General features: G+C 42.8%; 198 protein-coding genes, 1 tRNA gene and 1 riboswitch (2 of these 200 only partly in view). Of the genes, 165 read left to right on the forward strand and 34 right to left on the reverse strand.

Going from position 1 to position 230,686, the window contains the following annotated elements; translation table 11 throughout:
- The 10 genes from G601_RS0100510 to G601_RS0100560 form a co-directional block, all read left to right on the forward strand.
- Positions 1-787 carry the 3' portion of a C40 family peptidase gene (locus tag G601_RS0100510; RefSeq protein ID WP_026664132.1) on the forward strand. Its footprint begins 599 nt before the window's first position, so only the last 787 of its 1,386 coding nucleotides appear in the window; its start codon lies beyond the left edge, outside the window; the stop codon is at positions 785-787.
- Positions 788-797: 10 nt separating this feature from the next.
- Entirely contained in the window at positions 798-2,225 is a 1,428-nt protein-coding gene (locus G601_RS0100515; protein WP_026664133.1) for a deoxyguanosinetriphosphate triphosphohydrolase, read from the forward strand.
- Between the two features lie 147 nt (positions 2,226-2,372).
- Complete coding sequence (gene guaA, locus G601_RS0100520) at positions 2,373-3,944, forward strand: glutamine-hydrolyzing GMP synthase (RefSeq protein WP_026664134.1); 1,572 nt, start codon at positions 2,373-2,375, stop codon at positions 3,942-3,944.
- Between the two features lie 92 nt (positions 3,945-4,036).
- Entirely contained in the window at positions 4,037-4,612 is a 576-nt protein-coding gene (locus G601_RS0100525; protein ID WP_026664135.1) for a dTDP-4-dehydrorhamnose 3,5-epimerase family protein, read from the forward strand.
- Between the two features lie 47 nt (positions 4,613-4,659).
- On the forward strand, positions 4,660-5,427 hold the full coding sequence (locus G601_RS0100530) for a class I SAM-dependent methyltransferase (RefSeq protein WP_026664136.1): 768 nt from the start codon (positions 4,660-4,662) through the stop codon (positions 5,425-5,427).
- Between the two features lie 7 nt (positions 5,428-5,434).
- Complete coding sequence (locus G601_RS25945) at positions 5,435-5,572, forward strand: hypothetical protein (protein WP_207637999.1); 138 nt, start codon at positions 5,435-5,437, stop codon at positions 5,570-5,572.
- Positions 5,573-5,678: 106 nt separating this feature from the next.
- Positions 5,679-6,134, forward strand: a complete 456-nt coding sequence (locus tag G601_RS25590) for a GNAT family N-acetyltransferase (protein WP_196808782.1) — start codon at positions 5,679-5,681, stop codon at positions 6,132-6,134.
- Between the two features lie 89 nt (positions 6,135-6,223).
- The gene (locus G601_RS0100550) at positions 6,224-7,183 is read left to right on the forward strand and encodes an alpha/beta hydrolase (protein WP_026664137.1); all 960 of its coding nucleotides are present in this window, start codon (positions 6,224-6,226) and stop codon (positions 7,181-7,183) included.
- A gap of 334 nt (positions 7,184-7,517) precedes the next feature.
- Positions 7,518-7,826 (forward strand): PepSY domain-containing protein, encoded by a 309-nt coding sequence (locus G601_RS0100555; protein ID WP_081673328.1) that lies wholly within the window; start codon positions 7,518-7,520, stop codon positions 7,824-7,826.
- A 171-nt stretch (positions 7,827-7,997) separates the two neighbouring features.
- On the forward strand, positions 7,998-9,368 hold the full coding sequence (locus tag G601_RS0100560; protein ID WP_026664139.1) for a sodium-dependent transporter: 1,371 nt from the start codon (positions 7,998-8,000) through the stop codon (positions 9,366-9,368).
- Between the two features lie 48 nt (positions 9,369-9,416).
- Here the strand turns inward: G601_RS0100560 and G601_RS0100565 are convergent, their stop codons facing one another.
- Positions 9,417-11,114 (reverse strand): MutS-related protein, encoded by a 1,698-nt coding sequence (locus tag G601_RS0100565; protein ID WP_035790133.1) that lies wholly within the window; start codon positions 11,112-11,114, stop codon positions 9,417-9,419.
- A 364-nt stretch (positions 11,115-11,478) separates the two neighbouring features.
- On the opposite strand from G601_RS0100565, the gene G601_RS0100570 reads away from it, so the two are divergent.
- From G601_RS0100570 to G601_RS0100615, 10 genes are all read left to right on the forward strand, one after another.
- A complete protein-coding gene (locus G601_RS0100570; protein WP_026664141.1) occupies positions 11,479-12,252 on the forward strand; it encodes a class I SAM-dependent methyltransferase in 774 nt (257 codons plus the stop codon).
- Positions 12,253-12,732: 480 nt separating this feature from the next.
- Positions 12,733-13,989, forward strand: a complete 1,257-nt coding sequence (locus G601_RS0100575; protein WP_026492390.1) for an MFS transporter — start codon at positions 12,733-12,735, stop codon at positions 13,987-13,989.
- Positions 13,990-14,013: 24 nt separating this feature from the next.
- Complete coding sequence (abc-f, locus tag G601_RS21375; RefSeq protein ID WP_051205424.1) at positions 14,014-15,534, forward strand: ribosomal protection-like ABC-F family protein; 1,521 nt, start codon at positions 14,014-14,016, stop codon at positions 15,532-15,534.
- A 1-nt stretch (position 15,535) separates the two neighbouring features.
- Positions 15,536-16,192 (forward strand): flavin reductase family protein, encoded by a 657-nt coding sequence (locus G601_RS0100585; protein ID WP_026492391.1) that lies wholly within the window; start codon positions 15,536-15,538, stop codon positions 16,190-16,192.
- Between the two features lie 24 nt (positions 16,193-16,216).
- Positions 16,217-16,978, forward strand: a complete 762-nt coding sequence (locus G601_RS21380; RefSeq protein WP_051205426.1) for an MBL fold metallo-hydrolase — start codon at positions 16,217-16,219, stop codon at positions 16,976-16,978.
- 194 nt (positions 16,979-17,172) lie between these two features.
- Entirely contained in the window at positions 17,173-18,975 is a 1,803-nt protein-coding gene (locus G601_RS0100595; RefSeq protein ID WP_051205428.1) for a glycoside hydrolase family 27 protein, read from the forward strand.
- Between the two features lie 20 nt (positions 18,976-18,995).
- Positions 18,996-19,403: a hypothetical protein gene (locus tag G601_RS0100600; protein ID WP_026664143.1), complete on the forward strand. Its 408-nt coding sequence runs from the start codon at positions 18,996-18,998 to the stop codon at positions 19,401-19,403.
- A gap of 74 nt (positions 19,404-19,477) precedes the next feature.
- Positions 19,478-20,635 carry a GGDEF domain-containing protein gene (locus G601_RS0100605; protein WP_026492394.1) on the forward strand — a complete coding sequence of 386 codons (1,158 nt, stop codon included), beginning with the start codon at positions 19,478-19,480 and terminating at the stop codon, positions 20,633-20,635.
- Between the two features lie 16 nt (positions 20,636-20,651).
- Entirely contained in the window at positions 20,652-21,383 is a 732-nt protein-coding gene (locus G601_RS21385; RefSeq protein ID WP_051205430.1) for an HD-GYP domain-containing protein, read from the forward strand.
- 3 nt (positions 21,384-21,386) lie between these two features.
- Positions 21,387-22,640, forward strand: a complete 1,254-nt coding sequence (locus G601_RS0100615; RefSeq protein WP_081673329.1) for an extracellular solute-binding protein — start codon at positions 21,387-21,389, stop codon at positions 22,638-22,640.
- A gap of 76 nt (positions 22,641-22,716) precedes the next feature.
- On the opposite strand, the gene G601_RS0100620 is transcribed toward G601_RS0100615, so the two are convergent.
- From G601_RS0100620 to G601_RS0100640, 5 genes are all read right to left on the reverse strand, one after another.
- Positions 22,717-24,408: a GGDEF domain-containing protein gene (locus G601_RS0100620; RefSeq protein WP_026664145.1), complete on the reverse strand. Its 1,692-nt coding sequence runs from the start codon at positions 24,406-24,408 to the stop codon at positions 22,717-22,719.
- Positions 24,401-26,182 carry a GGDEF domain-containing protein gene (locus tag G601_RS0100625; protein WP_026664146.1) on the reverse strand — a complete coding sequence of 594 codons (1,782 nt, stop codon included), beginning with the start codon at positions 26,180-26,182 and terminating at the stop codon, positions 24,401-24,403. The genes G601_RS0100620 and G601_RS0100625 overlap by 8 nt, the downstream gene beginning before the upstream one ends.
- Positions 26,183-26,313: 131 nt before the next feature.
- Positions 26,314-27,129 (reverse strand): TPM domain-containing protein, encoded by an 816-nt coding sequence (locus G601_RS0100630; RefSeq protein ID WP_051205433.1) that lies wholly within the window; start codon positions 27,127-27,129, stop codon positions 26,314-26,316.
- 15 nt (positions 27,130-27,144) lie between these two features.
- The gene (locus tag G601_RS0100635) at positions 27,145-28,230 is read right to left on the reverse strand and encodes a hypothetical protein (RefSeq protein WP_026664148.1); all 1,086 of its coding nucleotides are present in this window, start codon (positions 28,228-28,230) and stop codon (positions 27,145-27,147) included.
- A gap of 49 nt (positions 28,231-28,279) precedes the next feature.
- Positions 28,280-29,488: an SPFH domain-containing protein gene (locus tag G601_RS0100640; RefSeq protein ID WP_026664149.1), complete on the reverse strand. Its 1,209-nt coding sequence runs from the start codon at positions 29,486-29,488 to the stop codon at positions 28,280-28,282.
- A 336-nt stretch (positions 29,489-29,824) separates the two neighbouring features.
- Here G601_RS0100640 and G601_RS0100645 point away from each other — a divergent pair, with 336 nt between their 5' ends.
- From G601_RS0100645 to G601_RS0100690, 10 genes are all read left to right on the forward strand, one after another.
- Positions 29,825-31,354, forward strand: a complete 1,530-nt coding sequence (locus tag G601_RS0100645; protein WP_207638000.1) for an ASKHA domain-containing protein — start codon at positions 29,825-29,827, stop codon at positions 31,352-31,354.
- Between the two features lie 119 nt (positions 31,355-31,473).
- A complete protein-coding gene (gene ftsH, locus G601_RS0100650; protein WP_026664151.1) occupies positions 31,474-33,771 on the forward strand; it encodes an ATP-dependent zinc metalloprotease FtsH in 2,298 nt (765 codons plus the stop codon).
- 53 nt (positions 33,772-33,824) lie between these two features.
- Entirely contained in the window at positions 33,825-35,702 is a 1,878-nt protein-coding gene (gene uvrC, locus G601_RS0100655) for an excinuclease ABC subunit UvrC (protein ID WP_026492403.1), read from the forward strand.
- A gap of 48 nt (positions 35,703-35,750) precedes the next feature.
- Entirely contained in the window at positions 35,751-36,689 is a 939-nt protein-coding gene (hprK, locus tag G601_RS0100660) for an HPr(Ser) kinase/phosphatase (RefSeq protein ID WP_026492404.1), read from the forward strand.
- A 32-nt stretch (positions 36,690-36,721) separates the two neighbouring features.
- Positions 36,722-37,696 carry an ROK family glucokinase gene (locus tag G601_RS0100665; RefSeq protein ID WP_035786500.1) on the forward strand — a complete coding sequence of 325 codons (975 nt, stop codon included), beginning with the start codon at positions 36,722-36,724 and terminating at the stop codon, positions 37,694-37,696.
- Complete coding sequence (gene murB, locus G601_RS0100670) at positions 37,693-38,625, forward strand: UDP-N-acetylmuramate dehydrogenase (RefSeq protein ID WP_026664152.1); 933 nt, start codon at positions 37,693-37,695, stop codon at positions 38,623-38,625. Before G601_RS0100665 ends, murB begins: the two co-directional genes overlap by 4 nt.
- Positions 38,622-39,485 carry an RNase adapter RapZ gene (rapZ, locus tag G601_RS0100675; RefSeq protein ID WP_026664153.1) on the forward strand — a complete coding sequence of 288 codons (864 nt, stop codon included), beginning with the start codon at positions 38,622-38,624 and terminating at the stop codon, positions 39,483-39,485. Before murB ends, rapZ begins: the two co-directional genes overlap by 4 nt.
- Before the next feature lie 5 nt (positions 39,486-39,490).
- A complete protein-coding gene (gene whiA / locus G601_RS0100680; RefSeq protein ID WP_026664154.1) occupies positions 39,491-40,435 on the forward strand; it encodes a DNA-binding protein WhiA in 945 nt (314 codons plus the stop codon).
- Between the two features lie 36 nt (positions 40,436-40,471).
- The gene (locus G601_RS0100685; RefSeq protein WP_026492408.1) at positions 40,472-40,738 is read left to right on the forward strand and encodes an HPr family phosphocarrier protein; all 267 of its coding nucleotides are present in this window, start codon (positions 40,472-40,474) and stop codon (positions 40,736-40,738) included.
- A gap of 89 nt (positions 40,739-40,827) precedes the next feature.
- On the forward strand, positions 40,828-41,727 hold the full coding sequence (locus G601_RS0100690; protein ID WP_026492409.1) for a diacylglycerol/lipid kinase family protein: 900 nt from the start codon (positions 40,828-40,830) through the stop codon (positions 41,725-41,727).
- A gap of 211 nt (positions 41,728-41,938) precedes the next feature.
- Here the strand turns inward: G601_RS0100690 and G601_RS0100695 are convergent, their stop codons facing one another.
- Positions 41,939-42,469: a peptidylprolyl isomerase gene (locus G601_RS0100695; RefSeq protein ID WP_035786502.1), complete on the reverse strand. Its 531-nt coding sequence runs from the start codon at positions 42,467-42,469 to the stop codon at positions 41,939-41,941.
- A gap of 144 nt (positions 42,470-42,613) precedes the next feature.
- Here G601_RS0100695 and G601_RS24565 point away from each other — a divergent pair, with 144 nt between their 5' ends.
- From G601_RS24565 to G601_RS0100725, 6 genes are all read left to right on the forward strand, one after another.
- On the forward strand, positions 42,614-43,525 hold the full coding sequence (locus G601_RS24565) for a GNAT family N-acetyltransferase (RefSeq protein WP_242834363.1): 912 nt from the start codon (positions 42,614-42,616) through the stop codon (positions 43,523-43,525).
- 77 nt (positions 43,526-43,602) lie between these two features.
- Positions 43,603-45,639, forward strand: coding sequence for a Na/Pi cotransporter family protein (locus tag G601_RS21395; protein WP_330364465.1), 2,037 nt, complete (start codon positions 43,603-43,605; stop codon positions 45,637-45,639).
- Between the two features lie 57 nt (positions 45,640-45,696).
- Positions 45,697-46,362, forward strand: a complete 666-nt coding sequence (gene hypB, locus G601_RS0100710; RefSeq protein WP_026492412.1) for a hydrogenase nickel incorporation protein HypB — start codon at positions 45,697-45,699, stop codon at positions 46,360-46,362.
- Positions 46,362-47,090 (forward strand): pyruvate formate-lyase-activating protein, encoded by a 729-nt coding sequence (gene pflA, locus G601_RS0100715; RefSeq protein ID WP_051200993.1) that lies wholly within the window; start codon positions 46,362-46,364, stop codon positions 47,088-47,090. Before hypB ends, pflA begins: the two co-directional genes overlap by 1 nt.
- 298 nt (positions 47,091-47,388) lie before the next feature.
- A complete protein-coding gene (gene pflB / locus G601_RS0100720) occupies positions 47,389-49,653 on the forward strand; it encodes a formate C-acetyltransferase (protein ID WP_026492414.1) in 2,265 nt (754 codons plus the stop codon).
- Positions 49,654-49,830: 177 nt separating this feature from the next.
- A complete protein-coding gene (locus G601_RS0100725; protein WP_026664155.1) occupies positions 49,831-50,661 on the forward strand; it encodes a hypothetical protein in 831 nt (276 codons plus the stop codon).
- Positions 50,662-50,714: 53 nt separating this feature from the next.
- Here G601_RS0100725 and mgtE read toward each other — a convergent pair whose 3' ends face one another.
- Together mgtE and G601_RS0100740 are read right to left on the reverse strand one after the other, a co-directional pair.
- A complete protein-coding gene (gene mgtE, locus G601_RS0100730; RefSeq protein WP_026664156.1) occupies positions 50,715-52,070 on the reverse strand; it encodes a magnesium transporter in 1,356 nt (451 codons plus the stop codon).
- Between the two features lie 343 nt (positions 52,071-52,413).
- Positions 52,414-54,405 carry a right-handed parallel beta-helix repeat-containing protein gene (locus tag G601_RS0100740; protein WP_026664157.1) on the reverse strand — a complete coding sequence of 664 codons (1,992 nt, stop codon included), beginning with the start codon at positions 54,403-54,405 and terminating at the stop codon, positions 52,414-52,416.
- A gap of 231 nt (positions 54,406-54,636) precedes the next feature.
- Here G601_RS0100740 and G601_RS0100745 point away from each other — a divergent pair, with 231 nt between their 5' ends.
- From G601_RS0100745 to G601_RS0100765, 5 genes are all read left to right on the forward strand, one after another.
- Positions 54,637-55,545 carry an ABC transporter permease subunit gene (locus G601_RS0100745; RefSeq protein ID WP_035790137.1) on the forward strand — a complete coding sequence of 303 codons (909 nt, stop codon included), beginning with the start codon at positions 54,637-54,639 and terminating at the stop codon, positions 55,543-55,545.
- A gap of 102 nt (positions 55,546-55,647) precedes the next feature.
- On the forward strand, positions 55,648-56,538 hold the full coding sequence (locus G601_RS0100750; RefSeq protein WP_242830078.1) for a carbohydrate ABC transporter permease: 891 nt from the start codon (positions 55,648-55,650) through the stop codon (positions 56,536-56,538).
- Between the two features lie 290 nt (positions 56,539-56,828).
- The gene (locus G601_RS0100755; RefSeq protein WP_026664159.1) at positions 56,829-58,604 is read left to right on the forward strand and encodes a sugar ABC transporter substrate-binding protein; all 1,776 of its coding nucleotides are present in this window, start codon (positions 56,829-56,831) and stop codon (positions 58,602-58,604) included.
- A gap of 157 nt (positions 58,605-58,761) precedes the next feature.
- On the forward strand, positions 58,762-59,688 hold the full coding sequence (locus G601_RS0100760; RefSeq protein WP_026664160.1) for an AEC family transporter: 927 nt from the start codon (positions 58,762-58,764) through the stop codon (positions 59,686-59,688).
- A gap of 168 nt (positions 59,689-59,856) precedes the next feature.
- The gene (locus G601_RS0100765) at positions 59,857-63,678 is read left to right on the forward strand and encodes a diguanylate cyclase (protein ID WP_026664161.1); all 3,822 of its coding nucleotides are present in this window, start codon (positions 59,857-59,859) and stop codon (positions 63,676-63,678) included.
- A 5-nt stretch (positions 63,679-63,683) separates the two neighbouring features.
- Here the strand turns inward: G601_RS0100765 and G601_RS0100770 are convergent, their stop codons facing one another.
- Both G601_RS0100770 and G601_RS0100775 read right to left on the reverse strand, forming a co-directional pair.
- A complete protein-coding gene (locus tag G601_RS0100770; protein WP_026493020.1) occupies positions 63,684-65,123 on the reverse strand; it encodes a glucosyltransferase domain-containing protein in 1,440 nt (479 codons plus the stop codon).
- A gap of 30 nt (positions 65,124-65,153) precedes the next feature.
- The gene (locus tag G601_RS0100775; RefSeq protein WP_026664162.1) at positions 65,154-66,653 is read right to left on the reverse strand and encodes a glycosyltransferase family 39 protein; all 1,500 of its coding nucleotides are present in this window, start codon (positions 66,651-66,653) and stop codon (positions 65,154-65,156) included.
- A gap of 171 nt (positions 66,654-66,824) precedes the next feature.
- Here G601_RS0100775 and aspS point away from each other — a divergent pair, with 171 nt between their 5' ends.
- The 11 genes from aspS (at position 66,825) to atpC (ending at position 76,220) form a co-directional block, all read left to right on the forward strand.
- Positions 66,825-68,621, forward strand: coding sequence for an aspartate--tRNA ligase (gene aspS / locus G601_RS0100780; protein WP_026664163.1), 1,797 nt, complete (start codon positions 66,825-66,827; stop codon positions 68,619-68,621).
- A gap of 266 nt (positions 68,622-68,887) precedes the next feature.
- Positions 68,888-69,166 carry an AtpZ/AtpI family protein gene (locus G601_RS0100785; protein WP_026664164.1) on the forward strand — a complete coding sequence of 93 codons (279 nt, stop codon included), beginning with the start codon at positions 68,888-68,890 and terminating at the stop codon, positions 69,164-69,166.
- Positions 69,167-69,192: 26 nt separating this feature from the next.
- Positions 69,193-69,627 carry a hypothetical protein gene (locus G601_RS0100790; RefSeq protein WP_026492857.1) on the forward strand — a complete coding sequence of 145 codons (435 nt, stop codon included), beginning with the start codon at positions 69,193-69,195 and terminating at the stop codon, positions 69,625-69,627.
- A 9-nt stretch (positions 69,628-69,636) separates the two neighbouring features.
- Positions 69,637-70,398 carry a F0F1 ATP synthase subunit A gene (locus tag G601_RS0100795; RefSeq protein ID WP_026492856.1) on the forward strand — a complete coding sequence of 254 codons (762 nt, stop codon included), beginning with the start codon at positions 69,637-69,639 and terminating at the stop codon, positions 70,396-70,398.
- 46 nt (positions 70,399-70,444) lie between these two features.
- On the forward strand, positions 70,445-70,726 hold the full coding sequence (gene atpE / locus G601_RS0100800; protein ID WP_022761136.1) for an ATP synthase F0 subunit C: 282 nt from the start codon (positions 70,445-70,447) through the stop codon (positions 70,724-70,726).
- A gap of 49 nt (positions 70,727-70,775) precedes the next feature.
- Positions 70,776-71,279 carry a F0F1 ATP synthase subunit B gene (gene atpF / locus G601_RS0100805; protein WP_026492855.1) on the forward strand — a complete coding sequence of 168 codons (504 nt, stop codon included), beginning with the start codon at positions 70,776-70,778 and terminating at the stop codon, positions 71,277-71,279.
- Complete coding sequence (gene atpH, locus G601_RS0100810; protein WP_026492854.1) at positions 71,276-71,815, forward strand: ATP synthase F1 subunit delta; 540 nt, start codon at positions 71,276-71,278, stop codon at positions 71,813-71,815. Before atpF ends, atpH begins: the two co-directional genes overlap by 4 nt.
- A gap of 30 nt (positions 71,816-71,845) precedes the next feature.
- Entirely contained in the window at positions 71,846-73,369 is a 1,524-nt protein-coding gene (gene atpA / locus G601_RS0100815; RefSeq protein WP_026492853.1) for a F0F1 ATP synthase subunit alpha, read from the forward strand.
- Positions 73,370-73,385: 16 nt separating this feature from the next.
- Positions 73,386-74,243 (forward strand): ATP synthase F1 subunit gamma, encoded by an 858-nt coding sequence (gene atpG, locus G601_RS0100820; RefSeq protein WP_026492852.1) that lies wholly within the window; start codon positions 73,386-73,388, stop codon positions 74,241-74,243.
- A gap of 81 nt (positions 74,244-74,324) precedes the next feature.
- On the forward strand, positions 74,325-75,722 hold the full coding sequence (gene atpD / locus G601_RS0100825; protein WP_026492851.1) for a F0F1 ATP synthase subunit beta: 1,398 nt from the start codon (positions 74,325-74,327) through the stop codon (positions 75,720-75,722).
- A 96-nt stretch (positions 75,723-75,818) separates the two neighbouring features.
- Positions 75,819-76,220 carry an ATP synthase F1 subunit epsilon gene (gene atpC / locus G601_RS0100830; RefSeq protein ID WP_026664165.1) on the forward strand — a complete coding sequence of 134 codons (402 nt, stop codon included), beginning with the start codon at positions 75,819-75,821 and terminating at the stop codon, positions 76,218-76,220.
- Between the two features lie 513 nt (positions 76,221-76,733).
- On the opposite strand, the gene G601_RS24570 is transcribed toward atpC, so the two are convergent.
- Complete coding sequence (locus G601_RS24570) at positions 76,734-77,504, reverse strand: hypothetical protein (protein ID WP_051205437.1); 771 nt, start codon at positions 77,502-77,504, stop codon at positions 76,734-76,736.
- A 288-nt stretch (positions 77,505-77,792) separates the two neighbouring features.
- Between G601_RS24570 and G601_RS0100845 the strand changes: the two genes are divergently transcribed.
- The 7 genes from G601_RS0100845 to G601_RS0100875 all read left to right on the forward strand — a co-directional run bounded on the left by G601_RS0100845 (position 77,793) and on the right by G601_RS0100875 (position 86,393).
- Complete coding sequence (locus tag G601_RS0100845) at positions 77,793-78,671, forward strand: cation diffusion facilitator family transporter (protein WP_026492849.1); 879 nt, start codon at positions 77,793-77,795, stop codon at positions 78,669-78,671.
- Positions 78,672-78,938: 267 nt separating this feature from the next.
- Positions 78,939-79,574, forward strand: coding sequence for a DUF4867 family protein (locus tag G601_RS0100850; RefSeq protein WP_026664166.1), 636 nt, complete (start codon positions 78,939-78,941; stop codon positions 79,572-79,574).
- Between the two features lie 10 nt (positions 79,575-79,584).
- A complete protein-coding gene (locus G601_RS0100855) occupies positions 79,585-80,613 on the forward strand; it encodes a LacI family DNA-binding transcriptional regulator (protein ID WP_026664167.1) in 1,029 nt (342 codons plus the stop codon).
- A 331-nt stretch (positions 80,614-80,944) separates the two neighbouring features.
- Positions 80,945-82,423 (forward strand): L-fucose/L-arabinose isomerase family protein, encoded by a 1,479-nt coding sequence (locus G601_RS0100860; protein WP_026664168.1) that lies wholly within the window; start codon positions 80,945-80,947, stop codon positions 82,421-82,423.
- A 731-nt stretch (positions 82,424-83,154) separates the two neighbouring features.
- Entirely contained in the window at positions 83,155-84,126 is a 972-nt protein-coding gene (locus G601_RS0100865) for a D-2-hydroxyacid dehydrogenase (RefSeq protein WP_026664169.1), read from the forward strand.
- 353 nt (positions 84,127-84,479) lie between these two features.
- Entirely contained in the window at positions 84,480-85,493 is a 1,014-nt protein-coding gene (locus G601_RS24575) for a GGDEF domain-containing protein (RefSeq protein WP_207638001.1), read from the forward strand.
- Between the two features lie 27 nt (positions 85,494-85,520).
- Positions 85,521-86,393 carry an aldose 1-epimerase family protein gene (locus tag G601_RS0100875; RefSeq protein WP_026664170.1) on the forward strand — a complete coding sequence of 291 codons (873 nt, stop codon included), beginning with the start codon at positions 85,521-85,523 and terminating at the stop codon, positions 86,391-86,393.
- A 16-nt stretch (positions 86,394-86,409) separates the two neighbouring features.
- Here the strand turns inward: G601_RS0100875 and G601_RS0100880 are convergent, their stop codons facing one another.
- Positions 86,410-87,495, reverse strand: coding sequence for a LacI family DNA-binding transcriptional regulator (locus tag G601_RS0100880; RefSeq protein WP_026664171.1), 1,086 nt, complete (start codon positions 87,493-87,495; stop codon positions 86,410-86,412).
- 376 nt (positions 87,496-87,871) lie between these two features.
- Between G601_RS0100880 and G601_RS0100885 the strand changes: the two genes are divergently transcribed.
- The 19 genes from G601_RS0100885 (at position 87,872) to G601_RS0100980 (ending at position 110,597) form a co-directional block, all read left to right on the forward strand.
- The gene (locus tag G601_RS0100885; RefSeq protein ID WP_026664172.1) at positions 87,872-88,819 is read left to right on the forward strand and encodes an ABC transporter permease; all 948 of its coding nucleotides are present in this window, start codon (positions 87,872-87,874) and stop codon (positions 88,817-88,819) included.
- Positions 88,820-88,829: 10 nt separating this feature from the next.
- Positions 88,830-89,735, forward strand: a complete 906-nt coding sequence (locus tag G601_RS0100890) for a carbohydrate ABC transporter permease (protein ID WP_035786851.1) — start codon at positions 88,830-88,832, stop codon at positions 89,733-89,735.
- A gap of 135 nt (positions 89,736-89,870) precedes the next feature.
- A complete protein-coding gene (locus G601_RS0100895) occupies positions 89,871-91,733 on the forward strand; it encodes an extracellular solute-binding protein (RefSeq protein ID WP_026492840.1) in 1,863 nt (620 codons plus the stop codon).
- A gap of 28 nt (positions 91,734-91,761) precedes the next feature.
- A complete protein-coding gene (locus tag G601_RS21410) occupies positions 91,762-93,078 on the forward strand; it encodes a glycoside hydrolase family 32 protein (protein WP_051205441.1) in 1,317 nt (438 codons plus the stop codon).
- Between the two features lie 17 nt (positions 93,079-93,095).
- The gene (locus tag G601_RS0100905; protein WP_026664173.1) at positions 93,096-93,284 is read left to right on the forward strand and encodes a hypothetical protein; all 189 of its coding nucleotides are present in this window, start codon (positions 93,096-93,098) and stop codon (positions 93,282-93,284) included.
- Positions 93,253-95,010 carry a hypothetical protein gene (locus G601_RS0100910; protein ID WP_026664174.1) on the forward strand — a complete coding sequence of 586 codons (1,758 nt, stop codon included), beginning with the start codon at positions 93,253-93,255 and terminating at the stop codon, positions 95,008-95,010. Before G601_RS0100905 ends, G601_RS0100910 begins: the two co-directional genes overlap by 32 nt.
- Positions 95,011-95,131: 121 nt before the next feature.
- Positions 95,132-95,362, forward strand: a complete 231-nt coding sequence (locus tag G601_RS0100920) for a hypothetical protein (protein WP_196812582.1) — start codon at positions 95,132-95,134, stop codon at positions 95,360-95,362.
- 394 nt (positions 95,363-95,756) lie between these two features.
- Positions 95,757-96,728: a hypothetical protein gene (locus tag G601_RS0100925; RefSeq protein ID WP_026664175.1), complete on the forward strand. Its 972-nt coding sequence runs from the start codon at positions 95,757-95,759 to the stop codon at positions 96,726-96,728.
- Positions 96,729-97,224: 496 nt separating this feature from the next.
- Entirely contained in the window at positions 97,225-98,223 is a 999-nt protein-coding gene (locus tag G601_RS0100930; protein WP_051205443.1) for a substrate-binding domain-containing protein, read from the forward strand.
- A 60-nt stretch (positions 98,224-98,283) separates the two neighbouring features.
- Entirely contained in the window at positions 98,284-99,639 is a 1,356-nt protein-coding gene (locus G601_RS21415; protein ID WP_051205445.1) for a sensor histidine kinase, read from the forward strand.
- Positions 99,617-100,303, forward strand: coding sequence for a response regulator transcription factor (locus tag G601_RS0100940; protein ID WP_026664177.1), 687 nt, complete (start codon positions 99,617-99,619; stop codon positions 100,301-100,303). The genes G601_RS21415 and G601_RS0100940 overlap by 23 nt, the downstream gene beginning before the upstream one ends.
- 3 nt (positions 100,304-100,306) lie before the next feature.
- Positions 100,307-101,641 carry an ABC transporter substrate-binding protein gene (locus G601_RS0100945; protein ID WP_026664178.1) on the forward strand — a complete coding sequence of 445 codons (1,335 nt, stop codon included), beginning with the start codon at positions 100,307-100,309 and terminating at the stop codon, positions 101,639-101,641.
- Between the two features lie 179 nt (positions 101,642-101,820).
- Positions 101,821-102,780 carry an ABC transporter permease gene (locus G601_RS0100950; protein ID WP_051205447.1) on the forward strand — a complete coding sequence of 320 codons (960 nt, stop codon included), beginning with the start codon at positions 101,821-101,823 and terminating at the stop codon, positions 102,778-102,780.
- A gap of 126 nt (positions 102,781-102,906) precedes the next feature.
- Complete coding sequence (locus G601_RS21420) at positions 102,907-104,004, forward strand: substrate-binding domain-containing protein (RefSeq protein WP_051205449.1); 1,098 nt, start codon at positions 102,907-102,909, stop codon at positions 104,002-104,004.
- Positions 104,005-104,029: 25 nt separating this feature from the next.
- Positions 104,030-105,505: a sugar ABC transporter ATP-binding protein gene (locus G601_RS0100960; RefSeq protein WP_026664180.1), complete on the forward strand. Its 1,476-nt coding sequence runs from the start codon at positions 104,030-104,032 to the stop codon at positions 105,503-105,505.
- A 156-nt stretch (positions 105,506-105,661) separates the two neighbouring features.
- Positions 105,662-106,117, forward strand: coding sequence for a helix-turn-helix domain-containing protein (locus tag G601_RS0100965; RefSeq protein ID WP_026664181.1), 456 nt, complete (start codon positions 105,662-105,664; stop codon positions 106,115-106,117).
- Positions 106,092-107,258: a HipA domain-containing protein gene (locus G601_RS0100970; protein ID WP_026664182.1), complete on the forward strand. Its 1,167-nt coding sequence runs from the start codon at positions 106,092-106,094 to the stop codon at positions 107,256-107,258. The genes G601_RS0100965 and G601_RS0100970 overlap by 26 nt, the downstream gene beginning before the upstream one ends.
- Before the next feature lie 271 nt (positions 107,259-107,529).
- Positions 107,530-109,197, forward strand: coding sequence for a leucine-rich repeat protein (locus G601_RS24580; RefSeq protein WP_026664183.1), 1,668 nt, complete (start codon positions 107,530-107,532; stop codon positions 109,195-109,197).
- Positions 109,198-109,550: 353 nt separating this feature from the next.
- Entirely contained in the window at positions 109,551-110,597 is a 1,047-nt protein-coding gene (locus tag G601_RS0100980; protein WP_026664184.1) for a hypothetical protein, read from the forward strand.
- 106 nt (positions 110,598-110,703) lie between these two features.
- Here the strand turns inward: G601_RS0100980 and G601_RS24585 are convergent, their stop codons facing one another.
- The gene (locus G601_RS24585; RefSeq protein WP_026664185.1) at positions 110,704-111,648 is read right to left on the reverse strand and encodes an AraC family transcriptional regulator; all 945 of its coding nucleotides are present in this window, start codon (positions 111,646-111,648) and stop codon (positions 110,704-110,706) included.
- Between the two features lie 176 nt (positions 111,649-111,824).
- On the opposite strand from G601_RS24585, the gene G601_RS0100990 reads away from it, so the two are divergent.
- The 4 genes from G601_RS0100990 to G601_RS0101005 all read left to right on the forward strand — a co-directional run bounded on the left by G601_RS0100990 (position 111,825) and on the right by G601_RS0101005 (position 117,038).
- Entirely contained in the window at positions 111,825-113,219 is a 1,395-nt protein-coding gene (locus tag G601_RS0100990; protein ID WP_026664186.1) for an ABC transporter substrate-binding protein, read from the forward strand.
- A 65-nt stretch (positions 113,220-113,284) separates the two neighbouring features.
- The gene (locus tag G601_RS21435; RefSeq protein ID WP_051205451.1) at positions 113,285-114,223 is read left to right on the forward strand and encodes a carbohydrate ABC transporter permease; all 939 of its coding nucleotides are present in this window, start codon (positions 113,285-113,287) and stop codon (positions 114,221-114,223) included.
- A 10-nt stretch (positions 114,224-114,233) separates the two neighbouring features.
- On the forward strand, positions 114,234-115,067 hold the full coding sequence (locus G601_RS0101000; RefSeq protein WP_026492832.1) for a carbohydrate ABC transporter permease: 834 nt from the start codon (positions 114,234-114,236) through the stop codon (positions 115,065-115,067).
- Between the two features lie 21 nt (positions 115,068-115,088).
- Complete coding sequence (locus G601_RS0101005) at positions 115,089-117,038, forward strand: glycoside hydrolase family 127 protein (protein WP_026664187.1); 1,950 nt, start codon at positions 115,089-115,091, stop codon at positions 117,036-117,038.
- A 43-nt stretch (positions 117,039-117,081) separates the two neighbouring features.
- On the opposite strand, the gene G601_RS0101010 is transcribed toward G601_RS0101005, so the two are convergent.
- A complete protein-coding gene (locus G601_RS0101010) occupies positions 117,082-117,552 on the reverse strand; it encodes an RpiB/LacA/LacB family sugar-phosphate isomerase (RefSeq protein WP_026492830.1) in 471 nt (156 codons plus the stop codon).
- Positions 117,553-117,644: 92 nt separating this feature from the next.
- On the opposite strand from G601_RS0101010, the gene G601_RS0101015 reads away from it, so the two are divergent.
- The 6 genes from G601_RS0101015 to clpX all read left to right on the forward strand — a co-directional run bounded on the left by G601_RS0101015 (position 117,645) and on the right by clpX (position 124,615).
- The gene (locus G601_RS0101015) at positions 117,645-118,181 is read left to right on the forward strand and encodes a histidine phosphatase family protein (RefSeq protein ID WP_026492829.1); all 537 of its coding nucleotides are present in this window, start codon (positions 117,645-117,647) and stop codon (positions 118,179-118,181) included.
- Between the two features lie 95 nt (positions 118,182-118,276).
- The gene (locus G601_RS0101020) at positions 118,277-119,503 is read left to right on the forward strand and encodes a UTP--glucose-1-phosphate uridylyltransferase (protein ID WP_026492828.1); all 1,227 of its coding nucleotides are present in this window, start codon (positions 118,277-118,279) and stop codon (positions 119,501-119,503) included.
- A 61-nt stretch (positions 119,504-119,564) separates the two neighbouring features.
- On the forward strand, positions 119,565-120,581 hold the full coding sequence (gene galE / locus G601_RS0101025; RefSeq protein ID WP_026664188.1) for a UDP-glucose 4-epimerase GalE: 1,017 nt from the start codon (positions 119,565-119,567) through the stop codon (positions 120,579-120,581).
- Positions 120,582-120,589: 8 nt separating this feature from the next.
- Positions 120,590-120,868 carry a hypothetical protein gene (locus G601_RS0101030; RefSeq protein WP_026492826.1) on the forward strand — a complete coding sequence of 93 codons (279 nt, stop codon included), beginning with the start codon at positions 120,590-120,592 and terminating at the stop codon, positions 120,866-120,868.
- Between the two features lie 216 nt (positions 120,869-121,084).
- A complete protein-coding gene (locus tag G601_RS21440; protein ID WP_051205454.1) occupies positions 121,085-122,887 on the forward strand; it encodes a S1C family serine protease in 1,803 nt (600 codons plus the stop codon).
- 201 nt (positions 122,888-123,088) lie between these two features.
- Entirely contained in the window at positions 123,089-124,615 is a 1,527-nt protein-coding gene (gene clpX / locus G601_RS0101040; RefSeq protein ID WP_026493024.1) for an ATP-dependent Clp protease ATP-binding subunit ClpX, read from the forward strand.
- Between the two features lie 47 nt (positions 124,616-124,662).
- Here the strand turns inward: clpX and arcC are convergent, their stop codons facing one another.
- The 6 genes from arcC to G601_RS0101070 form a co-directional block, all read right to left on the reverse strand.
- Positions 124,663-125,598 carry a carbamate kinase gene (arcC, locus tag G601_RS0101045; RefSeq protein ID WP_026493025.1) on the reverse strand — a complete coding sequence of 312 codons (936 nt, stop codon included), beginning with the start codon at positions 125,596-125,598 and terminating at the stop codon, positions 124,663-124,665.
- Between the two features lie 79 nt (positions 125,599-125,677).
- Entirely contained in the window at positions 125,678-126,307 is a 630-nt protein-coding gene (locus tag G601_RS0101050; RefSeq protein WP_207638002.1) for a DUF6553 family protein, read from the reverse strand.
- Positions 126,307-128,241: a glycoside hydrolase family 2 protein gene (locus G601_RS0101055; protein WP_035790139.1), complete on the reverse strand. Its 1,935-nt coding sequence runs from the start codon at positions 128,239-128,241 to the stop codon at positions 126,307-126,309. The genes G601_RS0101050 and G601_RS0101055 overlap by 1 nt, the downstream gene beginning before the upstream one ends.
- A gap of 13 nt (positions 128,242-128,254) precedes the next feature.
- Entirely contained in the window at positions 128,255-129,004 is a 750-nt protein-coding gene (locus G601_RS0101060; protein ID WP_026664191.1) for a DUF975 family protein, read from the reverse strand.
- Between the two features lie 110 nt (positions 129,005-129,114).
- Positions 129,115-129,663 (reverse strand): hypothetical protein, encoded by a 549-nt coding sequence (locus tag G601_RS21445; protein ID WP_051205456.1) that lies wholly within the window; start codon positions 129,661-129,663, stop codon positions 129,115-129,117.
- Between the two features lie 13 nt (positions 129,664-129,676).
- Positions 129,677-130,081 carry a hypothetical protein gene (locus G601_RS0101070; protein WP_207638003.1) on the reverse strand — a complete coding sequence of 135 codons (405 nt, stop codon included), beginning with the start codon at positions 130,079-130,081 and terminating at the stop codon, positions 129,677-129,679.
- 242 nt (positions 130,082-130,323) lie between these two features.
- Between G601_RS0101070 and G601_RS0101075 the strand changes: the two genes are divergently transcribed.
- A complete protein-coding gene (locus tag G601_RS0101075; protein ID WP_026664193.1) occupies positions 130,324-132,729 on the forward strand; it encodes a Tex family protein in 2,406 nt (801 codons plus the stop codon).
- 86 nt (positions 132,730-132,815) lie between these two features.
- On the opposite strand, the gene G601_RS24590 is transcribed toward G601_RS0101075, so the two are convergent.
- The 8 genes from G601_RS24590 to G601_RS0101115 form a co-directional block, all read right to left on the reverse strand.
- On the reverse strand, positions 132,816-133,358 hold the full coding sequence (locus tag G601_RS24590) for a PepSY domain-containing protein (RefSeq protein WP_026664194.1): 543 nt from the start codon (positions 133,356-133,358) through the stop codon (positions 132,816-132,818).
- 192 nt (positions 133,359-133,550) lie between these two features.
- Complete coding sequence (locus G601_RS0101085; protein WP_026664195.1) at positions 133,551-134,240, reverse strand: YczE/YyaS/YitT family protein; 690 nt, start codon at positions 134,238-134,240, stop codon at positions 133,551-133,553.
- Positions 134,241-134,372: 132 nt separating this feature from the next.
- Positions 134,373-135,779, reverse strand: coding sequence for an MATE family efflux transporter (locus tag G601_RS0101090; RefSeq protein ID WP_026664196.1), 1,407 nt, complete (start codon positions 135,777-135,779; stop codon positions 134,373-134,375).
- A 30-nt stretch (positions 135,780-135,809) separates the two neighbouring features.
- Positions 135,810-137,009, reverse strand: coding sequence for a type II toxin-antitoxin system HipA family toxin (locus tag G601_RS21455; protein WP_081673333.1), 1,200 nt, complete (start codon positions 137,007-137,009; stop codon positions 135,810-135,812).
- Entirely contained in the window at positions 136,996-137,271 is a 276-nt protein-coding gene (locus G601_RS0101100; RefSeq protein WP_022763376.1) for a helix-turn-helix domain-containing protein, read from the reverse strand. Before G601_RS0101100 ends, G601_RS21455 begins: the two co-directional genes overlap by 14 nt.
- 138 nt (positions 137,272-137,409) lie before the next feature.
- On the reverse strand, positions 137,410-138,723 hold the full coding sequence (locus G601_RS0101105) for a leucine-rich repeat protein (RefSeq protein ID WP_026664197.1): 1,314 nt from the start codon (positions 138,721-138,723) through the stop codon (positions 137,410-137,412).
- A 339-nt stretch (positions 138,724-139,062) separates the two neighbouring features.
- On the reverse strand, positions 139,063-140,238 hold the full coding sequence (locus G601_RS0101110) for a M56 family metallopeptidase (protein ID WP_026664198.1): 1,176 nt from the start codon (positions 140,236-140,238) through the stop codon (positions 139,063-139,065).
- Between the two features lie 28 nt (positions 140,239-140,266).
- Entirely contained in the window at positions 140,267-140,668 is a 402-nt protein-coding gene (locus G601_RS0101115) for a BlaI/MecI/CopY family transcriptional regulator (RefSeq protein ID WP_026664199.1), read from the reverse strand.
- Between the two features lie 221 nt (positions 140,669-140,889).
- Positions 140,890-140,983, forward strand: a riboswitch (SAM riboswitch).
- A gap of 171 nt (positions 140,984-141,154) precedes the next feature.
- Here G601_RS0101115 and metK point away from each other — a divergent pair.
- The 16 genes from metK (at position 141,155) to thiI (ending at position 159,791) form a co-directional block, all read left to right on the forward strand.
- On the forward strand, positions 141,155-142,351 hold the full coding sequence (metK, locus tag G601_RS0101120) for a methionine adenosyltransferase (protein WP_035790141.1): 1,197 nt from the start codon (positions 141,155-141,157) through the stop codon (positions 142,349-142,351).
- 132 nt (positions 142,352-142,483) lie between these two features.
- The gene (gene asnB / locus G601_RS0101125; protein ID WP_035790143.1) at positions 142,484-144,373 is read left to right on the forward strand and encodes an asparagine synthase (glutamine-hydrolyzing); all 1,890 of its coding nucleotides are present in this window, start codon (positions 142,484-142,486) and stop codon (positions 144,371-144,373) included.
- A 55-nt stretch (positions 144,374-144,428) separates the two neighbouring features.
- Positions 144,429-145,472, forward strand: coding sequence for a glycosyl transferase (locus G601_RS0101130; RefSeq protein ID WP_035790145.1), 1,044 nt, complete (start codon positions 144,429-144,431; stop codon positions 145,470-145,472).
- A 73-nt stretch (positions 145,473-145,545) separates the two neighbouring features.
- The gene (locus tag G601_RS21460; RefSeq protein WP_242830048.1) at positions 145,546-146,313 is read left to right on the forward strand and encodes a DUF5672 family protein; all 768 of its coding nucleotides are present in this window, start codon (positions 145,546-145,548) and stop codon (positions 146,311-146,313) included.
- Complete coding sequence (locus G601_RS0101140) at positions 146,310-147,365, forward strand: glycosyltransferase family 2 protein (protein ID WP_026664203.1); 1,056 nt, start codon at positions 146,310-146,312, stop codon at positions 147,363-147,365. Before G601_RS21460 ends, G601_RS0101140 begins: the two co-directional genes overlap by 4 nt.
- Positions 147,355-148,305 (forward strand): glycosyl transferase GT17 family protein, encoded by a 951-nt coding sequence (locus tag G601_RS0101145; RefSeq protein ID WP_026664204.1) that lies wholly within the window; start codon positions 147,355-147,357, stop codon positions 148,303-148,305. Before G601_RS0101140 ends, G601_RS0101145 begins: the two co-directional genes overlap by 11 nt.
- Positions 148,306-148,367: 62 nt before the next feature.
- Positions 148,368-149,564, forward strand: coding sequence for a pyridoxal phosphate-dependent aminotransferase (locus G601_RS0101150; protein WP_026491669.1), 1,197 nt, complete (start codon positions 148,368-148,370; stop codon positions 149,562-149,564).
- Positions 149,565-149,655: 91 nt separating this feature from the next.
- On the forward strand, positions 149,656-150,255 hold the full coding sequence (locus G601_RS0101155) for a DUF6465 family protein (protein ID WP_081673335.1): 600 nt from the start codon (positions 149,656-149,658) through the stop codon (positions 150,253-150,255).
- Between the two features lie 147 nt (positions 150,256-150,402).
- Positions 150,403-151,434, forward strand: a complete 1,032-nt coding sequence (hrcA, locus tag G601_RS0101160) for a heat-inducible transcriptional repressor HrcA (RefSeq protein WP_026664206.1) — start codon at positions 150,403-150,405, stop codon at positions 151,432-151,434.
- A 21-nt stretch (positions 151,435-151,455) separates the two neighbouring features.
- A complete protein-coding gene (grpE, locus tag G601_RS0101165) occupies positions 151,456-152,124 on the forward strand; it encodes a nucleotide exchange factor GrpE (RefSeq protein ID WP_026664207.1) in 669 nt (222 codons plus the stop codon).
- A 41-nt stretch (positions 152,125-152,165) separates the two neighbouring features.
- Positions 152,166-154,046: a molecular chaperone DnaK gene (dnaK, locus tag G601_RS0101170; RefSeq protein ID WP_026664208.1), complete on the forward strand. Its 1,881-nt coding sequence runs from the start codon at positions 152,166-152,168 to the stop codon at positions 154,044-154,046.
- Between the two features lie 185 nt (positions 154,047-154,231).
- On the forward strand, positions 154,232-155,407 hold the full coding sequence (gene dnaJ / locus G601_RS0101175) for a molecular chaperone DnaJ (protein ID WP_026664209.1): 1,176 nt from the start codon (positions 154,232-154,234) through the stop codon (positions 155,405-155,407).
- A 63-nt stretch (positions 155,408-155,470) separates the two neighbouring features.
- Entirely contained in the window at positions 155,471-156,526 is a 1,056-nt protein-coding gene (locus G601_RS0101180) for a 50S ribosomal protein L11 methyltransferase (protein WP_026664210.1), read from the forward strand.
- A gap of 54 nt (positions 156,527-156,580) precedes the next feature.
- Positions 156,581-157,330: a 16S rRNA (uracil(1498)-N(3))-methyltransferase gene (locus G601_RS0101185; protein WP_026664211.1), complete on the forward strand. Its 750-nt coding sequence runs from the start codon at positions 156,581-156,583 to the stop codon at positions 157,328-157,330.
- Between the two features lie 40 nt (positions 157,331-157,370).
- On the forward strand, positions 157,371-158,579 hold the full coding sequence (locus G601_RS0101190) for a cysteine desulfurase family protein (RefSeq protein WP_026664212.1): 1,209 nt from the start codon (positions 157,371-157,373) through the stop codon (positions 158,577-158,579).
- Between the two features lie 9 nt (positions 158,580-158,588).
- Entirely contained in the window at positions 158,589-159,791 is a 1,203-nt protein-coding gene (thiI, locus tag G601_RS0101195; protein WP_026491661.1) for a tRNA uracil 4-sulfurtransferase ThiI, read from the forward strand.
- Between the two features lie 145 nt (positions 159,792-159,936).
- Here thiI and G601_RS0101200 read toward each other — a convergent pair whose 3' ends face one another.
- On the reverse strand, positions 159,937-160,167 hold the full coding sequence (locus G601_RS0101200) for an HPr family phosphocarrier protein (protein ID WP_022760362.1): 231 nt from the start codon (positions 160,165-160,167) through the stop codon (positions 159,937-159,939).
- A gap of 88 nt (positions 160,168-160,255) precedes the next feature.
- Between G601_RS0101200 and mtaB the strand changes: the two genes are divergently transcribed.
- The 12 genes from mtaB (at position 160,256) to G601_RS0101260 (ending at position 170,291) form a co-directional block, all read left to right on the forward strand.
- The gene (mtaB, locus tag G601_RS0101205) at positions 160,256-161,605 is read left to right on the forward strand and encodes a tRNA (N(6)-L-threonylcarbamoyladenosine(37)-C(2))-methylthiotransferase MtaB (RefSeq protein ID WP_026664213.1); all 1,350 of its coding nucleotides are present in this window, start codon (positions 160,256-160,258) and stop codon (positions 161,603-161,605) included.
- Positions 161,606-161,655: 50 nt separating this feature from the next.
- Positions 161,656-161,931 carry an IreB family regulatory phosphoprotein gene (locus G601_RS0101210; protein ID WP_026491659.1) on the forward strand — a complete coding sequence of 92 codons (276 nt, stop codon included), beginning with the start codon at positions 161,656-161,658 and terminating at the stop codon, positions 161,929-161,931.
- Positions 161,931-162,368 carry a Holliday junction resolvase RuvX gene (gene ruvX, locus G601_RS0101215; protein ID WP_026664214.1) on the forward strand — a complete coding sequence of 146 codons (438 nt, stop codon included), beginning with the start codon at positions 161,931-161,933 and terminating at the stop codon, positions 162,366-162,368. Before G601_RS0101210 ends, ruvX begins: the two co-directional genes overlap by 1 nt.
- Positions 162,368-162,628: a DUF1292 domain-containing protein gene (locus tag G601_RS0101220; protein ID WP_026491657.1), complete on the forward strand. Its 261-nt coding sequence runs from the start codon at positions 162,368-162,370 to the stop codon at positions 162,626-162,628. The genes ruvX and G601_RS0101220 overlap by 1 nt, the downstream gene beginning before the upstream one ends.
- Positions 162,629-162,643: 15 nt before the next feature.
- Positions 162,644-163,102, forward strand: coding sequence for a Fur family transcriptional regulator (locus G601_RS0101225; RefSeq protein WP_026491656.1), 459 nt, complete (start codon positions 162,644-162,646; stop codon positions 163,100-163,102).
- Entirely contained in the window at positions 163,099-164,781 is a 1,683-nt protein-coding gene (locus tag G601_RS0101230; RefSeq protein ID WP_026491655.1) for a ribonuclease J, read from the forward strand. The genes G601_RS0101225 and G601_RS0101230 overlap by 4 nt, the downstream gene beginning before the upstream one ends.
- Positions 164,782-164,798: 17 nt before the next feature.
- Positions 164,799-165,194: an endolytic transglycosylase MltG gene (locus G601_RS0101235; RefSeq protein WP_026664215.1), complete on the forward strand. Its 396-nt coding sequence runs from the start codon at positions 164,799-164,801 to the stop codon at positions 165,192-165,194.
- Positions 165,191-165,832, forward strand: a complete 642-nt coding sequence (locus G601_RS0101240) for an O-methyltransferase (RefSeq protein WP_026664216.1) — start codon at positions 165,191-165,193, stop codon at positions 165,830-165,832. The genes G601_RS0101235 and G601_RS0101240 overlap by 4 nt, the downstream gene beginning before the upstream one ends.
- Before the next feature lie 13 nt (positions 165,833-165,845).
- Positions 165,846-167,102 (forward strand): peptidase U32 family protein, encoded by a 1,257-nt coding sequence (locus tag G601_RS21465; protein ID WP_035786013.1) that lies wholly within the window; start codon positions 165,846-165,848, stop codon positions 167,100-167,102.
- Positions 167,103-167,210: 108 nt separating this feature from the next.
- Complete coding sequence (locus G601_RS0101250) at positions 167,211-169,322, forward strand: glutamine synthetase III family protein (RefSeq protein WP_026664217.1); 2,112 nt, start codon at positions 167,211-167,213, stop codon at positions 169,320-169,322.
- Positions 169,323-169,464: 142 nt separating this feature from the next.
- Positions 169,465-169,537: transfer RNA gene (locus G601_RS0101255), tRNA-Gln, on the forward strand.
- Between the two features lie 118 nt (positions 169,538-169,655).
- Positions 169,656-170,291 carry a CPBP family intramembrane glutamic endopeptidase gene (locus G601_RS0101260; RefSeq protein ID WP_026491651.1) on the forward strand — a complete coding sequence of 212 codons (636 nt, stop codon included), beginning with the start codon at positions 169,656-169,658 and terminating at the stop codon, positions 170,289-170,291.
- A 58-nt stretch (positions 170,292-170,349) separates the two neighbouring features.
- On the opposite strand, the gene G601_RS0101265 is transcribed toward G601_RS0101260, so the two are convergent.
- Both G601_RS0101265 and G601_RS21470 read right to left on the reverse strand, forming a co-directional pair.
- Positions 170,350-172,029 (reverse strand): GGDEF domain-containing phosphodiesterase, encoded by a 1,680-nt coding sequence (locus G601_RS0101265; RefSeq protein WP_026664218.1) that lies wholly within the window; start codon positions 172,027-172,029, stop codon positions 170,350-170,352.
- Between the two features lie 2 nt (positions 172,030-172,031).
- Entirely contained in the window at positions 172,032-173,180 is a 1,149-nt protein-coding gene (locus tag G601_RS21470; RefSeq protein WP_051200849.1) for an AI-2E family transporter, read from the reverse strand.
- A 136-nt stretch (positions 173,181-173,316) separates the two neighbouring features.
- Here G601_RS21470 and G601_RS0101275 point away from each other — a divergent pair, with 136 nt between their 5' ends.
- A complete protein-coding gene (locus tag G601_RS0101275) occupies positions 173,317-173,754 on the forward strand; it encodes a sugar 3,4-ketoisomerase (protein ID WP_242830047.1) in 438 nt (145 codons plus the stop codon).
- Here G601_RS0101275 and G601_RS0101280 read toward each other — a convergent pair.
- A complete protein-coding gene (locus G601_RS0101280) occupies positions 173,725-175,320 on the reverse strand; it encodes a hypothetical protein (RefSeq protein WP_026664219.1) in 1,596 nt (531 codons plus the stop codon). The two genes, G601_RS0101275 and G601_RS0101280, sit on opposite strands and share 30 nt — an antisense overlap.
- Before the next feature lie 61 nt (positions 175,321-175,381).
- Between G601_RS0101280 and G601_RS0101285 the strand changes: the two genes are divergently transcribed.
- From G601_RS0101285 to G601_RS0101295, 3 genes are read left to right on the forward strand one after another with little or no spacing between them, the layout of a single operon-like run.
- Positions 175,382-177,187 carry a DUF6020 family protein gene (locus G601_RS0101285; RefSeq protein ID WP_155834430.1) on the forward strand — a complete coding sequence of 602 codons (1,806 nt, stop codon included), beginning with the start codon at positions 175,382-175,384 and terminating at the stop codon, positions 177,185-177,187.
- Positions 177,188-177,191: 4 nt separating this feature from the next.
- Entirely contained in the window at positions 177,192-177,959 is a 768-nt protein-coding gene (locus G601_RS0101290; RefSeq protein WP_035790148.1) for an acyl-[acyl-carrier-protein] thioesterase, read from the forward strand.
- Positions 177,953-178,786, forward strand: a complete 834-nt coding sequence (locus G601_RS0101295; protein WP_026664222.1) for a CvfB family protein — start codon at positions 177,953-177,955, stop codon at positions 178,784-178,786. The genes G601_RS0101290 and G601_RS0101295 overlap by 7 nt, the downstream gene beginning before the upstream one ends.
- Before the next feature lie 49 nt (positions 178,787-178,835).
- Here G601_RS0101295 and G601_RS0101300 read toward each other — a convergent pair whose 3' ends face one another.
- Positions 178,836-179,027, reverse strand: a complete 192-nt coding sequence (locus tag G601_RS0101300) for a YjfB family protein (protein WP_026491644.1) — start codon at positions 179,025-179,027, stop codon at positions 178,836-178,838.
- Between the two features lie 179 nt (positions 179,028-179,206).
- Here G601_RS0101300 and G601_RS0101305 point away from each other — a divergent pair, with 179 nt between their 5' ends.
- From G601_RS0101305 to G601_RS0101525, 44 genes are all read left to right on the forward strand, one after another.
- Positions 179,207-180,289: a PucR family transcriptional regulator gene (locus G601_RS0101305; protein WP_026664223.1), complete on the forward strand. Its 1,083-nt coding sequence runs from the start codon at positions 179,207-179,209 to the stop codon at positions 180,287-180,289.
- A gap of 228 nt (positions 180,290-180,517) precedes the next feature.
- Entirely contained in the window at positions 180,518-181,207 is a 690-nt protein-coding gene (ftsE, locus tag G601_RS0101310) for a cell division ATP-binding protein FtsE (protein ID WP_026491642.1), read from the forward strand.
- Entirely contained in the window at positions 181,194-182,090 is an 897-nt protein-coding gene (gene ftsX / locus G601_RS0101315; RefSeq protein WP_026491641.1) for a permease-like cell division protein FtsX, read from the forward strand. The genes ftsE and ftsX overlap by 14 nt, the downstream gene beginning before the upstream one ends.
- A 29-nt stretch (positions 182,091-182,119) precedes the next feature.
- Positions 182,120-183,343: a murein hydrolase activator EnvC family protein gene (locus G601_RS0101320; protein ID WP_242834359.1), complete on the forward strand. Its 1,224-nt coding sequence runs from the start codon at positions 182,120-182,122 to the stop codon at positions 183,341-183,343.
- A 53-nt stretch (positions 183,344-183,396) separates the two neighbouring features.
- On the forward strand, positions 183,397-184,656 hold the full coding sequence (locus tag G601_RS21475; RefSeq protein WP_196808783.1) for a S41 family peptidase: 1,260 nt from the start codon (positions 183,397-183,399) through the stop codon (positions 184,654-184,656).
- 155 nt (positions 184,657-184,811) lie between these two features.
- The gene (locus G601_RS0101330) at positions 184,812-185,435 is read left to right on the forward strand and encodes a hypothetical protein (protein WP_026664225.1); all 624 of its coding nucleotides are present in this window, start codon (positions 184,812-184,814) and stop codon (positions 185,433-185,435) included.
- On the forward strand, positions 185,423-186,283 hold the full coding sequence (locus G601_RS0101335; protein WP_026664226.1) for a serine/threonine protein kinase: 861 nt from the start codon (positions 185,423-185,425) through the stop codon (positions 186,281-186,283). Before G601_RS0101330 ends, G601_RS0101335 begins: the two co-directional genes overlap by 13 nt.
- 60 nt (positions 186,284-186,343) lie before the next feature.
- The gene (gene uvrB / locus G601_RS0101340; protein ID WP_026664227.1) at positions 186,344-188,338 is read left to right on the forward strand and encodes an excinuclease ABC subunit UvrB; all 1,995 of its coding nucleotides are present in this window, start codon (positions 186,344-186,346) and stop codon (positions 188,336-188,338) included.
- A gap of 49 nt (positions 188,339-188,387) precedes the next feature.
- Complete coding sequence (gene uvrA / locus G601_RS0101345; protein WP_051200858.1) at positions 188,388-191,267, forward strand: excinuclease ABC subunit UvrA; 2,880 nt, start codon at positions 188,388-188,390, stop codon at positions 191,265-191,267.
- A gap of 205 nt (positions 191,268-191,472) precedes the next feature.
- Positions 191,473-192,465, forward strand: coding sequence for a rod shape-determining protein (locus tag G601_RS0101350; RefSeq protein WP_026491635.1), 993 nt, complete (start codon positions 191,473-191,475; stop codon positions 192,463-192,465).
- Positions 192,466-192,502: 37 nt separating this feature from the next.
- A complete protein-coding gene (locus G601_RS0101355) occupies positions 192,503-193,363 on the forward strand; it encodes a flagellar hook-basal body protein (protein WP_026491634.1) in 861 nt (286 codons plus the stop codon).
- 85 nt (positions 193,364-193,448) lie between these two features.
- The gene (locus tag G601_RS0101360) at positions 193,449-194,276 is read left to right on the forward strand and encodes a flagellar hook-basal body protein (RefSeq protein WP_026491633.1); all 828 of its coding nucleotides are present in this window, start codon (positions 193,449-193,451) and stop codon (positions 194,274-194,276) included.
- 15 nt (positions 194,277-194,291) lie between these two features.
- Complete coding sequence (locus tag G601_RS0101365) at positions 194,292-194,669, forward strand: rod-binding protein (protein ID WP_026491632.1); 378 nt, start codon at positions 194,292-194,294, stop codon at positions 194,667-194,669.
- A 103-nt stretch (positions 194,670-194,772) separates the two neighbouring features.
- Complete coding sequence (gene recD2 / locus G601_RS0101370) at positions 194,773-196,998, forward strand: SF1B family DNA helicase RecD2 (protein ID WP_026664228.1); 2,226 nt, start codon at positions 194,773-194,775, stop codon at positions 196,996-196,998.
- Positions 196,988-197,707, forward strand: coding sequence for a ComF family protein (locus G601_RS0101375; RefSeq protein WP_051205459.1), 720 nt, complete (start codon positions 196,988-196,990; stop codon positions 197,705-197,707). Before recD2 ends, G601_RS0101375 begins: the two co-directional genes overlap by 11 nt.
- 29 nt (positions 197,708-197,736) lie before the next feature.
- Positions 197,737-198,165: a flagellar protein gene (locus tag G601_RS0101380; protein ID WP_026491629.1), complete on the forward strand. Its 429-nt coding sequence runs from the start codon at positions 197,737-197,739 to the stop codon at positions 198,163-198,165.
- A 7-nt stretch (positions 198,166-198,172) separates the two neighbouring features.
- On the forward strand, positions 198,173-198,562 hold the full coding sequence (locus G601_RS0101385) for a hypothetical protein (RefSeq protein WP_026491628.1): 390 nt from the start codon (positions 198,173-198,175) through the stop codon (positions 198,560-198,562).
- 5 nt (positions 198,563-198,567) lie between these two features.
- A complete protein-coding gene (locus G601_RS21480; protein WP_051200843.1) occupies positions 198,568-199,533 on the forward strand; it encodes a hypothetical protein in 966 nt (321 codons plus the stop codon).
- A gap of 6 nt (positions 199,534-199,539) precedes the next feature.
- Positions 199,540-200,427: a diadenylate cyclase CdaA gene (gene cdaA / locus G601_RS0101395; protein ID WP_026664231.1), complete on the forward strand. Its 888-nt coding sequence runs from the start codon at positions 199,540-199,542 to the stop codon at positions 200,425-200,427.
- Positions 200,424-201,704, forward strand: coding sequence for a CdaR family protein (locus G601_RS0101400; protein WP_026664232.1), 1,281 nt, complete (start codon positions 200,424-200,426; stop codon positions 201,702-201,704). The genes cdaA and G601_RS0101400 overlap by 4 nt, the downstream gene beginning before the upstream one ends.
- Positions 201,705-201,719: 15 nt before the next feature.
- Positions 201,720-203,069 (forward strand): phosphoglucosamine mutase, encoded by a 1,350-nt coding sequence (gene glmM / locus G601_RS0101405; RefSeq protein ID WP_026664233.1) that lies wholly within the window; start codon positions 201,720-201,722, stop codon positions 203,067-203,069.
- A 32-nt stretch (positions 203,070-203,101) separates the two neighbouring features.
- Positions 203,102-203,365: an HPr family phosphocarrier protein gene (locus tag G601_RS0101410; RefSeq protein ID WP_026491624.1), complete on the forward strand. Its 264-nt coding sequence runs from the start codon at positions 203,102-203,104 to the stop codon at positions 203,363-203,365.
- Between the two features lie 80 nt (positions 203,366-203,445).
- Positions 203,446-204,324, forward strand: a complete 879-nt coding sequence (gene rfbD / locus G601_RS0101415; protein ID WP_026664234.1) for a dTDP-4-dehydrorhamnose reductase — start codon at positions 203,446-203,448, stop codon at positions 204,322-204,324.
- 16 nt (positions 204,325-204,340) lie between these two features.
- Positions 204,341-206,137: an LIC_10190 family membrane protein gene (locus G601_RS0101420; RefSeq protein WP_026664235.1), complete on the forward strand. Its 1,797-nt coding sequence runs from the start codon at positions 204,341-204,343 to the stop codon at positions 206,135-206,137.
- Positions 206,138-206,200: 63 nt separating this feature from the next.
- Positions 206,201-207,142 (forward strand): GDP-L-fucose synthase family protein, encoded by a 942-nt coding sequence (locus G601_RS0101425; protein ID WP_026664236.1) that lies wholly within the window; start codon positions 206,201-206,203, stop codon positions 207,140-207,142.
- 5 nt (positions 207,143-207,147) lie between these two features.
- The gene (locus tag G601_RS0101430) at positions 207,148-208,080 is read left to right on the forward strand and encodes a glycosyltransferase family 2 protein (protein WP_026491620.1); all 933 of its coding nucleotides are present in this window, start codon (positions 207,148-207,150) and stop codon (positions 208,078-208,080) included.
- Complete coding sequence (locus tag G601_RS0101435) at positions 208,080-208,853, forward strand: glycosyltransferase family 2 protein (protein ID WP_026664237.1); 774 nt, start codon at positions 208,080-208,082, stop codon at positions 208,851-208,853. Before G601_RS0101430 ends, G601_RS0101435 begins: the two co-directional genes overlap by 1 nt.
- A gap of 10 nt (positions 208,854-208,863) precedes the next feature.
- The gene (locus tag G601_RS0101440) at positions 208,864-210,276 is read left to right on the forward strand and encodes a sugar transferase (protein WP_026664238.1); all 1,413 of its coding nucleotides are present in this window, start codon (positions 208,864-208,866) and stop codon (positions 210,274-210,276) included.
- Positions 210,277-211,410: a hypothetical protein gene (locus G601_RS0101445; protein ID WP_026664239.1), complete on the forward strand. Its 1,134-nt coding sequence runs from the start codon at positions 210,277-210,279 to the stop codon at positions 211,408-211,410. It begins immediately after the preceding gene.
- Position 211,411: 1 nt separating this feature from the next.
- A complete protein-coding gene (locus G601_RS0101450; RefSeq protein WP_035790151.1) occupies positions 211,412-212,233 on the forward strand; it encodes a glycosyltransferase family A protein in 822 nt (273 codons plus the stop codon).
- Positions 212,234-212,272: 39 nt separating this feature from the next.
- Positions 212,273-213,433, forward strand: a complete 1,161-nt coding sequence (locus G601_RS0101455) for an EpsG family protein (protein WP_026664241.1) — start codon at positions 212,273-212,275, stop codon at positions 213,431-213,433.
- Positions 213,434-213,445: 12 nt separating this feature from the next.
- Positions 213,446-214,399 (forward strand): glycosyltransferase, encoded by a 954-nt coding sequence (locus G601_RS0101460; RefSeq protein ID WP_026664242.1) that lies wholly within the window; start codon positions 213,446-213,448, stop codon positions 214,397-214,399.
- Between the two features lie 10 nt (positions 214,400-214,409).
- The gene (locus tag G601_RS0101465) at positions 214,410-215,735 is read left to right on the forward strand and encodes a glycosyltransferase family 4 protein (RefSeq protein ID WP_026664243.1); all 1,326 of its coding nucleotides are present in this window, start codon (positions 214,410-214,412) and stop codon (positions 215,733-215,735) included.
- Positions 215,736-215,739: 4 nt separating this feature from the next.
- Entirely contained in the window at positions 215,740-216,999 is a 1,260-nt protein-coding gene (locus G601_RS0101470; protein WP_242834360.1) for a glycosyltransferase family 4 protein, read from the forward strand.
- On the forward strand, positions 216,999-218,048 hold the full coding sequence (locus tag G601_RS0101475; RefSeq protein WP_035790153.1) for a glycosyltransferase family 2 protein: 1,050 nt from the start codon (positions 216,999-217,001) through the stop codon (positions 218,046-218,048). Before G601_RS0101470 ends, G601_RS0101475 begins: the two co-directional genes overlap by 1 nt.
- Positions 218,049-218,069: 21 nt before the next feature.
- Positions 218,070-219,842 carry a hypothetical protein gene (locus tag G601_RS0101480; RefSeq protein ID WP_026664246.1) on the forward strand — a complete coding sequence of 591 codons (1,773 nt, stop codon included), beginning with the start codon at positions 218,070-218,072 and terminating at the stop codon, positions 219,840-219,842.
- Positions 219,843-219,863: 21 nt separating this feature from the next.
- Positions 219,864-220,484: an HAD family hydrolase gene (locus G601_RS0101485; RefSeq protein WP_051205463.1), complete on the forward strand. Its 621-nt coding sequence runs from the start codon at positions 219,864-219,866 to the stop codon at positions 220,482-220,484.
- 39 nt (positions 220,485-220,523) lie between these two features.
- Entirely contained in the window at positions 220,524-220,658 is a 135-nt protein-coding gene (locus G601_RS27070) for a hypothetical protein (RefSeq protein WP_255346147.1), read from the forward strand.
- Between the two features lie 163 nt (positions 220,659-220,821).
- On the forward strand, positions 220,822-221,526 hold the full coding sequence (gene pseF / locus G601_RS0101500; protein WP_026664248.1) for a pseudaminic acid cytidylyltransferase: 705 nt from the start codon (positions 220,822-220,824) through the stop codon (positions 221,524-221,526).
- Positions 221,527-221,536: 10 nt separating this feature from the next.
- Positions 221,537-222,574 (forward strand): pseudaminic acid synthase, encoded by a 1,038-nt coding sequence (gene pseI / locus G601_RS0101505; protein ID WP_026664249.1) that lies wholly within the window; start codon positions 221,537-221,539, stop codon positions 222,572-222,574.
- Positions 222,567-223,742: a PseG/SpsG family protein gene (locus G601_RS0101510; protein ID WP_155834431.1), complete on the forward strand. Its 1,176-nt coding sequence runs from the start codon at positions 222,567-222,569 to the stop codon at positions 223,740-223,742. The genes pseI and G601_RS0101510 overlap by 8 nt, the downstream gene beginning before the upstream one ends.
- Positions 223,743-223,748: 6 nt before the next feature.
- On the forward strand, positions 223,749-224,999 hold the full coding sequence (locus tag G601_RS0101515) for an ATP-grasp domain-containing protein (protein ID WP_026664251.1): 1,251 nt from the start codon (positions 223,749-223,751) through the stop codon (positions 224,997-224,999).
- A gap of 112 nt (positions 225,000-225,111) precedes the next feature.
- On the forward strand, positions 225,112-227,622 hold the full coding sequence (locus tag G601_RS0101520) for an MMPL family transporter (protein WP_026664252.1): 2,511 nt from the start codon (positions 225,112-225,114) through the stop codon (positions 227,620-227,622).
- 2 nt (positions 227,623-227,624) lie between these two features.
- A protein-coding gene (locus G601_RS0101525) for a hypothetical protein (protein ID WP_026664253.1) crosses the window boundary here: on the forward strand, positions 227,625-230,686 show its 5' portion. The gene runs 604 nt beyond the window's last position; only the first 3,062 of its 3,666 coding nucleotides appear in the window; the start codon lies at positions 227,625-227,627; its stop codon lies beyond the right edge, outside the window.

Consider the following 230,686-nt stretch of genomic DNA (forward strand, 5'->3'; position numbering starts at 1 on the left):
TGAGCTTGAGGAAGCTAAATCCGAGCTTGAGACCTCACAGTATGAGCTGAAGGAAGAGCAGGCTCATGTTGAGCAGGTAATTGATACCTATAAGAAGCAGTATGCTAACTTCGATGTACAGCTTGCTAAGGCAAGGCAGGATGCGGCAGTTTATTCAGCCCAGCTCCAGCAGCAGACAGCTCAGATACGTGATCTTCAGGCTAAGATCGATGCCAAGGAATCCGAGGTAAAAAAAGCAAAGAAGGCTGCTGATGAGGCCACTGCAAAGGAAGCGGCTGAAGCTAAAAAGAAGAAGGAAGAAGAGGAAGCTGCTAAGAAGGCTAAGGAGAAGGAGCAGCTTGCTTCAAATAACCAGAATACCGAGGATAATACGGATACGGCCAAGGTGCCTACTGAACCGGCATCCAGTCAGCCAAAGGCAGTTCCTGCAGCTACAGGATCAGCTACCGGTCAGAACATCGCCAACTACGCATGTCAGTTTGTGGGTAATCCCTATGTGGCAGGAGGTACAAGCCTTACAAACGGTGCTGATTGTTCGGGATTTGTTTACGCGGTTTACAAGCAGTTTGGTATATCTGTGCCAAGATCATCATACTCACAGGCTACATACGGCAGAGAGGTTTCCTACCAGAATGCAAGCCCGGGTGATGTTATCTACTATGGAGGACATGTGGCGATTTACCTTGGTGGTGGCAGGATAGTGCATGCAAGTACCGCAAAGACAGGTATCAAATATGAAAATGCCACATACAGAACAATACTTACAATTCGCAGATTTGTGGGATGAGGACTAACAATTGGAATGGAATAGACTACTGTGCGGAGATCGAATCCGCCCTATAAAGAAACGTGAGGGCTCTCAGGATCTCCGCAGTGAATTTGAAAAGGACTATCATAGAATAATCGGAAGTGCTTCCTTTAGAAGACTTCAGGATAAAACACAGGTATTTCCACTGGATCAGTCTGACTTTGTAAGGACAAGACTGACCCATTCTCTGGAGGTTTCCTCCTTTTGTAAATCACTTGGACAAAACATAGCCAGAAAAATAGTTACTGATATTAAGGACGAGTCATTTGATCCGACATATCAGCAGGATGTCTGCGACATTTTACAGTGTGCAGGCCTTCTTCATGATATCGGTAATCCTCCCTTCGGACATTTTGGAGAGACAGCTATAAGAGAGTGGTTTAAGGAGCATCTTCCGGAACTTGAGTATGAGTCTGAAAATGGAGAAAAAAGAAAGCTGACGGATATTTTAAATCCGCAGATGCAAAATGATTTTTATCATTTCGAAGGTAATACCCAGGCCCTTAGAGTTGTCACAAAGCTCCACTATCTTGTGGATGAGCATGGAATGAACCTTACCAAGGCTCTTCTTGCTACGATTATCAAGTATCCTGTTTCTTCATTGGATGTGGATAAGAACAGCCCTGATGTATGCTGTCACAAGATGGGATATTATTATGCGGACCGCGAGCTTTTCAGAGATATCGAGGACTCCTGCGGGCTTAACGGTAGACGCCATCCTCTGACATATATTCTGGAGGCTGCAGATGATATAGCCTACAGGACAGCTGATATAGAGGATTCTTATAAAAAGGGACGTATCAGCTTCGATATGCTTGTAAGAGAGCTTGAGCTAAGACGCCATGAGGACCAGTCTGATCCGGAGTACAGGTCCCTTATTGAAAGCTTAAAGTACAGATATGGCAAGGGTATTGAGCATGGCGTAAGTGATCCCGGTGAATATGCTGTTCAAAACTGGATCGTGGCGGTTCAGGGCAAGCTTATATATCTTGCCACAGAAAGCTTTGTAAATCATTATAACGAGATTATGGATGGCTCCTTTGGTCAGGAGCTTCTGGAAGGAACAGAAGGAAAGCATATAGTTGATGCGCTTGGAGAAATTGCGATTAAATACACCTTTACTTCAGAGCCCATCGTGAAGATAGAGGTCAGCGCAGACAGGATACTTACATACCTTCTGGACAGACTGGTACCTGCTGCAGTTTATTATGATACAGACGTTAAGCTTCGTCCCATAGATTCAAGGATGATTTCTTTTGTATCTGAGAACTATAAGAAGATTTACCATATTTATTCACAGGGAAAAAGCGAAGAGGAGAAGCTTTACCTCAGGCTCCTTCTTGTTACGGATTATGTCTGCGGCATGACTGACAGCTATGCCAAGAGGCTGTATCAGGAACTCAACGGTTTGGTTTAACTGTTTTAAATTGAGAGTTTTGGCTTGCAATTTTGTTATCTAACATTTATGTTATTTTAAGTGGTAGGATGAATGACGCTTTTTGAACAATGTGTTCAGAATAAGAGTGTGATTCATCAGAGACAAAAAGATAAGAAAGAGGACAATATGGCGAGAGAAATGGTTGTAGTTCTGGACTTTGGCGGGCAGTATAAGCAGCTGATCGCAAGAAGAGTCCGCGAGTGCAATGTATATTGTGAGATTCACCCTTACAATATAGGACTTGATAAGCTTCGTGAGATGAATCCCAAGGGAATCATTTTGACGGGTGGACCTAACAGTGTTTACGGTGAGAATGCCGTTTTGTGTGAAAAAGAGCTCTACGAGCTTGGCGTTCCTGTAATGGGAATCTGCTACGGCGCACAGCTTACTGCATTCTTAAATGGCGGAGAAGTAAAAACGGCTCCTGTCAGCGAATATGGTAAGACAGAGACAAATCTTGATACTTCTTCAGAGCTTTTTGCAGATTGTAAGTCCGTTGTTACAACATGGATGAGCCATACTGACTATATAGCTAAGGCGCCGGAAGGCTTTAAGATTACGGCGACCACTTCTAACTGCCCTGTGGCAGCTATGGAGAATGCTGACAGAAAGATTTATGCAGTTCAGTTCCATCCTGAGGTTATGCACACCGAGTGCGGAACACAGATGCTTAAGAACTTTGTAATGAATGTTTGCGGATGCGCTGGCGACTGGAAGATGGCTGACTTTGTTGAGAGAAGCATCGCAGAGATCAGAGAGAAGGTTGGAAACGGCCGTGCACTCTGTGCTCTTTCAGGCGGTGTTGATTCATCCGTTGCAGCCGTACTTATGAGTAAGGCTATCGGTAAGCAGCTTACATGCGTATTTGTAGATCACGGTCTTCTTCGTAAGAATGAAGGCGATGAGGTTGAGGCAGTATTTGGACCCAACGGTGCATACGACCTTAACTTTATAAGAGTTAATGCTCAGGACAGATTCTATGAGGCACTTAAGGGTGTTGAGGAGCCTGAGAAAAAGAGAAAGATCATCGGTGAGATGTTCATCCGTGTATTCGAGGAAGAGGCTAAGAAGATCGGAGCCGTTGATTTCCTTGTACAGGGAACTATTTATCCCGATGTTGTTGAGAGTGGTATTGGCGAAAGTGCCGTTATCAAGTCTCATCACAACGTAGGAGGACTTCCCGACTATGTTGATTTTAAAGAGATTATTGAGCCTCTCCGCATGCTCTTTAAGGATGAAGTAAGAGCATCAGGACTTGAGCTTGGTATTCCGGAGCACCTTGTATTCAGACAGCCTTTCCCTGGCCCTGGCCTTGGAATCCGTATCATCGGTGAGGTTACAGCTGAGAAGGTTAGAATCGTTCAGGATGCTGACGCAATCTACCGCGAGGAGATCGGTAAGGCAGCAACCGCTTACAAGGATGAGCACGGTGTTAATCCTGAATGGCTTCCTGCGCAGTATTTCGCAGCGCTGACAAATATGCGTTCCGTTGGTGTTATGGGTGACTTTAGAACCTATGACTACGCAGTAGCACTCCGAGCAGTTAATACTTCAGACTTCATGACCGCAGACGCAACCAATATTCCCTGGGATATCCTGCAGACAGTAATGAACAGGATCATCAACGAGGTTAAGGGCGTCAACAGAGTAATGTATGACCTGACCAGTAAACCGCCGGGAACAATTGAGTTAGAGTGATATTATAAGCCCTAGAAACCGTTTTAATAGCGGGCTCTAGGGCTATTTATTTGAGTTTGTAAAAGAATATAGAGATATAGATTGGAGAAAAAATGAGTGCACATATAGAGCAGTTTAATGCTAAGGATTCCAGTATAGAAGGACTGAAAATAATAAGTGCAAAAAGTGCCACAGACGACAGAGGAACTGTGCGAGAATTATTCCGTGGCAGTGTTTATGCAGAGGTACTTCCTGATACAGTAAAGGGATGGAAGCAGATAAATCTGACAAGAACTAAAAAAGGAGCTGTTAGAGGACTCCATGGTGAAGCAATGAATAAGCTTGTTACTGTGGCGTATGGTTCAGTTTTTGGAGCTTATGTGGATACAAGACCTGACAGTAAGACTTTTGGGGCAGTTCAGACTGTACATATCACACCCGGAGTTCAGGTATTTGTGCCTCAGGGCGTATGCAATGGTTTTCAGGCGCTTGAAGATGCTGAGTATCTGTACTTCTTTGATAATGAATGGGCTCCGGGAATGCCGGGAACAGCACTTTGTCCACTGGATCCTGAACTTGAGATTAAATGGCCGATAGATATCGATACAAATGATTTAAATCAGATTTCGGAGAAGGATTCAAAGGCACCAACGCTTACTGAATTACGAAAAAAGCTCGGAATGGACTAAAATTTGAAAAGGTGAGGGGACTATGAAAAGAGAAGGAGGAGTTTTGTATGGAGGATTACAGCTTACAACACAAAAAAGCCTGGGAGTTTGATGCGTATAATTTTTGGGTAAAGACGTCAGGTACTCCGGAGGAAAGAGCAGCAAAGGACAAAGCTGATCCGAAGAAAATGCTAAAGTATCATGCAGGCTATTTTGACACTTTCGAAGGAATCAGGGTTGCGAATATCTGCGGGTCATGCGGGAAAAAGGCAGTGCCACTGGCACTTCTTGGAGCTGATGTCACAATATTTGATATTTCTAAGGACAATAAGAGATACGCTATGGAAACCGCAGAAGCTGCGGGCACTTCAATAAATTTTGAGGTTTGCGATATTCTCAAGATTGATATGAACAGGTACGCAGGGTACTTTGATGTGGTGTTCATGGAAGGTGGCATCCTTCACTATTTCCATGACATAGATGAGTTTATGAATATCATGAACTCTCTGCTGAAGGCAGGAGGAAAGCTTATCTGCAGTGATTTCCACCCCTTCACAAAGATTTCGGATATCCTGAAAACTCAGCAGCCCACAATGAGTTATTTTTCCACAGAGATATTTGATGGTGAGATGGCTCATGCGAGGTTCTATGATGAGGAGATTCGCAGGCAGATACCAAAGTGTAAGTACAGAAAGTATACGATAAGTGAGATCATAAACGGTATCATTGGCGCGGGATTTACGCTTGAACGCTTTGACGAGCACCCTTCATGGGAGGATGAAACACTTCCCGGGGAATTTACAGCCATCGGAAGAAAGAATGGGTCCGCGCTATGACTATACTGTGGACTTTTTGCAAAAGGCAGCAAGTCTTCAGGAGGAGGAAACGGGAGAGCCCGTGAGCTGGCCTTTCATAGAGGAGAAATATTTTACGGAGGCTGCTAAAATAGTGGGCATCCCTGATTACAGACAAAGAGCATAAAGGATAACATAAAATGGTAGATGGGCAAAACTCATCTGCCATATTTAGTTAGAAATAGTGTAAAATAGTAATGTTATTGCTGACTGGCTTAAGAAAGAGGGATGGCATGCACAGACTTTATGAAAATGATGATTTAGTAGTCTTTTGGAACTCTGATAAGTGTTTTCATGCAAAAAGGTGCGTTCATGGCAGTCCCGGAACCTTCAATCCGGGTAAGAAGCCCTGGATTGACTTAAGACATGCCGAGAGCAAGGAGATATGGCAGGCAATATCAGAATGTCCGTCAGGTGCGCTTAGCTGCATATACAGACATGAAATCGATGTGGTCATGGATGAAGAGGGTGGCCGCAGCGTAGCTTTTGATGGGGATAAAGAAATCGGAGAATGCAATTTCGAGGCTAACGAGGATGTATGGAATATCTATCACACCGGAGTTTCTTCTGATTATCAGGGGAAGGGCATAGCAAAGCGACTGGTGTATAAGGTTCTTGAAGCGGCTGAGAAGAAGTGCATGAATATCGAGGCTTCCTGCTCTTATGGCAGGAAGGTTCTTGATAGTTAATTTTTGAGGGGGAACAGGTATGAGCATAGGTGTTAATAATTGGGGCATTTGTGCTTTACCGTTAAATATAATAAAAAGGGAGTACACAAATGAAGAAGAGGACAATTGTTAAGGTTGGGAAAATTATTGTGGGGGTTGTGGCAGTACTGTTTGTAGTTGGTTCTGTCGGAATGGCAAAGCTTGTTTGCGACGGTGTGTTTTACCAGAATAAAAACAATGACACACAGGGTAATTCAGTTAAGCAGCTTGCAACCTATGGATTTGATCTTGAGGGCTTTAATGCTAAGTATACAGGCGAAGATATTGCGGTGACAGCAGAGGATGGAAATGTTGTTCCCGGAACATATTTTGATATGGATAGTGATAAATGCGTAGTACTTGTACACGGTGCAGGTGGTGACAGAGTAGCTACATATCCTCTGGCACAGCAGTATATCGAGAGAGGCTATGACGTAATTGCCTTTGATGACAGAGGTCACGGAGTAAATCCTGATGATAAGGTTACTTTCGGAATTCATGAGGCGCGTGACGTAAAGGCACTTGTAAAGTATGCAAGGGAGGAGCTTGGGGACTCAGAGGTAATAGTTCATGGCCAGTCCATGGGCGGTCAGGTGACTGCAGTTTATGCATCAAACGTAACTCCCGGAGCAGTAGAGGCAGCAGATGCAGTAATATGTGACAGCCCTGTTCCCGGAATGGAGTACATGATCAGAAGCGTCATTGCAGATAATCCGGAGGATATGGATTCAGCTTCAACATCATACTTTATTAACACTGGTAAGCTTTACTCAAAGCTTTTCTACCACGTTAACTGGGATGAAGGCGATACAATCAAGGTTGTAGCAAATGATCAGCTTCCGACACTTATCTTTGTTTCTGAAAAGGATGAGGTTTGCCTTCCTGAGAAGGTAGAAGAAGTATATGAAAATGTAGGAAGCTCAGAAAAGAGCATCGCTTATGTAAACAGTGCTCATATCGAAGGCGTAATCGATGATCCTGAAGGCTACATGGAATATGTGGATACATTCCTTGAAAAAGCCGGATTATAATAAGGACTAATAAGTGTTAACGTCATTACTTGGCGTTTATTCGGAATTTAATTGTTTTTTAATAAGCAGTTATTCAGGAATTTACACGGAACAAAGATATAAAAATATTCAGCATAACAATTATTAAAAATACAAAATGTTCATTTTAAGGGCATTTTGTATTTTTTTAGTTATAGAAAACCCTTTTGAAGCAAAGAGAGCCTTGTTGAAAAGTGACAATCAAGTAGCTGCTATTTTGTGGATATATTATATTTGTTTGTGATTATGGCAGTAGTATTATTTGACAAAAGTAACACTGTAACATGCCATGCACTAAAATCAGGGAGTAACGCTTATGAGGAATAGATTAAGAATGACAATGGCTTTAGCCGCAGCAATAATCATGACTACATCAGTAACTGCTTTTGCAGGCTATGCCAAAGAAGAATCCCCAAAGGGACCATTAACATCAGATCAGGCCTTGGAAGTAGCACTCGAGCATTCGGGATACACAAAGGATGAGGTTGATGTAATAAAGTTAGAGAAGGATATTGATGATGGTGTGGAAAAATATGAAGTTGATTTCTATGTTGGAGTCAATAAGTATGAGTATGACATCGATATCAATACCGGAAAAATACTTGAATACGAAATCGATGATTAAATATGTCGGTGTATAGCTGAAGTATTTTTAATTGAATAACGAATAAAATGGAGTCATCTGATAAAAGCGGATGACTCCTTTTATGTGACGAAAACAGATAATTGCTAAAAAGTATGGAATGAAGTACAATAAGGCTTCTAGGCTACAAGGAGGTATTTTTAGGGAAATAGTATGAAGGAACGAGAATCAATTGGGAGCAGGCTTGGCTTTATTCTGCTGTCTGCAGGCTGCGCTATAGGAATCGGTAATGTGTGGCGCTTCCCGTATATGGTAGGTGAAAACGGCGGAGGATTATTTGTCCTTGTATATGTGCTGTTTTTGCTGATATTAGGGGTGCCGATACTGACGATGGAGTATGCGGTAGGAAGAGCGAGCAGACTAAGCGTTCTTCCGGCATTCAAAAAGCTTGAACCAAAGAATAGTAAGTGGCATATTTACGGATATTTTGCTATAGCCGGTAACTATATTCTGCTTATGTTTTATTCAGTGGTTTCCGGTTGGATACTGAGGTATTTTGTATTATCTTTAATGGGGGCTTTTCAGGGACAGAGTCCTGAGAGCATAGAGAGGATTTACCAGGAAATGATGGGAAGTCCTAAAATACTGATACTTTTCATGTTTATTACCATGCTTATCACAGTCTTTGTAACATCTATGGGACTTCAGGAAGGCGTGGAGAAGATAACGAAAATCATGATGATCTTACTTATCATTATCATGATCGGACTTGGAATAAAATCCCTTACACTGCCGAAGGCTGCAGAGGGAGTGAAGTTTTATCTTATGCCTAATATCGAGAATGTAAAAAAGGTCGGTGTGGGAAATGTTCTTTACGGAGCACTGAACCAGAGCTTTTTTACACTAAGTCTTGGTATCGGTGGAATGGAGATATTCGGAAGTTATATTAAAAAGGACAGAAGTCTTGTGGGAGAAGCCCTGCTTGTTGCAGGACTTGATACCTTTGTTGCTATAGTTGCAGGACTTATCACGATTCCTGCATGCTTTGCTTATGGCGTAGCTCCGGACAAAGGACCGAGTCTTATTTTCCTTACTTTGCCCAATGTTTTTGCAGCAATGCCGGGCGGAAGAATAATTGGAAGTCTCTTCTTCCTCTTCATGTATTTTGCAGCACTGTCCACAATGATCGGTGTATTTGAAAATGATGTAAGCTTTTCAATCGATCTTTTCGGCTATGACAGGAGAAAGGCAGCAGCCTTTGCTGGACTTGTCATTACACTGGGATCGATCCCCTGCGCGTTTGGATTTAACGTATGGAGTGATTTTCAGCCGCTTAAGCAGGGCAACTGCATAATGGACCTGGAGGATTTCATAGTTAGTAATCTTCTCCTTCCAATCGGTTCCCTTATATGCTGTCTGTTCTGCACCAGTAAATATGGTTGGGGCTTCGATAATTACATCGAAGAAGTTAACAGCGGCGTGGGTATAAAGATGAGCACAGCCCTTAAGTGGTACTTCAAGATCGTGCTTCCTGCTATACTGGTGTTCCTTGCAGGCTATGGCCTTTGGAGCTACTTTGCATAAGCCATTACGTGATAGAACACGAATATAATGATATATAAACTGGCGTTATCATTGAGTTAACAGCTCATAGGTAACGCCATATTTTTTTGCTATATCAGCAGCGTAGGAAAGCCCTACAGGCGGAGCAAGTCTTATCTTGTAGGAACGAACGCCGTTATCTGAAGCAACGATAAGCGAAGCAGCCTTATAGGGAAGGTTGTTATCGTTTAGTTCATCAATATCGTAGGCAAGCTTGTGCATGTGGGTGTTGTAAATGGTTCGGCAGCCCTTTTCAAGTATTGCTTTTGAACAGTCTCTTGCAATGAAATATCCCTCCTCAAAAGAGGTGGTTGAAAAGGTTTCATTGAGAAGTAGGAGGCTGTTTTTGGTTGCATCAGTAAATATGGTGCGGAATCTTTTGCACTCTTCGCCAAGTCTTCCAAGGTCCAGAGTCTGATCCTCATCAGCTGGGAAATGAGTATAAATGGCATCAACAGGAGTGTATTCGAAGCTAAATCCCGGAACATAGATACCACCCTGAGCCATGAAGAAAAGCTGGCCCACAGCCTGGGTTATAGTGGTCTTACCGCCTCGGTTGGCACCTGTGAGCATATACAGGCAGTGCTCATCTGAAAAGTCGATATCATTTGTGACAATCGGTTCCTCTTCAAGAAGATTAGCATCTACAAGCTTCATGTTGTAGATTCCGATAGCGTTCATGGATTTTTCGCTACCTTCGGAGGGCATGATGACAGTAGGCTTGCAGAATTTAAAGCCCTTTGCTTGCATCTTTTCAATATATTCAGCCCATCTGATGTAGTAGATGAATTCCGGCATGAGGTCAGTGATGTTGGTGATTGTGAGGGTTGTGTATTTTCCCAGAACATCACGAAGGTGCTTAACGGTACTGCTTAGCATTCTTTCGGTCACATCATCCATGTGCCTGGGAAGGCTCCTGGTATGATTATCAGACTCTGACACATATTTCATAGTCATGAGAGCCATGGGGCTAAAGGCAGCAAAGGGAATGATCATGTTGTCATTTGTGGCCCTTTTTAGCGTGAATTCGTCGTATTTATAATCCTCCCTCCAGTCGTTTCCATCCTGGATAATGTCTTTTCTTGTAACCTTATCCACAAAATGGCTTACGATATGTGACTTGGTAAAAGGCTTATTATTAAGAGATATAACGCCGATTCCGCTTACCTCAAAGCGCTCATTTAAGTTTACGCCAAGGGTGATACTCCTTAGATTCTGAGTGTCTGCCCTAAGGAGACTGATATCCTTCTTCAGACCCTCATAGCCATTATCGGTGTAGAGTTTTTTGACATAGTCCTTGAGGGCAAGCAGTCCATCGGAGTGAATGTCTGCGGTTGACAGGCACTCATAGATGGCATCAAGGGACTGAATATAGTCACCTATTTCTTCAAGTCTGTGAACGAGATCCCAGACGCCGAGCTCGTGGTCGTGATCATGCTTGTGACTTCCATAATCGCGAAGGAAATTTATCCTGTCAAAAAGCGCAACGATTTTGTTTCGCATATCTCGATTTTTCATGAGGTCATCGAATATCTCGCTCCTGTATTTTGCGTTCTCAGGAGAGTCTGTCATCATGCTCATAACATTGTAAATATAGGTCTGCTCCGCAGGCTGGATGGACAGCTTAGTAACGATATTGTCCATACCTATGTCATGAAGAGTTACCTCGCTCAATTTTTTGTATTCTAAATTCTGATCTGGAAATAAAAGACTTATTTTTTCTGACATAATTTTCCCCAATAAAAGATTCCCTTCCCAACCGGGCGATGAAAAAGAGCATACCCGGTACTTTTTTCATAAGATTATTCTAAGATAAAAATGCGAGAATTTACAATGCAATTTATAAGGAGATCATTCAGAGGGTTGAAAAAGTGTACAAATAGTCGTACACTAAATTCTGATATTTCAAAAACACAGAAATGAAAAGGAGTTTTATGAGAACACGAGATAACTACTCGGTGCAGCTATAAAGCTGACAGCGGTTGTATCGAGGTTAATATTTTTGTAAAGCTGCCAGAGGCTGCACCGGTCAGATAATGGATGCGACGAATAAACTAATTTACTAAAAACATTGTTTGAAAAAGGAGCAGTTATGAATACAGAAAGAATTGAAACATTAAGAAAAAAGTGGCTTGAGGAAGAGAGCATCGCGCATATAAAGGGATGGGATTTTTCTCACATCGATGGACGATACACAGAGCAGGATGATCTTCCCTGGAGTTATGAGGAGATCATAAACAGGTACAGAACTCCGGATATGAAGCTTCTGGACTTTGACACAGGCGGTGGTGAGTTCCTTCTTTCACTGGGACACCCCCATAAGAATACAGCAGCAACGGAAGGCTATCCGCCGAACGTTGAGCTCTGTAAGGAAACACTTCTTCCCCTTGGAATTGATTTCAGGGCCTGCGATGATGCGTCAAATATTCCGTTTGATGATGGCACTTTTGATATTTATATAAACAGACATGGTGACTTTGATCCCAGGGAGGCACAAAGAGTGCTGAAGAGTGGCGGAATTTTTGTTACCCAGCAGGTTGGATCAAAGAACGACAGAGACCTTGTGAAGATGGTGCTTCCTGAGGTAGAGGAGCCCTTCCCTGACAACTGCCTGGAGATTCGAAAGAAGCAGTTTGAGGAGGCTGGCTTTGAGATTCTTGAAGCTGATGAAGTATACAGACCAATCAGATTTTTCGATGTCGGAGCTTTCGTGTGGTTCGCTCACATCATTGAGTGGGAGTTCCCGGGATTTTCAGTTGATAAGTGCTTTGATAAGCTTCTCAAGATGCAGGAAGAAATCGATAAGAATGGTAAGGTTGAAGGTACTATCCACAGATTTCTGATTGTTGCCAAAAAGAAAGCTTAACGGGAAACTGTTGACAATGCAATTTTGAGGTGCTTATATTATATATAGCGCTTAGAAAACTATTGGAGGTATGAGGAGATGTTGAACAGGTAAATTGATTCATAAAAAATTTTGCATTACGCAGATTGTTGAGAAGGTCACCTTTTGATGACTTTTTTAATGGTGGATCATTTTATCTTGTAGATATCTTTTCATAGAACCAATTTATATATTATTTGGTAAGTCCCTATCTATGCATATAGGGGGATTTTATTATGATTAAGATTACAGATCCGTCTGCGTAATGCAGGCGGATTTTTTTGTTGCACAAGACCGGCAAGCGAATGGATGCTTGCATACAAATTCATTTGCCGGTTGTAAGAACATGGAGCACGAAGTGCGGAATGTTCGTGTGCGAAATCGAGTAGGAGTCAGCCTACTCGATTGGATATAAATGATTAATAAAGCTTAGTAGAAACGACTTAACGGAGGTTTACCGGAATGGAAACGAAGAATAATAACCCTCTTTGGACGAGGGATTTTACGATAATTACAATTGGCAGTGTTGTCTCAATGTTTGGAAACAGTCTGGCAGGCTTTGCAATGAGCCTGATGGTGCTTGATTATACGGGCTCAACCTTTATGTATGCACTGTACCTTATGACATACACTGTTCCGCAGCTTATAGTACCTATTATTTCAGGAGCTGTTCTTGACAGATTTTCAAGAAAAAAGATGATCTATACACTGGATTTTGCCAGCGGAGCCATATATCTGACCATGGGCATGCTTCTTTGGAGCGGATGGTTCAGCTTCCCTATCTTTGCACTGTTTAGTCTGGTGATAGGATCAATAAACAGCATATACATGGTGGCTTATGACAGCTTTTATCCACTCCTTATTACAGAGGGGAATTTCTCAAAGGCATATTCGATTGCGAGTACCCTTGAGACTCTGTCTAATTTCATGGTTCCACTTGCAACGGTTTTATATAACCTTATGGGACTTTGGCCGATGCTTCTCGTAAATGGTGTGAGCTTCTTTGTAGCTGCATGCCTGGAGGTCAATATAAAGGCAGAGGAGAGCTATATAGAAAAACAGAGTCAGAGACTGGACACACAGGATATGAAACGTGTGGAGAGAGTTCTTTTTGATATAAAAGAAGGCTTCCTGTATCTGTTTTCAGAAAAAGGACTTATGGTCATTGCTGTCTACTTTTTATTTAGCGCTATGGCCGGCGGAGCAGCAGAGGTTATATGCCTCCCGTACCTTAAGAGCAACTATAAAAACGGTGAGTATTTATTCCAGTGCATTTTCGGCATGGCAGTTATCGGAAGAGGCATTGGAGGCATGTACCACTACAGGAGAAAGATACCTGAGCAGCTTAAGTTTTATATCGCCCTTATGGTGTACGTAATCATAGGTGTCTTCGAGGGACTTTATCTCTATGTACCTGTTAATGTAGCGATGCTTATGGGATTTATAGTCGGAATCGGTGGAGTTACCAGCTATACCATAAGAATTTCATCTACACAGAGCTATGTACCAGATGAGACCAAGGGAAGATTCAACGGTGCCTTTCAGGTGCTTAGCACATCAGGTGCCCTGATTTCACAGTTTTTTGCAGGAGTGCTTACGGTCTATATGGACCAGAGAGCGGTACTGCTCCTGTTTGAGCTTGTGAGCGTAGGTGCAGCTATTGTATTTGTGGGCTTTAACGGAAAGCATGTTAAGCCAATCTATAACAGAAGTATGTAATTTGAATTTTTGAAAGGAGGTACTATGTCCGGACGAATACTTATAAAAGCAGAGAATATAGTCCACTCCTATGGTGAGCAGACAGTCCTTAATTTTGACAGGTTTTATTTATACGAAGGTGAAAAGATCGGTCTGGTGGGGGTAAACGGAGCAGGAAAAAGCACGTTGCTCAAAATCCTTGCTGGCGAGATATCCCCATCAAAGGGCACGGTGACAAGAGAGTGTGAGCCCTTTTACTTTGAGCAGTTCGGTCTTGGGATAGCAGGTAATAGCGGAAGCGCGGACCCTTCCGGAGACGATCTGGATAATACATACATGGGCGCTGCCTATGATACCGACTACGAGGAAGCCGGAAAAATGGGAGTTCAGGATCAGCTCTGGCAGGAAAATGTCAGCGGCGGAGAAAATACCAGAATAAGGATTGCACAGCTTTTCTCCAGCCCGCAGGCGGTTGCGTTCTTGGATGAACCTACTTCAAACCTTGATTATGAGGGAGTGGAATTATTAAAAAAGAGGCTTGGTGAGATTGAGACCATGGTCATCATAAGTCATGACAGATCGGTTCTTAACGAGCTCTGTGACAGGATAGTTGAGATATCCTTTGGAGAGCTCACAAGCTATAACGGTAACTACGACGACTATGTAGTACAAAAGGATGAGCAGTTTAAGACAAAGCTCTCTGAATACGAGAATTATCAGGCTGAAAAGAAAAGACTTCAGGGTGTATATACCCAGAAAAAAGCCAAGGCCAAGAAGGTGGAGAAAAAGCCAAGAAATATCTCTTCCAGTGAAGCCAAGGCGAGAGCTCTTTGCGGAAACAGAAAGCCGGAGGACAAGGCTAAAAACATGGAGAAAAGCGCTGCCAATGTCCTTAAGCGAATAGAGCACATGGAGGTTAAGGAAAAGCCAAAGGAGGAGCCCACGGCAAGACCTGATTTCAGACTGACAAATCCTCCGAGAAACCCGATTGTCATAAGAGGAGAGCATGTGTCATTTTCGTATGATGACAAGGTTATCCTTGATGATGCGGACTTCATGATAAAGAACGGAAGCAAGGTTGCCATCCTTGGCAGTAACGGTGCAGGGAAAACGACGCTTCTTGAGCTTATCAGCAAGAGAGAAAGGGTGTATGTTGTACCCGGTGCAAAGATCGGATATGCAAGACAGAATATGTCGCAGATAGATTATGACAGCACGGTTATTGAAAACATAAGGCGTGTCAGTATACAGACCGAGAGCTTATCACGTATAATATTATCCAGATTACTACTTACGGAAAAGGATATGAACAAGAAGGCATCCCAGTTATCGGGTGGTGAAAGGATGAAGCTGTCCTTTGCGATGCTGTTCGTATCTGATATAAACCTGCTTATTCTGGATGAACCTACAAATTATCTGGATATTCCATCAGTTGAGGCTCTTGAGAAGCTCCTGATTGAGTATGAAGGAACGCTTCTTTTCACATCTCATGACAAGATGTTTGTGGACAGGATCGCAACCGGCAGGCTCTATATCGAGAATGGAAAGATAAGAGAGGAAAACTAATATGGCAAAAGAAGTTTGGCAGCCGGGAAATATGTTATATCCGATACCTGCAGTAATGGTGAGCTGCGGAAGAAAGGGCGAGACCCCGAATATCATAACTGTGGCGTGGGCAGGGAATGTTTGCAGTTCACCTGCTATGCTCTCCATTTCAGTGAGAAAGGACAGATATTCCTACAGCATCATCAAGGATACGGGAGAGTTTGTGGTTAACCTCACAAGCAGCGAGCTGGCAAGAGCTACGGACTGGTGCGGCGTGCGTTCAGGCCGTGATTTTGACAAGTTTAAGGAGATGAGACTTACGCCTCAGGAATCCCAGAAGATAACTGCACCCGGAATAGCCGAGAGCCCTGTTAATATCGAGTGCAAGGTTAAAGAGGCGCTGGAGCTGGGCAGTCATGTCATGTTTGTGGCAGAGGTTGTGTGCGTTACCGTGGATGATAAGTATCTTGATGAAAAGGGACGCTTTGACTTAAACGGAGCTGATCTTATCGCATACTCCCATGGAGAGTATTTTAAGCTTGGCAAAAAGGTCGGAAAGTTCGGTTACAGTGTTGCCAAGAAGCAGGGCAAGAAGGCATCTTCCAAGAAGGATAAGTCTTTTGCAAAAAAAGACAACAAGCAGGCAAAACAGAAGAAGGATAAGAAAAAGAAAAAATAAGTCCATGACTAAAGGAGACAGACTATGGCTGTAAAATTCATGAGAACAGGACAACAGGGAATACTTGTAAGGGATGAGGAAACAGGCTGTAAATTTGGAATAGACTTGTTTTTGTCGGACATGGACGGAAGACAGGTAGAGAATATCGTTAAGATAGAGGACCTTGGAGACGTATCTCTTATTTTCGGAACCCATGACCACATCGATCATATAGACAGGGATGCATGGGTGAAAATTGCAGGCCTTTTTCCTAAGACAAAGTTTGTAGCTCCAAAGTTTTTTGAGAAAACTCTTCCCGGAGAGCTTGGAATAGACAGAGAGCGTATCATATTTGTTGATGAGGGGATAAGCGCAGATGAGGGAGATGTCCATATAGAAGCTATTCCTGCAGCCCATGAATTCCTTGATGCTTCAGATGACGGCCTTCACCCGTACCTTATGTATATTATTACTTACAAAAATACTAAGATATGTCATATGGGTGATACCTGCCTTTATGAAGGTGTATATCAGAAATTAAGGGAAAAGGGTTCCTTTGATGTTATGTTTCCTCCAATCAATGGACGAGATGCAGAAAGGCTCCGCGATAACTGCATCGGAAATATGACCTATCAGGAGGCAGCAGATCTTGTGGGAGTTTTGAAACCGGGGCTTGCTGTTCCAGGGCATTACGATATGTTCGCTTTTAATGGCGAAGATCCTAAAAAATTCGTTGATTATGTGGAAATTAAGTACCCCGAACAGAAGGTAAGAGAGTATAAAGCAGGCGAAGAGTTTTCATGCTGAGATTTTGTAAACGGTTTTAAAATACGCAGTAATTGAAGAGATAAGGGCAAGTTCTGATAAGAGTTTTGGACTAATATACGCTAAGTTAATAGAGAAAAAGAGTGTTCCGGGAATGTTCTTCCCGGAATTCTTGCTATAAGGATAAATTATGCAGCAGACAGCAGATACGAATTATATTGATTATGGAGGAAGCTATGCTCACACCTGACAGACTTGAAAATGACAGACGTTTTAGTGCTTTTGATAACGGCGAAGTTTTATATAACAAAAAGAAAAATCATCTCCCTGCAATGGGATGGAACAGCTGGAATGCCTTCGGAAGCGGAAACACAGAGGCCCTTACCAAGGTTATGGCGGATAAGATCACGGAGCTTGGTCTTGATAAGCTTGGATATGAATATGTGATTCTTGATGACGGTTGCTACAAGCCTGAGAGAGTGGATGGCAGACTTTCAAATGAGGAGAATAAATTCCCTTCAGGCTTTAAGGCTCTGTCTGATTACATTCACGATAAGGGACTTAAGTTCGGAATGTACAATGACATAGGAACCAACCTCTGCGCAGGAGCTGCGGTAGGAACCTGCGGTCATGAGAAGGAGGATGCCAAGAGCTATATAGAGTGGGGAGTAGATTTCTTGAAGGTGGATAACTGCTACTATCCCTTCGACAATGCGACATTTTCCAATCCTGAAAATGCTGCTTATACCTTTGCACCAAATATAAGAGCTATTAAGCTGGTAGATAAAGCGGATAATAGCGATACAGAGTGTATACTTCCCGCTGTGGAGGCAGAGCTCACAGGAAGTCGTGCAAGCATAGAGGATGATCATATAACAGGCCTTGGAACCTTTGATGGCACAGGTCCTGAGTCATCACCAGTTGGAATTAGGAGTAGCGAGCTTATTTTCCATGTATCCGCAGCTGATGAGATGGCAGAGTATGAGATAGAGGTTGAGTATCAGGCAGGCGCCAGAGAGGGTGTTGGCAACTGGCTTCAGATTGCTGTAAATGACGAGCTTATCTTTGATGATTTTCTTAATAAGGATATGATACCTGCCCTTAAAAAGGAGGAAGGCGAAGAGGAGAAGGAGCTTTTACCCTTTACCTGGAGTGAGCCCTTAAGGATAAAGCTTAAGAAGGGTGAAAACACGATCCGTCTTATGAACCACAGAAGACAGGAGAATACTCTTAATTCCTACGCAAGACTCCTTAAGGAATTATCTAACATTAATCCTGACAATGAGATTATTTACTCCGCCTGCGAGTGGGGAAAGACTCATCCTCAGAACTGGGCTTATAAGGTGTGCGATTCCTGGAGAATACTAAATGACATAACCTTCCGAGTTGGAAGTGATGGAGATCCTGGACACGGTGCGTGGGTTGAGGATTATACCACCAGCGTGACAACTCAGTACAACAAGGCAGTAATCATGGATGAATTCGCAGGCCTTGAAAAGGGCTGGAATGACCCTGATATGCTCATGATAGGAATGAATGGTCTTGATGAAACTCAGTGCAGAACACACATGACAATGTGGTGCATGATAAATTCACCGCTTATGCTGGGACTTGATTTAAGACGTGTTCAAAAGGGTGACTGGATCTATAACATTATCGCTAATAAAGATGCTATAAGAATAAATCAGGATGCTCTTGGAATTCAGGCAAAGAGAGTGTATTCAACCCTGCAAAAGACAGAGCCTGACAAGGAGTATATCAGAGACATAGACAGGATTGATGTTCTTGTAAAGCCTCTTGTAAATGGTGATTTTGCCATCAGCTTTATCAATGTAAGCAAAGAGGATAAGAACCAGAATATAAGCATTGATATAGATAAAATCAGGGAGCTTTTTGGAGATAAGATAAGGAAAGCTTCAAAATACAGTGTTAAAAACATCTGGACAGGGGAAGTATCAGAGAATGCTACAGGGGCTTTTGGGGCCACATCCATTAAGGCTTGTGATAACCTGACATTTATAGTAACACCCATAGCCTGAAGAAAAAGCGGATTGGAATAATGAATATAGAAGCCTTTATTGATTACATAATAAGTGAATACGAGATGGCTCATTCTGATAAAAATGATATTGATATAGATCATTTCTGGAAGGAAGTGATGTCATATTTTTCAGAGGATATGCTTGGGAGCCCTGTTAATAAAAAGAGTGCTGCCAGGATTTTATATGCCTTTTCAAGGATAGTTTTGAAGCTCCCGAATTTAGACTGGATCAGGTCCAAAAAGCTCAGGGATATCTATGAGTGCCGCGTGTGTGCAGAAGCCATAGCGCAGATGTATGAGCGCGGTATCATAGATGGTGTAGGACCCTGTATATTTGGAATAAACGACACTATGAAAGCAGAAGAACTGCGCATGGCAGTCGAAAAAATGGTTCAAAAAAATACAAATATTATATGGAGTTTATAATCTGATTATATTTGTCTGTTAAAGTAATAATATACACGTATCATGGCATGCTATTGGTCTTATGAGGTAAGTGCATGGCGATAAAAAATGCGAATTATTATGGATACGACAAAAAAACATTAGAAGATTGTTCGGCATTCATAAACAGCACAAACAGAAAGCACGTTGAGATCCTGAATGGCTGGTTTTTTGCGGTCAATGTTTTGTGTATTGCTTTCAATGCATTTGGACTATTTAGTGTCAATCAGAGCAAGATACATCTCTATACCATTTTTGCTGTTATAGCTGCGGCATATATAATTGCTGCCAGATTAGTGGGTAAGAGGGACTCCACAATAGGAGTAACCATTCTTTCCGTAGCATGTATTTTGACATGGATGATCTTTTCCGTACAAATATCTATTGATCAGCCATACATGGTTGCAACTTTGTTTATGGTAATGACGGTTGTACTTTCCTTTTCCTTTATTGCGACAATGCTAAGGGCACTGCTTTTATTGGGAATATGTACGGCTGTTTTTCTTTATTCTTCTTTTAGTGTTAAAACTGCGGCCATAGCAACGCAGGATCTGTATAACGCTATTATTTTCCTGACTCTTTCCATAGGACTCCACTTTGCGTTCCAAAGAGCAAGAGTTCAGCAGTTTATTACTTATCAAAAGAACATTCAGATTCAAAGAGAGTTGGAGATACAGTCCAGCTTTGATGCGCTGACTTCACTTCTAAATCGCGGCAGGTTCTTTTCTCTGGCCGGAAATATCCTTAACAAACCACATGATGAATATATGGCTATATGCCTGCTTGATTTGGATGAGTTCAAGCAGATAAATGATAAGCTGGGTCACCAGATGGGTGATAAGGCTATCCAGATTGCAGGCCAGACTATTATAGATACTCTTGGAATAGACATGGCCGAAAAATGGGCATTCCAGGATAAGGTTATTACCGAAGGTGTGAGCTTCCCTGGAAGGCTTGGTGGTGATGAGTTTATTGTACTTATCAAGGGAAAGAAAAATCGTGAGGAGGTTACAGAAGTCCTGCAGCAGATGCTTCAGGCACTTAATGCTGTCGAGATTGGAGAGCTTCACGGAATTCATGCATCCTTTGGTGTGACAGAGATTACAAGAGAAGATATGGATATTGATGAAGCTTATAAGCGTGCTGACGAAGCCCTGTATGAGTCCAAACGTGCAGGCAAGAATCAGATACGATTTGTAGATATTGCAGATTAGGGCAGGGGGGAACACTATGGTTTGGAATAATCCAAAGTTAATCGATCTGCTTATTATATTTGCAATTATAATTGTAGTGCTTGCTACTATGTCCCTTTATTACTATCACATGGGTAAAAAGCGGGCTGCAATTTTACTTGAACTTCTGGTGGGAATCATTGAGGCTGATAATCCGAACCTTGGAGGACATTCGCTTTATGTTCACAATCTCACAATGCTTATCTATCGCTTTATGCCATATCCCCAGAAGCTCCTTATCAGGGAGAGAGATCTGCATTATGCAGCACTTCTCATGGATATTGGCAAGCTTGGAATTCCCTATGACATTATGGAGAAGAGTGGCAAGCTTGATAAGGAAGAGTGGGACATAGTAAAAAAGCATCCGGATATAGGTGTCAGAATGCTGGGAGAACTTCCTGGATTAAACAAGGCACTTTCGTATGTTCTTTATCATCATGAGAGGATAGATGGTACAGGTTATCATCAGCTTAAGGGGGATCAGATTCCGCTTGGAGCAAGGATAATCGCAGTTGCGGATACATATTCCGCACTTACAATGAACCGTTCCTATAAGGCAACCTTATCTTATGCTCAGGCCATAGCTGAACTTAGGTCGGTAGCAGGCTCGCAGCTTGATGAGGGGATTGTTAATTGCTTTTGCAACATACCTATGAGCAGAATTCAGGCATGTATGGATGATGTTCGTAGAAAAATGAAGATTTCATCTGAGCACAGAAAGGGGAGCTGAAGCATGTGGTGGAAAAAAATGGTTTCCGTCCTACTTGTGGCAGCCATGATGACGGGAGCGATTTCCTGTGGGAAGTCTAATAGCTCAAAACGTGAATCGGGAGTGGATCCGGAGACGGCTCCGCATATTTCGCTTGCGCTCAGATCCGGAGTATATTCTGATGCTATCCAATCCTGCCTTGCAGATTTTGAGAGAGAAAATCAGGTAATATGTGATGTTTATGATTTTGGTGAGGAAGAGCTTCACAGTGGTATTCTTGAAGATGCTACTAATGCAGAGGGGAAATACGATCTCTGCATGGTTGATGGTTCCTGGAAGGCAGAGCTGACCACTGAAAATGTACTTTTGAATTTATCAGCGGAAGGGTATGAGCTGGATGACGACATAATAGAAGCGACGAAAACTATCTGCTATGGCGAGGGTAATCTCTATATTGCTCCTTATTATGGCAATGTGACGGTTCTGTTATTTAATAAAGACCTGGTAGCAAAAGCAGGATTTAAAGGAGAGGAGCTCTCATCACTTGAAGCTATAAAAGACGTGTGCAAGGTTACCAAGGAAAAGGGTAATCTTGGCTTTATGTACAGAGGTGATTCGCCCAATAATTATGTGGTTGATTTCCTGCCGATTCTTTGTTCATTTGGTGGCTGGGTTGTGGATGAGAACAACAAGCCGACGGTAAATACGAAGGAATTCAAGGATGCCATGAACTTCTATCTGGAGCTCATCGCTACAGGAAAATCGGAGAGCAGAGATGATCTGATTATAGCCATAGCTAATGGTGCAGCTGCCATGGCTGTAGGCTGGCCTGGCTGGTACACTCCGACCACCAGATCTTCTTCGGATTATGTAGCAATACACGGGAGAGTTACAGATGATGCTGTAGAATACAATGCAAATGTATATGGAATATGGACTATAGGAATTCCTAAGAACAGCACCAATAAGGAAATGGCAATTAAGCTCCTTAAATATCTGATGGATCCGGAAGTGCAGAAAAATACCATAGAGTACGGCGGAGTTCCCTGTAGATATTCAAGTCTTACCGATGAAAAGATCTTAGCTGATAACCCTCCCTTTAAGGCAGTATGCACGGCACTTGAAAATGGTGTTTACAGACCTGTGATGAAGGAATGGCCAAGCTTTTATACTATTCTTGGAAATGAGATGGAAAAGATTATCTCAGGTGAAAAGAGCGTAGATGCAGGACTTGAAGATGCACAGAAAGAGCTTGAGGAAATGCTCGAAAACAGCTGATAAAAAACCTTCCTCTTTGTTATATAAGCAAGGAGGAAGGTATTATTTTGCCGTGGCGAAAGTCTTTTATAATTATTCAGATTCTTGGCGCTATGCCAAGCTTTGCATGCATGATCTTTTTACTCTCATACATTCTCTTATCAGCGAGAAGATATACGCTGTGTGAATCTCTGTGGTTAAGCTCTGTGCTATAGGCAAAGCCAGTGGCTACGCTTCGTCTGTAGCCGGGATAGAGAACGTTCTTAACCTCCAACGCATCCTTAAGTCTTGTGATCAGAGTCTCGACTTGGTTGAAGTATTCCTCTTTTAGTATGGCCACAAATTCATCTCCGCCTATTCTTGCTATAAAGGCCTTTGATTCAAAGCACTGTTTTAGCACGGATGCGAATTCTATCAGGTATTTATCACCTGCTGCATGGCCTTTTTTATCATTTATTTCCTTAAGACCATTGAGATCCAGACTTATTATGCAATATTCATCTGTGCTTTTATCAAGATCAGACATATATTTGTCGTATCTTGAACGGTTCGGAAGATCGGTAAGACCATCTGCGTACGCCAGATGAGTAAGTGACGCATACTCTTTTCTCATGGCGAAGGATTCGGAGATGTATATGAAGTAGTTGATCAGGTTGGCAAATACAAATATCAGTCCGCCCATGGGGATAAGCCTTGAAGTCAGCATGGACAGAGGGATTATGCGAACGAGCTCCAATGTAAAGGCTATGAAATTCACCGGGTAGGACATTGTAAAGAAGGTCAGCCCCACCATTTGGATGATTTCTGCCGGAAGCAGTTTTTTCTGTTTTATGTCCTTATAAAAAGTGGCGCATAAGAACAATGAGCACATGATGGAGACACACTGGAAATAATGGAGTGTGCGGTCCATATGCATGATGTTTAAAAAATGAAGCGCTATCAGAGTAAGACATATGATCGTGCTTGTTCCGGCCACAACAAGGAAAATCCAGTCCTTGTAGTGGTCCTGAATACATCCGATTATTGTGTAGGTCAGAGGAATCATCAAATATAGTGAGAAATATTCAACCTCTGAGGATTTGGAATTCGTAAATAGAAAGAAATCAAGGAGATTGAAGTAGGTCAAAATCCAAATTCCCAGATCTACAAAAAGTATTGATGAAAAGAGTTGCGACAGGATAGTTGGCAGGGTCTTATAAAAACTAAGGGTTATGATACAGAAGGCCGCACCAAATATTATAAGGAAAATACCTGAAGCCAGAGGGAACATATTCTGGAAAAGGTAACCCCTTATAACGTCATGATACTCTCCGTAGATGGGAGGAACAAAGTATGAGTATGTGGCTTTTTCAGGTACATGTAGGTCAATCCTTACAGAAATGGGTGTGTCCTTCCTGGGAAGCGTTATCATATTATTGCTTTTTCCGATGAAGGATCCTTCTTCAAGCAGATCATTGAAGCCTTCATCTATAAGCTCATTATCAGCAAAAAAATCAAATGCAGAGTATCTTGAAGGAAACATGATCGTAGGGAATACATAAGTGCTGCTGGCAGGTATGACCCTGGACAAAGAAATAGTAGCGTCCTTTCCTGTAGGGAAGGTTATATTATTTGGAATATAATTCAGGTCTATGTTCTCATATACGGTGTCACCAATAGTAATGGTCCAGCCATCGCTTATCCGTTCCATTTTTTTCTCATACACAGGATAGAAGAGATAATGGCAGATTGCGGCCAGGATAAGGAATGTAATAAAGGCAATTATCAGAAACAGGATTCGTTTACGCATGATCTGCTTCACCTCCTTTGCCGTGGAGAGAAGAACCTATAATATCGTTCACAAATCTGTCTATTTTGGAAGCGTGGTGAGATTCCTTTTCCTCATACATACGGTTATCGGCAAGCACAAAAACGCTGTTAGCGTCCTTTTCGCTTACTTCATTACTGTAAGCAAATCCACAGGAAGTGGATAGATTAAAGCTTTTTTCTGTCTGGTTAAATGTCTTAATGCGAGATCTCAGATCGTCGATAAGCTTCTCGCAGGTGCCTTTTACGGGATTCTCAATTGCAATAAGGAATTCATCGCCACCGGTTCTTCCTATAAGTGCTGAGCCCGCAAAGGTCTGCTTCAGAATATCTGCAAAGGAAGAAAGCATGCGGTCGCCCTCCTGGTGCCCCAGGCTGTCGTTTACTGTTTTCAGATTGTCCATATCCAGACTTATCAGGGCGAAATTGCCCTGCACTGATGCCATGTACTGCATACATTTTGCACGGTTCATAAGACCTGTCAGGGAATCGGTATAGGCGAGACCTTCAAGGTGTTCCTTCATGTATATGGAATTGATATGCTCGATTCCGTGGTAGAAGTAGAACACGAAAAGGCATAGCACGAAGCAAAGGGCACCGATGGTCATGAAGTTGATGTCCACGGATACTTCGCCGCCTGCTACGAAGAATTTGAAAATGTTGTATTTTATGATGTCAACAACGGAGCAGATTATGAAAATAACCAGGCCCAGAACCAATACACTGTCAGAGGTTCTGGGGGTAAACTCCAGAGATTTTTTCTGTTCGTTATATCGCTTTGCCACATTCAGCACAAGCTGAGGAAGAATCATAATCGCCTCAGAAAGAGCAATAATGTGGAGTGTAGATACGAAGTTATTTATATGAACAACTTTGAAAAGATGCAGCGCTAAGGTAATGATCGGGAAAAGAGCATTGATAGCTATGAGTGTTTTATTAAGGATGGTATTAAGCTCCGGGTGCGATGAAACGAGAAAAGTAATAATTGCAAAGGGTACTGAGTACAGAGTCACATATTCAAGCAGACAGAAATAAACCTCATTATCGGAAATGAAGCAGAATATGTCGTTGAATGCCAGGTTATAGGCGCCAAGTACAAAGGATATGATCGAACTGAATATCAGGGAAAGATCGTGACCGTGATACATGTATAAATAGGATGAAAGCGTAAGTAAAAGGAATGCAAACAGGGTCAGAAAGCCTCCGATAAAGAAGGGAAGGCGCTTTTTCTGGATATAGGCAAGCTCCACGTCATTGCGATTGCCGTAGTAGACCTCTGAAAGACCTGAAAATGCGTTGTCTTCGTAAACTCTGAAGGTAATGGTGATGCGCTTTCCGCCTACCTCGCTGATGTTGCCCAAAGGGATAACGTTAAAATGCTTGGGAATCAGTTCACCTCGCAGAGCATAATCATCTCCGTAGGAGTAGATTACCTTGCCGTCTATGGTTGCAGTAACAGCTGCCTGGATTGATCTGAACATAAGGCAGGCAGAGGGCACTTCTTCTTTGGGAATAAGCCTGCTGATCACGACTATATCATTGGTGTTGGCGGTTCCGATATCAAGATTTTTAAGAGCCGCGTTCTCCACCTCGAAATCACCATGCTTAACAGACCATCCTTCATTAAGAATGGTCATATAATAAGTACTTGGTGTGGTCATAAAAGCGCTGCCAAACAGTATCAGAATAACCGGGATTAGTACAAGCAAAATTGGCAGCAGCCACACATTTATATGCATGTAATCTCGTAATCTCATAGCAGTCTCCTATTATTAAGTATAGCAATAATCGTAGGCGTGGTTTATAAAAAAAGAGTTTATTTTCTGAATTTTGTATAACAATAAAGCCCTGAGACTCTTTCGAACTCAAGGCTTTTATTAGTTGGGTTTTAAAAGCTTCCGCTGCTTCCGCCGTGGGATGTACCGGAAGAACCACTATGGGTGGAGGATCCGGAGCTTTCTTTAGGTCTTGCAGTACGGGTAACAGCTTTTCTCATAAATCTGTCGCTCTTACGTGTAAGAGCAAGTCCCTTCTGGGAGTAGTTTGATGCTCCAGCTTCCCTGTGAACTGTCTTTAGCTGCTGTACGAAACCAATCAGCGGGATAAGTGCCAGAACCAGTCCGGCAACCAGGCAGATCAGGAACTTGGGGAAGTTAAATGTTCTGCGCGTTTGGATAATGCCCAGTCTGTAATCGCAGGCTGATATGAATTTATCAAACGCACTGTAGTACTCACCGGCAGATAGATCACTACCGCACTTACTTATAAGAGTTTCCTGCGCTGAGTCGGTGTAGACCTTAATGGCACTACCGGTTGTGGTAATATGCCACTGTCTGCTGCCCATATCTATGAGAAACAGGATACCGTCATGGGAATTGCCATAACCGTAGCCGTTATAATCATAGAAATCATCGCCGTACTCTTCGACGGTTCTGTTACCGAGGGTGTCAACGGTTACCAGCACAATTGCGGAATTATACTTTGATTCCACCTCGTAGATGTGGCTGGCAAGGGAGTTCTCCTCATCATCTGTTAGAAGATCAGCTGCATCAACAACCGGGAACAGAGATCCATCCTGGCAGTATACCGGAGCTACCATGCCTTCGCCGTCGGCCTTTGCTGTGAAGGGCATAAGCAGCGGCATGATCAGTATCATGCAGATCATGAGCACCGATGCATAATTAAGTTTTCTTTTGTATTTCATAAACTGACCCTTTCACTAACTGTTGATAATGATTAAGCAAACAATAATTGCCAGAACCGTGAAGCCAAGTGCTGAGAGCAGATATAAAATAAGTGCTCTGCCCTTGTCTACAGGGAGATTTCCGACAAACTTACCGCTCTGACCATTCATGGCAAACAGATAGTTGTTGCCATTCCAGCTGGTATTAAGGAGCCAGACAGGATAGAGGGCGTATTTATGTCTCAAGCCTCTGACGTTTTGCTGCTTAGAGGTAATAGCTACGGTAGAATATCCGGAAACGGAATTCCTGATATCGCTTTCTACTGTGTGCTTCATACGCTCAACAATATGTGTTTGGGTGTCTTCAGCCTTGATGTCATATCTGTTAGCCAAAAAGCCTGCGAGATATCCGCCGTTAAAGGGCACTGCCTCGCTGAAATTAAAGGGCTCAATGGATTCCATCAGGTCATCAGGCATCTCTTTTGATGCATCGTGAGGAACATTGGCAAATTCTTCGACACCGCTTCTCTCTACATTGTAGTAGCTGGTCTCGGTGTAGTTGTAGTCACTGTCACTCCAGGTTCTTACCTTGGTTGCAGAGAATTCGTAGTCGCCATCAACCTTGCCGTCATAGAGCCAGTAAGGAATGTATATACCACGAATCTTATCAATGTGATTCTGTGCGAAGAAAACCTTGGGTAAAAGGAGCTTCCCTTTTACATAGCCTGCGTAGGCATTCATGGCATCCTGCTTGCTTTTTTTGAAGGGGATGACATAGTCCGGACGAAGGTCGCCGGCAAACTTCTCCTTAACAACCACATTGTTACTGCAGAAAGGACAGGTAAGTGAGCCTTCATTTTCAGAGGCCACAATCTCGCCGCCACAGGACTGACAGGAATAAACAACCATTCCGTCAGTTTCACCGGGCTGCCACTCATTGCCTTCATGCATCCACTCGTTGCTGTCAGCCTTTGCATCCTTATCCTGTTCCTCTTTTCTGGGAGCAACATAATCGCTTACCTTGATCTTGTTATCGCAGTAAGGACATGCCAGGAGCTGACTAGCCGCATCGAAGTTCATTATCCCGCCACAGGCGGGACATTCGTATTCAGTTAATCCCATAAATCAATTTCCTATTAAAATATTTCCTGTTTTTGAGCCATCAAGCCGATTATGGTCTGGGCTTGCCGCAGTTTGAACAGAATTTGCCGCTGTTTACAGTTCCGCAGGAGCATGTCCAGTCAGCGCTGGGTCTGGGCTGTCCACAATTTGAGCAGAAGTTACCGTTGTTAGCGGTTCCGCAGGAGCATGTCCACCCAGCCTGGCTCTGGGGCTGCATCTGAGGCTGCTGAGGAGCTGCCTGAGCCTGCTGCTGACCCATAGCGAAGAGGTTAGCTGCGCTTGCGCCGCCTGCCTGCTGAGCCATGTTCATTCCTGCAAATGCCATCATGGGGCCTGTACTTGTATTCTTTGCTGCATCCTGCATAGCCTGAGCCTGAGCACCAACGAGAGCGCCTGCAGCCATGTTGGGATTGGAATAAACAGCATTCCTCTGAAGCTCTTTGATCATCTTCTCGTCTTCTTCAGAAGCGTTTACAGAGTTGATACCGAAGGTAGAAATCTTGATACCATAGGTGTCACACCACTTTGAAGAAAGTACTTCGTTGAGTGCGTCAGCGATCTCGGTTGTGTGTCCGGGAAGTGCACTGTAACGAACGCCTGCCTCTGAAATCTTAGCAAATGCAGGCTGAAGAGCTGTAAGAAGCTCACTCTTAAGCTGAGATTCGATATTCTCTCTCTTATACTCGCCTGTGAAGTTACCGCAAAGGTTTGTATAGAAAAGAATAGGATCGATGATCTTGTAGCTGTATTCACCGTGGCAACGGATAGAGATATCAACATCAAGACCGATGTTTCTGTCTACTACGCGGAAAGGAACCGGGTTAGCGGTGCCGTACTTGTTGCCGATGATATCCTTTGTGTTGATGAAGTATACGCGCTGGTCGTTACCTGCGTCGCCGCCAAAACCAACACGCTTACCGATTTTCTTGAAAGTTTCTTTAATGTTAGAAGAGAGATCACCATAGAAAAGTGAAGGCTCTGTGCTAACGTCATAAACAAATTCGCCGGGCTCTGCGCAGATTTCAGTTACCTTACCCTGATCAACGATAAGCATGCACTGTCCGTCTGCTACAGCAATGATTGAGCCATTTGAAATGATGTTGTCGTTACCCTTTGTGTTGGAGCTTCCCTTGCCGGTTCTCTTTGAAGCCTTGATCGCAAGTGTGTCTGTAGGAAGTGCATCACAGTAGAAATAGTCCCTCCAGGAATCAGCAAGTACGCTTGATGCAGCGCCAATTCCAGCTTTTAAAATACCCATACTAATATATCCTCCTTTTTGTCATTTATTTAACGTCAGCTATTTGCAGTTAACGTTAAAAAGGCATTTGTTTTGTCTGAACAATTTCAGACACTGAAAAAATTATACCACAATAATCCTGGTTATAATAAAAAACATGAGCAAATAAAAGCCATTTTGCCGCTTTTTGCAAATATTCGTACACATCTTGCAGCCGCGTAGGGAATAAAAAGGTATTCATTTGCTATATAATAAGTATTCATGCGCTTTTGTGCGGTATAGAGTATAATAGAGAGTGAGTTATTACAAAATGGAGCAGGTTGCCCTGATTATATGAAAAAATGTAAATTGACGTATTTGAATAAAGAATATGAAATATTTGAGGGAACCCTTCTGTCTGAGTTCATGATAAGGAACGGTATTGAACAGGAAAGGCCCTGCGGAGGAACGGGAAGGTGCGGAAAATGCAGGGTGAAATTCATCTATGGAGCACCAAAAACCGGAAATGCTGACAGAAGCTTTTTGACAGAAAGTGAGATCGAAGCAGGGATAAGGCTCTCCTGTAGAGCTGTCATTACCGAGGATGCCAGAATCGATAAGGTCTATTACAGCGATAATATATCCGATAATCTGCAGAGCGGAAGTAAAGCCCCCATAAAAAAGCCTCAGGCTGATGAGATTAAAGGTGAAGTCAGCATAGCTCTTGATATAGGAACGACTACTATCGCGGCTGCCGTGATGCAGGAAAAAGATGGAGACGATCCGGAGCAGGTCTCCAAAACCACGATCATGAATCATCAGCGAAGGTACGGGGCTGATGTGATTAGCAGGATACAGGCTGCAAACTCCGGAAAGGCTAAGGAGCTTAGGGACTGCGTCGTAGATGATATAAAAAGTATTACCGCGGGACTTGAAATAAAGCAGATGATGATCGCAGGTAATACCACAATGCTACACCTTCTTACAGGGGACTCCTGTGAGGGACTTGGGAAAGCTCCCTATACGCCAGTCAGATTATCTTATCCGAAGCTTAAGGCGAATGAACTTTTTCTATATAAGGAAGAAAGGGAATCAGAAACGGAGTGCCTGCTTGCTCCAGGGATATCGGCATTTGTTGGTGCCGATATAGTTTCCGGAATGTATGCTCTTTCCTTTGACAGGATTCCGAAAGGGAAGCGATACATGCTGATTGACCTTGGTACTAACGGGGAGATGGCAGTTGCTGATTCCGAGAGGATAAGCGTATGCTCCACGGCAGCAGGTCCTGTGTTTGAAGGCGGGGGAATATCCTGCGGAATGCCAGGGGTTACCGGAGCAATAGAGCATGTAACTCTGAAGGAGGATGCGGAGCTTGGGGTTATAGGCGGTGAGAAGCCCTTAGGAATCTGCGGAAGCGGTGTGCTGGAGCTTGTTTCTGAGCTAAGGCGTACCAAGGCAATAGATGAAACCGGACTTTTTGAGGATAAATATTTTGAAGAGGGCTTTCCTTTATATAAGGGGGATGAATCTACCGAAGGAATATTTTTTACCCAGAATGATATAAGAGCGGTCCAGCTTGCAAAGGCCGCTATAAGAAGCGGAATAGACACTCTCCTTGAAGCACATGGCTGCAGACCTGAGGACATCGATAAGGTGTATCTGGCGGGAGGCTTTAGCGAGCATCTTGATACCTCTAAGGTGAGGTTTTTAAAGCTGCTACCTGAGGAGTTTATCGGAAGAGATGTATGTGAATGCGTAGGTAATACTTCTCTCTTAGGCTGTATTAAGGTGTTAGGTGATAAGGATTTTACGGACAGAATGAATACAATAGTAAGCATGGCTGTGGAAATAAAGCTTGCTGAGACAGACGAGTTCGGAGATTCTTTTATAGAAACGATGAACTTCTGAAAAGTTAAATGTTTATAAAAATTTTATATTTTACACAATGTTTTTTGAACGGGCGCGATTGATTTATGATTCTGTTATACTTATAATAGAACGATAAAAGATTTTTTAAGAGGTAAGCAATGGATAACAATTATACAAACAATAATGGCTCCGGGGGAGATAACGGACCAAAGAAGCAAAACGTCCTGCTTCTGGTTGTGGCAGCGCTTATAGCTGTGCTGTTTATGACCTACATTATGCGGGCAGTTACTTCTACAAGTAATAAGGAAGTGACTTATTCCGAGTTCATCCAGATGATAGCTGACAAAAAGGTTGAAAGCGTAGTTATCGAGGATGACAGGATCAATATCATACCGAAGGTAAGCTCGGATGAGCTTAAGTATAATCCTTTCTATGGCTCAACCATGGTGATGACTTATTACACCGGTAAAGCCGAGGATGATTCCACACTGACCAAGAGACTACTTGATGCAGAGATTCCCGTATCAAGTGAGGTACCTGATTCTTCAAGTGCCATCATCTCTTTTGCAGTTTACTATGTTCTTCCTATTTTACTGATGTGGCTTATCCTGTCCTTTGTTTTCAGACGTATGTCAAAGGGCGGTGGTCCTCTCGGAATCGGAAAAAACAATGCAAAGGTATACATGCAGCGTGAGACCGGAGTTACCTTCAAGGATGTAGCCGGTGAGGATGAGGCTAAGGAATCACTTGTTGAGGTTGTTGATTTCCTTCACAATCCCGGAAGATACGTTAAGATCGGTGCCAAGCTTCCCAAGGGTGCCCTTTTGGTGGGACCTCCCGGAACAGGTAAGACTCTTCTTGCCAAGGCTGTTGCCGGTGAAGCACATGTTCCTTTCTATTCTCTTGCAGGTTCAGACTTTATCGAGCTCTATGTCGGTGTCGGTGCAAGCCGCGTCCGTGAGCTTTTTGCAGAGGCCAGTAAGAATGCACCCTGCATTATTTTCATAGATGAGATTGATGCCATCGGTAGAAGCCGTGACAGCAAGTATGGCGGCGGAAATGAAGAACGTGAGCAGACACTTAACCAGCTCCTTTCTGAGATGGATGGTTTCGATTCATCAAAGGGTGTTCTTGTACTTGGTGCTACCAACAGACCTGAGATCCTTGATAAGGCGCTCCTCAGACCCGGACGTTTTGACAGACGTATCATCGTTGACAAGCCTGACCTTAAGGGACGTGAAGAGATACTTCGTGTTCACTCCAAGGACGTTAAGATGGATGAGACAGTTGATCTTAAGGCAATTGCTCTTGCAACAAGCGGTGCAGTCGGTTCTGACCTTGCGAATATGATCAACGAGGCAGCCATCAACGCAGTTAAGGCTCACAGAGAATATGTATGCCAGCAGGATCTTATGGAAGCTGTTGAGCAGGTTCTTGTAGGAAAAGAGAAGAAGGACAGAATCCTTTCCAAAGAAGAGAGAAAGATCGTATCCTATCACGAGGTCGGTCATGCTCTTATCAGTGCAGTTCAGAAAAATACAGAGCCTGTACAGAAGATCACAATCGTTCCCAGAACTATGGGAGCTCTCGGTTATGTAATGCAGGTTCCTGAGGATGAGAAATATCTTCAGACAAAGGATGAGATAATTGACGATATCATCGTTTCTCTCGGCGGACGTGCTGCAGAGGAAGTTATTTTCAACACCGTAACAACAGGTGCCGAGAATGATATTGAGAAGGCTACATCAATGGCCAGAAGCATGATTACCATGTTCGGTATGAGTGATAAGTTTGGTCTTATGCAGCTTGAATCCATACAGAACAGATACCTTGACGGAAACAGAGTGCTCAATTGCAGCCCTCAGACAGAGTATCTGGTGGATGAAGAGGTTAAGCAGCTGCTTTCCGAGTGCTATGAGAAGGCTAAGCAGATCATCCGCGATCACATTGATACAATGGATAAGATCGCACAGTTCCTTATTGAGAAGGAGACCATCACCGGTAAGGAATTCATGAAGATCTACCGCGAGGTTGAGAATATCCCTGAGCCTACAGAGGAAGAGATAGAAGCTTCCAAGCACGGAAGAATCTATGCTACACGTCCTGAGTCGGCAGCAGTTGGAGAGAATGTACCGATTAAGGAAAAGGCAAAGCCTGCAGAGCCGGCACCTCAGCCTGCTCCCGAGCCTGCCATTCCGCAGCCGGGTACATATAATCAGCCGGGGACCTACAATCAGCCCCAGGGTATGACATATCCTCCGCAGAATGATGCGTATAGCTACAGGCCTCAGAGTACTCCCAGATCAATTTTTGATGCGGAAGTAAATGATTCCTATAGCACACCTTCAAATAATGCAGATAATGCCAATACTCAGAATGATAATTCTGATCAGGGTCAGCAGAGTGGCGGCCGCTTCTCTCATGTGCCTGACAATTTTGATAACAATAATAACTAAAACTCATATTAAGGCTGTCGCATAGCGGCAGCCTTTCTGCTAAGATTTAATATATGGAAGAAAAATTCAACATTCAGGATGAACTAAAAAAGCTCCCTAAACAGCCGGGTGTTTATATCATGCGTGATGAAAATGACACCATTATGTATGTGGGAAAGGCGATAAACCTCTACAACAGAGTGCGGTCTTATTTTCGTAAGATAGTGGGACGAGGTCCGCAGATCGACCGCATGGTCAGTCAGATTGCAAGGTTTGAGTACATTGTGACGGATTCTGAGCTGGAGGCTCTGGTCTTAGAGAATAATCTTATCAAGGAAAACAGTCCCAGATACAACACCATGCTTAAGGATGATAAGACATATCCTTATATCAAGGTCACCATTTCTGAGGAATTCCCCAGAATATTGTTTTCAAGACTTATGAAAAAGGATAAGTCCAAGTACTTCGGGCCCTTTACCAGTGCAGCTGCTGTTAAGGATACAATCGAGCTTATAAATAAAATATATGGCCTCAGGACCTGTAACCGCGTGCTTCCAAGGGATATAGGTGTGGACAGACCCTGCCTTAACTATCACATGAACAGGTGCTCTGCGCCCTGTGACGGTAAGATAACTAAGGAAGAATATGCGGAGAGGATACAGGGTGCCCTGGATTTTCTTGATGGAAATTACAGCCCCATCATAAAGGACCTCAGTGAAAAGATGGAAGCGGCATCGGAGGAGCTGAATTTCGAGAGAGCCGCAACCTACAGGGATTTACTTGCAAGCGTAAGGCAGATAGCCCAGAAGCAGAAGATGACTGATGCGGCTATGGAGGATAAGGATATTCTGGCAATTGCCTCCGATGAAAATGATGCTGTAGTGCAGGTGTTTTTCGTGCGAGATGGAAGACTAATCGGACGCGAGCATTTCTATATGACCCATGTGTCAGAGAATCCGCAAAGCGAGATACTTCTTAACTTTGTAAAGCAGTTTTATGCAGGAACTCCATTCATTCCCAGAGAGCTTATGCTTCCGGAGGCCATCGAGGATATGGACGTTATTGAGCAGTGGCTCACCCAGAGGAAGGGTAGCCGCGTATATCTCAAGGTCCCGGAGCGAGGGCAGAAGGAAAAGCTCATGGAGCTTGCAGCCCAGAATGCTGAGCTTGTTCTAAGTAAGGATAAGGAGAGGCTAAAGAGGGAAGAGGGAAGAACCATTGGAGCCGTGAAGGAGATTGAGAAGCTCCTTGGACTTAAGGGCCTCATAAGAATGGAAGCCTTCGATATATCCAATATAAGCGGCTTTGCCAATGTCGGATCCATGGTGGTCTATGAAAAGGGAAAGCCAAAGAGAAGTGATTACAGGAAGTTCAGGATAAAGTCCGTTACAGGTCCTGACGATTACGCATGCATGAAGGAAGTTCTGACCAGAAGACTTATGCATGGTCTTGAGGAAAAACATGAGCTTGAAGTAAGGGAGATTGATGCAAGGTATGGAAGCTTTACAAAGTTCCCGGATCTCATTCTTATGGACGGTGGAAGAGGCCAGGTAAATATTTGTCTTCAGGTTCTTGAGGAGCTGGGAATCAATATCCCGGTGTGCGGAATGGTAAAGGATGATAACCACAGAACAAGAGGACTTTACTTTAATAATGAAGAAATAGCCATAGACAGGAGATCTGAGGGCTTTAAGCTCATAACAAGAATTCAGGATGAAGCCCACAGATTCGCTATTGAATATCACAGATCGCTAAGAAGCAAGGCTCAGGTAAAGAGCTCCCTTGATGAGATTCCGGGAGTAGGACCTGCCAGAAGAAAAGCTCTTATGCGCCATTTTAAATCCATAGAAGAAATAAGAAACGCTGATGTGGAAACTCTGAAACAGGTTCCCGAAATTCCGGAGAATCAGGCGAAGCAAATATATGAATTCTTTCATTCGTCTGAATTGTAAAAGCCTAGCGGTTATGCTAAACTGTGGTAAGTTAGAGGGAGGTGTCTAATGTCAACGGTAAAGCTTAAAACTGTCATAAAAAAGATGGAACTGGAAAACCTTACACCTGAACTTGATGTTTCCAGAATCCGTATTCACCAGCCTGATATAAACAGACCGGCGTTGCAGCTGGCAGGCTATTTTGAACACTTTGAGGCGACAAGACTTCAGGTAATCGGTTTCGTAGAATACACCTATATGGAGTCTATTCCTTCAGAGGATAAGGAACGCGTCTATCGCGAATTTTTGTCTTTTGATATTCCCTGCGTGGTATTTTGCAGAAATCTGATACCGGATCCGCTTTTCGTAAGAATAGCTATTGAAGAGCAGGTTCCGATCATGGTTACAAAGAAGCCGACATCTTCATTTATGGCGGAGATAATTCGTTGGCTTAATGTTGAGCTTGCTCCCTGCATTTCCATTCACGGAGTACTTGTTGATGTATATGGTGTCGGAGTTCTCATCACAGGTGAGAGCGGAATCGGTAAGTCAGAGGCTGCTCTTGAGCTGATCAAGAGAGGACACAGACTTGTATCCGATGACGTAGTTGAGATAAGGAAGGTCAGCGATGTGACACTTATCGGAACAGCCCCGGATATCACCAGACATTTCATCGAGCTTCGCGGTATCGGAATTGTAGATGTTAAGACACTTTTCGGTGTATCAAGCGTACGTGACACACAGAATATCGATCTCGCTATAAAGCTTGAGGAGTGGGATAAGGATAAGGAATACGACAGACTCGGTCTTGAAGAGGAGTACACAGAGTACCTTGGTAACAAGATCGTATGTCACAGAATCCCGATTCGTCCCGGTAGAAACCTCGCAATCATCTGCGAGTCAGCAGCGGTTAACCACAGACAGAAGATGATGGGCTACAATGCTGCACAGGAGCTTTATAACAGAGTTCAGAATTCACTGGCCAAGGGTCACGAGGATGATGATTAATATTTTTGTAAAGGGTAGAGGTATTTTTAGTAATGGATAATCAGTCTTCAGGAATTGTGGAAAAGTATGTATTCGGTGTAGACATAGGTGGAACAACCGTTAAAATCGGTCTCCTTGATATGGACGGTCACAAGATCGAGGTATGGGAGATTCCCACCAGAACAGAGGATGAAGGAAAGAATGTCCTTCCGGATATCGCTGAAGCAATCAGAAAAAAGATGGATGAGAGAGGAATCAAGGACTCTCAGGTAGTTGGTGTTGGAGCAGGTGCTCCCGGACCTTTCGCAGATGATGGTACTATTTTCAAGGCTGTTAACCTTGGCTGGAGCGAGTTCAACATGAAGAACGAGCTTCATGATCTTGTTAAGATCCCGGTTAAGTGCGGTAATGACGCAAACGTTGCAGCACTTGGTGAGTACTGGATGGGCGGTGGTCAGGGCTACAAGGATATGCTCATGGTTACTCTCGGAACCGGTGTCGGCGGTGGTATTATCCACAATGGCAAGATCTTCAACGGTGCTAACGGTGCAGGTGGAGAGATCGGACACATCCATATCAATGATAATGAGACACTTAAATGTGGATGCGGTAAGAAGGGATGCCTCGAGCAGTATGCAAGTGCTACAGGTGCCAACCTTCTTATGAACAGAATTCTTGAAGCAAGCGATGAAGAGAGTGTTCTTCGCGGAAAAGATTTTACCTGCAGAGATATCTTCGATGCAGCTAAGAAGGGCGATAAGCTCGCTAACGATGCACTTAACCAGTACGGCGAGTACCTTGGAAAGGGTCTTGCAATGATCGCATCAACCATCAATCCTGAGATAATCGTATTTGGTGGCGGCGTATCAAAGGCAGGAGATATCCTGTTTGACCTTGTTCGTCCCTCATTTGAGAAATATGTATTCCCGGGCGCTAAGAGAACAAAGTTCGCACTGGCTAAGCTTGGAAATGATGCCGGAATTTTCGGCGCAGCAAAACTTGTTTTGGATTCGGTTACAGAGAAATGATATTAGACTTGTATGATAAGTTGTCCGGGGTATTACCGGAAGAAAACATCATAAAGGACGAAGATATGAGCAGGCACACCACGTTTCGCGTCGGTGGGCCTGCCGATTATTTTCTAAAGATTGAAAGCTACGACAAGCTTAAGGAGGTCCTGTCGCTTTTTAGAAAAGAGGGACTTACCATGCAGGAGGATTATTATATCCTCGGTAATGGAAGTAATCTTCTTGTGGCAGATGGCGGCTACCGTGGCGCTATAATCACTCTTGGCGGAGAATTTGCAGAGTGCAGTATGGAGAGTTCAAATGTTATTAAGGCCGGAGCAGCTGCATTAAATGTGGCAGTTGCTAATCTTGCAAGAGATAACAGTCTCACCGGCTTTGAATTTGCACACGGAATTCCCGGATCCATAGGCGGTGCTCTTGTTATGAATGCAGGTGCCTATGGCGGAGAGATGAAGCAGGTAGTTAAGAGTGTAACTGCTATTGATGAGAATGGCAGTGAGGTTATCCTTAGCCTGGATGAATTAGAGCTTGGTTACAGAACCAGTATTTTCAAGAAGAAAAAGTATGTTATTACAGGCTGTCTTATTGAACTTAAACCTGGTGACCGTAATGAGATAGAGAACACAATGAATGAGCTTAAGGAAAAGCGCGTCTCTAAGCAGCCCCTTGAGTATCCCAGTGCAGGCTCTACCTTTAAGCGGCCTGAAGGGTACTTTGCGGGAAAGCTGATAGAGGATGCAGGACTTCGCGGATATTCCGTAGGTGGTGCTCAGGTTTCAGAGAAACACTGCGGTTTTGTGGTCAATAAAGGCGGTGCAACAGCAACTGATGTATATAGACTGATAGCTGATGTTCAGAAAAAAGTTTTTGAATCTTCCGGAGTTAAGTTATCGCCGGAGGTAATTCTTTTAGGAGATTTTGAAGCATGAGAATCGTTATTGTCACGGGAATGAGTGGTGGCGGTAAGTCCACTGCTATTCATATGCTTGAGGATGCAGGTTTTTACTGCGTTGATAATCTGCCCCCGAGCCTATTTGAGAAATTTGCTGAACTCATAACTCTACCGGATAGCGAAGTAACCAAGGTCGCTGTGGGATTTGATGTCAGATCCGGTACGAAATTCGAGGATGCTCCCAGGGTAATTGAGGAGCTTCGTAAAAGAGGGCTTCCCGTGGAGGTTCTTTTCCTTGAGTGCTCGGATTCAGTTTTGGTCAAGAGATATAAGGAAACAAGAAGGCGTCATCCTCTGTCCCCTGACGGAAGAATTGAAGACGGTATCAGGAAGGAAAGAGAGATGCTTGCTAAGGTAAGAAAGCAGGCTGACTACATAATCGATACCTCCCAGCTACTCACAAGAGAGTTTAAGGCTGAGATGGAGAGAATATTCGTTGCTAATGAGAAGCACAATAACCTGATGGTTACGGTTCTTTCCTTTGGATTTAAGCATGGTATTCCCTCAGATGCTGATCTTGTTTTTGATGTGAGATTTTTACCTAATCCCTTTTATATCGATGAGCTTAAGCACCTTACCGGCAATGATAAGCCGGTTCAGGATTATGTGAAAAGCTTTCCGGAGTGCGAACAGTTCCTGGAAAAGCTGAAGGATATGCTTGAATTCCTGATGCCGGGATATATTAATGAAGGTAAATACCAGCTTGTGGTGGCAATTGGCTGTACAGGCGGTCAGCATAGATCGGTTACCATTGCCAATGAGATTTATGACAGATTAAAAGAGGCTGATAATTTCGGAGTGAAGATATATCACAGGGATTTGAAGCATGCAAGGTGATGTAGATGTCATTTTCGAGTGATGTGAAAAATGAACTTGCGAAGCAAATAGCTTCTCCGCGCCATTGCAGACTTTCGGAGCTCTCAGCGCTGATCCTCGGATGCGGGGCTGTGGGAAGGTCGGAAGACGGCATATATACTGTGTTTTTGCAGGCAGATGCGGAGGCTCAGGGCAGAAAGTTCTTTACAATACTAAAAAAAGCATTTAATATAGCGGCTAGCGTGCTTGATAAAGTGCCACCAATGCACTCAGGAGGAAAGGTTTATGTGCCTGTCCTTCAGGGAAAAGAAGAGGTTTCTTCTATATTAAAGTCGATTCATATAGTTGATAACGATGACAATATCAGGACTGTGGATGACGGAGTAAGTCATAGAATTGTAAGACAGTCTTGTTGCAAAAGGGCATTTTTGAGAGATACATTTTTATGTATTGGCTCAGTTAGTGATCCGAGTAAATCATATCATCTTGAATTTGTGTGTACGTCACAGAGATTTGCAGATGATCTGAAGAAGATGATCGAGAGCTTTGACATAGAGGCTCGCATAGTAATGCGAAAAAAATACTATGTCGTATATATTAAGGAGAGCACATCAATTGTCGATCTGCTTAATGTGATGGAGGCTCCCGTAAGTCTTATGAATATGGAGAATGAGCGTATTGTTAAAGAGATGCGTAATTCCATAAACAGAAGGGTCAATTGTGAGACTGCCAATATCACAAAAACAGTCAATGCAGCATCGAGACAGACCGCTGATATTCTGTATCTGAGAGAGCATTACGGATTTGAGAATCTTCCGAAGGGACTTGAGGATATGGCCAGGGTCAGGCTGCAATATCCGGATGCAACATTGTTAGAGCTTGGGAAATATCTTGATCCACCGGTTGGAAAATCAGGTGTTAATCACAGGCTCAGGAAGCTCAGTGAGCTCGCAGAGAAGCTGCGAGGATGAGCGACGCTGCGATTTCTGCAGTAAGAGGAGGAAATTATGATCACAAAATCTATCGAAATCAAGCTTCCAGGCGGACTTGAGGCACGTCCGGTTGCCGAGTTGGTTCAGCTTGCAAGCCGCTACGACAGCACAGTGCACATCGAGGCACAGTCTAAGAAGGTTAATGCTAAGAGCATCATGGGGATGATGACACTTAGTCTTAGCAGTGGCGAGGAGGTAACAGTGATTGCAGATGGCGCTGATGAAGCCGATGCAGTTGCAGGTATGGAGAGTTTTCTTATTGGGAATCTTCAGCTTTCTTGATACAAATTGAATAAATATATAGAAAGCCCCGGTTACATTCACTATAATGAATGTAACCGGTTTTTATTTCATAAGGTAGGGGAGACATTATGAGTAAAAAGAAAATGCTATTTGTCTACAATCCAAAAGCTGGAAAAGAAAGAATCAGAAGTAATTTACTGGATATAATCGATACTTTTACAAGAGCTGGATATGAGGTGACTGTATATCCTACTCAGGAGCCGGGAGATGCCATAGAAACCGTGAGGACCAGGGAAAACATATATGATATCGTTGTCTGCAGCGGTGGGGACGGAACACTTGATGAAGTGGTAAATGGTATGTGGAAATCCAAGAAGCGCATTCCGATTGGATACGTTCCTGCAGGATCTACCAATGACTTCGCGATGAGTCTTGGTATTCCCTCAGCCATGCATGCTTCTGCGGAGGCGCTTGTTACCGGTAAGGAGTATCAGTGCGATATAGGTGTCATGAATGATGAGACCTTCGTATACATAGCTGCTTTTGGATTGTTTACCGATGTGTCCTATCAGACAAGACAGGATGTAAAAAATGTCCTTGGACATATGGCGTATATACTTGAAGGTGCAAAGAGGCTTTCAGAGATCAGATCCTATCACGTGAAGGTGACTACTGATGAAGCTGTGATAGAGGATGATTTTGTTTTCGGAATGGTTACAAATTCTGTGTCGGTAGGCGGATTTAAGGATATTACCGGAAAGCATGTAAAGCTTGATGATGGTGTATTTGAGGTTACGCTTGTAAAGCTTCCTGACAATATGCTTGATATGAGTAATCTTATGGCTGCATTCCTTAACAGGGATATAGATACGGAGCAGATGTACTGCTTTAAGACAAAACACGTAGTGTTTGAGTCGAAGGATAAAATCGCATGGACCAGAGATGGAGAGTTCGGCGGAGAGCATACCTATGTAGACATAAGAAATGAGAATAAGGCAGTAACAATACTAGTGCCGAAGGATAAATAAGATCAATTTATGGACGGGTGACCGGTGTCGCTCGTTCATTTTTTGTTCATAAAACGTTTAAAGACTATTAACGCCAGATTATTTCTTGGACATTTATTTTCGATATACTAAAGATGTCAGATGAAGAAAGGCAATACCAATAAAAATAACTTTTTCATAATAAGCCAAGCAAGTCTTAACTTGCTTGGCTTCCTCCCTTTTATGGGGTTCTTTATTCGATGATTTCCGGTTCCGGATAATCTACACCGAAGGTTTCAACTGTAACTGATTTCATAACCTGGTCTGTTGTAGGTCTGTCCATCCAGTCAGTCTCTGTCTCTGCGATCTTGTTAACAACATCCATACCCTCTGTTACCTTACCGAAAGCAGCGTATGCGCCATCGAGGTGAGGAGCGTTCTTGTGCATGATAAAGAACTGTGAACCTGCAGAATCCGGAATCTGAGTGCGGGCCATTGAAAGTACGCCCTCTGTGTGAAGAAGGTTATTCTCAAAGCCATTCTGAGAGAATTCACCCTTGATTGAGTAGCCGGGGCCGCCCATTCCTGTTCCGTCCGGATCACCACCCTGGAGCATGAAGCCCTTTATTACGCGGTGGAAGATAACTCCATCATAGAAGTTATGGTTGATAAGTGAAATAAAGTTGTTAACTGTGTTGGGGGCGATTTCGGGATAAAGCTCTGCTTTGATAACGCCGCCGTCCTGCATAGTAATAGTTACGATTGGGTTCTTGTTTTCAGACATTTTTTTCTCCTTGTCTATGCTTGAAAAATAGTTAGAATTTCTCCGAAATTTACGCTTTTTCGTGGTAGAAATCCGCGATTAATTATACAATATACAAGAGGTATATAAAAGTTGTTAAGGGAAATCATTTTTTGTTTGAAAAAGGTGCCCGGTGAAGGGGTACGGGAAAAAATTAATAGTGCTGTAGAGTATCTGACAGAGGAAGGGCTCAGGTGCGACCTTCTGATGCCCGAGGAAGATGAGCAGTGGATAGAGGGACTTACGCCATGGTATATCTCACGGCTTGAGGACAGAAGATCAGGAGACCTGCTCATAGTATCCGATTCCACACAGATGGCGGATGACCTTATAGAGAGGGACTATTATGTGGTGGGAATATGGCATGATGAAAACCGCTCCGAATCCTTTGCGGGACTCAAATATGTATTCACGGATATCGAGGAAATAGCCAGAGATTCCTATGAAAAGGCATACCAGAGATATGCCCAGCTGCCCTGGGAGATTCTGCGTACGGAGCGCTGCATCATACGGGAGACCACCGTTGAGGATGTGGATGAGTTCTATAAAATATACGCAGATCCCGAGATGACAAGGTACATGGAGGGATTGTTTAAAAATCCTGAGGATGAGAAAAAATATACCAGGGACTACATTGAGAAGGTATATGGACTTCTGGGATTTGGCACATGGACTGTCATAAGAAAGGAAGACGGAAGAATCATAGGCCGTGCAGGCTTTAGCGTTCGAAATGGCTTTGACGATATTGAGCTCGGATTTTTGATAGGTACTGAGTTTCAGAGAGAGGGCTATGCATACGAGGTATGCAGTGCAATCCTTGATTATGGCAAGCAGGTACTTCAGTTTGACAAGGTACAGACCTTTGTAAAGGCTGAGAATCTTGTGTCCATTCATCTGTGTGAAAAGCTTGGTTTTGAGATTTTGGAAGAGGTGGACATAGAGGAAAATATTTACGGAGAAGAGTATCACGACGGCGTAAAAGTGGCACCATCCGAAGCGAAGTTCGGCAAATATATAAGAATGGTGCTTGCTATTTAAAATTTTTTAAGTTACCATACACTTTGGAAGAGAGAGGAATTAGATTACGTAGTACCCAGGATGTGTAGGAGGTATGGATGAGTTCTATGGATTTGTTTTCACTAATTGCAGGGCTTCTCGGAGGACTGGCTCTGTTTCTGTATGGTATGAATGTAATGAGCGGTGGGCTCACCAAGGCAGCAGGAGGAAAGCTTGAAGCTGCGCTTAGTAAGGTGACAAGCCATCCCATCATTGCATATCTTTTCGGTGTGGGTGTTACCGCACTTGTTCAGTCATCATCAGCGTCAACCGTAATGGTTGTCGGTCTTGTTAATTCAAGCATTATGACACTTAAAGAAGCAGTAAATGTCATTCTTGGTGCGAATCTTGGTACGACATTTACAGCATGGTTGCTCAGCTTGAATGCTATCAGCAGTGATAATTTCTTTATTAACCTGCTGAAGCCTACTTCATTTACCCCATTCCTTGCAATAATCGGTATCGTTCTTTACATGTTTTCAAAGAGCGATAGAAAAAATAATATTGGTCTGATACTGATCGGCTTTTCAGTGCTGATGTTCGGAATGAGCATGATGTCAGATGCAGTATCACCTCTTAAGAATGACGAGGGATTTCAGAACGTGCTTATGACCTTCAGCAATCCTTTTATCGGATTTCTGGTTGGCGTGTTCTTTACAATGGTAATTCAGAGTTCTGCAGGAACTATCGGTATTATGCAGGCTTTGGCGGCATCTGTTCACATCACATACAGCGTTGCTCTTCCTGTTGTAGTTGGTGCGGAGGTAGGAACCTGTATAACAGCTATTCTTTCATCATTCGGTGCTAATAAGAATGGTAAGAGAACAGCTCTGATGCACTTGTATTTCAATATCATAAAAGCCGGAACCTTTATGATAGTCTTTTATATCCTGCATACAGCACTTGATTTTGCATTTATGCATGAAGTAGCAGGAATGGTTGGAATAGCTTCCATTCATACACTTATCAACCTTGTGGCAACACCTCTTATGGTGCCCTTCTCCGGACTTCTTGTTAAGATGGCATACGCTACCATCCCGATTGATGATAAGGAGAGAGAAGAGCAGGAAGAGATGCAGGGAATCACCAAGCTGGATCCCCGATTCCTTTCAAACCCGCCCTTTGCACTTGAGCAGAGTAAGCAGGTTGCCATGGATATGGCTGAGTTTGCAAGAGAGGGGCTTGAAAAAGCGATTCCGCTTCTTGAAAACTACGATGCAGAGGCTGCTGATGAGGTCAGACGCCTTGAGGAGAAGGTTGACCGCTATGAGGATCAGCTTGGAACCTATCTTATGCAGATAAATAACCATCATCTTGCTGAGACGGATTCAAGACTTTTGTCAATTATTCTTCACTGCATAACGGACTTTGAGAGAATAAGTGATCACACTTTGAATATTGCTCAGGTTGCCCGCAACATGAATGACAAGAAGGAGCATTTTTCATCAAAGGCCAGCGAGGAGATAAGGATATTCTCCAACGCTGTTAAGGAAATCGTTGATCTGGCCTTTACATCCTTCCAGAATCAGGATCTTAAGCTGGCAAAATCGGTTGAGCCCCTTGAAGAAGTAATTGACGGTCTTAACATGGAGGTTAAGCGCAGACATGTAAGACGTCTCAGAAAAGGAAAGTGCACCATTGATATGGGCTTTAGTCTTTCAGAGCTTGGAACCGACTATGAGCGTATCGCCGACCACTGTAGTAATATAGCGGTATGTCTTCTTGAGGTCAGTGAGGGACTCTTTGATACTCACGAATATATCGAGCACCTCAAGGAAGAGAAGAACCAGGAGTTTGAGATAGCTGTTGATCTTTACGAGAGAAAGTATCGTCTTCCTGCCATGAAGAAGGGCTTTGAGGAGGAAGAAGAGATAGATCCTTCATTTGCCGAGAATCATGAGACAATAGTAAATATTATGAATTCCGATGATAAGGAAATAATTGACGAGGCTCTTGAGGCCGCAGGAGTGAAGGGTGCAGAAAATCTCACTGAGAAGGTAAAAGAGAAGGTCAAGGATAAGGTTAAGAAGAACAAGGACAAAAAGGATAAAGATAAAAAGGACAAAAAAGATAAGTCCAAGAAGGATAAGGACTGAAAAAGTCTTGTATAAACTGCCGAAAAATGGCAGATGGGTTTTTAGAAAGGATTTTTAATGAGCACCAGAATTATTGAGTTAAAGAGAAGCGTATTTGAGAGTAATGATGAGAGAGCAGACCTTTTAAGAGGCGAGCTTAAGGATAAGGGTATTTTCCTTTTAAACCTTATGTCATCACCGGGATCAGGAAAAACAACAACACTTAAGGCTACAATCGCAGCACTTAAGGATAAGTACAAGATCGGCGTTATGGAAGCTGATATTGATTCAGATGTTGATGCAATAAAGATTGCTGAGACCGGAGTTAAGGCTATTCAGCTTCATACAGGAGGAATGTGTCATCTTGATGCTGATATGACAAGACAGGGCCTTGATGCACTTGTTGAGGGCGATGTTGAGCTTGCTATCCTTGAGAACGTTGGTAACCTTGTATGCCCTGCTGAATTCGATACAGGCGCATCAAAGAATGCAATGATTCTCTCAGTACCTGAGGGACATGACAAGCCCCTTAAGTATCCTCTTATGTTCAGCATCTGCGACGTTGTTCTTATCAACAAGATTGATGTAGCTCCTTATTTCGATTTTGATCTTGAAAAGTGCAAGGAATATATTCACATGAGAAATCCTAAGGCTGAGATCATTCCGATCTGCGCTAAGACAGGTGAGGGTGTTGATAAGTTTGCTGAATGGCTCAGCGCACAGGTTGAGGATTGGAAGAAATAATGACATTAGGAAGAATTCATTCTATAGAAACCTTCGGCTCCGTTGATGGGCCGGGGGTTCGTTTTATCATATTTTTAAAGGGCTGTAATCTCAGATGTAAGTATTGCCACAACGCAGATACCTGGAATCCGGAATCAAAGGATGTAAGGTCTGCCACGGAGCTTCTTGATAAGGCTGAGCGCTACAAGAGCTACTGGGGAGATGAGGGCGGAATCACAGTGAGCGGAGGAGAGCCTCTTTTACAGATTGATTTTCTGCTGGAGCTTTTTAAGGAAGCAAAGTCCCGCGGAATAAATACCTGTATTGATACGGCTGCTGAACCCTTTACCAGAGAGGAACCCTTCTTTTCAAAATTTAAAGAGCTTATGGAATATACTGACCTTCTTCTTGTTGATATAAAGCACATAGACAATGAGGAGCATATTAAGCTCACAGGTAAGCCTAACGAGAATATCAAGGACTGTCTTCAGTATTTATCTGAGATCGGTAAGCCAATCTGGATCAGACATGTGCTGGTTCCCGGTATTACTGATAACGATGAATATCTTCAGAAGACAAGAGAGTTTCTTGATACTCTGACAAATGTTCAGAGAGTTGATGTCCTGCCATACCATTCCCTGGGACAGTTCAAATGGGAAGAGCTTGGTATGAAATATCAGCTTGAGGGAGTGGAAGCGCCTTCTGCTGAAAGAATTCAAAATGCAAAGGACATACTCAGAGCAAACTGAGTAGTAAAAAAATATACAAGCAAATAAGAAAAAACGTTAAAAAATTGCCAAAGTTGACAAAAGTTATCAACTTTGGCTTTTTTTCGCGGTTTTAGGTTGAAATGTTTCTCCTAATATGTAAGAATACGAATTGGTGTCATAAGGCAGAAATACATATTGTGTCGAGGTTTTACCAATATACAATATGTTGTGGCTTGCGATTTTGGGCACAAAATTCTTTCTTATTACGTTGCTGTTGCAACTTGCAATAGATCCGAGGGTGGTATCGTTTTTTCACAAAAGAGAGGAGTAAAATTTTATGAGAGAACAGTGGAGAGGATTTAAAGGAAATAAGTGGACTGACGAAGTTAACTTAAGAGACTTTATCCAGAACAACTACACTATGTACGAAGGAGACGAGAGTTTCCTTGCTGATGCTACAGAAGCTACAGATAAGCTCTGGGGCAGATTACAGGAGCTTCAGAAGGAAGAGCGTGCTAACGGTGGCGTTCTTGAGTGTGAGACAGAGGTTGTTTCCGGTCTTACAGCTTATGGCCCTGGATACATCGATGAGTCTATGAAAGATCTTGAGACAGTTGTAGGTCTTCAGACAGACAAGCCTCTTAAGAGAGCATTCATGCCTTATGGTGGTATCAAGATGGCTGAGCAGGCTGCTGATACATACGGCTTCAAGGTAAACGAGAAGTTCCACAAGATCTTTACTGAGTATCACAAGACACACAACCAGGCAGTATTTGATGCTTACACACCTGAGATGATGGCAGCTCGTCACAGCCACATCGTTACAGGTCTTCCGGATACATACGGACGTGGACGTATCGTAGGCGACTACAGAAGAGTAGCTCTTTACGGTATCGACTTCCTTATCGAGCAGAAGAAGGAAGATTTCTCACTTTGCGGATGCGGCGTTATGACTGATGATGTTATCCGTCAGCGTGAGGAGATTGCAGAGCAGATCCGTGCACTTCGTGGCATGAAGGAGATGGCTGCAGTTTATGGCTTTGATATTTCACAGCCTGCTAATAATGCAAGAGAGGCAGTTCAGTGGTTATACTTCGGCTACCTTGCAGCTATCAAGACACAGAACGGTGCTGCAATGTCAGTTGGACGTGTTTCTACATTCCTTGATATTTATATTGAAAGAGACCTTAAGGAGGGTACACTTACTGAGGCTGAGGCACAGGAGCTCATCGATCACCTTACAATGAAGTGCCGTATGGTTAAGTTCGCACGTATCCCCAGCTACAACCAGCTCTTCTCTGGTGACCCGGTTTGGGCTACACTTGAGGTTGGTGGACTTGGTATGGATGGTCGTCACATGGTTACAAAGAACGACTACAGATTCCTTCACACACTTGAGAACATGGGACCTTCACCTGAGCCTAACCTTACAGTACTGTATTCTTCAAGACTTCCTAAGAACTTCAAGAAGTATGCAGCTAAGATCTCTGTTACAACATCTTCAATCCAGTACGAGAACGATGATGTTATGAGACCTGTATGGGGCGATGACTACAGCATCTGCTGCTGCGTATCAGCTACACAGACAGGTAAGGAGATGCAGTTCTTCGGTGCAAGAGCTAACCTTGCTAAGTGTCTCCTTTACGCTATCAACGGCGGTAAGGACGAGAAGTTCCTTGACAAGCAGGGTAACCACATGCAGGTAGGTCCTGAGATGGCTCCTATCACATCTGAGTATCTTGATTATGACGAGGTTATGCACAAGTATGATCTTATGATGGATTGGCTTGCAGGCCTCTATGTAAATATCCTTAACCTCATTCAGTACATGCACGACAAGTACTACTATGAGGCAGCTGAGATGGCTCTTATCGACACAGATGTACGTCGTACATTTGCTACAGGTATCGCAGGTTTCTCACACGTTGTAGATTCACTCTGCGCTATCAAGTATGCAAAGGTTAAGACTGTTCGTGATGAGTCAGGCCTTGTTGTTGATTACCAGATCGAGGGTGACTTCCCTAAGTATGGTAACGATGATGAGAGAGCAGACGAGATCGCTGTATGGCTCCTTAAGACTTTCCTTAAGAAGGTTAAGAAGAACCACACATACAGAGATTCAGAGCCTACAACATCTATCCTTACAATTACTTCAAACGTAGTTTATGGTAAGGCTACAGGTGCTCTTCCGGATGGAAGACCTGCATTTGCACCTTTCGCTCCTGGTGCTAACCCGGCTTACGGCGCAGAGCAGAGTGGACTTCTTGCTTCACTTAACTCAGTTGCTAAGCTTCCTTACGAGTATGCTCTTGATGGTATCTCAAATACACAGACCATCAACCCTGGTGCTCTTGGCCACGACGATGAGGAGCGTGCTGAGAAGCTCGTTAACGTAATGGACGGATACTTCGATCAGGGAGCACACCACCTCAACGTAAACGTATTTGGTGTTGAGAAGCTTAAGGACGCTATGGAGCATCCTGAGAAGCCTGAGTATGCTAACTTCACAATCCGTGTATCTGGTTACGCTGTTAAGTTCATAGACCTCACAAGAGAGCAGCAGATGGACGTTATCAACAGAACTTGCCACGAGAGCATGTAACTCGTTGTGAATAGGACGGCGCCCCGGACCATAATGGTCCGAGGCGCCTATTTTATTGGCAAAAGAGTTAGAAGACTCGTGGCAAAAACAAGGAATGTATAAGGATAATTCTTGAGAAAAAAGATGCAATGCTTTATTATGTTATAGGTTTTGAAAAATTATATGGAGGAAAACAGTATGAAAAAAGTAGTAAAAACAATGCTCATGTTAGCATTGGCAACAGCAATGGTTTGGGGGAAGGGGGACGATGCTAAAGCAGCAGTAAAAACAACCGAGCTTATTGCAAATCAGGAAATAACAGATAAGCTTTACATGAATGGTGAAAATGATCCCAATGTGTACAACTTTACAGTAACAAATAATGGATATGTGAATTTCGTATTTACAGGTACCGGAAGAACTGAAGAGGGAGTATTTACACCCAATAGCAATGACTGGTGTGATTATAAAATCCTTGTAAATGGTAAGGAATATGAGCATGGAACCGTAAAGCTTAAGGGCGAAGCATTTAACTCAGACGTTTACTCATTTAAAGAGGGAACAGTTATAAGTGTTCAGATGAGTACTGAAAGAAAAACAGAGAAAGAGTATTTTCAGTATAAAATAAAGGCTGTAACAACACAGCTGAATAACAATGAAACTGAGATAAATGATTCTAAAAAGCAGGCAACAAAGCTTAAAGCAGGTAAAAATCACAGTGCAGTATTGACCGGAAAGAATGAAGATACAGACTGGTTTGTATTTAAGGCAAAGAAGGCAGGAAAGTATAAGATCAGTATGACTGCCAAAGATTACAGGTGGAACACAGGAGTCCAGACTTACATCTATTGCACAGTTAAAAAAGGCAGTAAGACAATCGTAACAGATAAAGAAGTAATTGGAGGAGAAAAGGCTGTTACCCTGTTTAAAGGCAATCTGAAAAAAGGCCAGAAGGTATATATTAAAGCAGTACAGGGATCATGTGCATATCACTCTGAAATATATAATTTAAAAGTAAAGAAATACTAATTTATTTATCGAATATATAAATCAAAAAGGGACTGTCAGTGACAGTCCCTTTTTTAAACGGCTAAATGCAGAAGCTGTGTTGCGATTGTAAAGTATGCCAAAAGAGAAATTGCATCAACAATGGTTGTGATCATAGGCGATGCCATTACTGCAGGGTCAAAGCCTAGCTTGTCTGCACACATAGGCAGTAGACATCCGATACTCTTTGCGATAATAACAACAAGTACAAGTGTCAGGCATACAACAGCAGCCACCTGAATTTCAAGCTTGTCGATAATTAGCAGTTTGACAAAGTTAGCTACTGAAAGAGTAACACCGCAAAGTACGGCTACTCGCACTTCCTTCCACCAAACCTTAAACAAATCTGCAAATTCTATCTCGCCAAGTGATAAGCTACGAATAATTGAAACGCTTGCCTGTGAACCGGCATTACCACCAGTGTCCATAAGCATTGGAATATAGGCCGTCAACACAACATAAGCTGATAGCGCATCGGAGAACTTGGTAATTATTGCTCCGGTAAAGGTCGCACTTATCATCAAAAACAACAGCCAGGGCATTCTGTTTTTATACACATCCAAAATTCCGATACGTGAATACGGCTTATCGGAAGGGATGATAGCTGCCATTTTCTCGATATCCTCGGTAGCCTCTTCTTCAATGATGTCGACAACATCATCGATGGTGATGATACCGATCATGCGATTCTCGTTATCAACCACAGGCATCACGGTGAAGTCGTATTTCTTGAACATGTTAGCAGCTTCTTCCTGGTCAGTCATAGTATTGATACTAATGACGTGGGTATTCATGATGTCTCCGATTTTCTCATCGCCATTCTTGATAAGCAAATAACGAAGGGCTACGGTTCCAACCAGGATTCTCTGATTTGTAACAACATAACAGGTATTTACAGTCTCAGAATCAAGGCCCATTTTCCTTATTCTGGCTATAGCCTGCTCAACTGTCATGTATTCCTTGAGGTCTATATACTCCACGGTCATGATAGAACCGGCAGAGTCCTCAGGGTATCTAAGCAAATGATTTATATCAGCCCTTGTATCAGGCCTTGCATTCGCAAGAATTTTCTTTACTATACTTGCAGGCATCTCCTCCAAAAGGTCAGTAGCATCATCGGCCATCAGGTTATCGATGATGTTCCCTGCTTCTTTATCGGATAGAGATTGAATAATGTACTGCTGATCCTCAATTTCGAGGTTGGCAAATACATCCGCAGCCATGTCCTTAGGCAGGATGCGGAACATTTTTAATGAATCTTCATTTTCCATGTCGTCCATGATCGCAGCGATATCCGCAGTATTCATCTCGGCAAATGTCTGACGAAGCTTGGTATACTGCTTGCTCTCAAGGAGTTCACGGATTACGTCAATGATTGTATTTTCTTCCATGGAAATCTCCTTTCGGTGTGGTTTTCTATTAAGTTTGTACTTCGAGGCAGAGGATTATCGCTACTTGCATGTTTAATCTTCTTCATAAAACCACCACCTTTCTTTTGGAGATTTCCCGATATGCGGGATTTATATATAATGAATGTTCCGGAAGCCAGTCAAAAACGTATATTGCTTTTAGAAACTTTTGGAACACACTATAGTTTATCACATTTTGAAGCAAAATGGCACGATAAAAAATAGCTCCTTTAATTGGATGTGAGAACTATGTCAAAAATAGCCCTGCATTTTGCAGGGCTATTTTTGTATCAGATGTAGATAATGAGAGTAATCTACAAATGTTTTAAAATACTTTTATTTCTTTTGCGGGAGCTTTGGCAAAAGGTCCCGGTATAGCAGCGGGATTTCTGTGTGCTCCGAAGTAATCCGCATCAAATGTTATAGGACTTTCATCGGGATTTTCGAAGTATTGTTCTGGCTCAAAGGCTTTTCCGAGAGCTTCAGTTGTAAGGATATTGCAGGTAAAGTCGCCGAGCTTGTCAAAGACATCAGTTTTTACATACCAGCTGCCCTTCTTCTCAGATACGGTAACGGATACCTTGGACTTCTTATCAACAAGCTTGTTCTTTTCCTTCTTATAAACAGTTGCTCCGTCGAAGTAAGCGTTTCCGTCAATCCATACAGGAAGGTGGCCAAAGTGAGCTTTTGCCAGGCCGCCCATGTCAGGGTGCTTGGTGAAGTCAAACTGATCTGCCCACTCTTCGTAGGTGGGGAAGATATCAAAGGGTGCGGTTCCTACAACCTGGTAGTCAGCATCCTGAGCTGTCTTCTTTTTGTCAGTTACCTTGTACTGCTGAACGAAAATGTTGTTGTATACTCTGTCATCGCCGTGAAGGATAGTCATAAAGCCTGCAACCTCTGTGCGGTGACGGATGTGATAAGGAGTATATCTGGGCTCTCTCTGATCATTTACAATGCTGTCTACACCGGAGTTGATAAGGCTGAAGCTTCCAAGTACCAGGTTGTGGATAACAGCGATACCCTCGCTGGGGATAGTGATTGATACAGGTGAGAGCAGAAGGTTGTTATCGATAAGGGTAGGTCCGTGACCAACCTCGATAAATACATCAGTATCAAACATTGCTCCGGGAGCCTGGTCGATGCCATCAGGTCTGCAGTTGTCATGCATGAGGTTCTGAGAGATTCTGGCACCCTGTGCCTGCCAGTCGAGCCATACACCCATGATGCAGTTGTGGATGTGGTTTCTTCTGATGGTTACGTCGATAGCAGCGTGAAGCTTGATTCCTGCAGTCTCTGCGCCGCCAAGCTGCTGTGAGTTACATACATGATGAATGTGGCAATCCTCGATTGTTGAGAATACACCGCCCATACGACCTACGATACCGGTCTGCTCGCAGTGGTGAATGTGGCAGCGTCTGATGATGTGATGACCGATGTTCTCCTTGAGCCATCCATGATACTGACCGCGGCAAACTGCATCGCGCTCCATCTGTGTAGGGCTCTTTACATGGTTCTTGGTAAAGTACATGTCGTTTTCGGGATCGTAATATTTTCCGAGAGAGATACCACAGCATCTGCTGTTACTGATCTCGCAGTCCTCGATGATCCAGCCCTTACTCCAGTGAGGTCCGATCATACCATCCTGGTATGCAGCAGGCGGAGCCCAGGTTGTAGCTGCCTTGTTAATGGCAAAGCCGCTTACGGTTATATAATTTATGCCGTTCTCATCGGGCATAAAGCAGTTTCTTCTAACGCTGATCTCAACCTTTTCCTTGTTGGGATCAAGCTTCTGGAAGTTAGCGTAGATAACGGTCTCATCGCCGTCCTGCTCTGTGTACCACAGATACTTTGCTTCGTCAGGATGCCATGCGAAGGGATCCGGCTCGCCCTTCTTGCATTCTGCAAGGGAGTCGGTCTCATACATCATGAGATCATTGATGAAAACAGAACCTGTGTGACGGATCTTTGGTGAGAAATACCAGTCACCATATACGCGTTCAATATAAGGATTAAAGTCGCCGAAAATGGCGTTGTTGATGCGGGCACTGTATATGCCGCCCTTTTCCTTTTTCCAGTCTGTGATGAGCTCAGCACCGGTTATAACAGCGCCTAAAGGCTCCTCAGAACGATATGTAATTCTTGCGTTTTCTTCTCCGGCATTCTGCGGAACAACGCGCTCGCGATAGATTCCGGGCTTTACGATTACTTCATCTCCGGCTTTGGCAATTTTTGCTGCTTCATTAATCTGCCTGAAAGGTGCTTTTTCGCTTCCATCGCCCCCGCGAAAAGCATTGGCATCTACATAGTAAATCATACATTTCCTCCCAATAAATATGTAAAAACAAATGATGGATTGTATAAAATATGATTTATCGTACGATTTAGAAATGGCTATGTCAATAATTTGCATAAAAGTTTAGCTGTGATAGCAATAATTATATGCAATATGACAATAAATGAATAGCCGTAGGTAATGTGAAAGTCTAGTATTAATGTGAATCAAATTTGTTTATCTTGTCTGAGAGATAAACTGGGGAGGTGCAATTTGACAAAGAAAAAAGCGTATTCATTTCAACTTTTCCTGTTAGTGCTTCCGTTTATAGTGTTGGTATTGCTTTTCTGCTATTACCCGCTATACGGATGGTTGTATGCATTCTATGATTACAAGCCGCCTAAGACACTGGCGCAGAGTGCATTTGTCGGATTTAAGTGGTTTTCATCACTGATCAGCACAGATGTTAAGGTAAAACAGCTCATCCAGGTACTTAAAAATACATTTGCGATGAGTGGACTTACTCTTGGAACGAGCTGGCTTCCTATGTTGTTCGCAGTATTTCTCAATGAGATCAGAGGCGTTAAGTTCAGAAAGTTTGTACAGACTGTAACAACACTTCCTAACTTCGTCAGCTGGGTTATGGTTTACTCAATAGCGTTCTCACTGTTTAACAGTACAGGTATGATGAACTCACTCCTTATGAAGATGGGAGTTATCAGTCAGCCGATTCTTTTCCTTCAGTCATCATCACATGTATGGTTCACACAGTGGCTGTGGCTTACATGGAAGAACCTCGGATGGGCAGCAATCATGTACATAGCTGCAATTTCCAGTATTGATGATGAGCTCATTCAGGCAGCTAAGGTAGACGGCGCAACAAGAATGCAGGTTATATGGCATATCACAATTCCCAGCCTTCTTCCTACATACTTCGTTCTTCTGGTATTAAATGTTGCTAACTTCCTTAATAACGGAATGGAGCAGTACTACGTATTCCAGAACGCATTTAACAAAGACTACATTCAGGTTCTTGACCTTTATGTTTACAACATGGCTATGGGTAGTGGCGGTTACTCAGTTTCAGTAGCGATCAGTATGCTGAAGAGTCTTGTCAGTCTCGTACTTTTATTCATAGTTAACAGAGCCTCCAAGTCCATCCGTGGCGAGAGCATTCTTTAATAGGAGGTGAATACTATGGCTATAACACATACAATGACAAATTCGGTGAAATCAATGAAGGATTCAAATAATACAAAGACAAACCAAAAGTCCAAGATACGAATGAGTGCAGGAGATCGCGCAGTAGAAGTTATATGCTATATCATTTTTGCAATAGCAGCGTTCCTGTGCCTGTATCCTTTCTATTACATAGTTATAAACACAATAAGTGCGAATGATATCAGTGCGAGAGGTGACATCCTTTTTGTTCCTCAGCAGATTCATTTCCACAACTACATATCAGCATTCAGAATCGAGGGACTTCCTCAGGCATTCAAGATCTCTCTTATGAGAACAGTTCTTGGTACAGGCCTTACAGTTTTCGCATCAGCATTCCTTGGCTTCATGTTCACTCAGGAAAAGATGTGGATGAGAAAGTTCTGGTACAGAGTAGTTGTTGCAACAATGTATTTCAACGCTGGTATCATTCCGTGGTACCTGGTTATGAAGACAATGCATCTGACCAACAACTTCTGGGGATACATACTTCCCGCAATAGTATCACCCTTCAACCTGATACTTACAAAGACCTTCGTTGAGTCAGTTCCGAAGGAGCTTCAGGAAGCAGCAGAGATGGATGGCGCCGGAGTACTTACAGTATTCTTCAGAGTCATCATTCCTGTAATCAAGCCCATCATGGCAACAGTTGCTATTTTCTCAGCTGTAAGCCAGTGGAACGCTTTCCAGGATACACTGCTCCTCATGACAGATACAAAGCTCTATCCGTTGCAGTTCGTGCTTTACCAGTACCTGAATCAGGCAAGCTCACTTGCATCACTGGCACAGAGTACTTCAAGTACAGCATCCCTTGCAGCAGCTGCAGCAACAGCACAGACTACCACAAGTGTACGTATGACAATAACGGTTATCGTCGTACTTCCTATCATGCTTGTGTACCCGATCTTCCAGAAATACTTTGTAAAGGGAATTATGATTGGAGCTGTTAAGGGCTGACATTGAGGACTTGATGAGGTTATTTCGAATCTAGTCCGAAAGTCGTTCTGGCGAGGGCTTTAGCCCGAGAGCAGAACTTCCTTAGCGAGAGCGGAACTTCCTTAGCGAGAGTGGAACTTCTTTAGCGAGAGCGGAACTTCCTTAGCGAGAGCGGAACTTCCTTAGCGAGAGCGGAACTTCCTTAGCGAGAGCAGAACTACCTTAGCGAGAGCGGAACTTCCTTATGAAGCTGGAATTATTACCGTTAATTTACCCTATTCATAGGGTTTATAAAAAAGGAGGAATGAAAAATGAAACTTAAAAAACTTTCATCTCTGGCACTTACAGCAATGCTTACTGTAAGTATGCTTGCCGGATGTGGCGGTAGCACAGGTGCTGACCAGGCCGCAGGCGGTACTGACACAAAGACAGAGACCACAGAAGGTGGGGAAGCTACTGAGAGTGGCGACAGCGCAGAAGCACCTGCAGCTAGCCACGATGAGACCTACACAGTAGATTTCTACAACGTAGCAGCTAACTTCCAGGGTATTCAGCCCGGCTGGTACGGCAAGATCGTTAAGGACAAGTTCAACATGGACCTTAACATCATCGCACCTCAGGTATCCGGTGATGGCGCAGCTCTTTATCAGACAAGATGCGCAGCTGGTGCACTTGGTGATCTTATCATCCTTGATAACGCTGATGCACAGGAGTGCGTAGAGTCAGGACTTATCCATGATCTTACAGATGTTATCGAGAAGTATCCTAACCTTGCTAAATACATGGAGCAGATCAAGAAGTTCAACGAGCAGATGGGTGATGGCTCCAAGATTTATGCTATTCCGCTTGAAATGAACAACAATGGTCCTACAGACTACAAGCAGCTTCACGTTTATTCTTATCCTCGTATGGGATGGGATATGTACAACGAAGCAGGTGCTCCCGAGCTTAAGAACCTTGATGACCTTCTTGCATGCTTAAAGAGCATTCAGGATGCACATCCTTCAAACGAGAATGGCGATCCCGCTTATGCAATCTCACTTTGGAAGGATTGGGATTCACAGTACATGGAGAACGTAGCTCAGCTTACAAAGTGGTATGGCCAGGAAGTTAACGGCTCCGTACTTATCGGCACAGACAACAGCGTAGCTCCTATCACAGATAAGGATGGCGCTTACTACAAGATGCTTAAGTTCTTCTATCAGGCAAACCAGATGGGTCTTGTTGATCCCGACTCTGCAACTCAGGACTGGAATGCAATCGTTTCTAAGATGCAGGAAAAGAGAGTATATCTCTACTGGTACAGCTGGCAGTATGGTTTCTGGAACAGTCCTGCAAAGGGTGAAGAGGGAACAAACTATGTTGAGATCCCTGTAGCTGACACAAACCTTTACCAGCCATCTGACACCTACTATGGAGATGGTCGTGTTCTTTGTGTAGGTTCTCAGGTTTCTGACGAGAACTTCAACAGACTTATGGAGTTCCTTGACTGGTACGCTTCACCCGAGGGTGTTCAGATCCAGCATGCAGGTACAGAAGGTCTTACATACACAGTTGAAAATGGCAAGTACAAACTTACAGAAGATGGTCTTAACAGATTCTCAGCAGAAGTAATCGTTCCCGAGGAACTCGGTGGCGGTAACTGGAATGATGGTAACAACCAGATCAACCAGTGGATCGTAGCTTCATGCGACATTAACCCTGAGACAGGTGAGCCTTATGCTTCAGATATGTGGTCAACATCAATCGAGATGAACCAGACAAAGACAACCAAGGAGTGGTCAGAGAAGTTTGGTGCAGCAGACGACGTTGAGTACCTCAAGAAGAACAACATGATGACAGTTGTTCCTTCAATCAACATCGCTCTTGCAATCGATACTACAGACATCAGCCTTATCCGTAAGCAGTGCGGCGACGTTATCAAGGATTCTTCTTGGAGAATGGTATTCGCTAAGGATGATGCAGATTTCGATGCACAGTGGGATGAGATGGTATCACAGCTCGATGGTCTTGGATTCCAGGATCTTGTAGCATTTGATACAGAGAAGTATCAGCCTATGCTTGATGCAAGAAAAGCAGCTCAGTAAATCATATTTACCTTAATAAAAAACATATAAAGTTCACCCTGATGGTATTTAATACTGTCAGGGTGAATTTTTTCATATAGAAAATGAAAAGCTTGTGATATATTAAATATGCTGCGCGTTATTTAGTTATATGCGAATATTCGCAAGAGGAATGGAAATGATATTACTTGAGCAGATGTTTGTCCTGTTTGTCCTTATGCTGGTGGGAATAATATGCAGGAAAACCGGAATGATGAATGATAAGGTAAGTAAGGGAATGTCCGGAATAGTTGTCAATATTGCAAGCCCGGCCTTCATCATATCCGCAGGATTAAACAATGACGAGATAGTTTCAAACAGGCAGCTCCTTACATGCCTTTTGACATCTGTTTTCATATATATGGGACTTATTCTGATAGCGATCTTTCTGCCCCGCATTATCAAGGCAAAGAAAAGCCATTACGGTACCTACAGAGTAATGACGATCTTTTCCAATATAGGCTTTATGGGATTCCCTATAGTATCAGCTACCTATGGAAGTCTTGGACTTTTATACGCAGCGTTCTTCCAGTTTCCCTTTAACCTGCTTATTTATACCTATGGTATCCGTGCCATGCAATATGGAACAGAGGAGGAATCCGAGGGCGGCTTATCATGGAAGCTTGTCATAAATGCCGGAGTAATTGCGGTTTTCGTTTCTGTGGTATGTTACCTGACTCATATTCATGTGCCCGGACCTGTTGAAAGTGTCATAACGGGACTTAGCGGCCTTACAGTTCCCATGAGTATGATGGTAATCGGATATGCTCTTGGCGGAATGAAACTTAAGGACCTGTTTTCAGATTACAGACTGATGCTGTTCTCGGTCATAAAGCTTATAGTTATTCCTATAATCGGTGTATTTATCCTCAAGATATTCATCAGAGACACAACTCTCCTTGGAGTGTGCTTTATTATGATAGCAACACCGGTAGCAAGTATGACTGCTATGCTGGCGCAGTATTACGGCGGTGATGAGGAGACTGCATCCCGCGGAGTTGCGCTGACTACGCTTCTTTCCGTAATAACAATTCCGCTTGTTGGTGCAATTTGTCTTAGGTGGTAGAGTTTAAATTTTATAATTTCTTTATGCATTCTTGCCATCTGCTTCATTGAGTGCCCCTTTTCGCGGTGATAGAATTAATCTGTAAAACTGTGGTTTTATGTATTTTTGTTGCGTTTAAAAATGCACGAGCATTTATTTTCTTAACCGTAGTATTTATGAGGGGATTTGATGAAAAAAATGAAGAGGTGGCAGACCTACGCCCTGATGGCTGTCTGCATTCTCATCAATCTCATAGGTAGAAAGGCAGCAGCCACATTACAGCTTCCCTTCTGGCTGGATGCAATAGGTACTCTTATTGCGGCTATTCAGCTTGGTCCGGTATACGGAGCTGTTTGTGGTGCTGCGCTTAATATTCTTTTAGGTATAGGAAGTTCTAATCAATTGGCTAATTTTTCCTATATCATAGTTTCTGTCGGCATTGGTGTTTCTGTGGGAATGTTCTACCCTAAAGCCGGTTCCCATAACATGTTCAAAGTTCTATCCACTGCAGTTTTTGCTGGATTTATAGCAGTTATTTTGTCCACGCCTCTCAATATATTCTTCTATGACGGAAGAACAGGTAATGTTTGGGGAGACGGTCTTATAGCTATGCTATCCAGGGATATTAATGTTCCGGTTGTCTGCACATTTTTGGGAGAAGCCTTTGTCGATATTCCGGATAAGGCTTTAAGCGTAATTGTAGCTACAAAGCTTATTCACGCATATCATTTTTTGACAAACAGAAGGAAAAAGGGCTTTAGGAAAAAAGCCATGCTATGGATACTTGTACCTCTGGCATTTATGGCTGTTCCCTTTGATACAAAGGCCAGGGACATGGCTTCTGAGTACGCTATTATCCAATATGATACGGATGATGGTGTTGCTTCCATGGAAATAAATGCCATAGCCCAGACCAAGGATGGATATATATGGGTCGGAACCTATGCCGGTCTATACAGATTCGATGGATATAGCTTTGAGACCGTCAATATTGATGACAAGATAAGCAATGTAATGACGCTTTTCGTAGATAGAAGAGGGAATCTTTGGATCGGTACCAATGACAGTGGAATAGCCTGTTATAATCCTAAAAATAATGATATTGCCTTCTATACTGCAGAGGATGGTCTTCCTTCCGATTCAATAAGAGCAATCTGTGATGATAAGCTTGGCAATATATATGTGGGAACAGCTACGAAGTTCTGCATTATCACAAGGGATAAGAAAATTAAAAACTTCCCTGAGGATGAGATATATGGAGTAAGATCCCTGTCCTGTAATGTGAATAATGAAGTTGCAGGAGTCACAAATTCAGGAACCCTTTTCTTTATCAAGAATCTTGAATGTGTAAACAAAACTGTTCTTGACGATGAGCACTTCGTATATTGCGCAGTAGCGGCCACAAATCATGAAGAATTTCTTGTGGGAACAAGCTCAAATTACGCGATATATACAACTATCAAGGACAATAATATTGTTATTGGAAAGAAGCTTTATATAGAAAAAGGAGAGTATTTTAATAAGCTCATCTTTTCAGAGCAGAATAATGGATTCTTCTGCGCCCTTGAGAGCGGAAACGGATTCCTTACAAGAGAAGGTAAGTACACAGATATGTCCACAGCGGACTTTAATAGTGCTGTGAGCGATATCATAGTAGATTATCAGGGGAATATATGGTTTGTTTCCAATAAACAGGGCATAATCCGATATACCTGGAATCCTTTTATGGATGTATTTGCCAGAGCGAAGGTGCCGAATGATGTTGTAAACGCAACCATGATCAAGGATGGCCTTTTGTATGTTGGAACAAACAGCGGACTCTACACTATTGATCTGAAAACCTACTATTCTGTGCCAATAGATTATCCTACATATCTAAAAAATGTCAGAATAAGAGATCTGATGGAGGACTCCAAGGGAAATGTATGGGTAAGTACCTATGGAAAGAGCGGGCTTATCGAGCTTAAAGCAGATGGATCATTGGAGAGCTTTAACATCAGGAATAATAATACAGAGGGTGGAAGATTCCGTTCGACACTGGAGTTGTCAGACGGTACTATTGTTGCTGCAAGCAGCACGGGTATCAGCTTTATTAAAAATGGAGAAGTGACCGGTACCATCGGAGAGAAGGAAGGACTTACAACCCAGGTCCTTAGTATGATCGAATACAAAAAGGGAGTAATTGTAGCAGGTACCGACGGTGATGGCCTTATAGTAATTAAGGATGGGAAAATTGAAAAGAAATTTGGCAAAGATGAAGGCCTGGATTCACTGGTTATCCTGAAGGTAATTCCCTGTGGTGGCGAGGATTGCATTTATGTAACAAGTAATGCTCTCTATAGATTTGATGGAAACGAGGCAACAAGGCTCACAAATTTCCCATATAACAATAACTATGATGTATTTTTTACTAATGATGGGAAGGCGTGGGTTAGCTCCAGTGCCGGAATATATATTGTAGATAAGGAAGACCTCATAAATAATACAGACGACTATAGCTATTCACTGCTTAATAAGGCGAGAGGACTGGATACATCTCTTACAGCCAATTCAAAAAATGCTTACGACGGAACATATCTGTATCTTAGCTGTATAGATGGTGTAAGGAGAATCTCGGTAGGCGAGGATAACTTCGTTGACAGGGATTACTCGATCAGGATAAGTAAGCTCGTTGCAAATAATGAGATCATTATGCCAAACAATAAGGGAGAATATATAATTCCTGCGACATCAGGACGTATTACCTTTAATATCGCTTCCCTTAATTTCACACTTTCAAATCCTATGATGCACATTTTCCTGGAGGGCTCCGGAGATGACGGCATATACTGCCATCAGAGGGAGATGCAGGCGCTTAGCTACATTAACCTTCCTTATGGCGATTATACCCTGAGAGTGCAGGTCTATGACTCTGCCGGAAGGAATATCGTTAGAGAAGAGAAATTCCATGTAATGAAGGAATCGCAGATATTTGAGAGACCATATTTCAAGATATATCTTTTTACGGTCTGTGCCCTGTTTATTCTGTTTATAGGCTGGTTTGTCGGCAATATCAGAACTGGTATCACGAATATTGAGAGATGGCAGAAGGAAGCCAAGATCGATCCCATGACGAAGTTCTGGAACAAGGGCTTCACAGAGCAGTTTTTACCTGAAGTATGTGAGCAAAATGAAGGCATACTGATGATGATCGACCTTGATAATTTCAAGCTGGTTAACGATGTTTTTGGACATGATATGGGCGATAAGGTGCTTATCAAATTTGCAGAGCTGATAAGAGCCTGTCTTCGTGATGACGATTTTGTTGGCCGTGTTGGTGGTGATGAATTCCTGGCATTCATTCTTGGAACTTCATCGGAAAAGGCTGTGGCGGAAAAAGAGAAATTCCTTAACGAGCAGATACTTATCGCCGGTAAGGAGCTCATGGGTAAGGAGATGAACATTCCTCTTGGTGTGTCCATCGGAGCTGTGGCGACAGCGGAAGAAGGCGGAGACTATAACGAGCTTTTCAGAAAAGCGGATAAGGCTCTGTACAACGTAAAGCAGAACGGAAAGCATGGTTACTTCATGTACAGAACGACCGGATATGTCACCGGTGATGAGGTAGAGGCTAACGGTATTGCAGGAATCAAGATGATACTTGAGGAGCGTGGAGGCGTCCATAAGGGAGCCTACATGGTCGATTTTGATAAGCTTCAGATGATCTACAGACTCTTTGCGAGAATAGCAAAGAGAACCATCGTTAATATCTGGATTGTTCAGTTTGTTTTGAGAAAGGATGATGGCGGAGAAGTAGAGAAGTCTGTCATGGATGCTTTCCTGGATCTCTTGGGAGCTAATCTTAGAAGCAACGATGTAGTGGCACTAAACGGCAAGAATCAGGCGATACTGATCCTTACTGATGTGGCAGAGGGCGAAGAAAATGTGCCGATAGACAGAATAATAGCTCAGTGGAATGCCATTGAAGGCCACGAAGGTTATACACTAACGTATGAGACGGATGGAATGTGATGATATTAGTAAACACACCAATACAAGGTGTCGTTGTCGAATACCAGCTGCTCTGATGCATCAAAAGAGCTCCAGTCCTTCCCCTTGAAGTGCTTTTTGTAAATAGCTTTGTCCATCTGGACTTTCTGATATTCCCTGCCATCTGACACATAGGTGAGCAGGGAATACGCTACCAGAGGAAGAGTTCTTTCGTTAATCTGTCCGCAGGTATAGTAGATTCCTTCGTTTACAAGAAAAGTGTTTTTATCTGTGGCCCAGGCAACCTTGGTAATTGTGTTGCCGGTCTCTCTTTCATAGTTCAAAATTTCAGAATATACGCTTCTTGCATCGGATAAGTCGATTTCATTGCTCTTGTAGTGGTTCTGGGCAATCTTGTATATAGATATTATCTGAATGTAAAGAAAAGCGCAGAGCACAAGAATCATGGGTAGCATGGTTCTTTTTCTTTTGGAGCCGACGATAACGGAAGCCATTAGTATTACTGCAAGAGCGGCGTAAAGACCGCCGAGAAGACGCGGTGTTTCTGAACCTCTTGGAAGAATCATGGCTGTTCCGAATACAGCAATTATGATAAGAAAAAGGCTAAGTGACTTTTTGAGATTAGCTGATGAAATGACAAAAACCAGAACTGCAAATATGAGTATGATAAGCAGGAAATATGCGGGAGGCAGCAGCCTGTAGCCGCTCTGGAAAAAGAGCAGCATACCATGAATGATGTTTTTAATCTCACCGCGGATTCCAAGGAAATTAACCGCCTTTGGAGTGTCGCCAAGAAGTGCGGCAAAAAAGCTGCCGGATACGGTTGTCAGAAATGAAATTCCTGCTCCGAATATTATGAAAAGAATGCCCTCTGCCACAAGCTTTAATGAAACGATCATGTCATCTTCAAAATACAGATAGCCAATGATGCAGATAACAGCGATCATAACGGGAGCCTGATAAAAAAGCGCAGATATCAGAAGGGTAAGGAGTCCTTCAATGAGTTTTTTTCTTGATACAAGGTAAGCACCTATGGCTGAAAATAAGTATGCCAGAGAAAAGCCCGGGAAACATTCGGGAAACATAAAGCTCTCGCAGAATAAGCCGTTGATAAAAATAAGGGAAGTGGATAAAACAAGAGGAATGAGCTCCTCAAAGAATTCCCTGAACATACGCTGATATACGGAAAGCGCAAGGGCAGTATTTACTATGAACATGATGTAGAAAATGTGGTAATGCTCTACTGCGTTGATACCAAGCTCATAAAGTCCCATGCTGAATAAATACGCAAAATATCTTCCGTAAGTAATCCAGGTCTCGATGTTGATAAGGGGGATTGCATGCTGAGAAATGGTGTCAGCACCAAAGCCCTCACGGTAAAATACACCGTAAGAGATCACAAGTAAAAAGATATTTATAAAAAACAGTTTTATAAAGGTTGCGTGTTTATCAGTTTTTAAGCCCATAAAAATGAGACCTCACTTAGGTTGTTAGTATCAGGACTTACGTCCGAATTTCGAGCAAAGAGTGATGGCTGCATAGGGAATAAGGCTGTATGCATACATGTAGACATACTGACTCTTTGTCTCAGAAATAAGATGGAATATGAAACCGCCCAAAAAGAGAAGCAGGTAGAAAAGCTCGGAGTCATCCCCGCTCTTTTTAGTAAGGTTCATAAAACACCATGCTGCTGCAAGCAGATATATACTAATCATAACAAGATTCATGTATTTCTCAAATACCATCGCTACATGGCCACCAGTAAACAGACTGTGAAGAAGCTTGTCCGTAACGACCTGATCGGAATCCTCCAGAGGACCTGACCACAGTGACTGAAACAGCGGATCGTTCCAGGTTGAGTGGATCTTATCTATGAAAAATTTCCTTGCAGCGGCTGAATTGTTTTTCCAGTGCTCTGCAAGATTTTTCATATCTTCGAAGGCAACCTTTTTTGATGCCTCTATATCATAGTTATTAAGCTCAAAGGTGTCGTAATTGTAGCCGTTATACCAGCCTCCAAGTCTGCCCTTGCCCATTTCCTCCGGCTGAAGGCCCATGGTGACATTAAGGACATAGGGAGCTCCGCCGTCAAAGTCTACGCCGCTGATATTTCTCCACATCTGAAGGAATGCCTTGTTAGGAGCGATGGATAGAACAATGACGATCACAAGGATTACAAGCTTTCCCTTTGAAAAGCGCTTTAGCAGATCCATGAAAATGATAATGGCACAGGCCACTGCTGCAATCAGGTAATTGGGCTTAAATATAACTGCAATTCCAAGACTCAGTCCGCAGAAAATAAAGCTTAAGGGTGAGTGGTTTTTGATGTGCTTTATAAGAAAATAGTAGCCCAGACATAGGAAGAAATGACCGGGAATAGTTCCGTAGGTAAACAGGATATAGAACAGCATCGGAACAAAGCCGAATGACAGGGCGATGCTGTAGTTAATAACCAGCTTGTTCTTACTTAAAAGCTCTGTGATCCTCCACTGAAGGAAATTGATGCCGAGAATCAGGATGAGATTAGCTATGAAGAGAATACGGGTACTGTTCCAGATGGATAAAAGTCCCATCTCAAAGGTTACCATGCCCAGCTGATAGGGGAAAAAGCGGAGATAATAGCCCCCAGTCAGTCCCTCATAGTCAGCATCAAGGAACTTTTTAGCATATTTGTAGATCATGTAGGGATCGCTTCTTATTGTATCCGGAACTCTGAAGGTCAGGTACAAACCAGCAATAATGTAAATAAGTGAGCAGATTAAAAAGAGCTTACCCGGTGTGACCTTTTTAAGTAAGTCTCTGAACTTCCAGAGGGCGAAGAAAAATACGGGAATGAGAATAAAGAAGACCATGCCGTTTTTATAAAAGACCATTCGCTCCTGACTGCTGCTGTCCAGATGTCCGTAAATGAATATGCTGGAGACTGCAAGTATTAAGAGGAGTGAGAGTCCCAGTATGGTTATGGATTTATAGCAAAATGAATGGAAGCTTTTCATTTAAACATTCCTTTTTATCAGCATTTTTGAAAGCGGAATCGCTTTACCTACCAATATATCATATTGTTTTAAGATTTTATAACAAAGTGGCAGTAATTGTGCTAAAATGATTTCTGATGTTTAGAAGTAACAATCAGAGTTACTAGTAGTTTAGTAAGGAGAAATTTTAAAATGCAGTCACGTACACATACATGTGGTGAGCTCAGAGCTGAGAACGTGGGTAACAAGGTTAAGCTTGTAGGCTGGCTTGAGAACCTTCGTGAGGTTGGCGCAGAGCTTGGCTTTGTGGTATTGAGAGATTTTTACGGAACAACCCAGATCGTCATCGAGACAGAGGAGATGATGAAGGTTGTTAAGGGTATTAATAAGGAATCAACTATTTCTGTTGAGGGTACAGTAAGAGAGAGAAGCTCTAAGAACCCCAAGCAGGCTACAGGTGATATCGAAGTAGTACCTGAGAAGATAGATGTTCTTGGCCGTTGCAGATACAACGAGCTTCCTTTTGAGATAAACAGAAGCCGCGAGGCTGATGAGACAGCACGTCTTAAGTATCGTTATCTTGATCTTAGAAACCCTGAGGTTAAGAAGAATATTATTCTTAGAAGCAATGTTATTGCTGCTCTAAGAAGCTCAATGATCGAGCATGATTTCATGGAGATCACAACACCTATTCTTACAGTTTCATCTCCTGAAGGTGCAAGAGACTACCTTGTTCCTGCAAGAAAGCATCCCGGAAAGTTCTATGCACTTCCCCAGGCTCCTCAGCAGTTCAAGCAGCTTCTTATGACATCAGGTATCGATCGTTATTTCCAGATCGCACCCTGCTTCCGCGATGAGGACGCAAGAGGCGACAGATGTCCCGGTGAGTTCTATCAGCTCGACATGGAGATGGCATTCGCTACACAGGAGGATGTATTTGAGATCTGTGAGGATGTTCTTCCTCCTATCTTTGCTAAGTATGGTACATACGATAGAGCATCAGGTGCTCCGTTTGCAAGAATTCCTTACCGTGAGGCTATGGAGAAGTATGGTTCAGATAAGCCGGATCTTCGTATCGACCTTACAGTTCAGGATGCTACAGAGGTTCTTAAGGATTGCGGATTTGGTCCTTTCGCAACCAAGGCAGAGGACGGCAGCGATACAGATGTAAGAATCAAGGCTGTTGTTATCTCTGACTTCAAGGAGAGCCGCAAGTTCATCGATAAGACTATCGCTGACGTAGAGGTTCAGGCGGGTGTTAAGCCTTACTGGTTCAGAATAGATGAGAATAACGAAGTAGTTGGCGGTATCGCTAAGTTCGTTCAGGAGAACAAGGACGCTGTTATTTCAGCTCTTGGCCTTAAGGCAGGTGATCTCGTAGTACTCAGCTCAGGTAAGCTTCTCCAGGCTCAGAAGACCGCAGGTGTTGTTGTTAAGACTTTTGGTGCTGCTGTTCCCGGACACATGGATAAAGAGCAGTACTCATTCTGCTGGATCGTTGATTTCCCTATGTACGAGATCGGCGAGGAGTCAGGTGAGCTTGAGTTCTGTCACAATCCTTTCTCAATGCCTACAGGCGGAATGGAGACACTTCTTAAGGCAGAGCGCGGTGAGATGGATCCTCTTGATATCATGGCTGACCAGTATGACCTTGTATGTAACGGTATCGAGCTTTCATCAGGTGCTGTTCGTAACCACGATCCTGAGATCATGATCAAGGCATTCGAGCTTGTTCGCCTCGGTGAGGATGATGTTAAGGCTAAGTTCCCTGCTATGTACAATGCATTCTGCTACGGCGCACCGCCGCACGCAGGAATAGCTCCCGGAGTTGACCGTATGATCATGCTCCTTTCAGGTGAGCCTACCATCAGAGAGGTTATTCCTTTCCCGATGAACAAGAATGCGCAGGACATCATGATGGGTGCTCCCGGCGAGGTAACAGAGAAGCAGCTTGAAGAGCTTCATATCAAGACTGTTGTAGAAGAATAAAAATTGGATTTTATGCCCCTTGGATTTTTCCAGGGGGCTTTTGTATATTCAAAAAATGCTCTTAAAATCGATATATTTTCCGCGAATAAAAAGTAAAATGTTTGTAAAATCGCTCACAAAGAATTGTTTTTTCTGACTAATCCTTGTATTATTGAAATATATGTTGCGGTATTCCGACCTTTGATTAAAATTATCAGATATGAATGGCGGAAACGCAGATAATATCTATAAAAATTGAGTTTAAAGCAGAAAGCTAAAGACAATAAATGATCAAAAAGACAACGGATTTTTCAAAATTAATGACCCAGTTTGCGATGGTTGGGCAACTGGGCTTATCTCTTGTAACACCGCTCTTAATTTGCATATTTGCGTGCTACATGCTGACAACCAGACTGGGTGTTGGCACATGGGTGTATATTGTGGGCTTTTTCTTTGGGATCGGGGGTTCATTTATGACGGCTTACAAGGTTTATCTTGAGGTCGAGAAGAAAAACGAGAAAAAGAAACGCTCAGAGAAAGAAGTGTCTTTCAACAAACATATTTAAAAAATAATGGAGAGAAAAGTTTTGTTATGGTGATTCAGGATGCAGTCAAGAAGGAGACTTCGTTCATTGCTGTGGGGACAGCGGTGGCGAGCCTTGTTGTGTTAGCAGTATTTTTTGTTTTGCATCAAGTGGTGCCTGTGGATGCGCCTTTTGGCTACAAGGTACCTTTTGATTATACGGTCTTCTTAGGTGCGATAGGTGGAACTGTCGTAGCTGTGGGGAACTTCTTCTGGATGGGCCTTACAGTGCAGAAGATCACAGGGATGAATGAAGAGGAGATGGACAGGGCGAGAAGTACCATGGCTGTAAGCTTGCGTTATCGCACGATGATGCAGCTCCTATGGGTGATTCTGTCTATCTTTGTGCCGGCTATAAATCTTGTAACCGGTGTTATTCCTCTATTTATTCCGAGTATTTTAATAAAAATTCGCGGGATTCTAACTGCGAGGAAAGGAAGGTGAAAATAAAGTATGAACTTTGAAGTAGCCGGCAGTAAGATCTATTACACCATCCACACCGGCATACCGATCCTTGGAGATTTTAATATCACTGAGACATTGGTTGTCAGCTGGATTGTAATGGCGATTATAACGCTGCTGTGTATCTTCCTGACGAGAAACCTTCAGGTCGAGAATATTTCAAAGCGCCAGGCAGTTGCAGAGATGATTGTTGAAGCAGCTCACAATCTGGTTCGAAGCAATACAGGCGGTACTAAGTTTGACTGGCTTATTCCGCTGGTATCCACGATATTTGCAACAAGTATCGTATCGAACCTGATATGCCTTGTAGGACTCAGAAGTCCGACGGCCGATCTTTCAACAGAAGCGGCATGGGCAGTTGTCGTATTCGTAATTATCACTGCGTGCAAGATCAAAGCTGGAGGATTCCTTGGATATCTGAAAGGATTCACCACTCCAATCGCTGTAATGACACCGTTCAATATTCTTTCTGAGTTGGCAACACCTGTAAGTATGGCTTGCCGTCACTTCGGTAACATTCTCTCAGGTATAGTTATTGACGGACTTATCTATGCAGCACTTGCCATTGCGTCTTCGGCATTATTTGGACTTATACCGGGCGCTGTGGGTGATGTACTTTCCCATATTCCGATCCTCAGTGTCGGACTCCCGGCAATCCTGGGCGTGTATTTTGACTGGTTTACAGGATGTATGCAGGCGTTTATTTTCTCAATGCTGACGATAATGTATATCGCCAACGCAGCAGAGGGGTAATTTTTACAATTTCATATAAAAACATTACTTTTAGGAGGATTTCAACATGAGTGATTTTCAGATTTTAGCAAAAGGTATTGCACTTGCAGGATGCGGTATTGGTGCAGGATGTGCACTGATCGCCGGTATCGGACCTGGTATTGGTGAAGGAAATGCCGTTTCTAAGGCACTTGAGGCAATCGGACGCCAGCCTGAGTGTAAGGGTGATGTAACAAGTACCATGCTTCTTGGTTGTGCGATCGCTGAGACAACCGGTATCTATGGTTTCGTTACTGGTCTTCTTCTTATATTCGTAGCACCCGGCACATTCATGGGCTATCTGAACTGATCTTTTTCAGTAGCTTAAGCCCCAAAGTAGAAATTATGGAGGTAAACGAATGGGCACACAGGACTTAGTAACACTCGTTCCGTGGACGTTCATAGCACAGATCCTGAACCTCTTCATTCAGATGTGGCTCATCAAGAAGTTCCTTTTCAAACCTATAAATGAGGTAATCGAAAAGAGACGTCAGCTCACCGAGAACGAAATCAAGGGAGCAAGAGAAGCCAAGGAAAAAGCTGAATCAATGAAGAAGGAATATGAGACAAGCTTATCATCCGCACAGGCAGAAGCAGCTGAGATAGTTGCAAATGCTCAGAAGGAAGCACAGGGCAAGGCTGACAACATCGTTAAGGAAGCTGAGCAGCAGGCCAAGGGTCTCATGGAGAAAGCGGAAGCTGATATAGAACAGTCAAAGAAGAAAGCCATTAACGAGGCTAAGGACACCATCGGCGGACTTGCAATGGATATTGCAGGAAAAGTCGTGGAGAAAGAAATCAACGAGAACGATCATAAGAAACTTATTGATGAATTCATTAACAATGTAGGGGAGGCGTCATGACCAAGGCTGGAGATTTATACGGACAAAGTCTGTATGATCTGGCGCTTTCGGAAAACCTTACGGATGATATCTTAAGTCAGATGGAATCGGTCAAGGAGATATTTAAGGAGAATCCTGATTATGTCACACTTTTATCGGAACCATCCATTCCGAGAAAAGAGAGATTAAGGCTTGTTGATGAAGCATTTGACGGACAGCTCCAACCGTACCTGCTTAACTTTATAAAGATACTCATTGAGAGAGGATTGCTGAGACAATTTTCCTCATGCGTAAACAGGTTCAGGAGCAGTTATAACAAGGATCACGGAATTGCAGAGGCAACCGTGACAAGCGCTATAGCACTTAACGAGTCGCAGATAAGCGCACTTAAGTCAAAGCTTGAGTCAATCAGCGGCAAGAAGATTCTTCTAACTCAGAAAACCGATGGAGCTGTACTCGGAGGAATCCGGGTGGAGATCGAAGGTAAGCTCTATGATGGAACAGTTCAGGGGCGCCTCGATGAACTCCGCAAGAAGGTTGACGAGACAGTCCTATAAGTAAGAATAAAACCCACGGAGGCTTTTAGAATGGAATTAAAACCAGAAAAAATATCCGAGGTGATTCGAAGCCAGATCAAAAACTATCAAAATGCGATCATTCAGAATGAGACCGGTACAGTTCTTACCGTTGGTGACGGTATTTCCAGAGTTAGCGGACTTTTGAACTGTATGTCAGGAGAGCTTCTCGAGTTCGAGAACGGCACATTCGGAATGGCTCAGAACCTCGAAGAGACAGTAGTATCCGCGGTTCTGTTCGGAGAAGATGTTGGTATCAGCGAAGGACAGACCGTTAAGCGTACCGGACGCGTAGTTTCAGTTCCGGTTGGCGATGCAATGATAGGACGTGTTGTAAACGCTATCGGACAGCCGATTGATGGCGCAGGCCCTATCGAATCAAACGATTTCAGACCTGTTGAAATTAAGGCACCGGGTATTATCGAAAGACAGCCCGTTAAAGAGCCTTTGCAGACAGGTATCAAGGCTATCGATTCCATGATCCCGATCGGACGTGGACAGCGTGAGCTGATTATCGGTGACAGACAGACAGGTAAGACTACTATTGCTATCGATACGATCATCAACCAGAAGGGTAAGGATGTAATCTGTATCTATGTTGCAATAGGTCAGAAGAGATCAACAGTTACTTCACTTGTGGCAGAACTGCAGAACGCAGGCGCTATGGAGTATTCCATCGTCGTAGCAGCTACGGCATCAGAGCCCAGCCCGCTGCAGTACATCGCACCTTACACAGGCTGCACCATGGGTGAGTACTTCATGAACAAGGGTAAGCACGTACTGGTTATCTATGATGACCTTTCAAAGCACGCTGTTGCATACCGTGCACTTTCCCTTCTTATCCGCAGACCTCCGGGACGTGAAGCTTATCCCGGTGACGTATTCTACCTGCATTCAAGACTCCTTGAGAGAGCTGCTAAGCTTTCTGATGAAAATGGTGGCGGTTCACTTACCGCTCTTCCTATCATCGAGACACAGGCAGGTGACGTATCTGCGTACATTCCTACAAACGTTATCTCCATCACAGATGGACAGATATTCCTTGAGACAGAGCTTTTCCACTCAGGTATCATGCCGGCGGTTAACCCCGGTATCTCAGTATCCCGAGTAGGTGGTAACGCTCAGATTAAGGCTATGAAAAAGGTTGCAGGTACACTGAAGCTGATCTATTCACAGTACCGTGAGCTGCAGAGCTTCGCTCAGTTCGGTTCAGACCTTGATGAAGACACCAAGAGTCGTCTTGCACAGGGTGAAAGAATCGTGGAAGTTCTTAAGCAGGATAAGAGTTCACCGGTTGCTGTTGAGAAGCAGGTTGCTATCCTATACGCAGTTATCAACAATGTACTGACAGATGTTGCAGTTACAGACATTGCAGAGTATGAAGCAGGACTCTTTGAATACCTTGATACCAATCCTGACGGAAGCGATGTTATGAAGACTATTCGCGAGACAGGAAAACTCGAGGCAGAGACAGAAGAGAAGATGAAGAACGTACTTAAGGCATTTACCGAGAAGTTTCTTGCAGGTAAAAAGTGATAACGGAGGATAACACATGGCTGCTAATATGAAAGCTGTGAAGCTCCGGATAAAAAGCGTACAGAGCACCATGCAGATTACAAAAGCGATGCAGCTGGTTGCTGCCAGTAAGCTGAGAAAGGCGAAGGAGAAAGCAGATAACTCCAAGCCCTATCTTGGAACGCTTCTGGATACACTTCATGATATCGCTGATGGAAACCATGATTTTCAGTCGCCCTATACCAAGGCAGGCAAAAATGATAAGTGGTTATATGTTGTAATCGCCGGTGACAGAGGACTTGCAGGAGGATATAACTCCAACCTGTTTAAGTTTATGGAGAGCGAGACTAAGGGACGTGATATTGAAGTATTCCCTATAGGAAAAAAATCCGTTGAGTATTTCAAGCACAGAAATGTTCCGATTTTTACAGAGGAATTTGCAGAAGTCGCCAAGGTAACAATTTCAGAGTGTTTCTCTGTAGCAAAGCTTTTATGCGAGGCATATAAAGAGGGTAAATTCGGACATATTTTTCTGTGTTATACAGATTTTGTATCTATGATGTCACAGGTTCCAAAGGCCAGTCCTATCCTTCCGTTGTCAGACCTGGCAGTAGGAGATGGGGCTGCGAAAAAGAACAAATCGCTTATTCTGTATGAACCGGATAGCGAGACTGTTTTCAATACAGTTGTTCCGGAGTATTTGGCGGGAGTGCTATACACGAGTATAAATATCTCTGTTGCGAGTGAGCTTGCAGCGAGAAGAACTGCGATGGAAGCAGCTACCGACAACGCAGAAGAAATGATTGAAACATTAAGTCTGTATTATAACAGAGCACGTCAGGCAAGTATTACTCAGGAAATTACAGAGATTGTTGCCGGTGCAGAAGAACCGTAATAAAAAACCGATTCCCGAGGATGTTCCTGATTTATAAAACACAGGAACAGATCAGGGATGAGAGGAAAAGGAGTACTCACGATGAGTGAAAAACATGTTGGAAAGGTAATACAGGTAACAGGACCTGTCCTTGACATTCGTTTTGGCGAGGGTGAGCTGCCGGATCTGCATAGCGCTATTGAGATCAAGAATGGAGATTCCACTCTTGTAGCTGAGGTAGCACAGCAGATTGGTGATGATGTAGTTCGTTGTATTGCAATGAGCTCCACGGATGGACTTGTTCGTGGAATCGATGCAGTAGATACAGCTGCTCCCATCTCAGTTCCGGTAGGTGACGAGTGCCTGGGACGAATTTTCAATCTTCTTGGTGAGCCCGTTGATAATCAGCCTGCTCCCACGACGCAGGAGAGATGGCCAATTCACAGACCGGCTCCGTCATTTGAAGATCAGGTTCCTGCTACTGAGATTTTTGAGACAGGAATTAAGGTAGTTGACCTTATCTGCCCTTACGCTAAGGGTGGTAAGATTGGTTTGTTCGGTGGTGCGGGAGTTGGTAAAACCGTCCTTATCATGGAGCTTATCAATAACGTTGCTAAGGCACACGGTGGTATCTCAGTATTCACCGGTGTCGGCGAACGTACCCGTGAAGGAAATGACCTTTACGGAGAAATGAAAGAAAGTGGAGTTATTAACAAGACTGCACTTGTTTACGGACAGATGAACGAGCCCCCGGGAGCACGTATGAGAGTTGCTCTTTCAGGACTTACAATGGCTGAATATTATCGTGATGTTAAGAATCAGGATGTGCTTCTTTTCATCGATAACATCTTCCGTTTCACACAGGCCGGTTCAGAGGTTTCCGCGCTGCTTGGACGTATGCCTTCAGCCGTTGGTTACCAGCCTACACTGGCTACAGAGATGGGTGCGCTTCAGGAGCGTATCACATCAACCAAGAAGGGTTCAATCACATCAGTTCAGGCCGTTTACGTGCCTGCAGATGACTTGACAGACCCTGCTCCCGCAACGACATTCACACACTTGGATGCAACCACCGTTCTTTCCCGTGACATTGCATCAAAGGGTATTTATCCGGCAGTTGATCCTCTGGATTCCACCAGCCGTATCCTTTCACCTGACGTAGTGGGTAAGGAGCACTACGAAGTTGCTAAGGGCGTTCAGCAGGTTCTCCAGAGATATCGTGAATTGCAGGATATCATCGCTATCATGGGTATGGATGAGCTTTCCGATGAAGATAAGCAGACAGTTTTCAGAGCTCGTAAGGTTCAGAACTTCCTGTCACAGAGCTTCTCAGTTGCTGAGCAGTTCACAGGACTTCCGGGCAAATACGTTCCTCTGAAGGAAACCATCCGCGGATTTAAGATGATTCTTAACGGTGAGTGTGATGATCTTCCGGAGTCAGCATTCCTGCTGGTCGGAACAATTGATGAAGTGTTCGAGAAGGCTAAGAAGAATAGCTAAATATACTAGAGAAATTTTGCTTCCATGCAATTAAGAATAATGCGCCATTCCAAAGCGGATGGTGGATGGAAAGCAGACAGATGAGGGTTTAACAATATGGCTACTTATCATTTAGAGGTCGTATCCATTGATGGATTGGAATATGAGGGCGAGGTTGAGAAGGTTCTGCTTCGTACTATAGATGGAGATGTTGAGATATTAGCAAGACATACCAACTATTGTACCGGTATAGGAATGGGAACTGCTCATGTAACCTTCGCAGATGGTAAAGAGAGAAAAGCCGCATGTATTGGCGGAATGCTCTCAGTAATGGAAGGTGAAGTCCGTATTCTTCCGACCAACTGGCTCTGGAGCGACGAGATAGATGTGGAACGTGCGCGATCAGCGAAAGCCCGGGCAGAGGAGGCACTTAAAGATGCCAGACTTACCAAAGAGGCAAGAGTCCGCGCCGAAGCCAAGCTTTATCGTGCACTTGTTAGAATTGGTTCCGCTGATTAAATTTACGATTCAGCTATTTTTAGAGGATGATTTGCGTACTCGGGGGAGATGCAGGTCATGCTTATAGGCTGGTTGTGATATTAGAAGCGCTGTGGCTTGCCTATATGGCTTGCTGCAGCGCTTTTGTAAAAACCTGGTAGCGCCGGAGACGGCTCATCGCAATCTCTTGCGGGGGCTTTATACATAAGGATACAGAATGAAAGGGTTGAAGGAAATAATCGGGGATTTTTCTGAGTTTGGTATCCTTTTTGGTGCTTATTTGAAGGTGTTTTTCGGGAAAATGGAAATTTTTTCTTGAAAATATCAATTTGGTATCCATGATTGTCTGATATAAGGGTACCAAATTAAGAAAAATCGCCTCGTAGTGAAAGTGACATCAAAAATAAGCATAATTAGAGGGGAAAATGGATACCAAAGCAAATTTTTAAAGGGATTTTTTCCAAGTAAAACATTAAATGAATAATAAAGCCTCAAGTTTTGACCGGAGTAGCCATCGGTAACTTGCTCCATCATTTATATTATGTCTGCCCCGAAATGCAAATCAATGATCCCTTGAACATAGCTGATATCAAGAGGACAGTCAGCGGTCTCGTAGGTGAGGATTAGATTATCTCCCGGGACATATCCGGCATTTATGTAACTTCTAATTTTGTTGCACATAGCATTTTGATACTTAGCTTGATCGGCAAGACCAAAGTGTTCCCAAATATACAATTTATTAGTAACTGGATGCCGAATTGTGAAATCGGGATAAATGGTATATTCACCTAGCAAAAGAGCATGCTCATACATATAGGATAGGTGATGATCAAACAATGCGTAGGCGATAATAGCTTCTGATTTCGATCTGACAAATTGTCCCTTTGGGGCCTTTATTATTAATGCTTCGGGATGATTGGGATTGGATATGTAATCATGATCACTTAGCCATTGGTATTGATCTGAAAGTAGAGGTACATAAGGTGAATCTGCAGCTAAAATATTGTTAAGCCTGCAGTGCTTTCTGACTCGAATATATGCATTGATTGCAGTGATTTCATTTTCAATATCGCGAATATAGTTCTTCAACAAAGCCTTTTTAGCAAGCTGTGATGCATAATCAATTTTACTTTTAGAAATATAAGTTCTTTTAGTTTTTCCTGATTTATCTTTTTCCTGAAGATACCACTTTGCTCCATTTTGATATATTACAAGAGTTCCTTCAGGTAAAGAGTTCACTTCAGATTGATATTTGTGAAGTAGCCTGGTTAGTTGCTGCTTTCTGGTTAAGAAATAATTAGACATAAATATTTATATATTGCTGTAATTAGGGCAATACAAATAATACTCCTTTCATATTACAACTCCTCAAAAGAAAAATGCTTCAAAAACCAAAATAGGAAAATACGGATGAATATCCTTGAAACGATAAAGATGATAACATATTAAATATATAATGTAAAGTAAGATAATCAATGTGATTGTGATATAGTGCTGGGAATTGGCGACAAAACTGATAATACTGAATATTGCGAACAAATATAGCTTGCAAAATATTTGACGTGATTCGTGTTAATGGAGAATTTGAATAATATGGAAAAAAACATTCTTACAGAGCAAAGAAATGTAGCGGTCCTGTTAATTATATACAGAATACCTGAATTCATCACTTCCTTTATTGCGGCTATAGCCAGCGGTTCAATGGTTGTGTGGCTTGAATTTATGGAAAATGCAAGTGTTCTTGTTCCGGGAGTAATACTTGTAGTACTTACTACGAAACTGAATAAGAATCTGAAATTCAGATTCAATTATGGAACCGGAAAAGTAGAAGCGATAACAGCCCTTTGCTGTGAGACGTTTGATCTTGCGGGAATTTTGTGCATAGTATTCTTTGCTGTAAGAAAAATAATATTGCCGGAGAGTGAAGAAGAATTTTTGGTATTTGCACTTGTTGTAAGTATTGTTGGTGTGCTTATAGATATATTTATATATTTTAAAGAGAAGAATCTTGTGAGCAAGAACCATAGCAGGATGATCCATTCAGCATTTGTGGCAGCAAGAAACGAATTCGTGTTTGATGCGATTTCTATTGTAACATTGATTATTGGAATCATATTTGAAAAAGCGAGCTGGATAAGGTATTTTTCTCCGCTGGTATGCGTGGTTGTCTCATTGCCATTAGCATATATAGTGGTTCATCATCTGACAGATGCAATTAGAGAACTTAGCGACCTTACATTGGATGAGGATTCACAATTAAAGATCCTCAAGGCATTAAATGAGTTTTATGAATATTATGATGAGCTTGGAGAGATTAAAAGCCGTATAAGCGGAACTGACCAATATGTCGACATTGAACTTTGCTTTAAGCAGGATATGACTTACCACGAAGTAAGTAAGGTCTCAGAAAACATAAAGAAAAGAGTATCTGATGAAATCGGTGGTGGGATCGTAAACGTAGTAATAATCTAAATGCAAGAAATGCTGCTTTGATAGCAGCATTTTTTGTGCATCTAATGTAACTATCAGGACAATCAGGGATCTGTCTAACCTCTTCGCCTATATCTATATTCATAGTCTTATCCTAAAGTAACATAATCACTTCAGTTATGTGTAATTGTGTAAGAAATGAAGACAGGAAATTTGTTTAATTCTGATAATTGAAGTTGAGGGTGGTAATAACATATAATGTGTGTACGTTAACGGATACGAAAACCAGAAAAAAGCGGGGTAGGAAAAATGACAATTAAAAGCGTAACAGACAAAGAATTCAAAGAGTACGGCAGAGTTGTTGAGGGTTACAGTGTTGCAGAAATCCTGAAGACACTTGAGAATGACACTCCTTGTCCGGATGATGTTGTTTATGTAGCTGAGGAGCCTAAGCTTATGGCTACATCAGATACCAAGGATCTTGGCACAAGCCTCTTTGGTGGTATGCCCTTCCAGTTCGGTTACTGCAACGGACATAACACAAAGATGAACTGCATGGAATATCACAGAGACAGCGAGTTCAACCTTGGAACTGAGGATTTCATCCTTCTTCTTGCTAAGCTCAGTGACATCGAGGATGGCAAGCTTGATTCTTCCAAGGTTGTAGCATTCAAGTGCCCTAAGGGCGTACTTGTTGAGGTTTATGCTTCAACACTTCACTATGCTCCCTGCCATGCAGATGCTTCAAAGGGCTTCAAGGTTCTCATCGCACTTCCCAAGGGAACAAACGTAGGAACCACAGAGACAGCTGGCAAGAACCTTGATGACAGAACACTTTTCGCTACAAATAAGTGGCTTCTTGCACACAAGGATGCATCTGAGATCGCTGACGGCGCTTATGAAGGAATTACAGGCGAGAATATAGATATCGCAGCACTCATCTAATGAGGGGAAAATGGCAACAATAACAGAGATAGCGAAGCAGGCCGGCGTTTCGATAGGTACTGTTGACCGTGTCCTTCACAACAGAGGATATGTGAAGCAGGAGACCAGGGAGAGGGTTGAGAAAGCGTGTGAGGAGCTCCACTATGAGCCTAATCGAGTGGCGCAGGGACTGGCAGTAAGGAAAAAGAAGCTTAAGTTTCTTTTCATGATCCCGAAAACCCAGTTCAGTCCGTTTTTCATACCCGTTAGGGAAAGTGCCGAGAAGAAGGCGAAGTCTCTTGAGGCATATGCGGCAACTACGGATATCATCGAGTATCCCGATAATGCCGATGAAGAGAGCCGGTTACTGAAATCGCTGAAAGAAACCATAGGAGAGTACGATGGAGTCTGCATAACAGGTTCCACATCTCTTATAAATGATTTGATAATTGAAGAGCAGAAAAAGCGTGATCTTCCGCTTGTGTTCTACAACAGCAGACTGGATGGAGTGGACCATCTTGCGTATGTGGGATGCGATTATATCGCTTCAGGAAGACTTGCGGCAGGGCTTACAGCCATGGCTGGCGGAGAAGACGCTAAGATATGTTTTTTCACGGAATATGACAGCATCAAGGAAAGTGCCACGGAGCGTATAAGGGGCTTCTCGAACGAGATGAATTCCCGCTATCCGGACATGGAGCTTCTGGGAAAATGGACCATATCCCTGGACCGCGCTGAGAATAAGCGTGCGGTTAAGGAGATGCTGATCAAGTACCCGGAGACAAATGTGGTATACGTCATCAATCCGAGAGATTACGACATCTGCAGACTTATATCCAATGAGGATACGCAGCACAAGATACGGATCATAACCAATGACCTTGTTGCGGTGCAGTATGAGATGTTCCACAAGGGAATGATCTCAGCCACAATATGCCAGGAGCCTGAAAAACAGGGAAAGCTTTCGCTGGAAATACTGTTTAATTATCTGGCGTACGGAACGGTGCCGAAGAAGGTGAATTACACGGAACTTAGCATACATATAGAGCAGAATTTATGAGCCCTCATCCGGCGCTTTGCGCCACCTTCCCCCAGAGGGGGAAGGCAAGATGATATAGAGCCTTCCCCTTGGGGGGAAGGTGGCAGCGAAGCTGCCGGATGAGGGGCATAGTTAACAGAATTTAAAGAATAATTCTGTGAAATATGTCAAATTGACAACAGAGACCGTAAAACTTATGATTTAGTAGATGTGTTAACGTACACACAAATTGATGGAATGCGTCATAAAAATATCTAAACGCATGAGAATCAAAGGCTTTTCGCGGTTTTGGAAAGAAAAATCGCATAACAACAGAAACAATAATTATTTATAAGGGTAGGAGGACATCAGTATGAACAACATTCCCCAGGTTAAAATTGGTCTGGTAGCAGTCAGCCGTGACTGTTTCCCGGCATCACTTGCAATCAATCGTAGAAAGGCATTAGTAGAGAGCTACAAGAAGCTTTACAACGACGTAGACGTTTACGAGTGCCCTGTTTGCATCATCGAGAGCGAGACTCAGACACTTGAGGCTCTTGAGGATGTTAAGAAGGCAGGATGTAATGCACTTTGTGTATATCTTGGTAACTTCGGTCCTGAGATTTCAGAGACACTTCTTGCAGAGAAGTTTGGTGGTCCTGTAATGTTCTGCGCAGCAGCAGAGGAGTCACAGGGTGACCTTATCGATGGTAGAGGAGATGCTTACTGCGGAATGCTTAACGCAAGCTACAACCTTCACCTTCGTAACGTAAAGGCATATATTCCTGAGTATCCTGTTGGAACAGCAGATGAGTGCGCTAAGATGATCAATGAGTTCGTTCCGATCGCAAGAGCACTTTATGGTCTTTCAGAGCTCAAGGTTATCAGCTTCGGTCCTCGTCCGATGAACTTCCTTGCTTGTAACGCTCCTATTCAGCAAATCTACAACATGGGTGCTGAGATCGAGGAGAACTCTGAGCTTGATCTTTTCGAGAGCTTCAACAAGCACGCTGGTGATCCCAGAATCGCTGACGTTGTTGCAGATATGGAGAAGGATCTTGGCGCAGGTAACAAGAAGCCTGAAATCCTTTCAAAGCTTGCTCAGTATGAGCTTACACTTCTTGACTGGATCGAGGAGCACAGAGGCGGGAAGAAGTTCGTATGTATCGCTGGTAAGTGCTGGCCTGCATTCCAGACTCAGTTCGGATTCGTTCCCTGCTATGTAAATTCAAGACTTACAGGCCGTGGAATTCCGGTATCCTGCGAAGTAGATATCTACGGTGCAATTTCTGAGTTCATCGGAACATGCATCTCTAACGACGCTGTTACACTTCTTGATATCAACAACTCTGTACCTGCTGATATGTATGAGCAGTCCATCAAGGGCAAGTTCGACTACAAGCACACAGATACATTCATGGGCTTCCACTGCGGAAATACATGCACAAGCAAGCTTTCAAGCTGCGAGATGAAGTTCCAGAGAATCATGGCTAGAAACCTTCCTGAAGAAGTTACACAGGGAACACTTGAAGGTGACATCGTTCCCGGTGATATCACATTCTACAGACTGCAGAGTACATCTGATAACCACCTTCGCGCATATGTTGCACAGGGTGAGGTTCTTCCTGTTGCTACTCAGTCCTTCGGTGGTATCGGCGTATTCGCTATTCCGGAAATGGGCAGATTCTACAGACACGTTCTCATCCAGGGCAACTTCCCTCACCACGGTGCAGTTGCATTTGGTCACTTCGGCAAGGCTCTTTACGAGGTATTCAAGTATGTAGGTGCTGAGACAATCGGCTACAACCAGCCTGCATCACTTCCTTATCCTACAGAGAACCCTTTCGCTTAATCAGTGATAAGTAATTTGTGAAAATAGAAATGCCTTTCGGGACTAATTTCCCGGAAGGCGTTTTTTTATTCAATTCCTTCGGATTTCCTATTGAATAAAAACCGCTCCGCTATGGATGCGACTGGTGCGCAGATGAATTTTGCAAGCTAAAGCTTGCGCGCACCAGCGCGCAAAGAGTCGCGAGCGACTCTTTGTTCATGGAAAATCTATTTTTGTCAGATGTATTAGTGGGAATAAGTTTTGAGAAAGAGGAGATTACATCAGTAAAGAGAAAAAATGTAAACTGATGTAAAGATTATCATATGTGGGGATTCTTGTTACGTCAATTATAGCTAGATAGGAAAACTGGCGTAAGGAAAATCAGATGTTTGGGATTGCCATTACGTCAGTTGAAGAGGTAAATGGAAAACAGGTGTAAGGGGAATCAGATAGTTAGAGCTACCATTACGTCAGTAGAAGAAGTAAATGGAAAACAGGTGTAACGGGAATCAGAAGTTTGGAATTGTCATTACGTCATTTATAGGAAAAAAGAGAAAACCGGTGCAATTATAATATAATATTGAGAATTACAGTTACGCCAATAGTAAGACAAATGTGATAGTTGGCGTAAAGGATAGAATTCAGATATTTAAATACAAAATAATATGGTCTGAAAAATCTTTATAAACGAAACCAAAGTGATAGAATTGATGGAGTAGTGAAACATGTGTATAGGAAGGGATAATCAAACTATGAAAATAGTAGCAGCAGAAATTGACAGCGTGGGAAATGATATAGATTACAGATCCCTTGAGAAACTTGGAGATGTGACATTTTATAAGGATAAGGTAACCGCTGAGAATGCAGAGGAACGCCTTACTGGTGCAGATGTACTTTGCATCAACAAATCCAAAATTACTACAGATATTTTGAAAAAAGCACCTTCTTTAAAACTAATATGTGAGTTTGCGACCGGGTTTGACAATGTTGATATCAAAGCCTGCAAAGAATGTGGAATCAAGGTTGCAAATGTTGCCGGATATTCTACAGCATCTGTTGCGCAGCATACCTTTGCACTTCTTTTCTATGTAATGGAAGCATTAAAGGATTATGATGAATTTGTAAAAAGCGGAGAATATGCTTCACAGGAGCATTTCTGTAAGCTGGACATCCCTTTTCATGAGCTTGACGGTATGACCTGGGGAATCATAGGAATGGGTAATATCGGAAGAAAAGTTGCTCAGATAGCGACAGCATTTGGAGCGAAGGTGATCTTCTATTCAGCTTCCGGAAGAACAGATCACAATAGTGAAGATGAGCAGTATGAGATGGTAAGCTTTGATGAACTTCTCAAAAGAAGCGATGTGCTCTCGCTACACTGCCCGCTTTCTGACAAGACCAGAGGCATCATAGATGAAGTAGCATTTAAGAAGATGAAAAAGTCTGCAATTTTAATAAATGTGGCAAGAGGACCAGTAGTAAATGAGGAGGATCTCGTAAAGGCACTTGAGGATGGAGAAATTGCGGCAGCAGGACTTGACGTTCTGACAGTAGAGCCTATGAAAAAGGACAGCCCGCTTCTTAGAATTCAGGATAGTAAGAAATTGTTTGTGACACCCCATATGGCGTGGGCAAGTGTGGAAGCAAGAAGCCGGTGCGTAGAGGAAGTTGCAAAGAATATCCTGGCATTTGAGAAGGGAGAAGCAAGAAATATTGTAGGGTAACTAAAGACATTGCAAATAACAAGGAACATAGCAGGAGAATTAAAGCCTCCGGAATAACAAGGAACATAGCAGGAGAATTAAAGCCTCCGGAATAACAAGGAACATAGCAGGAAAATTAAAGCCGCCGTAATAACAAGCAGCATTGCAGGAAAATTAAAGCCATTGGAATTGCAAGTAACATTATAGGCTAATTAAAACCTTCGAAATTACAGGAAACATCCTATTTAATTATAATTTAATGAGGTATTTATTTGCAGTTAAGCGAATTCAGCGATAATTATAGTGGGTGTAAAAACATAACTATTTTTCATATAAAAACATACTATTGAAGGTATTTTAATATGTTCTTGAACTTGAAAAGAGCCAAGTTAATAGCATGGGGCATGGCAATCTGCTTTCTGCTTATCCATGTTCTGATGTATTCCGTATTCGAGCAATGCAAAGTTACTCCTATGGTCAGGGTGAATATTTTCAGCATTATCTTTTATCTTGCAATGTTGTTTGTTGTCTACAAAGAGTGGTTCTCAATATATGCAATAGCGATTTATCTTGAAGTTGCCATGCATATGACGCTTGCAGTATTATTCACCGGTTGGGGCAGCGGATTTCAAATTACACTTATTGGAATGAATGTATTGGCTTTTTATGCTGAATATTCTGCCAGAGCACTAAAGATTAAATATGTCAGAGTGATGCCATTTTGCTTAATTGGTTTTATTCTTTATATTGGCAGCTACATTTATCTTCACTTTAATCCTGCTCCCTATGAACTGACAGGAAAGGCTGAGTTCTGGCTTACGATTCTGTGGGGCGTGATAGTTTTTGTGATCAATCTGTTTGTATTGCAGCTTCTTGTATATATCGCTAATTCCTCGGAAGAGAAGTTGGAGTTTCAGCTTTTTCATGACAAACTTACAGGACTTCCAAACAGATATTTTCTGGCTGAAAATTTGAAGGAAGTTGAAAATGGAAAAATAAAAAAGTACTGGATTGCCATCGGAGATATAGACAATTTTAAGAGAATAAATGATACATACGGACACAAATGCGGAGACTATGTGCTTATAACCATAGGAAAGATACTTGGAGAAAAAGCTGTAGTATGCTATCGTTGGGGCGGTGAAGAATTTATTTTTTGCGAAACAGCCGCAAGATCTTTTGAAGAAATAGTAAGCTTTCTCGATGAAGCAAGAAAAGAGATAGAGAATTATCCCTTTGAATTCGAAGGGCAAGAGCTTGGCAGAATCACTATGACTTTTGGGGCAGCATGTTCAGGGAATGCTAAAACTCTCAATGATGTATTCCGGGAGGCTGACGCTAAATTGTACGAGGGTAAGCTAAGTGGAAAAAATAAAGTTGTGGGATGAGATATTTTTGGAAAGGAATAACTACAGATGAGAGTTGTAATAAAAAACGAACAAATAACAGCAGAGATTGACACTCATGGAGCTGAGATAAAAAGCATAAAGCGTGGCGACTGGGAATATATGTGGTGCGGCGATCCCAAATTCTGGGGACGTACTTCGCCTGTTCTTTTCCCTTTTGTAGGAGCTGTGGCTGACGGTAAATATCGCTATGAAGGTAAAGAATATCCTATGGGACAGCACGGCTTTGCAAGAGATATGGAGTTCGAAGTAGTGGAAAAGTCTGATGACAAGGCAATATTCGTACTTGCTTCAAATGAGCAGACAAGAGAAAAATATCCGCTTGATTTTAAACTTACAATTACTTATACCCTTGTTGCAGATACTGTAACAATAGGATGGAAAGTGGAAAATACAGGAAAAAAGGACCTTCCATTTGCGATAGGTGCACATCCTGCTTTTAATTGTAAACTTAGCAGTGAAGGAACACTTAAGGGAAACTCTGTAATACTTAAGACCGATAAAGATGTCCTCACAGTGAGGAAATTCCATGATCCGCTTGCAGCTAATGAGACCTATGAGCTTGAACTTGGCAGAAATAAAGCTATAGAAGTAGATGAGCATACATTTGATAACGGCGCCATCATCCTTGAGAACAGTCAGGTGAGCGGAGCATCAATTGCAGACTCTGATGGTAAAACTTTTGTTGAAGTAAGTTTTGATGCACCGCTTCTTGGAATCTGGTCACCTTCAGGGAAAAATGCACCATTTATCTGTATTGAGCCATGGTACGGAAGAGCCGACGCAGAAGGCTTTAGCGGAGAACTAAAGGACAGAGAGTGGAATCAGACACTGGCTCCATCTTGCAAATTCGACGCAAGCTATGTTGTAAGGTTTATATAATTGAAAAACAGGAACCCTATTTTGCCCCCGCGATATTCGGTGTTTCCTTCTGTGTGGTTGCGCGATTTATGAGGATTGGGGCGATTACTTCGTGGCGGATCGGGAGTTCCTCAGGGATTCTGCGGTGCCTTCCTTTGATCTGAGCAACCAGTATTTCCATGGCGGATTTAGTGATCTGATCAAGCTGCTGACCAACTGTACTGAAAGGAATAATAGCCTGAGCAGAAATTGGAGATCCGTCGTAACCCACTAATCTAAAATCGTCAGGGAAATTCCCATAAGCTCTAAGCAAATGCAAAAGGGATATATTTGCAAAGGTATCATTTGCGCAAAAAATCCCTTTTCGTTTTCCGGGATATCTTTTTGCAATATCGTCAATAATCTTAGGGATGTTTTCGGAATATTCTTCATAGCTAAGTCCCAAATCCTGAATTATAACTTCATTAGGCATGTTCTTTTCATTGCAGACATACTTAAAACCGTTCAATCGGCCATAGGAGTATGAGTGCTTATCCTTGGAATAATAGGCAGAGCGTGTAGCACCATAGGGGGTTGAATCTATGAAAAACAGAATATCGCAGTCGCTCTTATACAGAAGGCTTGCAGCCTGAATTCCACCCATATAGTTGTCATTGTGGACACTGGAGATAAACTCATCTTCACGCTCTATGGCAACAATCGGAATATCGTAGGAAGCGTATTCCTTAGAAGATATAGTATGAGATAGTGTTATTATGCCCTCGACATTATAGGCGCTAAGCTCACGAATATATTTTCTCTCCAGCTCAATATCCGACTGCCCTTCAAAAACCAGAAACTTATAGCCATAAGTACTGTAGGAGGAGAGCAGATGGTGCATTACCTCAGAGTAATAGGGCATATAGAGGTTGGGTATGATAAGACCGATAAATTCTGTATGTCCACTGGGAAGTATTTTGGCAATCTTGTTTTCCTGATACCCAAGAGTTTCAACAGCCTCTCGGATTTTCTCCTGATTCTCCAGAGTAAGGGAGTCCGGATTACTAAAATATCTTGATATTGTTGTCTTTGAAAAATTGCAGTATCTAGCCAGATCTGCATAAGACACTTTCTTTGACTTCATAAATAAAACATCCTATTCAAAAATAATTTAGCAGCACACAGGCTATTATCGTAAACGAAATTAGGAATTGCCTGATATGTCTGCCAATAACCGTACCCACTATTATACACAAAAGTCGCAATTAAAGTAACCGGTTATGATGTGATAAATACTGAATATTTTGAACAAAAAATAAAATGGTTATTCATGAAAAATGATGAAATTTTTTTTAGGGGTTGAAATCTTATATCCGGAAATTTATACTCAAGAAAGTAACCGGTTACTTGACCGATTACGCAAAATTAAGTAACCGGTTACGCAATCGGTAATTCAAGTGCATACAGAGCTGGTAGAACACGTGAAATGACAGCAGAATGTGTGCAAAAAGGGAGGAAAAATGGGAAGAAGGGGAGAGAAAAGTCCTGCAGCTAAGAAAGCAGGCAGAAGCAGGAACCTAAAAAAGGTATTGTCAGCGTGGCAGCTATATGTGCTGCTCTTGCCATCTCTTGTATGGGCAATAGTCTTTGCATATTATCCGATGTACGGACTAATCATTTCATTTAAGGATTACAAAATCCGTCAGGGAATTATGGGAAGCCCCTGGGCTAATCCAATCTTTAAATATTTCCAACAGTTTTTCAGTACAAGCATAGCAGTAACCGCTATTAAAAACACAATCCTGATAAGCCTTGAGAGCATAGTAATTGCTTTCTGGATACCAATTGTATTTGCACTTCTTTTAAACCAGATAAGAAATCTTAGAACAAGAAAGGTTATACAGACAATAAGCTATGCGCCTTACTTCATGTCAAACGTAGTTGTAGTAAGTATTATATCAGTTTTCTTCTCAGCTACAGGTGTAATGAACCACATGATAGGTGCTTCCAATCCGATACTTTTCACATCACTTCCACAGTGGTTCAGAACACTTTACATCGGATCCAATATCTGGCAGACAATGGGATTCAACGCAGTTATTTACATCGCAGCGCTCACATCAATAAGCCCGGACTACTACGAGGCAGCAACGATAGACGGCGCAACAAAATGGCAGCAGATTAAGTACATTGATATTCCGATGATCATGCCAACAGTAATCCTGATGCTGATCCTTCAGATAGGTAACATCATGAACGTAGGATATGAGAAAGCTTTCCTTATGCAGAACGGTTCAAACACTATCGTCAGCGAGCTCATCTCTACTTACGTATACAAAGTCGGACTTCAGACAGCGCAGTACAGCTTTGCTACAGCAGTAGGACTTTTCAATTCAGTTGTTAACTTCATCATACTGATAATTGCTAATCAGATTGCGAAAAAAGTAAGCGATATCAGCATATTCTAGGAGGCAGGTAATGGCAAAAACACAGAATACGTCCAAGGTTAAGCTGGGACGAGCAAATAAAATTTTCATGGGAGTTGTAATCCTTTTGATGATCATTGTTTGTGTGATCATTATCTATCCTATTTATTATGTTTTACTGGCATCGATTACAGACCCTGTAACAGTTAATTCGGGAAAAGTGCTCCTGTATCCGGAGAGTCCTTATTTCGAGGGATATAAAACGACATTCGCATATAAGCCTTTGTGGGTTGCGTATGGTAACACAATTCTCTACACAGTTGTAGGAACTGCAGTAGCACTAATTGCGACAGTTCCCGCAGGATATGCACTTTCAAGAAAAGATCTTCCTGGCAGACGAGGACTGATATTTGTATTTACATTCACCATGTTTTTTGGCGGCGGAATAATACCTCTCTACCTGACAATCAGAAACCTTGGTATCTATAACACCATATGGGCAATGGTTCTTCCTGTTGCGGTATCAGCATACAACCTTATCGTATGCAGATCATTCTTTGAGTCGGGAATACCAGGAGAGCTCCAGGAAGCAGCCAAGGTAGACGGATGCAGCGACTTTAGATTCTTCTTCGAAATTGCTATTCCGATCTCTACAACAATTATTGCAGTAATGGCACTTTTCTATGCAACAGCTATGTGGAACCAGTTCTTTAATGCACTGATGTTCCTGCAGGATGATAACAAGATGCCTCTTCAGGTAGTCCTCAGAAACCTGGTACTTATGAACCAGTCTAACCAGATGGGATCATCAGGAGATGCTCTTGTAACCAAGCAAAAACTGGCTGAGCAGCTTAAATATTGCATAGTCGTAGTTTCCGCAGCACCACTTCTTATGGTTTATCCCTTCATTCAGAAGTACTTTGCAAAGGGTGTAACAATCGGAGCTGTTAAGGGATAAAAAGGTAGAACCAGCAGAAAAAGTAACAATCATAGCTGTTAAATGATGAGTGATAACCCTGACAAAAATAACTTAAGTTTATGTAGAGCAGGGTAAAAAATAAATCACAGTTTTTTATAAGGAGGACATTTATTTATGAAAAAGAAATTGTTGGCATCACTACTTACAATTGCCATGTCTGCATCAGTGATTGCAGGCTGCGGTAATCAGGCAGCGAACCAGGCAACAGATCAGGGAGCTGAGACAACTACTGAATCTGCACCCAGCGAAAATGCTGAGAAGCTTGAAGAAGCAGTTGAAACAGCTACATCTGCGGCAGATGCAGGTCTTACACCTGAGGAGCAGGAGGCTGTTGATGCAGGACTTATCCAGCTTGACGGCACACTTCCCATTATCAAGGATCCTGCAGCATTTGAAGAAAAGTATGGCAAAATCTCAATGCTTCTCGTAAATACAGCAGATCGTCTTGTTGAGCCCGGCGAACTTGAGATGTGCAAAAAGTGGTTCGAGGACACAGGTGTTGAGTTTGACTGGCAGCCTATTCCCGGAGAGGGCGCTCAGGAGAAGATTAACCTGATGCTTGCTTCAGGGCAGGATCTTCCTGATGTATTCTGGAACTTTGGTGATGGTAAATCCGGTAATATAGTTGTTCAGTACGCTGATCAGGATATTTTCGTAGAGACAGAGGGCCTTATCAATGAGTATATGCCCAATGTAAAGGCAATCCTTGATGAGCATCCTACATACTGGATGGAGATCACAGCACCTAACGGTCACACCTACGGCTTCCCTTATATCGAGGAGATGTACGGACTTGTTCTTACACCCGGTCCCCTTCTTATCAACAAGAACTGGCTTGATCAGGTAGGAAAAGAAGTTCCCACAACAGTTGATGAACTTGTAGACTGCCTCAAGGCTTTCAAGGATGCAGGCGACCTTAACGGAAACGGCGAAGCTGATGAAATTCCTATGGCTTCATGGTTTGGTGCAACAGATACATTTGGTTCCTACAATATTTTCTACAGACTTACAGGCTGCTTTGGACAGGCTGATTCATATTGCGGTGGTAATGCATATGCTGACCACATGAGAATAATCGATGATAAGGTTGTATTTACTGCTCAGGATGAAGCATTCAGAAAGACTGCTGAATTTTTCAATGAGCTCTATAACGAAGGTCTTATCTGGGAAGGCTCTTTTGAGGCAGATGAAAGTGCTTCCTACAAGCAGTCAATCATCAAGGAAGACGTTGCACGTATAGGTGTATTCGGAACATGGACAGATCAGGAGATCACAAATCTTGATGTACATGATCAGTATGTAGCAATCCCCAGACTTACAGGTGAAGCAGGTAAGAGCGGATTCCTTAACAACTTCTCACAGCTTCAGGATTCATCTAATACAGCTATTACAACATCATGCAAATTCCCTCATGTAGTAGCAAGATTCGTTGACTACATGGCTGGCGATCCCAAGGTTGCAGTTACTTCAAACTGGGGTGCAATCGGATACAACTACAAGGAAGATGCTGACGGAGTCATCAGAACACCTCTTGATGCTGACGGACACTACATGCCTCAGCAGGATGCTTACCAGACATTCGGTGATGCGAGAGTTAACTCAACACCTTGCCGTGGTTCTATGATCATTCTTGATAAATACTATGATGACTATGAAGGAAGCGATAAGGTCGGTGCAGCAGGTTATGCATTTGATGCAGTACAGCTCCTTGAGAACCAGAGAACAAACGGTAAAGATGAGATTATGGAAGAATACACAGCTGTTCCCCGTGTTCTTATGACAACAGATGAGCTTACAAGACTTGCACAGATCCAGCCTACAGTGTCCGATATTGTGGACAGATATATCAATACATGGATCACAACAGGTGTTACAGATGACAGCTGGAATGCATATCTTGGAGAGCTTGAGAGCGCAGGCGTTAACGATATCGTATCTATTTATCAGACAGCTGTGGACAGAAGCAAGAAGAATTAAGTAACAGTAACAAGGAGATTAGACAAAAATGAGCAGCAGGAAAGAGAATTGCTATCCGATTATGCATTTCGCACCGGATTATGGCTGGTTAAATGACCCTAACGGATTGGTGTATCATGACGGAATATTCGAGTTATATTATCAAAGTAATCCGAACGGAGTGGAATGGGATGACATGACCTGGGGACACGCAAGAAGCACTGACCTCATACACTGGGAAGAACTGGAACCTGTATTATATCCAGATGAAAACGGAATGATGTACTCAGGATGCGGACTTAGAAATGACAGAGGTGAGCTTGGACTTCCAAAGGATGCATTACTTTTTCCCTATACTGCTGCAGGTTTTGACGAAGGTCTTTCCAATCCTTACTTCACCATCAGACTTGCGTACAGCACTGATGGTGGAGCCTCCCTTATAAAACGGGGCGATAAACTTTTGCAGGAGATGGCGCCTGACAATCGTGACCCTAAGGTATTCTGGCATGAAGAGTCCAAGGCTTATGTACTGGTACTCTGGATAGAGAAAAATGATTTTGGAATTTTCAGATCCGAGAATATGCAGAATTTTGAGTTATCGCAGCGCATTACACTTGAAGGCGGTTTCGAGTGCCCTGACTTATTCGAGCTTCCGGTCATAGGCGATGACGGGAACGTCTCTGAAAAGAGATGGGTATTCTGGGCAGCAGACGGAATGTACTTTGTGGGCGATTTTGACGGATATAAATTCACACCTACTCAGGATAAAAAGCAAGCGTATTTTATTACAACACTTCCCTATGCAGCTCAGACCTGGTCGGGGGATCCAAAGGGCAGGGTGATACAGATTCCATGGCTTAGAACCAAATGTGTCTATAATCAGACCACAAGTGCAATGGGAATTCCTAGAGAGCTTACACTCAAAAAGGCAGGTGGAGATTATGTTATCAGACATGGCATACCTGAAGAAATAAGCTCACGTGTGCAGCCGGTATCTGAGCTAACAAAGGGGGAGTCATCTTATATATCAAAGGATAGTGCACTTTTCCTTGAGCTTAATGATCCGTCAGAAAGTGTTATAAAGCTATATGAAAGCGGGAAAAATGAACCCTTCGTAACAATGAGCTATAACAGCAAAACCGGAGTGTTTTCCGTATCAGACGGAGTGGTGTCTGATTTTATGATCATAGGAAGAAACCGAAAGGATAGGGTGACTATTGTCTACGACAGAGGCATAATCGAGCTTACTACCGGTGATGATACAATCCTTCAGATGACGGATCTTCCTCATCTTAGGAGCATAGAGTGCAACAGGATCAGCTTCGAGAGCGGAGAAGGAAACCTTAAAGTGGGTATGATTTACTAAAGATAAATAGAAATTTCATGTTACCGGCTGATGATAGAGAAGCATCAGCCGGTATTTTTGTAATGGCAATGAGTTTGAAGTCCAAATTATGCCACAGCTTATTTGAGATAATGTTTAACATCAAAGGAGAAATTGAATTATTTAGTAGCAGAAAAGAAATGGAGGAGAATTCAAATGACATTACCGCAATTCTTGAAACAGGTTAACGGTGTGCTTGAAAAAATGCCAGAGGAAGAATTACGTTCTTTTATAATTGATGTAGCGCAAAGTCTTCCTGAGGGGAGAAGAGATTCATTTCTTCGGATGATGAAGAATGCGAAGGGATTAAGTCATAAAACTGGCGAAAATCCCGGTGCTAAAACAGTCCATGATGAAGTTGAAAAAATGATTAAAGTTCTTCAGGAGATCGAAGAAGGCGAAAGATGCCTGGATAGCGAGTATAACGAGGAATATGATGACTGGTATGCCAGTGACGAGGACGAAGTTTTATTTATGGATGGAGATAGAATTCTTCCTGATGTTGAGGAAGCTATTTCTTTGTTGCACAAATGTATAGATACAGAGCAATATGAAGATGGATACAACCTTGCAGAACAATTGTCAATTACTGAGGTTTCAGCTACCGGTGATTGGGCTGATTATGAAGGATCTCCGCTGGGAATAAATGAGCTATATGATCATGGACTATTAGATGGTTCGTTTGACAATATGGTAAATGAGTCAATGTTTTTGGCATATATTGGAAATGATATTTCCGAAAGAGCTGAGGCTATGTTTAGATTGTATGAGAATTTAAGACCGTATAGCTTTCAATTGAAAAAGGTTATAGAACTTGGTGGCTATGTCCTGCCTGAATTTGACAAGTTTATTGTGGATTGGAGTAATATTCTTGGCACAAGAAACGGATGGGGTATAAAAGATATGCTGAAAGAAGCCCAATCCATGCTAAAAGATGATAACCAAATTCTGGAGAATGCCAGAAAACATACGGATAATCATCCGGAGTTATATAAAGAAATTCTTGTAAATGGGGTTGATAGTGGCGAAGATAGTAGAATGCTTGATATTGGAGAAGAGGCATTAAAGAAGATTCCAAATAATTATAAAGTCAGAGCAGATGTTGCGCTTTTAACTGCAGAGTATGCATACAAAAATAATCAGAAATCTTTTCAGGAATACTGTTGGTTAGAGGCCTTTAGTTCAGATACTACATTTACAAATTTTTTTCGATTGTTAATGAAACATAGCAATTATTCCGCTTTTGCTAAAACAATCCATAAAGAATGCGAGGATGGATACGAAAAATTCAAGAATAATAGAAATACCACAGTGTATAGATCGGGAATGCCTGAAGAGAACGATATGGGACGAAATGACTATTTGGCGGTCAAATTTTTTGAGGGAGACTTTGAAACTGTAATAAAAAGCGGGATGAGTGAAAAAGCAGCTCTTGGATGGTCTTCAACTTTTATGAAGCAGGGAATAGCACTATTTATGATGTTGCTATATAAAGGTGAAACATTGCCAAGTGGATTAGGAAGCATGCTGAATATGGCTGTTTCCGGAATTGGTTTTGATGCAGAAAAGTACTATAGGGGTTTAGGAGAATATGTAGACGAACCATTAAGCAGTACCGATACATTTTATGAATTGTTTGATGAATGGAAATCCGGAATAAAAGTAAATGAGTCAGATTACAAAAAGTGGATGAGAATGTTGGGTAACCTGATTGAACAGAGAACTGCAGGCATAATGGGAGCCAACAGACGTAATTACTATGGAGAGTGTGCAAGCTTTATAGCAGCATATGGTGAAGTTGCAGAGTCGAGAGGAATTACAAAAAAGGCAACCATTTTGGAAAAATATAGGAATGAATATTCAAGGCGAAGAGCATTCATACAGGCCTTGAGAAATTTTGGATTGAAGAAATGAGAATAGATATGCGACTGGATTGGGATGATATCAACCTTTATGAGCAGGGACATTAGTGATGTTGTATGGACGGCTGGCGCAGACGAAAATACAGCCACAATAGTTCCTAATATAGTTGCAGATGAGTTCGATGTTAAAGAACATTAAGAGAATCAATCCTAATGCTTTCAAGAAGAGTAAGGTTAAGAAGATTAAGATTAAGAGTCTCAAGCTTACAAAGAAGATGGCTAAGTCCTTCAAGAAGATTAAGAAGGGTGGATGGATCAAGGCTACTGGTAAGTATAAGGCTAAGAATAAGGAAATACTTAACGCACTTCCTAACGTAAAGAATGGCAAGACAAAGGTTAAATAACCCATCATAAGAAAACTACATGAGAGTTTCTCATGTAAGATTACTTTTCTTCAATCACTTTTCAGAAGGGAGCGGGCATCATGGCCGCTCCCTTCTCACGTAAAAGTGAGTATAAAATAAATTGTTGAAAAGATATCGTTATTTAGTTAAAAAGTAGTAATGAATTACAATATACAATCATATTTTAATGGAACATTGACAAATCATTTTCATTTGTGTATTATCATACTCGGTCAGAGGACCATATAGGTATCCGGGTGTTCACCCGTTATTTCCACATTTTTTATAGTAGTGTTTTGAAATAGAAAAATTGAGTATTAAAGATTACTTCCTCGTATTTTGATATTCTGTGCCTTTATGTTCATCTGATACAAAAATGAAGGAGGGCACAAATGTGTCAGAAAAGATTGAAACTATAGAAACAAACAACGATACTATCACTTTTGAACAGGCGAAAAAAGCAGTAAAATCAATGACTTTGATCAACAATTTCCTTTTCAATTACGTGATGGAGGATGAGGAAAGAGCCAAAGAGGTTGCGCAGATCATTATAAGCGCTGTAGTTGGCTATGAGATAAGTGTTGACAGCGCAAAACCGCAGAAGGTATTTACCGGAAGTGATAAAGGCAAACATGGAATAAGATTTGATGTATATATCGATCACAGCAGGACCGTAGATGGAGAGGTTTCATCGGTTTATGATATAGAGATGGAGGACCGTGAGGCAGACAGGAAGGAGCTCCCGAAAAGGCATAGGTACTATTCATCAATCGTAGAATCAAAACTCTTAAGTTCAGGAAAATTCTATGAAACACTTCCGGACTATATTTCCATAACGATTTTATCTTATGATCCCTTCCTTGCAGGGGATATGTATTACGAAGCAAAGACCACACTCATAAGCCACAGAGATATAGAATACGATGATGGAAAAAGGTACATATACCTTTATGCCGGCGGTAATTACAATATCCCCAGCGGTAATACACATGGCAATGTTCTGGCCGAAATGGTAAAATATATTGTGACAGGAGAACTGGGAGAAAATCCAGGTGAAGAGACGCATAGACTAAGCGATATAGTAAATAATGTCAAAGATAGATCGGAGGTGACTAAAACCTATATGAAGGAATGGGATAGACAGAGAATTCACGATCGGGAATTGACGGAGAAGGTCACCGCAGAGGTTACAGAGAAGGTTACGGGACAAGTTACGGATTCAATTAATAGTTTGAACTCTATTTTAATTGAAGCCGGAAGGTTTGATGATCTGAAAAAAGCTACAGAAGATAAGGAATATCAGAAAAAACTTATGGAAGAGTTACTCCATAAAGAGAATGCTGAGCAGACAGTGGATATTCAGTAGTAAGGATATAAGTATATGAGAAAGGAGCGGGCAATGTGTCCGCTCCTTTCGCGTGTAAGAGTGAGAATAAACATACAAGATTGATTTGTGCAAAACAGAATTTTATGAAACATTTACATAAGTCATGGTTTTTAATGCTCAAAAGTAGAGACAACATTGTGATTTGGTTGTAATAATATTATTGATTGTAATCTGCTTAGAATCGTAGTCGTTCTGTGATATAATTTTAGCCAAGGCGTGAGTCTCCCTTGGGATGGTTTTTGGTGGTACTTAAATTATACCAAATGCAGAGGCTTCACGCCTTTAAAAATGCCAGTTCTTATTGAATTATCAAGGTTCTAAAGCACTTTTTTATGTGCGAAGTTTAAGTTAAATTAACTATAGGGTGTTAAAATAACAAGATAATACTAAAATAGAGATGGCTTATAAGCTGCAAAATGGAATAAAAGTCTCGCTGTATAGAGAACGAAAAAAGTGATTATGTGGGGATCTGAATTTGGGCGTTATTAATAATTTCAAGAAGAAAGAAAAATACCAAAAGGTATACTGCCTTGCTTTGGCAGTAGTGTATCTTGCTCTGTTCTCAGTAGGAATTCTGATATCTATTAAATCTATTGATCTATCTAAAAATCAGAAGGAAGGCTCCAGACTAATAGGCGCAAGCTATATGACCATGAACAATGAATTTTTCAGGATAATTCATGAGCAGGTCAGAGTTAGAGTTGAGGCCGAGGGTGACAAAATTATATTGCGTGATCCCGGTATGAATGTGAAGAGACAGAAGGAACAGATAAGGGAGATGCTGAAAATGGGCATCGATGCTCTGATCCTCACTCCGGTGGACCCGGACGGCCTTGTGGATGTGCTGATCGAAGCCAGGGCAAAGGGCGTATTTGTGATTGTTGTGGATTCAAATGTAAGTACGGAGAATCTTATCAACTGCACTATTGTTTCGGACAATTATAATGCGGGGTGTCTTGACGGAGAATATATGTTACAGACGCAAAAAAGCGGCAAAATTGTGGTCATGACTCACACCAGTGCAGTATCCGGAAGGCAGCGTGTGGCAGGTTTTCTGAATACAGTTTCAAGGAATCCTGACTATACGGTGGAGTGCCAGATTGATTGCAACGGTCAGTATGAAAAGGCACTTCAGCGGATGAGCGAATACCTTAAGGGAGGACATGATTTTGACACGGTATTTTGCTTAAACGACCCCGCTGCTGAAGGCGTAGTGGCAGCGCTTCAGGAAAAGGGGCTGTCAGGGAGCGTTAACGTATACGCTGTGGATGCTTCCCCTGATGCCAAGGCCCTGATATCTGCCGGAATGATGAAGGCTTCGGTGGTGCAGTTTCCCACGAAAATAGGTGAGAAAGCAGCAGATGTTCTATACGACCTGATTGCAGGTAATGAGATAGAAAAAAGTATCACGGTGCCGGTCGATATCGTGACACAGGATAACATCAGTCAATTTGAAAAAGACAGATGGCAGTAACCATAAAACAAATAGCAACAAGACAAAATGCATTAGAATAATAAATTACAATAAAGCAATATGAAGAACACAGATGGCAATAACACAATAATAGAAAAAGATTACAGACTTCCGGATCTGTTGGTGAATCTCATGATGCACCTTAATTTCTGGATCCTGCTGTTTATAGTATTTATCATGTATCATGCCCTTTGGGGATACGTTCATGAAGGCTCTGCGCTGTCATTTCTCATGAATTCCAGGCATATTCCTGCGCGTCCTTTTGAGTCGATACTTTCATCGGGACTTCTTTATGCATGTCTGCTGTTGCTGCTCACAACGGAGACAGACCCGGGGATACATTTTTTATTAAAACTCATAGCAGAGACAATAATCGTTATTGTGCTATCAAGAATTATGAGCTTTTGCTACATGGGTATGTTCCTCATGATAATCGCCAATCTGATAAGGCGTCCCATTGGCAGATGGAACCGAAACATAACCTTTATGCTGGTTGGAGTATGTTATTTTTTACTGGAGAGCCAGATACTATCCATCTGGATTCCGGTAACAGATTTTTCGGATTACCTGAATTACTACGGAAGCGATTATGCGAAAATATTCCAGGGGATAATAAATGTTGGAAGGCTTTTTAATGTATTTCTGTTCATGTGCTATATGTTCTTCATCGTCAGAATTCAGATGAGTGAAAATGAGCGCATCTTGTCACTGAACGAACAGCTAAGGGATGCAAATGCCAAGCTTGAGGAGTACTCCGAAAAGTCGGCACTTATGGCACAGACTAGTGAGAGAAACCGCCTGGCCAGAGAGATTCACGATACGATAGGGCATTCACTTACAGGAATTGTAACAGGAATAGAAGCTTGCATCATGCTGTTCGACACTAACAGAGAGCTTGTAAAGGAACAGCTAATGGCTATCTCAGAGGTCGCTCACCGAGGGATGGAGGATGTACGCAGATCGGTGAGAGCCTTAAAACCCGATGGCCTTGAAAGCATGCCCCTTGATCTTGCGATTGAGCAGATGATAGATGAAATGCGCAGGTCCACCGGTATTCGTTTTCACTATAACTGCGTTGTGGATTTGAGGGATGCTTTTGGCGAAGATGAAGCGGAAGCGCTCTATAGAACCGTTCAGGAAGGGATCACTAATTCTGTAAGGCACGGAAAACCTCAGGATATCTGGATCATGATAAACAAGATTGATGATGTGATCAACATTATCATAAGGGATAATGGCTGCGGATGTCCGGATCTTAATAAGGGCTTTGGACTTAGCCATATGGAGGAGCGTTTGCAGATGCTCGACGGAAAATTATATTGTGATGGAAATAACGGATTTTTGCTTCGCGCAGAGATACCGATTCGCTGGGGAACGGAGGTAAACTGGAACCATGATCAAAATACTGATAGCTGATGATCAGGAGCTGATGCGTCAGAGTCTTAAAATGATACTGGGAGGAGTTGAAGATTTTGAGGTAACCGGTGCTGTATCAAACGGAACGGACGTCATAAGGAGCATCAGAGAAAATAAGCCCGATGTGATCCTGATGGACGTGCGCATGCCCAAGATGGATGGGGTTGTGTGCACCAAGATAATCAAGGAAAACGAACCTGATATCAAAATAATAATACTTACAACTTTTGACGATGATGAATATGTCTTCAATGCGATTAAAAACGGAGCCAGCGGATATCTGTTAAAGGGCGTTTCCTTTGAGGAGCTCATTGAAGCAATCAGAAAAGTCCACAGCGGCATGGCTATTATGAATGATGACATCACCAATAAAGTACTAAAGCTCTTTTCGGAGATGGCTAAATCAAAGGACTCAGTTGAGGTTGACGAGCAGAGTATAAATGAGATAAAGGAAAACGAATGGGCTATCATCGAAGGCATTGTTGAAGGCCTGTCAAATAAGGAGATTGCAACGAAGCTCAATTTCTCCGAAGGAACAATAAGGAATAACCTCAGCAATATTTTAAATAAGCTGGGGCTTAAGAACAGAACTCAGCTTGCAATCTGGGCTGTGCAGTCAGATGCAATGAGCAGGATGAACAATAAAAACAACGAACGGAATTAAAAGATGACAGAGCGTGATAATAAAAAAATTAAATATTGGCTCTCCCTTTTTATTCTGATAATTGTTATCTTCCTTACAACGGACTGGTGGAGATCAATTCCTTTTCATCAAAAAAATGTTTTGACGGTGGGTGTTTTTTCGGACAGCTACTGGAACCAGCAAAACGGAAATCAGCACAAATTCATAGACAGCGTGATTGAAAAATATGAGGAACAAAATCCCAATATAAAGGTTGTTTATGAAAAGGGAATCTTGAAGGATGACTATTCTGAGTGGCTGGCAGAGCAGATAATACAGGGGACTGCACCGGATGTTTTTATTGTTATTCCCGAAGATTTCAATATGCTTCGCGACATAGGGGCACTTAAAAATCTGGATAGCATGATACAAAAAGACGAAGACTTTGATGCCGGAGCTTTTTATGAGGCTGCATATTCAGCCGGAGAAGCTGATGGCGTAAGGTATTCACTTCCAGTGGAATGTGCACCGGACCTGATGTTTGTAAATCGTACAATTCTGCAAAATGAAGGAATAGAGCTGCCTTCCTCAAAGTGGACCTGGGATGATTTCTACGACATATGTAAAAAGGTCACTAAGGACACAGACGGCAACGGAACTATCGATCAGGTAGGCGTAGCTGATTATTCCTGGGAGGAGGCATTTGCCTCAAACAACGTGACTTTATTCAACAAGGAGGGAACGGAGAGCAACTTTACTGATGAGAAAGTGTACAATGCACTTATGTTCCTTGACCAGTTGGATGTTCTGTACTCAGGAAGCGGAAGTGCCGACATATCTTTTGAGCACGGTAATGTCGCCTTTTGGCCCATGAATTTTTCAAGCTACAGAACATATTTGAACAATCCCGTTCATGCAAGCCGATATGCGGATTTTGACTGGGATTATCTTACAATGCCGGCAGGGCCTGATGGTGATAATGCATCTATTCTTGATCTGATATCAGTTGCCATGTATTCGGAAACTCCAATGCAGAATGAAGCCTGGGAATTTATGAAGCTGCTCACCTGTGATGAAGATATTCAGGCAGGGATCTTTGAGTTCTCTGAAGGAATATCCGTATGCAGGGATGTGACGGAGGCTGAACTTGTAAAGGAAAATGAGATGCTCCCCGGAATGGATGAGAGTCCCAATATAGAGACCTTGGAATATACCATGCAGAATGCTATTTTTACCCACAGATTTTCAGGGTTTAATGAAGCTGTAAATGCGGTGGATACGGGAGTTAGTGAGATACTTAAAAGTGATGCAAATATCCGCATGGAGCAGGTTATCCAGGCTAGAAGCATCAACAATTTTCTCAAAACCATTCATAACTAAAAACGGCAAATGTGATTTTGCAAGTGACATTTGTCATTAAAAAATATGATATTTGTTTACAAATAGTAATGACGTTTGGTACTTATACCAGCGTCATTTTTTTTATATTCTAAAGCAGTCAAATACAAAGAACCGGGCTGAAAAGAAAAAGATTTACATAAAGGTATGGGAGGATTGTTATGAACTCAGCAAAAAAAGAGAAGTCTTCAAAAAAATGGATTTCTGAAATGGGGACCTTGTGGGCACTGATAACGCTGTGCATAGTAGGAGCCTTTGTAAGTCCCAGCTTTTTAAAAGGAGCAAATATCATAAATGTCATGAGACAGATCTCCATAAACGGAATCATTGCTCTGGGAATGACATTTGTTTGTCTGACAGGCGGCGTTGATCTATCGGTAGGATCACAGGTTGCGGTATACGGAATCATGATCGCACAGATGCTCAAGAATAATATTAGTCCTTTTATAGCAATACCGATCACGCTTGCAACTGCGATACTCATAGGATTTTTAAACGGACTTGGAATTGCAAAAGGTAAGCTTGCTCCTTTCATCATGACACTTGGTTCCATGACAGCGCTTAGAGGATTGTCGAAATACATTTCAAATGGTTCACCTCAGAACTGGAGAGCAACCGGAATCGATATCAAGTTCATCGGTCAGGGATATGTTGGATTCATTCCCGTACCTGTGATCATTTTCCTGGTAATGTTCCTCATAGGATTTTACATCCTTAAATACACCTGGTTTGGAAGAAGTGTATACGCTATAGGCGATAACCGCGAGGCAGCACGACTTAACGGAATAAATGTTGAAAAGACGCAGCTTATTTGCTTTATAATTACAGCTTTTGTCAGCTTCATGTCAGCTCTTGTTCTTACTTCAAAGCTGTCCTCCTGCGATCCTACAGCAGGTGAAGGCTACGAGCTGGATGCTCTCTCAATGTGCTACATAGGCGGAATATCCACCATGGGAGGTGTCGGCAAAATATCTGGAACTCTTATTGGAGCATGCCTTCTTACAGTTTTATCAAACATCATGAATCTGGTTGGAATAAACTCCTACATGCAGAATATCGTACAGGGTCTGATAGTCATCTTTGCAGTACTTATTGGTGGTATCTCTGCGAAAAAGAAATAATTACAAATGATTTTACTTTCGGGAAGTAGATAATTGCCCTCACTTTTCCCGATGTGAAATAGAACTGACGAAGAGAGAATTCGTCGCAACTTACATGTATCTTTTTATAAGATAAGGAGGAAGAAAATGAATAAGAAAGTATTGTCTGCATTATTAACAGGTGTGATGGTAGTATCGCTCTCAGGCTGCGGATCTGCTCCTGCCGAGACAAAGACAGAGGAGCCTGCAAAAGAAGAGGCTGTAGCAGAAGAGACGACAGAAGTGGCAGAAGAGGCTGCAGAGGAAGTTACAGAAGAGGCTTCGACAGAAGAGATAAAAGACGAGGCAACAGCCACAGTAGATGAACCCAGCGGAGACGAAACTTTTACAATAGGATATGCACAGAGAGCAACTGATGCTGCATATACAATCGCAATCAAGGAGAGAAATCAGGAATACGCAAAGGAGCATTATCCGAACCTGCAGTGGGTTGAAACGGATGCACAGGGCGACGTTGCAACTCAGGCTGCAAATATTGAGGACCTTATATCAAGAGGAGTTGACCTTATCATGGTATCACCTCTTACATCAGACGGTCTGACAGATGCTGTTGCGGAGGCAATGGATGCAGGTATTCCTGTTGTAACAATGGACCGTGAAGTAGATACACCTGTTACTGTAAAGGTTGTAGCTGATAATAAGGAAATGGGAGTTATGGCTGCAGATAAGCTTGCAGAGATGATGGGCGGCAAAGGTAATGTCATAGAAGTATGCGGAACTACCGGATCATCTGCTGCAATCGACCGTCAGGCAGGTTTCGAGGAGACAATAGCTTCCAAGTATCCTGATATCAAAATCGTAGATTCACAGGATTGTGATTTCAATTCTGCAAAGGCTGCTTCCTACATGGAAGATATGCTTCAGAAGTATGGTGAAGGCGAAATCCAGGCAATATATTGCCACAACGATCCCATGGCAGAAGCTGTTGCTGAGACAGTAGTTGCTGCAGGACGTGATAACGAGGGCATTCTCATCACAGGTATGGACGGCGAAGAAGCAGCATTCCAGATGGTTGAGAACGGACAGATGGCATTCACGATCATCTATCCTACAATGTCCCCCGAGGCTATGATCGCTGCATACAATGTACTTACAAAGCAGCCCCAGGATGAAGTAGTAAACTGTATTCCCACTCTTGTATCAAAAGAGAACGTTGCTGAGCACCTTGGAACAGGTCTTCAGTAATAAAAAGTGAAGGAAGAAAACGCTCATGTTAAAGATGAATCATATTTCAAAGTCTTTTCCGGGTGTCAAGGCACTGGATGATCTGTCAATAGAGCTGTGCGACGGAGATATACTGGGATTAGTTGGAGAAAATGGTGCAGGCAAATCCACACTGATGAAAATTTTGTCAGGAGCTTATACCCTCGATGAGGGAGAAATCATCATTGACGGTGAAAAGATAGAACACCCGACGCCAGCTTTGATGATAGAAAAGGGAGTCGCTGTTATCTATCAGGAACTCATGCTCCTGCCTCATTTTACCGTGGCAGAAAACATATATCAGAACAGGTATCCGACGGACAAATTTGGGAAAATTGACTTCGCTAAGATGAAAGCTGATGCAAAGGAAGTTCTGGACCGTGTAAATCTGCCTGTGGATCCCGGAGAATTCGTAGGTAACTTAAGCGTGGCTAAGAGGCAGATGGTTGAAATCGCCAAGGCTCTGTCCAAGAATGCTAAGATAATAGTTCTTGATGAACCTACAGCAGTACTGGCTGATGAGGAACTAAAGACACTTTTCGAACTGGTGAAATCTCTCTCTGAACAGGGAATATCCTTTGTCTACATCTCACACAGGCTCAAGGAAATTTTCGAGTTGTGTAATAAGGTAACCATCATGAAGGACGGCCAGCTGGTTGAGAATGGCATGACGAAGGATTACGATACGGATAAGCTTGTTGAAAAGATGGTTGGCAGACAGATGAGCGATATCTATCCTTCAAGAGATGTGAAAATAGGAGATGTAGTCCTTAAGGTTGATGGTCTGACAAGACAAGGTGTTTTGGATAATGTGTCGCTGGAGCTTCATAAGGGAGAAGTGCTGGGCCTGGCAGGCCTCGCCGGAGCAGGAAGAACAGAGACACTGAGAGCCATCATAGGCGCAGATAAAATTGATAGTGGGAAGATCACACTCTTTGGGAAGGAGCGTAAGTTTGATAATATCAAACAGGCTCTGGAAGCAGGATTTGGCATAGTTCCGGAGGAGAGAAAGGTAGAAGGACTTCAGCTGAATAACAGCCTGGTATTTAATGTATCCCTTCCTGCGCTACCGCTATATAGCAACAAGTTTGGCAAGATAATCAGGAAAAAGGAAACGGATGCGGCTGATAAATATATCAAGCTATTCAATATCAGAACACCGGGGAGAGATGCAAACGTAAAGAACCTGTCCGGTGGCAATCAGCAGAAGGTTGTTCTGGGAAAATGGATTGCTGCAGACTGCAAGATACTTCTGGTAGATGAACCGACAAGAGGTGTCGATGTAGGATCAAAGCGTGAAATCTACACTATTCTGAATTCCCTTCTGGAGCAGGGACTATCCATCATCATGGTCAGTTCAGAACTGCCTGAGCTCATAGGCACCTGTGACAGGATCTGCGTCATGAATGAAGGCAGAATAACAGGAGAACTTCAAAAGGATGAATTCTCGGAAGAAACTATAATGAGATACGCGACAATGTAAAAATATAATAGAATAAGAAATAACTTATGCCGGCTGGTGTTTAAATAACATTGGCCGGTTTTTTATACTTGGATGGTTAACACTACAATGTTAAATTAACAATATGGTGTCAATTTAACATTGCAGTGTTATAATTAAAGGTGCGAGGACATAGGCATGAATGAAAAAGTAATAGCGCTTTTTGAAGAGAAAAAGATAAGCAAGAGACAATTGGCAAAATCATGTGGTTTGCAATATACAACCATCAATAAGCTGATAAACCAAAAACAGCAGGTTAACTCCTGCTCCGGTACAACACTTATGAAAATGGCGGCTTTTTTTGATGTGAAAATTGAAGATTTATTAGATCCGTTTGCCATTTTGGATAATGTTGAAGGAAGATACAAGGACATAGACTATATATGGCATGATGCCGGAAATACTATGGAACTCATAGTAGAAATTGAGGGAAATAAGTATAACCGTGTTATGGAGCGGTCATATATAATCCCTGATAATTTCAAGTATGCTCCGATTTTTGCCAAGCAGGAGATAGAACAGCTACTGGAGGAATTGGAACTTAAGAAAATAGCTAAGGAGTATAAGGATGGAAAGATATCTTCTAAAGCATAAAAATGATATATGTGGGATAGTATCTCTTGATAAAGATACCGGTCAGCTTCAGGCGTATGAAAATATTGATCCTGGGAAAGCTCCCTTTTTAGGAAATGCTACTACGGCCAATATGCGAAAATGGTGGGCAATCAGGGCAGTCCCGGGAACCAGAAGTACCTTTATGCAAGTTTTAAGGGATAATGATTGTGTAAATGGTGAGGCATATCTGGCAAAAAACTTAGGATTAAGCCTTAATGATGCATATTGGATTTGCCCGATAGAGGCAAAACTTGATTATGATGACATAAACTTATATGAGCAAAGACAGTACTATAGGACAAAGATTCCTTTCCATAATGCGACATCGTACGACCCAAATGCTTCGCTAAGCGGACAGATGGAAAAGTATTGGGATGTGTCGCAAGATACTCCTATTCTTGTAAAAACTGCATCAACATTTCATGGGCAGCAGGCTATAAATGAGTCTTTTGCATCGCTATTACATAAAAGGCTTAACGCAGGGATTGAATACACTGATTATATGATAAGGCGCAGATCGTCAGATAACAGTTTGCAGTGTTTATGCAAGTCCTTTACATCCAAGGAAGTGGAATTTGTTCCTGCATATGAGATAATTGAATCATGTAAAAGGAAAAATGAGCGGTCTTTGTATGATACATTCATAGACGTATGCGCTGAAAATGGTATCGACAGGGAAAGTGCACAGAAATATATGGATTATCAAACCCTTACAGACTTTATCATAAGTAATACCGATGAGCATTTACTTAATTTTGGTGTACTTAGGGATGTAGAAACCATGAAGTTTATTTGTCCTGCTCCTATTTTTGATTCAGGAAATAGTATGTTTTATACTTCCGAGAGAGTAAAACCTCTTTCACGAAGGGAAATACTGGAGAGGAAGATTACAGCCTTTCATGATTCGGAAGAAAAAATGATAGCCCATATTGAAAATGCAAATGTGGTAAATCTGGCAAAACTTCCTTCTCCGGATGAGACGAAAGCTTATTACGTAAGATATGGGATTCCGGAGGATAAAGCGGAGTTCATTGCGGCAAATTATAAAACAAAAATTGAGATGGCAGAAGATATGCAGAAGGGGATGAAAATCTCGTTGTATAAAGAGAAAAATAAATAATGTGATGAGTGGAGCCATGGCTGGAAAGTCATGGCTCTATTTTTGATGCAAATGTAGGAAATAAGCGCATTTTGCGCAATTTAATCGGGGGAGTAAGAGATTGAAATATGACTTAATTTTATGAAATATTCATGTATTTCACGATTTTTTAATGATCAAAAGTATAGAATATATCGTAAATGCATGGTAATAATGTTATTAAGGCGATGTAACTTATTTTCGGTATAACATATCGTAAATGAAAATTATTTTCTATGAAGGAGGTTTTCTTATGAGGAAAACGAATTTTATGAGGAGCTTAAAGCGTAGAGCCTTACCACTCCTCACAAGTGTAGCAATGGCAATATCCATGCTGTCTGGAATCGGTGTTACGGCGATGGCTGCAAGAGCTGATGATCAAATCCAATTTGTCTCAGTAAATGGAAAGGTTTTTACAGCAGAGTTTGTACATAAAATGGATTCAGCCCAATCAGTGGCAGCCGCAAATGTTACTCATGTAATTGTAAATGGTGATCTTAATCATTTACTACCAAATTATAAGGATGTATATGGTAGTGATACTCCTAAAGGTGAAATCTTATATTGGGAAAGTGGTAGTAGATTATATGATCCGTCTACAGATACTTTTGGAAATGTTAGTATAACCGCAACAACACTCGTAACACCAGCCGTTCTTACAGGAAAGTTATCAAAAGGAAAAAATAAACTATCATATGACTTGGACGGGGGGCATTTTGTCACAGGAGATAGAGTTCCGGATGAAAAGGAGTATGATACTAATGCAAGCTATGCGGTTCCTGATCCTGTTAAAGATGGTTTTGACTTTGCTGGTTGGGATTTAGATGGTGATGGAGTAGTTAATCTTGATGCTGGAAAAACTGTTGATGATCAAAATGCAACATTAGATAATTACTCATCTTGGGATGGAAAAGTTGGAGCAACAATTCTAACTGCAGTATGGCATGTAAACAAAGCTACTTTAATTGATGATGCTGAAGATGTAGAAGCATTAGTAAATACTACTACAAAGAGTAAGATAGATGCTGCTGTTTCAGCATTAAATGCAGCAAAAAAAGCAACAGAGGATGCGAACGAGGCAGCAAAGAAAGCTTCGGAGAATCCAACAGCAGATACAGCTGCAGCTGCAAGAAAAGCGGCTGATGCAGCAAAAACTGCAGCAGACACTTTAAGCAAGGCATCTGCAGCAGCTGAAACGGCATATAAGGAAGCAGTAGAAGAATATAAAGCAGTTCATGAGGAAGCTCAAAAGGCTGGTTTGCTAAATGATACGGATGTTAAAAAGGCATTTAAAGATATAGAAGATGCATTCGAGGCTGCATTAGGATCATATAAAGATAAAACAATTGAAGAAGTCAAGAAAGAGATGGATGAAGCAGTCGCAGCAGCTAACAAGGCAGCAGAAAACGCTCTTGCAGCAGCTGCAGAAGCTGACAAGAACGATGGTTCAGAGCCCGGCAAGCTTGCACCTGTAGAGAGTAAGCTTAAGGATGCTAACGGCGAATACACAGGATATGTTGTAACAAACGCAGATCCTTCAAATCCCGAGGTTGAGTACGTTGCGACAGACGCAGACAAAAAGGCTAAGAAGATCAGCCTTCCTGAGAAGGTTAAGGATCGCAGCGGCAATGAGTACAATGTAACATCAATCGCTGCCAAAGCTCTTGAGAGAGCAGACGTTAAGGAAATCATTATTCCTAAGTCAGTTAAAAAGATTGGTGACAAGGCATTCTACAAGTCAAAGGCTAAGAAGATCACAATCAAGACAACCAAGAAGGGTAAGATCAAGATTGGTGATAAGGCATTCAGGGTTAAGCCTGACAAGGCTAAGATCCGCGTAAAGGGTGCTAAGGGCAAGTATAAAGACAAGATCGTTAAGCATGTTAAGAAGAATGCTAAGAAGACAGCAGACGTTAAGTAATAAGTACATAAGTATATTAGGAAGGAGCGGGCACAATGTCCGCTCCTTTCTCACGTAAAAGTGAGTATAAAGAAAAATAAATTGTTGAAAAGTATCGTTATTTAGTTAAAAAATAGTAATAACCTACAATGTATAATCATATTCTGATAAGGCGTTGACAAATTATTTATGTTTTTGTATTATCATATTCGGTCAGACGACCATATAGGTATCCGGGTGTTCACCCGTTATTTCCACATTTTTATAGTAGTGTTTTGAAATAGATAAATTGAGTATTAAAGATTACTTCCCCGTATTTTGATATTCTGTGCCTTTATGTTCATCTGATACAAAAGATTAAGGAGGGCACAAATGTGTCAGAAAAGATTGAAACTATAGAAACAAACAACGATACAATCACTTTTGAAGAGGCGAAAAATGCAGTAAAATCAATGACTTTGATCAACAATTTCCTGTTCAATTATGTGATGGAGGATGAGGAAAGAGCCAAAGAGGTTGCACAGATCATCATAAGCGCTGTAGTTGGCTATAAGATAAGTGTTGACAGCGCAAAACCGCAGAAGGTATTTACCGGAAGTGATAAAGGCAAACATGGTATAAGATTTGACGTATATATTGATCATAGCAGGACAGCTGATGGCGAGGTTTCATCTGTATATGATATAGAGATGGAGGACAGGGAGGCAGACAGGCAGGAACTTCCGAAAAGGCATAGGTATTATTCATCAATTGTAGAATCAAAACTCTTAAGTTCAGGAAAATTCTATGAAACACTTCCGGACTATATTTCCATAACGATTTTATCTTATGATCCCTTCCTTGCAGGGGATATGTATTACGAAGCAAAGACCACACTCATAAGCCATAGAGATATAGAATATGATGATGGGAAAAGGTACATTTACCTTTATGCCGGTGGTAATTACAATATCCCCAGCGGTAATACACATGGCAATGTTCTGGCCGAAATGGTAAAATATATTGTAACAGGAGAACTGGGAGAAAATCCAGGTGAAGAGACGCATAGACTAAGCGATATAGTAAATAATGTCAAAGATAGATCGGAGGTGACTAAAACCTATATGAAGGAATGGGATAGACAGAGAATTCACGATCGAGAATTGACGGAGAAGGTCACCGCAGAGGTTACAGAGAAGGTTACAGAGAAGGTCACCGCAGAGGTTACAGAGAAGGTCACTGCACAAGTTACAGAGCAGGTCACCTCACAAGTTACGGGACAAGTTACGGATTCAATTAATAGTTTGAATTCTATTTTAATTGAAGCCGGAAGGTTTGATGATCTAAAAAAAGCTACAGAAAATAAGGAATATCAGAAAAAGCTTATGGAAGATTTACTCCATAAAGAAAATGCTGAACAGACAGTGGATATTCAGTGGTAAGGATATAAGTATATGAGAAAGGAGCGGGCATTGTGTCCGCTCCTTCCAATTAATTTGCAAAGACAGTTATATAGTATTTCATGGCTATGATGTATTAAAATCACATTTATTTTGTCACAAGCTTTTTCTCTGTGAAGGCTGCGCGGTATTCCTTTGGCGTCATTCCTGCAACCTTGCGAAATACCCTCATGAAATACTTCTCATCGGAGTAGCCACAAAGAAGCGCAACACGCCTCACAGAGGTGCTGGCATCGGAGGATAATATACCCTTGGCAACGTTGATGCGGTAGTAGCTTAGGAGCTCAGTTATAGTAAAGCCCGTGTGCTTTTTTATAAGTGCCGTCAGATAGGTTGGGTTATAGCCGAACTGTTCTGCGAGATCTGCTACGGTAATCTTTTCATCGAAATGTGTGCGTAGCCACTCGGTGACGGCGCGCACTGATGTGGGGCTGTCTGAATCGAGGTGGAGCATCTGTACTTCGTTACATTCGGCCTGGAATTCTGCGAGCAGCAGGTTTAGTGCATAGCGGCTTCGCCAGTTCAGCTGGTAGCTGTCCCTTCTGGAGATATCAAGGAGCTGAGTGAAAAGTACCACTGTGCGGATGTCATTTTTCAGATGAATGTATTCCGGAAGTACGAAGAGTTCACCTGCTTCCCGGGCCTGCTCCGGCTGATAGGAGGGTGCCAGCATGTTGGTGCTGTATGAATTGCGAAGTCCTGTCATAATGGTGTTGTTGCGCATCAGAGCCTTCTGGTTGTAGATGTGGTAATCGGGATCGGTTATGTAAAAGTGAGTCCAGTAGTAAGACAGCGGCCCCTTACTTGGCTTGTAGCCGTAATGAGTCCTGTGAGGGAACAGGATTATCGCCTCGTTTTCAGAAACATCATAATTGATACCATTTTGGGTGATGTGAAGAGTTCCCTGGGATACGAGAATAAGAACAAAAGAGTCTATATTTCTTCGTTCATGAAGAAAGCCGTCTTTTCTGACTAAAATTCCACTACTTAAATATTGAACAGGATGAGATGGGTCATATACGCAGAATAACATATGGGATTTGTCCACCTTTTCTATCGGTATGTGAGTTGTTGTTACATGTGCTTTTATTTATATTTATATCATCGCGAGAGAAACTTGCAATAGTATTCTCTGTGAAAGTGCACATCATGGGGAATGTGATTTTGGCGCAAAAGACAGAGGGTCTTTAGCCATCAGGAGGGATTAGTATGAGAAAGAAAGTATGGATGTCGCTGGCTTTGACAATGGCAGTTACAACAATGAGTCTTGGACTTGTTGGATGTGGATCATCTGCGAATAGTGATACTGCCGCTTCTTCAAATGAGGAGACAAATGTAGCTTCTTCATCTACTGAAGAGGCAACTGTGGCAGGAGCACAGAAAAGTGAGTCCGGTGAAAAGGTTGAGCTGGTATTTATGGGATGGGAAGCATCACCCTTGGAGACTCAGGCGGTAAAGGATGGAATAGCAGCCTTTGAAGCTCAGCATCCCAATATTACTGTTTCTTACACACCTGGCCTTGCAGGCTCAGAGTACAATGCGAAAATCCTTTCTTCAGCTGCAGCAGGTGCACTTCCGGATGTAATGTTCGTATCTTCAGAGAGTTATCGTCAGATCGCAGCAGCAGGTGCGCTCATGGAGCTCACTGACAAGTTCGACGAAAATTACTCCTTCGATGATTTCATTGAGTCATCCCGTACGATTATGGATATCGACGGTCATATTTATGGAATTTCTTCATGTACAGTATCTCCTATCGTTTACTACAACAAAGATGTTTTTGACGCAGCGGGCGTTCCTTATCCCAGCTCAGATCCTGCAAAGTGCTGGACTATCGATGAGTTCCGTGATGTGGCAAAATCACTTACAACTGATGATGTTTACGGCGTTTATGGAATGGAATCCGTTGCAGATACACTTAATGCGCAGATTCTTTCAAACGGCGGAACACGTTATAATGCAGATTTTACCAAGAGTACAATGGATACACCTGAGGTTAAGGAGGTTCTTGAGACAATCAAGGCTATCCGTGTGGACGACGGCTCAGCTCCGGATTCTTCAACCCTTGATGCAGTTGGAATGTCAGCAGCACAGATGCTTGAGACAGGAAAAGTGGCAATGCTTGTGGACGGTTCATGGTCACTTCAGGAGCTGGCAGCTTCAGGAATGAATATTGGTATGGCACCGCTTCCTTCCTATGGCAAGGTGCTTACAACAGGTCAGGCACATCTTCATGCTATATCTTCAACCTGTGCTCATCCCGAAGAAGCTTGGGAATTCCTTAAGTTCCTCTCCGGAATGGAATATCAGGGTGCACTTTGCAAGACGGGGCTCTGGATGCCTAACCGCTATTCGATGTACGAAGGCGATCAGCTTGAGGGCTGGTATGACGAGAAGGTTCACGGCGACAGCTATAAATTGATGCTGGATTATTTCAAGGATGCAGCTGTAGATCCGGGTGCAATTCAGAAGTCAGCTCAGGCGCGCGATATCATCAAAGAGGAAACAGATATGTTCTTCAAGATGGATCAGGATATTGACACAACTGTTAAAAACATTGATAGCAGAATAGACGAAGCAATAAAGGAAGCAATGTCTAAGTAACTTTAGTAAGGCTAAGGCGTAATGATTTTGATTTAAGCAGTTAATAAATTGGGGAGGAGCACGTTATGAATGGCTCAGCTATATCAATAAGTAATATCGAGGCTCACGTGGCACCAAAGGAGAAGAGAAAGGGAAAACTGAAGGATGATACTGCGTGGGCATGGGGCATGCTTCTTCCCAATGTTGTCGGGTTCTTTCTGTTCATGCTGGTGCCTGTGGTGGCAACCTTTGTACTTAGCTTCATGAAATATGATATGTTGACGAAGCCTAAGTTTGTGGGGCTGGGTAACTATATCACCATGTTCAGTGATCCAATTGTATGGGAAGTTACTAAAAACACGGCGCTATATACTATTCTTACAGTGCCGGTAGGAATGTGTATTTCACTTCTTCTTGCTGTAATGCTTGATCAGAAGATCGCATTCAGAAGGTTCTACAGGGCAGCATTTTTCCTGCCATCCATCACATCGATGGTAGTTGTTGCGATTGTGTGGCAGTGGATCTATAACCCTGAATTTGGCATCATGAATTATTTCTTGTCTCTCTTTGGGATTCAGGGGCCTAAGTGGCTCCTGGACTCCCGGACATCCCTTGTATCCCTGGCTATCGTCGGCATCTGGAAAAGTGCAGGCTATAACATGATCATTTTCCTCTCAGGACTTCAGGGAATATCCACCAGCTATTATGAGGCCGCAAAGCTTGACGGCGCAGGGCTCTGGCAGCAGTTTAGATATATTACGCTGCCCTTATTAAAGCCCACCACATTTTTCATATTTGTAATGGCTGTAATCAGCTCTTTTCAGGTGTTTGACCAGGTTATGCTGATGACTGAGGGTGGTCCGGGACGATCATCTTCGGTGCTTGTGCACTATTTGTATCAGAATGCATTCCAGTACTTTAAGCTGGGCTATGCCTGTGCTATAGCGTACCTGCTTTTCTTCATAATAATGGGAATAACGATTTTTAATATGCGCATGGAAAAGAACATGCGTGATAACTATTAAGGAGGTAGACATGAGTAACAAACGCATTTTGATATTAAACAAATCCATAGCTCATGTAGTGCTTCTTATCGGTGCTTTCACGATGCTTGTGCCCTTTATCTGGATGCTTTCATCCTCCTTAAAGGGACTTGGTGAGGTGTTCGTTTTCCCTCCAAAGCTCTTTGGAGAGAGGCTTGTATGGGAAAACTACACTCAGATTTCCAGCAGATTCAATTTCCTTCAGTATTTCATGAACAGTGTTAAAGTATCTGCATGGGTAGTATTTTTTCAGGTGATGACCTCTGCTACAGCGGGCTATGTGTTCGCGAAGCTGAATTTCCCGGGAAGAGATAAGCTGTTTTTGCTGTATCTTGGAACTATGATGATCCCTTTTCATGTAACTGTCATCACTAACTACCTGCAGATGTCCTTCTACGGACTTGTAAACACACTGTGGTCATTGATGCTTCCTGCATCAGTGTCCGCCTTTGGAACATTTTTGATGAGGCAGTTTTTCATAACTGTGCCCAACGAGCTGGTGGAGGCTGCGAAAATTGATGGCTGTAATCCCTTCAGGACATTTTTCATGATAGCTCTGCCCCTTGCAAAATCTACGATTGCGACACTTTGTATCTTTTGCTTTATGGGTGTGTGGAATGATTATTTTTCACCACTTATCTATATCAATGATTCCAGAAAATACACGCTGCCGCTGGGACTTGCGAGCATGAAGGGGATGTATTCCACTGACTGGCCGGTTCTTATGGCATCATCTGTGATTGCGGTTTTGCCGGTGCTTGTGGCATTTTTGCTGGCACAGGATGCTTTTGTTAAGGGCGTTATGATGTCAGGCTTGAAGGATTGAGACTTACGGAGGATAGGATAGATGTATGAAAAGAAAGTTGCGCCCATCGCACTTGATCATATTCGGATTGGGGATCCGTTTTGGAAGCCCTACATGGAGCTTGTAAGGAACCATGTGATTCCTTATCAGTGGGAGGCACTTAACGATAGAATTGAAAATGCCGAGCCCAGTCACTGCATCCGGAATTTCAGGATTGCAGCAGGTCTTGAGGAGGGGGATTTTCAGGGCTACTGTTTTCAGGACAGCGACGTATATAAATGGCTTGAAGCGGTAGCGTACTCGCTTATGTGGCATAAGGATCCGGAGCTTGAAAAGACGGCGGATGAGACGATCGAGCTCATTGCTTCCGCACAGCAGCCGGATGGATATTTAGATACCTACTACATTATTAAAGGTCTGGATAAAAGGTTTACTAACCTGATGGACCGTCACGAACTGTACTGCCTTGGACACATGATAGAGGCAGCAGTTGCATATTTTAAGGCGACAGGTAAGGACAGATTTTTGAAGGTGGCGATCAGATTTGTCGATTGCGTATGTGAGAACTTCGGAACAGATCCCGGGAAAATTCCGGGGTATCCGGGACACGAAGTTGCTGAAATGGCGCTTGTTCTCCTTTACGGGGTGACAGGCGATGAGAAGCATTTAAAGCTTGCAAAATATTTCATTGATCAGCGAGGTCAGAGTCCTCTGTTCTTTGAGGAGGAAGAAAAGAAGAATAACAATGAATGCTATTGGAATGATAGCTACATGAAGAAACAGTATTATCAGGCAGGTAAGCCTGTAAGGATGCAAAAAAAGGCTGAAGGGCATGCGGTGCGAGCTGTATATCTGTACACCGGAATGGCAGAGGTTGCTTCTGCAACCGGGGATGCATCTCTGTTTGAAGCCTGTGAGACTCTCTGGAATAACATTGTTCAGAGACAGATGTACATCACAGGAGCCATAGGTTCAACCCAGTACGGCGAGTCTTTTACCTTTGACTATGATCTTCCCAACGATACGATTTATGCTGAGACCTGTGCAGCGATAGGACTTATCTTTTTTGCCCGTCGCATGTTTGAGATAACAGGAGAGAGCAGATACATTGATGTGATGGAGAATACGCTTTTCAACGCTGTGATAAGCGGAATGTCTCTTGATGGAAAGAGCTTCTTCTATGTGAATCCCCTTGAGGCCAATCCGGAGTCCTCCCTTAAGGATTATTATAAGAGGCATGTAAAAATCGAGCGTCAGAAGTGGTTTGGCTGTGCGTGCTGCCCTCCCAATATTGCAAGACTCTTATCGTCAATCGGTGGCTATGCCTACGAGGCGAATACAGATGAGATTTATATGAATCTGTTTATCGGCGGTGAGATTGAGGCTGAGCTTGGAGGAGCGAAGCAGAAGCTTTCCGTGGAGACGGGCTATCCCTGGGATGGAGACGTCGCTGTGACCATACACAATGATGCTGAGAGTGAGTTTACGCTCGCTGTGCGTATTCCCGGCTGGTGTGAAAAATATTCGTTAGAGGTTAATGGCGAGAAAATCGCCGGTGCTGATGCCATTTCCAATGGCTATGCGAAGCTTAAGCGGAATTGGAAGGACGGGGATACTGTGGTACTTAAGATGGAGATGCCGATTCGTCTGATGGAAGCCAATCCCCGTGTCCGCGCCGATGCTGGAAAGGTTGCTGTTACCAGAGGACCTCTTGTGTACTGTCTTGAGGAAGCTGATAATGGAAAGCTCCTTCAGAACCTTTCACTCTCTGATGCGCCTGAATTTAACTGTCATTTTGAGAAGGATATGGCAAATGGCGTAGTAGTGATAGATGCTAATGGCCATCGTACTTCGGAAAAATCCTGGGGTGAGGACCAGCTCTACAGAGTGTATTCAGATAATAAGAAAGAGGATGTAAGGATGACCTTCATTCCTTATTATTCCTGGGCTAACAGGACTCCTGGAGAGCTCCTGGTGTGGGTTAGAAGATAAAATAAAGACTTCTTGGCCTAATTCGACCAAGAAGTCTTTTAAGTTACGATAGCTTATCTACCGGTATGCAGCATTTGTCGTTTATATCGCATACCTTCTGAACTCTTCTTCTGTATTTTTCTTCCATAAGAGGATCTGTATTTAGCCAGGTTTTCACAATTTCCATTGATATCAGAGTGCCGATTATCTTGGCACCGAGGCACAGGATATTTGAGTCTGTGTGCTGCCTTGCAAGTGTTGCGCAGAGAGGATCCTGGCATACGGCAGCGTAGCATCCGTTTATTTTATTGGCTATAAGGGCGCTTCCATATCCGACGCCGTCACAAAAGATCCCTCTGTCACATTCACCCTTCGCAACGGAAAGAGCAGCGGGATAAACAAAGTCAGAAAGATCGCAGCTTTCTTCATCATAGGTTCCAAAATCTTCGACTTCATAACCGTTTGCAAGAAGATATGCCTTTATCTCATTTTTCATGGCAGTTCCTGCGTGATCGTTAGCCATAGCTATTTTCATGGTATGCGCCTCCTTATAATTATTGCGAGAGTTGTTCACTACTTCTATGATAACACTTATAATAAGCAAAGAGAAAATGAAATGGAGCAAATATGAGTAAATATTTCTACTTTGTAAGACATGGTGAAACCGTATGGAATGTGGAAAACAAGATATGTGGTGCCACGGATATAGAACTGACGGAAAAAGGCCATCAGCAGGCGATAGAGACAGGAGAAAAAATCCTGGCAGAGGAGATAAAGGCTGACGAGATTCTGACATCACCCCTTATCAGGGCGTCGGAAACGGCAAGACACATCTCTGAGATCACCGGTATTCCTATGAAGATTGAGCAGAGACTTATCGAGCAGAATTTTGGAAGATATGAATCTACTCCCAGAGACGGTAAGGAATTCCACGAAGCAAAAAAGCACATGGCCAGCCGTTTTTCCACAGGCGAATCCATGATGCAGCTTGCGCAGAGAATTTATAATCTGCTGGATGATATTAAAAATGATGACAAGATTTATATTCTGGTGGCACATAACGGAATAGCAAGAATTGTGGAGTCATACTTTAGAGAAATGGACAACGAAGCGTTCTCATCCTTTGGAATCAAAAACTGCGAGATAAGGCGATATGATTTTTAACGAGCAAAAGTTGCTCGGTATTGATTGTTTTTATTTTTCTTGTGAGATATTATTAATGGAGCGCTTATTTTAAGTAGTAAAGGAGAATTTATACTATGACATTAGAAGAAGCAAAGAAGAAACTGGAAGCAAACGGACAGATGCACGTTCTCAAATATTATGATGAACTTTCAGAAGCTGAGAAGGCAGCACTTCTTCAGCAAATCGACGAGACTGATTTCGAGGTTTTGAAGAATGCCAAGAATCTCGGACACGGTTCTGAGAGAGGAAAGTTCGAGCCTCTTGCATGCATGCAGCTCTCTGAGATCGAGAAGAGAAAGGATGAGTTTACCAAGATTGGTACAGATGCAATCAAGGAAGGCAAGGTTGCAGCATGTCTTCTTGCAGGTGGTATGGGAACAAGACTTGGTTCTGATGATCCTAAGGGTATGTACAACATCGGTCTTACAAAGGAAGTATTTATCTTCCAGAGAATTATCGAGAACCTTCTTGATGTAGTTAATGCTACAGGTTCATGGATTCACCTTTTCATCATGACAAGTGAGAAGAACCACGAGAAGACAGTTAACTTCCTTACAGAGAAGAATTTCTTTGGTTATAAAGCAGATAAGGTTACCTTCTTCAAGCAGGATATGGCTCCCGCTTCTGATTACGAAGGTAAGGTATATATGGAAGAGAAGGGACGTATCTCTACATCTCCTAACGGAAATGCAGGCTGGTTCTCTTCAATGATCAAGGCTGGCCTTGATAAGACACTTCATGCTGAGGGCATCGAGTGGGTTAATATTTTCGCAGTTGATAACGTACTTCAGAGAATCTGTGATCCTACATTCGTAGGTGCTACAATCGAGCAGAAGGCTGAGGTTGGTGCTAAGGTTGTCAAGAAGAACGCGCCTGATGAGGGTGTTGGTGTTATGTGTCTTGAGGATGGCAGACCTTCAATCGTTGAGTACTATGAGCTTACTCAGGAGATGATGGATGCTAAGGATGAGGCTGGTGAGCCTGCATACAACTATGGTGTTATCCTTAATTACCTCTTCAATGTACCTGCGCTTGAGAGAATCGCTAAGAATGAGCTTCCTCTTCACGTAGTTGAGAAGAAGATTCCTTTCATCAACGAGGCTGGCGAGCTTGTTAAGCCCGAGACTCCTAACGGATGCAAGTTTGAGCAGCTTGTTCTTGATATGATCCACGAGCTTGACAGCTGTGTTCCTTACGAGGTTGTTCGTGAGCATGAGTTCGCACCTATTAAGAATAAGACAGGTAAGGATTCTGTTGAGTCAGCAAGAGAGCTTTGCAAGAAGAACGGAATTGAACTTTAATAAAGGGACCACCATCCGTCAGCTTCGCTGGCGGATGATGTTATAAAAGGGAGGACAAAAAATGGCAATATTAGTTACAGGTGGCGCAGGTTACATCGGAAGCCACACAGTAGTTGAACTTCAGAACGCCGGATACGACGTAGTCGTAATGGATAACCTTGCTAATGCCAGCGAGAAGGTACTTGGCCGCGTTGAAGCTATCACAGGCAAAAAGGTTCCCTTCTATAAGGCAGACATCCGCGACAGAGAAGGCCTTGAAGAGATCTTCACTAAGGAAAAGATCGACAGTGTTATCCATTTTGCAGGACTTAAGGCTGTTGGTGAGTCAGTTCAGAAGCCTTGGGAGTACTACGACAACAACATCACAGGAACACTTACTCTTGTTGATGTAATGAGAAAGCACGGATGCAAGAACATCATCTTCTCATCATCTGCAACAGTTTATGGTAATCCTGCATTTATTCCGATCACAGAGGAGTGCCCTAAGGGACAGTGCACCAATCCTTACGGATGGACAAAGTCCATGCTTGAGCAGGTTCTTACAGATATCCAGTTTGCTGATAAGGAATGGAACGTAGTTCTTCTCAGATACTTCAATCCTATCGGTGCTCACAAGAGCGGCACAATGGGTGAGAACCCCAATGGTATTCCTAACAACCTTATGCCTTATATCACACAGGTTGCTGTAGGAAGACTTCCTAAGCTCAATGTATTTGGTAATGACTACGATACTCCGGATGGAACCGGCGTGCGTGATTATATCCACGTAGTTGACCTTGCAGTTGGACATGTTAAGGCTCTTAAGAAGCTTGAGCCCGGCAGTGGCCTTTCAATCTACAACCTTGGAACAGGCGTTGGCTACAGCGTTCTCGATATCGTTAAGAACTTCGAGGAAGCTAACGGCGTTAAGATTCCTTATGAGATTCAGCCCAGACGTGCAGGCGATATCGCAACCTGCTACTCCAATGCTGATAAGGCTAAGGCAGAGCTTGGATGGGAGGCTCAGAACGGCATCCGTGAAATGTGCGAGGATTCCTGGAGATGGCAGAGTCAGAACCCTAACGGATATGAGGATTGATATTCACAATGTTCAGACTCTGGGTACGACTTATAGAAGATAACCATCTATTAAAAGACACAGTAATTGAAGATTCCTCTATGGAGACCAGAACCCATAAGGTTATGAACGCCCTTGAGAAGGCCTGCTATGATCTTGATCTTAGTAAGCCTATCTGGCTCAAGTCCACGGTTCATGATTTTCAGCTTCATAGTAAATGCAGATTCACTAAGGATGCATTTATAGAGGAGATACCTTTTGATTATATGGAAATTCAGGTAATCGAAGAGGACGATTTTTATTATTAATAAAATTTTTTGCTGTTGTTATATAACAAATAGAATAAAAAACCGCGTATTTCCCGGACTTTTGAAACAAACTTTTAGTTTCGATTAAGGTTCGGGAAATATTTTTTTGATACTTTTATCACAATTTCGTCACAATCTCTTTCTATACTGAGAACATGCAAATGAAGAAAAATATAATTTATCAAAAAGTTTATCAAAGAAAGAAGGTAAAAAACGATGTTTGATAATGAGAATAATGAACAAAGCCAGGTAGATGTCGGGGGACAGCAGGAAACACAAAACAATTCCGGAAGCAACTACGGATCAGGCAATCAATACGGATCAGGTAGTACATACGGAACAGGTAATCAGAACGGTAATTACGTCGGTTACAATCAGAACAACAATACTGGATCTTACGGCAGCTACAACGGCATGAGCAATGGTACAGGAGGCCAGAACAGAAACTCCTACGGCAGTTACAATTACGGCAATAACGGTAATTATGGAAACAACGGTAATTATGGGAATAACGGAAATAATGGCACATACGGTAATTACCAGTATTCCTACAATCAGCCCGGTATGAATGGAGGAAACAACGGACCGCATAAGAAGGGAACAGGTAAGAAGGTGGCAGCAGCAATCGCTATTGCACTTGTTCTCTTCCTTGGTCTCGGAGCAGGCTACTACAGCATGACAAAGATTTCCCAGATGCCTGCAGCTGTAGAGGATAAGGCAGAGGCTTCTAAGGAAGACAGCTCTGTAGCAAAATCAGAAGAGTCTAAGACTGAAGAGAAGGATCAGCAGAGTGATACAGACGCAACTATCGCAGCAAACAATGCTGAATCAGGTATTTCTCAGACAGAGACAGTTGAGAATTCAAGAACAGTTGTAACAGACGTTACAGAGGTTGTTGCCAAGGCAATGCCTGCAATGGTTTCCATCAACAACAACTACACACAGTCTGCTTCATACTTTGGACAGACCTACAGCCAGGAGCTCACAGCTTCAGGTTCAGGTATTATCGTTGGAACAAACGATACAGAGCTTCTCATTGCAACTAACTACCACGTTATTGAAGGCGCTGATTCCCTTGAGGTTCTTTTTGTAGACGAGAACACCGCAAAGGCAGAGGTTAAAGGAACAGATTCCAACATGGACCTTGCAGTTATCGCTGTTCAGCTTTCTGACCTCAGCGCAGATACAAAGAATGCAATCGCTATCGCAACTCTTGGTGATTCAGATTCACTTACACTTGGCGAGCCTGCAATTGCTATCGGTAATGCTCTTGGCTATGGTCAGTCAGTTACTACTGGTGTTATCAGTGCGGTTAATCGTGCGATCGACCTTGATGACAGCAGAAAGGGTACATTCGTACAGACAAGTGCAGCAATCAACCCCGGTAACTCAGGTGGTGCACTTCTTAATATCAGCGGCGAAGTAATTGGTATCAACTCCAACAAGATCGGCGGTGAAGCAATCGAGGGCATGGGATATGCTATCCCGATTTCAACAGCTAAGCCTATCATTGAGCAGCTCATGACTGAGAAGACACGTTCAAAGGCTTCAGAGGAAAAGAGAGGCTATATCGGTATCTCTGGTGTAAGTGTTACTTCAGACGTATCACAGATGTATGGACTTCCTCTTGGTGTATATGTAGCAGGCGTTTCCGAGGATGGTGGCGCTAAGGCAGCAGGTGTTCAGGAAGGCGATATCATCACTAAGTTTGATGGAAAAGAAATCTCATCAATGGATGATCTTCAGAACAGACTTGCATATTATGAAGCAGGTGAGACTGTTACAATCTCAGTTCAGAGACAGAGTCAGGGTGGATACCAGGAGCAGGAGCTTCAGGTAACACTTGGAACAAAGCCCACAGTTCAGTCAGACAGCGATACTGATGGAAAGACATATTCCGGTGAGAAGCAGCCTGATGCAAAGCAGGAAGAAGGTCAGGATGGTCAGGGCCAGGATGGTCAGGGCCAGGGTGGCCAGGGATATGATCCCTTCCAGAATCCCTTCGGCTTTGGTAACTAAATAGAATAAATAATAAAAATCTAATGTGATTTAGTGAAACTGCCATCGCATAAACGGTGGCAGTTTTTTCATATCATACAAGAAAATTGCAAGCAAATTGCCTGATATGTATAATAAGATGATGACATTAAAAGGTTATGGTGCGAATTGGAATAATTTGGTCGCATTGATATAAGCATTAGAAGTGGAGTAAAAAAATTTATGGGCAACAATTTCGATAATAATAATGACGATCTGGATTTCAGAGAGGTTCCGGAATCCGAGATCAAAAGTGATAAAGCTGAAAGTAAGGTAAATAACGATACAACGGATAATAAGGAGAGTGATTACGAGGATGTGTGCTTTATATGCAGACGTCCTGAGAGCAAGGCAGGCAAGATGTTTCACCTTCCTAACGGAATATGCGTCTGTGATGACTGTATGCACAAGACCATGGACACAGTCAGCCAGTTTGATTATCAGAACCTTCTGAACAATCCCGACCTTATGAATGAGCTTAATAAGCACAACGGAATGCCGGGGCTTAATTTCATGAACTTTGGTGACTTCATGAATTCAGGCGGAATCCCTAATTCACAGAAGATCAAAAAGAAGAAGGAAGAGGATATCAAGGTTAAGCCTGAGTTCAGCATTGAGAACATTCCTGCGCCTCACATCATAAAGGGCAAGCTCGATGACTATGTAATCGGCCAGGAGCAGGCTAAGAAGATAATCTCTGTGGCTGTTTACAATCACTATAAGAGAGTTAAGACAGGCACAATGGACGACATCGAGATTGAAAAGTCAAACATTCTCATGATCGGACCCACAGGTAGTGGTAAGACCTACCTCGTAAAAACACTGGCTAAGCTTCTTGATGTGCCGCTTGCTATCACTGATGCTACATCCCTTACAGAGGCAGGCTACATCGGTGATGATATCGAGAGCGTTGTAAGTAAGCTTCTGGCAGCAGCCGGTAACGATATCGACAGAGCCCAGCAGGGTATCATTTTCATAGATGAGATCGATAAGATTGCAAAGAAGAAGAATACTACTTCAAGAGACGTAAGCGGAGAGTCAGTTCAGCAGGGAATGCTGAAGCTCCTTGAGGGATCAGATGTTGAGGTTCCGGTTGGAGCAAGCAGCAAAAATGCTATGGTTCCCATGGCTACAGTTAATACCAGAAACATTCTGTTTATCTGCGGTGGTGCCTTCCCGGATCTTGAAGAGATCATAAAGCAGAGACTGAACAAGCAGACCTCAATAGGTTTTGATGCAGACCTTAAGGATAAGTGGGATAAGGACCCTGATCTTATCACCAAGGTTACTATTGAGGATCTTAAGAAGTTTGGAATGATCCCTGAGTTCCTCGGAAGACTTCCGATCGTATGTACTCTGAAGGGATTGTCCAAGGAGATGCTGGTGCAGATCCTTAAGGAGCCCAAGAATGCGATACTTAAGCAGTATCAGAAGCTCCTTGCTCTTGATGAGGTTAACCTTGAATTCGATGATGATGCACTTGAAGCAATAGCTGAGAAGGCTATGGAAAAGGATACGGGAGCCAGAGCTCTTCGTGCCATTATTGAGGAGTTCATGCTGGATATCATGTATGAGATTCCGAAGGATGATAACATCGGAAATGTAACGATAACAGGAGATTATATCAGAGGAAAGGGTGGTCCCAGAATTGAGCTTAGGACCATGGAAGTACCGAAGGCTATTCCTGTGAAATCTGTAGAAAATTCATAATAAAAACGCTGTCCGTAAAGGGCAGCGTTTTTGATATTCGGGATATTTTATGCAGTAATGAAGGTACCTGCTTTTCCTTTTAAAGCGTCTCCAACCTCTGCAAGAGAAGTGATGAGAACACTTCCTGAAGGATTCTTCTTGAGGTATTCGATAGCAGCCTCAATCTTGGGAAGCATATCTGTTGCACCAAACTGGCCATCGCGGATGTACTGCTCTGCAGTAGATACGTTCATGCGCTCAATAGGAGCCTGAGTGTCCTTACCGAAGTCTGTGTAAACGTAAGGAACAGAAGTAAGAATGATAAGTCTGTCTACGCCAAGATCAGCGGCGAGCTTTCCTGCGATAGCATCCTTCTCGATAACTGCAGAAGCACCCTTAAGTACGTGGTTCTGCTGGATTACAGGGATTCCGCCACCACCACAGGCGATAACTATCTGACCTGCGTCAGAAAGTGCACGGATGGCATCAATCTCAACGATATCTATAGGCTTGGGAGCTGCAACGATACGAAGGTATCCTTTTCCGGGTACTTCCTGTACGAAGTTGCCCTTCTTAACTTCATTATCTGCGTCTTCCTTGGACATGTATCTGCCGATAACCTTGGTGGGAGCATAGAAGGCTTCATCATAGGGATCAACAGTAACCTGAGTCAGAATTGTGCTGACAGGAGTTGATATTCCGCGGCTTGTGAGCTCGCTCTTAAGGGAATTCTGCAGATCGTAGCCGACATAACCCTGGCTCATTGCGCTACATACGCTCATGGGAGCGGGAGTGTAGTCGATATAGATTCTTCGAAGCTCTGTCATGGCCTTGTGTATCATGCTTACCTGGGGGCCATTACTGTGTGTTATGTTAAGCTGGTAACCTGCCTCTGCGAGATCAGCAAGAGCTTTTGCAGTTACCTTTGTGGCTTTCATCTGTTCATTGGTGGTGTATCCGAGGGCTTCGTGTCCAAGGGATACAACGGCCTTCTTGTTTTCCATTGCGTTTCCTCCCGATTGTGCTAATAAAAATATGTCTCATTTTACCATATATTGTTTTTGTAGGATACCTTATATGATGTTAATTAGAGCGTGTGGCCATATATTCGTTCCACAGGTTTTCACCATTTTGTAAAAGGATGCAATAAGTTTCCTTGAAAATCTTGTATATGGGTTTGGATTTTTCAAAAAGATCGTAGGATTCAGGGACTTCGTGGAGTGCGGTATCGATATCTCCTGCGATTTTAAGGCCTACGTTTTTATCAGGCATGGGTATTATGCCAAGGAAAGCTGTGCCGTAGGTCTTGCTGGAGGTGCAGGAGGTTATATAGCAGGCTGCAAAGTCCTTCCATTCCTCAAGCTGATAGGAGTCGATATTGTCACTATAGGCACCAAGTGCAGTCAGATAGCTTTCAATCTCCTTGCGTCTTCTGCCATTTAAGAAGGATATGGCGGATGCCCTGTTAAGAGTCATTAGCATCATGAAGGCGCGCATGTAATTATCCACCCACTGGTTGTTTTTCTTCTCATATCTGTCGTCGAAGAGCTCTAAGTAGCGCTTTGCATCTTCAGGAGTTATGTCGCTCCAGATTCCGGAGGCCTCCTGCTTCTCGCTCAGGTACTCGAGGTGGGCTCTTCTCTCAGAGAAGTCCTCTATCTCATGAAAATTGTTAATTTCCTTTGGTTTGTCATAAAGATTGTTATTTTTCATCATCTTTTCATCTCTAACTTATTATGCCTGCGGTCGTAGGTCAGTATGCCGTTTACTTCCTCCTCAACGTCTGAGAGCTGGGTGTAAACCGCACCTGCAAGGCCCTTCTGTTTGAGGCTCTCTATAGTCTCGTCCATAAGCGTTTTATAGGCCTTCTGAAAATCGGTAGGAGTATCGAATTTCTTGTAGCCGAAAACTCTGTCCACGCTGCTGTGGTTCTTGATATAGCAGGTATAGCCGCCATATTCGGAGATTACGAAGGCGCGGTGCTTTTTATCTGCAACGACATTCAGCGGTCTGAAATAGTTGTGGACACTTCTGAAGTCTCCGCCATTTTCATCAAACCATCCGCTGGCCTGGTCGACAAGCCTGTTGTCAGCAAACTGCCTTGCGTGTATTGTTGCGGCGGATGCATTGAACTGTCCCCATCCCTCGTTGAAGAGAACCCATACCGAAATGCTGGGAACATTTATAAGGTGCTGGATGGTCTCCCTCATCTCATGGTTCCATTCCCGTCTGCCGTCAGCAGATTCTCTCGAGAATATATGATAGTTGATGGGACCGTCTGGCATGTGTCCGAAGATTCCCGGGAAAAGTGTAGGCAGGTAGGAGACTACAGGCTTTGCATAGGATGAACCTCCGCTTACCATGTCCTGCCATACTATCATTCCGAGTCTGTCGCAGTGGTAGTACCATCTTGCAGCTTCGATTTTTATGTGCTTTCTTAGCATATTAAAGCCGAGCCTTTTCATCTCAGTAATATCGAAAATCAGGGCCTCATCACTTGGTGCGGTGTAGAGACCATCTGGCCAGTAGCCCTGATCCAGAACACCGTTAAGGAAATAGGGCTTACCGTTTAAGAAAAATACGGGGTTACCGTTATTATCAAACTGTTTGGTGAAGGAGCGCATTCCAAAGTAGCTCCAGGCTTCGTCATCACCTGCATTTATGCATACCTGATAGAGATAAGGATCCTCGGGGCTCCAGAGGTGGGGCTTGGGAATAGTAATCTTGCAGGAATATGTATAGCGGGATTTGTGCTTGGCTTCAATATCCGGTGAGAAGGTACTGAGTTCATCGGACTGATGGCTGAAGGAATCGCGGAAATCCTCTGATTCGAAGCGCTGACGGTTTTTGTCATTTCTGCTTGTTGTGAGGCCCTCGTTTTCTGCAATGAGGATCTCTTTGGAGGAGTCCATTATCTTGATGGAAACAGGACACTTGTGATTGGTGTGGACGGTTACATAGATAACGTCCAGAGCTTTATCCGGAAGGATCCTATAGGCTGTGATATGTGTTCTCGGTACTACCTCCATCCAGACTGTCTGCCAGATACCGCTTTGGGCAGTATAGTACATACCGCCGCGCTTAAGTGTCTGCTTACCTCTGCTGTGGTAGGAGGAATCGCTGTCATCCTGTACGCAGACTGTGAGAGTGCCTTCAAGGGTAAGCTCATCCTCGGGGCTCTTTTGCTTTAATTCTTCAGTTATATCAATTGTAAAGGGAAGATATCCGCCGGAATGAGCACCAACGGGGGCACCGTTTATGAAAACGATGGCGCGCTGATCCACGGCACCAAAATGTAAAAGCACACGGTAATCCTTTGAAGGAAGCTTAATTGAAGGAAGCACCTTCTTATACCAAAGGTATTCATCGGGCTTTAGCTGTCTCTCGACGCCGGACAATATTGCCTCAGGTGAAAAAGGAACCAGAATGGTTCCATCCATCTTGCGGGGATGGGCATTGCTGCCTGAAAAGGCGTATTCCCACTCTCCGTTCAGATTTATATAGCTGTTACGGACGAACTGTGGACGAGGGTATTCCTGTAAAACATTCTCTTTATCAAGAGAATCGCCCCAGACCGTTGTCAATCTGTGCAGTACGTCGTCTTCGTGTGTCTTATCTATCGCGTTAATTGCATCTATTAAATCCATATAGTTTTCCTTTTTATGAATTAGTGTTTTGTGCAGATACAGCTACAAGGTCCTGATAGAAAGCAGCATCAGAAGCCGCAACGTAAGCTGTTACCCAGAAAAACGGAACGAAGCATGCAAGCATACCAATGAGCCCAAGTGGAATGAAGCTAAGGTAAAGGAGAATGAGTCTTCTCTTATTGCCCTTCATGAGCTTTGAGCTTGTCTTTAAAATGGAAGTCGCCGATTTGTCCGGAAAATCCTGAAGAATGTAGTAGGACTGGGAGAAAGTCAGACGAACATAAAGATTGATAATAGCGAGGATACCGATTACTGCGATAACTGCGCAGGTCACCTGGGGCTCGATACTGCCTGTGATCTTAGCATTTCTGGCGAGTACAACTGAGAGCACCTGAATCGGAATCATTGTAAGGGTATCCATAACTGCGATGGGAACCTGGAGCTTAATTGCCTTGTCAGGGTGATTCTTGAAACCGTGGAACAGATCCCCAACCGATACGGACTGCCCATATATGATATTCATGAAAAGATAAGCGAGTCCTGAATCAAATACACCCAGGAACAGATTTACCAGAATTGTAGCTGAGAAAAATACCAAATATGAAATAAGGCTACTTGGAATTATAGAACCGACTATAAAGTTAACGACTACAAATGAAATGAATCTGTAAAGAATAATTGCGGAAATTGTTGTGCCATAATGCCCGATGAGCCTGTCTCTTGCTGTGGATTTAAGGGCTGATGTTTTGTTAAAATTTTTCATAGCTTCCTCTTGTGTTTTTTATTGTGAAATGGAATATGCCATTCCCAAAAATAAGGCGAAGCACTAAGGCCTCACCTTATATAATGATCAGTGCACCTCTCAGGTGAAAATCAAACGGCTGCGTCAAAGCTGGAGCCTATAAGACCACTGGCTGCGTCAGCTGATTTCTTATTTTTCTGATATGGATTATCTTCATTTTTGTACATTATCTGAGTGGTAGTAAGTCCGCCGGATACATAGGTGCGTCCGCACTCGGGACATACTGCGGTCTGGATTTTTACAGAAGCCTGTAAAACCTTGCCGTCGCCCTCGGCTGCCTTCTTATAAGCGTTGGATACGTGCTCCTGCTCATGGCCGCGAACTCTTGAGGGAGCAGCTTCGGGAGATATGTGAGCTGCGCTCTTAAAGGATACGTTTTCGTTAGAACCGTCTATATATTTGCGATTCTTACAGGTCTCGCATTCAGCCGGTGATGAACGCATGCCGGGCTTTTTCTCAACGGATTCTCCGGGATTAAGGCTTACCTTGCCATCACCCATGACAGGACCTGCACCTGCCGCTGCCTCTGAAACTGTTCCGGAGCCGCCGTTATTAAAGGCAGGACCAAAGAACCCTGATGCGTATGAACTATTAAATCCAATTCCACTGATACCACTCATAAGCACATCCTCTTTAATTCTCTGCAGGAATGTCGAAGCTTATTCCGAGATTATCGGTGATCTCATTAAACATGGCGTCAAAGCTTCTGCCGGTGACTGCCTCGGAATACTGATTCACCATTCTGCGCGCTTCGGGATCGGTGAAAACCGTCACGAAGGATGTAACAATCAGTGCGTATCCCCCAAATAATCCTACAAGACCAAAGGCAATTGCACGCTTGGCCTGCGGGAAAAGCTTGCCGTTACTATCACGTGTAAGAAGAGCAAGCGTTACAGCGACTCCTCCGAGAATAATGGAGAGATAGACGCTAAGTAAAAGTGCTATTGAAACCAGACCTGTTATTGAGGCTATGGTAGCCATGGAAACCCTGGGATTTAGAGGGTTTCGAGACTGGTTATACTCAAAACTTTCAGTCATTATCAGTTAGTTGTAAATCAGTCTGAAGCTGAATTACATTTTCCTCCTCTGTCATCAAAAGATAACATTATTTCACCTTAAGTTTACCGCAAAAACAGGGTATTGTGTATTAAATTTTGATGAAATATCAGGGTGATTGAAAAAGTGGGTGACATCATAGTAAAATAGACAATGTGCATGCTTTTTTAGCATTGATTTTGAAGGCTTATAAGCCAATAAATTCAAGGAGTTTTACAGTCAGTATGGATATTTTACAGAAGATCACAGAAGAACTTAGTGTACAGAAATGGCAGGTTGAGGCTGCAGTCAAGCTTATTGACGAGGGTAACACCATACCGTTTATTTCTAGATATCGTAAGGAGGTAACCGGATCTCTTAACGATGAGCAGCTTAGAACATTAGGCGAGAGACTCACCTACTTAAGAGGTCTCGAGGAGAAGAAGGAACAGGTTATTTCCAGCATTGAGGAGCAGGGTAAGCTCACAGACGAGCTTAAGGCGAAGATCATCGCTGCTGAGACAATGGTTGCAGTTGAGGATCTTTACAGACCTTACAGACCCAAGAGAAAGACAAGAGCATCTGTTGCGAAGGAGAAGGGCCTGGACGGACTTGCAGATATTATCCGCGCACAGGAGACCACAAAGACTCTTGTTGAGGAAGCTACTCCTTATGTAAATGAGGAGAAAGAGGTTAAGAACATTCAGGAGGCTATTCAGGGAGCCATGGACATCATTGCCGAGGAGATCTCTGATAATGCCGATTACCGTACATACATCCGTGAGGAGACCTGGAATCAGGGCTTTGTTACATCAACTGCAAAGGACGAGAAGGCAGAGAGCGTTTACGAGATGTACTACAACTTTGAGGAGCCTGTAAACAAGATCCTCGGACACAGAGTACTTGCTCTTAACCGCGGCGAGGCTGAAAAGTTCCTTACAGTTAAGATCACAGCTCCCGAGGAACAGATCCTTCGTTTCCTTGAAAAGAAGACGATCACAAAGGAAAATCCTGAGACAACACCTGTACTTCAGGCTGTTTGCAAGGATTCCTATGACAGACTTATTGCTCCTGCCATCGAGAGAGACATAAGAAATGAACTCACAGAGAAGGCAGAGGACAGCGCTATTGGCGTATTTGGTAAGAACCTTGAGCAGCTTCTTATGCAGCCTCCTATCGCAGGTAAGACAGTACTTGGATGGGATCCCGCTTTCAGGACAGGCTGTAAGCTTGCAATCGTAGATGCTACAGGAAAAGTCCTTGATACAAAGGTTATTTATCCCACAGCTCCTCAGAACAAGGTTGAGGAAGCTAAGACAGAGCTTAAAAAGCTTATAAAGAAATATGACGTAGACCTTATCTCAGTGGGTAATGGTACTGCTTCAAGAGAATCAGAGCAGGTAATCGTAGAGCTTATAAAGGAGCTTGATAAGCCTGTTCAGTACGTTATCGTAAACGAGGCAGGAGCTTCCGTATATTCAGCAAGTAAGCTTGCGACAGAGGAGTTCCCTCAGTTTGATGTAGGTCAGAGAAGTGCTGCTTCCATAGCAAGACGTCTCCAGGATCCTCTTGCAGAGCTTGTTAAAATTGATCCACAGAGTATCGGTGTAGGTCAGTATCAGCACGACATGAATCAGAAGAAGCTTGGAGAAGCTCTTTCAGGTGTAGTTGAAGACTGCGTTAACAAGGTGGGCGTTGATCTTAATACAGCATCAGCTCCACTTCTTACTTATATATCAGGTATCAGCAAGGTTATTGCCAAAAATATTGTTGATTATAGAGAAGCTAACGGCAAGTTCCAGAGCAGAGATGAGCTCCTTAAGGTTCCAAAGCTCGGACCCAAGGCTTATGAGCAGTGCGCAGGATTCCTCAGAATCCATGACGGTAAGAATGCTCTTGATGACACAAGCGTGCATCCTGAGTCATACGAGGCTGCAGAGAAGCTTATGGATAAGCTTGGTCTAACCATGGATGATGTAAGAGAGGCTCAGAAGAAAACAGCCAAAGCCAAGGCTGATGCCAAGAAGGCAGAAGCTAAGGGTAATTCTGACAGAAATAAGGGTAAGAATACCAAGAAGGAAAAGACATTTGTTGTTAAGAATACCAGTACCGCTATGGGAGCAGCTCTTGCTGCAGCATTAAACGGAGCAAATCTTGTTGCAGATAGCGCACAGTCAGCTTCTGATAATGGCGCTGCTAAGGGTAAATCCGGCAATAAAGCAGGCGCAGGTAATGGTGCAGGATTTGCAGGTGGAAGCCTCCTTAATAAGGTGGGCGATAAGAAGAAGCTCGCTGAGGAGCTCGGAGTTGGTGAGATCACTCTTACAGATATTCTCTCAGAGCTTGAGAAGCCTTCCCGTGACCCCAGAGAGAGCATGCCCGCTCCTATCCTCAGAAGCGATGTAATGGAAATGAAGGACTTAAAGCCCGGAATGGTTCTCAAGGGGACAGTCAGAAACATCGTAGACTTCGGTGCTTTCGTGGATATAGGTGTTCACCAGGACGGACTTGTGCACATCTCTCAGATCACTGACCGCTACATTAAGCATCCTCTCGATGCAGTAAGCGTTGGAGATATTGTAGATGTCCAGGTTATCGAGGTTGATGTAAAGAAGCAGAGAATCGGACTTACCATGAAGATAAAGAAGTAAGTAGATTTTTAAAGAAAATGATAGGTTTAGAAATATTATTATAATAGAGTGTAAAGGCTGCTGCAGTTGACTGCGGCAGCCTTGAATTAATGATCAATCTCATAATCAAGAATTTGTCCATCTGATACTCTGATATCGTATTGGTATTCTTTTCCATAAATATAGAATACAACTTCATAGATGTTTTCACCCTGATCGTAGTCGTTTTTGACTTCAGAGCCGGTGGTCTCAGCAGCGGTGTAGCCTGCGTGCTTTAGAGCAATTTCAAGAGCCTGATCAGGGGTTATCTCCTGCGGAGGTGGAACAGGATTGGATTCCCTGAGCTTGCGTTTTTTCTCGTCATAGTACATATAATAGAGTATTTTACCGGTAGAAGCCTCTATTTCGTAATAATACTCATCGGGTTCTACAACGAAACCTATATCATATTGTGCAATTCCATTTTCGACTTCTCTTTCAGATTTTATGATAACGACCTCATCTGCATTAAAGCCTGCATTCAGAAGAGCAATCTGTGTGGCTTCGTCTAGAGAAATCTCTGTGTTGGTCATAGCACTTGCAGGTGAAAAAAATAAAGTGGCTGCCAGAACTATGGCGGTAATAGGGATTGCTAAAATGATTTTTTTCATTTGGGAACTCCTTGTAAAAAAAGAGATGAATCAATTCAAATCATCTGTAAAGCTGTAAGTTTTTTACATCTATATATTTAATTATATGGTTTTTAAGAAAGGTAAGGATGAAAGGTTTATTAAATATAGATAAACTCTTTTGAAAAAAGGCTATGGAAAATCAATCTTCCATAGCCTTTGGTATCCTTACTATTATTTTGCGTTCTTGCCATATCTTAGAGGTCTTGCTACATGAACATTGAAGAACTCGATGAGAGGCCCCATGAAAAATGCAGTAATAATGGTTCCTATTCCCGGGAGAACACCCATCACAAAGCCAAGTCCTGTACAGATGAGATCACCTGCGATTCGAAGTATTCTAAAATCCCAGCCCTTTTTCTCTGAAAGCGAAAGCGCGATAGCATCGTAGGTAGATACACCAAGGTCACTGGTGAAATACAGAGCTGAAGCAAAACACATGATTACAATCGCTACAATAAGGAAGAGCATTTTTATCATAAATGAAGGATTTGGAATTAAATTAGTCCAAAAGTTATGTGACCAGTCGACAACGTATCCAAGCAGGAATAAGTTGATGAATGTGGCTATTCCTATCTTCTTTTTATCAAGGAAAAAGTCAAATACCAGAAGAATCATATTGATTACCATATATACGATACCGTAACCAATCACGGGACTTCCTTCAAAATCTGTGAAAAATCTCGGAGCACCGCCTGTCAAAATGTGCTGAAGCTGTGTCCATATTCCATGGGCGAATACCTGAAAAGGATCCATACCCATAAGTGAAAACTGGAACATTCCCACGGAAAAGCCTGCTATAAGTACGCCTCCAAAGGTCATGGCAAGGCGACGTTTCATTTCTGCGTCAATCTTTTTTAACATTGATTCCTCCAAAGAAGATTACGATGACTTCATGTATGCAAAAGCGGAAGAAGTCATATTTTGTTACTCAAAGTACTATAGCAAAATCGATTTTGGGCAACAATGTCATTTTGTGTGTTCTTTTTCTGATAATCATGCCTTTTTGTGCTCTTTTTCATCGGATGCGTAATTGATGATATCAGGATTCTTTACTATTTGAGCTTTGCCCTTCCACTTAATGTTGTAGTAGATGAGCTCTACTACGCAGCAGCACATCCAACCCACGGGATAACCAAATCCTACCCACTTCGGGTCATTTACTATGAAATGAGTTAGTACGAAGAGATATATCTGTCTTACCACAACGAAGGTTGCAATCATAATGACCATGGGACCTCTGGAATCACCGCGTCCGCGAAGGGCAGCAGCGAGAGTGTGGTTTACGCAGTTTGCAATAAGGAAGAACACGTTTGTCTGAATGAAAAGTGCTCCGAATTCGATAACCGACTCGTCTGATGAAAAGAGTCTTATGGCAGGTCTTGCAAATATGTAAAGCATGAGGGCAATAACAAAGGTAACAAAGGTTGACAGAAGTATAGCTGTTCTGGTTCCTTTTTCTGCTCGTTTTTCTTTTCCTGCGCCGATGTTCTGACTGACAAACGTTGTGGCAGCCATAGCAAAGCTGGACATGGGCAGCATTATGAAGGTATCGAGCTTGTTGTAGCTGCTCCAACCTGCCATACAGCTTGAACCGAAGTGATTTATGTAGGATTGCACGAATACATTTGAAAAAGCAGTGATGACTGACTGTATTCCTGCAGGGAGGCCAACCATGAAGATGCCTTTAAGAATAGTTTTATCAAGTGTCAGATCCTTCCAGACAAGCTTGTAGATATCGTTTGTCCTTGTAAGAAGCATCAGCGTGAGAATGGCTGAAATAAACTGGGAAATGATGGTTGCATAGGCAACACCTGCAATTCCTGCGTGGAGACCGATTACGAAGACAAGGTCAAGAACGATGTTCATAAGACTTGTCAGAATGAGGAACATAAGAGGTCTGGTGGTATCGCCCACAGCTCGCAGTATTCCGCTTCCCATGTTGTAGATTAGAAGACCGGAAAAACCAAGAAAATATATTCTGAGGTATGTAGTAGCATCCGGCATAACATCTTCAGGAGTGGCCATAAATTTAAGCATAGGTGTAACGCCGATACTTCCAATTATTGTAAAGAGAACGCAGAAGATAAGTGTAGTTGCAATGGTGGTTTCGATAGCAAGATGGAGACCTTTTAAATCTTTTCCTCCAAAATATCTGGAGATCAGAACTCCTGCACCGATTGAGAAGCCATTAAAAAAGAACACCAGCATATTTACAATCATGGTGGTGGAGCCCACTGCTGCAAGGGCTTCTTTTCCTACGAAATTGCCCACCACGATTGAATCCACGGTGTTATATAACATCTGAAAAATATTTCCGAACATAAGCGGCAGTGAGAATGCAATTATCTGCTTTAATATAGAGCCGCTTGTCATGTTTCTTGTTGTGGTTTTATGTGTCATTTTTGTTTTCCTGATTTTCTATATATTGTTTTATGTTGGTTTTGTAATATCAGATAATCGTTTGCTAAATGGTACGTGGGAATTATTGCCTGTTTGCAGATTATCAAAATATTTTTCTAATGCTTTTACTTTGTTTCTTATATCAGTCAGATGCTGGTTACACATTTTTTCAGATAATCCTGCACCAATTCCGAGTGTGATTAAGTCGTTGTCGGATATGTTTTTTCCTTTACCATTCACAGAAGTTGTATGTTCGCCCCAGTAGGTATCGCTATAAGTGAGATCGTATGCCGGGGCCAGTTTCCAACCATTCATATCTGTATAAAGAAATGAAAAATTCTTAGTATGATCATCTCTGTTATGAGCCAGGACGTTGAAACACATTATTTTATACAACTGTTCTATGTCATAAGAGGCATCTTTTGTAAGTACTCTTACTAATTTGAAAAAAGCCTCATAATCACATGAGGGAGAGCGAAAATCTGCTTCTAAAAGTGCTGCGAAGGTTATGGTAAAAATTTTTTCTCCTCTTTTTCTGTCAAATCGTTCAGTTTTAAAGTAACCGTCACAGACAGAAGATGGAATAAGTTCTGCTTCAGTCATGGAAATACCGCAGCTTTTAGCGCATAGAGAATAGTCATATTCGCGTTTTCCACTAACCTCGGGATCGGTTTTGGATGGGAATTTTACAATCCATTCCCGGTTATCTTCGGAAAGAAGTATTTTGGGACGTGTTCCACCACTTGATCCACCCATTTTATAGAGTATATCCAATTGCTCAGTATACTTTGATGATAGGATATTTGCGCATTCTTTCGCAATCATATCATAGTCAAGGCCAATATTTTTCAAATCAAAGTCGGATTCCTTAGATGGTAAATATTCAAGAGCGCCCATTCCGCTTTGGCCTACATATGCTAAACGTTCAAGAGTTGATATTTCTCCACGCTTTATTCCAAGTGCCTCAAGATGTCGGTCTAATAACAGCTCACCCCAGCTATCCGGCAGGCTGTCAGCAAAAACGCCGAACAAACCACTAAAACGATCCATAGCCCTTTCGTTAGGTACAAAGACATCATTCCGTAGAGGTAATGAAAAGGGGCTAATGGCAAAGCCATTTCTTTGCCACTCGCTACTATATTGAAAGGCGATTCTCTTGTCGGGAGTCTCTGCAAGTGTTCCCACATGCTGTCCGTGATAATATACGTCGAGTGTCTTATTTGTTCGCATTTATAACTTCCTCAATACTGTTGTAAACAGGTTCGGTAAATAGTTCATTGAGTTCATTAACAACGCCAAGTTCCATGGTTAGTTTTATAAATGATTCCAAAGATATTTGCCCGGTCTTTTCAAATTTTCGGAGCGTAGCATAGCTAACATTACTACGTCCTGCTAATTCTTTTTGAGTTATCTTTTTTCTTTTTCTGATATCTCTTATTTTTGTTGCTAATCTTTTTGCAACGTCAGAAGGGGTGTCCCATAAATAATCCATGTTCAATTCTCCTATTGCTATAATAATAGCATTTTGGCTCATATTATTCAATAAAATGCTATCATAATAGCAAAAAAAAGCTGCCAATTGTCAACCAATTGGCAGCTCCGAGTATATAAATTTCAAATAACGAGTTTATTAGTTTGGATATGTTTTTTCTTTGAATCTAGGTTTTGACAATCCTGCTTTTTTTATGAGCTGTTTGATCTTTGAAAACTGTTTAGAGCTCATGTTACGGACAGTAACTTTTGCTTTCTGAGGTGTGTTTCCAAATGCTTCCTTGCCTATCTTGCTTAGCTTACCTGCTTCTATAGAAATCTCTTTTAAGGATGCGCAGCCATAGAAAGCCTTTGACTTTATTTTGGTGAGTTCCTTGGTTCGTGCAAATGTAACGTCTTTAATCTGTGTGCAGCCTTCAAATGCACTCTTTCCGATATATCTGATATTACAATCAGCAAACATTACATATGTAATAGTCTGATTATCTTTAAATGCATTATCGGCAATACCTACGATGTCGTAACGTTCATAACCAATATCATCGAGGGAAGATCCGGGATCCACCTGCTTAAGATTACTTGGCGTAGCTAAAGGACTAAAGCCTGTTATTTCAACTTCGCCGCGATGTTTCTTAGTTGCGGGTTTGATAACTCTATAAGTGAATTCATCAGATGTAAAGGTTGATCCCTTAGGAAGCTTTATCATGACGTCAGATTCATTAGGAATCTTTGTTTTCTTGCTTTCTTTTTTGGGTTCATACATTTTGAAATAAATTTTCTGGGCACCGGCTTTTTTGAAAAGCTTTCTGATTTTTGAAGCATGCTTGGTGCTCATATTATAGGTAGTTATCCTGATTATAGGATTTGTATTACTTAATGCGTCTGCTCCGACACTTTTTAATGTGTCATTATCAAAGTGAAGCTCACTTAAATGCTCACAGTTATAAAAAGCACGCTCATTGATTGTGGTAAGAGCATCTTCTGCATAAAAACCATGAAGATTAGAGCAGCCCTCAAATGCACTTTTTCCAACATATTTGATGGGGGCATGTCCAAATGAGAATCTGTATAATGCTTTATTATCCTTAAAGGCATTATCCCCGATACCAATAACCTTAAAATCCAAATCTTCAGTATCTACGCAGATGCTGATGTTATTTTTGTCAAATTCGTTGCGGTTATGGGCTGCCCAATCAAATTTTGGATTAATGCCTGCGATTTCGACTTCAATATCCTGACTTTTCTTTGTTGCAGTTTTTACAACTTTGTAGATTAAAGGTTCGCTATCTTCATAATCATCATAAAAAACGTCGCCGACCTTAAGCTGTTTATAGGAAATATCATCTCCGGATGGATATAACCTTTCAGCAGAAGCTGTAATGGAATGCATATTAAATGCGGCTGCAATAGAAAATGCAGCAAATAGTGTGAAACAAAACCCCTTTTTTTTCATATCTTTTCTTCTCCTATTATTTTGTAGAACCAAAATGATTCATACACATATAATAGATACTAGGTTGTATAATGTCAATACAGATATCATATTTTGATATCTGTATTCTTGCATTTTTTACACTCAGTCATCAATCCAATGTGGGTCTATCCACCTATGTTTTTGGTTGTCCCATCTTCGGTGTTGCCTTTTTCCGTAATAATTTCTGGTTTTAATAACTATGTCTTTGGCTCTTTTTATCGAATCCATAGCTATTATATTAGGGCAAAGTGAATTTAATATTACAGGTTGGCTTTGACTTAGAACAACAAGTAATAATGCAAAAAGCAAAAAATTTTTTTAATTTTTTTCATATATGACCTTTCCATTATATTTATTAAAAAACTCGATATCTTCAGTTGTAGCAGATAATTGTGTTCCATCTTTTAGATACATAGTAGCAGATCCGTCTTCTGAAACTATGATGTAGTCGGATTGCATATCTACTTCAAAACAATCGGAATCTTCGATGATGTCTTCTATTGGTGGAGCATACTTGGGCTGAAGAATAAATGTGTAAGAACAAAGCACAACGACAAACAGCATGATTGGAATCATAAGATTTGCTTTTTTGTTCAGTGCTTCTGAATGCTCTTGTATTATTTTGAATCTTTCTTTTATATATATGGATTCATTTGATACAAAGTTTAAAGCGATTTCATATGATGAGGTGCTATTGGTGGTTGGGGCTTTACACTCTAATACTGTCAGCATAGTGGATAGATAATCTTTCCTTTCGCTAGAAGACATACCTGAAATAACCTCATTGTCACAACGGAGCTCTATAGATTGGACAAAATCTTTTTTTAATAATAGCATGCAAGGATTCCAAAAAATGAAGCAGGAAGCAATATTTAGTAGAAGATTTTTTAGTGAATCATGCTTTTTTATATGAGTATATTCATGTTTTAAAATGTGATAAAGTTCACGATCTGAGTACAAACTTTTGTAATTAGCAGGTAAAATTATTGCAGGATTCAGCAATCCAATACTGAGAGGACTACTTATATCTGATGAAGTTAGTAGTTTTACAGAAGATATACGTCTATCTTCGTGAACGATTTTATCTAATAGTATATTAGCTTGTTTACCAACAACTGCATGTGTCCGCTTTATAGCTTTTGATGCGTTTTTATAGTAAATAAGTAGGCGAATAATAAGCAGGAAAAATATTGTTAAGTATAGACAGCTTACAATTTGCCAACCAAAAATCTTTATATTTTTATAAAATATGGGCATGAAGAAAAGAATGTCATTAATTGGCATTAATATCTGACATTTTACCGGAACTGCGAAAGGAAGCTCCAATGGAATCAGTGCTCGTAGAATACACAAGCAATAGATAAAAACCAAGCCCTTAAGACCTAATACCCCAAATTTGAAAAACTTTTTCCTAAGATAATAAATTATAAGAATGCAAAAACTACTCGCCAAAATCCCCATAAAATAATTGGCAAACACATCCATTATTGACATAACTCTTTTATACCCTTCTTGAACGACACTATTTCTCAGAATTTAATTTATCAATAATATTCTGAAGGTCGTCAATTAATTCTTTGCGCTCTTTTTTACCCTTTGGAAGTTCATTCCCCATGAAAGCAAGAGCAATACTGCTTAAGGATTTGATCCCCATTCCATCCTCTTTCATGCGCTTAGCCAGGTATTCTTCTTTGGACAGGGCATATGTGAACTTCCGGGCGTACTGTGTGTTGTACTGCTCAAAGCCGTTTACAACTATGAATTCTTTTTTAATAAGGCTATTAATAGTTCTGAAAACTGTGAGCTTGTTCCATTTTTCGGGATCTAGCTTTTCAAGCATATCTGTGCTTGTCATAGCTTCAGAACTTTTCCATAGGAGTTCCATGATTTCTTTTTCACGTGGATTTAAATCTTTACTTTTCACTCTTACCTCCAATCTTTAATCGATAATTTGTTTTGTTGCTTTCTGTTATGTTTATATAGAAAGTAATGTATGAACCGGTCATGTATTATCATTTTATAATAATAGAATTATTTTTTCTACATAAAATAGTGATTTATTAATTTTTCTTAAAACATCTTGCAAGATTTAAATTTATATAGTAGTGTATCTAAAAGATATGACAATTCCATATTGTGACATTTCTCTTATTCAGAGTGGTGGAGATACATAGGATCTGAGAAGCCACGGCAACCCCGGACATCCGGAAGGTGCCAACCTGAGCGTAGTGAGTAAGTGATCAAAAATCGGTTTGCAACATATTTGCCGATAGGATCTGCGAGCAATAAGAGGATTTGATTATCTGATATCAGGTCCGCTTGGCGTCGCTAAGCGGATTTATTTTTGCTTATTAAGCAAAAAGTTCATTGTTTTTGTTTGAGCGCAAAGAGCGCAGAAAGGAAATTTATAATGGCAGAAAAGTTTATTTTTACTTCTGAGTCAGTTACTGAGGGACATCCCGATAAAATTTGTGATAACATCTCTGATGCTATTCTTGATGCCTGCCTTGCACAGGATCCCATGAGCCGTGTTGCTTGTGAGACAACAGCTTGCACAGGTTTTGCACTTATCACAGGTGAGATCACAACTAAGGCAGTTGTTGATTATGCCAAGATTGCAAGAGACACTATCGTAGAGATCGGCTATGACAGCTCAGAGAAGGGCTTTGATGGTAACACATGTGCAGTTATGGTAGCTCTTGATCAGCAGTCAGCTGACATCGCTATGGGTGTTGATAAGGCTATCGAGGCCAGAGAGAACAAGATGACTGATGAGGAGATCGAGGCAATCGGTGCCGGCGATCAGGGTATGATGTTCGGTTATGCTACAAACGAGACAGAGGAGCTTATGCCTTACGCTATCTCACTTGCTCACAAGCTCACAAAGAAACTTACAGAGGTTCGTAAGAACGGAACTCTTCCTTATCTTAGAGCAGATGGTAAGAGCCAGGTTTCTGTTGAGTATGATGAGAACGGCAAGCCCATCAGACTTGAGGCTATTGTTGTTTCAACTCAGCATGATGAGAAGGTTACTCAGGAGCAGATCCACGCTGATATCAGAAAGTACGTTATCGATGCAGTAGTTGACGCTTCTATGGTTGATGACAATACAAAGATTTATATCAATCCTACAGGCCGTTTCGTAATCGGAGGACCTCAGGGTGATGCAGGTCTTACAGGACGTAAGATCATTGTTGATACTTACGGCGGAGCTGCTCGTCACGGCGGCGGTGCTTTCTCAGGTAAGGATTGCACAAAGGTTGACCGTTCAGGTGCTTACGCAGCTCGTTACGTTGCAAAGAACATCGTAGCAGCAGGTCTTGCTGATAAGTGTGAGGTTCAGCTCTCATACGCTATCGGTGTTGCTCAGCCTACATCTGTTCTTGTAGATACATTTGGAACAGGTAAGGTTTCAAACGAGGCTCTTGTAGCTGCAGTTCGTGAGTTATTTGACCTTCGTCCTGCTGGAATCATCAAGATGCTCGACCTTCGTCGTCCTATCTACAAGCAGACAGCTGCTTACGGACACTTCGGACGTAACGACCTTGATCTTCCTTGGGAGAAGACAGATAAGGCTGAGGAGCTTAAGAAAATCGTAAAGGCTTGATAAGTCTTATATAAAAATGTGATTATTGAAGGGCGCTGTACTAATATAGGTACGGCGCTCTTTTTCTTATTACATATAATGTGGTACTATGTTTATATTTAGAACATAAACTTGAAAACAGGGAAAATACATATGTGTGGAATAGCAGGACTAATCAAATTCCGTGGTGATGCGAAGGCGAACATTCAGAGGATGAATGACCGCATGGTGCACAGAGGCCCGGATGATAACGGCGTATATATTAGTGATAATAAGGAAGTAGCGCTTGGACACAGGCGCCTTTCTATTGTGGACCTTTCAAAAAATGGCGCACAGCCCATGACGAGCCACTCCGGAAGAATGGTGATGGTTTATAACGGAGAGATTTACAATAATAAGGATGTAAAGCAGAAGTTGATAGCGGATGGTTTTGCTACTGATTCTGATTTCAGGGGAAGCTCTGATACGGAGGTTCTTCTTGAAGCTATAGAGTATTACGGAGCAAAAGAAGCTCTCTCCATGTGCAAGGGAATGTTTGGAATAGCTGTCTATGATACTAAGGAAGGAACAGTTACTCTTGCAAGGGACAGAGTAGGTGAAAAGCCGCTTTATTACGGAAATGTGGCAGGAGCTCTGGGGTTTGCTTCAGATCTTGGATGCATTCGTGTTGTAGACGGATTCGATAATGAGATAAATACAGATGTGCTGGATATATATTTTACGGAAGGATATATTCCCGCACCCTACACTATATATAAAGGAATAAATAAGCTCGAGGCAGGTACTCTTTTAACAATAGATATTAATACTCTGAAAACCACAGAGACGGTCTACTGGTCAATGAAGGAGACTGCAAAGAGAGGGCAGGACAATCCCTTTAAGGGCACAAGGCAGGAAGCTTCCATGGAGCTCGAGAGACTTCTTAAGGAGTCCATAAAAGGGCAGATGGTTGCAGATGTTCCGGTTGGAGCATTTTTATCAGCAGGTATTGATTCAAGTACGATTGTTGCACTGATGCAGGACTTACAGCCAGGTAAGGTTAGAACCTTCACTATAGGTATGGAGGATAAGGCCTACAACGAGGCTGTTTATGCAGCTGAGATTGCAAAGCACCTTGGAACAGAGCATACGGAGCTGTATATCACTGAAAAGGATGCGAAGGCTGTGATTCCAAAGCTTTCGAAGATGTTTGCTGAGCCTTTTGCTGACTCATCACAGATTCCTACCTATCTTGTAAGTAAGATGACAAGGGATCACGTGACGGTATCACTTAGCGGAGACGGCGGAGATGAGCTGTTCTGCGGATATACGTCCTATGAGTCCATCAGCAGAATCTGGGGTAAAATGCATGGCATTCCGTATCCCATCAGGAAGGCTGCAAGTGCCATGGTGCTTGGCTCTCCCCTTTCTAAGAAGGAAATTTACAGGATAAAAGGTACGCTCCTTGGAGCTGAGGGACCGGTTGATCTCCACAGAATGGAGCATGAGACAGATCCTCTTACCAAGATGATCGCGCTTAAAAAGGGAAATCTTCCCTATAAATATACTGAGCTTCAAAACGGTTTTCTTAATGAAGTGAACCATGAGACCATGCTTATGGATATGCTGGTTTACCATCCCGATGACATTCTGGTGAAGGTGGACAGGACTGCCATGGCGGTTTCTCTTGAGACCCGTGTCCCCATGCTGGATAAGGATGTGGTTGAATTCGCATGGACACTTCCTGTAGAATACCTCCGTGACGGAAATGTTGGTAAGCAGGTTCTTAGAGATGTGCTTTACCGCTATGTTCCAAGGGAGATGATGGAACGCCCCAAGAAGGGCTTCTCAATTCCGATTGAGAAGTGGCTTAAGGAGAGCGAGCTTCGCGACTGGGCAGAGGGACTTCTTAATAAGGAAAAGATCAGGCAGCAGGGTATTCTTGATCCTGATGTTGTTGAGAAAATTTGGACAGACTTCACCGAGCGCGGAATTTACCGTATTCAGATATGGTATATACTGATGTTCCAGCAGTGGTATGAAGAAGAGTTTATAAAGAAGTAAAGCCTTCTCCTTGGGGGCTGACGGATGAGGGGATATCTGTAAGAAGGATATAAATATGATAGGAACAGAATTTATAAAAGGATACGGCCTGGGAAACCAGCTGTTTTTCTATATAGTTACAAGATGTCTTGCCGAGGAAAAGGGAGTGCCCTTCGGATTCGTTAATCCGGGACAGGTGGGCAATGTCTTCCACTCAAATAAGGGAATGTACTTTATGGATATCGACCTTGGGGAGGAAATTCCAAGGGAGGACATGGAAAAGTTCACGATTTTTACAGAGCAGGATGACAGACTTTACATGGGTAATTCCGTTCACGATATGACAAATGGATGCTACATATCAGGTGCGGACCCGAGGCTCTTTGATGTTGAGGATAATACACTGATCTACGGGAATCTCCAGGATCAGTCCTATTTTGAGAAGTACAGACATAAGATTAAGGACTGGCTCCATGTAAAAGAAGAGGCTGAGTCCTATGAGTATACATCGGACGATCTTTGCATAATCAATATGCGTGGCGGAGAATACACAAGCTGCCCGGAGCTTTTCCTGGACAGGAAGTACTGGCTTAACGCAATTGAGAATATGAAAAAGGTGAACCCCGATATGAGGTTCATGATAGTTACAGAGGATGAGGAGGCAGCGAAAAAGGTACTTCCTGAGTATGAGTGTCATCATTTTGATATGGGTAAGGATTACGTCACCATTAAAAATGCAAGGTACCTTATTTTGTCAAATTCCTCCTTTGCGATGATGCCTGTTATGTCCAGCACGGAGCTTAAGTATGCGATTGCACCTAAGTACTGGGCAAGACACAATATCTCTGATGGCTTCTGGTCCTCTGAGCAGAATATATACAGCTTCCTTACCTATCAGGACAAGAAGGGAAGACTTTTTACAGCTGACGAGTGCAGAGCAGAACTGGAGCAGTACAAAAAGAATTCTGCGCTTTATGCTAAGAGGAATGTGAGACCGGGAGAGGTTACTGTCTTTTTCCAGAATATAAAGAGAAGACTTCTGTACGGAAGATTTTTCTTCTGGAAGATTGTGAGATCTCTTGGAAGAAGAACAGGTCTTATTAAGACCTTTGGGAAATAATGTAATTAAAAGATAGAATGATTTAAGCCTTTTTATAAATGAGGTGGCGCTTTGTGCCAGATGAGGTTTTATTGTGAGTGAAGGAAAAAAGCTGCGACTTCCAAATGTTACTATCGCAGCGATGACAAGCGTTGATGTATATGAGACGGTGCAGGCCATGAAGTACAGCATGCGGGACATAGAGTTCGGCGATGCTGTTCTTATTACGGACAAAAAGCCGTTTTACCTTCCAAAGGACATCAGATTCAGCTTTACAACAAAGCTTGATAACATAGATAAATTCAACTACAAAATGGTCTACGAGCTGGGAAGGCACATCAAGACCGATTTTGTGCTGATAGTTCATGCGGATGGTTTTGTCATTCATCCGGAAAACTGGTCGGATGAGTTTTTGAAGTATGACTATATAGGTTCGCCCTGGCCTCTTCCTAAGAATGATTATGCCTACCGTGACAAAAACGGTGAGATATGCCGCGTGGGTAACAGCGTATCTATAAGATCCAAGAGGCTTCTTTCCTATCCCGTGGAGCATAATCTGCCCTGGGAGAAGGTTTACGACGGTTTTTATAATGAAGATATTTTCCTTTGCTGCTACTGCAAAAATGAGATGGAGGAGCACGGTCTTAAGTGGGCTCCCCTGGATGTGGCAGTGAAGTTTGGAAGGGAGCATCCGCTTCCTGAAAATAAGGGCATAGAGCCATTTATCTTCCATAAATGGTGGGGAGAAAATGAGAACTATCCAAGATTCTACAGCCCCAAGAAGAGATTTAAACGTGCTGTCAGACCGCTGCTTTTCTGGCGAAGATCCGAGAAATGGAAGAGGGAGCACAAGGTTACATGAAATTTTCAGTAATAATTCCTGTTCATAATGCTGAAAACTACATAAGAGAAGCGGTAGGCTCAGTGGCTTCGCAAAGGCTTCCTGGCGATACTGAGATGGAGGTTATCCTTGTGGAGAACGGATCCGGGGATGGCAGTGCTGCCATATGTGATGAATACGCAGCAGTAAATGACTGTGTGAAAAGTGTTCACATGGGGAAGGTATCTGCTTACGAAGCAAGGCAGGAGGGCGTGAGGCTTTCCTCCGGAGAGTGGATTGTTTTCATGGATGCTGATGATAAGGTGGTGCCTGAGCTTATTAGTGAAATTCAGGCTGCAATAGAAAAGTATTCATCCAAAGATGATGATATTGATGTTATCCTTTACAATGCAGCCGAGCTTCATACGCCTGACAGAAGGATGTTTAATTTCCCTTTTTCAGAGGATATGATCTACGGGCCTGACAACAGGCAGGATTTCCACAGGCTGATGTGCAGTGGGGATTCCCTTAATGCAATGTGGAATAAGTGTATAAAAAGGGAGCTTGCCCTTGAGACCTGCCTATCTGATGGAAGGCGCTTAAATCACGGAGAGGATCTTTTGCAGACTGCAGCCATAATTGATAAGGCAAAGGGTATTGCATATCTTGACCGCATACTGTATCTTTACAGGATAAATGAGGAAGGACTTACAGGAAGCTACCACGAGGAGTTTCTTGATAATCAGGCAAGGGCCTGGGAAGCCTTTGATGAGTTTGCCCATAAATGGTGCGGCGATAAGTATGATGAGATCATAACGCAGAGAAAGGCTCTTACCTGTACCATTGGAATGAAGAAGCTTATTTATTCAAATCTTCCTGCCAAAGATATAAAAGGAAAGATCAATAAAATGATGGTGACGGATTTTTATAAGAAATACGCGCTGCTGGAGCTGCCTGACTGGGCGCCTGAGGAGGATGTTTTCGTACACGGGCTTCAGGTGGAGCAGGGTGCAGACATGAGGCTTTTTCGCTCAGGTCTTAAGCATAAGTTAAAGTCCTATATTAAAGCGAGGATCAGAAAAAATGGTATATGATTGTATTCCGTTTTTTAATGAGGTTGATATATTAAAGCTTAGACTGAATATTCTCAGCCCGTATGTTGATAAATTCATAATCGAGGAAGCAACCATGACCTTTTCGGGAGAGGAGAAGGAGCTCTGCTTTGAGAAAAACAAGGAGCTCTACAAGGATTACCTTGACCGCATAGAATACGTGGTTGTAACGGACACACCCAAGGAAGCGCTGACTCACGAGAGAGACTATTTCCAGAAAAACTATCTGGAGGAGGGCTTAAAGAGAGTCGGAGCGACAGAGGATGACATAATCCTTTTGGGAGATGTGGATGAGATTCCCAATCCTAAGGTTTTGGAAGATATTATAAAGAACTTCGATAAGAGCAGGGTTTATCACCTGGCACAGAGAAACTTCTATGGCTTTTTTAATATGGAGGAAAAGTCGGGAAAGCTTTTGTCGATAACAGGAGATTTTCCTGAGATTGCGGTACCGGACAGAAAGTGGCTCGGCACAAAGATAACTTCTATAGATAATATTCCGGGAGAAGGAATAGTCAGATTAAGAGATCTTGTACCACCTACTGATGAGAGATCAGTGAGAGTTGCGGATGGCGGCTGGCATTTTGGCTACATGGGAGGATATCACGAGACGAATCCCGCCAAGAGAATTGGCGTTAAGGTCAAGGCTGCGGCTCATCAGGAGTACAACGACAGAGAAATACTTGCAGAGACCATGGACAGACTGGTGCTTGGTCAGGATATATTTGGAAGAGATGCAAAATTCGAAAGAGTTCAGATAGATGACACATACCCTGCGTACTTAAGGGAGCATATTGGGGAATATGACTTCCTGGTTATGCCTGAGATTACAGCTTTTTCAAGGCTGTATCACAGGTTTGATATCACAGTGGGGAGATTTTGCAGAAAAGCTTATCATAAGCTGAGGAGGATGCTGAAGTAAGGTAGCAGAGGCAGAGCATAGCTGCCATCAGGCTACGAGGAGTTAACCGGAGGAGTGGTATTATGAGCACAAATTTATCCAAAAGGATGTCGAGCCTCAGGGTTTCGCCGACCACCGCGCTTTTTGCCAAGGTGGAGGAGATGAAGCGTAAGGGCGAGGACATCGTTTCACTTAATGTGGGAGAACCTGATTTCCCAACACCCGAGCATATCAAGGAGGCCGGGATAAAGGCTATCAGGGATGATTTTACGAAGTATACGACTGGAAATGGAATTGCGCCTTTAAGAGAGGCGATTATAGAGAAGCTCCGCAGGGACAACGGCGTCACCTACGGAATGGATGAGGTTGCTGTCATGGTTGGTGCGAAGCAGGCGTTGTTTGCTGCGCTTTGTGCTGTTGCCGGTGAGGGTGATGAGGTAATTATCCCGACACCGTGCTACGTCAGCTATCCCGATATGGTCAGCCTTGCAGGCGGTACTCCTGTAATGGTAGGCAGAAACGATGATTTTTCACTTGATCTTAAGGCTATTGAGGATGCTTGTAACGAGCACACCAAGGCCGTCATTATATGTACTCCCGACAATCCCACCGGTAAGGTTTATGGTGAGGAGGAGCTCAGGGGGCTTGCGGAGATCGCAGTCCGCAAAGATATCTTTGTTATTTCCGATGAAATCTATGAAAAAATAATATTTGAAGGAAGTCGTCACTTCAGTATTTCTTCTATAGAAGGGATGAAGGACAGAACAATCGTGGTTAACGGTTTTTCAAAGACCTATTCCATGACTGGCTGGCGACTTGGATACGTATGCGGAAGACGCGATGTGATAGCCAATTCCATCAAGGTTCAGAGTCAGACTACCACAACTCCGCCGAGTATATCCCAATATGCGGCTGTTGAGGCTTTAAACGGCCCTCAGGACTGCGTGGCATATATGACAGCAGAGTTTGAAAAAAGAAGGAATTACGTTCAGGAGAGACTTTCAAAGATACCTGGCGTTGTGAGTCACGAGATCCAGGGCGCTTTTTATGCGTTCTTTGATATAAGAAATTTTCTCGGTAAAGAATACGAGGGCTATGGAGTTATCGAAAAGGATACGGAGCTTTGTGAGTATCTTTTGGAAAAACACCACGTTGCAGCGATGCCCGGAAGTGCTTATTTTGCGCCTGGTTTCTTGAGAATTTCCTTTGCATCATCCATGGAAGTGCTTAAAATGGCGTTTGACAGAATCGAAATTGGTCTAAATGCGCATAAATGTTGACTTTTTTTCGAATTTGTACTAAACTCAAAAACGTAATGATAAATTTGCAAAAACGCAAAGCATGCGTTCCTTACGTGAAAGAGAGGGAGATATGGCTGACGACAAGTTGAGAGAAGCAGCTTTAAAGCCGATTGCGACTATCAAGAAACCGGTAATTGCTGCAGAAAAGAAAGAAGAAGCAAAGACTGTAGATGCAGCTGAGGCTAAGAAGGAAGAGGCTAAGGCAGCAAAGAAACCTGCAGCTAAGAAGACAGCAGCAAAGAAGACTACTGTTAAGAAGGCAACACCTGTAAAGGCTGCTGAGAAGAAGGAAGAGAAGCCCGCAGCTAAGAAGCCTGCAGCTAAAAAGGCACCTGTTAAGAAGGCTACAGCTACTAAGGCTGCTGCAAAGAAGACTGAGACCAAGAAGGCTGAGGCTGAGCCCGAAGCAAAGAAACCTGCAGCTAAAAAGGCACCTGCTAAGAAGGCTACAACTACAAAGGCTGCTGCAACAAAGACAAATATCGTTCTTCAGTTCGCAGACAAGAGTGTTACTTATGACACCTTCGTTGAGAATGCTAAGAACGTTTGGCAGTATGACATGGGTAGAAAAGTTTCCGAGATCAAGACTCTTGAGCTTTATGTTAAGCCTGAGGACGGAAAAGTATATTTTGTTGTTAACGGCGAAGTTCACGCTGAATTCAACTTATAATTGTGTGAGCATATTATCCCCGAGGATTATTCCTCGGGGTTTTTTCTTTGTATTGACATTAGGAATTTATAGTGGTAATTTATTCTCAGAAGATGTTAGCACTCAACCTTAATGAGTGCTAACACAAAACAAAAAGGAGGTAATCTGATGCAACTGGATGACAGGAAAAAGAAAATACTGCATGCAATTGTTCGCAATTACCTCGAGACAGGCGAGCCTGTCGGCAGCAGAACTATTTCAAAATATACGGATTTGAATCTCAGTTCTGCCACTATCAGAAATGAGATGGCAGATCTTGAGGAGATGGGACTTATATTACAGCCCCACACTTCCGCGGGACGAATTCCTTCAGACCAGGGATATCGAGTTTATGTAGACGAGATGCTGGCTGAGAAGGAACAGGAAGTTGAGAATATGAAGGAGATGCTTCTTGATAAGGAAGAGAAGCTTGATAAGCTCCTTAAGCAGGTTGCCAAGACCCTGGCGGTCGATACCAACTACGCTTCAATGATCTCAGCACCCGTGATCCGCAGGAACAAGCTTAAATTCGTTCAGCTTTCAAGAGTGGATGCGGAACATCTCCTTACCACTATTGTTATAGAAGGTAATGTGATCAAGAATCGCATGATAGAGGTGGAGCAGGAGCTTTCCGAAGCAGATATGCTTAAGCTCAACATCCTGCTCAATACCAGACTTGCAGGTCTTTCGGTTGAGGATATCAACCTGGGACTTATAACCGCCATGAAGCAGGAGGCGGGAATACACAGCGAGATAATCGACAGGATACTGGATACAGCCGGTGAAGCAATTACAGAGGATGAGGATCTTCAGATTTACACCAGCGGCGCCAATAACATCTTCAGATATCCCGAGCTTGCTGATAAGGATAGAGCAAGTGATCTTATTACTACCTTTGAGGATAAGAGCGATCTTACAAGTATCGTAGAGAATGCTCTTCAGTCTTCATCAGAGGAGACAGGAATTCAGGTTTACATCGGTAATGAGTCACCGGTTCAGTCCATGAAGGACTGCAGCGTCGTGACTGCAACCTATGACCTGGGTGAAGGAATGCGAGGAACGGTAGGTATTATCGGACCCAAGCGAATGGATTATGACAAAGTTGTCGGGGCGCTTAAGAATATGATGAGAGCGCTGGATGATTTATATAAAAAAGAGTAGAACCAGTAAGGAGTATTTAAATTGAGTAAGGAAGTAAAGAAGGACGTTAATAAAGAGTCCGGAAAGAAGACATCAAAGGAGCTTCAGCAGGAAGTAGCTGAGAAGGCAAAACAGGTTGCAGATGCTGCAAACAAGGTTGCCGAGGCCGCTGAGGAAGAGGCTGCCGCTGCTGAGAGCGCAGAAGCAGGTGCTGAAGGCGCTGAGAACGGCGAAGGCGAGAAGAAAGGTCTTTTCGGTAAAAAAGAAAAGAAGAATCCCTTCAAAGAGAAGTTTGAGGAGATGCAGGACAAATATCTGCGTCAGGTTGCGGAGTTTGAGAACTTCCGTAAGAGAACCGATAAAGAAAAATCTCAGATGTTCGATCAGGGAGCATCAAATGTACTTGAAAAGATTCTTCCTGTTGTTGATAACTTCGAAAGAGGACTTGCTGCAGTCCCTGAAGAAGAGAAGAATTCCGCTTTTGCAGATGGAATGAACATGATATACAAGCAGCTCATGAAGCAGATGGAGGATCTTGGTGTTACTCCCATCGAAGCTGTAGGAAAGGAATTTGATCCTAATTTCCACAACGCTGTAATGCAGGTTGAGAGCGAAGATGTCGAGGAAGGATTCGTAGCACAGGAGCTTCAGAAGGGTTATATGTACCGCGACACAGTGCTTAGACACAGCATGGTTGCCGTTGCTAGATAAAACAATTCAATCATTTAGATTTATATATGGAGGAATAAAAAATGAGTAAGATCATAGGTATCGACTTAGGAACAACTAACAGCTGCGTAGCTGTTATGGAGGGTGGTCAGCCCACAGTTATAGCTAATGCAGAGGGTGCAAGAACAACACCTTCTATCGTAGCTTTCACAAAGAATGGCGAGCGTCTTGTAGGTGAGCCCGCTAAGCGTCAGGCAGTAACAAATGCTGAGAACACAATCTCTTCAATCAAGAGAGATATGGGTACAGATAACGGCCGTACAATCGATGGCAAGAAGTATTCACCTCAGCAGATCTCAGCTATGATTCTTCAGAAGCTGAAGGCAGACGCAGAACAGTATCTCGGCGAAAAAGTAACAGAGGCAGTAATCACAGTACCCGCATACTTCAATGATGCTCAGCGTCAGGCTACTAAGGATGCTGGTAAGATTGCAGGTCTTGATGTAAAGCGTATCATCAACGAGCCCACAGCAGCAGCTCTTGCATACGGTCTTGATAACGAAAAAGAGCAGAAGATCATGGTTTATGACCTTGGTGGTGGTACTTTTGATGTATCTATCATTGATATAGGTGATGGCGTTATCGAAGTTCTTTCAACAAACGGTGACACACACCTTGGTGGTGATGACTTCGACCAGAAGATCATCGACTGGATGGTATCTGAGTTCAAGGCTAAGGAAGGCGTAGACCTTTCAGGCGATAAGATGGCTATGCAGAGACTTAAGGAAGCAGCTGAGAAGGCGAAGAAGGAGCTCTCTTCTTCAACAACAACCAACATCAACCTTCCTTTCATCACAGCTACAGCTGAGGGACCCAAGCACTTTGATATGGACCTCACAAGAGCTAAGTTCGAAGAGCTTATCCACGATCTCGTAGAGAGAAGTGCTATTCCTGTACAGAACGCTATGAAGGATGCAGGTCTTAACTATTCAGACCTCGGCAAGGTTCTCCTTGTTGGTGGTTCAACTCGTGTTCCCTGCGTAGTTGAGAAGGTTAAGCAGCTTACAGGTCAGGAGCCTTCCAAGAACCTCAACCCTGATGAGTGCGTAGCAGTTGGTGCTGGTATCCAGGGTGGTAAGCTTGCAGGCGATGCAGGTGCAGGTGATATCCTTCTTCTTGACGTAACACCTCTTTCTCTTTCAATCGAGACAATGGGTGGTGTTGCTACAAGACTTATCGAGCGTAACACAACTATTCCTACAAAGAAGAGCCAGGTATTCTCAACAGCAGCTGATAACCAGACAGCAGTTGATATCAACGTTCTTCAGGGTGAGAGACAGTTTGCTAAGGACAACAAGTCACTTGGTCAGTTCCGTCTTGATGGAATCCCGCCGGCAATGAGAGGCGTTCCGCAGATCGAGGTTACATTCGATATCGATGCAAACGGTATTGTTAATGTATCAGCTAAGGATCTTGGAACAGGTAAAGAGCAGCACATCACAATCACAGCTGGTTCTAACATGTCTGATGAGGAAATCGATAAGGCTGTAAAGGAAGCTGCTGAGTACGAAGCTCAGGATAAGAAGCGTAAGGAAGGCATCGATACTAGAAACGAAGCTGATTCCTTCGTATTCCAGACAGAGAAGGCTATTCAGGAAGTTGGCGATAAGATCGATGCTTCTCAGAAGCAGACTGTAGAGGATGACCTTAAGACTCTCAAGGATACTCTTGAGCAGACTAAGGATCGTGAGCTTACAGACAGCGAGATCGACACAATCAAGAGCCAGAAGGAGAAACTTATGACTGATGCTCAGGCTCTGTTTGCAAAGGTTTACGAGCAGGCTCAGGGCGCAGCAGGTGCTCAGGGTGCAGGTCCTGACATGTCTGGTATGGGCGGCGCAGCTCAGAGCTCAAATGCAGGTAATTCTGACGATGTAGTTGATGGAGATTACAGAGAAGTGTAATCACTTAGCGAGTTTTTTTTCGAGCTTAGTGTACTACACTGTTCTGGCGAGCGAAGCGAGAGCAGAACTTCCTTGTGAAGTATAAGCTTCCATCTTTATAAAAGTTTAATATTTAAAATATTGCTAAAGCCCAATACATAATGTAGGATGTATTGGGCATTTAGTAGTAGATATAGGAGATATTAATGGCAGATCAGAAGCGCGATTATTACGAGGTCCTTGGTGTTAGCAAGGGCGCAAGTGATGATGAGATAAAAAAAGCATACCGTGTACTTGCTAAGAAGTATCATCCGGATATGAACCCCGGTGATGCTGCAGCTGCTGATAAGTTCAAGGAAGCATCTGAGGCTTATGCGGTATTAAGTGATCCTGAGAAGAGACGTCAGTACGATCAGTTCGGACATGCTGCATTCGAAGGCGGAGCCGGCGGATATGGCGGATTTGATTTCGGCGGTGCTGACTTTGGTGATATATTTGGTGACATATTCGGAGATTTCTTCGGTGGTGGCAGAAGAAGCCAGGGTGCAAGAAGCGGCCCTGCAAAGGGAGCTAATATCCGTGCCAGCGTGAGAATCACCTTTGAAGAAGCTGTTTTTGGTTGTGAGAAGGAGCTTGAGCTCAAGCTTAAGGATCCCTGCCCGACCTGTAAGGGAACCGGTGCAAAGCCCGGTACAACAGCTCAGATGTGTCCTAAGTGCGGTGGTAAGGGACAGGTTGTATTTACACAGCAGTCCTTCTTTGGAACCGTAAGAAACGTTCAGACATGTCCTGATTGTAATGGTAGCGGTAAGGTTATCAAGGATAAGTGCTCTGACTGTGGCGGAACAGGTTACGTAGCAAGCACTAAGAGAATCCAGGTATCTATTCCTGCAGGTATTGATAACGGACAGAGTGTGCGTATCCGTGAAAAGGGTGAGCCCGGAAGAAACGGTGGCCCCAGAGGAGATCTTCTTGTTGAGGTTATCGTTGCAGATCATCCTATTTTCCAGAGACAGGATTACGACATCTTCTCAACTGTTCCGATGTCATATGCAATAGCTGCACTTGGTGGAACTGTTGCCATTGATACAGTAGACGGTAAGGTGCTCTACGATGTTAAGGCCGGTACACAGACTGACACAAGAGTAAGACTTCGCGGAAAGGGTGTTCCTACACTTAGAAATAAGGACATTCGCGGAGATCACTATGTAACACTTGTTGTTCAGGTTCCTGATAAATTGTCCAAGGAAGCCAAGGAGCTTCTTAAACAGTTTGATGAAAAGACAGGAGACAGCCTGCACGCTGCTGATGCTATTTCCGGCAATAAGGACGGAAATGACGATGGCAAGAAAAAGGGCGGTTTTTTCGGAAAGAAAAAATAATATATGAATATGGAGCGGGGAGAAAAATTTCTCCCCGCTGTTCGTATGTAAAGGAGTCTTATTATGAAATGGATGCGTTTTCGAATCAGAACCAATGAGGAATCTGAGGATATTATTGTAAGCAGCATGATGGATATAGGTCTTGAGGGTGCACAGATTGAGGACAATGCGCCTCTTACAGCTGCCGATAAGGAGCAGATGTTTACTGATGACCTTCAGGATGCAGATGATGAAGAGACAGGAGTAGACAGCTGTGCAGTCACTGCTCCCGGAGAGGATGGAGTAGCATATCTGAACTTTTTCGTTGAGGTTGATGACAATAATGTCCTCACGGTTCATGAGTATGATGAGAACGGCGAAGAAATAGAAGTAAAGAAGACTCCTGATGAGATGAAGGCTGCTATCAGGGAAGTACTTGATGAGCTCAGTACTTTTTCAAATATAGGGGACGGTACAATATCCGTAGATGTAACAGAGGATATCGACTGGATAAATAACTGGAAGCAGTACTTCCACAAGTTCTTTGTGGATGATGTTCTGGTGATCCCTTCCTGGGAGACTCCTGACGAAGAGGATAAAAAGAAGGCGAATATCACCCTTCATATTGATCCGGGTACAGCTTTCGGAACAGGTATGCATGAGACAACCCAGCTTTGCATACGCGCACTTAGGAAATATATGACTCCCGGAGCCAGAGTACTTGACGTAGGAACCGGAAGTGGGGTATTGTCTATACTTGCGATGAAGTTTGGCGCTGGACATACAGTGGGTACTGATCTGGATCCCTGTGCAGAGCCTGCAGTCGCTGATAATAAGAAGGCAAATGATGTTGCTGTAGAGGATTTTGATCTGATAATCGGTAATATCATTGATGATGATAAGGTTAAAGAGCAGGTTGGAACAGGCTATGACATCGTAGTAGCGAATATCCTTCCCTATGTTCTTGTACCACTCACACCTATTGTTCCGGGACTCCTTAAGGATGGGGGTATTTATATCACTTCAGGAATTATTGAAGCTAAAGAGGAAGTGATCCGCAAGGCACATGAGGATGCCGGACTTAATGTTATAGAAATCTGCAAGCAGGGCGAGTGGGTATCAGTTATTTCAAGAAAGTAATTTAAACTAAGTCTTCTCAATAGGAGAATGTGCCCAAGGGGCAGATGAGGTTTTATGTATCATTTTTTCGCTGAGAGTAGTCAGCTTATTGATGATGGAAAAAGAATAGTAATTACAGACTCTGATTATAACCACATGGTTAATGTCCTTAGAATGAAGCCCGGAGAGGAGTTTTCTGTCAGTTTCAGAGAAGAGGAAGACAAGGAATACCGCTTTGGAATTGAGTCTGTTACGGATACAGAGCTTGTCGGTGAGCTTCGTTTTGTGAAGGAGTCAGGCGTGGAGCTTCCTGCAAAGATATATCTTTTTCAGGGGCTTCCCAAGGCTGACAAGATGGAGCTTATTATTCAGAAGGCAGTTGAGCTTGGAGTTTATCAGGTTATACCGGTTTCCATGAAAAGATCGGTGGTTAAGCTTGATGAAAGAAGGGCTGCGAATAAGATAAAGCGCTGGCAGGCTATAGCTGAGGCAGCAGCAAAGCAGAGTAAAAGAGCATTCGTTCCTGAAATAGGGACGCCCATGAGCTTCAAGGAAGCGATTAATTACTGCTCTGATATGGATGTTAAGCTTCTTCCCTATGAGCAGGCTGAGGGTATGACAAAAACCCGCGAGCTGATTGAAGCTGTAAAACCGGGACAGAGCATTGCTGTATTTATCGGACCTGAGGGAGGCTTTGCTGATGAAGAAGTGAGCTTTGCTATGGAAGCAGGCTTTAATTCAATAACCATGGGAAAGAGAATACTTAGAACTGAGACAGCCGGCTTTACCATGCTGGCATGGCTCATGTATCATTTGGAAGCATAAACATTACTACTGCCTATCGGCAGTAACGGAATGGGGAAATATGGAAATATACTTAGATAACTCTGCGACAACCAGGATATATGATGATGTATCAGAGCTTTGCATGAAGACAATGATGGAGGATTATGGTAATGCCTCCAGTATGCATCACAAGGGAGTTGTTGCTGAGAATTACCTGAAAAAAGCATCAGAGCAGATTGCAAAAACATTGAAGGCTAAGCCGAAGGAGATACTTTTTACATCAGGCGGAACAGAGTCTGATAACATTGCGGTTATTGGCGGCGCCATGGCTCATCACAGAGAGGGTAAGCATCTTATCACTACCTGCATTGAGCATCCGGCTATACTTAATTCCATGAAGTATCTTGAGGATCAGGGCTTTGAGGTGACATATCTTAAGGTATCCGAGGAAGGGCTTATAGATCTTGAAGAGCTTAAGAGTGCCATAAGAGAAGATACTATTCTCGTTTCAATCATGGCTGTTAATAATGAGATTGGTGCAGTTCAGCCTCTTGAGGAAGCAGGGAAGATCATCCACGCTGCTAATCCCAGGATCATTTTTCATGTTGATGCAGTTCAGGGCTACGGAAAAGAGCAGCTTATTCCCAAGCAGATGGGAATAGATATGCTGTCTGTGAGCGGACATAAGATCCATGCCCCCAAGGGAATCGGATTTTTATATATAAAGGACGGAGTAAGAATCGTGCCCATCACCTATGGCGGTGGACAGCAGGGAGGCCTTAGATCAGGCACCCTGAATATTCCGGGAATTGCAGGGCTTGGAAGAGCTGCTGAAGAGATATACAGCACCCTTGGTGAAAAGCGTAAGATGCTCTATAGTCTGAAGTTCAGACTGATAAAGGGACTTACAACTGAGCTTCCTGATATCAGAATAAACGGAATAGATACCTCCGATAGAAAGATAAGCGATCTTACAGATGAGGAACTTACAGAGGTTATCAGTAAGACAGCACCGCATATCGTAAGCGTGTCGGTTAAGGGGGTAAGAGCAGAGGTTCTGCTTCATGCGCTGGAGGATAAGGAGATATATGTATCAGCGGGAAGTGCCTGCTCCTCAAACCATCCGTCGGTGTCAACGACACTTAAGGCGATAAGTATTCCCAAGGAATTATATGACAGTACGGTGAGAATCAGTATGTCTGAGTTCACTACTGCAGAAGAGATAGATGAGACAGTAAAAGTGTTTAAGGAAATTGTTCCTATGCTTAGACAATTTTCAAGAAGATAAGGAGAAGTTATGCAATACCATGCATTTATTATTAAATATGCAGAGATAGGAATTAAGGGTAAGAACAGATACCTTTTTGAAGAGGCACTGGTAAGACAGATGGAGCGTGTGCTCGCAAAGTGCGAGGGCGAATTTAGTATTTTCCGTGTTTCAGGAAGAATATACTTAAATGCCAAGGGCTTTGATTTTGATGAGACCGTAGCAGCACTTCAGACTGTATTCGGTATCACCGGTATCTGCCCTGCTGTATGCATAGAAAGAGATGGCGACGGTAAGCTTCCCGATATTAACGGCCTGTCACAGGAGGTAATCAAATTCCTGGACGGAGTTTATCCGGACAAGAACAAAACCTTCAAGATCAAGTGCAGACGTGTTGATAAGACTTATCCTCTTGATTCCATGGAGGCTGCTGCTGAGATCGGAGCGCAGGTTCTCGATGCGTTCCCTGAGATGAAGGTTGATGTGAGAGATCCCCAGATTCTTGTAAGCGTAGAGATCCGTGAGAAGGTTAATATTTATTCTGAGATTATTCCCGGTCCCGGAGGAATGCCGATCGGTACAAGCGGTAAGGCATGTCTTCTTTTGTCAGGTGGTATTGACTCACCTGTTGCGGGATACATGATCGCTAAGCGCGGTGCTGAAATAGAGGCAGTTTATTTTAATGCTCCGCCATACACAAGTGAGAGAGCTAAGCAGAAGGTTGTAGATCTTGCCAAGGTTATCGCTAAGTATACAGGTAAGATCAGACTTCATGTCATCAACTTTACAGATATTCAGATGTACATCTACAAGCAGTGTCCTCACGATGAGCTTACTATCATCATGCGCAGATATATGATGAGAATTGCAGACATGATCGCTGCTGAGAATAAGTGCATGGGCCTTATCACCGGTGAGAGTATCGGACAGGTTGCTTCACAGACCATGGAGAGTCTTATGGCAACCAATGAAGTGGTAACGGATATGCCGGTTTACAGACCTCTTATAGCGTTTGATAAGCAGGATATTGTGGACATCTCTCTGAAAATTGATGCCTATGAGACCTCAATTCTTCCTTACGAGGACTGCTGCACAATCTTTGTGGCCAAGCACCCTGTAACAAAGCCTCGCCTTGAAGTTATCAGATCACACGAGCACCGTCTCGATGAGAAGATAGATGAGCTGGTGAAGACTGCTCTTGAGACAGATGAGATAATTACGCTTGAAGCATAACCCCTCATCCGGCACTTCGTGCCACCTTCCCCCCCAGGGGGAAGGCCTGGATTTTAAGGAAATCTGTCCTTTGGCAGAGGTTGTGCTAAAAAAACCTGCGACCAGGTCGCAGGTTTCAGTAGTTTTCTTGAATTTAGATCTAAGATTAGATCATGTAAGGCTTTAAGATTGAAAGCACTTCGTCGGCGCCGTCTTCAGCATGGATGTTAAGGTCGATCGGCTTTGAAAGATCGAGTGAGAAAATACCCATGATGGACTTTGCGTCTATTACGTATCTACCAGATACAAGGTCGAAATCATAATCGAACTTTGTAATATCGTTTACAAAGGATTTTACCTTATCGATAGAGTTTAAAGAAATTTTTACGGTTTTCATTGCGCAAATACCTCCTTCTTTTCTTCATAATAAACGGAAGGACGTTAAAAGTCAATGTTATATACGTCAAAAATAACGGAGGTTTAATATGAAAAGTGTCGCCCTACATAGTCTCGGATGCAAGGTAAACAGGTACGAGACAGATGTCATGGGACAAAAGTTACAAGAATGTGGATATAAGATTGTGTCATTTGATGAAATGGCAGATATTTACATAATAAATACCTGTTCAGTTACCTCTATTGCAGACCACAAGAGCAGACAGATGCTGCATCGTGCAAAGAGAAAAAATCCTGATTCGGTGGTAGTGGCCTGTGGCTGTTATGTTGAGACCGACAAAGAGGGAGTTAAGCTGGATGACAGCATAGACCTGATCGTCGGAAACAACAAAAAGGCTGAGATAGTAAGCATTCTTGAGGAGTATTTCAGGGAGAAGGAAGAGGAGTCAGGCCAGGCAGCAGACAAAATACTTGGAGGACTCAGCGTTACCGAGATCAACGATCCTGAGCAGATATATGAACGCATGGAGCTTGCCAGCATGCCCGGACATACAAGGGCATATATCAAGATCCAGGATGGCTGCAATCAGTTTTGCACATATTGCATAATCCCTTATGCCAGAGGAAGAATCAGAAGCAGAGATGAGGAGGATATCCTGGATGAGGTTAAAAAGCTCGCAAAGGATGACTGTAAGGAGATAGTTCTTACGGGAATTCACATCAGTTCCTATGGTGTTGATAAGGGAGAATCCGCCCTTTTACCGCTTTTGCAAAAGCTTAATGCTATAGATGGCATAGAAAGAATAAGACTCAGCTCCCTTGAACCCAGAATAATTACAAAAGAGGTTGCAGAGGGGATGGCGGCTCTTTCCAAGGTTTGTCCTCATTTCCACCTCTCTCTTCAGAGCGGAAGCAATGACACTTTAAAGAGGATGAACAGACATTATTCTGCGGAGGAATACATGGATAGCGTAAGGCTCCTAAGGGAAGCCTACGAGGCACCTGCAATAACAACAGACATTATAGTAGGATTCCCCGGTGAAACGGAGGAGACCTTCGAAGAGAGCAGGAAGTTTGCTGAGGATATCAATTTTTACGAGATGCATGTTTTCAAGTATTCTCCGAGAAAGGGCACAGTTGCTGCCAAGATGGAGGATCAGCTTACTGACAGGGAAAAGACAGCAAGAAGTAATGTGCTTCTCACAATGACTAAAGAGCAGTCAAAGAAGTATCGCGAAGGCTTCATCGGCAAGACAGAGAAGATCCTCTGGGAGGACGTTGAAGAGATAGGCGGTAAGAGGTACATGATCGGCCTTACCACCAGATATGTGAGGGTGGCTGTACCCAAGGAGCAGGCAGAGGCACTTAATATAACGTCCGGAAGCATTACTACACACACGTTTAAGAGTTTCTTAAGAGACGATACATTGCTTATTTAAGCGTAATGCGGTATTATTTTTTTAAGTAATCATTTAGCGAGGATAGCAATATGGCAGATAATAATCTTGGCAATACACAATTTTTTAAAGTAGAGGTTGATCCTGAGACAGGTGTCAAGAAGGTCCTTTCAATCGTATATGAAGCACTTCTTGAGAAGGGATATAACCCTGTAAACCAGATTGTGGGTTATATTATGTCCGGAGATCCTACATATATTACCAGCCACATGGGTGCCAGAAGCCTTATTATGAAGGTTGAGCGCGATGAGCTGGTTGAAGAGATGCTCACAGAGTATATAAAAAATAATAACTGGTCCAGAAAATAATGAGAATTATGGGTTTGGATTACGGATCTAAGACAGTCGGAGTTGCCATCAGCGATGAACTTCTTTTGACAGCTCAGGCTAAAGAGATTATCCGTAGAAAAGAAGAGAACAAACTTCGAAAAACACTAGCTCGTATTGAAGAGCTGATTCAGGAGTACGGTGTGGAGCTCATAGTATTGGGGCTTCCGCTGAACATGGATCAGTCTGAGTCGGTGCGTTCTGTTCTCTCTGAGGAGTTTAGGGATAAGCTTGAGAGAAGGACGTCTATTCCTGTAATCATGTGGGACGAACGCCTTACAACAGTTGAGGCTGATGCCATAATGGACGAAGTAGGTATTAAGAAGTCAGATCGCAAGGAATATGTGGATATGATTGCTGCACAGATTATTTTGCAGGACTATCTTGATAACCGCGAAACGGAAAAGGAAAGTAAATAATGGAAAAAATAACATTCCGTCCTGAGGGTGAAGAACCCGTGGACTTTTTTGTGTTGGAACAGACAGTGATTGGTGCGAAATCATATATCCTCGTGACAGATACAGAGGATGGTGACGGAGAGGCCCTCATACTTCGCGATGATTCAGAGGAAGGCGAAGCAGAGGCTAATTATACTATTGTTGATGATGACAAAGAGCTTGAAGCAGTTGCTGCACTTTTCAGAAAGCTGCTTGAAGAGGATGATATAGGTTTGGATTAACCGGGGGTATGATCCATGGGAACGGTTTCTACCGATGAATTCAAGGCATTACTAAAAGAAAAGGGTCTCAAGGTTACAAACCAGAGACTCATCATGTTGGAAATACTTGGCAGGAATCCCGGGAAACATCTGACTGCTGAGGATATTTATAATTTGGTAAAGACAGAGCATCCTGAAATTGGATTGGCTACTGTTTATAGAACTATACAAGTACTAATGGAGTTACATCTTATAGATCGGGTGAACTTTGATGATGGAGTAGAACGCTACGAGCTTGCTCATGATGCGAGGGACGGTGGCGCACACCACCATCATCATTTGATATGCGTTAAATGTGGGAAGGTCTTGGAATTTGAGGAGGACATGCTTGAAGGTCTGGAACTCAAAATCGCCGAGAAGACCGGATTTAAAGTTACTGATCATGAGGTTAAACTCTACGGATATTGCAACGAATGTGGAGGAAAAACTGATTGAATAAAAAGAAAACTAATAATTCTGCTTCAGGGCTTCAGGTTATACCGCTTGGAGGCCTTGAACAGATTGGTATGAACATTACTGCCTTCAGATATGAGGACAGTATTATTGTGGTGGACTGTGGTCTGTCATTCCCTGATGATGATATGCTGGGAATCGACCTTGTAATACCGGACATCACATATTTGAAGAACAACATAGATAAGGTAAAGGGCTTCGTAATAACTCATGGACATGAGGATCATATCGGAGCGCTTCCCTATGTATTAAAAGAGCTCAATGTTCCTATTTATGCAACAAGACTTACAATGGGAATCATAGAGCACAAGCTTGAAGAGCACGGCCTTTTAAAGAAGGTAAGAAGAAAGGTTGTAAAGTTTGGACAGTCCATTAACCTTGGTGATTTCAGGGTAGAATTCATAAGGACTAACCACTCTATCGTAGATGCTGCAGCTCTTGCTATTTATTCGCCTGCAGGTATCGTTGTGCACACAGGTGACTTCAAGGTTGATTACACACCTGTTTTTGGAGATCCTATCGACCTTCAGAGATTCGGTGAGATTGGTAAAAAGGGAGTCCTTGCACTTATGTGTGACTCCACAAATGCAGAGCGTCCCGGATTTACAGCATCTGAGCGCACGGTTGGAAAAACCTTTGATTCACTGTTTGAGGAGCACAGCAATTCAAGAATTATAGTTGCTACCTTTGCTTCAAACGTAGACCGTGTTCAGCAAATAATTAATACTGCATACAAATTCGGAAGAAAGGTTGTGGTCGAGGGAAGAAGTATGGTCAATATTATCGATATTGCCCAGAAGCTCGAGTGCATTCAGATTCCGGATAATACACTTGTAGATATAGATCAGCTCAAGAATTACCCTGATAATCAGACTGTTATCATTACAACAGGAAGCCAGGGTGAGAGTATGGCTGCTCTTAGCAGAATGGCCAGCGGACAGCATAAGAAGATAAGCATTCGTCCCGGCGATACCATAATCTTTTCATCTCATCCCATACCGGGTAATGAGAAGGCTGTAACAAACATCATCAACGACCTCCTTGTAAGAGGTGCTGATGTTATTTTCCAGGATGTTCACGTATCAGGACATGCATGCCAGGAGGATATTAAGCTTATTTACACACTGGTTCGTCCTAAGTACTCAATACCTGTTCATGGTGAGTACAAGCATCTGATAGCTCAGAAGAACATCGCTATGGGACTTGGAATGGATAAGGATGATATTTTCATCATCAGATCCGGTGATGTCCTCGAGTTAAAGGAGGACAGCGCGAAGGTAGTGAGCAAGGTTCCTACAGGAGCTATCCTTGTTGATGGTCTTGGAGTAGGAGATGTCGGTAACGTGGTTCTTCGCGACAGGCAGAGACTTGCTGAGGACGGTATAGTTATAGTAGTATTTGGCATTGACAGAGATAATGCACAGCTTGTATCTGGTCCCAGTATCGTATCCAGAGGATTTGTGTATGTTCGCGAATCCGATGAACTTATAGACGATGCAACAGATCTCGTTCTTGATGATGTCAGCGAGGCTCTTGATAAGGGAATCACAGACTGGAATAAGCTTAAGAATATTGTTAAAGAAGGCCTGTCTGATTTCATCTGGAAGAAGACAAAGAGAAGACCCATGATTCTCCCTATTATCATGGATTCTAATTACTAATTAGGGAAAGAGGAGTTATGAACGTAAGGAGTGTAGGCTTAGGTATTGTAGATACAATAGTGAAGGTTTTTCTGGTTATTGTGGCTATAATGCTGATCAGCAAATATGCGTCACTTGCATATAGCTATGGATATAACATATACAATCAGCTTCCGGCTTCGCAGTATGACACAAGGACTGTGACTGTTTCAATAACGGACAGCATGTCTGTGGGAGATATTGCAGAGCTTTTGGAAAACAGAGGACTGGTCAAGGATAAGACTCTGTTCTGGATGCAGGAGCGTTTTTCAGAGTATCACGGAATGATCGCTCCGGGCACCTATGAGCTTAGTCCTTCCATGACTCCTGATGAGATAATAGGCATTATGTGCGCTTCCACAATTGAAGCAGACAAAGAGGAGGCTGGAAATTGATCAGTGACGAGAGAATAAGCACCTTTATCAATTCACTTGATCAGGGCAATGAGCCATTTCTGGATGAGCTTGAGAGAAAATCTCTTGCGGATGATGTTCCGATTATAAGGAAGGATACTCAGAGCTTTATAAGATTTCTTCTAAGGCAGAATCATCCGAAGAATATTTTGGAGGTAGGGTGTGCCGTTGGGTTTTCAGCACTTTTAATGGCGACCTACTCGGATCTGGATACGAAGATAACTACAATTGAGAAGTTTGAGAAGCGTATTCCGGTGGCTCATGAAAATTTTGATAAGTACGACGTAAACAAAAAAATCACACTGCTTGAGGGGGACGCGGCAGATATTTTGGCGGGCCTCTCAGGGCAGTATGATTTTATTTTTATGGATGCGGCAAAGGGGCAGTATATCAATTTTCTGCCTGACTGCAAGAGACTTCTTGTAAAGGGAGGACTGCTTTTGTCCGACAATGTGCTCCAGGATGGAGATGTTATGGAGTCACGATTTGCTGTGACCAGAAGAAATCGTACGATCCATGAGAGAATGAGGGAGTATCTGTTTGCAATAAAGCATGACCCTGAGCTTGAAAGTGTTATTTTGAATGTTGGCGACGGAATGGCGATGTCGCTTAAGTTATAAAGGATAGGTAATAATGAGAGAAAGAAGAAAACCTGAGCTGCTTATACCTGCCAGCAGCCTTGAAGTATTAAAAACAGCAGTAATTTTTGGAGCAGATGCCGTGTATATCGGTGGTAACTCCTTTGGGCTTCGCGCCAAGGCAAAGAACTTCAGCCATGATGATATGGCTGAGGGTATTAAGTTTGCACACGAGCATGGCGTTCATGTTCATGTAACCGCTAATATCCTTGCCCACAATGATGATCTTAAGGGAGCAGAGGAATATTTCCATGAGCTCAAGGAGCTTGGTCCTGATGCTCTTATTATTGCTGATCCCGGCATGTTCATGATGGCGAGAAGAATCTGTCCTGAGATAGATATTCATGTATCCACACAGGCTAATAATACAAACTACGAGACCTATAAGTTCTGGGCTGATCTTGGCGCAAAGAGAGTAGTTGCAGCAAGAGAGCTTTCATTAAAGGAGATAAAGGAAATCCGCGAGAATATCCCCGATGATCTTGAGGTTGAGAGCTTTATCCACGGAGCAATGTGCATCAGCTATTCAGGAAGATGCCTGTTATCCAACTACTTTACAGGAAGAGATGCAAACCACGGTGAGTGCACTCATCCCTGCCGTTGGAAGTACGCTGTTGTGGAGGAGACAAGACCCGGAGAGTATCTGCCTGTTTATGAGAATGAGAGAGGATCCTTTATTTTCAATTCCAAGGATCTGTGCATGATAGAGCATATTCCGGAGCTTGTAGATGCAGGTGTTGACAGCTGCAAGATAGAGGGACGCATGAAGACAGCTCTCTATGTAGCTACAGTTGCAAGAACCTATCGTAAGGCAATAGATGACTATTTCGAGTCAGAGGAGAAGTACAGGGAGAATATGCCCTGGTATCTTGATGAGATCTCCAGATGCACTTACAGACAGTTCACAACAGGATTCTATTTTGGTAAGCCTTCTGACGAGGCTCAGATTTATGATGCCAACACTTATGTTAATGAGTACACATATCTTGGTATTGTTGGCGAAGTTACAGAGGACGGTCTTGCCAAGATCGAGCAGAGGAATAAATTCTGCGTTGGCGATACTATAGAGATAATGAAGCCCGACGGAAGAGATATCGAGACAAAGGTTCTTGGTATAATCAACGAGGCCGGAGAAGAGGTCGAGAGCTGTCCTCATCCGAAGGAAGTATTATATATTAAGCTTGATAAGGAAACTGAGAAGTATGACATTTTAAGAGTTCATACAGGCTCATCAGAGAACATATCCTGCTAAGAGAAAATTATTAAATACTCAGACACTATAATTATAGTGTTTGAGTATTTTTGTGTTATGATGTACAATCATTGGCATATTATGAAAAAATTTAAGAATGAGGTGTTTATGAGCGAACAGGTCAAGGTTGAGGAACTATTCGGTAAGAATGTATTTACACTCGAGAGAATGCGTGAGCGTCTCCCTAAGAGTGTGTACAAAGAGGTCATTCAGGTCATGGAAAATGGCGGAGACCTCTCACTTGCATCTGCGGATGCTGTGGCTAATGCCATGAAGAACTGGGCTATGGAGAACGGTGCAACGCACTATACACACTGGTTCCAGCCGCTTACCGGAATAACTGCTGAGAAGCACGATGCATTTATTACAAGTGCCCGTGGTGATGGACATATGATGACATCTTTTTCAGGAAAAGATCTCATTAAGGGTGAGCCCGATGCGTCATCCTTCCCGTCAGGCGGTCTTCGTGCAACATTCGAGGCAAGAGGCTATACAGCCTGGGATATCACTTCCCCTGCCTTCCTGAAGGAGACAGGCGCAGGCGTGACTCTTTGCATACCCACCGCATTTTGTTCCTATAACGGAGAGGCTCTTGATAAAAAGACTCCCCTCCTCAGATCCATGGAGGCTGTAAATAAGCAGGCTTTAAGGATTGTTCATCTCTTTGGCAATACCGATGCCAAGAAAGTAAATGTTTCAGTTGGTCCCGAGCAGGAATACTTCCTTGTTGACTGGAAGAAGAGCCTTAAGAGACCTGACCTTATCTTTACAGGAAGAACACTTTTCGGAGCACTTCCGCCCAAGGGTCAGGAGATGGAGGATCACTACTTCGGCGTTATCAGAGAGCGTGTCGGAGAGTACATGAAGGACCTTAACGACGAGCTTTGGAAGCTTGGCGTTCCCGGAAAAACCCAGCACAACGAGGTTGCTCCCGGACAGCACGAGCTTGCACCTATTTACGAGACAGCTAATATTGCTGTAGATCACAACCAGATCATCATGGAGACCATGAAGAGAGTAGCAGAGCACCACAACATGAGATGCCTTCTGCATGAAAAGCCCTTTGCCGGTGTTAATGGCTCAGGTAAGCACGATAACTGGTCTCTTTGCACGGATAATGGAGTTAATCTCCTTGATCCCGGCGATACACCTAATGAAAATATTCAGTTCCTGTTTGTTCTTGCCTGCATAGTGAAGGCTGTTGACAGACATGCTGATATCCTCAGACAGAGCGCATCAGACGTTGGTAACGATCACCGTCTTGGCGCAGATGAGGCACCTCCGGCTATTATCTCTATGTTCCTCGGCGAGCAGCTTGAGGATGTGGTTCACCAGCTTATTGAGACAGGTGAAGCTAAAAGATCAAAGCGCGGCGGAAAGCTTAAGACCGGTGTTTCAACACTTCCTGAATTTGAGAAGGATGCTACAGACAGAAACCGTACATCACCCTTCGCATTTACAGGTAACAAGTTTGAGTTCCGTATGGTAGGTTCTTCTGACTCTATGGCAAGCTCAAATACTGCTCTTAACACAATTGTTGCAGAGGCATTCTGCGAGGCTGCTGACAGACTTGAGAAGGCTGATGATTTTGATATGGAAGTTCACGACATCATTAAGGAATATCTCACAGAGCATGAGAGAGTAATCTTCAATGGTGACGGATATTCTGAGGAGTGGAAGAAGGAAGCTAAGAGAAGAGGTCTTCCCAATATTCCTTCCACAATCGAGGCAGCTGAGGTTCTTACAACCAAGAAGGCAATCGACCTCTTTAAGAAGTTTGGCGTATTTACACATTCTGAGCTTGAGGCACGCCAGGAGATTATTTTTGAGACCTACTCAAAGACAATCAACATCGAAGCTCTTACCATGATCGATATGGCAAGTAAGCAGATCATTCCTGCTGTAATGAAGTATGCAGGAAGACTTGCTACAGACGTTAATCAGGTTACAAGCACCGGAGTTTCAGCAGATGTCATGGTCGGCGAGCTTAAAGAAGTAATGTCACTTCTTGATGACATGAAGAAGGCTCTTGATAAGCTTATTAAGAATGAAGAGAAGGCAAGAACCATTGCAGAGTCAAGAAAGCGCGCATATTTCTGCAAGGATACAGTAGTTCCTTCCATGGAGGCACTCAGAGCTCCTGCTGATAAGCTTGAGATGCTTGTTGATAAGAATGACTGGCCGTTCCCTACATACGCAGATCTTTTGTTTGAAGGCTGAGCTTAGCGAATTTTAGCGAAGAATTCCATTACTCTCATCCACTGGATGAGGGTAATTTTATACAACCAATAAACGAATTAACGATTTTTGAAAAAAGTGCTTGCATTTTATTCTAGATATGCGTATAATTCATTCTTGTCGATGGGCTATCGCCAAGCGGTAAGGCAACGGACTCTGACTCCGTCATTCCGTAGGTTCGAATCCTACTAGCCCAGCTAATAACTCCTCAGAAATATCTCTGAGGAGTTTTTTTATCATAGATAATTATTTTTAAATATAACGGTTGTTGTGCTATAATTGTTTGAATAGATGAATCAAGCTTAGAGGTGCGTTGTGAAATCTCAAATTAAGAATCTTGCGTTCCCAATAGTGTGGGAGCTACTGTTTATAGCATTTTGTATAATAAAGCCTTTTAAGACACTTTATATATTCTTTGTGTTCTATCTGGTTCTTGTTGTTTACTTTAGCAGGGACTTTTCATTTAAAGAGTATTCCTGTAATTTTAAGAGTCTTAAGAAGTTCTGGATTCCTGTTGCTCTTACAGTAGTAGGTGCACAGATAGCCTACATGGTTAAGATGAATCTCATACAGGCCAATTTTATCGGTGTTCTGGATGGTACCTTCGGTATTACCTGGGAGAATAGTTATATCGGTGAATTATTGTATGCGGTAACAATTCTTTTCCTATGTCCTGTATCGGAAGAATTATTTTTCAGAAAAGCTATTATGAATTTTGAATCAGCGACATCAGCGATGCTTACATTTGTTCTTGGACTTGTACTTTGCGGATTCAGCTATGCATATCTTCCGCTGGGAGTTGTGGAGGCTATGGTTCTTTCACTGCCGTATGCTATAGCGTTTTTCTGTACGAGAAACATATATGTTCCGATAACTGTTCATATGCTTTTCATGATGTATCAACACGTTCCTGCAATCGTATACGACGTTGCGAGAATATCACTTAGATAATTAAAACGGGTGCTTTTCGGCACCCGTCTTTTTATGGAAAAATTCCTGAATATTATTTTTAATATTTTGATTCAAATTCATCAATAGGTATAGCGTGTGAGAAGTAGTAGCCCTGGAATCTGTCACAGCCAAGAGACTTCAGATATGAGAACTGCTCCTCGGTTTCAATACCCTCTGCAACTACTGTCATTCCAAGCTGTTTAACAAGCTTTACAGCAGCTTCTAATACAATTCTGTTTCTTTCATCCCCGATACCGGCAATGAAGGTTCTGTCAAATTTTACATAATCTGTATGGAGCTCCTTTAGCATATGGAGGGAGAGATTGCCCTCGCCAAAGTTATCAATGGCAATTCTGAAGCCTTCCATCTTGAAGCGATCCAGGATAGCAAGGCGCTGCTCCGTATCCTTCATGAGATCTATTTCGGAAAATTCCAGTATCAGCTGATTGGCATCTATCTGATAGATCTCTACAAGCTCCTTGATCTTCTTTAAGGCGTCCATATAGAACAGATCCTTGGGAGATACGTTTACGGAGATTACAAGGTCGCTATGGGCTGTATCTTGCCATGATTGCAGCTGCTTCATAACGAGCTCCCAGTTCATCGTATCAAGATCAGCGATGTGCTCGGATTTTTCAAGTATGTGGATATATTTTTCGGAGGAGACCACGGTTCCGTCAGGCTTGATCCATCTGGTGAGTGCCTCGCCTCCTGTTACATTCATGTCCCCATCGAAAACCGGCTGCAGATAAATATGAAACTGACCGTCCTCTAGTCTTTCCTTGAAGGAGCTGAGGAACTCATTCTCCATCTCTGTCTGCTTAAGAAGCTTATTAGTATAGAAGGTCAGGATGTTTTCTCTCTGCTCGTGCAGGGTCTTAAGGGCAAGGTCAGCTCTTTCTATCATCAGGCTGACCGGTATATCGGGATCTTCAATTCTGAATACGCCAAGGTGGAAGTACAGGTGATAGTTCTCTGTGTCTATCATCTGCCCAATCTCTTCGAGGGCATCCATGAAAATTCCTTCGTCAAAGCGCTCCTCAGGCATGCAGAGTACGAAGTGATCTGCGTGGGTGCGGCCGTAAATGGTGTCGGAGCCGCATCTTTTCCTTAGCATATCTGCGATGGCCATAAGAACTTCGTTGCCGCGCTGAGTTCCGTAGCGCTCATTGAGAGTGCGGAAATGGCGGATGTCACCTGTTATGAGAATGCGGTCCACATCAGGGTCATCAACAAGAAGACGTCTTACCTCGCGGCATATTCCATCAAGGTTATAGAGTCTTGTGAGAATATCGTGGGTTGCGGTATAGTCTGCTTCAGCAGTACCCTGGGACATCTGACGGCCATCCTGGCCTGCGGATATCTGAGGGGGATTTTCAATTATTTCCCCTTCCTTATCATCTATACTGATGAGCTCCATAACGCAGGAAAAATTATTTCTGTCAGGGAGTATTAGCTTGATCGGGATAGACTGGATAAGGAATCTGTGACCATCATAAACCTCTACCTTGGTCTGACGCTGGCCACTCATGACAGCACGATAACTGCAGCAGTTTGAACATCTTGAGGCTGCGTTCCAAGCTGCATGGCATTCCTTTTCATAGTGAAGATCTCCAGAGGTATCTACTGAAACCTCACGACATTCGACAGGATCAACGAGGCGGACAGTATCGTACATCCGCTTCATGTAATCCAACATATGCTTGAGTTCCTGATATGTATACTCCTCTACATTCATAGCTATTCCTCTTTAGGTGGTTCATTCTGGGAAGCTAAGAGGGCTTCTTTTTTCTGAATCCAGTTTTGATAAGTGAAATTGAAGATAGCTGCGAAAGGTATTGCAAGCATGATTCCTGCAATTCCAAACATTCTTCCGCCAACTACCAAAGTTACAAGTATCCAAACGGATGAAACGCCAAGGGTATTACCAAACAGCTTGGGCTTTATTACATATCCGTCCATGGTCTGAAGAACTATCGTAAAGATAAGGAAAATAAGAGCATGGAGAGGATTTACCAGTACAAGTATAAATCCGCCTATTATGGCTCCGACGATGGGGCCAAAGGTGGGAGCAAGGTTTGTAACTCCTACAAACAGTGAGATCAGTACGGAATAGGACATTCCGGTAATGATCATAAACAGCCAGTTGATTATTCCTACAAGTAAGCCGTCAAGGATATCGCCGGCGATGTAACGCTTAAGGATATCGTTGCAGGTGCTCCAGAAGATGCTCATGCGCTCATACATTGCGGTGGGAACAAATAACTTCATAAGCCTTGTTGTGCCATACAGGAGCTTCTCTTTTCCGGCAAGAAAATATATAGCCAGAATAAATCCTAAAATAAAGGTGAAGAATCCCTGACCAATACCTGCGGAAACGTTAATGATCTGAGACATTGCAGCAGGGAGCTTCTGGGCAAACTGTGACAGGAATGTATTGATTTTTTCAGTGATTCCCGACAGGTCAACGTGATATTTTCCTGCAGTGGTACTCAGTTTATTCAGCAGTGATTCAAGTGAAGCGGCGTAGCCGTCCAGGTTTGAAACAAAGTTGGTTACACTGTCTACCAGCTGAGGGATAAGTGCGATCATAAGAATTGCAATAAACAGTATTATGATGGCAACTGATAATAAAATAGCTATTGATCTTTTGATGCCTGCCTGCTTTATCCCTGACAATATGGTTTTCTCAAAAAAAGCAACCAGAGGATGAACGACATAAGCAAGGATAAGTCCTGTGATTACCGGCGAAAAATACTTTCCAAGAGTACCAAGCGCTTGAAAAAACAGGTTAATATGCGATACTCCAAGAAACAAAAGTACGGCAGAACAGGAAGCAACAGTGTAAGGGAACCATTTTTGGTTTACGCATTTTTTTAAAAAATTCATATTATGTAATTGTGCTTAAATTGCACAAACCCCCAATCTATAGTATTTTATAAGTACATTCTATTATTTGACCTGACAGGATTCAATTAAAAAAGTATTAAGTTTCGTTTAATTATATACGGATAGGAGTTTGGAAATGTTAAATCATATGGACCGCGTAAAGATGATCGAGTTCAAGGACATGGGAGATGAGAGAGGCCAGCTCGTCATTGTTGAAGGCGGAATGGATATACCCTTTGAAATAAAAAGAGCCTTCTATATGTATGGAAGTGATGCGACTGTCGTGCGCGGACAGCATGCAAACAGGAAGACAGAATTTGTACTTATAAATGTAGCCGGAACCAGCAAGGTAAAGGTTTTGGACGGCGCCGGAAATGAGGCTATATTCTGCCTCAACAGACCCAACACCGGAATCTATCTCCCAAACATGGTCTGGAAGGAGATGTATGATTTCAGTGCGGATTCGGTTCTTCTGGTTCTTGCAAGTGAGCATTATGATGCAAGCGAGTACATCAGAGACTATGATGAATACGTAAAAGAGATATCATTCTTTGCGAATAACTCTGATAACTGATATCAGTAAAACAGAGATAAGTCCGGTCCATAAACCACAGGATATTATGCTTCGTATATACTCCATATGCGGAGCTTTTTTCTTGAAGACATACATGGTGGGATCCTCGGGATTATAGCCTTCTACGATATTACCTTCTGCAAGGGCGAGGTCCACCTCTTCCTGAGTCATTTCGATGTTTTTATGCTTGAAATACGGATCTGCGATTTTTGTATTTACATAGAGAACCTGGGGCTCTGCTACGGCTTTGCTATAGCATACGCTGCCGATCATGCCGATTATGGCAAAAATAAGCGCATATTTTATGATATGGGTTCCGATTTCATAAAAAGGACCTGCGAAAAAGCTCTTTGCTTTTGAGGAAAAGAGAGGCTTACATGCTAGCTCCTTTTCACCAAAGGGCAGAATGAGGAATTCCTTTTTTAATATAGCGGGGTATTTATCTGCCTGCTTTGTCAATGCGTCATAGAGCCATTTTCCAAGGAAGATAAAGGTCAGGTTCTTGTAGCTTAGGTTAAACAGGAAGGGATCGCTCATTCCTATAAAGCAGAAGGTTATTATGATAGCGAGCTCGCGGGTTTTGTTTTCGGACACAAGCCTTTTTATCCACAAAAGGTACAAAATACAGACTACTGCAAAGGGAATCACTCCAAGCTGCAGGAAAAGGTACAGGAAGGAATTGTCCAGCATATACCAGTTGGTCGGCGGCTTTTTAAAGTAAGATCCGAAAAGTGTGATCTTTTCATTAGTCAGGAAGTATAAAGCGTATTCGTAGCGCTTGTGCAGAAGCTTATTTAAAAATGTAAATACGCTTCCCCTGGCAAGAAGGGGACCAACGATTGAAAATATTACAATGGCAGGGAAGAGAAGGCGGATTAAAGCATTCTCGAGCCCGGATCTGTGCGTCCGTGCCTGCAGATACAGGTTTACTGCCAGATAGATCGTTATAGACAGAAGGCCTGTAAGACTTACTGTGTAGGCGTAAATGTACAGATTAAGGAGCATGGCAATTATTGATGCCTTAAGGAGCTGCTTTATGCTGTCAGCTTTATATAGATAGAAGAACAGGATAAGCAGAATTAATAGTGTCGTGTGAGTGGTGTTGGGATAGGGGTAGCCTAATGAGTGACGAAGGAGATACCCGTAACCGGTGCGTCTGTTCATGTGGTTTAGTTCGGGGATAATGCCTGTGACTGCCATAAGGTACAGGATAAAATATGAAGCGCCAAGTACCCACAATCCAATTCGCATTACCCTTTCTTCGTTTATGCTCTTCATGCCGAGCATCATGGTAAAGTATAGGAGAAGTCCTTTTTCACCGGAGCACAGATAGGTGAGGGCTCCTACTGATAAGATAGATGCCATTACAAGATACTCAGCGAGGTTGTGTCTTGTGGAGAGAACCTTAGCGCCAAAGGCAAGGACTCCAAGAACAAGGCAGGCGTTGTAAAGCGTCTGTCCATCGTAAAGACCAACCGCTTTTGCTCCAAAGAGGACTAAAAAATAAATATAGTAAATAAGTTCATATATTTTTATACTGTTTGTTGAGGGGACTGTTTTTTCCATGAGATAATGTAGTTCCTTCCGGGCTTTCTGGCCTAATATTTCTAAAAGGATTATATCAGATATGGTTGGACATAATACAAAAGAATTGAAGAATGCCTTTGTGGCGTTTATGTGTACCTGGGGGCTCCAACTGCTTTTGGGCATGACTGTGAGAAACCCGCTTACACTTGTTTTCTTTGTGTTGTTTTTTATTCTTTGGGAGAAATCTCAGATTCGAATTAATAAAACTACCGGAGCTTTGATGGCTGGTATCTCTGCTTTGGCAGCAGCTGCTATCACAGTTTTATTTGGAAAAAAGGCTGTTTCCGGTTTTGACAGTTCGCTTTTTAGAATTGTGGGAATGACGATCATATTTGCAGGACTTTTTCTTGTGGTGCTTTCAGCTATAAGATTTGGAGCCTTTCTTGTAAATAGGAAAAATGGCGTTGCTGAAAATAATGCTATTGCTTCGAATGCGTCACCAGAAAGAGAGTGTGCTGCAACCAATGAGGTCAGTGCGGTGAGAGGTCTTGCCGTGGTTCTTCTTTCTGCTATAATTTGCTTCCTATGCTGGTTTCCATATTTTTTATATGAATATCCCGGAATAATGACGGCGGATTCTATCGTCCAGTACGAGCAGGTGATCGGCGTGAATCCCTGGTCGAACCATCACCCTGTCATTCATACTCTTTGTATTTCAATTTTTTATAATTTAGGAATTAGATTTACAGGGGATGTGAATAAGGCCATAAGCTTCTATACCATAGCACAGATGATATTTCTTTCTCTTTGCTGTGGAAGAACTGTGCTTCAGGTTAGAAAGGTTCTTGGAAAAGGCAGGTGGTTTCTTCTTTCACTGGTATTCTTTGCATTGGTGCCCTTTAATGCGGTATTTGCAGTGACAATCTGGAAGGACGTTCCCTTTGCAGGCATTATGATGCTTATGGGCTGCAGACTCTGCGATATGGCCATGAAGGAAAAGAATGGAGCTTTTGATTATGTTATTCTGTCGATCCTGGCAGTTTTGATGGCTCTCTTTAGATCAAATGGATGGTATGCGTTTTTGCTCTGCGTGCCGTTTATGCTTTGGATGTTCAGAGGGGAAATGGCGAAAGTACTGGCTTCAATTGCCGCTGCAATAATTGTTGTAGTAGTGATCAAGGGGCCTGTGATGAATGCTGCAGGGATAATCCAGCCTGATTTTACCGAGTCTTTGTCTCTTCCCATTCAGCAGGTTGCAAGAGTACTTGTGGAAGACAGAGAGCTTACCGCGGAGGATAAGGAGCTCATAGATGCTGTCATAGATACTACATATATTCATGAGCTTTACGCAGCCGATTTTGCTGATAATATGAAGGAGCTTGTAAGAGCAGGTCACCCTGATGTGATAGAGAATAACAAGGGGACCTATACGGAGCTCTGGATGCGCCTTGGACTTAAATATCCCCTGGACTATGTGAGGGCATGGTTTGACTTAGAGGGCGGATATGTGTATCCTGATATTCCCTATGATGTCGGTAACATAGATGGCATAATGGGGAACAACTATGGCCTGGTTCCCACTCCGCTTATAGGCGGGAAGGCAGTAGTTAAGGGAAAAGAGATACTGATAAAGCTTGGAAGCTTCGTGCCGTTGTATGGAATGCTGTGGTGTGCGGGCGCCTATACCTGGCTTGTGATTTTTACTCTTTTCGTGATGCTTGGAAGGGGAAGTAATAAAAAGCTGCTGCTTCCAATCATTCTGCAGGCGGCGCTTATTTTCACGCTTTTAATTGCTGCACCGGTGGTTGATTTCAGATACGAGTATGGTATAACCATGCTGATGCCGCTAACTCTTTCAATTTGTGTTATGATTATGAAGACGCAGAAATGTGAAAACAGGATGTGAGAGTATGTATACGTTTAATTCAAGAATAAGATATACTGAAACAGATCTTGAGCAGTTTTTGACCTTCGAATCACTGATAGATTATTTTCAGGACTGTTCGACTTTTCAGACTCAGGAGGGACCTGCGACCATGGAATACATGGGAGAGAGGGGACTCGCCTGGGTGATAAACAGCTGGCAGGTCGTGGTGAACAGACTTCCCAGTCTTGGAGAGAGAATTATAATCGGAACCTTGCCCTATGAGCTTAAGGGTTTCATTGGACTTCGTAACTTTTTCATGAATACCGAGCACGGAGAGAGGCTGGCGACTGCTAATTCGGTGTGGTCATTGATCAATATGAAGGAGGGTAGCCCTTCAAGGATTGATGACGCGGTGATAGAGACATACCCGCTGGATGAGAAGCTTCCGATGAACTATGAGCCCAGGAAGATAGCAATCCCCAAGGATGCTGATAGCTATGAGGCCGATGTGAAAAAGGTTGGAATGCATCACCTTGATTCCAATAATCATGTAAATAACGGGCAGTATATCAGGATTGCGCTTCAGTCCTTTGACCTTGTTGCGGGAAGAGAAGGGCTTGATGAGTTAAAGGCTCTTGCCGGAAGCAGGAACGGAATTCAGATAAGAGCTGAATACAGACAGCAGGCTCATCTTGGTGATGAGATAAGTCCTGTGATATATATGAAGGACGGCGTATATACGGCTGCGCTAAATGATACAAATGGTAAGCCATATTCAATAGTAGAGATAAAAAGGACAGGAAAATGTTAAGAATTGGAGAAAAACAGGAACTGATAATTATAAAACAGGTAGACTTTGGTGTTTACCTTGCAGAGAAGGAGGGAAGCGACGATAAGGTGCTTCTTCCTAAAAAGCAGGTGCCGGAGGATGCAAAGCTCGGAGACAAGCTCTCTGTATTTTTGTACAAGGACTCCGATGACAGGCTTATAGCTACAACAAGAACACCTAAGCTTATGCTCGGTCAGGTAAATATGCTCAAGGTAAATGATGTGGGCAAGATCGGAGCATTTATGGACTGGGGGCTTGAGAAGGATGTGCTTTTGCCATTCAGAGAGCAGACCAGGAAGGTGAAGGCTGGCGAGAGTGTATTGTGTGCGCTGTACGTTGATAAATCCGGAAGACTTGCCGTGACCATGAATGTATATGAATTCCTTCGCACGGACAGTCCTTATCATAAGGAGGACAGAGTTCGCGGAACGGTTTACGAGACAAGCAGTAACTTCGGAGTATTTGTAGCTGTTGATGATATTTTCTCAGCGCTTATACCCAAGAAGGAGCTCTATGGAGATATTAAGATCGGGGATGAGATAACTGCGAGAGTTATTGAAGTCCGCGAGGATGGAAAGCTTACACTCAGTGTTCGTGAGAAGGCATATCTCCAGATAGATACTGATGCACAGGTTATCCTTGAAAAGATGGAGAAAAACGGAGGAGTACTTCCTTTCACCGATAAGGCATCTCCTGAGCGTATCCGGGAGGAAATGTCCATGAGTAAGAATGAATTTAAACGCGCTGTCGGACATCTTCTTAAGGAAGGTAAGATAGAGATAGGCGAGAGCGATATTCGCATTAAATAAAAAGTAGAACGCCCCATGCCAGGCATGGGGCGTTCATAATGTTTTGATGTTAAACTCTGACGTCGATGCTTCCACCCAAATTGGGATTTACGGATCTCTCGAGGGCGGACACATCCAACATCTCTTCAATGGTACCGCCAACTTCTTTGAGGGCATCAAGATTTTTGGAGAGCATAGCTGTTCCCCAGTCTGATTGCACCTTGCTTGCTGATAATGCCATTGATAATTCGGGTATGTCCATAAGCACCTCCTTTTGCGCATGGAATACGCTTCTACTACTCTATATCTTATATCGGACAAAGTGTTTAAATTTTTATTATGGAAAATCAACAAAAAATTAAATAAAATTTGTGGATTTTTATGCATTTATCGAGTAGAATGTAAGAAGAACAATGAAAATATAATCGTGGGAGATTATCTATGATTTCAAATCAAATCCTTCAAAATACTTTAGATGGGCTGAAAGGGATTGCCCATGTTGACCTGTGCGTGCTGGATGTAGATGGCAATGAAGTTGCTGCTACAAAACCGGATTTTGCGAACATGGGAGAGTCTGTAAGGGACTTTGTAAGATCACCTGCAGATTCACAGGAGGTTCAGGGACACCAGTTCTTTAAGGTGTATGACGAGCAGCAGCTTGAGTATATCCTGATTGCTGCCGGAAGTGGCGAGAGCACATATACGATCGGAAAGATGATCGCTTACCAGATACAGGGACTACTGGTTGCTTATAAAGAACGCTTTGATAAGGATAACTTTATCAAGAACCTTCTCCTTGACAACCTGCTTTTGGTAGATATATATAGTAGAGCGAAGAAACTCCACATTCCTGCTGATTCCAAGCGTGTTACCATGATTATTTCAGCAGATAAGGTAAGAGAGAATAATGTCCTTGAGCTTGTAAGGACACACACTACCGGTAATGGCGGAGATTTCGTAACTGAGGTTGACGAAGATAATGTTATAGTTGTTAAGGATGTGTCTGAGTATGGCAAGCCCGAGGATATATCCAAGGCAGCAGCAGAGCTTCAGGAGCATCTTGAATCGCTTGGCATTACAGGTGTTCATATTGCGATCGGTACAGTTGTTGGCGAGATCAAGGAGGTCAGCCGCTCTTACAAAGAGGCTAAAATGGCTCTTGATGTAGGAAGGATTTTCTTTGATGAGCGCAAGGTTATAAGCTATGGGGAGCTTGGAATCGGACGACTTATCTATCAGCTGCCGATACCGCTTTGCAAGATGTTTATCCGCGAGATATTCGGTGGTAAAAATCCTGATGGATTCGATCAGGAGACACTTGCTACTATTGATAAGTTCTTCGAGAACAACCTGAACGTTTCTGAGACTTCCAGACAGCTTTTTATACACAGAAATACACTTGTGTACAGACTTGATAAGCTTCAGAAGAGCACAGGACTTGACCTTAGGGTCTTTGATGATGCGATCACATTTAAGATAGCACTCATGGTTGTAAGATATATGAAATACATGGAGCGATACTAAATTACCAAAGTCGAAGTCGTTGTGCTTGCACAAAACGACTTATGACCTTGGGAATTGAACGGGCATGAGGAAGTAGCACGATAGTGCGGATTCCGAATGGCCGTAGGATTTCGGGAGTCCGAAGGACGGAGAAAGCCGTGTATCGCGAAGAAATAATTTAAGAGGATTTTTGGTATGGAAAAAGTTAACAAAAGAAAGCGCTCAGTCGCAACTGACCTGGCTGATGATATTATCACGCTTGAAAACGTGACCAAGTCATATTCAACGGGCGCACCAGCTTTAAATGGAGTCACCCTTCATATCAAGAAGGGTGAATTTGTTTTTATAGTGGGAGACAGTGGATCAGGTAAATCTACTCTGATCAAGCTCCTGCTTAGAGAGCTTGTTCCTTCAGACGGAACCATCACAGTAATGGGACAGGATCTTGGCAGAATGCGCCACAGAAACATCCCTAAGTTCAGAAGAAAACTGGGCATTGTATTCCAGGATTTCCGTCTTCTCAAGGACAGAAATGTGTATGAGAATGTTGCGTTTGCCCAGAGAATAATTCAGAAATCCACCAGGGATATCAAGAAGAACGTTCCTTCAGTTCTTGCAATGGTAGGACTTGCAGGAAAGTATAAGAGTAAGGTTACTCAGCTTGCAGGTGGTGAGCAGCAGAGAGTTGCGCTTGCAAGGGCTATTGTTAATAAGCCCGAGATTCTGCTTGCAGACGAGCCTACAGGTAACCTTGATCCTAATAATACCTGGGAAATTATGAAGCTCATGGAGCAGATTAATCTGAACGGTACAACTGTTATAGTTGTTACTCATAACAGGGAGATTGTTAACGCGATGCACAAGCGCGTTATTACTATGAAAAAAGGCGTCGTGATTCACGACGAAGAAGAGGGTGAGTATCACGATGAGGATGAGTAGTTTATTATATACGCTGGGGCAGGGATTTAAAAACCTTAGACGAAACAGATGGTATACACTTGCTTCAATTGCAACAATAAGTGCATGTTTGTTCCTGTTTGGCGTGTTTTATTCAATAGTTACCAATTTTCAGCATGTAGTTCAGACCGCTGAAGAGGGTGTATCAGTTACAGTATTTTTTAACGAGGGCATAAGTGAGGATGTGATCCTTGCAACCAAGAGCATGATCGAAAAGCGCCCGGAGGTAAGCAGGGTTGAGTACATATCAGCTCAGGATGCATGGGAGAGCTTCAAGACAGATTATCTTGGCGAATATGCGGACGGATTCACAGAGAATCCCCTTGAGGATTCTGCCAACCTGCAGATATATCTTAGTGACGTAAAGATGCAGCCTGCTCTGGTTACATATCTTGAGTCGATTGATGGCGTAAGAATGGTCAACAGATCAGAGGTTACTGCTTCAACACTTAGTGGTATCAACAGTCTGATCGCGTATGTATCACTCGGAATTATAGGAATACTTCTTCTGGTTTCAATTTTCCTTATAAGCAATACTGTTACGATCGGTATTTCTGTAAGAAAAGAAGAAATCAATATTATGAAGTACATAGGCGCTACGGACTTTTTCGTACGTGCACCTTTCGTAATAGAGGGTATTATTATCGGACTTATCGGCTCACTTATTCCACTTGTAATTACCTACTTTGTTTACAATAAGGCAGCTGAGTTTTTGGCAATCAGATTTTCAATGCTGAATTCAATACTGGATATCCTCCCTGTAGGAAAGATATTCGAAGCCCTTACGCCTATTTCAATACTTATTGGTGTGGGAATTGGTTTTCTTGGAAGTGTTACAACCGTACGTAAACACTTACATGTATAAAAGAGCAACATTTGGGAGGCTGCTATACGTTGGACAGCAGAGGAATCGGAAAAAGAATAATTGGGGTGGTCATGGTTCTGTGCCTGCTTGCGGGCACAGTTTCTTTTAATACTTCTCATGTTTATGCGAAGGCTACGACCGAGAGCATAAAGCAGAAGGAGGGACAGATATCCAATGCCAAGAAGGAAAGGGATACAATGAAGAATTCCCTGACAAACCTTCAGAATGTGAAAAAGTCCCTGGAAAAAGAAAAAACAGACCTGAATAACTACATAACACAGCTTGATGCTAATCTTGAGAGTATTCAGAAAAAGATAGATGAGCTTACCGAGAAGATAGCAGAAAAGGAACAGAGCATTAAGGAGACGGAGGAGGAGCTTGAAGAAGCTATCCGTATCCAGAACGAACAGTATGAAGCTATGAAAGACAGAATACGCTTCATGTATGAAAAGGGAAATGCGCTGTATTTTCAGTTTTTTGTTGAGGCCGGAAGCTTTTCGGACATGCTTAACAAGGCGGAGTATATAGAAGAACTGTCTGCCTATGACAGGGCAAAGCTTGAGGAGTATATTGCACATACTGAGCTCACAACTCTTACAAAGGAGGCTCTGGAGGAGGAGAAGAAGACCCTTGATGAAGCCAAGGCAGATGTGGTGATCGAGGAAGAGAACCTTCAGAATCTTATTGTTGAAAAGAACAAAGAGGTCAACAGCATCGCCGGTGATATTAAGGATAAAGAGGCGGCAATTGCAGAATATGAGAAGCAGATTGCGGAGGAAAATGCCACTATTGCAGCTCTTGAGAAGGCAGTTGAGGCAGAAAAGGCAGAGCTTGCTGCTCAGAATGTAAGAAAGTATGATGGCGGAATGTTTGCAATGCCATGTCCTTCATATTCGAGAATATCCGATAATTTTGGTATGAGAATGCATCCCACGCTGGGTATTCAGAAGATGCACAATGGTGTGGATTTTGCAGCTCCTAGCGGCTCGGCTATTCTGGCTGCTTATGATGGTAAGGTTGTTGCTGCGGCTTATAATTCAACTATGGGAAATTATGTTATGATATCTCATGGAAGTGGTTTATATACTGTTTATATGCATGCGTCATCTCTTAGTGTATCCACAGGTGCGGAGGTAACTAAGGGACAGAAGATTGCATCGGTAGGTTCAACAGGAAGATCTACAGGACCTCACCTTCATTTTGGAGTAAGACTAAACGGAAATTATGTTAGTCCCTGGAACTATTTGAAATAATAGATAATCTGCCGGTTGTGCAGATGACATTCAGGGCGAAAGGAAGTGTTACTATGGAGCAAAGAGATAACAGAATTGGAATGCTCTTCCTTGGATTGGTGCTGGGAATTTTCGGAACTGCTTTTCTTGTGGCGGTTGGATTCCTGATTGTAAAGATAAAAGGAGTCGCATTTACTCCTGTGAAGGGGAATGTTACCAATACGGAAACAGCTTTGACGCAGGAAACCATAGATAAAGTCAAAGTTATAGAGGATGCCATTGGAACCTACTATTATAAAACAGAGATCGACAGACAGGCAGAGGCTGACGCTATTTATAAGGGTGTTGTTTCTTCTCTTGGAGATCCCTATTCCGAATACTACACACCAAAGGAGTATGAGGACCTTATGTCTGATACCCAGGGGGTTTACTATGGTATCGGTGCTTATGTCAGTATGGATAAAGACACCAATCTTCCAAGAATCACTGGAACGATCAAGGAGTCACCTGCTGAGAAGATCGGACTTAAAGCCAACGACGTGATCTATAAGGTTGAAGACCAGAGCGTTCAGGGCATGACACTCTCAGAAGTAGTCGGAATGATCAGAGGTGAGATCGGTACTGAGGTTAAACTCACCATTTACAGAGAGGGTGAGTCTGATTATTTGGAGTTTAAGGTAAAGCGTGACAAGGTTGAGGCTCAGACAGTCAACACCACAATGCTTGAAAATAATATCGGTTATCTTGGTATTACCGAATTTGACTCCGTAACGACAGAGCAGTTTAAAGCCGGAATGAAGGAACTCAGGGATCAGAACATGGTAGCACTTGTTCTTGACCTTAGATCAAATCCCGGCGGAAGCCTTCAGGCTGTATGCGATATAGCAAGAGAGATACTTCCCAAGGGTGACATCGTTTATACAGTGGACAGAGATGGTAACCGTGAGGATTATGAGTGCGACGGAACCAAGAAAATCGACATCCCTGTTGTAGTTCTTGTAAATGGCTATTCTGCGAGTGCTTCTGAGATACTCTCAGGTGCCATCAAGGATTACGGCGTAGGAACAATAGTTGGTGAGACCACTTACGGTAAGGGCGTTGTACAGAGAATCTTCCCGTTCACAGACGGAACGGCAGTTAAGCTTACAATCAGCAACTATTTCACACCTAAGGGAAATGACATCAACGGCGTGGGCATTACTCCTGATGTGGAGATAGCGCTTGATAACGAAAAGTACAACGAGGACGGTACTGATAATCAGCTCAATAAGGCTATTGAGATTTTGAAAAAAGAAATATCAAAGGCAGATGTATCCGAGGATGAGGCTGCATAACATTTTAAGTAGAGGGTTCTCCCCTCTACTTTTTTATTGACATAACGCTATTTCTAAGATATATTCATCTATGTTTTTATTTCTGATTCAATATCCGATGTCATCGGGTATTTATTCCATTTGCAAAATATAAAATTTGAAAGGAAGTGTAGTAATTGGAGTACTATGCGGCCACTTTGCGTGAGCCCGGAGAAAAATTGAATAATGATGGATTGATGATAAAGGCAGTCCATACAAAAAAGCGATCTGACGTAGTTGTGATGGTATTAAGTGCACATAAAAAGGCTGCAAAGCTAAATGATAAGATCATAAGAGCGGCCGAGAAAATGATATACAAGGAAGCGGATGGTGATATTGAAAACTGTCTTCAAAGGCTTTTTATAAGATTCGGAAAGGGCGGTCTTATCCGCAGAAGGAAAAATCCGGATATCACTATTCTGATATTAAAGGGAATTAATTATCACATTATGAACCGCGGAAATAACAGGGTAATGAGAATTGGAAGGACCGGAGCCACGGAAATTCACTGCGAAAATGTGGGCGACGCATCAGTAGATTATTGCTACGCCACAGGGAGATTGTCAGAAGGGAGTACGCTTATTGTGGGAACCCAGTCTTTTTATGAAAGGCAGCTTGGGGCAGATATTCACAAAAGAATGTGTCCACAGATGTGTATAGATGATGAGACAATGCAGGAAAACATTGAATATCTTAGAAGTCTGTTATTTAGCAGGGGAGAGGAGAGGCCGGTGACGGCAGCTGCCTTATGCATGAAATAGAGATTACAGGCCACATTGCAAGCGGCGGAAATGGTGAAATCTATCGTGGTTATTTGTGCAACAGACAGACTGAATGCATTGTGAAAAAGGCGGGTAATAAAAGAGCTTCCTTCATGCAGCTAAAAAATGAGACGAATATACTTAAGTATCTGACAGAGGAGGGCTATGTGGAAGCGCCTGCGTTTTATGGTGAAAAGGATGGTTCACTTGTTATGAGTGTGATTCCGGGAAAGACTCTCGACAGGATTGAAATAGAAAGGCTGTCAGAGAGGGATTTAAAAAAGCTGTTTGTATACATGGCAAGTCTCGTGGTTAAGCTCCATGGATTAAATCCGCCTGTCATCCACAGGGATATAAAGCCCTCAAATATCATGATTGATGACCATGGAAATATGTTCCTGATAGATTTTGGAACAGCCAGGATATTGGAAGGATATGCAGGCGGTGACATAAAAAATGGAGAGGTGCTACTTGCTGGAACAAAGAACTACGCTGCACCTGAGCAATACGGGGGACTTGGAAGCGAGAGCTTTCAGGTTGATATATATCAGCTTGGAAAAACCATGGAGAGACTTCTTAAAAGGGCAACTGTCTCAAAAAGATTTGAGAATGAGATGAGAGCTGTTTTAAATAAGTGCCTTATGCCAAGCGCGACAGAAAGGTATCCCACAGCAGCTGAGCTTAGAAAGGATCTGCTAAAGATCAAGGCGGGGAAAAATATTTTTCTGCTACAGAAATTTTATAAAAATATTCTAATTAGGTTTCCGGGCAGATATAGGGCAGATGAGGAAATATGCGGAGTTTTTATTGATATTGTAAGAACCTGTGACACGATTGAGTTTTTATAAATCCTATGTTAAAATTAAGAGATATCGAAAATATGTTCGGATAACAAAAGAGGAAAACTCATGGATCATTTTGAACTAAAATCTGAGTATAAGCCCACCGGGGATCAGCCCCAGGCCATAGAGAAGCTGGTAAATGGATTTAAGAGCGGTAATCAGTTTGAGACCCTTCAGGGTGTCACCGGCTCCGGTAAGACCTTTGCCATGGCTAATGTAATACAGGCACTTAATAAGCCCACACTTGTCATAAGCCATAACAAGACACTGGCGGGGCAGCTCTATGGAGAATTCAAGGAATTTTTCCCAAATAATGCTGTCGAGTATTTCGTGTCCTACTATGATTACTATCAGCCTGAAGCTTACGTACCTCAGACGGATACATATATTGCGAAGGATTCTGCCATAAATGATGAGATAGATAAGCTGAGGCTTTCTGCAACCGCTTCCCTTACAGAGAGGAAGGATGTCATTGTTGTTGCCAGCGTATCCTGCATATACGGTCTGGGTAGTCCTGATGAATTTAAGGGGATGTCAATTTCACTAAGACCCGGTATGGAGAGGAGCAGAGATCAGATACTTAAGGATTTGGTGGCGATTCAGTACACAAGGAATGACCTTGATATAAACAGATGTAATTTCAGAGTAAGAGGAGACACCATCGAGATTTTCCCTGCACAGGCTGATGATTATCTCATAAGAATAGAGCTGTTTGGTGATGAGATAGACAGAATCTGCGAGGTTGAGCCGGTGACAGGCACTATTAAAAGTGAGCTGTCCCATGTGATGATTTACCCTGCATCTCATTATGTTGTACCCCAGGAAAAGATAAATCTTGCCTGCCAGAATATTGAGGCTGAGCTCGATGAGCAGGTTAAGTTCTTTAAGAGTGAGGACAAGCTTATAGAGGCTCAGAGAATTGCGGAGCGCACGAATTTTGATGTGGAGATGATGAGAGAGACGGGGTTCTGCTCCGGTATCGAGAACTACTCAAGGCATCTTAATTTTGCAAAGCCCGGGGAACCACCGCTTACGCTGATGGACTTTTTTGACGGAGAGTTTTTGATAATTGTGGATGAGTCACATATGACGATTCCGCAGATAGGAGCTATGTACCACGGAGACAGATCCCGTAAGACCACGCTTGTTGATTACGGCTTCAGACTCCCCTCGGCTCTTGATAACAGGCCTCTTAATTTTGAAGAATTCGAGACGCATATAGATCAGATGCTGTTCTGTTCAGCTACTCCCGGACCTTACGAGGCTGAGCATGAGCTTTTGCGCGCTGAGCAGATAATAAGACCTACGGGACTTCTGGATCCCGAGATATCCGTTAGACCTGTAGAGGGACAGATTGATGATCTGATCACGGAGATCAATAAGGAGACAGCTAAGAAGAGCAAGGTCCTCGTTACAACTCTTACGAAGAAAATGGCAGAGGATCTTACGGAATACCTTGCTGAGACCGGAATCAGGGTTAAGTATATGCACTCAGATATCGATACCCTTGAGAGAGCACAGATAATTCGCGATATGCGACTTGATGTATTTGATGTTCTTGTGGGAATCAACCTTTTGAGAGAGGGTCTGGATATTCCTGAGATATCGCTGGTTGCGATAATCGATGCTGATAAGGAAGGGTTCCTCAGGTCTGAGACATCACTGATCCAGACAATCGGAAGAGCTGCAAGAAATGCAGACGGACACGTTATCATGTACGCTGACAATATGACTGACTCCATGAAGAACGCTATCGAGATTACGGAGCGAAGAAGGAAGATTCAGCAGGAATATAACGAAGTCCATGGAATAACACCTCAGACAATCCGCAAGGCAGTCCGTGATCTTATAAGTGTCACCAAGGCTGTTGCGAAGCAGGAGGTTCAGTTCGAGAAGGATCCTGAATCAATGGATAGGAAGGAGCTTGAGAAGGTTATCAAGGATGTCGAGAAGCGCATGAAGAGAGCTGCTACAGAGCTTGACTTCGAGACAGCTGCTATGCTGAGAGATCAGATGATTGACCTTAAAAAGCATCTCCTGGAAGTAACAGGAGGAAAGTGATCTTTATCTTTGTAAGGGCGAAGGAGAAAAAATGGCGGATAATACACATATGACTAAAAAGAATACTACAGCTAAGAGAATTTTATCTGACGATATTCACGACTATATTCGTGTTCGCGGTGCGAATGAACATAACCTCAAGCATATTAAGGTTAATATACCAAGGGACACGCTCACTGTTTTCACAGGTCTTTCCGGTTCGGGAAAGTCATCACTGGCATTTGATACCATCTTTGCGGAGGGACAGAGAAGATACATGGAATCACTGTCTTCTTATGCAAGAATGTTCCTGGGGCAGATGGATAAGCCTGATGTTGAGAAAATAGAGGGACTGTCTCCTACAATTTCAATAGATCAGAAGTCTACAAACAGAAATCCCAGATCAACGGTGGGAACTGTTACGGAGATATATGATCACTTCAGACTGCTCTATGCCCGCATAGGCGTTCCGCACTGTCCTAATTGCGGAAGGGAGATCAGAAGGCAGAGCGTTGATGAGATGGCAGACCAGATTCTGGCACTTCCTGTATCCACAAGATTTCAGATTCTTGCACCTGTTGTAAGAGGAAGAAAGGGTGAACATGCCAAGGTTCTGGACAGAGCTAAGAGAGCCGGCTTTGTTCGTGTGAGAATTGATGACAGCCAGTATGATCTCTCAGAGGAGATTAAGCTCGATAAAAATATCAAGCATAATATTGAGATAATCGTGGACAGACTTGTGATCAGGGAGGACACAGAGGAGCTAAGGGGACGCCTTACTGATTCAATTGAGAGTGCTCTTAATCTTGCAGAAGGCCTTCTGACGGTTGATGTAATTGACGGAAAGCCAATGAATTTCAGTCAGAGCTTTGCTTGTCCTGACTGTGGAATCAGTATCTCAGAGATAGAGCCCAGAAGCTTTTCCTTTAACAATCCTTTTGGCGCATGTCCTGAGTGTACGGGTCTTGGATATAAGATGGAATTCGACGAGGATCTGATGATCCCGGATAAGTCTCTTTCTATTAATGAAGGATGCTTCCAGGTTATGGGATGGCAGTCCTCAAACAAAGAGGGAAGCTTTAGTAACGCGATCCTTAGAGCCCTCGCCAAGGAATATAAGTTCAGTCTTGATACGCCCTTTGAAAAGCTTTCTGCAAAGGTGAGAGATATGCTGGTGCATGGAGCAGACAGAGAGGTTACTGTTGCATACTCGGGTCAGCGAGGTGAGGGAAGATATCCCATTACCTTTGATGGCCTTATCAAAAATGTTGAGCAGAGATACAGAGAGACCTTTTCTGAGAACCAGAAGGCTGAGTATGAGCAGTATATGAGAATTACGCCCTGCCCTGCATGTAAGGGTCAGAGACTTAAGGCAGATTCTCTAGCAGTTACTATAGATGACAAGAATATTTTTGAGATAACATCTATGTCTATAGGTGATCTTCATGAATATCTTGAAGGCTTAAAGCTCACAAAGCAGCAGGAGCTCATCGGTGCGCAGGTTCTAAAGGAGATAAGAGCCAGAGTAGGCTTCCTTATCGACGTGGGTCTTGATTATCTGTCTCTTTCCAGAGCAACAGGAACTCTGTCCGGCGGTGAAGCTCAGCGAATAAGGCTTGCGACTCAGATAGGGTCAGGCCTTTGCGGAGTATGCTACATACTGGATGAGCCCAGTATCGGACTGCACCAGAGGGATAACGACAAGCTTCTTAATACTCTGAAAAATCTGAGGGATCTTGGTAATACACTTATCGTGGTTGAGCATGATGAGGACACCATGAGAGCTGCGGATTATATCGTTGATGTCGGCCCCGGTGCAGGCGCTCACGGAGGTGAGATTGTTGCTGCAGGAACAGCGGAAGAGATAATGAAGGTTCCGGAATCCATTACCGGTCAGTATCTTTCAGGAAAGCTTAAGATAGAGGTTCCCGAGCATAGAAGAAAGCCTACCGGATGGCTAAAGGTAAAAGGAGCAGAGGAAAATAACCTTAAGAATATTGATGTTAAGTTTCCTCTGGGAGTGCTTACTATTGTTACAGGTGTGTCAGGCTCAGGAAAGAGCTCACTTGTAAATGAGATTCTCTATAAGCACCTTGAGAGAGACTTAAACCGCGCCCGTTGTATTCCTGGAAAGCATAAAGGAATTGAAGGAATAGAGCAGCTTGACAAAGTCATAGCAATAGACCAGTCACCCATCGGAAGAACTCCCAGATCAAACCCTGCAACCTATACTGGCGTGTTTGATATGATAAGAGATCTTTTTGCAGGTACTCCTGATGCCAAGACCAGAGGCTATAAAAAGGGAAGATTTTCATTTAACGTTAAGGGCGGAAGATGTGAAGCCTGCGGCGGAGACGGAATCATCAAGATAGAGATGCATTTCCTTCCTGATGTATATGTTCCATGTGAGGTCTGCGGAGGTAAGAGATATAACAGAGAGACTCTGGAGGTACATTATAAGGGCAAGAATATTTATGATGTGCTCAATATGACAGTAGAAGAGGCGCTTCCTTTCTTTGAAAATATCAAGACCATAAAGAGAAAGATCAAGACTCTCTATGATGTAGGACTTGGTTATGTTAAGCTCGGCCAGCCTTCAACAGAGCTCTCAGGTGGTGAAGCTCAGAGAATAAAGCTTGCCACGGAGTTATCAAGAGCAAGTACAGGTAAGACCATATACATTCTTGATGAGCCTACTACGGGACTTCATTTTGCTGATGTGCAAAAGCTTGTAAAGATACTTCATGATCTTGTGGATGCAGGTAACACAGTAGTTGTTATCGAGCATAATCTGGACGTGATAAAAACAGGTGACTATATCATCGATATGGGGCCTGAGGGCGGATCCGGAGGCGGAACGGTTGTCAGCCAGGGAACACCCGAGCAGGTTGCGAAATGTAAGGAATCTTATACCGGAGCCTACATCAAAAAAATGCTGGAGAAAAAATAAAAATTTTTTGCAAAAAAGTATAAAGTTTTTATAAAGTACTGCCGATATAACTACTGACATGAATGTGGCATATGAAAAAAATGTTATTTTGTGTTTAAAATATCGCCCCATTGGTTTATAATGCTTAATGAATTATATCTTTTAATAGTTAATGTGAGCGACTATGCGCTCTGAGCCTTATTTCCAGAAAGGGGTAATAGATTTCATGCAGTATACAGACATAGGTATTGATTTAGGAACAGCAAGTATCCTTGTTTACATCCGTGGTAAGGGTGTCGTTTTAAAAGAGCCCTCAGTTGTTGCGTATGACAGGGACACAGAGAAGATCAAGGCTATTGGCGAAGATGCCAGACTTATGCTTGGACGTACACCCGGCAACATTGTTGCAGTCAGACCTCTTAGACAGGGTGTTATTTCAGATTATAAAGTTACTGAGCAGATGATGAAGTATTTCATCACCAAGGCTATTGGACACAGAACCTTCCGTAAACCACTTATCGCTGTTTGCGTACCCAGTGGAGTTACAGAGGTTGAGCGTAAGGCAGTTGAGGATGCTACCCTTATGGCGGGCGCAAGAGATGTCCGTATCATCGAGGAGCCTATTGCAGCTGCTATCGGTGCAGGAATAGATATTACCAAGCCCTGCGGTAATATGATTGTTGATATAGGTGGTGGTACATCTGATATCGCTGTTATCTCTCTTGGAGGAACAGTTGTCAGCACATCAGTTAAGATCGCGGGTGATGATTTTGATGAAGCTATAGTCAGATATATGCGTAAAAAGCACAATCTCCTTATCGGTGAGAGAACTGCTGAGGATATCAAGATCAAGATTGGTGCAGCATATCCCAGAGCTGAAGCTGATTATATGGATGTTAGAGGACGTAACCTTGTAACAGGTCTTCCCAAGACTGTTAAGGTATCCTCAGAGGAAACAGAGGAAGCTTTACGTGAGACAACAGCTCAGATCGTAGAAGCTATCCACGGCGTACTTGAGAGAACTCCTCCGGAACTTGCTGCAGATATAGCAGACAGAGGAATTGTTCTTACCGGTGGCGGTAGCCTTCTTCGTGGACTGGATGATCTTATCGCATCTAAGACAGGTATCAATACTGTTACTGCGGAGGATCCCATGACAGCGGTTGCTATCGGAACAGGACGTTACGTTGAGTTCCTTGCCGGATATAAAGAAATTTAATTTCGTGATGTTCAAAAAAATTAATAGGGGATAGTATATGGTAAAAGGTCTTTACACAGCGTACACAGGCATGGTAAACGAACAGAAGCGCATGGATATCGAGACTAATAATCTCGCCAATGTGAATTCTACCGGTTTCAAGGAGGAACGCTCGGTTAGTCAGTCTTTTCGTGATCTTCTCGGATTGAAGATCAAGGACTATTCTGATGCGCCCTGGACTGCCAGAAGGCTGGGACTGATGAACCCCGGCGTAAAGCTTGCGGGATCATATACTAACTTCGAACAGGGAGGCCTCAGACAGACAGGCCAGACCTATGACGTTGCTCTTAACAACGGACTTCCTGATGTCGACGACCAAATGGTTAATGATAATATGGGCGCCGGCGGTAATGCATTTTTTGCTACCTCATTCGCTTCAGATGATCCTGATGGCGGAGGGCAGCTTATCAAATATACCAGAGACGGTAATTTTACCCTTACGCAGGATGGCTACTTAGTCACCAGCGAGGGTAATAATGTCCTGGATGTCAACAATAATCCCATTCAGCTTGATCCTAATTCGGATTCCACAATTTTGCAGGACGGCAGAATTGTTCAAAATCAAAATGTTGTATCGACGATACAGGTTGCGAGATTTGATTCTCCTCAGTTTTTACAGAGATATCAGGATAACGCTTTCATCATTGGTGATGGAGGTGCACAGGTGGTATCTACTACTGCTGCTGAAGCAAATGCAACCGTTAATCAGGGATATTTGGAAGCTTCAAATGTCAGCGTTGTGGATGAAATGGTTAATATCATTTCGATTCAGAGGAATTACGAGACTAATTCCAAGGTGATGCAGGCAGAAGAGGATACACTGGATATAGCGGTTAATCAGCTCGGAAAGGTACAGTAAAAAACCACGCAGGTCTTAATAAATCGGACTAAGTAGCCGAAATAATTAATGGCAGAGTATGGTTTTTTAGCTAGGAGGTATTTTTATGGTAAGAAGCTTATGGACAGCAGCATCAGGAATGAATGCTCAGCAGACAAATGTAGACACCATCGCAAATAACCTTGCAAATGTTAACTCCGCAGGTTACAAGGCACAGAGTGCAAAGTTCAAATCACTTCTGTATCAGGAGCTGAAAACCAAGACGGTGCAGACAACAGGATCACCTGTTAATTCGGATGTAGGACTCGGTGTAAGAGTTTCATCAATAAATCAGTTCTTTTCACAGGGCAATCTGCAGGACAATGATTCAAGCTCTGCATTTGCTATTCAGGGTGATGGATTCTTTGCATATTCAACAGATGCTCAGGATTTAAATCAGAACAATATCAGATATACAAGAAACGGTAACTTTGTATGGGCACTTACAGAGGCAAACACTCTGGAGCTCACAACCTCCGAAGGTAATCCTGTTATCGGAGTAGATGGTAATCCGCTGGTAGTTACCGATCAGACAGTTAAGGCAACAGACATAACCTGTGATGCAGAGGGTAATCTTTATTATCTCAATGCTAACCAGGAAAGGCAGGATATCGGAACAATAGCTCTTTTCCAGTTCAGAAATGCTGAAGGCCTGGAGAGAGTTGGAGATACAAGCTTCATGGCTACTATGGCCAGCGGTAATGCACTTCCCGAAGCTACCACTCAGGGTATTAGAAGAAGTACAGTAGTTCAGGGATACCTGGAGGGTTCAAATGTTAATGTAGCAACAGAGATGGTTAACCTGATCGTTGCTCAGAGAGCTTACGAGATGAACTCAACAGCTATTACAACTACTGATGAAATGATGCAGACTGCAAACGGACTTAAGAGATAATTAAGGGTGTAAGATATGGCAATTGATATGAATTCTATAAATAACTTAACAGGGATTTCGCAATATGCCAGCAGTCAGGCTGCTTCCGATAAGATCAATTCAGCAGCATCCAAGGTGAGAAGAATCCAGACAGATGAGGATAAGGCTGAGGTTGATAAGGAGCTTATGGATGCCTGCAAGCAGTTCGAGGCGTACTTTATGGAGCAGATCTATAAGGGCTATGAGAATACCACCAAGGTATTCAGTAAGGATGAGTCGGGATCCATGGGCAAAATGGTTGACTATTTCAAGGATCTCACCATTCAGGACATAGCATCTACAGGAGCAGATACCCAGAGCGTAGGACTTGCGCAGATGCTTTATGAGAACATGAAGAGAAACTATAACATTTAAAACATGATCAAGTGAATAGATAATTTGTTCTTTGCAAAGAGTCGCTTGCGGCTCTTTGTCTATTTTTGAATCAGGAATACTTTTGGTCAATTCAGGGAGGAAGATGGAAGTAAAGGGATATATAGATCATTTTATATACAGAAGTCCGGACAAAACCTATGGGGTAATGGTTTTTGTCTCTGACGGCGAGGAGATTACCTGCGTCGGAAGCTTCGTGGACGTGGATGAAGGGGATACTCTTGAGATTGAAGGAGAAATGACAGAGCATCCTGTCTATGGAGAACAGATCAAGGTCAGCAGCTATAAAATAGCTGCTCCAGATGATACGGAATCCATGGAGAGATATCTTGGGTCAGGCGCCATCAAAGGAATTGGCGAGACAATGGCCCGAAGAATTGTAAAGAAGTTTGGAAAAGATACCTTCAGGATAATTGAAGATGAACCTGAAAGACTGGCAGAGATTAAGGGCATAAGTGAGAAGAAGGCTAGGGATATTGCTATTCAGCTTACAGAAAAAAGAGAAATGCGAGATGCCTTCGTTTTTATGTCCGGCTATGGAATTACAGGCAATATGTCAGTCAGAATATATGAGAAATACGGAGCCCAGGTCTATAGGATACTAAAAGAGAATCCATACAAGCTGGCGGATGATATCGAAGGAATAGGCTTTAAAACGGCTGATGAAATAGCATCCAGAGTAGGAATAAGCGTTGATTCAGATTACAGAATAAGAAGCGGTATACTGTATGTGCTATTGGAAGCATCAGCTGATGGCCACAGCTTTTTGCCAAGAGAAGAGCTGCTAACAAAATGCGTGCAGCTCCTTGGGGTACAAAAGGATAACGTAACTCTTCAGATGGACAATCTGATGGTTGAAAGGAAGCTCATCTACCGAGGAGAGGATGAGGTGTATGCTTCTTCTTTTTTCTATGAGGAGCAGGCTATAGCGGTCATGCTAAAGGAGCTTAATCTTCAGGTGTCAGGCACCTCTGATGCAGCACTGCTTGAGAGAATAAAGAGTATCGAGAAAAGGCGAGACATAGAGCTTGATGATCTTCAGAGAAAAGCAGCTGCGGCAAGTGCAAAGAACGGTGTTGTAATAATCACCGGTGGACCTGGAACGGGAAAAACCACGACCATAAATACCATAATTGAATATTATGCCGAGGAGCAGATGGAGATTCTTCTTGCTGCGCCTACGGGAAGAGCTGCCAAGCGTATGAAGGAGGCAACCGGTTATGAAGCCTATACGATACACAGGCTTCTTGGAGTAGGCGGGGCAGGACTCTCTGACGATAACGCTGACAGAGCCAGGATCCATTTTGACAAGAATGCGGATAATCCTCTGGAAGCAGACGCGATCATAATCGATGAGATGTCCATGGTTGATATGCATCTTTTTTCAGCTCTGCTTAAAGCGGTTCTTCCCGGAACTCACCTGATCCTTGTGGGAGACAGCTCACAGCTTCCGAGCGTTGGCCCGGGACAGGTGCTTCATGACCTTATAGAGAGCGGACAGTTTACTACTATTACTCTTCAGAAGATTTTCAGGCAGGCAAAGCAGAGTGATATTGTCATGAATGCCCATAAAATCAAGGATGGCAGCCAGATCAAGATGGATAACAAGAGCAAGGATTTCTTTTTTCTGAAAAGAGATAATGCGGATGTCATCTACAAGCATATGATCGAACTGATAAGGGATAAGCTTCCGGGCTATGTTGAAGCCACAAGCAGCGACATACAGGTGCTTACACCAATGAAAAGAGGTCCTCTTGGTGCCCAGACACTGAACGCGGTGCTACAGAGATACTTAAATCCTGCGGATGAACATAAAAAGGAATATGTTCACGGAGAGAGAGTAATAAGAGTTGGGGACAGGGTCATGCAGATCCATAACAACTACCAGGCCGAGTGGGAGATACTGGGGAAATTCGGAATTACGGTTGAAAAGGGACTTGGTATATTCAACGGCGATATGGGAGTTGTAAAAGAGATAAATACGGTTATGAAGGAGCTGGTGGTTGAGTTTGATGAAGGAAGACAGGTAACCTATCCTTTTTCAGAGCTTGATGACCTTGAGCACGCCTATGCCATTACAATACATAAGTCCCAGGGATCAGAGTATCCCGCGGTTATATTGCCGCTACTTGGAGGGCCTAGGATGCTTCTAAACAGGAATCTCCTCTATACAGCGGTAACAAGAGCACAGAAATGCGTTGTTATCCTTGGTAATAAGGAAACTGTGGACACTATGATTGAAAATGAGGAGCAGCTCAAGCGATATACGGGATTAAAGACGAGAATACTGGAGGCTATGAGTGCAGATTGAGGATATAAAGGAGGGGGTCATATCTATTCTGTATCCTCGAAGATGTCCTGTCTGTGATGAAATAGTAGGTCAGGGTAAAGGGCTGATACATCCAGAATGCAGGAAGATAATAAAGCCTGCCGGGAGAATAATCTGTATGAAATGTGGAAAGCCCCTGGGGGATCCGGATAAGGAGTATTGTTCTGACTGTGAAAAGACAAAGCACTATTTTGACAGAGGCTTTGGTATTTTCAGATACAGATCCATTTCGGGTTCGGTCTACAGATTCAAGTATTCGGGAAGAAGAGAATATGCGGATTTTTATGCCGAGGCAGCAGCCAATTATCTGGGAGAAGCCATCAGGAGCATGCATGCAGATGCCATAATTCCGGTACCGATGTACAGGAAAAAGCAGCGTAAGCGCGGGTACAATCAGGCGGAGGAATTCGCAAGAGCTCTTGGCAAACAATTTGACATACCTGTCATAAATGACATGGTTATCAGAGTCAGAGATACAGTTCCAATGAAGCTTTTGGACGCATCACAAAGGCGTTCAAATTTGAAAAAGGCTTTCAATATAAGTGAAAATGATGTAGAATTTAAGTGTATTATCCTTGTTGATGACATTTACACGACCGGCAGTACTATTGATGAGCTAGCCAGGGGATTTCGAAGACATGGAGTGAATAGGATATTCTTTGTAACGCTTGCAATAGGCCAGGTGGTGTGAAAATAACCACTGCAAAATAGGAGGATATCATGAGTAATATTCGTAATTGTTCAAGATGTGGTAAGATGTTCAATTATATCGTAGGTGATGTTATCTGCGAGAATTGCAAGAAGGAGATTGAGGAAAAATTCCAGCAGGTTAAGAAATATATCGAAGAGAACCCTGGAAGCGGAATCAAGCAGATAGCCGAAGAATGCGAAGTTTCAACTAAGCAGCTCAAGAAGTGGATTTTGGAGGAGAGACTTGTTTTCACTGAAGGATCACCTATCCAGATTACTTGTGAGAATTGTGGTGCTCGTATTTCAACAGGCAGATTATGTGCAAAGTGTAAGGCAACTGTTACAAACGCGTTGAATAATACTGTTAAGGAGCGTCAGCAGGCTCTTGCAGCCGAAATAGCTAAGAAGCAGGCTCAGAAGTCGGATGCAACCTCCGGAATGAAATTTCTTAAAACCTGAGGATATTATGTTAAACGAGGAGAGAGTTATCCTGATGACCAGGATGGCTGCCTTTGAGCAGCATGAGGGGAAAAAGAATAACGCTATAAATTCGTACTTTCGCAGCGACTATGTCGGATTCCAGGTGCTGAAGTCTATCATCAGTGCCACAGTGGTTTATCTGATACTGGTCGCTGCCTATGTGATGTATCATTTTTCTGATGTACTTCAGGATATATACAACACGGATATTGCAGCAACGGCCAGAAAATATCTGGTTTATTATGTTGCGCTTGTAGTCGTGTACTCAGTGATTTCATACATCATTTATTCTATACGATACGGAAGAATGCGTAAGAATATGAGGGCATATTATTCCTGCCTTAAAAAGCTGGGAAGAATGTATGAAAAGGAATAGGGGAAATGACATCTTTACTAGAAATACGAGAATATATTAAGAATTTTTATGTTAAATACGAACTGTACATCACATACGTGTGGAAGTTTTTACTTTCATTAATCGCACTTACGATGATCAGTAACAAGATTGGATATCAGACTAATCTGACAAAGCTGCCCATACTGCTTATGGCATCACTTTTGTGTTCAATTATGCCGCAGAACTTTATGGTGCTCATCTCTGCCGGATTTATTCTTGCACATCTTTACAAGCTTTCAATCTTTTGTGCAGCTATAGCACTGATCATCTTTCTTTTGATGTTTCTGCTTTATTTCAGATTTTCACCGAAGGATACTATCGCGGTAATGCTGACCCCTATGTGTTTCTATTTCAGCATTCCTTATGTGATGCCCATTGCTTTGGGACTTATGGGAACACCCACATCAATCATTTCAATGTCATGTGGAATCGTGGTTGCTTTTCTTGTGAATTATATTTCAGGAAGTGCCACAACTCTTACAGGTGGTCAGATCGAGGAGACTGCTACCCAGTTCCAGACAGTTATTTCCGAGCTTTTGAATAATAAGCGCATGTGGGTATTTATCGGTGCGTTTGCCATAACACTGGCTATAGTTTATTTCATTAGAAGAATGTCAATTGATCATGCCTGGACTATCGCTATAGTAGCCGGAGCTCTTGCAGATATTGTTTGTCTGCTTGTTGGTGACATGATTTATTCTACAGAGCTTTCATTTATAGCAGTAATAGTACAGACTGTTATTTCAATTTTACTACTCCTGATTCTTCAGTTCTTTGCGTTCAATCTCGATTATTCGAGAATTGAGAAGGTGCAGTTTGAGGATGATGAGTATTACTACTACGTCAAGGCGGTTCCGAAGGTTACAGTTTCTACACCTGCTCCTAAGGTTAAGAAAATCAGCGGATCAAACGCCGGTAGAGACTACAGAGGCAAGGATAGAGGCGAGTAATTTTAGATGCAACACATCGGATTTTTTCTTGAAAACAATCTGACAAACCTGCATATGCCTTCGGTCAGGGCTCTCGATGTCGTCGAGATGCTGATAATTGCATTCCTGATCTATCATATTTTGGTTTGGGCCAAAACTACAAGACTATGGTCCCTGTTAAAAGGGGTCGTAGTTATTGTTGTCTTTATAGTTATTGCTGCTGCATTCAACATGTCCACCATTTTGTGGATCGTTCAGAATGTATTTGGTATCGCAGTAACCGCGATGGTTGTAATTTTGCAGCCGGAGCTCAGGAAGGCACTTGAAGGTATCGGCCGAAGAAACTTTTTGCACGGTTTGTTTAACTTCACAGAGGCAACAGAGGAGGGCAGATTTTCTGACAAGACTATTAACGAGATAGTGAGAGCCTGCGTTGAGATGGCCAAGGTCAGAACCGGTGCGCTCATTGTAATAGAGCAGCTTTCATCTCTTAGCGAGTATGAGAGAACGGGTATTGATATAGACGGAATTATTACAAGCCAGCTTCTTATCAATATCTTTGAGCACAATACACCTCTTCATGATGGTGCGGTTATAGTAAGAGGAGACAGGATCACTTCTGCGACCTGCTATCTTCCTCTTTCAGACAATATGGAGCTTGGTAAGGAGCTTGGAACAAGACATCGTGCAGGTGTCGGTGTATCCGAGGTTACAGATTCCCTTACGATAATAGTTTCCGAGGAGACAGGAAAAATAAGTGTCGCTTACATGGGCGAGCTTGAGAGAGCAGTGGATAGTGAGCGCTTGAGAGAGAGGCTTCGCCAGATCCAGAACAAGTCCACTGAAGATAAAAAGGATAAAAAGAAGAATAAGAAGAACAAGATAAGCATAATAGGGAAAGGGATTGCAAAATGAAGAAGCTCAATTTGACTGCCAATCTGGGGCTGAAGATTGCTTCACTTTTATTCGCAGCAATTCTTTGGTTCCTTGTTACAAACATCAGTGACCCGGTGGATTCAGTTAGATTCAGTAATGTTCCGGTCACCCTTAGAAATGCAAACAGCATAACGGATAACAACCAGGTATATCAGGTGCTTGAGGACAGCGATGTGATATCGACCGTGTCCGTTTATGCTCCGAGATCCATCGTTGATTCTCTTAACAAGGAGAATATCGTTGCTATTGCAGATCTCGAAAATACAACAAATATTGATGGTACATATTATGTTGCCATTCAGCTTTCAACCAATAAGTACAGTAATCAGATACAGAGCATTAGCGGAAGTATTGATTCTGTGGAGCTGAGCATAGAGAACAGAGCCTCAAAGACACTGGCGATTTCTGCTACAACGACAGGTACCTTGACTGATGGGTATATAATAGGTGATGTTGTGACTGATCAGAACCAGATCAGAATTACAGGAGCCGAATCTGTTGTTGACAGCGTGAAGGATGCTCAGGTAAATGTAGAGGTTACAGGCTACACGACAAACATCGGAACCAATGCAGAGATTCATCTCTATGATGATGAAGGTAATGAAGTTCCGAAGGACAACTTAAAGCTCAGTAGTTCCTCAGTTGGCGTGTCAGTTACTATTCTTGCTACAAAGAGAGTACCTATCACTTATCAGATATCAGGTATTCCTGCTGAGGGATATGTAGCAACAGGTGAGGTTGAATTCAGTCCGGAGGATGTTCTGCTTGCTGGCAGAATGTCAGTACTTAACAAGATAGATTCAATTTTTGTATCAGATGCAGCTCTTGATATCACAGGATATACCGGTGATCTTACAACTACCATCGATTTGTCCGGATATCTGCCTGGCAATGTAAGCTTTGGCGATGCAGATTTCAATGGGATCGCAACAGTCGTGGCTCATATTGACAAGAAGAGCGATAAGACAGTCAGCGTACCCTATAGTCAGATCGAGATAACCAATATTCCCGAAGGCTATGAAGCTGAGCTTGTTGATGAGGGAAAGAACTTTGATCTTTTGATCAGCGGACTTTCCGATAAGGTTAACAAAATTGAACCTGAGGATGTGTCAGGTGTTGCCGATCTTTCACAGGTAGAGAGCGGAGCAGAGGATATCTCAGGTGAGTACAATATAAATGTTTCGTTACTGCTTCCCGGAGGCGTTACAACAGGTGACATGGTTAATGCTGTTGTGAGATTAACGAAGATTGAATGATATTTGGAGGATAAAATGTCTAGATTATTTGGAACAGATGGAGTAAGAGGCGTAGCTAATGATGAACTTACACCACTTCTTGCAATGCAGCTCGGTCAGGCCGGAGCATACGTGCTTTCTAAGGAAAATAAGCATAAGCCTACAATCATGGTAGGATGCGATACAAGACTTTCAGGTGATATGCTTGCGTCTGCACTCATGGCTGGTGCCTGCTCAGTTGGTGCAAATGTAGTAAACGTAGGAGTGCTTCCTACACCTGCTGTTGCATACCTTACCAGAAAATATCGCGTTGATGCAGGAGTAGTTATTTCTGCTTCACATAATCCGATGGAATTCAATGGAATCAAGTTCTTTGATGGCAACGGATTTAAGCTTCCCGATGCTATGGAAGACGAGATCGAGGAGCTCATTAAGCATAATCTTGAGGGTATTAAGATGCCTACAGGCGCAGGTGTTGGTAAGATCAAGAGCCGCACAGATGCCCGCGAGGAGTATATCAACCACAATCTGACATGTGTTGATGTAAGACTTGATGGTTTCAAGATTGTTATGGACTGTGCTGAGGGTGCAAGCTCTTACACATCAGTTGAGACTATCAGACAGACAGGTGCGCAGGTTATTGCAATCCACACCAATCCTGATGGAACAAACATCAATGCTAACTGTGGCTCCACACATATGGAGGAGCTCATGGGACGCGTTGTTACCGAGAAGGCTGACATAGGTCTTGCTTTTGACGGAGATGCTGACAGATTCCTTGCAGTTGACGAGAATGGTAAGTTTGTTGACGGTGATGAGATTATGGCCATCATCGGCAAGCATATGAAGGACAGAGGAGATCTTAAGGGCGATACAATTGTCGCTACAGTTATGAGTAACCTTGGCTTCTTCAAAATGGGAGAGCGTGAAGGAATCAAGATTGAGAAGACTAAGGTCGGAGACAGATATGTTCTTGAGCGCATGAAGGAGATCGGCGCTAATCTCGGCGGAGAGCAGTCAGGACATATTATCTTCCTTGACGATAACACAACAGGAGATGGACTTTTATCAGCACTTCATCTTCTTAAGGTTATGAAGGATACAGGTAAAAAGCTTTCTGAGCTTTCAAAGGTTATGGAGGTTATGCCCCAGGCTCTTTGCAATGCTACCGTACCTACACATAAGAAGGATCATTACATGGAGTATCCTGAGATTGCCAGTGCAATCGAGGAGCTCGAGAAGAAATTTGCCGGAGACGGAAGAGTACTTATCAGACCTTCAGGAACAGAGCCTCTTGTTCGTGTAATGATAGAGGGTAAAAACCAGAAGGTTATAGAGGAAGAAGCTAAGAAACTTGCAGAGTTGATACAGGATGTAATGCTGTAATACGTACAGCTTTTAAATAGAGGTTAACATTTATGATTACACAGAAAGTGGTTATTAAAAACCCGACAGGGCTTCACTTGCGTCCTGCAGGGAATTTATGTAAAGTCGCGATGAATTATAAATCGCATATCACATTTATGTATGGTGATAATTCAGCAAATGCCAAGAGCGTTCTCAGTGTTCTTGGTGCATGCATCAAATGTGGAGATGAACTTGAATTTAAATGTGAGGGGCCGGATGAAGCAGAGGCAATGAAAGCCCTTGTTGAAGCTATAGAGAATGGCCTTGGTGAATAATATACTGATAACAAAACGGACGGCAATTTTGTCGTCCGTATGCGCGTTATATGAGAGATGAATCAAAGAGGTGAATTTTTATGAAAAAAATCATTGTAACAGGATGTAACGGACAGCTTGGAAGAGCTGTAAATCTTGAGCTTGGTAAGATAGGCGAGTATGAGCTGGTTAATACAGATGTCTTTGAGGGCGAAGGAATTACTCCTCTCGATATTACAAATGTTGATTCAGTTGTAGCTCTTGCCAGAGAGGTTAAGCCCTACGCAATCATCAACTGCGCAGCTTACACAGCAGTTGATGCTCAGGAGAGCGATGTGGATCTGGCTTACAAGATAAACGCCATTGGACCGAGAAACCTTTCTATAGCTGCTACTGACACAGATGCTAAGCTGGTTCATATTTCAACCGACTATGTTTTTGCAGGTGATGGCAACAAGCCCTATACCGAATTCGATAAGACAGGTCCCGTAAGTAAATATGGAATTACCAAGCTTGCAGGTGAGCAGTTTGTTGAGAAGTTTGCAAAGAACTATTTCACTATAAGAACAGCCTGGCTCTATGGTGATGGCAAGAACTTCGTAAAGACAATGCTCGGTCTTTCTGAAAAGTACGATGAAGTAAGTGTTGTATGCGATCAGCTTGGAACACCTACAAGTACCTACGAGCTTGCAAGAGCAATCCACTTCCTTCTTGAAACAGAGAACTATGGACTTTTCCACGGTACCTGTGAAGGCGATACAAACTGGGCAGATTTTACCGAAGAGATTTTCAGACTTGCAGGTAAAAATACCAAAGTCAATCATGTGACAAGTGCAGAGTACTCTGCAAAGAATCCGCAGGCTGCTCCCAGACCTGCGTATTCAATCCTTGAGAATTACATGCTCAAGCTGACATCTGATTTCATGTTTGCTGACTGGCATGATGCAATTGAGAGATATCTGAAGGAGCTTGTTGGATAAAGGATAATACCTGAAAATGCTGGCTGTAATTGCTAATTGGATTTATGTGATCATAACTACATACATTATCGGGTATGCCACACTTGAAGGTATTTCTTCAATCGGATGTATGCAATCCGCCAAGGGACAAAAGAAAACCCCTTATACATATAAGTATACCGAGAGCATACTTGTTGCAGGAATTCTGGTGGTCAATGTATATGCTGAATTGTTCAGCCTTATTACAAGGGTATCTCTGGCAGCCAATCTGATTCTGTTGCTTGCCTGCTTCCTTTTGTACTATCAGTACAGAGAGGGGATGAATGAGAGGCTTATCGTCGGAATGGGAAGGATTGTCAGCACCGGTAGCTTCTGGCTGTATCTGGCGATTTTTCTTCTGATGGCATACGGAACCTCACACGGACTGATGCACTATGATACGGATCTGTATCACGCGCAGGCTATCAGATGGATTGAGGAATTCGGTGTTGTAAAGGGTCTTGGCAATCTTCATCTAAGACTTGGGTATAACAGCGCATCCTTTGCGCTTTCTGCTCTTTACAGTGGAGCTTTTTTAGGAAAGCCCATGCATGCGATGGCAGGATATTTCGCGCTCCTTTTGGCATGGCAAAGTGCAGATATTAAGAGCATTGCGAGAAGACAGCACATCATTTTATCTGATTTTGTCAGAGTTGTAGCTATATATTACTTATTTACCATTTTTGATGAAATGGTTTCACCGGCATCGGATTACTTCATGGCCACAATGGTACTCTATATAGTTATCCATTGGCTTGATCTTTATGCGGCACATGAGAGGGCGTTTTTACCATATGCACTTTTGAGTATATGTGCTGTGTATATAACAACAATAAAGCTATCGGCAGCACCACTGGTACTTCTTGCGATTTATCCGATAGTCTACATTGTAAAGAAAAACGGTAAAAAGGGAATTATCTCTATAGCCCTTTGCGTATTGCTTTGCTTTGTGATCGCGATTCCGTACTTTGTGAGAAACGTGATTCAGACAGGGTGGCTTGTATATCCCTTTACCGGAATTGATCTATTTAATTTTGCATGGAAAATACCGTATGAGACAGCTCTCAGTGATGCAAATGAGATAACGGTATACGGCAGAGGCTTTACGGATGTTACAATGATAGCTGCTCCCTTTACGGAGTGGTTTCCTACATGGCTTACCGGACTTACACTTGTAAATAAAGGGATGCTGATGTTGGATGCGATATGCCTTCCGGTGTATCTTGGCTGTGTTCTCTATTTCCTTGTGAGTGCTTTTTCCGGAAAGAACAAGGGGACAGCTCTGGAAAAGGAGGGGATAACAAAGATATTCCATCTGAGCCACAGAAGAACCGTTTCACTTTCGGATTTTATCTTTATTGAAGGAATAGCTTATATTGCACTTTTTTATTTCCTGTTCACTTCGCCCCTTGTGCGATATGGATGCATATACCTTTGGCTTCCAGCGGTAATTCTTATCGGAAGATTTGTCATTCTTTTTGACAACCGCATAGGACAGGATATAAAGGGATATATTTACAAGATAGTGATAGTGGCATTTGCTGCTTTTATGATATTTAAATTCGGAATGCTGATAAAGGATGATGTTCCAAGATTCAGCGGTGCAAACCTTATTTCTCAGCAGCCCTATAACAGTTATGAGCTTGAGGAAAAGGAGATAAACGGAGAGATATTTTACTATCCTACAGAGGGCGACAGAACCGGTTATGACAAGTTTCCGTCAACTCCTAATCCCGATGGATTCATCATGGCAGATGAAAGTATACTGGATGGTTTTTTGCCCGCTGGCAGGTAAGTTGAAAAAAACAGGCAAAATAGAGTAAAATAAAGTATTGTAGTTTGATTGGAGATATATGTTATGGAGAAAAATGCAAAGATTTATGTTGCAGGACACCGTGGAATGGTGGGCTCAGCAATTGTAAGAGCACTTGAAAAACAGGGTTATACAAATATTATTACCCGTACACATAAAGAGCTTGATCTCACAAGACAGGATGCTGTTGAGGAGTTTTTCGAAAAGGAAAAGCCGGAGTATGTATTCCTTGCTGCAGCTAAGGTTGGCGGAATTGAGGCTAACCAGAGCGCACTGGCTGATTTCATGTATGAAAATATGATACTCGAGATGAATGTTATTCACTCTGCCTGGAAAAATGGCTGTAAGAAGCTGGAGTTTCTTGGATCTTCATGCATTTATCCCAGAATGGCACCTCAGCCTATGAAGGAGAGCTGCCTTCTTACAAGTGAGCTTGAGAAGACCAACGAAGCCTATGCTCTGGCTAAGATTTCAGGACTTAAGTACTGCGAATATCTTAATAAGCAGTATGGTACAGATTATATTTCCGTAATGCCTACAAACCTTTACGGACCTAATGATAACTATCATCCTACACATTCACATGTACTTCCTGCTATGCTCAGAAGATTCCATGAAGCTAAGGAAGCAGGACTTAAAAAGGTAACATGCTGGGGTGATGGTTCACCGCTTCGTGAGTTTTTATATGTTGATGATCTTGCAGACCTGTGCGTATTCCTTATGAACAATTACAGTGGAGACGAGACAGTAAATGCCGGAACAGGTAAAGAACTTACCATTAAGGAGCTGGCAGAGACAATCGCTAAGGTTGTTGGCTATGAAGGCGAGATCGAATGGGATGTAACCAAGCCCAACGGAACACCCAGAAAGCTCCTTGATGTCTCAAAGGCAGCAGGACTTGGCTGGACCTACAAGACTGAGCTTGAAGATGGCATCAGGCTTGCTTATGATGACTTTTTGAATAACCCTATGAGAGCGGAGAGATAAAGGAAATGCAGCTTATTAGCATAATTGTTCCCTGCTATAACGAAGAGGAGAACATAAGAGATTTTTACGATGAACTCATGAAGACTGAGAGCTTCTTTAAGGAGCATGATGTCGACATGGAAATAATATATGTAAATGATGGTTCCAAGGATGGTACTGTCCGTGAGGTTAAGAAGCTTCATGAGCAGGACGAAAGGGTTCACCTCATTAATTTTTCAAGAAACTTCGGTAAGGAATCTGCTATTTATGCAGGCCTTCAGAAGGCTAAGGGTGACTACGCAGTAATGCTTGACTGTGACCTTCAGGACCCGCCGGCAATGCTTCCTGAGATGTACGGATACATCGTGAATGAGGGTTATGATTCCGTAGCTACAAGACGAGTTACACGAAAGGGCGAGCCGCCGATCAGATCTTTCTTTGCTCGCAGATTCTACAGCCTCATCAACAAGATGTCCAAGACAGAGATTGTTGATGGAGCAAGAGATTACAGACTTATGACAAGACAGTTTGTGGATGCGATCCTTTCCATGGAGGAGTACAACCGTTTCTCCAAGGGAATATTCGGATGGGTTGGATTCTCAACAAAGTGGCTTGAGTTTGAAAATATTGAGCGTAAAAAGGGAGAGACCAAATGGTCCTTCTGGAAGCTGTTCTTATATGCCCTTGATGGAATTATGGCATTTTCTACAGTGCCACTTGCATTTTCATCCTTCCTGGGTGTGATATTCTGCTTCCTTGCGCTGATACTTATTATTGTGACTATTATCAGAAAAGCTGCCTTCGGTGATCCTACAAGCGGATGGCCGTCACTGGTCTGCATCATTTCACTGGTAAGTGGTGTTCAGTTGTTCTGTCTTGGTATTGTGGGACAGTACCTCAGCAAGACTTACCTTGAGGTTAAGCACAGACCGATTTATATCGTTAAGGAAGAGATCTGATGAAAAGTGACAGAAGCCTAGGAAATCGCATCAGTATCGTGGTTCCCGTGTATAACGCGCAGGATTACATTCGTGAGACCATAAAAATGGTTCAGCGTCAGACCTATGAGAACTTCGAGCTTATTCTTGTGGACGATGCCTCATCGGACAAGAGCACCGAGATCATAGAAGGTGTAAAGAACGAGGGTGATGACAGAATCAAGCTCATCAGGACTGCCGTAAACAAAGGAGCGGCTTTTGCAAGAAATACAGGAATAAGCGCAGCAACCGGAAGGTATCTGGCTTTTTTGGATGCTGATGATATATGGAAGGAAGACAAGCTCGAAAAGGAGCTTGCTTTTCTTAAAGAAAAGAATGCTGCATTTGTTTTTACCGCATATGAATTCGGGGATGAAAATGCGAATCCTACGGGACGCATAGTTCATGTGCCGGAAAAACTCTCATTTAAGGAGGCGCTTTCCAGGACGATTATTTTTACAACAACCGTCATGATAGATATGGAAAAGCTTCCAAAAGATGATATTTACATGCCGAAGATCGAGAGTGAGGATACTGCCACCTGGTGGAAAATACTTAAAGGGGGCACCATTGCATACGGACTTGATGAAGTCCTTGCAATATACAGGAGACCTACGAAATCGCTTTCATCAAATAAGTTTTCGGCAATCCGAAGAATTTGGGGATTGTACAGAAAAATAGCCGGATTATCAGTAGCTGCCAGTCTTTTTTACTTTGTGGGATGGGCTGTGAGAGCTACAGTGCGCAGGCTATAAAGGGAATTGTATGAAACAGATTGAATCTAAAAAAAGAGTATTTGTATTATGCCTGGGGCTGATAGGTCTTTTGATGCAGACCCTTGTTTATGGCTGGTTCTGGTTTAATGTTTACTATCCGATTGTTAACGCACCCAGATATGCCGGCGGATATTATGTTGGTCCCGGATTACATCTCTATTTCCGTGGACATCTTCTTGTAATCGCGATTTATTTCGTTTTAGTACTCTTTTTGTCTAACACCTATGGGGGCTTGAAGATAGGATATCTGAAGGCTATGGATATTTTTCTGTCTCAGATATTCGCCCTTTTAATGGTAAATATAATCTCATATTTTCAGATATCACTGTTTGGAATCAGACTGGTTCCTGTTTATCCGATGCTGGAGGTACTGGCGATACAGCTCGTTATTTCCTTTTTGTGGGCTGTGTTTACCAACTGGCTATACCGTTCAATCTTCCCTGCAAGGCAGATGCTTCTTGTAAGCGGAGAATATCCGGTTGATGATATCTTAAGAAAATTCAATTCAAGACAGGACAAATACAATATCGTTAAATGTATGAATATCAGCGAAGGCTTGATGCAGATTGAGAGAGAATGCATAGAGGGCTATGATGCTGTTGTTATCTGGGATATTCCTACCAAGGAGAGAAATAAGCTTCTGAAGTTTTTGTATTCAAATTCTATCAGAGTTTATCTTATGCCCAAGATAACTGATGTGCTTGTTAAGGGATCTGAGCAGCTGCACATTTTTGATACTCCCGTTCTTTTACTTCGTGAGTATTACCTTAAGATCGAGCAGCGCTTTATCAAGAGACTGATCGATGTTGTATGCGCTCTTATCCTTATAATCCTTACATCTCCTATAATGCTCATAACTGCGATAATCATTAAGCTCTATGACGGAGGCCCTGTTCTGTACAAGCAGATTCGCTGCACAGAGGGTCAGAAGGAGTTTAAGATCATGAAGTTTCGAAGCATGAGAGTCGATGCTGAGAAGGACGGTGTTGCAAGACTTGCGACCAAGCATGATTCAAGAATTACTCCTATAGGAAAGTTTATAAGGGCGTGCAGGATAGACGAGCTGCCGCAGCTTTTCAATATTCTTAAGGGCGAGATGTCCTTTATCGGACCAAGACCCGAGAGACCGGAGATTATCGCTCAGTATATGGAGACAATGCCCGAGTTCGCATTCAGAATGAAGGTTAAGGCCGGACTTGCAGGATATGCGCAGGTTTATGGTAAATACAACACCACTCCGTATGATAAGCTTAAGCTTGACCTTGCCTATATTGAGAACTATTCAGTATGGCTTGATTTCAAGCTGATGCTTCTGACACTTAAGATTTTATTTACTCCCGATGCAACTGAAGGCGTAGAGGAAACACAGACTACAGCACTTAAAAATTCCGGTGAAAACTAAATGGCAACTAAACGTGAAAGCTACGATAATGAAATACTGAATCTCAGGGCTTTTTATCTGGTGCTTCTTAAAAAAATATGGATAATTCCAGTGGCAGCAGTGATAGGAGCAATCATTGCGGGAATAATCTATTTCCTTGCAAATGTTGTGTATGCTCCTGCAAGGAATTATGTGACTGAATCCACGCTTTACATCACCTTTGCCTATGATGAGAACAAAGGCACAGAGGTGGATTTCTATAATGCTTATACCTGGAATCTTCTTGTAAAGGCAGAGGATCAGAACCTTGTTGAGAAAACCGACTACAATATTCTTGACGGAATAATGGAGAAGCTTGATGAGGCGGGATATCACGAGGGCAGCGATGTCACAAGGGAAGAGGTAATAGCTTCCGTGAATGCGGATATACCCTCTGATGTCAGAGTTATGATCTTTACCGTATCCAATCCCAAGAGGGAATTGGCAGGTGCCATAGCAGATGCTGCCAACGCAGCCCTGGTAGAATACGGAAAAAATAATGAGGCATTTACACAGATTAAGCTTCTTGGAAGAACAGATACAAAGATGGAGCTTATCCCGGATAAAATGGCTGTTGCCGTAATTTTCGGTGCAGTTTTGGGATTTGTTTTTGCCATTCTTGTGCTTTTGTTTTCAAAGGCAATGGATGATGCTGTATATGTTCCGGAGGATGTGGAGAGAAGATACAATCTTCCGGTTCTTGGCGTTCTTACAAGTGACGGCGTGGAGGAGCCTTCATTTTTCAGAAATGAGCTCCTGTTCATGTTCAGGGAGAAGCTGAAAAATGAAAAGTCAGTGGCGCTTATAAGTGCTGATGACAGGAAGGGATCTGAAAAAGCTGAGGAGACCGTATCCAGACTTAAGAGCGTCATCGGAAACGGAATACCTGAAGGCATGGCTGAAGTAGTACCCATGACACTTCACGGTAATTCCAATGATTCAGCTGCCAAGCTGTCAAGTGTTGACGGAGCTGTTATCGCAGTATCCATGGGAACTCATAACGGAGCTATGACAGAGCACCTTATTTCCCTTCTTAGAAAGCTTGGCTGCAATGTCTGCGGTATTGTTATCACAGATGCTGATATAAAGCTTTTAAACAGATATCTGGGGCTTTGATATGTCTAGAATAGAGTTGCTGGTAGCTGCTGTCAGGCAGGATACCAAGGCATTACCATCAAAAATGAATATTCAGTCTGATGCCGTCATCGTCAATCAGTGCGATGAGGATCAGACTTTTGAAAATGATTATACTGACAGAACGGGAATGGTCTGCAGGATAAAATGTCTTCACAGAAATGAAAGAGGAGTTGGCATATCAAGGAATCTTGCGCTGGAAAACGCGGACCGTGAGCTTCTTCAGTTCGCTGATGAGGACATTGTTTATAATGACGGCTACACAGAGCTGGTTGAGAAGGAGTTTGATGCTCACCCTGAGGCGGACATGCTGATGTTCAATGTTAAGGCTCAGGAAGGTCGTGAAACCTATTACAATACAGACTTTGCCAGGGTGACATGGAAAAACTACGGAAGATATCCGGCCTATGCCATAGTGGCCAGAACCGCTGTATTAAAAAATGCAGGAGTAAAATTCTCAGTCCTGTTTGGAGGAGGCGCTAAATACAGTAACGGTGAGGATTCGCTTTTTTTACATGACTGTTTAAAGAGCGGAATAAGGATATACCGTACTGATGTCAGCATAGGACATGAGGTGGCAGAGAGGCCTTCTACATGGTTTGATGGATATAATGACAAATTCTTTTTTGACAGAGGCGTGCTTTACCATTTCCTGTACGGTTCGTTGGCAGCTGCGATGAGCCTTAGATTTGTACTGGTCAAGAGAAAAGAGATGTGTAGGGAAAAGTCTGTGCTTCAGTGCTACAGACTTATGAAAAAGGGAATCAGACAGGGAAAGCTGGAGGAGAGAGAAGGCAATTTTTAATTTACACAAATAGCTTTTGCCTGTCCCAGAGGTTATCTTATGCTTGTTTATTTAGCGCTTACTGCGATAAGCCTTATAATTGCATATCAGATAAAAAGAACCGAAAACGCGCCGGTTATAAGGACGGGACAATACTGCAGCATTTTCCGCGGAATAAGCAGAATTCAGATGAGAAATTCTGTGGGACTTCTGTTTTTGTTTGTTATCCTTACAGGCGTGTCTGCGCTCAGGTTAAATGTAGGGAATGATTACAGCAAATATGTTGAGTTCATGCACAGAACCTACAGTAATGCATTTGTTCCTACAGAGGTGGGCTTTAATTATCTGACCAAGATAGTTTATTATCTCTCGGGATTTGAGAACTATGTTGGAGTGTTTGCGATTTTTGCCGCTGCTACCGTGTTCTTTTTCCTGGCAGGGATATTTATTCAGGCAGAGGACTTCTTTATGTCCTTTGCGATGTTCATGCTGCTTGGTTACTATTTCCAGTCCCTTAACACTGTGAGAAATTACCTGGCTCTTGGAATAGCCTTCTATTCCATAAACTATTGCATAAAAAGAGACTGGCCCAGGTTTATTATTCTGATTTTATTGGGGTCACTTTTTCACAAGTCACTGCTGGTGGTGCTGGTATTGTATCCGCTGGCTCAGATGAAGTGGAAAAGGTGGATGCATGGTGCACTTGCCCTGTTATGTATATCATGCCTGTTTTTAAAGGATTTTTATCTGAATATGGCGGTAAAGCTGTATCCTTCTTACGAGGGAACGGAATTCCTGACAGGCGGAACCAGTAAGCTGGGTATTGCCAGATGCGTTGCGGTGCTTTTGCTGGCATTCTTTGTTTTGGGAAAAGACGTGGTGAAGGATCGCAGAATGAGCTTTTATTTTTACGCTAATTACGGTGCACTGCTCATGTATGTTTTCTGTTCGTTTTTGCCCACCATTTCAAGAATCGCTTACTATTTTTCTATTACACAGATTTTGTATGTGCCTGCACTTTTAGCAAGGCTTATTGGCGATAGGGAAGCCGGAAGATATAATGCCGGACGAATGTTTAAGGTTCTGACCATAACCGGATGTGTTATGTATTTCGCTGTTTTCATGATGAAGGCAGGCGACGACGGAGTAAGAATTTTGCCTTATGAGACTTTTCTGTTTCATGAGCTTCCGGCAACATTATCGGAGAGAGGCTTTGGCTGACAGAGGTATAACATGAAAAGACCATTTTTTACAATCATTGTAGTTTCATATAATGCCGGTGAGGATCTTCTAAAGACACTGGAGAGCATAAAGACTCAGACCTTTAAGGATGTGGCTATTGTCATAAAGGATGGTGGCTCTACAGATGGGTCCCTTGAAAAAGCGGAGGAGGTTCTCGGTGTCAGTGGTGAGGACAAGACCTCAGAGGCTGGTGGAAGAAAGCGTCTTAGTGCTGGAAAAGTGAATTCCGATGGTTCCTTTGACATCAGATACCGCGATGGAAGTATCCGTATTATCAGAAGCAAGGACCATGGAATCTACGATGCCATGAACATGGCTGTAGATGCGATTAAGAAGGATGAAAGCAGATTAAAATCTGACACTGCTCCGGGATATGTCTATTTCCTTAACTGCGGTGATGTTTTCTCAAACAATAAGGTACTGCAGAGGGTTTTCGAGAAGATCCAGCTTGATAGCAGGGACTCCGGAACAATTGTGCCCACCATCTATTATGGTGATATTTTCGAGATGAAGACTAGGCAGAGGGTTTCTTCCAATCCGAAGATTGATGATTTTGCCTGTTACAGGAATGTTCCTTCGCATCAGGCCTGCTTCTATGATGAGAGACTGGTTTTCAGATATGCTTTTGATACGGTCTGGAAGGTGAGGGCTGATTACGAACACTTCCTCCGCTGTTTTTATGTGGAGAAAGCGCAGACCAAATATATGAAAATGCGCGTGGCTGATTACGAGGGCGGAGGATTTTCAGAGACGAAGGAGAACCGCAAGGTATCTGAGAACGAGAGGCAGCAGATTATACGCATGTATCTGCCAAAGCAGCAGATTAAAAAGTTCGATATGATACGGATGGTTACACTTGCGCCGCTTCGCACCAAGATATCGGAGAATCCCAAGACAGCCGGTATCTACAATAAACTTAAGAGCCTGATTTACAGGCATCGTTAAGAGGTTTCCTATGAGAGTTTTGTGGGTCTGTAATATAATGCTCCCTGCGTTTGCGAGAGCGAATAATCTTCCCTGGTCAGACAGAGAGGGCTGGTTATCCGGAGCCTACGACAGGATTTCATCCGGGAAAAAGTACGGGAATGTTATACTCGGAGTTGCATTTCCTGCTGACAACATTGGCAAGGAAGCTATAGAAATAGACGGGGTTAAATTCTACGGCTTTTCAGAGAATTTAAATACCCCCGAGATATATGATGAAAAGCTGGAAGGCAGATTTGGTGAGATATACGAGGACTTTAAGCCTGATATCATACATGTCTTTGGAACGGAGTTCCCGCACAGCCTGGCAGCCATAAAGGTATTTGATAAGCCGGAAAAAACACTTCTGGGGATACAGGGTATTTGTGGTGAGATCAGTAAGCTGTATATGGCAGGGCTTCCCGAGAGTGTGTATAAGGATACGACCTTCCGCGACAGATATAAAAATGATTCGCTTGTACAGCAGCAGGAGAAGTTTGAGAAGCGTGCTGAGAATGAGAGAAAAGCAATAATGCTGACAGGACATATCACAGGAAGAACCGATTTTGACAAAGAGGCTACTGCTGCGATAAATCCTAAAGCTAAGTACCATAAAATGAACGAGACCATGAGACCTACCTTTTACAAGGGGGCATGGAGATCGGTTAACACGGTGTCACACAGCATTTTTCTATCCCAGGGAGATTATCCTCTCAAGGGATTTCATTTCATGCTTGAAGCGATGCCTGAGATACTTAAGGAGTTTCCTGATACGAAGCTGTACGTGGCAGGTAATAGTGTTATTGGCAGAATTAAGAGAAAGACAGTTACTATTCCGGATGAGCAGAAAAATGCCTCCGGACGTAGTAAATATCCCTTGGCTATCAGAATTTCCGCTTATGGAAAATATTTGAAGAAGCTGATAAGACGTGGAAGGCTTGGCGGAAAGGTTATCATGCTTGGAAAGCTCTCCGGAGAACAGATGAAGGAGCAGCTTCTTAAGTGTAATGTTTTCGTGTGTCCGTCAATCGTTGAGAACTCCCCCAATACCATGGCAGAGGCCATGCTCCTTGGTGTTCCGACTGTTGCTGCTGAGACAGGCGGTATTCCGAGTATGCTTGAGAAAAATGTGGACGGACTTTTGTTTGAAGCCGGAAATGTGTCAGAGCTTGCAAAGTGCGTAAAGCAGATGTTCAGAGAGCCTGTAATTGCAGCTGTTTACGGAGATAATGCAAGAAAACACGCCATGATAACCCACGATGCCGGAGAGAATTACAAACGGCTTATCGAGATATACAAGGAGATAAATAGTAATTGAGAAGGTGTCAGCGAAGCTGATGGATGAGGATAAGACCATAATAAAGATTACATTTATATCTAACTTCATAAATCATCATCAGATTCCCTTCTGTGATGAACTCTTCTCAAGGCTTGGCGAAGCATTTGCATTTATTGAGGCTCAGCCCATGGAATCTGAGAGGAAGAATATGGGATGGGGACAGGATGGCAGCAAGTTGTCCTATGTGCACAGACTTTACGAGGATGAGAAAGGATGCCTTAAGCTCATAGACGAGGCGGACGTGCTTATCCTTGGATGGACGGGTCTTGAAAAGGATACCACTGCCATGCAGAGGATAATAGCAAGACTTGATTCCGGAAAACCGGTTATCAGAGTGAGTGAGAGAATCTACCGTGAGGGCAGATGGAAGATGATCTCCCCGAGGGGCCTTAAGGCAAAGTATGATGAGCACATTAAGTACAGGAACAAGCCTGTTTACATGCTGTGTGCCGGGGCGTATGTGTCCGGGGATTATAAGCTTATTGGTGCTTATCCTGGAAAAATGTTTAAATGGGGGTATTTTCCGCCCTTTAGAAAATATGAGACTTCGGAAATATCTGACATGCTCTACAAGGATGGCGAGCAGCTGAGGCTATGCTTTGCAGCTCGTCTTATTAAGCTAAAGCATCCTGAGCTTGCAGTTAAGACTGCTGAGTACTTAAGAGGAAATGATGTGGATTTCCACATGGATATAATTGGTGATGGTCCGCTGTTTTCGGAGATATCAGCCATGATAAAGGAAAAGAACCTGGAGGATAGGGTTACCTTAAGCGGTTTTATGAAGCCTGATGAAGTAAGGGATATCATGGAAAAGAGCCATGTTTTCCTCTTTGCAAGTAACTATCTTGAGGGCTGGGGAGCAGTTGTGAACGAAGCCATGAACAGTGCCTGCGCAGTTGTGGCATCCTCTGAGGCAGGATCGGTTCCTTATCTTATAAGAAACGGAGAAAACGGACTTACCTTTGACGGCTGCGATGAGAGAGAGCTAAAGAAAAAGCTCGATATGATAATACATGGAAAACAGGGAGGAGAATTATTAAGAAGGCTTCAGAGAGCAGCGTATGAGACCGTGGCCGATGAATGGAACGGTTCTGCCGCTGCAAGGAAATTGCTTGATTTTTGCAGTAAGCTTGCTGCGAATGAAAAGTATATTCCACCGGGAAACGGACCTATGAGTGTTGCTCATATTATAAAGGCTCCGGGATTTATCAGAGCACTTCAGGAGGATAATCATTTAGAGTGATGACATTCAGGAAAAAGATAAGTGTAATAATACCTGCTTATAATATCGAGGATCTGATAGTCCGCTGCCTGAAATCTGTCCGCGATCAGACCTATCCGTCTGAGCTTATGGAGATAATTGTTGTTGATGACGGATCAACGGATGATACCTATAAGCGGATAGAGGAATTCATAGAGAAATCTGAGCAGGAAGGCGAACAGCATCCCAAAATGCTTCTGCTTCATCAGGAAAACGGCGGAAGCAGTAAGGCCAGGAACCTGGCGCTAAGTGCGGCTACAGGAGATTATATCGGATTCGTGGATTCGGATGATTACGTGGACTCTCACATGTATGAGAGTCTCATGAAGGCGATAGAAGAGAACAGTACAGAGGAATCACCGGTACTTATGGCCCAGGCATCAAGGGATGAGATAGCAGAGGATGGAACAAGACTGCCGGATGTCTGTATCCCGCCTAAGGCAGTGAAGACCATAAACGGTGAGCAGCACCTCAGGACTCTTTTGATGCATACAGGGGATGCGTCCTTTTGCACCAAGCTCACAAGCAGAGCCCTGTTTAAGGGGGAGTGCAGGGGATTTCCTGAAAATGAGCTGAACGAAGATTTTTATCTTATGATACATATGCTTAAAAGGGTGGAGAAGCTGGTAATTTTGCCACAGCAGTATTACCATGTTTTTTACAGGAGCGGCAGCAATTCAAGGAAAAAAGCGGATCAGAAGGATTATTTCCCTCCGGTGTTTACGGATATTGTGAGAAATTCCGATGTGGCGTATCGACTGGTAAGGAAGAATTTTCCTGCTCTTATGGAAGTGGCAATGAGATTTTGTCTTATTCAGAGACTTGATTACCTGTTGCACATTCCGATAAGTAAGATGAATCATGGCAATAAATTCTACCGTAAAGAAGTTGTGGGATTTTTGCAAAAACATATGAAGGATATTTTTTCAAATAAATATCTTACGACAAAGAACAGAGCGTATCTTGTTGCACTTGGTATAGCACCAAAGGCAGTGAGGAGCGCACATGCTAAGGTGAGAGGGATTAAATAGTATAGGAGAGAAGAGCTGAGCATGAAGCTAAAGACAAAACAGTATAGCTTAATACTGCTTCTTATGTTGATCGTTCAGGTGGTATTTATCTGCTTCTATGGAGCACAGAAAGCGGGTTACCATCAGGACGAGTACTATTCTTATTTTTCATCAAACAGAAGCCTTGGTTTTTACTATCCGGACAGAGAGTGGGTGGATACTGACACCCTGAGGGATGAATTTGTAGTTAAAAGAGGTGAAGGCTTTAACTATGGACTTGTCCATCTGGTGCAGTCATGGGATGTTCATCCTCCGCTTTTTTATGATCTTCTGCATACGGTTTGTTCACTGAGTCCGGGGATTTTTAGCAAATGGCAGGGGCTTATCGTAAATCTTATCGCCTTTATCATAAGTTTTGTAATTCTTAATAAGCTTGCGAAGGCTATTGGAATGAGTAAGGGCCTAAGACTTACTCTTATGTTCGTTTACGGCTTTAATCCAATGACTATTTCCTGTGTGCTATTCATCAGAATGTACATGTGGCTTACGGTTTTTGTGCTGGCATCCGCCTATCTGCACATGAAGCTGATAAGTCTGATAAAAAAGTATTATGCGGGAAATGAGCTTAAAGGCTTTGTTCTTGATAAGCCCTTCGATGCAAAATTCAAAAAGGGGTTTGTATCCTATGTGGCAGCGATAGCACTGGTAAGTGTTCTCGGATTTTTGACTCAGTATTACTACCTGATCTATATGTGTGTTATGGGGCTTTCGTTCGGTGTGTGGTTCCTGTTTCTTATGCCTAAGAACAGAAAGAAAAAGAATCAGGATACTGACAAGGATACTGCGCCTGTCCTTAACATCGAAAACATACTGGGAGATGAGGAATTTGTTCAGCAGGCCGCATCAATGGCGGAGAGATTTAAATACATCCTGGTATATGCTCTGGGAGGAGCTGTTTCCCTTGGCATAGCAGTCCTCATATATCCTTCAGCACTTTCACATATTTTCAGAGGCTACAGAGGACAGGAAGCAGCCGAGGCCTTTTCCGATATGTCAAATATCTGGGACAGACTGGGATTCTTCTTTGGACTTATGAATAAATATCTCTTTTCAGGGATGCTCTGGATAATAATTGTTCTGGCAGTTATAGCGCTGATAGCACTTTTCTTTATGCTGAGAGTTAAAGGGGAGAAGGATAAGCTCCATATCGCTCACATCAGAATTTTGATGGTTTCAGTTGTTGGTTACTTTTTCCTGGTTTCAAAGACAGCGCTTCTACTTGGAGATACCTCCAATCGTTATCAGATGCCAATCTATCCGATAGTACTGCTCCTTGCAGCGTATTTTACCAGAATAGGTATAAGAGCAATTGTGGGAAACAGGACCTTCGCTGAGATACAGATACCGGTTCTTGGTACGCTGCTGATCTTTACCATAATTCTTATCAAGGGACTTACGATTGATCAGAACGTTCTTTTCCTTTATCCTGAGGATAAGGACAGGATTGCTTTTTCCGAGGATATGAAGGCAGAGGGAGCTAAAGCTGTTGTGATTTATAACAGTGCAACCCCGGATAATATATGGCGGCTCACGGATGAACTTCTGGTGTATGATAAGCTCTATTATGTTAATTCGGATAATCTTGAAGCTATAGAAGATAGTGATATTGCTGATGCGAATATATTAGCTGTTTATATCGCGGACAATGATAACATGGACAATATACTCAGCGTACTGATGAAAGCAGACCCCAATTTATCCTGGAGCGGAGAGATATCCCGGAAGGATATGTGGACAGTAATAGAGATGCAATAACTTGAAAGATGTTAGATAAATATGGGTAAGATAAATATGGGTAAGATAAATACAATAATCTTCGATATAACCGGAGTTCTTGTGGATGGCTGTCTTGACGACTTTTTCAGAAACAAGGGCTATACCGAAGATATGGTAAAGAGACTTTTACTTACATGTACAAATCCCGGAGATTGGACTGAGTTTGATAAAAATCATGTTGATCTTGAAGGTGCAATCGGGATATTTGCAAGACATGATCCTGAAATAGAAGGAGAATTAAGGAATGCTTTCTGTGACCTAAATGGTATTGTGCGGAAAAGAGAAAGAACAATTCCCTGGATAAGAGACTTGAAAGCTTCCGGTTACAAAGTACTGATTCTTTCAAATTTTGCAGAGCAGGGTCTGGATGACAATCCGTTTATGAAGGAATTTCTGGATGAAACTGACGGAGGAATCATAAGCTTCTCGGTAGGTCTGACCAAACCGGATCCTGAAATATACAGACTGCTTATGGAGAGATATGAACTAAAAGCCGAGGAGTGTGTGTTTATAGATGATATGCTCGAAAATATTGAAGCAGCTAAAGCACTTTCGATGCAGGGTATTGTCTATAAGAGCTACGAGCAGGTGATAAGAGAACTTAGGAAATTAGGAATATAAGGTTTTATATAAATAATTTTCGCAAAAAAAGGAAGTGGCATGGATTCAACTACAATAAAACAGATTATTGATGAAAAATATGCTGCAGGAATAAATGGTAATGAGCAAATCCTCTGCTATGGAGTTGCTTTTTTTCAAAAACAGGCTAAAGTAAAGCTTTTAAGAGTTTTTTAAGTGTAGTATAATTTGTTAGAATTATGCTTTGAAAAGAGGCAAACAATGAATAACGATAAAACGGAATCCCTGCAATTTGCGGGGGTTCGCACGTTAGGGACAAAAAATTATACTATTAATAAGAAGCCTATTTCCTTCCGGAAAGCTGGCAGATGAGGGCTTTATGAGCGCGATAGCAATAATAACAGCACGCGGTGGCAGCAAACGAATTCCGCGTAAAAATATAAAAATATTTAACGGCAAACCGATAATAAATTATTCGATAGAAGCAGCCCTGCAATCAGGCATCTTTGATGAAGTCATGGTATCTACAGATGATGAAGAGATAGCCGAGATATCCAGGGCAGCAGGAGCCAGCGTTCCTTTCTTCAGATCAGCAGAGACTTCCACGGACACTGCTACCACAGCAGACGTTCTCCTGGAGGTTCTGGACAGATACGAAGAGAAGGGACAATCCTTCGAATATGGATGCTGTATTTATCCCACAGCTCCCTTTGTTACTGCAAGGAAGCTTAAGGAGGCCATGGATGAGCTTGTAAAGTCAGGGGCTGAGTCCATTGTTCCAATGCAGGAGTTTTCCTATCCGCCACAGAGAGGACTGTTCATTGATGATAAGGGACTTGTGAAGATGCTTCATCCTGAGTATGCAACTACAAGAAGCCAGGATCTTCAGAAACAGTACCACGAATGTGGACAGTTCTATATTTTCAGAAATGATGCCTTCAGAATCCAGAAGGATACCACCATGGAGAAGTCAATTCCGTATATTATCGATCCGGTGGAGTCGCAGGATATAGATAATGAGAGCGACTGGCTGCTGGCTGAACTAAAGTACAGGTTCCTTACTGAACAGGGAATTTTGAAATAAACGAGGTTTTATGAAGTTAAAAGAATGTCTTAAAAACAACAGAGCTTATATAATCGCAGAGATGAGTGCCAATCACGGTGGCTCTCTTGAAAATGCCCTTAAGATAGTTGAGGCCGCTGCCAAGTCAGGAGCTGACTGTCTTAAGACACAGACCTATACTGCGGATACCATCACTATTGATTGTGATGCCGAGGCCTTTAAGATTCACGGTGGCCTATGGGACGGATATAATCTCCACGACCTTTATAAGGAAGCCTATACTCCCTGGGAGTGGATGGAGCCTATAAAGAAAAAATGTGAGGAGTGCGGAATAGATTTTCTTTCTACTCCTTTTGACACAACATCTGTTGATTATCTTGAAAACATCGGGGAGGAATTCTACAAGATAGCATCCTTTGAGCTTGTGGATATTCCGCTTATCAAATATATTGCGAGAACCGGTAAACCCATCATCATGTCTACCGGAATGGGCTCAGAGGAAGAGATTCAGGAGGCCATTGATGCCATAAGATCCGAGGGTAATAATGACATTATCATTCTGAAATGCTGTAGCGTTTATCCTACAGTTTCAGCGGATCTGAACCTTAGAACTATTCCTGATATGCGAGAAAAGTTCAAGGTGCCGGTTGGTCTTTCCGATCATTCGATGGGTGGAACCGCTGCCATTGCAGCTGCTGCACTTGGTGCTGTTGTTATTGAAAAGCATTTCTGTTTGAGCAGAGATCTTCCTTCAGCTGATTCAGCATTTTCTATGGAGCCTGCTGAATTTGCAGATATGGTCAAGGGTGTTCATGATGCAGAGCTTGCTCTCGGTCAGATTTTCTATGGACCGACAGAGGCTGAGGCAGGTGAATACACCAACCGCAGATCTCTTTTTGTGGTAGAGGATATGGAGGAAGGCGAAGTTTTCACAGATAAAAATGTTCGCAGTATCCGTTCTTACAACATTCAGGGAATGAAGCCAAAGCACTACGATGAGGTGCTTGGAAGAAAAGCAAAACAGAAGCTAACTCGTGGAACACCACTGGATTGGAGTAGCATTGAATAAAATAGCAATTCGTGTGGATGCAAATGAAATAGTAGCGACGGGGCATATTATGCGCTGCAGGACGATAGCCGGAAGCCTGCAGCAAATGGGATGCTCTGTCGTTTTTGTGTCTGCGGACAATAATATAGCCCCATATATACAGGACGAATATCCCTTTCATGTTCTTGAAAGTAACTGGCGAAAAATGGAGGAGGAAATTATTGTTCTCCTTGATTTTCTGCATGAAGAGGAGATAGACAGAATCCTTGTTGACAGCTACTATGCGACACCTGAATATATACGGATACTGGAATCCAATGGAATCAGGACCATGTATGTGGATGACATGCAAAAGGAAGTATATCCTGCAAGTGCGATATTAAACTACAGTCCGGGAGCGCCGGGACTTGGATATGAGGAATTCTACGGAGAGCTTTCTCCCAAATTCCTTCTTGGTACAAAGTATATTCCCATAAGGGAGCAGTTTGTACAAAAGAGCAGAACCACTGAAGGAAGCGGATTTATAAGCTCCGCTGAGAGATTCGGTACAGATGGTGAGCTTATTAAAAATATTGATCTTGTTGCCAATGAGAATAAGGAGGCCTTTGAGGGCGTCCACAGAACCTATGGCTATAAGACAGATGAGCTTAACAATATTTTCCTTACAACAGGTGGTGCTGACAGCATGGGCCTATCGGAAATAATAGCCTCTGCTATAATCAGGGATCCTGAGCTGCACTTTAAGGAAGACAGAAATAAGAAGATCCATCTGCTGGCAGGAAGATTCTACAGGGTAACTGAGAAGATCCAGCAGTATATAGAGGACGGTTATGTGGTGCTTCACCAGAACGTGTCTAATGTTGCGGACATCATGAGCAGCTGCGATGTTGCCATAACCCCGGCAGGCACAACACTTTATGAACTGTGCTCTGTAGGAGTGCTGTCCATAAGCTTTGTGTTTGCAGAAAACCAGGAGCCGGACGCTTTGTATTTTGCCAATCAGGGATATGTGCCCTATGCGGGGGATTTCAGAGATGATGTAAATGAAGCACTTACGGCGATACTGACTTATGTGGAAGAGGTTCAATCCATGGACACCACTGAGAGACTGGAGATATCTAACAGGCTTAAGAGGCTGATTGACGGTCAGGGAGCAGACAGAATAGCGGAAGTTTTGACGGAGATGTAAGGATTTATGGAAAAGATTTTTATACTTGGTGCAAGTGCACTTCAGGTACCTGCAATAAAAAAGGCTAAGGAGAAGGGGCTTTATGTATACACCCTTGACTACGATCCTGAGGCAGTCGGAATAAAAGACGCTGATGAATTTTTGTGCATCAGTACAATCGATAAGGAAGCGGTTCTTGAGGCTGCTAAGAAATACCAGCCGGATTATATAATCACTTCTACCAGCGATATGCCGGTCAGGACTGTTGCCTGGGTCAACGAGCAGCTTGGAAAGAAAAATGATATCTCCTATGAGAATTCCATTTGTGCAACTGACAAGGCTGCCATGAGAAGAAGAATGAAGGACTGCGGAGTACCTATTCCGGAGTTTCACGTGATTTCTGACAAGAAGGGATTTGAAGAGGCAAGGAAGGCGCTGGGAAGACGCTTTGTGTGTAAGCCTGCGGATAATGCAGCAAGCAGAGGCGTTGTTCTTGTTGATATGGATGAGCTTCAAATCCGCTTTGATGGAAATGAAGAAGAGATAAGCGAGGAGCTTCTTGGAATATATTCTTACACAAAGGAATACTCAAGAAGCGGAGAAGTCCTTCTTGAAGAGTTTATGGAAGGCCCTGAGGTAAGCGTGGAGTCATTCACTGTTAACGGGGATACTCATATCATTACCATAACAGACAAAATGGTCACCGAAGTTCCTTTCTTTGTTGAGACAGGGCATACTGAGCCTTCCAGGCTTCCTGTCGGGGTTCAGGAGGATATCAGGAAAGTAGCCATGGCTGCAATAAAAGCCGTGGGTATCCAGAACGGACCTTCACATACAGAGATCAAAGTTACATCCACGGGAGCAAAGCTTGTTGAGATAGCAGCCCGTCTTGGAGGAGATTATATTACCTCCAGACTTGTTCCGCTTTCTACAGGTGTTGATCTTATAGACTGTTGTATCTCATCTACACTGGGCGACGATGTAAAGTGGCAGAACACAAAGAGTGAGGGCTCGGCTATAAGATTTTTGTATTCCGCAGAGGCAGAGGGCGAGCTTACGCCGGGTAGTGTTATCAAAGCTATCGAGGGCGTAGATGAATCAGAGAAGCTGCCGGGAGTATCGGAAATATCCATATATAAATCTGCAGGAGATAGGGCAGTAAGTCTTAGAAATAGCGGTGACAGATGGGGACATGTCATAGCTACAGGTAAGGATGCGGATGAGGCTGCCGCCAATGCAGAAAAGGCTGCTACCAAAATTCGCTTTATTTTAGGGTGAAATGCGTGCTTAAATAACGAAAAATAATGATTTTTAGCGGTTTTTCAACATAAATTATGCTAAAATATAATCATTATAGCTGTATGAAAAGGTTTTGAGGGGGTAACTGAATATGGCTGAACGTAGTAAGGTATCTAAACCTATGGTTCAGGAAGAAGAGAGCAATTTCATGATAAAGGTCGCTACCTTTGTCGTTGATAGAAGAAACCTGTTCTTCCTTATCTTTGGAATAGTCATGATTTTCTGTGCGATAGCATCGGGGATGGTAAAGGTCGAGAATTCACTTCCGGCATATCTTCCCGACTCTTTTGAGACCAGTCGCGGTCTCGATCTCATGGAAGAACAATATACGACCTATGGCTCTGCTAAGATCATGGTGTCAAACATTGTATATAAAGATGCGGAAGTGCTGTCTGATAAGATCGCTGAGCGTGATGATATTACAATGGTTTCCTTTGATGAAACAGCAGATCATTATAACAATTTTTCTGCACTTTTTGATATTACCTTCAAGTATGAGGATACTGATGAGAGAGCTCTCGAAGGTCTTGCAGAGATCAAAGAGATGCTCGCTGATTACGATATTTTTGTCAGCACATCCATGGGTAACCAACAGGCTGATGCCATTGCAAGGGAGATGCAGGTTGTAAGTGCTCTGGTTGTGGTGATAGTTCTTGCGGTGCTGCTCATAACTTCACAGACCTATGCGGAGATACCGGTACTTCTCATCACATTTGGTGCAGCGGCCGTTATGTCAGCCGGTACTAACTTTATCCTTGGCACAATTTCTTTCGTGTCTGATTCCGTAACAATTGTATTACAGCTTGCACTTTCTATAGACTACGCTGTTATTTTCTGTAACAGATATAAAGAAGAGCATGAAAGTCTTCCTATCAGGGAAGCTGATATTATTGCGCTCAGCAAAGCTATCCCTGAAATTTCATCAAGTTCACTTACGACAATCGGTGGTCTTGTGGCCATGATGTTCATGCAGTTCGGAATAGGTCGTGATATGGCTATCTGCCTTATCAAGGCGATCCTTCTCAGTCTTATTTCGGTATTCCTTCTTATGCCCGGACTTCTGATAATTTTCGGACCCTGGATGGACAAGACAAAGCACAAGAGCTTCGTTCCCAAGATTCCTTTTGTTGGAAAACTGGACTATAGTACAAGGTTCATCGTTCCCCCTGTATTTGTGGCGACCATCATCATCGCTTTTATGATTCAGAACAAGTGCCCCTTTGTATACGGCTATAGCGATATCGAAACACCTATAAAAAATGAAACACAGATTGCATCTGAGCTTATAAGTGAGACCTTTGGAGACAACAATTTTGTTGCGGTAAATATTCCTGCCGGAAACTACGAGAAGGAGAAAAGGCTTATACAGAGCTACCTTGAATGTCCTGAGGTTAAATCAGTACAGGGTCTTGCCAATATTGAGGCCATGGATGGTTATTGCCTTGCAGACAGGCTTACGGTCAGAGAGTTCTCAGAGCTGCTGGAGCTGGACTATGAGAAGGCTGAGCTTCTTTATATGGCTTATGCGGTAAACGACAAAAACTATGCAAAGCTTGTAAATGGTCTATCAACCTATAGAGTGGCTCTTATTGACATGGTCATGTTTTTACATGACGAAGTCGAAGAGGGATATGTAACTCTTGAGGACAGCATGAAGGAAAAGCTTGATGATGCCTATGAGCAGATGAATATTGCCAAGAAACAGCTTCAGGGTGAGGACTACAGCAGAATACTTGTGTACTTAAATCTTCCTGAGGAGGGTGAAGAGACCTTCAAGTTCCTGGACAAGATGCACACAATAGCCAACCGGTATTATGACGGAGAGATTTTTGTTATTGGCGAATCAACCAGCCAATATGACCTTCAGAAGACATTCTCAAGAGATAACACTGTTGTTACGGTAATCTCGATTCTGGCGGTGCTTGTTGTACTTCTGTTTACATTCAAATCAGCCGGAATGCCGGTGCTTCTGATATTGGTAATTGAGGGCGCGATCTGGATAAACTTTGCATTCCCTACAATTCAGCAGGACAATATCTTCTTCATGACATACCTGATCGTAAGCTCTATCCAGATGGGGGCGAATATTGACTACGCCATAGTTATATCCGGAAGATTCATGGAGCTTAAGGATAAGATGTCCCATGAGGATGCAATCATTGAGACCATGAACTTTGCATTCCCTACCATCATCACATCAGGTTCCATGCTCGCCCTTGCAGGTATTTCAATCGGTATGCTCACATCAGATGGTGCTATCTGCGGTATCGGTCAGTGCATCGGTAGAGGAACAATAATTTCAATTATTCTCGTTATGTTTGTACTTCCTCAGATTCTTCTGATTGGTGCTAAGATAATCGACAAGACCTCCTTCGAGGTTTCTGTTCCGCTTGTTATGGAGCGTGACAGAGGTCTTATGAGAATTGACGGAACTATCGAGGGTCAGATAAACGGAACCATCATTGGTGAGGTTCATGCTGTTGTAAGAGGTGATGTAAGAGCGTTTATTCAGAGTGGTAATGCCGAGAGATTGGATTCGACGCGGTTAAAGGCTGAGGATTTGGATAAACTCCTTAACTCTAATAAGAAAGGGGAGGTGTAATCATGAAAATGAAGACGCTAAAACTCGTTCTTAAAAACATAGCCGTATCTGCAGCAGCCGTATCATTGATCTTAAGCAGCTTTAATCTTGATGTTATTGCTGTAAATGATCTCGAATCTGATTTGCTGCATGGTCTGGAAAACAGAGTAAGAAGCGACGCGATAACAGGGCTCACAGAACGTAGTCAGAAGGAGAGCAGTGAGAGACTCGCAGACTCAGGAGAATCAGACGCCGACCAGAATAAAGAGGTTTCTTCCGGAGATGCAGAAGCCGAGGAAGTGATAGAGATAGTCTATGAAAATATCGATATTAATTCCCTTGCTGACTTTGTCGAATTTTCCAAGAACTGTAAGAGCGATTCCTGGTCCACAAATAAGATAGTTACCCTTCAGGAAGATATTGATATCTCAAATTCGAAATACGGAATGATTCCATATTTTGATGGAATCTTCAAGGGCAATAACCATGAGATTAGGGGTTATTCCAACATAAACGACAGCTATATTACCGGATTATTCCGATATGTCGGAGTGAACGGAATGGTTCAGGATCTGAAGGTTACAGGTGATATCCGCATGTCCGATGAACTGAAATATACAGGCGGAATCTGCGGTATGAATCTGGGTATTATCAAGAACTGTACCTACTCCGGACTCATTGAAGGTAATAACACTGTCGGTGCGATAGCGGCCATCAATGAAAATACGGGACTTATAAATTATTGCGTGAACGATGCACACGTTTCCGGATATTATTTCACAGGAGGAATAGTAGGAAAAAATTATGGTGTTGTATCCGGTTCAACCAATAACGCAAACATAAATGATAACGAAGAATGGGTTATAAAGGATGATGAAAAGGGCGAAAGCCTTATCCAATCCATTGCCTCCAATGAGGGAGAAGAGCGAATTATCCGTTCAGGAACAGATACCGGCGGAATCGCAGGATATTCAAAGGGCAGCATTGTACACTGCTCAAATAAAGGTAATATCGGCTACGCGCATGCAGGATATAACATCGGTGGAATCGTCGGAAGACAGATGGGTATTGTGTCCTACAGTACAAATACAGGCAAAATCAATGGACGTAAGGACATTGGCGGAATTGTTGGCCAGATGGAGCCTTACCTTGAGCCTGAGGACCTGCAGACACTTCCGGAAGCAGCCGACAGGCTCCATGACCTTGTGGAAAAGACGCTGGATGACATGGATGGTGGAGTGGATACCATATCTTCAGATGTGACGGATCTTACAACCTATGCCAATGGTGTTGTTGATGACGGAAGATCGCTTGCAGGTGAACTGACAACATCAATCAATGCAAATGTAACTGTGGCAAATGCAGCACTGGAGCGCTTTGAATACGTGCTTGAGAATGTCCCCGGTGTCATAGACCACATGGAAAGCGCATCGGATAAGATGTATTACTTCAATAATTCCCTGGCCAGGGCTATTGAAGCAATTGATATTGACGATGATATATCCGGTGATGACAGGGACAAGATAGAGAACAGCGAAAATCAGATATATGATAAGCTCGCAGATGCCAATGAAAAGGCACAAAGGATACAGAGCATATCGAATGAGATAAATGATCTTCTCTATGAAAAGGATGAGAATGGCGATTATGTCTTCGATGAAAATGGAAACAGAAAACTTAGAGTTCTCACTGAAGAAGAAAGGAATCAGCTCAATTCTTACCTTGCGGATCTCCAGCAGATGACAGCAGAATCAGGCGGCAATGTATATGAGATGTTCGGTGATGTCTCCAATATTCTCGAGACCTATAAGCCCTATGCGCAGTCTGCAGAGGATGAGACACTTGGAGAAACTCAGAATGCAATAGCAGCTCTTCAGGATGCGGAAGGAGAACTCAAGGAGGCTGCAAAGGGAACAAGAAGCATTATTGATTATCTTAATTCTCAGGAAAAGCTGAGACTGACAGGTCTTAGCAGCCAGTGGGATGCAAGTCTTGATTCTCTTCATGACAACCTTAAGGGAATATCAGGATCTATAGAAAATATCAACCAGGACGGAAAAGCTACTTCACACACCTTGAACTCAAACCTTGAAGCTGTAAACGATCAGGTAAACGAAATATATCATATTCTCTCTGACAAGCTGGATATCATCTATAATGAAGATTCCGCAGTTTTCACAGATGTATCTGACGAGGAGATAGAGAACGCCAAAACCGGACGTGTGGATGGATCCTTAAATAAGGGAACGGTCAAGGGAGATATAAATATTGGCGGAATAGCCGGATCAATGGCTATTGATGATGAGGATCCTGAGGAAAATGCAGCCGGTAATCTCAATGTGGGAAGAGGTAGCAAATATACTCTAAAAAATATAATTTGTGAGTGCAAAAATGAGTCAACGGTAGAATCCAAGAAGGATGGTGCCGGACTTATAGTAGGATATATGGCTCAGGGTATCGTGACCTCTTGTGAGGGCTATGGCTTTGCCAAGAGCACGGAAGGAAATTATACAGGTGGAATAGCAGGCCAGTCGATGTCCATAATAAGGGACTGTGATTCGCTCTGCCTCCTCAATGGTAATAAATATGTTGGCGGAATAGCCGGATATGGAACGACAATTACAGGCTGTAACGCTATGATAACCTGGGATAATGAGCCGTCTGAGAGATATGGTTCAATTGCAGGTATAGTTAATACTGATTCAGAAACCAAGCGAACCAAACTCGATAATGTAAGGAATAACTATTTTGTTGAGAGTAAGATTGGTGGAATTGATGACATCAGTTATACAAAGAAAGCTGAGGCCATAAGCTATAAGACGCTGATTGCCCAGAAGAGAATCCCCAATGACTTCAGACATCTCAAGGTAATATTTGAGGTTGAAGATAAAAAGCTTGGCGAGCAGGAGCTTGCCTATGGAGATAGTCTTTCTAATCTTGATTTCCCTGAGGGAAAAACAAGAGAAGGATATTTCATCAAATGGCCTGATGTTTCAAAGATAGTTATGGAAGGAAGCTACATTCTCACAGGAGAATATGTTCCCACCAATAAGTCAATAGTAAGTGAATCTGTCTTTGGAAATAC

The organism is Butyrivibrio sp. FC2001 (genome assembly GCF_000424125.1).
In the GTDB taxonomy this organism is placed as follows: Bacteria; Bacillota; Clostridia; order Lachnospirales; family Lachnospiraceae; genus Butyrivibrio.

Coding starts and splice junctions, on each gene's coding strand:
- G601_RS0101180 (WP_026664210.1), top strand. CDS start 155,471: ATGAAATGGATGCGTTTTCGAATCAGAACCAATGAGGAATCTGAGGAT.
- G601_RS0101445 (WP_026664239.1), top strand. CDS start 210,277: ATGGCAACTAAACGTGAAAGCTACGATAATGAAATACTGAATCTCAGG.
- G601_RS0101435 (WP_026664237.1), top strand. CDS start 208,080: ATGAAAAGTGACAGAAGCCTAGGAAATCGCATCAGTATCGTGGTTCCC.
- G601_RS0100605 (WP_026492394.1), top strand. CDS start 19,478: ATGGCGATAAAAAATGCGAATTATTATGGATACGACAAAAAAACATTA.
- G601_RS21455 (WP_081673333.1), bottom strand. CDS start 137,009: ATGCGAACAAATAAGACACTCGACGTATATTATCACGGACAGCATGTG.
- G601_RS0101460 (WP_026664242.1), top strand. CDS start 213,446: ATGAAAAGACCATTTTTTACAATCATTGTAGTTTCATATAATGCCGGT.
- G601_RS0101360 (WP_026491633.1), top strand. CDS start 193,449: ATGGTAAGAAGCTTATGGACAGCAGCATCAGGAATGAATGCTCAGCAG.
- G601_RS0100945 (WP_026664178.1), top strand. CDS start 100,307: ATGACAGAGCGTGATAATAAAAAAATTAAATATTGGCTCTCCCTTTTT.
- G601_RS0100565 (WP_035790133.1), bottom strand. CDS start 11,114: ATGTCAGAAAAAATAAGTCTTTTATTTCCAGATCAGAATTTAGAATAC.
- ftsH (WP_026664151.1), top strand. CDS start 31,474: ATGGATAACAATTATACAAACAATAATGGCTCCGGGGGAGATAACGGA.
- G601_RS0101145 (WP_026664204.1), top strand. CDS start 147,355: ATGGTATATGATTGTATTCCGTTTTTTAATGAGGTTGATATATTAAAG.
- G601_RS0100755 (WP_026664159.1), top strand. CDS start 56,829: ATGAAACTTAAAAAACTTTCATCTCTGGCACTTACAGCAATGCTTACT.
- G601_RS0101235 (WP_026664215.1), top strand. CDS start 164,799: ATGAACGTAAGGAGTGTAGGCTTAGGTATTGTAGATACAATAGTGAAG.
- G601_RS0101250 (WP_026664217.1), top strand. CDS start 167,211: ATGAGCGAACAGGTCAAGGTTGAGGAACTATTCGGTAAGAATGTATTT.
- G601_RS0100965 (WP_026664181.1), top strand. CDS start 105,662: ATGAATGAAAAAGTAATAGCGCTTTTTGAAGAGAAAAAGATAAGCAAG.
- G601_RS0101200 (WP_022760362.1), bottom strand. CDS start 160,167: ATGAAAACCGTAAAAATTTCTTTAAACTCTATCGATAAGGTAAAATCC.
- G601_RS0100750 (WP_242830078.1), top strand. CDS start 55,648: ATGAGTGCAGGAGATCGCGCAGTAGAAGTTATATGCTATATCATTTTT.
- G601_RS0100920 (WP_196812582.1), top strand. CDS start 95,132: ATGAGTTCGATGTTAAAGAACATTAAGAGAATCAATCCTAATGCTTTC.
- murB (WP_026664152.1), top strand. CDS start 37,693: ATGATATTAGACTTGTATGATAAGTTGTCCGGGGTATTACCGGAAGAA.
- G601_RS0101100 (WP_022763376.1), bottom strand. CDS start 137,271: ATGGATTATTTATGGGACACCCCTTCTGACGTTGCAAAAAGATTAGCA.
- G601_RS0100865 (WP_026664169.1), top strand. CDS start 83,155: ATGAAAATAGTAGCAGCAGAAATTGACAGCGTGGGAAATGATATAGAT.
- G601_RS21435 (WP_051205451.1), top strand. CDS start 113,285: ATGAATGGCTCAGCTATATCAATAAGTAATATCGAGGCTCACGTGGCA.
- atpF (WP_026492855.1), top strand. CDS start 70,776: ATGGGCACACAGGACTTAGTAACACTCGTTCCGTGGACGTTCATAGCA.
- G601_RS0100790 (WP_026492857.1), top strand. CDS start 69,193: ATGGTGATTCAGGATGCAGTCAAGAAGGAGACTTCGTTCATTGCTGTG.
- mtaB (WP_026664213.1), top strand. CDS start 160,256: ATGAAAAGTGTCGCCCTACATAGTCTCGGATGCAAGGTAAACAGGTAC.
- G601_RS0100785 (WP_026664164.1), top strand. CDS start 68,888: ATGATCAAAAAGACAACGGATTTTTCAAAATTAATGACCCAGTTTGCG.
- G601_RS0101465 (WP_026664243.1), top strand. CDS start 214,410: ATGAGAGTTTTGTGGGTCTGTAATATAATGCTCCCTGCGTTTGCGAGA.
- G601_RS0100625 (WP_026664146.1), bottom strand. CDS start 26,182: ATGAGATTACGAGATTACATGCATATAAATGTGTGGCTGCTGCCAATT.
- rfbD (WP_026664234.1), top strand. CDS start 203,446: ATGAAAAAAATCATTGTAACAGGATGTAACGGACAGCTTGGAAGAGCT.
- G601_RS0100875 (WP_026664170.1), top strand. CDS start 85,521: ATGAGAGTTGTAATAAAAAACGAACAAATAACAGCAGAGATTGACACT.
- G601_RS0100695 (WP_035786502.1), bottom strand. CDS start 42,469: ATGTCTGAAAACAAGAACCCAATCGTAACTATTACTATGCAGGACGGC.
- G601_RS0100570 (WP_026664141.1), top strand. CDS start 11,479: ATGAATACAGAAAGAATTGAAACATTAAGAAAAAAGTGGCTTGAGGAA.
- G601_RS0100905 (WP_026664173.1), top strand. CDS start 93,096: ATGTTACCGGCTGATGATAGAGAAGCATCAGCCGGTATTTTTGTAATG.
- G601_RS0100760 (WP_026664160.1), top strand. CDS start 58,762: ATGATATTACTTGAGCAGATGTTTGTCCTGTTTGTCCTTATGCTGGTG.
- G601_RS0100550 (WP_026664137.1), top strand. CDS start 6,224: ATGAAGAAGAGGACAATTGTTAAGGTTGGGAAAATTATTGTGGGGGTT.
- G601_RS0100685 (WP_026492408.1), top strand. CDS start 40,472: ATGATCACAAAATCTATCGAAATCAAGCTTCCAGGCGGACTTGAGGCA.
- atpD (WP_026492851.1), top strand. CDS start 74,325: ATGAGTGAAAAACATGTTGGAAAGGTAATACAGGTAACAGGACCTGTC.
- hprK (WP_026492404.1), top strand. CDS start 35,751: ATGTCAACGGTAAAGCTTAAAACTGTCATAAAAAAGATGGAACTGGAA.
- G601_RS0100600 (WP_026664143.1), top strand. CDS start 18,996: ATGAATATAGAAGCCTTTATTGATTACATAATAAGTGAATACGAGATG.
- G601_RS0101400 (WP_026664232.1), top strand. CDS start 200,424: ATGAAGAAGCTCAATTTGACTGCCAATCTGGGGCTGAAGATTGCTTCA.
- G601_RS0100845 (WP_026492849.1), top strand. CDS start 77,793: ATGGAAAAAAACATTCTTACAGAGCAAAGAAATGTAGCGGTCCTGTTA.
- G601_RS0101475 (WP_035790153.1), top strand. CDS start 216,999: ATGACATTCAGGAAAAAGATAAGTGTAATAATACCTGCTTATAATATC.
- hypB (WP_026492412.1), top strand. CDS start 45,697: ATGAGCACCAGAATTATTGAGTTAAAGAGAAGCGTATTTGAGAGTAAT.
- G601_RS0101070 (WP_207638003.1), bottom strand. CDS start 130,081: ATGACTGAAAGTTTTGAGTATAACCAGTCTCGAAACCCTCTAAATCCC.
- G601_RS0100575 (WP_026492390.1), top strand. CDS start 12,733: ATGGAAACGAAGAATAATAACCCTCTTTGGACGAGGGATTTTACGATA.
- G601_RS0101305 (WP_026664223.1), top strand. CDS start 179,207: ATGATTTCAAATCAAATCCTTCAAAATACTTTAGATGGGCTGAAAGGG.
- G601_RS0101295 (WP_026664222.1), top strand. CDS start 177,953: ATGTTAAGAATTGGAGAAAAACAGGAACTGATAATTATAAAACAGGTA.
- G601_RS0101420 (WP_026664235.1), top strand. CDS start 204,341: ATGCTGGCTGTAATTGCTAATTGGATTTATGTGATCATAACTACATAC.
- G601_RS21470 (WP_051200849.1), bottom strand. CDS start 173,180: ATGAATTTTTTAAAAAAATGCGTAAACCAAAAATGGTTCCCTTACACT.
- G601_RS0101050 (WP_207638002.1), bottom strand. CDS start 126,307: ATGAAAAATAACAATCTTTATGACAAACCAAAGGAAATTAACAATTTT.
- G601_RS0101075 (WP_026664193.1), top strand. CDS start 130,324: ATGGATATTTTACAGAAGATCACAGAAGAACTTAGTGTACAGAAATGG.
- G601_RS0101110 (WP_026664198.1), bottom strand. CDS start 140,238: ATGTCAATAATGGATGTGTTTGCCAATTATTTTATGGGGATTTTGGCG.
- G601_RS24590 (WP_026664194.1), bottom strand. CDS start 133,358: ATGAAAAAAATCATTTTAGCAATCCCTATTACCGCCATAGTTCTGGCA.
- G601_RS0100950 (WP_051205447.1), top strand. CDS start 101,821: ATGAACTCAGCAAAAAAAGAGAAGTCTTCAAAAAAATGGATTTCTGAA.
- G601_RS0101190 (WP_026664212.1), top strand. CDS start 157,371: ATGGAAATATACTTAGATAACTCTGCGACAACCAGGATATATGATGAT.
- G601_RS0100530 (WP_026664136.1), top strand. CDS start 4,660: ATGGAGGATTACAGCTTACAACACAAAAAAGCCTGGGAGTTTGATGCG.
- G601_RS0100585 (WP_026492391.1), top strand. CDS start 15,536: ATGGCAAAAGAAGTTTGGCAGCCGGGAAATATGTTATATCCGATACCT.
- G601_RS0101020 (WP_026492828.1), top strand. CDS start 118,277: ATGACATTAGAAGAAGCAAAGAAGAAACTGGAAGCAAACGGACAGATG.
- dnaK (WP_026664208.1), top strand. CDS start 152,166: ATGAGTAAGATCATAGGTATCGACTTAGGAACAACTAACAGCTGCGTA.
- G601_RS0101410 (WP_026491624.1), top strand. CDS start 203,102: ATGATTACACAGAAAGTGGTTATTAAAAACCCGACAGGGCTTCACTTG.
- G601_RS0100855 (WP_026664167.1), top strand. CDS start 79,585: ATGGCAACAATAACAGAGATAGCGAAGCAGGCCGGCGTTTCGATAGGT.
- pflA (WP_051200993.1), top strand. CDS start 46,362: ATGACATTAGGAAGAATTCATTCTATAGAAACCTTCGGCTCCGTTGAT.
- G601_RS0100850 (WP_026664166.1), top strand. CDS start 78,939: ATGACAATTAAAAGCGTAACAGACAAAGAATTCAAAGAGTACGGCAGA.
- G601_RS0100630 (WP_051205433.1), bottom strand. CDS start 27,129: ATGAAATACAAAAGAAAACTTAATTATGCATCGGTGCTCATGATCTGC.
- ftsX (WP_026491641.1), top strand. CDS start 181,194: ATGAGGATGAGTAGTTTATTATATACGCTGGGGCAGGGATTTAAAAAC.
- G601_RS0100770 (WP_026493020.1), bottom strand. CDS start 65,123: ATGGGCTTAAAAACTGATAAACACGCAACCTTTATAAAACTGTTTTTT.
- G601_RS0100555 (WP_081673328.1), top strand. CDS start 7,518: ATGAGGAATAGATTAAGAATGACAATGGCTTTAGCCGCAGCAATAATC.
- G601_RS0100895 (WP_026492840.1), top strand. CDS start 89,871: ATGAAAAAGAAATTGTTGGCATCACTACTTACAATTGCCATGTCTGCA.
- G601_RS21395 (WP_330364465.1), top strand. CDS start 43,603: ATGAGTTCTATGGATTTGTTTTCACTAATTGCAGGGCTTCTCGGAGGA.
- atpE (WP_022761136.1), top strand. CDS start 70,445: ATGAGTGATTTTCAGATTTTAGCAAAAGGTATTGCACTTGCAGGATGC.
- G601_RS21380 (WP_051205426.1), top strand. CDS start 16,217: ATGGCTGTAAAATTCATGAGAACAGGACAACAGGGAATACTTGTAAGG.
- G601_RS0101060 (WP_026664191.1), bottom strand. CDS start 129,004: ATGAAAAATTTTAACAAAACATCAGCCCTTAAATCCACAGCAAGAGAC.
- G601_RS0101275 (WP_242830047.1), top strand. CDS start 173,317: ATGTTAAATCATATGGACCGCGTAAAGATGATCGAGTTCAAGGACATG.
- G601_RS21385 (WP_051205430.1), top strand. CDS start 20,652: ATGGTTTGGAATAATCCAAAGTTAATCGATCTGCTTATTATATTTGCA.
- G601_RS0100560 (WP_026664139.1), top strand. CDS start 7,998: ATGAAGGAACGAGAATCAATTGGGAGCAGGCTTGGCTTTATTCTGCTG.
- G601_RS0101005 (WP_026664187.1), top strand. CDS start 115,089: ATGTATGAAAAGAAAGTTGCGCCCATCGCACTTGATCATATTCGGATT.
- G601_RS0100525 (WP_026664135.1), top strand. CDS start 4,037: ATGAGTGCACATATAGAGCAGTTTAATGCTAAGGATTCCAGTATAGAA.
- G601_RS24585 (WP_026664185.1), bottom strand. CDS start 111,648: ATGTTATTCTGCGTATATGACCCATCTCATCCTGTTCAATATTTAAGT.
- G601_RS21475 (WP_196808783.1), top strand. CDS start 183,397: ATGGAGCAAAGAGATAACAGAATTGGAATGCTCTTCCTTGGATTGGTG.
- G601_RS0101090 (WP_026664196.1), bottom strand. CDS start 135,779: ATGACACATAAAACCACAACAAGAAACATGACAAGCGGCTCTATATTA.
- G601_RS21465 (WP_035786013.1), top strand. CDS start 165,846: ATGAGAGAAAGAAGAAAACCTGAGCTGCTTATACCTGCCAGCAGCCTT.
- G601_RS0100725 (WP_026664155.1), top strand. CDS start 49,831: ATGAAAAAAGTAGTAAAAACAATGCTCATGTTAGCATTGGCAACAGCA.
- G601_RS0101285 (WP_155834430.1), top strand. CDS start 175,382: ATGGTTGGACATAATACAAAAGAATTGAAGAATGCCTTTGTGGCGTTT.
- G601_RS0101455 (WP_026664241.1), top strand. CDS start 212,273: ATGCTTGTTTATTTAGCGCTTACTGCGATAAGCCTTATAATTGCATAT.
- G601_RS0101350 (WP_026491635.1), top strand. CDS start 191,473: ATGCAGTATACAGACATAGGTATTGATTTAGGAACAGCAAGTATCCTT.
- galE (WP_026664188.1), top strand. CDS start 119,565: ATGGCAATATTAGTTACAGGTGGCGCAGGTTACATCGGAAGCCACACA.
- G601_RS0101055 (WP_035790139.1), bottom strand. CDS start 128,241: ATGGATTTAATAGATGCAATTAACGCGATAGATAAGACACACGAAGAC.
- G601_RS0101290 (WP_035790148.1), top strand. CDS start 177,192: ATGTATACGTTTAATTCAAGAATAAGATATACTGAAACAGATCTTGAG.
- G601_RS0101130 (WP_035790145.1), top strand. CDS start 144,429: ATGATAGGAACAGAATTTATAAAAGGATACGGCCTGGGAAACCAGCTG.
- metK (WP_035790141.1), top strand. CDS start 141,155: ATGGCAGAAAAGTTTATTTTTACTTCTGAGTCAGTTACTGAGGGACAT.
- pflB (WP_026492414.1), top strand. CDS start 47,389: ATGAGAGAACAGTGGAGAGGATTTAAAGGAAATAAGTGGACTGACGAA.
- G601_RS25590 (WP_196808782.1), top strand. CDS start 5,679: ATGCACAGACTTTATGAAAATGATGATTTAGTAGTCTTTTGGAACTCT.
- G601_RS0100635 (WP_026664148.1), bottom strand. CDS start 28,230: ATGGGATTAACTGAATACGAATGTCCCGCCTGTGGCGGGATAATGAAC.
- dnaJ (WP_026664209.1), top strand. CDS start 154,232: ATGGCAGATCAGAAGCGCGATTATTACGAGGTCCTTGGTGTTAGCAAG.
- aspS (WP_026664163.1), top strand. CDS start 66,825: ATGCAGTCACGTACACATACATGTGGTGAGCTCAGAGCTGAGAACGTG.
- ruvX (WP_026664214.1), top strand. CDS start 161,931: ATGAGAATTATGGGTTTGGATTACGGATCTAAGACAGTCGGAGTTGCC.
- thiI (WP_026491661.1), top strand. CDS start 158,589: ATGCAATACCATGCATTTATTATTAAATATGCAGAGATAGGAATTAAG.
- atpG (WP_026492852.1), top strand. CDS start 73,386: ATGGCTGCTAATATGAAAGCTGTGAAGCTCCGGATAAAAAGCGTACAG.
- G601_RS0100940 (WP_026664177.1), top strand. CDS start 99,617: ATGATCAAAATACTGATAGCTGATGATCAGGAGCTGATGCGTCAGAGT.
- glmM (WP_026664233.1), top strand. CDS start 201,720: ATGTCTAGATTATTTGGAACAGATGGAGTAAGAGGCGTAGCTAATGAT.
- G601_RS0101515 (WP_026664251.1), top strand. CDS start 223,749: ATGGAAAAGATTTTTATACTTGGTGCAAGTGCACTTCAGGTACCTGCA.
- uvrA (WP_051200858.1), top strand. CDS start 188,388: ATGACTAAAAAGAATACTACAGCTAAGAGAATTTTATCTGACGATATT.
- G601_RS24570 (WP_051205437.1), bottom strand. CDS start 77,504: ATGTCTAATTATTTCTTAACCAGAAAGCAGCAACTAACCAGGCTACTT.
- G601_RS0100795 (WP_026492856.1), top strand. CDS start 69,637: ATGAACTTTGAAGTAGCCGGCAGTAAGATCTATTACACCATCCACACC.
- asnB (WP_035790143.1), top strand. CDS start 142,484: ATGTGTGGAATAGCAGGACTAATCAAATTCCGTGGTGATGCGAAGGCG.
- G601_RS0101185 (WP_026664211.1), top strand. CDS start 156,581: ATGTATCATTTTTTCGCTGAGAGTAGTCAGCTTATTGATGATGGAAAA.
- G601_RS0101000 (WP_026492832.1), top strand. CDS start 114,234: ATGAGTAACAAACGCATTTTGATATTAAACAAATCCATAGCTCATGTA.
- hrcA (WP_026664206.1), top strand. CDS start 150,403: ATGCAACTGGATGACAGGAAAAAGAAAATACTGCATGCAATTGTTCGC.
- G601_RS21445 (WP_051205456.1), bottom strand. CDS start 129,663: ATGAGTGGTATCAGTGGAATTGGATTTAATAGTTCATACGCATCAGGG.
- atpH (WP_026492854.1), top strand. CDS start 71,276: ATGACCAAGGCTGGAGATTTATACGGACAAAGTCTGTATGATCTGGCG.
- G601_RS0101225 (WP_026491656.1), top strand. CDS start 162,644: ATGGGAACGGTTTCTACCGATGAATTCAAGGCATTACTAAAAGAAAAG.
- G601_RS0101105 (WP_026664197.1), bottom strand. CDS start 138,723: ATGAAAAAAAAGGGGTTTTGTTTCACACTATTTGCTGCATTTTCTATT.
- G601_RS0100990 (WP_026664186.1), top strand. CDS start 111,825: ATGAGAAAGAAAGTATGGATGTCGCTGGCTTTGACAATGGCAGTTACA.
- G601_RS0101015 (WP_026492829.1), top strand. CDS start 117,645: ATGAGTAAATATTTCTACTTTGTAAGACATGGTGAAACCGTATGGAAT.
- G601_RS21440 (WP_051205454.1), top strand. CDS start 121,085: ATGTTTGATAATGAGAATAATGAACAAAGCCAGGTAGATGTCGGGGGA.
- clpX (WP_026493024.1), top strand. CDS start 123,089: ATGGGCAACAATTTCGATAATAATAATGACGATCTGGATTTCAGAGAG.
- G601_RS0101430 (WP_026491620.1), top strand. CDS start 207,148: ATGCAGCTTATTAGCATAATTGTTCCCTGCTATAACGAAGAGGAGAAC.
- G601_RS0100640 (WP_026664149.1), bottom strand. CDS start 29,488: ATGGGTATTTTAAAAGCTGGAATTGGCGCTGCATCAAGCGTACTTGCT.
- atpC (WP_026664165.1), top strand. CDS start 75,819: ATGGCTACTTATCATTTAGAGGTCGTATCCATTGATGGATTGGAATAT.
- cdaA (WP_026664231.1), top strand. CDS start 199,540: ATGCAACACATCGGATTTTTTCTTGAAAACAATCTGACAAACCTGCAT.
- G601_RS0101480 (WP_026664246.1), top strand. CDS start 218,070: ATGAAGCTAAAGACAAAACAGTATAGCTTAATACTGCTTCTTATGTTG.
- G601_RS0100615 (WP_081673329.1), top strand. CDS start 21,387: ATGTGGTGGAAAAAAATGGTTTCCGTCCTACTTGTGGCAGCCATGATG.
- G601_RS27070 (WP_255346147.1), top strand. CDS start 220,524: ATGGATTCAACTACAATAAAACAGATTATTGATGAAAAATATGCTGCA.
- G601_RS0101355 (WP_026491634.1), top strand. CDS start 192,503: ATGGTAAAAGGTCTTTACACAGCGTACACAGGCATGGTAAACGAACAG.
- G601_RS0101010 (WP_026492830.1), bottom strand. CDS start 117,552: ATGAAAATAGCTATGGCTAACGATCACGCAGGAACTGCCATGAAAAAT.
- G601_RS0101425 (WP_026664236.1), top strand. CDS start 206,201: ATGGAGAAAAATGCAAAGATTTATGTTGCAGGACACCGTGGAATGGTG.
- arcC (WP_026493025.1), bottom strand. CDS start 125,598: ATGGAAAACAAGAAGGCCGTTGTATCCCTTGGACACGAAGCCCTCGGA.
- rapZ (WP_026664153.1), top strand. CDS start 38,622: ATGAGAATCGTTATTGTCACGGGAATGAGTGGTGGCGGTAAGTCCACT.
- G601_RS0100890 (WP_035786851.1), top strand. CDS start 88,830: ATGGCAAAAACACAGAATACGTCCAAGGTTAAGCTGGGACGAGCAAAT.
- G601_RS0101030 (WP_026492826.1), top strand. CDS start 120,590: ATGTTCAGACTCTGGGTACGACTTATAGAAGATAACCATCTATTAAAA.
- G601_RS0100885 (WP_026664172.1), top strand. CDS start 87,872: ATGGGAAGAAGGGGAGAGAAAAGTCCTGCAGCTAAGAAAGCAGGCAGA.
- G601_RS0101140 (WP_026664203.1), top strand. CDS start 146,310: ATGAAATTTTCAGTAATAATTCCTGTTCATAATGCTGAAAACTACATA.
- G601_RS0100775 (WP_026664162.1), bottom strand. CDS start 66,653: ATGAAAAGCTTCCATTCATTTTGCTATAAATCCATAACCATACTGGGA.
- uvrC (WP_026492403.1), top strand. CDS start 33,825: ATGGAAGAAAAATTCAACATTCAGGATGAACTAAAAAAGCTCCCTAAA.
- G601_RS0101220 (WP_026491657.1), top strand. CDS start 162,368: ATGGAAAAAATAACATTCCGTCCTGAGGGTGAAGAACCCGTGGACTTT.
- G601_RS0101280 (WP_026664219.1), bottom strand. CDS start 175,320: ATGGAAAAAACAGTCCCCTCAACAAACAGTATAAAAATATATGAACTT.
- G601_RS0101520 (WP_026664252.1), top strand. CDS start 225,112: ATGGCTGAACGTAGTAAGGTATCTAAACCTATGGTTCAGGAAGAAGAG.
- pseI (WP_026664249.1), top strand. CDS start 221,537: ATGAAGTTAAAAGAATGTCTTAAAAACAACAGAGCTTATATAATCGCA.
- G601_RS0101150 (WP_026491669.1), top strand. CDS start 148,368: ATGAGCACAAATTTATCCAAAAGGATGTCGAGCCTCAGGGTTTCGCCG.
- G601_RS0100740 (WP_026664157.1), bottom strand. CDS start 54,405: ATGATTTACTATGTAGATGCCAATGCTTTTCGCGGGGGCGATGGAAGC.
- G601_RS0101335 (WP_026664226.1), top strand. CDS start 185,423: ATGCATGAAATAGAGATTACAGGCCACATTGCAAGCGGCGGAAATGGT.
- G601_RS21420 (WP_051205449.1), top strand. CDS start 102,907: ATGAATAAGAAAGTATTGTCTGCATTATTAACAGGTGTGATGGTAGTA.
- guaA (WP_026664134.1), top strand. CDS start 2,373: ATGGCGAGAGAAATGGTTGTAGTTCTGGACTTTGGCGGGCAGTATAAG.
- G601_RS0100690 (WP_026492409.1), top strand. CDS start 40,828: ATGAGTAAAAAGAAAATGCTATTTGTCTACAATCCAAAAGCTGGAAAA.
- G601_RS0101380 (WP_026491629.1), top strand. CDS start 197,737: ATGAGTAATATTCGTAATTGTTCAAGATGTGGTAAGATGTTCAATTAT.
- atpA (WP_026492853.1), top strand. CDS start 71,846: ATGGAATTAAAACCAGAAAAAATATCCGAGGTGATTCGAAGCCAGATC.
- G601_RS0101440 (WP_026664238.1), top strand. CDS start 208,864: ATGAAACAGATTGAATCTAAAAAAAGAGTATTTGTATTATGCCTGGGG.
- pseF (WP_026664248.1), top strand. CDS start 220,822: ATGAGCGCGATAGCAATAATAACAGCACGCGGTGGCAGCAAACGAATT.
- uvrB (WP_026664227.1), top strand. CDS start 186,344: ATGGATCATTTTGAACTAAAATCTGAGTATAAGCCCACCGGGGATCAG.
- G601_RS0101450 (WP_035790151.1), top strand. CDS start 211,412: ATGTCTAGAATAGAGTTGCTGGTAGCTGCTGTCAGGCAGGATACCAAG.
- G601_RS0100910 (WP_026664174.1), top strand. CDS start 93,253: ATGACATTACCGCAATTCTTGAAACAGGTTAACGGTGTGCTTGAAAAA.
- mgtE (WP_026664156.1), bottom strand. CDS start 52,070: ATGGAAGAAAATACAATCATTGACGTAATCCGTGAACTCCTTGAGAGC.
- G601_RS24580 (WP_026664183.1), top strand. CDS start 107,530: ATGAGGAAAACGAATTTTATGAGGAGCTTAAAGCGTAGAGCCTTACCA.
- whiA (WP_026664154.1), top strand. CDS start 39,491: ATGTCATTTTCGAGTGATGTGAAAAATGAACTTGCGAAGCAAATAGCT.
- G601_RS0100970 (WP_026664182.1), top strand. CDS start 106,092: ATGGAAAGATATCTTCTAAAGCATAAAAATGATATATGTGGGATAGTA.
- G601_RS0100860 (WP_026664168.1), top strand. CDS start 80,945: ATGAACAACATTCCCCAGGTTAAAATTGGTCTGGTAGCAGTCAGCCGT.
- G601_RS0100880 (WP_026664171.1), bottom strand. CDS start 87,495: ATGAAGTCAAAGAAAGTGTCTTATGCAGATCTGGCTAGATACTGCAAT.
- G601_RS21415 (WP_051205445.1), top strand. CDS start 98,284: ATGAAGAACACAGATGGCAATAACACAATAATAGAAAAAGATTACAGA.
- recD2 (WP_026664228.1), top strand. CDS start 194,773: ATGGAAGTAAAGGGATATATAGATCATTTTATATACAGAAGTCCGGAC.
- G601_RS21480 (WP_051200843.1), top strand. CDS start 198,568: ATGACATCTTTACTAGAAATACGAGAATATATTAAGAATTTTTATGTT.
- G601_RS0101155 (WP_081673335.1), top strand. CDS start 149,656: ATGGCTGACGACAAGTTGAGAGAAGCAGCTTTAAAGCCGATTGCGACT.
- G601_RS0100960 (WP_026664180.1), top strand. CDS start 104,030: ATGTTAAAGATGAATCATATTTCAAAGTCTTTTCCGGGTGTCAAGGCA.
- G601_RS0101385 (WP_026491628.1), top strand. CDS start 198,173: ATGTTAAACGAGGAGAGAGTTATCCTGATGACCAGGATGGCTGCCTTT.
- G601_RS0101485 (WP_051205463.1), top strand. CDS start 219,864: ATGGGTAAGATAAATATGGGTAAGATAAATACAATAATCTTCGATATA.
- G601_RS0100665 (WP_035786500.1), top strand. CDS start 36,722: ATGGATAATCAGTCTTCAGGAATTGTGGAAAAGTATGTATTCGGTGTA.
- G601_RS0101365 (WP_026491632.1), top strand. CDS start 194,292: ATGGCAATTGATATGAATTCTATAAATAACTTAACAGGGATTTCGCAA.
- G601_RS0100620 (WP_026664145.1), bottom strand. CDS start 24,408: ATGCGTAAACGAATCCTGTTTCTGATAATTGCCTTTATTACATTCCTT.
- G601_RS0101300 (WP_026491644.1), bottom strand. CDS start 179,027: ATGGACATACCCGAATTATCAATGGCATTATCAGCAAGCAAGGTGCAA.
- G601_RS21410 (WP_051205441.1), top strand. CDS start 91,762: ATGAGCAGCAGGAAAGAGAATTGCTATCCGATTATGCATTTCGCACCG.
- G601_RS0101085 (WP_026664195.1), bottom strand. CDS start 134,240: ATGTTAAAAAAGATTGACGCAGAAATGAAACGTCGCCTTGCCATGACC.
- G601_RS0100595 (WP_051205428.1), top strand. CDS start 17,173: ATGCTCACACCTGACAGACTTGAAAATGACAGACGTTTTAGTGCTTTT.
- G601_RS0100765 (WP_026664161.1), top strand. CDS start 59,857: ATGAAAAAAATGAAGAGGTGGCAGACCTACGCCCTGATGGCTGTCTGC.
- G601_RS0101210 (WP_026491659.1), top strand. CDS start 161,656: ATGGCAGATAATAATCTTGGCAATACACAATTTTTTAAAGTAGAGGTT.
- abc-f (WP_051205424.1), top strand. CDS start 14,014: ATGTCCGGACGAATACTTATAAAAGCAGAGAATATAGTCCACTCCTAT.
- G601_RS0101265 (WP_026664218.1), bottom strand. CDS start 172,029: ATGAATGTAGAGGAGTATACATATCAGGAACTCAAGCATATGTTGGAT.